Source organism: Brevundimonas sp. (assembly GCF_029945885.1).
Lineage (GTDB): Bacteria > Pseudomonadota > Alphaproteobacteria > Caulobacterales > Caulobacteraceae > Brevundimonas.
In genome coordinates this window covers 1-223199 of sequence record NZ_JAQSDK010000002.1, presented here as the reverse complement: position 1 = coordinate 223199, position 223199 = coordinate 1, and the positions used below count along the sequence as shown (strand labels likewise).

Here is a 223199-nt window from a genome sequence, read left to right as displayed (position 1 = left end):
TGCAGACCAGCCTCGAACTGAATGATCTGGCCGCTATCGACGACGCGGATCGCGCCACCGTGCAGGCCTATAACCGCGAGGACTGCGTCTCGACGCGCCGTCTGCGGGGCTGGCTTGAAGAACTGCGGGCGGAACGGGTGGCGGGGGGAGTCGACATTGCACGGCCGGATCCGGGCGACGGCGCCCCATCCGAGAAGGTCGGGCAATGGCTGGACACCATCGCGCCCCTGGTCGAGGCCCTGACGGGCGACGTCCCCGCAGACCCGCTCGAGCGCACCCAGGAGCAACACGGCCGCTGGCTGCTGGCCAATATGCTGGAGTGGCACCGACGAGAGGACAAGGCGACTTGGTGGGAGTTCTTCCGCCTTCGTGACCTGACCGCCGCCGAACTGATCGATGAGAAGTCAGCCCTGTCAGGGTTGACCTTCGAAGGCATCGTTGGCGGCACGCCGGCCGCGCCCGTCCATCGCTACCGGTTTCCGCCGCAGGACACCGACGTCCGGCCTGGCAAGGCGCTGCAGTATGAGGGCGGCCACCCCATGGGCGCGGTGGAAGATATCTCCTCCGCCGCCCAAACCGTCGACATCAAGACCCGCAAGGATACGGCGGCGCTGCACCCCGAGGCAGTGTTCGTCCACGAGTACGTTTCGCCCGAACCCATGCAGCTGTCCCTGGTCCGTCTCGCAACCCACGTGGTCGCGCACGGCATGTCGGGCGAGGGGCCTTACGCCGCCGCGCGAGCGCTGCTGATGCGGGGCGGCCCACCCCTTCTTGACGGCGCCGATCTGAGGATTGAAGGCGAGGCGACGCTCGACGCAGCGCGCCGCATTGCGACGCACCTCGCCGCCGGCGTGCTGCCGATCCAGGGACCGCCGGGCACCGGGAAGACCTACACAGCCGCCCACATGATTTGCGCACTGGTGGCGCAAGGGAAGACGGTGGGCGTCGTCGCCAACAGCCACTCGGTGATCCGCAACCTCCTCAACGCGGTGGTCGAGGCTGCCGACGAGACCGGCGTCGACGTCCAGTGCGTTCAGAAGCCCAAGGAGAAGGAAGACGACTCCCACCGGATGCGGATCGTCACCAAGACCGCCGGCCTGTTCGCCGCCCTTGGCACCGGCTGTCACGTGGCCGGCGGTACGGCGTGGCTCTGGTCGTCGCCAGACGCCTTCCAGACCGTGGATGTCCTGTTTGTCGATGAAGCCGCACAAATGTCGCTCGCCAACGTCCTGGCCGTTTCACAGGCGGCGTCAACGCTGGTGCTGGTTGGCGATCCGCAGCAACTCGATCAACCGACCCAGGGCAGCCATCCCGAAGGCGCCGAATGCTCTGCCCTGCACCATCTCCTCAATGGCAAACAGACCATCGCCCCGGACGAAGGCCTCTTCCTCGAGGAGACCTGGCGGCTCTGCCCGTCCATCTGCGCTTACACGTCCGAACTATTTTACGAGAGCAAGCTCAGCCCGCGCCCTGGGTCCGAAGCGCAAGCCATCGTTGGCGCCGGCGCATTCAGCGGCTCAGGTCTCCGATTCTTGTCCATCCCACACAGCGGCAACCAGAGCTCGTCACTCGAGGAGGGCGCGGCCATCGCCGCCATCGTCAAGGATCTCGTCGACGCCGGGGCCACGTGGATTGACCGCAAGGGCTCGCATCCCTTGACCCTCGAGGACATCCTGATCATCGCGCCCTATAATGCCCAGGTCTACGAGATCCAGCGGCGAATCCCCGGGGCGAAGGTTGGAACCGTCGACAAGTTCCAGGGTCAGGAGGCGGCGATCGCCATCTATTCGATGGCCACATCGAGCCATGCCGACGCCCCCCGGGGCATGGAGTTTCTCTACAGCCCCAACCGCCTGAACGTCGCCACCTCGCGGGCGAAATGCCTCTCCATTCTGGTCGGATCGCCCAGCGTGTTCGAAGCCGACTGCCGCACGCCCCGGCAGATGCAGCTGGCCAACGCCTTCTGCCGGTATCTCGAAATCGCAAGCTAGTGTCGGTCAGCCTCTTGGCGCCGCCACACCGGCCGGAATGAGGCTGCACCCGCAACGCCTATGCACCAGGAGCGGCCCAGGCACCGCGGCCAGAGGCGGCCTCCAGGACCGTCGGCGAGCGTCACAACAGGCGACAATGGCGTTGCCCGTATCTAGAGCCGCCCCGCAGCCCGCAGTCGCGCCTGAACCTCGGACGCGAACGCCACCTCTTCGGCATCGACCTCGCCGTCCGCATCGATCACGCGCCGCATCGACCGCATGAGGGCGGTGGGGTCGCCTTCTCCGGCGCATAATCGATTCAAGGCGCGCTCGAACGCCCGCTCATCCGGCACGATAGACGCTACGCGCTTGCGGATCGTGGGTTCATGAAGCGGTTCGTCCGATCTCAGCATGACGTGTCTGACGACCTGCTCCCGTTCGTCCTCGTCGAAGTCGCCGTCAGATGCGCCGACGAAGCTGAGAATGATGATCTCGTCCCGGCAATCCTGCAGCGCGAGGAGTTCGGGCGATCTCGCGGCGACCTCGCTCGCCGTCATCATTTTCAGAAGCGGATGCTCGCGGAAGAATTCGAGACCGTCCTCGTGCACTTCGCCGGTCGCCAGGTCGGTCGCCTCGACCACCCGTGACGCCATGAACATTCTCATCGCCGAGCGCATATAACAGTAGCCTGTCAGCCTGACGTCCGTGACCTCATGCTTGAGGCTGTTCAACGTCACGCACCGTCCCGACAGGGCATTCCGGGCGTCCGAATAGATCAGGTGAAACGCCATCGGCGGGGCTGGCGGATCATCGACCTCGACGTACATCCCGTGATCGTCGAACTCATGCCCCTTGATCGGCCGTCCGAGCCGTTCGGCGCGCGACTGAGTGAGGTTGCGCCTGAGCCCGGCTTTGGCCGTAAGAAAATGGTCCATGGTCAGTGTGGTCATGACAGCGCCCCTTCCATCAGCAGCTAAGCTGCGCGCATGACGAGAGTCTAGTGCATCCCGGGACTCGTGGGGTCCACCAAGACCTCTGGAGCCACGGAACTGTTTGGAGTGGATCGCCACACTCACAGATAGTAGTCTGACCATCCTGCGGGGGTGGCATGGGTTTCTGGTTCTGGGTATCGGCGCTAGCCGCCCTGGTCGTCTGGTTGAACCTGCGGGGAGCCAGCCGCAGGGCCGCGCGCTCTGCGTCACGTCCAGCCGCGCCGTCGCGTCTCGAAACCGCGCGACTGACGATAGATCTCTCGGTCCCCTCCGATCCGGCGTCCTCACAGGCGTCTGAAGCCGTTGTTGACCTGGACGCCTGGATGGCAGGGTTGTCGGCGGACGACCTTCGGCTTGTCGAGCACTACGGGATCAAGCGCACATCGCAGGGATTCTTCTGCAGGCATCGGCGATTCGACACCGTTGATCGAGTGCTGGACCACGCGCGGGCGCTCCAGAGCGGCGCCGCAGTGGCCCCGCCGGCAATGGACGTTCATTCGATATCGCCATCGCCGGGGCCGGACCGGGCCAATCAGATCGACGCAATCGGAATTGAACAACCGCCGTCGGCGAACTTCCCCAGGCCCGATAGTGTCCGGCCGCGCTGGTACGGATCGGCTGAGCCCATAGAGATCGGCGGCGTCAGGATCGCCTCCCCGATGATCTACGTCGGCCCCACACGCTCATATGACACGCCGCGAGACCGTGTGGATCCGACGGCTCGAGTAGGGCTGACCGGAGAGGACCAACTCGGCATCGCCCTGTCGTACTGGCCCTCCTATCATGCCTTGTCGCCCGGGGGCCGCCGCACCTATCTGGATTGGCTGGCCGGCGGGCGCACGACGAGGGTGGGGATCGGCTATGTCTTCATCTTCTTCTACGGACTCGAACGCCGTCTGTTCGTCGACAACGCCCGCGCCGAACTCGACGTCATCATCGCCGAAGTCGAACGCCTCTACGCGCAATACCAGGACAACAATTCCTTCCACGGCTATGCGAATCGACTACTGACGGCCGCGAGACTGGTCCGCAGCGCAGCGGCGCAGGCCCCAGAACTCTCCCCAGACCTCCGGGCCGGCGACTGGGAGATGCCGCTGTCGGTCCGCCGTTATCTCGGCGGAAAGCTGGCAACCGGAGAGGCGCTCCAGGCGGACGATTGCCTCCTCTGGATCCTCGGCATGCCCGACACCTATCTGGGAGCGACGGGCCGCCGCTGTTTTCCAGAGCTGACCGAGCTCTGGCGGCATCGGTTTGCCCAACTCTATCCCGAAGGGATCAAGGTCCGGGCCCCGAAGCGCCCGCTGAGCGCCCAGTATCGCGCGGCGAGCAGCGAGTTCCAGGTCAATCTGTCCATCGGCGACCTGCCCGACATCGCAGCCCTGACGCAGCCGGTCACCCGCCTACGTGATCTGTTGCTGAGCTGGCAATCTGAACTCGACGCACTGAGCCGCCTCTTGCTGAAACGGCCGGATGCCAGGGACACGCTCGAGGGAGCCCTCTGCCTGCCCTCGGATACAGTCGATCTGCGTTTCGGCGAAAGGGTCGGGGCTGTCCGGGCCGCTATGAACCGGCTGCTCGGCGACGCACAGATGTCCAGCGCGCGCACGCGCGAGGTTCTGGCCCTTCTTGAGATTGAAGACGGCGACGACAAGCTGCCCGTCACACTGCAACGTCATATCGCCGGGCTGCTGGATCGCCTCGGGTTCGCCTTCGAACCCGATCGCCGCCACACCGAAGCGTCCCTGAACCGCGACGGCACCCTCGTTCTCTTCAAGGGCCCAACGGGTGCCCCCGCCCAGACCAGCGCGACATTCATCGCGGCGCGCACCCTGGTCGAGATCGCGCTTCTCGCCGCGGCTTCGGACGGCGAGGTCGTTCCTGCCGAACTCGACCAGGTCGCAACAGACCTCTCCGCGCTTCCGGAGCTCTCCATCGACGAGCTGCGGCGCCTCTCGGCCCATGCCTTGTGGCTTAGCCGTGACCCGCCCCGTCTCCAGGCCGCGCTGAAGCGTCTCGGTGCCCTCCCCGCGAAAGCCACGCGCGCGGCGACCCAGGCCGCCGTCTCCACGGTCCTGGCCGACGGTCGCGTCTTGCCGGTCGAGGTGCGCTTTCTCGAAAAGCTCCACAAGGCGCTGGGCCTGCCCCAGGACGAGGCCTACGCCGCACTGCACCGGGGAACAGGGCGCGCGGATGAACCGGTCACTGTGGCCGCCGCGGAATGCGCGGCCGGCGTCCCGCTTCCGCCCGAAGCTGACGCGGTCGTCGCTTTCGATGCGACCCGCCTGGCGCGGATTCGGGAGGAGACGTCGCAGGTGTCCGCCCTCCTCACGAGCATCTTCATCGAGGACCCGGTGGACGCGGTGCCGACGCGGGCTGTGGCGACGTCCAGCTCACGGTTCGAGGGTCTCGACGCGCGGCATGCCGACCTTCTGTCGGCCATCCTGACGGCCGGTCGGCTGGATCAGGACGCCTTCGCGGCCCGGGCTCGTGACCTCAAACTCCTGCCCGGCGGCGCGCTCGAGACGATCAACGAATGGGCCTTCGAGATATTCGACGAAGCTCTCCTCGAGGAAGACGACGACATCTATCCGGCCAGCCACCTCCGGGATCGGCTGAGCGCCCTGGAGAACGCAGCATGACCACCACAGCCCCGCTCAAGACGCGCGACCGCGACACCATTCTCCAGGCCCTGGCGGCGGGTGTCGTGCCGCGGACGGGTCTCGCCCACATCCAGGTCGGGCGAGCCGGAGAGGTGGGCGCGCTGGTGCGCGACATCGACCGCATCGCGGACGGGGGATCCGCGGTGCGCTTCGTCATCGGCGAGTACGGCGCGGGCAAGACCTTCTTCCTCAACCTGGTGAGGCTCATCGCGCTGGAGCGCAAGTGCGTGACGATCCACGCCGACCTCGCGCCCGATCGCCGAATTCACGCGACCGCCGGACAGGCCAGGGGGCTTTATGCCGAGGCGGTTCGCAATCTGGCGACGCGGACCAAGCCGGACGGCGGCGCGCTCGCCACGGTCGTCGAGAAATTCATCACCGAATGCGTGCGCGACTCGGAAGAAAGGGGGACGGCGGTGGAGGCCGCCATCGACGCACGGCTCGCCGCCCTTCAGGTGCATGTCGGAGGATATGACTATGCGGCCGTGCTCAAGGCCTACTGGCGCGGCAGCGAGACCGACGACGCCGGCCTGACCGGGGCGGCCCTTCGCTGGCTAAGAGGCGAGTATTCGACGAAGACCGAGGCGCGGCAGGCGTTGGGTGTGCGCAACATCATCGACGACGGAGATGTTTACGACAGCCTGAAGCTGCTCGCCGCCTTCGTCCGGCTCGCCGGATATGCAGGTCTGGTCGTGGTCTTTGACGAGATGGTCAATCTCTACAAGCTGCAGAGCGCCCAGGCGCGAAACCAGAATTTCGAACAGATCCTGCGCATCGTGAACGACGGCCTGCAAGGCAGCGCCTCCGGGATCGGGTTCGTGTTCGGCGGCACGCCCGAGTTCCTCATGGACTCACGCCGCGGGCTCTATAGCTACGAGGCGCTCCAGTCCCGCCTCATGGAGAACGCCTTTGCCGGCCAGGGACTCATCGATCTCTCCGGCCCCGTTGTTCGCCTGCAAAGCCTGACGCCGGAAGACCTGCTCGTGCTGCTCGCCAACATCCGCAACGTCTTCTCCCAAGGCGATCCAGCCCGCCACCTCGTTCCGGACGAAGCGCTGCCGCTATTCATGACCCACTGCAACAAACGGATCGGCGAGGCCTATTTCCGGACGCCCCGGAACACCATCAAGGCCTTCGTCCAACTTCTCGCCGTGCTTGAACAGAACCCGGGACAGGGCTGGAGCGAGCTGATCGGCGGTGTGGACGTGGCCAATGACGCCGAGGGTGCCCGCGATCACGAGGTGGCCGACGAAGCGACGGATGACGGCCTGGCGACCCTGCGGCTCTAGGATGGACACGTTTGACCGGCTGCATCCGCAGGTCCGCAAATGGGTTCGGGAACAGGGTTGGTCCGAGCTCCGTCCTGTCCAGGTGAACGGCATCGAGGCGGTCCTGGGACATGACCGGGACGTGCTCATCTCCGCCTCGACAGCCGCGGGGAAAACCGAAGCGGTGTTCCTGCCCCTCCTCACACGGGCCGCGGAACGGGAAGCCCCGGGCCTCTCCGTCCTGTACGTCAGTCCGCTCAAGGCGCTGATCAACGACCAGCATAGGCGACTGGAGCTGTTGTCCGAGCGGCTCGAACTGCCGGTTGCGAAATGGCATGGCGACGCGCCCGCCGGCCCCAAGGCGCGAATCATGAAATCGCCTGCGGGGGTGGTGCTGATTACGCCCGAATCCATAGAAGCGCTGTTTCTGCGTCGGACACGGGACGCCGAGCGACTGTTCGCGGGACTCGACGCGATCATCATCGATGAACTGCATGCATTCCTGCAAGGTCCGCGCGGTCTCCATCTCGCAAGCCTGTTGCGGCGGATCGACCTGCTGATCGGCCGCCGGGTGCGTCGGATCGGCCTTTCGGCAACTCTCGGGGATATGGCCTTCGCCGCGACATGGATGAACCCGAAAGCGCCCGACACCGTTGATCGCGTCGCCGAAACCTCCGGGTCTCCGGAGCTTCGCCTGCAGGTTCGGGGCTATGAGGAGCCGCCCGAAAGCGATCCCGGGACCGACGCCCTGGAGGGCGAGGCACCGCAGGCCCTGGACGTCATTTCCGACCACCTGTTCGAGACGCTGCGAGGCGACAACCATCTGGTCTTCGGCGGCTCGCGCAGAACGGTCGAGGCCCTGTCAAACCGGCTTCTGAGTCGATCAGAGCAGGCGGGCGTGCCCAACGAGTTCTTCCCCCACCACGGGAGCCTTTCCAAGGAACTCCGCGAGGAACTGGAGCGCCGCCTGAAGGCTGGCTCGCTGCCCACGACTGGCGTGGCGACGACGACGCTGGAGCTCGGAATCGACCTCGGGTCTGTGAAGAGCGTGGCCCAGATCGGCGCACCCCGATCCTTGACTGGCCTGCGCCAGCGGCTCGGGCGCAGCGGGCGCCGCGCCGGAGCCCCGGCCATCCTTCGCCTCTATACGCGCGAGCGGCATCTGGGGCGCGCCCTAGACCCCCTGGATCGCCTACGTCCCCAGACCGTCAGGGCGGTCGCGGTGGTGCGACTCCTGCTGGCCCGCTTCCTGGAGTCGCCACGATCGGATCCGGCGGTGGTCACCGTCCTGATCCATCAGCTCCTGTCGGTCATCGTCGAGCGAGGGGGCGTCAAGCCGGACGGCTTATACCGGATTCTCTGCGAGCAGGGCCCATTGTCATCGATCGAGATCGCCGACTTCATCGAACTGCTCCGCCATCTCGCCACGCCGCGACTGGCCGTGATCGAGCAGTCGCCGGACGGCCTGATCATGCTCGGACCCGAGGGCGAGGCCCTGACGTCGGCGCGCGAATTCTATGCGGTGTTCGATACGGACCAGGAATGGAAGCTGCTTCACGGCGCGCGGCCCCTCGGTCAGATTCCGATTTCCAATGTGCTGGCGACCGGCAGTCTGCTTGCCTTCGCCGGCCGGCGATGGCGGGTAGTCGATGTCGACGATCGGGCTCGCCTCTTGTCGGTCGCCCCCCATCCAAGCGGACGCCTGCCCAAATTCGACCGTCAGTCGAACGAACCGCTCGACGACCGCATCCTTGAGGAAATGCGCAAGGTTTATATGGACGCCGACATGCCGGAGTGGTTGGACGCCCAGTCTCTGACCTTCCTCGCCCAGGGAAGAGAAGCCTTTGCGGACCTGGATCTTGAACGCACGGGCCTCGTCAGGTCGGGGGGCGACACTCATGTGCTGCTATGGCGCGGGACCGCGATGAACAATGTGGTCGCCGTCGCGCTGACGGCTGCGGGCATCGGCTGCGAAGCGCACGATCTCGGCGTCACCTTGGCGGACACGACGGCAGAGGAAACGCGAAGCCTGCTTATGCAGCTTGATCGTTCGCCTTCGGCTGAAGCGCTCAGCGAGTTTGTCGAGAACCTGCAGAGCGCGAAATATGATCATCTGGCGCCGACAAGCCTACTGCAAAGGCTCTGGGCGAGAAGGCACGCCGACTATTGTGATGAGCTTCCGGCCATCGCGGCCATCTCGCAAACTTGGCCGGTCTAATCCGCGAGGGCCTGCGACAACAGGCGCGAAGAGACGGGAGTGTGGCGTGGCAATCTTGCTGGCGGACTCGAACGCGCTGCGGAGCCCCAATCTCGTGGGCTATCTCTCGTCGAGTCCAGAAAACCTCATCGCCCTTAGCGACCTGACGCTGACTGAGATGCTGAAGAAAAACGCGCTTGCCACCGCGCGCGGATCGTTGCGGATCGTCTCGCTTTTTCCCGCGCAGACTCTCGTCCTGCGTCCAACTCACGAAATCCTGGAGGAACGGATCACGCGCGTCGCGGATGTCCCCCGACTTGTGGATATTCCTATAACCGATCAGGTTCGCGCGCTCAGCCAGGACATACAATCCCAGCCGACAGGCTTGGGCCTGACGCTCCGCATGGCGGCGATGGAGCAGGATCATGCGCGACGCCACGCACTCCTCACGGCTGAGGTCGAGCACATGATCGCCGGCCTCGTCGACGCGGCGAAGGACTTTCGCGCCGATGAGATCGTACAGCTACGGACCGGTCGGGACGTCACCGACACGACGCGAGGCAAACTACTGGAGCTCCTTAAGGAGACCGTGCGCGAATTCATCGTGACGAACCAACAGCCCGACCGGCGTTCACCGATGACCTTCGGCGAGGCGGCGAAAATGTTCGCCTTTCGCTATTCGCTCTGCGTCACGATCTACTACGTAATCTGGGTGCAATCAGGACGGCAGACGGCCCAATCACTGGAGCGACGCGTGAACGACGTCGTGGACTTGCAGGTGGCTGCCATGGGGACGTTTTTCAGCGGCGTCGTCAGCGACGACCAGCGTCTCCAGCGAGTTTCGATCAGCGCAAGGCAGGTACTTCGGAATTGGGGCGCTTATGTCGGCTCCGAGCTCCGCCACGCTTTCCCGGGGACGCCAGAAATCCAACGCTGAGTTGGCAACCTGTTCCGCCTCGTCACCAGTGCGCCATTTGCAGACATTGAGTCTGCGCCCGAAAGCAGCCTCGTAGAAATTGCGGGTCGGTTGCTGACAGCATATGGACGAAGGGAGGCCCGCGTCACCGTCCCACGGTAAGATTACCGGTCAAATGGGGATAAAATGACATTCCATATGGTGCAGGCCGTCACCGACTTCGTTGAAGCTCACAACCGGCTCAAGCACCACTATGAGGCCACTGGGCTCGACTTCACCCTCGACGGCAAGTTGGTAGGCGACCTCGGGGAAGTCATCGCCGCTGAACTCTTCGGACTAACTCTATGCGTACGCCGCACGCCAGGGGTCGATGGTCATGCGGTCGACGGGCGGTCCGTGCAGGTCAAAGCGACAGGACTTCCAACGAAAGGCCCGGCCTTCACACCCGGTGAAGGCATCGCAGATCACCTGATCTTCCTCCGGCTCAACTTTGCTAACGCCACCGGCACCGTCGCTTACAACGGCCCCGAGGCTCCGATCCGCGAACTATTGCCGGTCGGCTTCACCGGCACGAAGCGTGTACCGCTATCGAAGGTGCTCGCAGCCGACGCTTCTGTCGCGTCAGCAGATCGATTGGTCCGCCTAGACTAACCGGCCAGTAGTTTCGTTCGCCCTTGGCACTTCAGTGGGCCTCCGGCCCGACGGCGGCACCGCGCCATGTGTGGACGGCTCCCCGTTGGCAAGGGCGAAGTGACGTTCTGCTAAGTCTGGTCGGTGCGGCCATGTGTTCGACCTGTTGGTGCGGTACGCATGACCGCTGGCCATAATGCCTTCCGCGAAGATGGGTCCCGACCAAAAGCACGCGCTCGAAGCGCTCTGGCGCAAATGGGTTTTCCCGCCTTCCGGTATCGACCGGCTGTCGCATTACATCCTGTTCGCCCTTCCCAAGCTCGTCAGCCGCGGCACTCCCGCCTCAGCCTGATCTCTATGCCGCCAGCGGCTCCCTGTAGCGTTCGCCGGAGGTCATGATCGCCCAGACGATCCGGGCGGTCTTGTTGGCGAGCGCGACGGCTGCAACCTTCGGCGTTCGTCGTGCCAGCAGTTGGACCAGCCACGGCCGGCGCGTGCCGTTCCGCACGGCGTAGCGCACGACAGCCAAGGCACCGACGACCAGCATCTGTCGCAAGTAGCGATCGCCCTGCTTGGTGATCCCGCCGAGCCGCTCCTTGCCACCGCTGGAGTTTTGTCGTGGGACGAGGCCGATCCAGGCCGCCAGATTTCGGCCGGTCTTGAAGGCCTTTGGATCGGCGATCGTACCGACAAGCGCGCTGGCCAGAAGCGGGCCTACGCCCGGAATCTCCATCAGTCGGCGGCCGACCTCGGTCGACCGTGCATTGATTCTGATCAGTCGGTCCCCTTCCAGAATCTGCTCGTTCAACAGCCGCAGCTGAGCAACCAGCATGGTCAGGCAGCCCCGTGCCTCGGGCGGAACGCGTGGATCCGCCATATCCTCCACGACTTCGATCAGCGTCTGCAGGCCTTGGCGACCGATCGCGGCCGCCATCCCGAACTCCGCCATATGACTGCGGATCGCATTGGACACCTGGGTCCGCTGGCGGATCAGGATCGATCGCGTGCGGTGGACCACCATGACGCTTTGCTGCTCGGGGGATTTCACCGGCACGAACCTCATGGTTGGCCGGCTGACGGCCTCACAGATCGCCTCCGCGTCGGCCATGTCGTTCTTCTGGCGCTTCACGTAGGGCTTCACATAGCTCGGCGGCATCAGCCTTACGTCGTGGCCGAGCCCAATCAACTCGCGCGCCCAATGATGCGATGTTCCGCAAGCCTCGATTCCGACCAGGCAGGGCCCAAGCTTGCCGAAAAACTTCAGAAGCCGCGCTCTCGTCAGCTTCTGTCGAATGACAACGCCGCCTTCAGCGTCGATGCCGTGCACCTGAAACACCGACTTCGCGATGTCCAATCCAATCGTGACTACCTGTCCCATGGCTCTCCTCCAGCTCTGACCGGAAGCTAACGCTGCCGGTGGGTTGGAGAGCCGTCCACAGCATCAAGAGCGGACATCGTCCCGTTGCCCCAGATCAGACGTTCACGCTGCCGGCCCCTTGGTCCCTCGACGGTCCTGAGGACTGGAAACGATCGGGCCGACCTTGCCGGCAACCTCACTAAGCGTCGCGGACAGGCGATTAAGCTGCGAAAGAGAAGATGAGAGCTCCGGCCCGTACCGAGATACGAGGTACTCGCGGGCGGCAGCCATAGTTCTGAGGTGTGTCGCGGTTCTCTTCCTCAGCTGCAGGCCGCACTTCAGCGACAATTCGGTTCGCGCTGCTAGGTCATGCTGAAGCCCCCGGACGCGGGCGTGCTCGAGACCCGAGTGCAGCAAAAAGGCATTGAGGTAGAGTTCCACGGCGTGGATTGCTGTCAGCCGATAGGGTGCCCGTGAGATCGGCTGTCCCTGCGCCCGCGCGTCGCTAGGAGCTGAGCGGCTTCATGGTACTCTGTAGCCAGCTGAAGCACCTCACTCGGGCTGGCGAGAGCGCCTGGGTACGTATTGCCAGCGTCCGACATATCGATGGCTATATCGAAACTGCGTTACCCGACGCCTAAGGTTGCTGTCGGTCGGCCAAGAGCGTCGGCACAGCGCCACAAGCGGGCATTGGCTGAGCGCCGGAAACACGACATTCAGCCATGCCGCCTGAGCCTGAGAACGTCCGCTTTTCGGTTCGATGCCTTTGGCCGCTCCCGACCCATTGCGGACATTACGGACGTGGGAGATGCTCGGGGATGACCGAGGTACCACAGCGAGTTCCCAACTTCTTCCTCCACTCCGTTCGGTATGATGTTGGGTCGTTGGTCGTGACGCTCGCCGTGGACGGCGATCCACATTTCGAGGTTCAGTTTGATCCACCCAGAGCCTTCCGCTCATATGCCGAAAGCGACTTCTGGCAATATCTACAAGCCTACGAAGGTGAACCAATGCTCAGCACACCCGAGGGTGGGATGGGCGTCTTCATGAGCGAGAACGCGCCTTATGTTGAGGAGTATCGAAAACACGTTCGCTCCTCGGAGCCCGAACCGACCTTTTCTTGCTTGATTGCGACCGCGCAGGAATGCGTTGAGGTGGTCTGTTTTGAGAGGCCGACGATCCGCTTCCTCTAGAGTCCGCTAACCGCCCCCACGCGACAGTCTGCTCCCGACCCAAAGCGGACGTCCCAGTCAGGCCGCCCACGTCTCCATTTCGTGGAGTGCCCTGAGAGCGGGATAATCCCGCTTCTCTGGAAAACGGTCCCGATAATACGCGGCCCAATAGCTCGTTGCCTGCGCGCGGATCGCGCGAACGGCTGTCCGGTTTTCACGGACGAAGTTTGCATACAGAGCCTGATCGAAACCCGGGACAGCCTCAGCGATGACATCGGCGATCTCGACGACATAGTCGCCCAGTAGTGCCGCGACGAAGGGAGGTGCCCGTTCGGATTTGATGTTCACAATCGCCTTAGCTGCGCGCTGGCGTAGAAAGCCGTCAGTTGCACGCGAGACTAGACACAGGGCCGGCGGAGGCAGGCTGGAAAGCCACCCCTCCTCTGACGGCGGGTTCTGGAAGTGAAGGCGGGTGGGTAGTTGAACGCTCTGTCCCAGAACGTCGAACCCCGTTGATCGCTGACGGCAGGTGTCGTCCACCCACGACTGTAGACAACGAATGGCCTCCTCAGCCGCGTCCCGGTTGATTACCGGAAAGGCAGCCCGTGCTGCGTCTACGAACGTCTTAGGAGAATATCGGTCCATGCAGGACCACCCTAATGCGCCTTGCTCGACGGCAGCAAACGGCCTTTGCGCGACTGGCGGCTCCCGACCCATAGCCGACACCTTGGCCCATGGGCTATTCAAACTAAGGACCATTGCTGCCCAGAGGCACATCGTGAACTCGCACGGCTCGAAACACCGGCACGCAGCGAGGACCAAGTTCCTCGCGACCCTCGGCGTGGTGGGCACGATCCTGATCGTCAGCTTTCTGACGCCCCACTGGTTTTTCAGCAATCCGATGGATCGGGAGGTCGGGTTTTCGATCTATTTGCCCCTGCCTGTCGCGATCTCGGTTCTTTGCGCTCTGGTTCTCCGGAGACTACCTCCGGAGTGGGTGTGGCTACTCGCTTGGCTGATTTCGGTGTCGATTTATGCGGGCTGTTGGATTGCTTGGCGCGGGGTGACTTCAACGTTGGGAATAGGGCTGGGGTTCACTTTCCTCGCCTACCTGCCTGTGACTGGCGCGGCGGCGATGTTGGCCCGGAGTGTCATGCGAGGACGCAGCCGACAGGGTTAGCTTCGGACCAGCGTCCAACGTCCGCTTCCCCCCCGTAGCGGACTCCAGGAGTGTCTGCTTTCGGGCGACCAGATGAGCCCGCCCCCTTCATTCCGAAAAGCGGACTCTCCTTAGGTCTGCTTTGAGTCAGACGCGGCGGTTCGGGAGCAATCTCCGAGATGCGCCAGTTAGCGACATTGGCTGACGTCCGGATAGCGGACATCCCAATCGTAGTTGATCCAGAATCACCTGTATTCGTTCCGTGCCCGCCGCGCCTTTCGCAGCGCTTCAAGTGCGGGCTCCAGTCGCGCGTTGTACGGTGCGTACTTTCGTGAAGCGATGAGAGTTGGCGTCAGCCGAACTTGGCCATCCCCGCCGTCTTGGTGCCTGATTGCGGGCTCTGTCGGAAAGACCGACTGCAAGGCACCGGCCGTGTGACGTTCCCGGCCGCCTAGGGCAAAACACAGCGCAGTGTGAATCCGCTCATCGAGGTAGCGTTTGACTTTGGCTGACTTGATGATTGTGACAGGCGGGGACGGGGCACTCCAGGTTAGCAGGATCGTCCTGCGATCCCGCATATGTGGGCGACACGAAGATCCCAATGCATTGCGCAGGCGATCAAGCCATCCGGACGTTTCCGGCAGATCCTGATTAAGGTAGAGAAAGAGCCCGGTAGCCTGTCCATAGGATTGTTGGCCCTGTCGGTGCCGATGCAGCCACTTCTGCACCCCCGTACGAACTCGGATTTCTTCCTGCTGAAAGCTCTCGTCGTTCCGTCGGGAATGCCACTCGCCACAGAAGTCGGTCGCGGGCCGACCATCGCAACCGTGTTCAAAGCCCGCGGCGAGTCCGCCGACCTCCACCAATGACACTTGGTCAACCAATAGCCCCTCCGTGTGACTGAGGATAAAGGCGTAAAAATCGGCGGGGTCCTGGTCCAGGACGACGAGGTAGTTGGCGACGGCCCCCTCTCGACTGAGGACGTAGTGAGCGTCCGGGAAGATTCGCTGCTCCAAGTCGTCGAGATCGGTCTCGACGTGATCGAGATTTATCCGGCTTCGCAGGTGAAGTAGGAAGATGGACATGGGTCCTCCCATCAAGCGAGATGATAGCTGGAACACAACAAGAACGCAATATATGGGGCAGGTTTCCCGGCGGTGCGCCACATTTAGTAGCCGCTTTCCGACAACCGGACTTACTCAAGAACATGCGCCAAACGGGCCCAGTCAGCGGCCTGCGCACCTGGAGCGAAAGGAACCATCTCGCAGCCTTCCGCCTCCGGGCGATCCAGCCATCCGCCCCGGGGCTGCCGCCACGCGGCCAATCGCCACCGCCCCTGCTCCGGCGCAGCGATCGCCATGACAGCGTCCGCCGTCTTGCGGCCGAGCTTGCGCAGGGTCTTGCGGTCGAGGGCGCTCATCGCCGCTATGCCATCGGGGTGAGTGTGCCAGTCGCCAAGATAGTCAAGGTCGCCCCCGGACAGAGCGAACAGTCGGTCGATGGCGGCGATCTGCCAAGCATCGTGAGGGATGAACATATGATGGCCATGCAGGGCGCGGGGCCCCGGGCCCAGGGCGGCCGCGACGACGCGATCGCCCCCGCTGCGCCAGCCCACCAGCACGCCTCCGGTTTCGAGGGGCGCGAACGCGTCGGCGAGCCGCGTGATCTCGTCTAGCACCGGTTCTGCGATCCAAAGCCTCATCGGGCGCAGCCGCAGCGGGGATGGGACGGAATGTCCGAAACCGTCCAGCGGGGCGCGGCCCGCCGCCCGTTAATCTCAAGGTCGACGACCCCAAGACCGTTGCCGCCGCGGGGGTAGAGGTCCGGAACGAGGGCGCCCAAGGCGGTCCGGACCATCTCCATCGACACCTCCTGAAGGTCGAAGGCCCCGCCGGTGAAGGTCGGCTGATTGCAGCCGACGGGCGTCAGAACGCCAGCCGGGTCCTCCACAGGCTCAGGCAGCGTTCCATCGGTCCAGTGTTCGCCCAGACATCCCCGGCACGCGGATCCATCGACGTCGAACCGCGCGACGACTCCGCCCACCGCTCCTTGGGTGGCGTGTCCGAAGATATACGGCCTACCGTGCCTGCGGCAGAACCACTGCAGGAACATCTGACACTCCACCGAGGCGGTGGCGTCGAGCACGACATCGGCCGCCAGCACCCGTTCGCGCAGCCATTCCAGCGGATGTCCGCCAAGTTCGCGCACATAGTCGGGATTGTTCAGAGCGCCGCCGACCCGGCCCAAGTAACCGTGCACCTGGCTCATCGGATAGTGGCGCATGGCGTGATCGGCCAAGGCGTGCGCCTTGGGGCGTCCCCAGTATTCCCGGCCCAAGGCCCAGCGGACGCTGTTGCCGGGTTCGACGCAATCCCCGTCCGTGACGTCGAGCCGCCCCAGGCCGGCCCGCACCAGTTCGAGCGCGACGAAGCCGCCGATCGCCCCGGCACCGACGAGCAAGGCCTGCTTCACGCGCAGACCGGCGGATACCGGTGATCGCGCGAGCAGATCGGGCGCGATCCTGTGGCCGCGCAGGAGAGCGAGCTTGGCATCCGGGCCCCGGAACAAAAACAGACAGGCGGGCCCTTGGCGGCCGTACTCCACCTCCTCGTCGAAGAGGATGACGGTCAACTCAGGCGTTCCGGGTGCTTTCGCCGTCCCCCCGCGCGACGCCTTGGACCTCGGTCCCGTCTCGTCGCGGGCGATGATGGCGGCTGCCTGCTTCGCCAGGCTCTCGAGATCGGCGGTCGCCTGCGGCCGCAGGCGCACCCAACGGCCGGCGGCTGCGGAAACGGGGCTCGTCTCCGGCCACGGCTCGAAGGGGTTCGCCATCCACAGGCCACGAGTGGGCTTCAGGGTTCTGAGAATGATCTCGACGCCGCCGGTGGGCCGGTCGCGAACTGTAAAGCCGGCCGGGCCCCAATCGCCCGACGGCACCCGGATGTCCGCATCATAGAGCACGACCGAGTCCCGATCACACTGGTGCGAGAAATAGGTGGTGAGCGGATCGGGGGCGTGTTCTTCAAGCCCCGCCGCCTCTGCGGCCCGCCCGCCCTCATGCGCCCCGGAGGCCTCGATCGCCCGCGGAAGCTGGGCGGCGATCAGGTCAGCGGCCGTCTCTCCGGAAAGCCACTGCCCGGTTTCCTGGGTCAGCAGGCACAGGGTCCCGCTGAAGGGGTCCTGGTGGCGGGACAGTGTGAGATCGGCAGTCGCGACGGAAGGGCGGCCGCAAGGGTGGGTGGGGCAGTAGCCCACTCGCAGGTCCAGCGCGCCCCGCTCCGTCGGCCACCGCACAGCCAGGATCAGGCTGCCGTACTCCTGGAAAAGAATCGAGGCCTCCGCGCCGTGGGCGTCGAAGGCCTCGAGCTCAACCTGGAGCAGCGCCGGGTCGCGACGCCACCAGTCGAGGTCGCTCTCGCGCTGCTCCGGACCAGCCATCGTCAGCCCACTGGCCGATGCGAAGGCGGGTGGCTGGGCGTCGGCGGGCCGTCGGGGCGACCCGGCGTGTGACTGGGAGGACCGGGCGGGACATCCGGGTGTTCCGGATGGTCGGGGCGACCGGGCCCGCCAGGGTTACCGGGGTTGTCCGGGCGGCCCGGATCGTCAGGGCGGCCCGGCTGGTCCGGGCGGTCGGGCTTGTCGTTGTTCGGCATAGGGTCCTCGTTGAGATCCGTGGGGGCAATCGGATCGCGCCAGCGCGCATCCGAACTCGGACCCCCGGGGGAGACCCAGCAGAGAGGATCATCGGGCAAACCACGAATGACGTCAACACAAACTTTACCACGTTTGTGATAATCACATCTTGTTTGCCGCATTGACACCACCCGCGGCGCAAACCAAACATCGAGCCATGATGCCAGACCCCCGATATGAATCGTTCGGCGCCGCAGTTGCCGTCCGCCGCGACCAAATCCGGATGACGCAGGCGCGCTTGGCCGAACGCGTCGGACTCTCCCGGGCCTCAATCGCCAACATCGAGCGGGGTCGCCAGAGCGTTCTCTTGCATCAGGCGATCGACCTCGCGGCTGCTCTGGGGCTTCAGCTCACCGACCTGCTGCCCCCGACAAGGCCGAGCTCCCTCGAAGATCAAGCGTTCGCACTATCCGACGCGGTCAGCCCCGCCGCACGGGCCCAGATCTCAAGCCTGATCGCGAGCGCCGTGGCCGCAGGCAAGCCTCGCTCATGACGCGGCCGGATATCGTTCGCGCTCGGGACGAGGCCCGTGAGGTCGTGACGAACGCCGGCGTCCGCTCCGCACCAGTTCCCGTCGAGCGCATCATACGCGCGAGCGGCGTCGTCCTTCAGCACGCGCCGCTCGCGGACGAACTGTCCGGCATGGCCTTCATCAAGGACGGGGTCGCCATCATCGGCGTCAATGCGCTGCATCATCCGAACCGGCAGCGCTTCACCCTGGCGCACGAGTTCGCCCACCATCGGCTTCACGCCGACATTCTGTCGGCCGAGGTCCATGTGGACCGGAAATTCCCGATGCTCATGCGGGGCCCCCTCGCCAGCCAGGGCGTCGACTGGCGGGAAGTCGAGGCCAATGCCTTCGCCTCGGAACTGCTGATCCCGCAGTTCCTGCTCGAGGGCCTGATCGACGCGGGCGGGATCGACCTCGATGACGACGACAAGATCGACTCCCTCGCCAGACGGTTCCGGGTCAGCGCGTCCATGGTGCGATATCGCCTGATGGCGTGAGGGAGGCCACGATGAGCTTCGTCTTCTACGACACCGAAACGACGGGCCTGAAGAAGGGGTTCGACCAGATCGTCCAGTTCGCGGCCATCCTCACCGACGCCGAGCTCAACGAACTCGATCGCTTCGACCTGCGCTGCCGGATCCAGCCCCACGTGATCCCGCATCCCAAGGCGATGTTGTCGAACCGGCTCTCGATCGAACGGCTCACAGACCCCGCCCTCCCCTCGCACTACGAGATGGTGTGTGACCTCCGTTGGCGACTGGGCCAGTGGGGGAAGGCGATCTATGTCGGCTATAACTCGATCCGCTTCGACGAGGAGATGCTTCGGCACGCTCTGTTCCAGTCCCTTTTTCCCGCCTATTTGACCTCGACGCCTGGTTGCGGCCGCGCCGACGCAATGCACATCGTGCTCGCCGCCTGCGCGGACGCGACGCCCTGCCTGACGCTGGCCGCTGGCGAAAACGGCCGCCCCACCTTCCGCCTCGAGGCCGTGGCCACCGCCAACGGGATCGATCTGGGGCCTGCGCACGACGCCCTGACCGACGCGGAAACGACGCTGGCGCTCTGCCGGCGAGTGGCGGATGGTGCACCGGAAATCTGGAGCCGGTTCATCCGCACGGCCAACAAGACTGCGGTCAACGATCTCGTCGAATCCGAGCCGGTGTTTGTTCTGACCGAGTTTTTCGGCTTCCAAGCCACGCACCGGCACGTCACCTGCGTCGCCCGGGAGACCGGCAATCCCAATGGCCGCCTGTGCTGGGACCTCGGCGTGGATCCCGTTGAGGCTGCGTCACATTCCGAAGACGCGCTGATCGATCTGGTCGCGCGACCGGACGGACCGCTGCGACGTCTGAGGATCAACGCCGGACCGGCGATTGCCATGACTTGGGATGCGCCGCCCGCCTGGAATCCCGGCGACGTCGGGGAGGCCGAGCAGCGGGCCGATTGGCTCCGCGAGAATTCGGATTTTGGGACAAGACTGGCGGCGATTCAGGCGGCGCACTGGGCCTCGCGCGATCCATCGCCCCACGTCGAACTTCAGCTCTACAACGGTTTCCCGGACGACGCCGACCAAGCCTTGATGGCCGACTTTCACAAAGTGGGTAAGGCGGATCGACGACGTCTGATCGACCGCTTTACAGATTCACGCGTTCAAGTCTTCAGTCGCCGCCTATTACATGCGGAATATCGGTCCGCTTTTAGTGAGGCCGACCGCCACGACGCCGATCGCGACTTGGCCGAGCGGCTTCTCGTCGATCGGGGAGGCCCGCTTACGCTGCCTGCTGCCTTGGCATCCGCAAGAGAAAATCTTCTCGCCAACGATGGCGTTCAGGAGCTGATGAGCGGCTACGAGGTTTGGCTGAAGGCGCGCATCGCCAAGGTTCAGCGATACTTGGCGGAACCGGTCTGAGACGAGGGTTAGACTGTCAGAATAGGCGGGGCTCGTAAGGGAATGCGGACTCGCACTACCTCCGCCGAATATCCTACGGAACATCGGACAGCAGACTCTCCTTAGGCCCCAATGGGTCAAGAAGCACCCTAACGACCCAGATCCCCGCCCCGCCCGGCGACCACCTGCGCCAGCCCGTTCGACATCGGCGCCAGCACAATCCGGCTCCCCACCCTCGCGGCGTCTCCCGCCCTCATCCGCGCATAGTGTTCGACCCCGCCCGCATCCTTCACCACCACAAACGGCGCCGCACCGGCCTCGTCGTGAAACCCGCTCTTCACCACCACCCCGCGCACTCGCTCCGTCCCGAGCGGCCGCACCTCCCTCGCCCCCTCCAGCCGTCGCTGGTTCAGCGTCCGGATGATGTCCCGCCGCGCCTGCAGCGTCCTCAGCTTCGTCTCCATCTCCCCGTCGAGCCGGTAGCGCCGCCCTGTCCGAACAGCGAGCCCCAGCCCCTCCAGATGCCGCAGCCGTCCCCGGGTCAGCGCCGCCCAGGCGTCGTTGACGCCCACGCCATCCTCGACCGTCCCGTTCGCATCCGCCGCCGACAGCAGCCGCCGGTCGAAGCCGGTGAACCGGTCCGCCCCGGTCTCCTTCCAGATGCGCCGTTCCGCCTCCACCCGCGACAGATCCCCGAGCCGCTCCTGCGCCACCTCCTGCGCCCGCGCCCGGAAGCCGTAGCCGATATAGTCGCGCGGTATGACCAGGTCCCTTCCATCTCCCCGCCGCCCTCGCACGAGCACATGGGCGTGCGGCTGATCAGTGTCGTAATGGCAGGTCGCCACCCATTTCAGATTCGGCTCTCCCAGATCCGCCGACACCCGCCCCATGACCTCGCGGACATAGCCCTTCAGGTCCTCGATCCGGTCGCCGTGCTCGGGCGAGATGATAAAGCGGAAATGGTGCCGGTCCTCGCTCCAGCCCCCGGTCTCGATCGCCGGCTGGACGCCGTCCGTCTCCCGGTCGAAGAACTCGGGCCGCGCGCCTTCGACCCCGGCCCCCGGGCGTCCGAGATAGCTCACATGCGCCGCCAAAGCCGCCGCCCGCTCGGCACCCTTGCCGATGTGCCGGGACACCAGGGCTTTGACGATGACCCGCTGGCGAACGTCCAGCCGGAAGGCTCTGCCCGAGCGCCCCTGTGCCGCCCTGAGCACCCCTGACCGGTCCCCGAGGGCGAAGGCGCGCGAGCTCGCCAGCCGCCGCATCAGGCCGGTGCGGACGTTGACCCGGTCGGGTTTGAGGGACAGCGGCAGACGCACCTGGACCGCCTCCGGCTCCTGCGTGGCACCCGACGAAAGACGGGACTGGATGGCTTCACGGATCAGCATTCGACGCCTCCGACCAGGCCGCCGACGTCGTCCGAAGACGACAACTCACCGCAAGTCGTCCATCACCCCCGGATGCGCCGCTAACCTATGGACAGGATACAAAAAAGCCGGACCGCCAAACACCCTCTTTTATCTTGCCCTAGGCCCCTTTTCGCAGATTTCCGGACATCACCATCAACCGTTCGCACAGCCGAGCACACCCCGTCATCGCCTCCCCGGTCTATCGATTTGACACCCCCGAAGCGTGGTCCCGGAGCGCAGGGAGCGCCCGGACGACAAACAAAAACCCGCCCGGCCGAAGCCGAGCGGGTCGTTGAGGTCAGTTCCAGGCGATCATGCCGCGCGCGCCTTGATGGAGACGTGCCGCAGCCCGGACTCCATCGCCTTCTGTCCGAGGTTGAGCGCCGGTCCAAACGGCCGGCTGTCCTCCGAACGGGCCCGATCCAGGGAATGGACCAGGGTCAGGCAGCAGGTCGGCTCGAGCGCGATCAGTTCGTCGTTGGCCCGGAAAGGCGCGGCCTTGCCATGGGTGTCGAAATCGGCCCGGGCGAGGATCAGCTTCACCCCCTTCTGCCGGGACCATTTGATCGCCAGCTTCTCCGACCCCTTCGCCCCGGTCGTCGCGAGCGCCATGTCGGGCCACTCCTTCAATGCCCAGTTCAAGGCGTCGAAGATCCGCCCGGCGTCATCCGAGGTGTCGGCCGTCGGCGCGCCCCGGAAGGCGACCACCGGTCCGTCCGGATCGGCGTCCCCCGCCCTGCGGTTCCTGATTGCGCGGATGGCCTGTTTGGCTTCCAGCTGGGCCGCCGTCAGATGCGTGCCCCGCCGGCTGCCACGCCAGGCCGTCCAGACCTCGCCGGTCGCGATGGTCCAGGTTTCGGCGGCGGCGTCCCGGATCAACTCCGTCGCTCGGGTCGCCGTATCCCCGGCCCGGGCCCGGGCCGTCGCTTCCTGAAGCTCGGTGTCGGCCGCCTCCGATCCGTCGAAGTCGCGGTCGAGGCTGCGCATCGTATCGCGCGCCCGGTCCGCACTGCGCTCGATCCGTCCGGCCGCCGAATGGAAGGCGCCGATCAGGGCTTCTCCGAGGATCGTCTGGAAGTCCTCCAGGGCCGTGTCGGAGATCACGTCCACAAGCTCGGTCATGAGCGCGCGCCCGAGCTGGATCAGGGCCTCCTCCGTGGGATGCGGACGGGGATCGCCGAGCGAGGCCGACAGGTCGTCGAAGGCGGAGTCTGATTTGGCGAGGAAGGGTGAGGGAAAGGCTTGCATCGGGAACATCCTTTGAAAGATGTCGAAGCGCCCCATGCGCAACGACCCCGGTTTTGGCCACATCGGGGTCCCCGGCAGTCACCGGAGCGGATAGCCGCTTGGCTGTCCGTGGAGGGGAACGGCGCAGCCGTTGACTTCCGGGGTGGTGTGACAAAATCGGAGGGCGTTGTGTGGGGGCAAGTCCTCGCCCGCCTTCGGGCGAGGACACAACTCGGTGCCGTCGCGCCGATACGGACGACCGGACATCGAACTTCGCCGGACTCGTCGGCGGTCCGCCGCCGACGTCGCACGTCTGGGCATGCATCGATGCCGACACCGACCGGACCCCAACCCCTCGACCACCGGTCCTGGAGCCTTCGACCCCGGCCGAAGACAAAACGGCGACCTCATCGAGGCCGCCGTTGAAACAGTCACTGATTTCTTCACCGCCAAACCGGCCGGAGACCCGCGCCTCAACGCAGCCCCGCGAGCGTCTCCAGGCTCTCCGGCGTCTGTCGCTCGGATCGATAGGCGACAGCCGCGTGCGCGCCGCAGAAGGCCCCCCGCGCGACCGGACGTCCACACAGGCTGAAACCTTCAACCTTCGGGTCGCCATAGGGCCAGCGGCATTCGCAGCGCCGCACCGAGAGGATCGTAGCCAATCCATGGTCAGGGAGCGACGTCGATGCCGCCCGCAAAACGGCCGTGGTTAACGGGCGACGGTCCCTGCGCCGTGCGACGCGCGGGACGACGGCTTTCGGCGGAGGCGGGCGGCCCGCAGACAGGCCCAGTCTGTAGACCTTGCCGAGGACGGCGCTACGGGTGATGCCGTGGTCCAGTTCGCGCGCGATCCGGGCCGCGCTCCGGCCTGCGATCCAAAGGGTTCTGAGGCGGTCGATACGGTCTTCAGTCCAGGCGGAGGCGGTCATGGCGGAACTCCGGTGCCAACGAGCCCCATCGGCTCGCCCCCGTTCGCCCTCGCCTTCTCCTCCGGCTTCGCACAGGAAAACGGCCCGACGCACGTGCGCCGGGCCGTTCCGTCTCTCTCGCCGTCCAGTCAGAACGGGATGTCGTCATTCAGATCATAGCCGCTCGCCGGCTCCTGCACCTGCCCTTCGGCGGGACTGTCGTCCACCGGGGGTCGGGTGCGCCGGTTCTTCAGCCGGATGTCGCCGACGATCAGGCGCAGGTCGTAGTGTTCGACCCCGTTCTTGCCGGTCCAGGTGTCATTCTCGACATGACCCTGGATGACGACGCGGCTGCCCTTGCGGGCGTAGGCCTCGATGTATTTCTCGGTGGTCGCCTCGTTGAAGCAGATGCAGTTGAAGCCGGTGGTGCGTTCGCCGGGCGTGCCGTCAGCCTTGCGAAAACGGGTGGTCTCCAGCACGCGAAAGCTCGCGCGCTTCTTGCCTGAGCCCTGGGCCGACAGGATGGACGGGTCGGCGGCCAGATAGCCTTCGAGAGTGAGGGTCTGCATGGTCAGTCTCCTTGAAATTGAAGCTTGCGGGAAATGAAGGGTCGCGAGGTCAGGCGGCGGCGCGGCCGTCTTCGGACGCCTCGAGCCCTGCGGCCTCGCGGTCCTCGGCCCAGTCGAGGACGGTCAGCCGGTTCACCACCAGTTCCTTGGCGGTGCGTTCGGTCCCGTCCTTGGCCGCATAGGCCGTATCGATGAAGGCGCCGACGACGACGGCTTCGCAGCCCTGGGCCAGACCGCGGGCGATGACCTTCTCATTGAGGCCCCTGGACCAGCTGACGCAATTGACCCCGACGAGCCGGTCCTTGCCGGCGGCGTCGACGCCGCGTTTCTCGAGCAGCCGGAACACCGCCTTGGCGAAGTCCGGGCTGATCTGGGGGTCGGCCGCCAGTCGGCCGGTGAACACCATGGTCTGCATGTCAGTCTCCTGTTGATCCGAAGCGCCGGCGAGCCGATCTCCCCGATCCCGCTTCACCCTCATCCTCCCTTCCTCCCGTCTCCCTCCTGACCGGACGGGGCCTTCGCCCCGTTCGGCCGATCTCAGGCCGCCGCGCCGTCAAGGACCGACTGCACCGGATGGCGACGCAACACGGCTTCCAGGACGCGGGGCCGGTCGACCGGGATGAAGACCCTGGGCGTGAAGGCGATGATCTCCACGAAGCACCCGAGTGCGACCAGGGCGTCGCGATCGGTCCGGCCCCCGACCACTTCAATCCGCCAGCGATCCATCACCCGGGCCCGTTTCAACCAAAGGCCACCGTCCAGGCAGAGCTGGACGCGGCTGTCGAGGAGGCTGGCGGCGGTCCTGGCGCCGTCCGCCCAGGCGTCGCCGATGTCGCCGAGGCCCAGGCTCGCCTTGAGCGCCCGGGCCTGGGTCTCGTCCAGGACCCGCCCTAGCCAGCGTCGGCCGTCGGGCGCCCGAACCCGACGCACCGAACACCCGCGCGCCGGCAACCGGCCCCAGATCGGCAGCAGCAGGCCGGTCGCCAGCGTGAGCTCACGCCTCAGCCAGGGATCGGTTCCCGCGACCTCCTCATCCCAGACCCGGCGCCATTCGTCGATCACCGCCGGCTTCCAGGCGGATTCCTCGAACGTCTTCTCCGACAGGGTCTGGCGTCCATCGGGCCGGATCAGACGGACGGCCGCCACGAGCCGGTCTTCGTCCGTGGCGGTGGTCAGGCCCAGCTCAGCGATCGCCGCCCGTCCGGATTTTGCGTTCACGACCAGCTGATGAGCGATGTCGGCGGCCCGGGCCAACGCGTCGTCAGAGCGCAGGATGTCTCGACGAACCCTGAGCGAAAAGGTCACCAGGGCGGTCTCGGCCCCCGTCGAGACGTCGGTCCGTATGGTTTCCTGGTCCAGAACCTCCAGTTCCCCGGCCTCGATGTCCTCAAGGCCCCGGTCCAGATCACCTGACGCGGCCGCGCGCTCGAGGATGCCCGAGAGGATGCGATCGAAATCCTCGAACAGGGCGTTCTGGTCGGCGATCCGCAGCGCCAGCAGCCGGTTCAGGAAGGTGTGGATCGGCGGCAGGTCGTCGGAGGGTTTGAGGCCGCCGTCCGCATCGAGCAGTTTGAGCCCCGTCCTGGTCATGAAGGTCTCGAGCGTCATCGAGGCGAGCTCACCGAAGGCCAGGGCACCGTAGAAGACGAGAAGGGCCCTGCGCGCCCACGGGCTCTCCAGATTGTCCTCCGCCCGGAACAGGCCCGCGCCGGCCGTCCGGCGCTCGCCGCGCGTCAGGGCACCGAGTGTGTCCAGCCGGCGCGCTATGGTCGAGGTGAAGCGCTTCTCGCCCTGGATGTCGGTCGTGACCGGCCGGAACAGCGGGGCCGAGGCCTGGTGGGTACGGTGGCTGCGGCCGAGACCCTGAATGGCGGCGTCCGCGCGCCAGCCCGGTTCAACCAGATAATGGACCCGGCGCTGCCGGTTCGCCGCCGCCAGGTCCGAATGATAGCTGCGTCCGGTGCCTCCGGCGTCGGAGAAGATCAGCACCCGCTTGCGCCCCTCCATGAAGGCGTCCGTTTCGGCGCGGGCCGCCGCGGCGCCGCGCCGTTCGACGATGCGTCGGCCGTCACGCACGACCACCCGCCGCGACCGCCCCGTAATCTCGGCGACGGCGTCGGTGCCGAAGGCGTCCAGCAGGGCATCGAGCACGCCCGGCACGGCGGGCAGACAGGCCATTCGCTCGATCAGGACCTGGCGACGGGCGAGGGCTTCCTGACTGACCGCGGGCCGGCCGCCGTCCATGACGGGGACCATGGTGACGTTGCCGTCCCTGTCCTCGATCGCCTCCATCAGATGGACCGGAAAGGCCTCACGCAGATAGTCGAGAACATATTCGCGCGGGGTGAGGTCGATGGAGAGGTTGTTCCATTCCTCCGGCGGAATGGACGAAAGTCTGCGCTCCATCACCGCCTCATTGGTCGAGACGATCTGGACCACAGCGGAGCGATCCGAGGCGAGGTCATCGCGGATGGCGGCGACCAGGCTCGGCGCCTTGAGGCCGGCGAGCAGGTGACCGAAGAAGCGCAGCTTGGCGCCCTCGAAGGCGGAGTGGGCGGCCGAGGCGGCCTGGCCGCTCCTGGCCTTCCCCTCGTCGTCATTGACGCCGACCGCCTTCAGGGCCTCGCCGAGATTGGCGTGGATCAGCTGGAAGGCGTCGGCCCAGGCGTCCCAGACGGCGATGTCGTCGGGGGTCAGGGGATGGACGAGCGGCTCGTATTCGACCCCCTCGAACGACAGGCTGCGCGCCACATAGAGCCCCAGCGCCTTGAGTTCGCGTGCCACCAGCTCCATCGCCGCGACCCCGCCCCGGTCCATGGCCTCCAGAAAATCCGCCCGCGATATGAAGGGGGCCTCCGGTCCGCCCCACAGACCGAGGCGCGCGGCATAGGCGAGGTTCTCGGCGGTGGTGGCACCGGTCGCCGAGACATAGAGAACCCGCGCGTCCGGCGCCCGGTTCTGCAGAGCCAGGCCGGCCATGCCCTGAAGCGAAGCCTTCTTCGCTCCCCGCGCGCCCTTGCCCCCGCCGGCGGCGTTGGCCATCGCATGGGCCTCGTCGAAGGCGATGACGCCGTCGAAGTCCGCGCCCAGCCAGGCGATGATCTGGTCGAGCCGGGATTGGCGGTCACCCCGGGCCGGCTGGCGCAGCGTGGCGTAGGTGGCGAACAGGACGCCCCGGTCGAGCCGGATGGCGTCCCCCTGTTTCCAGCTCGACAGCGGCACGATGTCGTGGGCGCTTCCGCCGATCGCGGCCCAGTCGCGCCGCGCATCCTCGAGCAAGGCGTCGTTTCGGGACAGCCACAGCGCCCGGACCCGTCCCTGGCACATATTGTCGGCGATGACGGCCGCGATCTGGCGACCCTTGCCGCATCCCGTGCCGTCGCCGAGAAAGAAGCCGCGTCGCAGCCGGACGGCGTCCGCCCGGTCCCCGGAGACAAGCACCATCTGGTGCGGGACCTGATCCGGCCGCCACCATCCGGGCAGATGCGCGGCGTGCGCCTCCCCGGCATGGATCACCATCTCGGTCTGGGCGTCCGAGATCCGCCCCTCGTCACGGATGGCCGGCGGCAGAACCGGTCGATAGGTCGGTGCCGGCGGGGCCACCGACGCCATGGGCCCGGACTCGACCAGGGGCGACGGATGCGGACGCGGCGCGGGCAGGATGATCCGCCCCAGGGCGTGGGCCTGGTAGAGCCCGACATCGCGCCCCTCGCCGGTCCAGGTCTGCACATCATAGGCCAGGGGCGCCGCCCCCGCGAGGAAGGCCAGGCGGCCCGAGGGCAGGGCCAGGCCCCGCGCGCGCGGCCCCAGCAGGGCGGCGGTCGCCACAGGCAGGCGCGTCCGCGGTCTGGCACCGACCCTTGGCGCAAGCGCTCCGATCCTCCGCGCCGCGTCCTGCAGATCGTCAGGTCTCTGAAGCGGCACCGCGGCGGCGTCGCCCTCGGTCCGGTCGATCACCAGCAGGCCCGTCTCCACCGAGGTCCCGTGTTTTGCGAAGGCATGAGGTGGAAGGGCGATGCGTCCCACGGCGCGTCCCGGCTCACCGAAGCGGCGAAGCAGGCCGGCGTCCTCCAGGGCGGTCAGGGGGACGATCGCGGCCAACCGGCCATGGTCGGCCAGGGCCTTGAAGGCCGCTGACAGATGGTCGCCGAGATCCGAGAAAGGCGGATTGCACACCACCACGTCGAACCCGCCCGCGCCCGTGGACAGGTCATGGATATGGCGTCCGTCATGGCGGGTCCGGTCGGCGTCGGGGAACAGACCGTCAAGCAGATCGGCGCGCCCCGGCGCGATTTCGTTCAGGCTCATATGTCCGCCGCAGGCCTCGGCGACCGCGGCGAGCAGACCGGTGCCGGCCGACGGCTCCAGGATTCGGTCTCCGGGACGGACCCGGGCGGCCAGGACCGCGAGCGCGGCCAGATGCGGCGGGGTGGAGAACTGATCCAGCGCGACCTGCGCCTCGCTGCGTCGGGTCTGGGTCAGTCCCAACGCCGAAACGGCCGCCAGAAGGGCGGCGATCTCCGCCGGCGCATCTTCCAGACGTCCGACCTGGGGTGCCAGACGCCGGACCTGCAGGACCGTCGCCGCCTCGATCGCGTCATAGGCGTCACGCCAGGACCAGGCCCCCTCCGCGTCGGACGCGCCGAATGTGGTGGTCATGACGGCGGCCACCAGCCGGCGGTCGAGCGGACATGATCGCGCCAGATGGGCCGCCAGCGCCCGGGCGGCGGCGAGGATATTGGCGGCGGCGTCACCGGTGGCCGGGTCATCGAACAGGGACAGGGTGGGGGTCAAGGACATGGGATCAACTCCGACAGCCTGGAGCGGAGGGCACCTCCCTCCCGGTCCCGCAGGCTCATCCCCGCCCGCCCTTCCCTCGCCTTTCCCCGGACCAGCTTCCGGACACGACAACGCCGCCCCGGCGCGAACCGGGGCGGCGTCCTCGAAACGGATCGGTGGTCAGGCGGCGGCGGATCCGAGCGCGGCCTCGCCCGCCGGAGTGACGGTGAAGGCCCCGGTGCCGTCATCGTCATCAAGGGCGGGGTCGTCCACGCCGATGTCTTCGTCCGTCGTCACCTGATCCTCGTTCGGCAACGGACCCGTCCAGGAGAGGCCCGCCGGTGCCCAGATCCGCGACGCGGCCTGTTCGGCGACCCAGTCGACCAGTTCGGTCTTCTTCAGGGACCGCGCCCGCTCATCATCGGCACCCATGCTCTCGAGCATCCCCAGCAGCAGCGATTTGGAGTGGGCCTGAAGGAACGCCACGTCCGGCGTCCAGTGGAGGGTGATGTCCGCCGCGCACAGGGCGGCCAGCTCCGCCGCCTCCATCCGGGCGCTGCGCCGGATCAGGCTCGTGCGCGTCTCGCGCACGTCGAGACTGATCGCGGTCAGTTCGGCCAGCAGTCCCATCTTCTCGCCGTGCGGCAGGGCATGGACCCAGGCGATGACCGTCGCACCCGACGCCTGCCAGGCCGCGCGACGGTCGTCGAGCCGCTGGCGCACCTCGCCGTCCAGGGCCTCGATCACCCGCCCGTCCACCGGATCGAAGCCGGTGGCGAGGATGGCCAGGGCTGAGTCGGAGCGCGTCACATGGGCGCGCAGAACCAGGAGGGTGAACAGGCGCGCGACCAGGGCCGTCAGCGCCGCGCCCGGATCATCGGCCAGGGCGCGGACCAGGCCGCGCGTGGCCACGTCGGTGCGTACGGTGTGCAGGGCATGGTTGACCCCGTCGGTATCGGGCTCGGGTGCCGGGGCCTCCGGAGCGACATAGACCGGCGGAGCCGACACCCGGTCGGATAGATCGCCGTCGGGCAATCCGGCGTCCTCCATCTCCGGTTCCTCGGGCGTATAACAACGCACATCGACGCCCGTGCCGGCGGCGGGCCACATCACCATGGTTGTCACCACCCGCCCGCCGCACCCCGTCTGGTCCGCCGTCACCCGCGCGCGGATCATGTCGACGATCGCGGCGTCAACGGCCTCAGGGTCGCAGGCCTCGGCCAGGGTCTGCCGGACCGCGTCCGCTCGCGCGTTGAACACCTCCCGCTGGGCCCGGTAGCGCGCCATGTCGTCGGCCGGGAGCTGGCCGCCGTAGACATAGCCCAGCGCCTCAAGGTCGTCCGGGAGGTCCGGTTCGGGTCCGGCGGTGACATGCACCGCGATCCCGTCGGCCTCGAATACGGCGGCGATGGCGCGCGCCCGCCGCATCCAAAGATCGGTCAGTATCTCCGGATCGAGCAATACGGGTGCCCGCTCTCCGAACAGATCCGTCTCTGTGCGCCCGCCCGCCTCGGCATAGCGGACCGGATCGACAAGGGCGCAGCGCCGGTCCCGGCCGGTGACACGCCCTTCGTCGAGCCGTTCGGTGATCCGCCAGTCCTGGAATCCATGGCCGTCAAGCGCCGCTTCCGCGAGCTCGGCCTGTTCGGCGGTGTCTGGCAGACGGGCCAGCAGCCTGGCCTGTTTGAGGGTCATCCGCCCGGCCTTCAGCGCCGAAAGGGCAGCGGCGGGGAGTCCGGCAAGGGCGGCCAGGCGTTTGATGTCGATCTCGGCGTAGCCCAGGGCCCGGGCGATCACGGACACGGTCAGCTTTGATTTCAGCATCCGGCCGATGGCGGCGATGATGTCGGCGACATGGACGGGCACGGCGGTGTTGGTGAGCAGGACGGCCGCCGCCTGGCGAGCCGGATCCGTTTCGACATAGACGGTGACGGGATAATCCGCGTCGATCTCGCCCGCGTCCAGCAACAGACCCAGGGCCAGTCGCCGGCGACGCCCGTCCAGCGCCATCCAGGGCTGCTCCTTCCTGCCCCGCCCGGGCCGGACGGTGAGGCGCTGCAGCTGGCCGGCGGCCTTCAATGTGGCGGCCAGGGTCGGGATGTCGTCATCCGGCGGCTCGTTGAAGCGCAGATTCTCGTGCGCGATGCCGATGTCACCGAGACGCACGGTACGCTCGTCGCGATCGGGGATCGCAGCCGGAGTCGTATCAACAACAAGGTCGGTCATGAGGGCTCTCCCGCCGGGCTTGGAGGACCATCCCCGCCGCTCCGGCACCCGTCCGCTCCCTCACTCCTTCCCTTTGGCCGCGGCGACGGCCACCTCGTTCCAGTCCCCGAACGGCGGGTCGGGACACTGTATCCGGACCGCGACACCGAGGGCCGCAACGCGGCGTCCAAGCCGCGCCGCCGCCCGTTCGCCGGCGGCCCCGCGGTCGGCCGCGATCAGCAGGCGATGCACGGTCGCCGGGGGTGTCCAGCCGGCGAGGTTGTTGGCGGCCATCAGGGACCAGCCCGGAAGCTGGAACCGATCCATCGCGGACAGGGTCGTCACGATCCCCTCCGCGACGAGCATTTCCGGGGCGGCCGGGGCCAGACGAACCGCGGCTCCTGTCGGTACCTGACCGACCGTCTTGCGCGTCAGCCGGATACCCGAGGCAACATGGCCGTTCATATCGAGATAGGTCAGTTCAACCGCCGTCAGGCGGTCTGTTTCATCACTGATCCGTGCGACAAGCGCCGGACGGCCGCGTCCGCGCGGGCGATAGACAGAAACCGGTGCCTGCGGATGGAATGCCAGGCTCCGGGCGTCGCCAACACCCTGAACGGCGCGAAGACGCAGGTGGCGATCCGCGGCGTCGCCTGTGTGGATGGGGCGACAGCCGGCCCAGAGATCTGCAGCGGTCCGGAGACGAACACCGGAGTCCGGACGCGGTGCCGCCGACACCGTTCGACCGCCACCGCTCAAACGTCCGGCGTCATCGATCAGACCCAGGTCCCGCAGACGATCCCGAACGGTCCGCCAATCCGACCCGCCGAACACGTGAATGACGACCCGCTCATCCGTCAACACCAGCGAAACCGAACGGTCCCGGACACTATGTCCGGGGGCCCGGACATTGGCCCGCAGCCCATTGGCATAGAGGTCGCCGCCCAGGGCGGCGACGATGCGGTGCAAGGTCATGGCCGTCTCAGATCAGGCCCAGGGCCTTGAAACTGGCCGTTCCTTCCCGGCCGACAACCAGATGGTCATGGACCTGGAGATTGAAGACCCGCGCCGCCTCCACGATCTGGCGCGTCATCTCGATGTCAGCCTGCGACGGCGTCGGATCGCCGGAAGGATGATTGTGGACCAGGATCAGGGCCGAGGCCGAAAGCTCAAGGGCGCGGCGAACCACTTCGCGGGGATAGACCGGGGCGTGGTCCACGGTGCCGTGCGCGACCAGTTCGTCCCGGAGCAGGTTGTTGCGCCGGTCCAGAAACAGGGTCCTGAACTGTTCGCGGGGCTCATGCGCAAGCGCCGTCCGGACATAGGCGACGAGCGCCGTCCAGGAGGCGATCACGGGGCGACGGCAGGTTTCATCGCGCGCCAGACGGATCGCCAGTTCACGCAGAAGCTTGAGATCGGACAGGGCGACCGGATCGAGGCCGGGCGCGCGCGCCAGTTCACCGGGTTCGGCGGCGACGATAGCACCCAGTCCCGCGAACCGCTCCAGCAGGGCTGCGGCGAGCCGATCCGTTATGTTGCCGGATTCACCGTCGCCCCCGTGAACCGCCCGTCTCAACATCAAACCCAGAAGGGCCTGATCATCGAGGGCCGCGTGAACGACGGCCGGCGGCACCGGCGAGCGACTGTGCGGGTCCGGGCCCCAGGCCCGGGTCGGGGTCGGTCTCATGGCGATCTCCTTCTCCGCTCCACCATGGAGCACCCGCCGTCCCGCCTTCCTTTCCCTCCAGCGCGGACTTTCGGCGAGTCCGCTCGCTCACGGGGGCCACGCCCCGGGAGATGACACGGCTCGCGATCAGCACCGCAGTCCCGCTGTGTCAGACGCCGCAAACGCTGACGCTGGCGGGTGCCCGCCCTCACCCCAGCCAAGGCCTTCCTCGGACGAGAGTGATCGTGGCCACCGCCATCCGGGCTGCGCGACGTCCGCCGTGGGAACCCTCGATTGCCTCTTGAGCCAAAGGCGTCGAAGAGTAGGGGCCTGCACTCCCGAAACGGCGAGGTTACGATCATGATTACCGTCAGAGCGCTATTCGCCCTTGTCTTGACCCTCTCGATGATCGCGGGCGCTCCGGCGCTGGCGCACGATCCCGTTCCGAGGGTAGCGGGACACGCCATCGACGACGTCCAGGAAGAGGCGGTCGAGGCCGCCCGCGTCGTGGACGCCTTCCATACCGCGCTCGAACACGGAGACACGGAAGGCACCCTCGCCTTGCTGGCCGAGGACGTCCTGATTTTCGAGAGCGGTGACGCGGAGCGATCCAGAGACGAATATGCCGAGCATCATCTGGCCGCCGACGCGGCCTTCTCCGCCGCGGTGCCGGGCATCCGCTCCCGGCGCGTGGCGCGCGCCGATGGCGACAGCGCCTGGGTCGCCAGCGAGAGCCGGACGACCGGTGCGTTTAACGGCCGGCCGGTCGATAGCCTCACGGTTGAGACGATGGTTCTCCGGCGCGAGGCCGATGGCTGGCGGATCACGCACATCCATTGGTCCTCTCACGCGGCCCGTTGATGCCGACAGGGGGCGATATGCAGCACGATCATAAGGACAGCGGATACCGAAAGGGCTCGATCACCCTGGGCGGGGCGGTGGCGATGGGCACCGGCGTGATGATAGGGGCCGGCATCTTCGCTCTGACGGGCCAGGTCGCGCAGCTGGCCGGGCCGCTCTTTCCACTCGCCTTCATCGCGGGCGCGATCGTCACCAGTTTCAGTGCCTACAGCTACGTGAAGATGTCGAACGCCTGGCCCTCGGCGGGCGGAATCGGGATGATCCTGCAGAAATGCTACGGCCCAGGCGCGGTCGCCGCCGGCGCGGCGCTGTTGATGGCGCTCAGCATGATCATCGCCGAGAGCCTCGTGGCCCGGACCTTCGCCACCTATGTCCTGCGGCCCTTCGATATTGCCGGCGGTCCACTGGTGCCGATCCTCGCCGTCGCCGTGATCATGTTCGCCTTCCTCGTCAACATCGCAGGCAACCAGTCGGTCGGACGCTTCTCGTTGGTCATGGCGGCCATCAAGGTCGGCGGCATCGCGCTGTTCGGCATCACCGCCCTCTGGGCCAGCGGCTTCCAGTTCGCCGCGGCATCGGAGACCATGCCGGACGCGACGCCGGTGGGCTTCATCGCATCGATGGCGCTGGCGATCCTTGCCTTCAAGGGCTTCACCACCATCACCAACAGCGGAGCCGAGGTCACTGACCCGCACAAAAATGTCGGCCGGGCGATCATGATTTCGATCGCGCTCTGTGTCCTCGTTTATCTGCTCGTGGCCTTCGGCGTGGGATCGAGCCTGACCATCGACCAGATCGTCGCCGCCCGGGACTATTCCCTAGCGGAAGCGGCCCGACCGGCGCTCGGCCAGGCGGGATTCTATCTGACGGTCGTTCTGGCTGCGGTCGCGACGGCTTCCGGTGTGCTGGCCAGCGTCTTCGCGGTGTCGCGCATGCTGGCGATGCTGACCGAGATGAAGATGATCCCGCATCGGCATTTCGGCATGCCCAGCAACATTCAACGTCACACATTGGTCTACACCGTGGTCATCGCCTCGATCCTGGCGATCTTTTTTGACCTCGGCCGGATCGCCTCACTGGGGGCCTTTTTCTATCTGGTCATGGACATGACCGTGCACTGGGGCGTGTTTCGTTTCCGCCGCAAGGAGGTCGGTGCCACAGGGGCCGTGATCCTGGCTGCGCTTGCGTTCGATGCCGTGGTGCTTGCGGCCTTCACGGCCATGAAGCTGAAAAGCGATCCAACCATTGTACTCTATGCAGGCGTCGCCATCGCTGCGGTCTTCGCCTTTGAACGGATGTATCTGTCACGCTGGTTGGCACCGCAGACGGCACCCGATCACTGAGACCGGACCGGGCGATGGCTTAGGCGACCGACCCAAGGCGCGGGGAACAAGGGTTCGAGCGCTGACGCCAACCCTGACAGCCGAACCTGTGCGCCCGGCGGTTCTGGTTGCCTGGCAGGCCCGCGATCCTGCTGCGGCTGGCGTCCGTCGGGTGCCCGACTATTGCGGGCGCAAGGCGGTGACCTCATTGACCCCGTCGTGGACCGAGACTTCAAAGGCGACCCGGTCTCCAACCCTGGCGTCCGCCAGCACAGCCGCCGGCGCGGTGAAGGTCATGGCCATGGCGGGCCAATCCACGGCCGGGATCGCGCCATGATCGATGGTGACGGTGCCGGCCGAGGCGTCGACCGCCGTAATCACGCCTGAGCCGGCTCCCATCATGGCGGCCTGACGGCCCTCCATCGGCATGCCGGACATGTTCGACGCCATCGGCATTTCAGAAGCGGACGTCGGATCGGCCGCAGGCGCTGTTTCGGGCTGGCCGCAAGCGCTCAGGCCGAGGGCGGCGACGGCCGACAGGATCAGGGCATGGTTCATGGTGTTTCTCCTTGGGTCGATGTCAGGACGCGGCGTCTGCGACGCCGCAGCAGCAGATAGCCTGCAGGGATAACGAGCATGGACAGCAAAGGTGCCGTCAGCATGCCGCCGATAACCGGGGCGGCAATGCGGCTCATCACCTCTGAACCGGCCCCGTGGCCGATCAGGATGGGGAACAGACCGGCAAGGATCACCGCCACGGTCATGGCCTTGGGTCGCACCCGCAACAGGGCACCCTCGCGGACGGCGGTCTCGACCGCCGCCGGTTCCGGGTTCGGTCCCCGCTCGTTGAGCGCGGTCTTCAGATAGATCAGCATGACCACCCCGAACTCGGCCGACAGCCCGGCCAGGGCGATGAAGCCGACGCCGGTGGCGACCGACTGGTGATAGCCCAGCAGATACAGCAGCCACACCCCACCGGTCAGGGCGAACGGCAGGGTGGCCATGATCAGGGCCGCCTCGTCGAAGCGTCCGAAGGTCAGATACAGCAGGAAGAAGATGATCAGCAGGGTCGCCGGAACCACAATCTTCAAGCGCTCGGCCGCGCGGGTCAGATATTCGAACTGCCCGGAGTAGGCGATGGTCACCCCCGGGGTCAGCTGGACCTGATCGGCCACCGCCTGCTGCAGATCGCCGACGACCGAGGCCAGATCGCGGCCGCGAACATCGATATAGACCCAGGTAGTGGGGCGCCCGTTCTCGGATTTCAGCATTGGCGGACCATCCGCGACCTGAAGGGTCGCGACCGTCCCGAGGGTGATCTGCTGGCCCGATGGCGTCAGAACCGGCAGGGCGCGAAGCTCCGCCAGGCTGTCACGCATCTCGCGGGGATAACGGACACTGATCGGATAGCGGGCCAGACCCTCGACCGTCTGGCCAATGGTCTCACCCCCGACGGCCCCGGAGACGATGCTCTGAACGTCCGCGATATTCAGGCCGAAGCGCCCGGCCGCCTGTCGATCGATGTCGACATTGACATAGCGCCCCCCCGTCAGCCGTTCGGCCAGGGCCGAGCTGACGCCCGGGACGGTCTTGGCCACCTCGGCGACCTGGGCGGCGATCCGGTCGAGGGCCTGAAGATCGGCACCGGACACCTTGACCCCGATCGGGCTCTTGATGCCGGTGGCCAGCATGTCGATACGGTTGCGGATCGGCGGCACCCAGACATTGGCCAGGCCGGGCACACGCACTGCCGCATCCAGTTCCTCGATCAGCTTGTCCGGCGTCATGCCGGGCCGCCACTGGTCACGCGGCTTGAAGCGGATGATCGTTTCGAACATCACCAGCGGCGCAGGATCGGTCGCCGTATCCGCGCGACCGGCCTTGCCGAACACAGTCTCGACTTCGGGCACGGTGCGGATCATCCGGTCCGTCTGTTGCAGAAGTTCGGACGCCTTGGCCGCCGACAGGCCCGGCAGGGCCGATGGCATATAGAGCAGGTCGCCCTCATCCATCGGTGGCATGAACTCGCCGCCCAGCTGGCTGATCGGCCAGGCCGAGCTGGCGAACACGACCAGGGCGATCAACAGGGTCGCGCGCGGGCGACGCAGGACCCAGTCGAGCGGTGGACGGTAGATATGGGTCAGCCAGCGGTTGATCGGATTGGTCTGCTCGGCCGGAATGCGCCCGCGGATCAGATAGCCCATCAGGACCGGCACCAGGGTGATCGACAGGATCGCCGCCGCCGCCATGGCGTAGCTCTTGGTGAAGGCCAGCGGCGCGAACAGCCGCCCCTCCTGGGCCTGCAGCGTAAAGACCGGAATGAACGACAGGGTGATGATCACCAGGCTCAGAAATAGCGCCGGCCCCACCTCCGCCGCCGCCTCGGTAATCACCCGCCAGCGGGCCTCACCGGCCAGCCGTTCATCGGGATGGTCGTGCTCCCATCGCTCGATATGTTTGTGCGCGTTCTCGATCATGACCACGGCAGCATCGACCATGGCCCCGACGGCGATCGCGATGCCGCCCAGCGACATGATGTTGGCGTTGACGCCCTGTATGCGCATCAGGATGAAGGCCGCGAGCACCCCCAGCGGCAGGGTGATGATGGCGACCAGGGCCGAGCGCGCGTGCCAGAGGAACAGGCCGCAAACCAGGGCGACGACGAAGAACTCCTCAAGCAATTTTGTGCTGAGGTTTTCGATCGCGCGATCGATCAGGTGCGAGCGATCATAAACGGTCACCACCTCGACCCCGGCCGGAAGCCCCGCCTTGAGCGTTTCGAGCCGTTCGCGCACCGCGGTGATCACGGCCTGGGCATTTTCGCCCGACCGCAGGATCACCACCCCGCCGGCCACTTCCCCCTCGCCGTTCAACTCGGCGATGCCGCGACGCATTTCCGGGCCGATCTGGATCGTGGCCACATCGCCCAGCTGAACCGGCACCCCGCCGGCGGCCGTGCGGATCGGCACCGCGCGGAAGTCATCCAACGTGGTCAGATAACCGTTGGCACGGACGATATATTCAGTCTCGGCCAGTTCCAGAACGGAGCCGCCGGCCTCGCCATTGCCCTGCCGGATCGCCGCCACCACCTGCTGGTGGGTCACGCCGTAACCGGCCAGTTTGGCGGGATCGAGCACCACCTGATACTGGCGCACCATGCCGCCGATACTGGCGACCTCGGCCACGCCCGGGACCGTCTTCAGTTCATAGCGCAGGAACCAGTCCTGCAGGCTGCGCAGCTGCGACAGATCATGCTGACCCGTGCGATCGACGAGCGCATATTCATAGACCCAACCGACCCCGGTGGCGTCCGGCCCCAGGGCCGGGCGGGCGGTGTCGGGCAGGCGGTCCTGGACCTGGCTGAGATATTCCAGCACCCGGGAACGCGCCCAGTAGAGGTCGGTGCCGTCCTCGAACAACACATAGACATAGCTGTCGCCGAAGAAGGAATAGCCGCGCACCGTGCGGGCTCCGGGCACCGACAGCATGGTGGTCGCCAGCGGATAGGTGACCTGGTTCTCGACGATCTGCGGCGCCTGGCCGGGATAGGAGGTACGGATGATGACCTGCACGTCCGACAGATCCGGCAAGGCGTCGACCGGTGTGTGGCGCACGGCCCAGAGGCCGCCGGCGACCAGCGCCAGCGCCGCGAGCAGGACGAGGAATCGCCCCTTGACCGAGGCGCGGATGATGGCGGCGATCATCGACCCGCCTCCCGCCGGGTCAGACTGCGGATCGTGGCCTTGCCGTCGACCATGTCGAACCCGAAATCGACCTGACTTCCCGCGGAGATGCCGGCCAGAGGCACCGCGTCCGCCACAGTAAAGGTCATCGTCATGGCCGGCCATTGCAGCGCGGGCACAGGCCCGTGCGCCAGGGTAATCGAACGCCCGTCGATGGCCTGAACCCGGCCGCTTGTCCGGTAGATCTGGGCCGGCGCTGGAGCCGTCGTCGCCGACGGCGCCGCGGCCTGCGCCAGGCTACGCGCGGTGACCCCGGACAGGCTGGCCTCCGAGTCGAACAGGAACTGGCCCGAGGCGACGACACGCTCGCCGTCACGCAGTCCAGCGAGGATTTCCGTCTGTCCGCCGGCCTCGCGCCCGACCCGGACCTCGGCCGGTTGATAACGCCCACCCTCCATGGCGAGCATGACGAGGTTGCGCTGGCCGGTGCGGATCACCGCCTCCGAAGGCACCAGCAGGGCCGGTGTCGAGGACCCGCCGAACGTGATCTGTCCGTACATGCCGGGGCGCAGGCGACCGCCCGGGTTCCGCAGCTCGACCCGCGCGGTCAGGGTCCGGCTGTCGCCGGTGACCTCGGGCAGCAGGGCGGTCAATCGACCCGTCATCCGTTCCCCGGGGAAGGCGGCCAGGGAAACGTCGACCGACCGACCGACCCGGAGTTGACCGGCCAGAGCTTCTGGCACCGCCGCGTTGAGCCACACGGTCGACAGACCGTTGATCTCGGCCAGGGTCAGGCCCGCGGGTACACTCATGCCGGCACGCACGCCCAGGGTGCGGATGGCACCACTGATGGGACTGGTCATGGTCACCGTGGTGCGCGGGCGACCGGTTCGCTCGACCGCGACGATCAGGGACTCCGGCATACCCAACAGAACCAGCCGTTGGCGCGCCGCCAGGATCAGTGCGGCATCGTCCGTGCCACGGACCGCGAGATATTCGATCTGGGCACCGCCCCAGTCCGGAACCAGCAGATCGGCCAGCGGAACGCCGGCAGCGATCACGTCACCGGGCGCGCGCGCATAGACCCGCTGGACAAAGCCGCTGGCCCGCGCCTGCACGATCGCGACATCCCGCTCGTTGTAGTCGACCACCGCGCTGGCGGTCAGATCCCCGTCGAGCGTTCCGGACCGAACCGTGGCGAAGCGGACACCCAGGTTCTGGACCAGGGCTGGATCGATGCGAACGCCCGCCGCCGCGCCCGACTCCTCGTCGGCGTATCGGGGCAACAGTTCCATGTCCATGAACGGTGACTTGCCCGGTTTGTCGAACCTCTGACCCGGGGTCATCGGATCATACCAGTACAGGACCTCACGCTCACCCGCGGAGGCGGCGACGGGATCGGCGTTGCCAGGGCCGAAGCGCGCCAGCGCCAGACCGGCCGCGCCGCCGATTACGATCAGGCCGGCGGCCGCGGCCGCGAGCTTCAGATTCTTGCGTTCAATCCGGATCATTGATCTTGTCCATAAATCAGGGTGAATCGGACGGCGCGGCGCGCCACATCGGCTTCCTTGTCGAGGGCGTCCAGCCGGCCATTGGCCAGGGCGGTGAAGGCGTCCAGCACCTCCATGATCCCCGCGCGACCCGCGCCGTAGCTGGCGGTTTCGAGATCGGCACGCGTCCGCAGATTGGGCAGGACCACGTCGCGGGCCCGAACCCAACGGGTCCGCGCGACGTCATATTCAGCCAGGTCTGCCTGCAGAATCGCCGTCCACTCACGTTCCGCCGCCTCTCGCTCAGCGGAGACCCGTCGGGCGTCGGCGGCGCGGGCCGCGATCACCGGTGCCTGACGACTGCCCTGGAACAGGGGCAGGCTGACACTGGCACCGACGGAGATCAGATCGCCGAACATCGGATCGCGGCGGGCATAGCCGGCCTCGAACGCCCAGTCAGGCCGGCGGGCTGCCCGCGCCAGATCGAGGTCGGCCTCGGCCCGGTCCTGTACAGCGCCATAGGCCCGCAGCGCCGGCAGCCGGGCGAGATCAACGTCGAACACGTCGGGCTCAAGGTCGATAGACGGGGGCGATCCACTGGCGCTTGGCAGCGGATCGCCCGTCCACCGGGACAGGTTCGCCCGCGCCCGAACGACGTCGACCCGCAAGCCGTCACGCCGGTCATCCAGAGCGGCGCGCAGTTCGACTGGCCCCAGGCTCTGCGCCGGTCGGTTCGCGCCCGAGGCGACGCCCGACGGGGCTGCCTCCCACAACGGGTCGAGGGCGGCGAGCACATCGTCCATCTCCACCAGTCGCTGTTCGGCATAAAACAGATCGATCCAGGCTTGGCCGGTCGCGACCTCGACATCCCGTAGGGTGATGCCCTCCCGTGCGCGAGCCACACCGATATCGGCATCGGCAATGCGGCGTTCAGCGCGACGCCGCGCGCGGCTGGGCACGGCCTGTTGCACACCGATCTGGAGTTTGGTCATCTCGATCTCGCCAAACCGCCCGGCTGCGGAGCCCGAAACCGGAAAGCCGTCGAGGCCAAAGCTGAGCCGCGGGTCCGGCAGCCGTCCGGCCGCCTCGGCCGAGGCCTCTGCCGCCTCCACCCCCAAGGCACTGGCGTGGACGGCCGGAGCGTCTGAACGCGCCAGGGCGAGCGCCTGCGTATAGGTCAGGGGTTCAGCACGCGCGGCGCTCGCGGCGGCCAGCGCACAGCTGACCAGGGCCACACGGGCCCAGGTCGGCGCGACAGGACGCGCCCGACCGGTTATGGATTTCAACACGATGAAGCTCCAGACGCACCCACTCCAAAGGAGCGGTGGTCAGCTGTTCGAAAAGGTCCGTCGGTGCCAGGACGCCATACGGACCTGCGAAGGCAGGATCAGGCTTCGGTTTTTGGAGGGGTGCGAGGTGGTGCTGTGACGAATTCGGTCAGACGGACCGCCACGCCGCCGTAGGATGGCGAGGGACCCGAAACGGGTCGGTCCAGCGACGGCTCGCTCGAAAACACCGGCGAGACCATTGTACAGCCCATCTTGGCGATGCAGTCCGACGTCATGTCCCTGCACGGGGTCTGCTTGTGGGTCGGCGCGGCGTCTGTCGGTCCCACCACCATCTCGGCGCAGTGCGCCATATCCTGTGCCAGGGACTCAACTGAAAACGGAGTCGCCCGCGCCTCCGTCTGGCTGAGGAAGCCGACGAACGCCAGGGAGATGATCACAATGCGCAGCAGGCTCCACATGGCGAAACAATCCCACCTCGCCGGCGACTGCACAAGCCGATTGCTGCGCAGATTGATGATCATCAACTCCCCGGACCAGATATGAAGAACCCGGTGCAACAGATTGCGGATCGGCAACCGGCCTGTGAGCAGACACCCGCTCCTGAACCGGCGAAGGGGCATTGTGGCCCCGGTCCCAGCCCGCCCTCCAGCTTCGGATGTCGGCTTCTGGTCAAGCTGCTCATGGTCGTTCTCCCCTTGGCTCTGGCCACCGTGAATCGATGCAACCCTAACCGCCAACCTTGGTGTGGCGCTCGGTGACCTGGCCGTCCTGCAAAACGCCACGGCCAGTTGAAGCGCGACCTGACCGTGGAACCCCTATTCCGCTCCTGGCCATCGTCGCGGTAATGGCGTCTCTCGCGCCTGTCTTCGCCATGGACATGTCGATGCATATCCCGGGCCGGCCGCAAGCGGTCAAACAGCCTCAAGCTGAAGCCGGACGCTGCGATCAATCGCCCCTTGTTGACCGTTTCACGGCGCGCCAGGATTTGATGTCCCGAGCGATCCGTATCCACAACAGGATGAACCCCGAGACGACGATGCTCAGGGTCAGGGCCGTGGTGATGATGATCAGGGGGTGGTTGAAATCCTCGCCGTCATCCCAGTCCATAACGTGCAGACGCCAGAAGAAGTCGAACAGACGCCAGACGCCGGAACGACGCGACACCACCTCGGCCGTGGCCGGCGACAGATAGAAGGAGGTCTTTTCGCCATCCGCGAAATCCACCCGCCACAGCGGCCCGATCTTGCCCGTCTCCTCGGGTGCGGTCGTTAGAAACGACACCCCGGACACCGCCGCGTCACCCCGGTAGGCCTGTATCGCGAAGGCCGTAGCCTCATCGCGCGACATGGGCGCGAACGGCCGCCCCGTCACCGCCGAGACGATCACCGGCTCGCCGCTCATCGGTTTCAATGTCCAGGCCGGACCACGCGGCGTGGTGTGCAGGTCCGCCTGAGTGGGCGCTACGCCGGCTTGCCGAGCAATCTCGTCGAGCGACGGCAGGCCGGCCAGCGCCAGCGGGACGGCGGCCTGTTCGGCGACTCGGTGCTCGCTGCGGACCGTCTCTATGGGAAGGGCCACCATCACCAGGCCGCCGCCGACCCAGAAAAGGACCTGGAGACCGACGACCAGCGCGATCCATTTGTGCAGTTGGGTCGAGAGCTTGAGGACTTTCATGAGGTCTTCCGTCTAGACGTGGCGCGCGAAGACGCGCGTGCCGCCGCCCTCGAGGATCAGCAGGGTCTCATAGGCTTCGCGCCGACCGTCGGGCATCTCCATCCCCGGCGAGCCCAAGGGCATGGCCGGCACCGCGAGGCCGAGGGCGTCGGGACGCTCCATAAGCAGCCTGCGCACGTCCTCGGCGGGCACATGTCCCTCAAGGACAAATCCTTCGATCACGGCTGTATGACAGGCCGCCAGGGAGTCGGGGACGCCCCGGGCGAGGCGAACCGCCCCGGGGTCGGCCACCTCGGTTGTCCGCACCTGGAACCCCGCGCCCGTCATGTGCTCGACCCAGGCACCGCAACAGCCGCAGGTGGGCGATTTGTAGACCGCGAGTTCTGACGAAGGACGCGCGATCCGCGCACAGGCCGCAGTGACCGCGGCGCTGACCCCGACGATCAGAAGGGCCCGGCGGGATAACGGCTCCGTCATCGTCTCATTCTTCCAGTGATCAAGGACAAGGGGAGCCCGGTAGCCTGCGCTCAGGCCGCCGGACGAATGGGTCGGGCCGAGGAGTGATAGACATCGAAACGCCATTGGTCATCGCGTTTCCGCAACACGCTCGTGGCGACGCCGCGGCGCTCGATCGGGGCCCGCCCGGCGTCCTTGAAGGTGATGTGATAGGTATAGGTTTCGCTGACGAAGGCCGTGTCGCCGTCGACCTCCACCGTCATCTGATGATTGCGGAATTCGAAGCCCGCCAGATCGTCGAACTCCGGCCCCAGGTGGTGCTCGAGGTAGTAGGCGAAGCTCCCCTCGACCCCGCCGTTCTCGAAGATCTCCGAGTCCGGCCAGAACAGGGCCGGAGTCTGTGACACGTCCATCCGGGTGATGGCGTCCTTGTAGGCTGTGACGACCGAGCGGACCTGCTGCACATCCGTGACCTGTGCCTGGGCGGCGGTGGCGAGGACGGCGGCAAACGTCAGTCCGGCGAAGATAGAGCGCGCTTTCATGGGTATCTCCAGGGTGGCCGTCCGGACGTGGGATCGGCGAAAGGCGGCGGACGCGCCGACGGCGGACATGCCGGCCGCCGATGAACAGGTAAGGACGAGATTCAAGATCTGCCCGGTGGGGACAGGCTGGTCTGCCTCCTCAGAACATCAGGTGTTTCATGCCATGGGTCAGTATGCCCCCCAGCAGGGCATTCACCAGAATGGCGGACGCGGTAAGCGTCAGCGCGCCGATATAGAGCAGTTCGCGCTTGCGGCCCGGCTTGCGGACCCAATGCTCCTTGGCCCACCAGCTCAACAGGCCCAGCGCCGCGATCGAGGTTCCAAGCCAGCGGTGATAGGTGTGGGTCACGTCATCGGATCCGGGCAGGCCCATGGCGAACCAGCCGAGCACCACGGCGCCCACGGCGGAAATCGCGGCCATGGCGATGATCACCCGGGTGCCCTGGGTGAGGACCGGTCGACGCAAGGTCAACGCGGCGATCTCGAGCACGGCGGCCACAAGGAACAGGGCGATAGGAAAATGCACGGCCGCGGGATGCATGGCTCCCAACCAACGGACGAGACGCTGGGACATCGTGCGGGGCGCAGCATCGGCCGATATGCCGCCGTGATCCATGCCCGCCGACACGGCCGGCATCCCCGCCATGTCCGATCCATGACCGTCCGCCATCGGCGCGGCGGCGACGGACACTGCGGCTGGAGGATCGTGGGCCTCATGGGCAAGGGCCGGCCCACTGACCGATACGGCGACCAGAACGGCGAACGCCGCCAACATTTTCCGCAATCCCATGACCCGCTCCTCTTCCATCTCTTCTGCTAACTACGCAGCACAGGGGCGGCCCCCTCACCCGAGGGATTCGGCGAAAGCACGCGTAGTAGGTATCAGGGGCCGTGAAGGAGAGTTTCGATGACGCGTAATCTGGATGACCTTCTGACAGGACTGGCGGCCGCGCCCGTCGATACAGCGCTTGAGGGGCTCGAGCCGCTCGTCTGGCGCCGGGTCGACATCCTTCGGGGCGAACGGCTTGTGTCACAGCTACGTCTGGGTGCCGTCGCCATGGCCCTGGCGACCGGCTTGACGGCGGGCGGGTTCGGCGCGATCGCAGCACCCAGACCCGCGGGAGATCTGACGATCTTCACGGCCGATACCAGCCTGGTGCCCTTGGCGAGACTGGATGTGGTTCGATGATGCGCGGCTGGCGGGCCATTGTCGTCACTGCCTTGCTGGCTGCCCTGGCCGGCGGCACCGGGACATGGATCAGCGCCAGTTGGGTTCTGGGCAACCGGGCGCCGCCCTCGCTTCACGACATCGTTCACGACGATCTGACGCTTTCGCCCGAGCAACACAGCCGGATTGAAGCGATCGAGGTCAGGTTCGCGGCGCGGCGTCCAGTGCTCGAAGCGAATGTCAGGGCAGCGAACCTGGAACTCGCCCGGGCGATTGAGCAGGGTGCCGGGGACGGCCCCCAGGTCCAGGCCGCCGTCGACCACATTCATGACGCGATGGGCGCGCTGCAGAAGGAGACGATCACACACGTCTTCGAGATGCGGTCCGTGCTGACCGCCGCCCAGGCGAAGGTCTTCGACGAGCGTATCGTTTCGGCCCTCGCGCCCGACGGGCGCTAGCCGTTCGGGTGGAGTATCCGGACGATCTTTCAGCGCGCGCCGCCAACGGTGAGCGCGCGGCGTTTAGCGAACTGATGCGGCAGACCAAGGCTGCCCTGTTTCGGGTCATCCGTCGCTATGTCGGCGACGAACAGGAGGCGTGGGATCTCCTGCAGGAGACCTACGCCGCGGCCTGGATCAGCATTCGCCGCTACGATCCCGCGCGCCCTTTCGAGGCCTGGCTTCGAACCATCGCCCTTAACAAATGCCGCGACTGGAGCCGCCGCCGGTTCGTTCGGCGGCTGATCCGTAGCGGCATCGATCTGTCGGCACCCGAGGCCCTGGCCGTGCAGGACGGGAGCGATCCGGTGGATGACCGGATGGAGACCGCCGGCCGGCTGCTCCGGCTGAACCAGGAAATGTACCGCCTGCCGCCGCACCTCAAGGCACCGCTTCTGCTCACGGCGATCGAGGGACGCAGTCAGGCGGAGACGGCGGGAATTCTCGGGATCTCCGTAAAAACAGTGGAAACCCGCGTGGCCCGCGCGCGACGCAAGCTGTCCGATGCCTTGCGGGAGACGGTGGCCGGGCCGCCGTTCTCCGAGGGATCGGTCTGACGTGCACGGGACCGGGTGCCGGTCATCGAGAAAGAAGCGGCGTTCGGGTGGTCGTCACGGCGAGGCGAGGGCTGGGGCCTGCGCGCGCGTATCATGATTGAGGGCACCGCTCGTTCACGCGGCGGTGCCGGGCGACCGGCCCTCGTTTGTCGGCGGTCGCCCAGTCGAGAGACCCTTCTTCGTCCCCAATACAGGAGCTGTTCACATGAGAATTCTGGTCCTTTCCGCCCTTGCCGCCGTCGGCCTGTCCGCCTGTCAGCCGGCCGCCGAGCCAAAGCCGGTCGATGCCCAGCCAGCGCCTGACGCCTCGGCGGCGGCACAGGTCGAGACCGCTCCGGCGGCGATGCTCGAGCCGACCCCGGTGCCCCCGGTCGCAACGCCCGCGCCCGCCCCGACACCCCCGCCTGCCCCCACGCCCGCCGCCGCCGATCCGATGGCCGGCCATGACATGTCCAGGATGGACGGCATGACCATGCCGCCCAAGCAATAGTTCGCGTAAACAGGAGTTCTCCCATGAACCGTTCATTCCTCGCCGCTCTGGCCATTCTCGTGGCGCTCGCCCCCGTCTCGCTCGCCCAGGCCCAGACCAATCCCCACGCGGGCATGTCGATGCAGGATCACGCCACCATGCCGGCCGCGCCGTCGTCCAACAGCGTCACCACGACACCGGCGGACAACGCCATGCTGGCCGCCGCGCCGACCGCGTTTTCCGTGACGTTTCCGCACGCCATGACCCTGACGTCACTCAAACTGACAGGCCCCGCCGGTCTGGCCATGGATGTGGCGGTGCCCGGGGACGCGTCGCCCGCCACGACGGTCCGGGCGCCCTTGCCCGCCATGGCGGCCGGATCCTATTCCGCCGCCTGGGCCGCAGCCGGCACCGATGGCCACGAGATGAATGGCGTCGTGCGTTTCATGGTTCACTGAGGGGCCGGCCTCCCCCCTCCCGAAAGGCCGGAACCTGTTTGAAAGAAGCGCCGCGCGGTTCACTGCGCGGCGTTTTTCATCCCGTCCAGAGGATCATCGCGCCGATCCGACCGCATCCCGGTAACCGCCGGTAAGGAACAATGCTCCTCCGGAATCGCCACCCCCCTGCTCAGATCGCCTCCGGCTGTAGCCTCTGCGGGCCGGGGAGGTGAATGACGAGGCTCTCAAGGGTCCGCGCGACGATATCCGCTTCACCAAGATCGCCATCATCTCCGGGCGTCGCGTCAGGATCGTACAGAACCGTGCGGCAGCCCAAAGCCCTGGCGGGTCGAATGTCCCACTCGAGACTATCGCCGACCATACAGACGGCCGCCGGATCGATGATGTTTAGGGCCTCGAACACCTGGCTGAACGCAGCGGAATCCGGCTTGCCGACACCGACCTCGCCTTCGATCTGGATATGGTGGAAGCGCGACGTGAGATCGAAGCGTTCGATCTTGGCGCGCTGCAGCGGGCCGGTGCCATTGGTGAGAAGCGCCAGCCGGTATCCTGCCTTGCGCAGGTGAACCAACACCGCGTCCGCGCCCGGCTCAAGCCGCATATCCCGGTGGCGTTGAAGGCTAAAGGCGTCGGCCATCCGCTCGGCTACCACCCGAGACGGTGGTCGTCGGCCGCTCCCCTGCAAGGCCTCGAACGCATCGCCGACGATGATGCGCCGTGCCTGCGGGGGATCGAGGCGGCCCAGGGCATGCCGTTTTGGATCGCCCCAGAACGCTTGTCCGGCCCTCGTAAGGGCGCGCGCCGCCTCGTCCGGCTCAAGAACGCCCAGCTCGGATTGAAACCTCTGACAGACCATCCGCCAAACTAGGTCCGGGTGCCGGTAGGCCGAGATCAGGGTGTCGTCGAGATCCATCACGACGACCCGGACGTCCGCGAGGACACTCATCCCGCATGATGCTCCGCGACCCGCCGCCGATCGCCCGTCCGCCGCTAGAACCAGGCCCGGATGCCTACGACCAGCCGGGTGTCTTCCGAGCTCCGTCCGTCGGCCTCCAGAAAGTCCGCCGTATTGCCGAAACTCCTCGTCCATTCGACGCCGACATAGGGCGCGAACTCCTTGCGGATCTCATAGCGCAGGCGCGCCCCGATTTGCAGCGAGGTCAGGCCTGAGCCGATCGAAAGCTCGGGAATGTCCTCGGCGGAGAGGTTGATCTCAGCCCGCGGCTGCAGAATCCAGCGGTTGGTGATCCGCTGATCGTATTCCACCTCGCCGCGGGCGGTCAGTTCGCCCTTGTTGGACAGAAAGGCGGCGGCATCGACCTCGAACCAGTACGGGGCAAGACCCTGGACGCCGACCACGAGGTCTGTCCGGTCACCTTCGGGCTGGTAGGTCTGGCGCAGACCCGTCTGAACGTCCCAGAAAGGCCGGAAGGCCCGGCTGTACAGGGCCTGGACCTCAGCGTCCTCAACACCGTCGCCGAATAGACCTTCGCCTTCCGTCTTCCACCAGAAGCGATTGATGTCGCCGCCGGTCCACCCCTGGGCGTTCCAGGTGTAGCCTTCCTCGCCGTCCGAGAAATTGGCTTCCAGCCGGTCGATGATGACGGCCGTAGTGCGGATGTCTCCGTTTTCGACGCGCAGGTGTTCGCGGGCCGCCGCCATTTCCGCCGGATCGAACAACAGGTCTGCGGCGTGGGTCGGCCCGCTCGATGCCGCAGCAGGAGGGGGCGTTTCAGGAGGGCGTCCCGGGTTGTTCGCGCTGGTCTGTATGTCTGGCGGCATGGCCATGCCGGACATGTCGTGACCCGCATGCGGATCCGCCGGAGTCTGACTCTGGCCCATCGTCGACATGTCGTGACCCGCAGGCATCGCCGGCGCGGGTGACGTCTGGCCCGTGGGGGTCATATCGTGGCCAGCGTGCGGATCGGCGGCCTGTGGCTCGGTCGGCATGTCATGTCCGGCGTGGGGGTCGACCGTCGCCGGAGCCTCGACCGGCGGCATGGCGTGGCCGGCATGGGGGTCCTGGGCCGGGGCGGCAGGCGGGGCCGCTGGGCGGGGTCGGGGCGTGGGCCGGGGGGCCGGTCGCGGCGTTGGCGCAGGCACCGGGCGGGCGGCGGGCGGGCGGCCATGGCCGGCGTGCTGGGCCGCCGCCGGCGTGGCGGCAAGGATCAGGGGCGCAATGGCCATGACGAGGCGGTTCATGACGCGGCTCCGCCCATGGGCCGCACCGTCACCACGTTGAACATCCCCGAATGCATATGCATCAGCAGATGGCAGTGGAAGGCCCAGTCGCCGGGCGCATCGGCCGTCAGGTCGAAGGTGACCTTGCCACCCGGCGCGACATTGACGGTGTGTTTCAATGGCTGGTGCCCGGCCGGACCGCCGGTGACCAGTTCGAAGAAATGACCGTGCAGATGGATCGGGTGGGCCATCATCGTGTCGTTGACCAGCGTCACCCGCACCCGCTCGTTACGCTCGAAGCGGATGGGCTCGACCAGCTCGCTGAACTTCCTGCCGTCGAAGCCCCACATGAACCGCTCCATATTGCCGGTCAGGTGGATCTCCATGGTGCGCGAGGGTGGGCGCGGATCCTTGTTCGGCTGCAGCGACACCAGATCGGTATAGACCAGCACCCGGTGATCAACGTCGGCCAGACCGGTTGGGCGTTCGCCGAGCCGGTTCTTCGGCGACATATTGACCATGTCGACGCCGACGCCGACGGCCATGTCGGGCGGGGCGTTGTCGGGGTCGCGCATGGTCATGCCGCTCATCGACATACCGCCCGTGGCGTCGCCGCCGCCGTGATCCATGCCCGCCATGGCCCCGTGGTCCATCCCGCCCATGCCCATGTCGGCCATCGACAGGTTGGGCACCGCGCGCAGCGGCGGCACCTCGGCCGTCATCCCCATCCGGGGGGCCAGGGTGGCGCGGCCCATGCCGGAGCGGTCGATCGCTTCAGAGACGATCGTATAGGCGCGGTCCTCGGTCGGCCGCACGATGACGTCATAGGTCTCGGCGACCGAGATCTGGAACTCGTCGGTCTCGACCGGCCGCACATTCTCGCCGTCGGCCTGAACCACGGTCATGGCCAGGCCGGGAATCCGGACATTGAAGATCGACATGGCCGAGGCGTTGATGATGCGCAGCCGCACCCGCTCGCCGGGCCGGAACAGGCCGGTCCAGTTCTCCTGCGGGCCGTGGCCGTTGATCAGATAGGTGTAGGTGGTGCCGTTGACGTCGAGGATGTCCCGCGGGTCCATGCGCATCCCGCCCCACATCCGGCGTTCCTCCAGACTCATCCGGTCGCTGCCGTCCAGCAGTCCGGCCAGGGTGGTGCGCTGGCGGTTGAAATAGCCGGGGCTCTTCTTCAGCTTTTCCAGAATCTCGTGCGGATGCAGGAAGCTCCAGTCCGACAGGACCAGAACATGTTCGCGGTCATAGGCGACGGGATCCGCCCCCGCCGGATCGATAACGATCGGGCCGTAGTGGCCGACGGCTTCCTGCAGGCCCGAATGGCTGTGGTACCAGAAGGTGCCCGACTGCCGGATCGGGAACTCATAGACGAAGGTCTCGCTTGGCTTGATGCCGGGGAAGCTGATGCCCGGCACCCCGTCCATCTGGAACGGCAGCAGGATGCCGTGCCAGTGGATCGAGGTGTCCTCCTCGAGCTGGTTGTGCACCGCCAGCCGGAGGTTCTGGCCCTCACGCAGGCGCAGCAAAGGAGCGGGGAGCGTGCCATTGATCGTTGTCGCGGTCGCGGACCGTCCGTTCACGGTGAAGGGCGACTGACCGATGGTCAGGTCGATGTTCGGACCGCTCAGGGTGGGCAGGTCAGCGCGCAGCCCCGGCGAACCGGTCTGGGCCCATGCAGGCATCAGCCCCTGAAGGCCCAGAAGGCCGCCCCCGGCGACCGCGCCGCGCAGCAATCCTCGACGATCGAGCTTCATGGGGTACTCCTGAATTTCATGCGGCCGGCTCACTGGATCGAGCGACGGCCTCTAGGTGTTTACGCAGCCGGCGGGCCCTGCCCTCGCGACAGGCTGACGCATGGCACGGACTTGAACGGACGTGGGGTCAGTCGCGGACGGCCGTTAACCGGCGCGCCCGAAGAGCGGTGCCACGCTTAATCCAGGCCAGCGGCCACGGTTCCAACCTGGACGGCAACACGGATGCAAGCGCCCGGCGGCCGAAGACCGGCTCGCCCGGTGTCTGTCGGCGGTGCCTGTCATTGATCGCGGACCGTCTCGAGCCGGCCTTTCAGAGTCTGACGACTCGCAGCCGCAGGGCATTGCCGATCACGCTGACCGACGACAGCGACATGGCCAGCGCCGCAAGGGCCGGCGACAGCAACAGGCCGAAGGTCGGATACAGCAGGCCGGCGGCGATCGGGATGCCCAGCGTATTGTAGCCGAAGGCAAACAGCAGGTTCTGGCGAATATTGGCCATGACCGCCTTCGACAGGTGCCGGGCCCGCACGATGCCCTGCAGGTCGCCGCTCAACAGGGTGACGGCCGCGCTCTCGATGGCCACATCGGACCCCGCGCCCATGGCCACGCCGACATCGGCGGCGGCCAGGGCCGGGGCGTCGTTGACCCCGTCTCCGGCCATGGCCACGATCCGGCCCTCGGCGCGCAGCTGTTCGACCACATCGGCCTTGTCCTGCGGCAGGACCTCGGCCCGGACGTCGTCGATCCTCAGACTTCGGGCCACGGCCTCGGCGGTGGTGCGGTTGTCCCCGGTCATCATCACCAGCCGCAGACCGGCGGCCTTCAGGGCGATGATGGCTTCGGCGCTGGTCGCCTTGACCGGATCGGCGATGCCCAGCACCCCGGCAGCCTGGCCGTCGACGGCAACGAATATGGCCGTGGCCCCGTCGTGGCGCAGGGCCTCGGCCCCGGCCTCCAGCGCCGTGACGTCGATCTTCAGTTCACCCAGATAGCGGCCGTTGCCCAGCGCCACGCGACGGCCGTCGACCCGGCCGGTGACACCACGTCCGACCGGGCTGTCGAACTCACCGGCCTCGGACAGGGTCAGGGAGCGGTCCTTGGCCGCCTGGACGATGGCGTCGGCCAGCGGATGTTCGCTGCCCCGCTCCAGACTGGCCGACAGGCGCAGCAGTTCGGCCTCGTCGAAACCGGCCACGGGCTGGATCGCCGTCACGGACGGTCGCCCCTCGGTCAGGGTGCCGGTCTTGTCGACCACCAGGGTGTCGACCTTCTCGAACCGCTCCAGCGCCTCGGCATTGCGGATCAGCACGCCGGCCCGGGCCCCGCGCCCGACCCCGACCATGATCGAGATCGGCGTGGCCAGACCCAGGGCACAGGGACAGGCGATGATCAGCACCGAGACGGCGGCGATCAGGGCGTAGGTCAGCCGCGGCTCGGGCCCGACCAGGCCCCAGATGACGGCGGCCAGGACGGCGGCGGCGATCACCGTCGGCACGAACCAGCCCGAGACGACGTCGGCCAGCCGCTGGATCGGCGCGCGACTGCGCTGGGCCTGGGCGACCATCTGCACGATCCGCGACAACAGGGTGTCAGCCCCGACCTTGTCGGCCCGCATCACGAAAGACCCGGTCCGGTTCAGTGAGCCACCGACGACCGCGCCGCCCGGTTCCCGCGTCACCGGCATGGACTCGCCGGTCACCATCGACTCGTCGATGGACACCCGGCCCTCGAGGATTTCACCATCGACCGGGACCTGTTCACCGGGCCGGACACGCAGTCGATCGCCGACCCCCACCTGCTCCAGCGAGACGTCCTCGTCAGTGCCGTCGTCCCGGACCCGCCGCGCCGTCTTGGGTGTGAGATCCAGCAGGGCCCGGATCGCGCCCGAGGTCTGTTCGCGGGCCCGCAGCTCCAGAATCTGGCCGATCAGCACCAGCACGGTGATGACCGCCGCTGCCTCGAAATAGACCGGCACACTGCCGTCCATGCCGCGCACCGCCGCCGGAAACAGGCCGGGGGCCAGCACCGCCACGACGCTGTAGATCCAGGCCGCGCCGATGCCGATCGAGATCAGGGTGAACATGTTGAGGCTGCGGTTGCGCAGCGACGCCCCGCCGCGCTGGAAGAAGGGCCAGCCCGCCCACAGCACGACCGGCGTCGCCAGTACGAACTGGATCCAGTTCGAGGTCTGGCCGGGAATCCACCGGTGCAGGTCGAACAGATGGCTGCCCATCTCGAGGGCGAAAACCGGCAGGGTCAGGACCAGGCCGACCCAAAACCGGCGCGTAAAGTCGATCAGCTCATGATTGACCGGGGCCTCGGCGGTGACCGTCTCGGGCTCCAGCGCCATGCCGCAGATCGGGCAGGCTCCAGGCCCTTCCTGACGGATCTGCGGGTGCATCGGACAGGTGTAGATGGCACCCGGGATGGCCGTCTCAGGCCCCGGCCGGTCGCCCAGATAGCGGTCCGGGTCGGCGATGAATTTGGTCCGGCATCCCGCGGAACAGAAAAAATAGTCCTCGTCGTCATGCGCCGCGCGGTGTGCGGTGGTCGCGGGATCAACCGACATGCCGCACACCGGATCAATGGCCGTGGCTGCGGCGTTGTCGGTCTTGCCGGCACAGCAGCTTTGGCCAGTCGAGGGGGGATTGGAGGGCGTGGACATGGAAGGGGATCCTTGTTCTCGACCGAGCCATATATACCCCACGGGGGTATAGCGCAAGATACCGGCTTGGGGTATATGCAAACGCTCAAGCCGGGGAATGGGATGCAGACCGAAACGAAACCCAAGCTGATCAACCGCCTCAACCGGATCGAGGGGCAGGTACGCGGCATCGCCCGCATGGTCGACGAGGACCGTTATTGCGTGGACGTGCTGACCCAGCTCCAAGCCGTGCGGGCAGCCCTGTTGCGTGTCAAGAACTGGGTTCTGAAGGACCACCTGGACCACTGCGTCATGGGCGCGATGACCGGCGACGATCCGGCCGACCGCAAGGCCAAGGCGGATGAGTTGATCACCCTGCTGGCCCGTGCATCACGGTAAGGGCCACCGGAGCGCGCGCGGGCAAGCCCGGGCAGGATTTGATGAAGCCTGATCTTGATCTCACGGCACCCGCATCGACACGGCACGCGGGCTCGACCCTGACCCTATCGCCGCTCTGCAGCGGCCCCGCTGGACACCGTCTTGACCAGCCCGAGTCGGCAGTCCGGAAAGGCGGAGCCGCTTCCCTCAGAAACGAGGGATGTCCGCGATCGATGCGTAAACCAGTTAGGCGGACACTCCGGCTCCGCCCGACCTTGGGGCCCATCGCGCATGACGTCCGTTTCGCCCACCCGCGAGGGCTACCCCACTGACCTGCGAGCCCTGACCAGTCTGAGGGCCTTCCTGGCGGTGGGCGTGGTGTTGTTCCACTACCAGCTCCAGTGGGATCCCGCCCTGGGCTTCAGCCCGATCATCGAGCGGTCCCGGCTGGCGGTGGATGCCTTCTTCATGCTGTCCGGGTTCATCCTGGCTCATGTCTACGGCCCGTCCTTCCCGGCGGGCACCTTCAGCTACCGGCGCTTCATCGTCGCCCGCATCGCCCGGCTTTACCCCCTGCACCTCGCGGTGTTGGCCGGCGTCCTGGTCATGGTGATCGTCGCCCGGGCCGCCGGGGTCCAGTATGATCCGGCCACCTACACAGCCGAGGGCTTCCTCAAGACCCTGCTGCTTGTCCAGGCCTGGTTTCCGAGTCTTGTCGGCTACAACTGGAGCGGCCCGTCCTGGTCGCTTTCGGCCGAATGGTTCGCCTATCTGCTCTTCCCTGCCTATGCGCTGATCGCGATGAAGTTGAAGACCCGCCCCTGGGTCTTGCTCTTTCTGGGCGTGCTCGGCTTCGCCGTGATCGACGCCGTCTATGGCCAGATGTTCGGCAAGGTGCTGCCGCGTGCCGAGGACGACATGGGCATCCTGCGCATTCTTCCGGAATTCCTGATCGGCATGGCCCTCTATGGACTGGGCCGTCGATGGGAGTGGTCGCGCGGCTCCGCCATCGGCGCCAGCGCAGTCGCGACCTTCTGCCTGTTGCTGGCCATGCAGTTCAGTCTGGACGATCGATTGGTGGTGGCCCTCGCCGCCCCGCTCATACTGACCTGGTCCATGCTGGCGAGAACCGCCAAAGCCGGCCCCCTGTCCACGCCCCTCGCGGTCTTCTCGGGCGAGGCCTCCTTCGCGCTCTACCTGGTCCATATACCGCTGCTGGTGGCCTACAAGGGCATCGCCTCGGAACTTCGTGGGATCGACAGCGGCTTCTACATGTCGCCCCTGGAATTGGCGGGCCTGTTCGTGGTCACCGTCGCCGCGGCCGCCGCGCTGCATCTGGGTGTGGAAAAGCCTGGACGCCGCTGGATCCGGCGACGCTTCGAAGGCCGGACACCTCCCCCGTGCGGGACCGTCTGACGCCCTTTCGCCGGGTGCGCCTCGTGCACCCTCGTCACAGGCCTGGCGATTCAGCGCGGCCGCGAACGACAAGTGCATTACGTCTTCGAGGTCGAATTCCCTCACCGACAGTCGTTGAATTCGTCCGTCCGCCCGATCTTTTTTCACCCCGGCAACCCTGGAGTTAACGACACGTTTCGGCCGGACTTGAAGGAACGGAGGTTTATCATGAACGCCAAGACCTATCTGCGCTTCGGCGCGATGATCGCGACATCCACGCTCGTCATGTTTGGATTGATGTATCTGAACACCTACCAGCTGGACCACGCCCGGTTCAGCGAGACCCGGGCCTGGATGGCGCTGGTGATGGGCGCGGTGATGGCGGTCATCATGCTGCTCTTCATGCTCAAGATGTACACGGACAAACGTCTGAACCTGGCCATCATCGGCGGAGCCGTGCTCGTGTTCGCCGGATCGCTCTGGCTCGTCCGCAGTCAGGAGACGGTCAATGACGTCGACTACATGCGCGCGATGATCCCGCATCACTCGATCGCCATCCTGACGAGTGAACGCGCCCATATCCGCGACCCGCGGGTTCGCGAACTCGCCGACGGCATCATCGAGGCGCAAAAGCGCGAGATCGCCGAGATGGACGCGCTCATCGCCGACCTCGAACGCAATCCCACACCCTCCACGGCACCCGATCTACCCGCCTACACCCAGCGCTGATCAGGATCTTCGATCGGGAGTTACCCACGCCCGCGTCGTCGCCCGAGTCGTCGAATGATCCGTCGAAAAACCCGGCTACCCTGGGTTCATTCCTCAATCGCGCGGCTGATGGCACGGCCTTCGGGGAACGCCACTACCCGTCGCTCTCGCGCGTCCTTGTCTTGCCTGGGGCCCTTCCTTCGTGCCGTACAGGTCATCGCGGTCTCAAAACGCGCGCGGCCCAGGCTGCCGGTGCCGACCGCGCGCTCGCCCGCCGGACCGGCGGGCCTGTCGTCCCCACTGAGCCGGGCCCCCCCCCCCCCCCCCCCCCCTGGATCTGCTCGTTGAAAGGCCCGGTGGACCCGAAGGGTGTGGCTGTCGACCGAGCGCCAGTGTTTCGGCCTGACAGGTCCGCGGCGCTCCACCACGGGGGGACGATGACAGCTTGTTGAGTTGCGGCAATCTCCCCGACGGCGTCTCTCCGATTCTCGGGCAGGAGGGCTTTCGTGATCAAGCCGCCGGACATTGAGACCGACCTCTCAGGGCGTCGACAGGATGAGATCGCCCGCGTCGCCAGGGAACTGGCGGGGTACGGCTTCTATGTGATGGACGCGCTGTTGCCCGACGACATCCGCGCCAGACCCATTTCTTCGCGAACTCCGGCTCCGCTCGGGCCTGAAGCCGGGCCCGGAGGCCGTCTAGGCGCCGAGGACGCCCAGGTGTTCGAGCAGGATGGTCAGGCCGAGCCCCACGAGGGCGAGACCTCCTAGCAGCTCAACCACCTTGCCAAAGCGCCGGCCGACCAAACGACCGATCACCATGCCGATGGTCGCGAGAAGGAAGGTCGTGAGCCCGATCGAGGCGGCGATGATCCAGATATTGGCCCCGATGAAGGCCAGGCCGACCCCGACGGCAGCGGCGTCGATACTGGTCCCGACCGCCGTCGCGATCAGCCCCCAGGGTCCGGAACGGCGCGGCTGGTCGCACGCATCCCCCGGTCGGAAACGGGTCGCTTCCCAGATCATCCTGCCACCCACGGCGGCCAGCAGGCCGAAGGCGATCCAGTGATCGATCTTCTCGACCAGACCCGCGGCGACCATGCCGAGCCCCCAGCCTATCAAGGGGGTGGTGGCTTCGATGACACCGAATACCAGACCCGCCTTGACCGCGCCGGGCAGGGTCGGACGGTGCGACGCGCCGCGACCGACCGCCGCTGCGAAAGCATCGGTGGACATGCTGAGTGACAGGACGGCGATGGCAAGGGGAGTCATGACGGGCATCCACCGGGCGACGAACAGCGCTTCCCTCCCCGGCCGGTGCGGCGGTGGGACGCGCTGGTCTCGCTAGGCGGTGGTTCCGCTGGTCGGACCACGCGTCGAAACGCGAGTGTGTTGATCCGACCCCGGCGATCAGATGCCGGAAGCTACTCCCCAACAGGAAGCGCCTTCTAACCACCCTCGCGCGTTCCGGCAAGATACTATAGGGGAGTACCTATGGCCCACACCTCCACCAACAAGAAGCAGCTCGTCGCCCGCGTCCGCCGCATCGCCGGCCAGCTCGGGGCGATCGAGCGCGCGATCGAGGCGGAGGTCGGCTGTTCGCAAATCCTGCAGCAGGCCGCCGCCGCCCGCGGCGCCATGAGCGGATTGCTGGAAGAGCTGATCGAAGATCACCTTCGTCACCACGTCGCCGATCCCGGTCTGAGCGAGGCGGATCGCCAAAGCGGCGCTGACGAACTGAGCCTCCTCATCCGCCGCTATTCCAGATGAAGCTCGCGCCATGACCGCCACCGAGTCCGACTATCTGACCCACGACCACCATTTCCTCAGCCGGTCGCACGATGAGAGTGCGCGGCGGACGTTGTGGGTCGTCGGCCTGACCGCCGTCATGATGGTCGGGGAGATCATCGCCGGCATGGTCTATGGCTCGATGGCCCTGCTGGCCGACGGTTTCCACATGGCCACCCATGCCGGTGCCCTGGCCGTGGCGGCCGGGGCCTATGCCTATGCCAAGCGCCATTCGGCCAACCGGCGCTTCAGCTTCGGGACCGGCAAGGTGGGCGACCTCGCCGGCTTCGCCTCGGCCTTGGTGCTGGGCATCGTCGCGCTCGGGATCGCCGGAGAGTCCATCGCGCGCCTGTTCGATCCGCGCTCGGTCGCCTTCGGCCAAGCCACGCTCGTCGCCGTTCTCGGTCTGGGGGTCAACCTGGTCAGCGCCCTGCTGCTGGCCGGGGGCGGTCATCATCATCATCATCATGGCCATCACGACCACGGCCACCATGGTCATGACCATAACCAGGACGTCGATCAACATGATGATCATCACCCCGGGCACGGTGCCCATCGCGACAACAACCTGCGCTCAGCCTATTTCCACGTCCTGGCCGACGCCCTGACGTCGGTGCTGGCCATCGTCGCCCTGGTGGCGGGTCGCTATCTCGGCTGGGTCTGGCTGGATCCATTGATGGGCGTCGTCGGCGCCATCGTCATCGCGCGCTGGTCATGGTCGCTGATGCGCGACACCGCTGCGGTCCTGCTCGACACGACGGACAGCGCCCTCGAGGCCGAGGTGCGCGACTGCGTGGAGGGACCGGGCGATGCCCGGATCACCGACCTGCACGTCTGGCGGGTCGGACCAGAGGCTCACGCCGCTATCGTCAGCGTCACCGGAGCGGTTGACAGCGAAACCATACGGACCCGGTTGCGGCCGGTTCACCAACTCGGACATCTCACCGTGGAGTGCCGCTGACCCGGTTCGTCCGCCCGGCGAAACCCTCGCGAGTGACCGTCAGAACACCCGGATGCTCGTGTGGAACGATCCGCCCTTGCGTCGGGCGGTGCCAGACCGCTCGCGCCGGCCGCCTGCGCTGAAACCGGCCAGGCCCCGGAATACCCGCCGATGTTGACCTCGCCCGGCGCTCAGGCCAGTCCCGGTTCGAAGACGACGGTGGTCCTTCCATGATGCCCTTCGGGGCGGAGGTGGATCTGGTCGCGCACGGAATAGAGGTAACCGGTCCCCAGCAGCCAGGCGAGAGCGATCGCCCCCGTGATCATCCAGCCGGTGCGATCGCGAGGCCCCGCCAACACACCGCCGACGATGATGGTTCCAAGGACCAGACCGTAGCCGTAATGGAGCGGCATCCGGTACGCCCCCAACAGGCCGAACGCGATAGACAGGGCGATGCCGGCGGCCACCAGACCGGCGGCGACGGCCACCACGGCGTCACGCACGGGCTGCGGCTCCGCGGGCCGCCTCTGAGGACGAGCGCGCCGCCGCTTGCCATAGCGACCTTCACGCCAACGGAGCTCGCGGCTTCGGATAGCGGAACGCTTGCCTGCCACGGCGTCAGCCCTTTCCGGCCGTGACCGGACCATCCTCGTGGCGCGCGAGCATGACCTTCATGCGCACGATCTCGACATCCCGGCCCGCAATGATCTCTTCGGCGAGACTGCGAACCTCCGGCGCTTCGCCATGCTCAACGGCGATCCGCGCCATGGCGAGGGCCCCCTCCTGATTGGCGATCATGACGCGCAGGAAATCGATATCGGCGTCGCCCGTGTAGTCGACGCTCATGTCGCGATGCATTTGCGCGTTCGCCTCGCGAAAGGCGCGGGTCGACGAGCTGTCAGCGGGGGTCCCGCCATGGCTGGACCCGGTGTCGATCGGACGGGCATCCATGGGCGGGAGACTGTCGGTCCCGCCGGACGGCTGTCGCGAGAGCAGGCCGAAGGCGAAGGCGGAGAGCGCGAGAAAGAGGGCGATGACCGAAGCCCATCCGATCCGTTTCATGACGGTATCCTCAAATCTGCCGGTGCCCCCTGGCGAGCCACCGGTATTTCATTGGGGGTCCGGTCCCCTGCCGGGTCACGGTAGCCGAGCAGCCTCAGGGCGTTGATCACCACCAGCAGGGTCGAGCCTTCGTGCAGCGCCACGGCCGGACCGATGCCCAGTCCGAGGATGGTCGCCGGCACGAGGAAGGCGACGACGCCGAGGCTGACGTAGAGGTTCTGGCGAATAATGCTGCGGGTCCGTCGGCTCAGGCCGATGGTGAACGGCAGTTGGGACAGGTCGTCCGACATCAGGGCGACGTCCGCGGTCTCGAGCGCGACATCCGAACCGGCCGCGCCCATGGCGATACCGACCGTGGCCGTGGCCATCGCCGGCGCATCGTTCACCCCGTCGCCGACCATCGCGATCTTGCCGTCCGCGCGCAGGCGTTTGATGGCGTCGACCTTGTCCTCGGGCATCAGATCGCCCCAGGCCTCGGTCAGCCCGACCTGACCGGCGATGGCCTGGGCCGCCTTCTGGTGATCGCCCGAGATCATGATCATGCGCTGAACGCCCAGGGCCCGGAGCGCGGTGAGCGTCGTCCGCGCCGCGGCGCGGGGCGTATCGAGCAGGCCGATCACCCCGAGGTCGCGCGCGCCTCGCCGCACCACCATCAAGGTCCGCCCCTGCAGGCGCAACTGGGCGACGACGGCTGTCGCCTCGTCGCCGAGAGCCGCCACCCCGTCGGTCCCGAACATCTCCGGCTTTCCGATCCAGATCGTCTCCCCGCCCAGTTCGGCGGTCACGCCCCTTCCCGTGAGGCTCTTGAGGTCGGTCGCGGCCGCAAGGCCCGTGTCGCCCAACCGTTCGGCGCCGTCGCGCACAATAGCCTCCGCCAGCGGGTGGTCGCTGAGCCGCTCGACGGCGACGGCGGTCGCCAGGAGGTCGGCTTCCTTCGTTCCACGCACCGCCATGACCTCGGTGATGCGAGGCCGGCCCTCGGTCAGGGTGCCGGTCTTGTCGAACGCGATCGCATTGAGCGAGCCGAGGTTCTCCAGCGGTGCGCCGCCCTTGATCAGGACGCCGGCGCGCGCGGCGCGCGCCACACCGGACAGGACGGCGCTGGGGGTGGCGATGGCAAGCGCGCACGGGCTGGCCGCGACAAGCACCGCCATGGCCCGGTAGAAGCTGTCGCGGAACGGTTCGTCGACCACCACCCAGGCGAACAGCAGCACGAAGGCCAGCGCCAACACCAGCGGCACGAAGATGCGCTCGAACCGGTCCGTGAAGCGCTGCGTCGGCGACTTCTGCGTCTCGGCCTCACTCACCATCCGCACCACCTTGGCCAGGGTGGTGTCGCTCGATTTGCGGGTCGTCTCGATCTCGATGGCGCCGGCGCCGTTGATGGTGCCCGCGAAGACCAGGGACCCCGGTCCAACCTGGGCCGGCCGGGCGCGGGCGGCGGCCGCGTCCGCGACCGGCTGCTTGTCGACCGGCATGCTCTCGCCGGTGACCGGCGCCTGATTGATGCTCGTCGTTCCTTCCACGACGAAGCCGTCGGCCGGAAGCCGTTCGTTCGGACGAACCACCACGGTGTCGCCGACCCGCAGATCCTCGACCGGAAGTTCGACGACCTGTCCGTCACGCCGCACATGGGCGGTTCGGGGCGCCAGTTCAGCCAGGGCCTCGATCGCACGCCTGGCCCGCCCCATGGCGTAGTTTTCAAGGGCATGGCCGATGCTGAACAGGAACAATAGAAGGGCTCCCTCCGCCCACGCGCCGAGCGCCGCCGCGCCCGCCGCGGCGACGAGCATGAGGGTGTCGATCTCGAACCGCTTCTGCCGGAGGTTCTCGAACGCTTCACGGACGGTGAAGAGACCGCCGAAGCCGTAGGCGATGAGGTAGAGCGCGAGCGGGCCCCAGTCCGGAGCGCCCGCCGCCAGTTTTTCGAGGGCGAAGCCCAGGCTCAGGGCTCCGCCGGAAGCCAGGGCGAAAATCACCTCGGTGTTGGGACCCAGAACGCCCCCGTGGCCATGTTCGTGGCCGCCACCCGCCCCTTCGGCAGGGGCTTCGCTCTTCGGCCGCGCGATATCCTCAGACGTCATTCGACGGTCTCCTGACGGGCGTCTGCCGGCGTGGGTTCCTGCCAGCGCAGGACCTCCACGGCCTCAAGAGTGACGGGGCCGAGGTGTTCGAGATCGGACAGGGTTTCCAGAAACGCCCTGAGCCTGGATTCGCGGTCGAGCAGTTCGACGATCAGGGACTGGTCGTCGTCGAGCAGATGGCGGCGATGAAGGTGGGGCGTGTGGCCGAAACCCACGAGGGCTCGCAGGACCGTCGCGCCCGCCAGGCCGGCCGCCTGGGCGCGTTCGGTCACGATTTCGAAGACCTTGCGGTCGCCGAAATAGGCGGCCTCATCGGTGTAGAGTCGCATCAGTTTGATCGGGTCGGGCATGATCGCCTCCTTGGATGGGGGATCCCCGCCGCCGATACGACGGCGGGGATCGGGACTATTCCGCCGGGACCGGCTCGATGGCCGGCATGTCGGTGGGTTTGGCACGTCGCCCCTCGGTGAGGCCCAGAACCAGCCGGCTCATGGCCGGCAGGACCAGCAAGGTCAGCAGGGTCGCGGTGACCAGGCCGCCGATGACGACCATGGCCAGGGGTTTCTGCACCTCGGCACCCGTGCCGTGAGCCAGGGCCATGGGCACGAAGCCGATGGCGGGCACCAGACCGGTCATGATGACCGGTCGCACCCGTTCCATACAGCCCTCGATGATGGAGCGGGATAGCTCCATGCCGTCATCGAGCCGTTGCCGGATCGACGACATGACCACCAGGCCGTTCAACACCGCCACCCCGGCCAGGCAGATGAAGCCCACCGCCGCCGATACCGAGAAGGAGATGCCGGTAAGAGCCAGGGCGAAGACCCCACCGGCGAGACCCAGAGGCACGGTCAGGAAGACCGCCACCGCGCGCCCGAATGTGCCGACCGCGAGGAACAGCACTGCGAAGATGGCCAGGAAGCAGATCGGCACCACCAGCGACAGACGGTCGGAGGCCGCCTTGAGGTTCTGGAACTGGCCACCCCATTCGATCCAGGAGCCGGCCGGCAGAGCGACCGTCTCGACCCTGGGCATGGCTTCCCTGACGAACGATCCCACGTCCCGGCCGCGCACATTGGCCTGGACCACGACACGGCGCTTGCCGTTCTCACGGCTGATCTGGTTCAAACCCTCCGTAAAATTGAACGACGCGACCTGACGCAAGGGTACGGAGCTGCGGGTTCGACCTTCCTGTTCAGGCAGCATGACCGGGATCGCGCCGATCGCGTCGAGATCATTGCGACTGGCGCCGGGCACCCTGACCACCACATCGAAGCGGCGATCGCCTTCGAACAGCTGCCCGGCCTCGCGACCGCCCATGGCGGCGGCGACCGTATCGGCCACCTCCTCCACGGTCAGACCGAAGCGCGCGATAGCGGGTCGGTCGAAGGTCACGTCCAGCGACGGCGCGCCGTCGGTCTGTTCGACCTTGACGTCGGCCGCGCCCGGCGTGGCGTTCAACTGCGCCGCGATCTGGTTGGCGGTGGCGGTCAGCTTGTCGAGATCGTCGCCATAGATCTTGATGGCAACGTCCCCGCGCACGCCGGCGATCAGTTCGTTGAACCGCAGTTCGATCGGCTGGCTGAGCTCATAGCCTTGACCGACCTGGGCGTTGGCCGCGGCTTCCACCCGTTCGATCACGTCTTCCTTGTTGTCGACGCCCTCCGGCCATTGATCCTGGGGCTTAAGGATGATGAAGCCATCAGAGATGTTGGGCGGCATCGGATCGGTGGCGACCTCGGCAGTGCCGGACTTGGAGAACATGACCTCGACCTCGGGCAAGGCGGTTACAGCCCTCTCGACACCGAGCTGCATCCGGATGGACTGCTCAACCGCCGTCGACGGCACGCGCTGGGAAGCCATCGCCAGATTGCGTTCATCAAGCGTCGGGATGAACTCCTGGCCGAGCATGGTGAAGATCACCCCCGCCACGGCGAACAGGGCCAGACCGCCGCCGACAAACGGCCAGGGGCGGGCCACGGCCCGGTGCAACACGGGTTCGTATTTCGCCTTGATCCAGCGAATGACGAACACGTCCTTCTCAGAAACCTTGTTGCGCATCACCAGGGCGACCATGGCCGGAATGAAGGTGATGGACAGGATGAAGGCGGCGACCAGGGCGAGCATCAGGGTGATGGCCATGGGAGAGAAGGTCTTGCCCTCGACGCCCTGGAACGTCAGCAGCGGCGCGAAGACCAGCAGGATGATGGCCTGGCCGTAGACCGTGGGCTTGATCATCTCCTGGGTGGCGATGGTGGTTTCCTCGAGCCGTTCACGCAGGCTGAGCAAACGGCCTTCGTGATGCTGGCGTTCGGACAGTCGTCTCAGGCAGTTCTCGATGATGATGACGGAGCCGTCGACAATCAGGCCGAAATCGAGCGCGCCGAGGCTCATCAGGTTTCCCGACACCCCCAGGTAGTTCATGCCGATGGCGGTCATGAAGAACGAGATCGGGATGATCGCCACCGCGATCAGGGCGGCGCGGACATTACCGAGCAGCAGGAACAGGGCGATGGCGACCAGGATGGCGCCCTCGATCAGGTTGCGCTGAACGGTAGCGATCGTGGCGTTGACGAGCTTGGAGCGGTCCAGAACCGGGGTGACCTTGATCCCCGGCGGCAGGGATCGAACGGTCGCTTCCAGCTGTTCGCCGACCGAGCGCGCGACGGTACGGCTGTTCTCCCCGATCAACATCAGGGTGGTGCCGATGACGACCTCGTGGCCGTTCATGGTCGCTCCGCCGGTCCGCAGATCGCCGCCGAGACGCACCGTGGCGATATCGCGCACGGCGACGGGAACGCCGCCGCGCGTGGCGACGATGGCTTCCTCGATCTGGCTGAGGCTGCGGATGCGTGCGTCGGCGCGCACCAGATAGGCCTCTCCCCCGCGTTCGACGAAATTGGCGCCGACCGAAAGGTTGGCCGCTTCCAGCCCTTCCGCCAGCTCGCTGTAGGACACGCCGTACTGGGCCAGGCGCGTGGGGTCCGGTTCGACCACATACTGTTTCTCGAAGCCGCCGATGGTGTCGACGCCGGCGACGCCGTTCACCGTCCGCAGCTGCGGCGCGATGATCCAGTCCTGCACGGTCCTCAGATAGGCCGCGCGGGACACGTCGTCAGTCAGCCGGTCGCCCTCGGGCGTCAGGAACGACCCATCGGATTGCCAACCCGGCTGACCGTTGCGCACAGTCGCGCCGCGACCGCCCGGGTTCTCGTAGTCGATGGCGTACATAAAGACTTCGCCCAGGCCCGTGGTGACAGGCCCGATCTGGGGCTGGACTCCTGCCGGCAAGCTTTCCTGGGCCTGGACGAGGCGTTCGCTGACCTGCTGGCGCGCGAAATACAGGTCGACATTCTCGTCGAAGATCACGGTGACCTGAGAGAAGCCGTTGCGCGACAGGGATCGGGTCGATTGCAGGCCGGGAATGCCGGCCATGGCGGTCTCGACCGGGAAGGTGACGCGTTTCTCGATCTCGACGGGCGAGAGTGAGGCGTCGGAGGTGTTGATCTGCACCTGGTTGTTGGTGATGTCGGGCACGGCGTCGATCGGCAGTTGGGTCAGCTGCCAGGCGCCGTAGGTGGAGACGACCAGCACGAGGGCGATGATGATCCATCGCGCCCGTACCGACAGGGCCATGAGGTTGGCGATCATGATCTAGTGCTCCACTTCGCCGGCACCCAGCGCGGCCTTCAGCAGGAAGGCGTTGCGGGTCGCCACCGTCTGACCGGCCCGGAGGCCGGATGTGATCTGGGCCCGGCCGGCGCTGCGCTGGCCGACAACGACCGGCACGGCCGTAAAGCCGGAGGCGGACCGCACGAACACCACTTCCCGGCCCTCGACAGTCTGGATGGCTTCTTCCGGCACCGAGACGCCGTCGGGTGTCGCGGCGTCGCGCGTGTAGATCCGCACGGCGATCGCCTGGCCGGGGCGAAGGCCGCCGACCCCGGATACGTTGAGCAGGACGGTGGCGGCGCGGCTTTGCGCATCCACGCCCGGTGTGATCGATCGCACCGTGGCCTGGACCTCGCCTTCGGGCAGGCTGATGGACGCCCGGTCGCCCGGCGCAATCCGGTTCGCGTCATCGGCGGAGACCGAGGCCTGGATCTGGATCTCACTGGCGTTGGCCACCCGGAACAATTCCGTCCCGGCGCTCACGAAGGCACCCAGGGTCGCATTGGAGACAGTCACCCGGCCACTGATCGGGCTGACGACACCCGTACTGCGGCCGTCTCCGGAGACCCGCGCGGCGGTGGCGGCGGATGAAGTCCGACGCGCCTCCGCCTCGGCCTCTGCCAGCACGGTCTGGGCCGCTTCCAGATCCTGTCGGGCGGTGATCTGGGCGTCGAACAGACGCTGCTCGCGGGCCAGAGCCTGCCTGGCCGCGGTCAGCCGGGCCTGGGCCGTCGCCCGTTCGGCGGCGATCGCGGAAGCCTCACGACTCTCGATGAGCGCGACGGTCTGGCCCGCGCGGACGCTGTCGCCGAGGCGAAGCGAGACGCCGGTGATCACCCCGTCGGCGCGGGCCGCCAGAACGGCCTCACCCCTGGGCGTTCCCGCGACGGTGCCCTGGGCGACGATCTCGGCGCTGAGCGAACCGCTGCCGACGGGTGCCAGGACGATGCCGGCCGCCTCGATGCGGGCGGCGTCCATTTCCAGAGCCTCGCCGGCGCCGTGGGCTTCTTCAGCCCCGGTGGCGGCTTTTGGTGCGGCGTCCGCACTGCGGGTCATGCTCCAGCCGGCGTAACCGCCGCCCAGAACGACGACCGTCGCAGCCGCTCCCGCCAGGAGGCGTTGCGTGTTGGTCAATTTCTTCATCGGGCGGATCCTTCGGTTTCGGAGGCGCGGGTCAGGGCGGCGACGGCTTGCGCCCGCTCCATCTCGGCGGTGATCATGGCGGCCTGAACGGTGTTGAGCGCCTCTTCGGCGTCCAGCACGTCCAGCAGGGTGAAGCGGCCGGCCGAGAAGCCTTCTCGTGCGATGCGCACAGCCTCGATCGCCTCGGGTTCGGCCTGGTTTTCAAGGAAGGCGAGTTGCGCCTCGGCCGTGCGAAGCGCGGCCTGGGCGTCACGCGTCCGCCGGATGGCACCGGCGAGGGCAGCGTTGCGGCGGGCCTCGGCCCCGGTCCGTTCGGCGTTGGCCGCGGCGATATTGCCCTGGTTTCGGTCGAACAGACCAAGCGGCATCGAGGCGCCGAATACCAGGGCGGAATCGTCCGTGCCGCGGAACTGGCGGGCGCCGACGCTGACCGTTACATCCGGGCGCGACAGGGTGCGTTCGCGATCCACGACGGCGATCGAGGTGGCGACCTCCGCCTCGGCGAGCCGCACGTCGAGCGCGCGAGCCGGATCAATGACGGCGGCGGACACCGATGGCGTATCCGGGGCGATAGGCTCGGGCAGGTTCTCGCTGCCGCCCCAGAGCGCGGCGAGCGCCCGCTGGGCTTGCGCGTATTCGGCCTCGGCGGCCCGAACCCGGCCGACGGCTTCGAGAGCGGCCGTGCGCGCCCGCAAGGCCCGAAGCGGGGGCTCGCGGCCGGCGTCGACCAGTTCGGTGGCGACGGCCTGCAGGTTGTCGGCCCGCACGAACTGGTCACGGGCGAGTTCGACCCTTCGACTGTCGGCCCAGGCTTCGGCGTAGGCGTCCCGCACCTGTTGCTGCAGATCGGCGCGAGCGACCGCCAGGCGCAATCGGGCGGCGTCCACCTCGGCTTGGGCGGCGCGTTCGCGCGCCGGCCGCTTGCCGCCGAGTTCGAACCTCTGGCCGACACTCAGCGTGCTCTCGGCCTCGTTCAATCCGGAAAGCGCGCCGGTGCCGGAGAAATTCTCGACGGAAAGATCAAGCTCCGGATTCGGTCTGAAACCGGCCTGACGGGCTCGACCGAGGGCGACGGCAACGTCGGCTTCAGCGGCCGCCAGAGTGGGCGAAGAGGCCGCGGTGCGCGCCAGCGCATCGGCCAGGGTGACGGGTTCGGCAAGGGCTGACCCTGGAGCCAGTATGGCCAGGGTCGCCGCGAATGTGATCGCGGCTCCGCCGGCCGCGGTGCGCGGCAGACGGCAATTTTTGGATAGCATGGTCCTGTTTCCCGGATGGTTGACGTGGAAGGCGCGCGTGAGCGCGCGAACCCGTCAGCCTCTGGGAGGGCGGTCCGGTCCGGTGGGTTTGCGAGACGCGAGCCGATCAATCGACGGCAGCGCGGGGTCGCGACCGTTCGTCGTCAGGGTCAGGGCTTCCGGGGTCTGGCTGGTCGCCGAGGAACTGTGATGGCAGTGGCCATGCGCGCAGATCGCGCGCTGATCGGGCCGGTCATTGTCGTCCGAATCAGGATCGACCGAGGAGTCGGCGAGCCGCTCCGAGGCATGTGCGGTCGCCGCTTCGGGTGCGCAGGTGGCGGCCTCTGCGGCGGAGATCAGGACAAACAGGGCCAGGAACGACGCAAGCAGCGCCGTCATCCAACCGTGCCTGGCCGAGGACAATCCCATGGTGCTCCATAACACGGTGCGCCGCGACATCAATCTTCCAATCGTCGCACCGCCGCTCATGCCGCGACCGCCTGCGGACGATCCGCGCGACAGATGGAGAACGAACCGGTCAAGGTGTGGAGTGGCCCGCCGGGTTTGAGCATCTGCCGGCCCGCCGCCGAGTCCTGCCTCTTTTTTACCATGGAAAACCCATGAGGAGCCGCCCGGACACGACCGTGTCGGCGATCCCGTCGCCCAGGAGCGCGGCCACATCGCGTGCATAGCGCTCGACAAGACCGATACCCTCGCCCGCCACAGGATGGCACGGTCAGGGGCGAGACTGATGCGGCGCGCGCCGGGCACCCGCTGCGCCATGGTCACGGCGAGGGATCCGGTGCCGCATCCGGGATCGATGACCGTCCCGCCCGCCCCCGGGGCGACTTGATCGACAAGCCGCGACCGCCAGAACTGCATCCGTGTCAGCATGACGATGGCGCGAACGCAGAGACCGCTCATGGCGGCATGGCCGAGGGCGGGGGTGAAGGGCGCCGTCACGCCGCGGCCCTCAGCTCTGCGCGGGACTGTTTCAGGATCGACCAGGCCGACTGCAGAAAGACCACCGCCAGGATCGCGCCGGCGATGAGATCGGGCCAGCGGGAGGCGGTGAGCCAGACGGCCAGACCCGTCGCGGCAACCACCAGGCTCTGGGTCAGATCGTTGCGCGTGCAAAGCCAAACCGAGCGGACGTTGGCGTCGCCCTCGCGGTGGCGGACCAGCAGGAGTGCGGCCAGCGCGTTGGCGAAGAAGCCCAGGACGCCAAGGCCGGTGATGACAAACCCTTCGGGCGGCGCTCCGGAGGTGGCGCGCCAGATCGCGTAGCCGAGGATGAACAGCGCGAGGACTGCGAGGCTGGCACCTTTGATTAGGGCGGCACCGGACCGCACAGCGACCGAGCGACCGATCACGGCTAGGCTGATGCCGTAGGTGGCGGCGTCGGCCAGAAAGTCGAGGGCGTTGGCACCCAGGGACGCTGAGCCCTGCAAGGCCGCACCGCCGGCTATGGCAACGAAGGCGGTGCCGTTGATGGCGATCACCGCCATCAGGATGCGGCGGTAGACCGGGGTGGAGCCGTCGAACTTGACGGTCTCGCCGCAGCCGCAGCCCGAGGCTGCCAGTTCAGAAGATGAGGGTCGTTCATCCATGGAGCACCACCTGTTACCCCAAGGATGCATGCTCCAGTCGCTGGAGGATCAAGACAAAAATGCATCGCGGTCCCCTGGACGGCCGCCGTGGCGAAAACCGGCTTGATCCTCTAGTGGCTAGAGGGTGCACAAGAGGCCGGGACTTACAGGAGACCTCATGATCACAGTACTCCCGACACGGCGCGGCCCCGGTCGCCTGCAGGCGATGGCCTTCGGACTGGCGGCGCTGATCACGACCCTTGACCAGGCGGCCAAGGCGCTGGCCCGCGTCCGGCTCGATACCGCGATGGAACTCACACCCTTCCTATCGCTGCGTCTGGGGTTCAATCCAGGCGTCACGTTCGGCCTGTTCGCGGACTCAGGCGCGGCGGGACGCTGGACGCTCAGCGGCGTGACGGCACTGATCATCGGCGCGCTGCTGGTCTGGATCTGGCGGACGCGAACCGCCATGACGGCGGTGGCCGGGAGCCTTCTGGTCGGCGGGGCGGCGGGAAACCTGCTTGACCGTCTGCGCTTCGGCGCGGTGACTGACTATATCGACCTGCATTGGGGCGCCGCCCACTGGCCGACGTTCAATCTGGCGGATGCAGCCATTGTCTGCGGCGTGGGACTGCTTCTGCTACCGGTCAGAGGGGCGACCGTCCAGACCGCCCCTTCGACCATGGGGCGCGCCGCGCGATGACCCTACCCTCTCCCGCTGCGTCCGGACTGCGTCCGATCGGCAAGCTCGCCGCCGCCACAGGCGTCAAGGTCCCGACTATTCGCTTCTATGAGGAGATCGGACTGCTCCCCGCGCCGCCCCGGACCGCGACCGATCGGAGGATGTATGATGATGGGGCGGAACGCCGCCTGTCATTCATCAGGCATGCACGTCAGTTGGGATTCGATCTGAACGCGATCCGTTCCCTGATCGATCTGTCCGATCATCCGGATCGCCCGTGCGCCCAGGCGAACGTCATCGCCGAGCGACATCTCGCGGAGGTGAAACAGAAGATCGCGCAGCTCAAGGCCCTGCAGCGCGAGCTCTCCCGGATGACGGCGGAATGCGCCGGCGGCCAGATCTCCGCCTGCAAGGTGATCGAAGCCCTTCACGACCACGCGACGTCGCTTTGAGCGCGACAACCCCTCCGCCAACTGCTAATGCGAGCCATTCCTAACTGGTCATGCCTATGCAACCCCTGTTCCGTCTGCTCGCCCTGCTATTCGCGCTGGCGCTGACCACACCCGCGCTCGCTCAGCTCCCCACCGCCTCGGAGGCCCAGGTCGCCTGGCGGCTGCTCGACTACGTCTCGGTCGACTACGCCGGCGCGGTGGCGAACGGCCAGGTGACCAATCCGGCCGAATACGGCGAGATGGTCGAGTTTGGCAGCCAGATCCGGACGCGTCTTGACGCTTTGCCGCCCCATCCGGCCAAGGCCGGCCTGGTGCGCGACGCGGTCGCCCTGCAGGCGGCGATCCGCGACAAGGCCGACCCGCAGGTCGTGGGAGATCAGGCCAGAACCCTGGCCGGTGCCGTCTTGACAGCCTATCCGAGCCCGCTGGCACCCTCATTTCCGCCCGATCTGACGAAGGGCGCGACGCTCTATGCCGAACAGTGCGCAGCCTGTCATGGCGCGACCGGCCGCGCCGACGGCGCGGGCGCGGAAGGACTCGATCCGCCTCCGATCGCCTTCGCCGACGTGGAACGCGCCCGCCAACGCAGCGTGTTCGGTCTCTACCAGGTGATCGACCAGGGGCTCGATGGGACGGCGATGGCCAGCTTCGCCCATTTGCCGGCAGAGGATCGTTGGGCCCTGGCCTTCTATGTCAGCCGCTTCGCCTTCACTGACGCCGAAGCCGCCGAAGGCCAGCGCCTCTGGAAGGCCGACCCGGCGCTCCGCGTCGCCTACCCTGATCTGGCCGCCGTCGCCACGGCCACCCCGGCGGATCTGGCGAGCCGGATCGGCGAGACCAAGGCACGTGCGGTGACGGCCTATCTTCGCCGTCACCCCGAGGCGACGGCGCGTCCCGAGGGGGCGACCCTGACCCTAGCACGAACGCGCCTCGCGGAAAGCGAGGCGGCCTATCATCGCGGCGACCGCAAGGCCGCCACGGACCTGGCGCTGTCGGCCTATCTCGACGGCTTCGAACCGGTGGAGCCCGCGCTCGGTGCCCGTGACGGGGCGCTGCTGCGCCGGATCGAGACGGCCATGACCGCGTTGCGCGCCTCGATCAGCAAGGGCGCGCCCGCCGAAGAAGTCGCGGAGAGGGTCGCCCGTCTGAACGCCCTGTTTGACACGGCCGAGCGGGCGCTCGCGCCTCAGGAGGCGAACAATTTCGCCAGCTTCCTCGGCGCCTTGACCATTCTGCTGCGTGAGGGACTGGAAGCTCTGCTCATCGTGGTGGCGATGATCGCCTTCCTCAGGAAGGCCGATCGGCCCGAGGTGCTGCCCTACGTCCACGGCGGCTGGGTGGCCGCGCTGGTCGCCGGCGGCGCGACCTGGGCGGCCGCGACCTTCTTCATCTCCGTCAGCGGTGCCAGCCGGGAGCTCACCGAAGGGTTCGGCTCACTTCTGGCCGCTGTCGTGCTCGTCTCTGTTGGTATCTGGATGCACGGCAAGTCGCATGCCGACGCCTGGCAGACCTATATCCGCGACAAGCTGTCCAGGGCCCTCTCGAGGCGGTCGGCCTGGTTCCTGTTCCTGCTCGCCTTCGTCGTGGTCTACCGGGAGGTGTTCGAGACCATCCTGTTCTATGCGGCGATCTGGAGCCAGGGCGGCCATGTCGGCATGCTGGCCGGTGCCCTGACCGCCGTGGCGATCCTGGCGGTGATCGCCTGGGCGCTGCTGGCCTACAGCAAACGCCTGCCGATCGGCCGGTTCTTCTCGTGGAGCTCGATCCTCATGGCCGTCCTGTCGGTCGTTCTCATCGGCAAGGGAGTGGCGGCGCTGCAGGAGGCGGGCTGGCTCGATATCCACCCGCTCGCCTGGATCCCGCGGATCGAGATCCTCGGCCTCTATCCAACGGTCGAGGGCTTGGCCGTTCAGCTTCTGACCATCGCCGTCCTTGTGATCGGCTTCGCCCGGACGTCGTCACCCAGGACGGCTCGACCGCCCCACTGAAGGCGGCCCCTGGTTTACGGTCCTCAGGCTATGGCCTGAGCGCCAGACCGTTGCGCACCACGGCCCTGCAAGTCGTCATTTTTGGCGATTTAGAGTGGAAAATATTACATAAATCGTCATAACAGGCGAATTAGATCGTGCGATTTGGATTTTCACAAGTCGCCATTATTGACGAATTAACTTCGCATCGATATCTTACTCGCCGAAAGTGGCGAATTATGAAGATATCGAGCCTGACCACTGATGACGCAGCCCTCGCGGAGCTTGGCCGCAGGATCGCTGAAGCGCGACTCGCGCGACAGATGACCCAGGCCCAGTTCGCTCAAGCCGCAGGAGTGTCCAAGCGAACGGTCGAGCGCCTCGAGGGCGGGGCCTCGACCCAGTCCGCCAATCTGGTGCGCTGCCTTAGGGCCCTGGACAAGCTGGACGGTCTCGACCGGCTCCTGCCTCAGAGCCCGCCCAATCCGATCGATCTGCTGGAACGCCACGGCAAGACTCGGCAGCGCGCCCGGCCGGACCCCGACGAAGGCGCTGGAGCCGGGAGGCCCTGGACCTGGGGCGACGAACAATGACGACCATCGCCGAGGTCCGTCTGTGGGGAAGACGCATCGGCGCCGTGTCCCTGGAAGACGGCGCCGACGTCGCCGCCTTCGCCTATGCGCCCGCCTTCATCACCAGTGGCATCCAGCCGGCGCCGCTGATGATGCCCCTGGGCCCCGAGATCCATAGCTTTCCGGAACTCAACCCGCGCAGCTTCCACGGCCTGCCGGGGATGCTGGCCGACGCCCTGCCCGACAAGTACGGCAACACGCTGATCGACGCCTGGCTCGCGACCCAGGGCCGGACGCCTGAGAGCTTCAACGCGGTCGAACGGCTTTGCTACACCGGCGAGCGCGGCATGGGTGCCCTGGAGTTCGCCCCGGCCAAGGGCCCGCGCCGCAAGGCTGCGACCCGGATCAAGCTCGACGCCCTGGTCGAGCTGGCATCGGAAGTCCTGACACATCGCAACGACCTGCGCTCCTCATTCGCCGATGAGACGAAGGCCGAGGCTCTGCGCGACATCCTGCGGGTCGGCACCTCAGCCGGCGGCGCCCGCGCCAAGGCGGTCATCGCCTGGAACGCCGAAACCAATGAAGTCCGCTCAGGCCAGGTCGAGGCCGGCGACGGCTTCGACTACTGGCTGCTGAAATTCGATGGCGTAAGGGGCAACAAGGACAAGGAGCTGACCGATCCGCAAGGCTATGGGGCGGTCGAATACGCCTATTCCCGGATGGCCGCCGCAGCCGGGGTCCAGGTGGCCGAATGCCGTCTGCTCGAAGAGGGTGGCCGGCGGCATTTCATGACCAGGCGGTTCGACCGCCTTCCCGGCGGCGGCAAGCTGCACATGCAGTCCCTGGCTGCCCTCGCCCACTTCGATTTCAACGACCAGAACGCCTATTCGTACGAACAGGCGCTGTTCGTCATGCGTCGTCTCGGGCTGTCGATGGAGGCGCTCGAAGAGCAGTTTCGGCGCATGGCCTTCAACATCGTCGCCCGCAACCAGGACGATCACGTCAAGAACATCGCCTTCCTGATGGACAGGGCCGGCACCTGGAGCCTGTCGCCGGCCTTCGACATCACCTGGAGCTACAATCCGGCGGGCGATTGGACGGCGCGCCACCAGATGTCGATGAACGGCAAACGCGACGGCTTCACCCTGGACGACTTCGACGCCAGCGCCCGCGTCGCGTCGATCAACGCCCGCCGGGCGCGCGCGATCGTACAGCAAGTTCGCGACGCCGTGGCTCGCTGGCCCGAATTCGCCGACGCCGCCCGGGTCGGCGAGGACTGGCGCAAATCCATAGACCCCTCTCTCCGGACGATCCTCTAGACCCGCGGTGCCCTATTGGGCGGCGGTGGCGACGGACGAGAGATCGGGGGATCGGGACCCCGATCGCCCTGCGCCCCGGGGCACCGGGCCAGGCCGCGCCATCTTGGTCATTGCCACGCCCGGCGACGCACGTTATGGCCCGAAGCAGGAGCCCCAATTGTCCCGACTGTTTCACACCCTCTGCGTGAGCTTTTGCGCCGCCTTGTTGGCGGTAGCGAGCCTGTATGGCGCGTCACAGACCGGGCATCGAATCGCCCATGCCTCCGACTGGCCTCCGATCGCCTCCCCCGGCAGCGCGTTCGATGCGGACCACGACCCGCTTCACGTCCATGTCGCGCCTGGGCCCGCGACCGGGACTGACGCGACCGGGGGCGAAGACCCGGATACCGGCGAGACCCGGCCCACGGGTCATCACCACGCCGCGACCGGCGACAGCCCGAACGCCGTCCCGGAAACTGGCCACGGTGTGAAGGCGATCCTTCGATCGACCACGGGTCAGCGTTGGTCCGCCGGCGATCTATCGCGGCCGAACCACGACGAAGACGGCCCCGAATACCCTCCGAAACGGATGCGCACGGTCATCTGAACCTGCGCAGCCTTTCGGCTGCGCGCGCAATCTGTTTCCCGGAGATATCCTTGAAAACCCCGAATGCCGGCTCTGCCGGATCGTGGGCGCGTATGGTGGCCGTTTCGGCGCTGGCGCTCTCACTGGCGGCTCTGCCGTCCTTCCCGGCCATGGCGCAGCCGTCCGCGAGCGTTGCACCGGCCACGCCCACACTGTCGCTGGAACGGGCGTTGGCCCGTGCAGCCGCGGTGGACCCGGCCCTACCCGGCGGCGAAGCCCGCGTCCGCGCCGGCGACGCCGCTGTGCGTCAGGCCGATGTTCGCCCCAACCCAACACTGGGGCTGATGGTGGAAAACCTGCCGACGCTCGGCGGGGGCAACATCATCGACCGGACCGAGACGACCCTGTCCTACGAGCAGCGGTTTGAACGGGGCGGCGACCGACCGGCGCGCGTCACCCTTGCCCGGGGTGAAGCGGCCGTGGTTCAGGCCGAGGACGCCATCCGGAGACTGGACCGGCTCGAGCAGGTGCAGCGCGCATGGGCCGACGCCCTTGCCGCCCAGGCCGAACTTGAAATCGCCCGCGAACGCCTCGATCTGGCCGAACGCTTCCAGACGGAGGTGCAGCGGCGCGTGAACATGGCGCGTGATCCGCTGTTCGCAGGGGCCCGCGCCGAGGCCGAGCTGGCACAGGCCCAGATCGATTTTGACCAGGCCGGGATCCAGGCGCGCCTCGCTCGGGCAACACTGGGGCGCTTCTGGATCGGAGCCCCCGACTTCTCGCTCGACCCTGCCGATTTCGAGGACACCAGTGCCGCGCGTGAAGTTGCCGGTCCGGTCTCTGAAATCGATCTCGCGGTTCTTTCCGCACAGCGCGATGTTTCCCGGGCCCGGGTCCGGGTCGAAGAGGCGCGCGCCATGCCGGACGCTACAGTCAGCGTCGGCGTCCGCCATTTCTGGGAAGGCCAGGACCTTGGACTCGTGGTCGGCGGGTCCATTCCTCTCGGCCGTTTTGACCGCAACGAGGGGGCCATCGCGCGGGCCAGGTTCGAGGGAGTCGCTGCAGAGGCTGACATGGTGGTGCTCCGGCAGGAACGGGAGCGCGAGATCGCGCGGCTTCAGGTGCTCCTCGCGTCGCGGGCTCTGGAAGCGCGTCGCATTGCCGAGGAAACCCTGCCCCAGGCCGAACGCGCGGTCACGCTCGTTCGTCAGGGCTTCGCGCGCGGCGGGTTCACCTACAACGACGTGATCTCCGCCCAGACCGCGCTGCTTGCGACCCGGGCTCGGCGCGTCGCCGTTCTCAAACAGTTTCACATTGATCGCGCCCGCCTTGATCGGCTGACCGGCGCGCATGCCGACCTGCTCGGCCTGGAGACCCGCACATGATCCGTCACACCCCATCACGGCGCGCTATCGCCGCCACCCTGTTCGCCCTTGCAGTCGCGGTCTCAGCCTGCGGTCAGGGCGGATCCCCGGAAAAGGCCGGAGGCGAAGTCGCCGCCGGCGACTATGAGCGTGGCCCACACAATGGCCGCATGCTGCGCGACGGCGATTTCGCGCTGGAGGTCACCATCTATGAGGATGGTCCGGAGCCACTGTTCCGGCTCTATCCCTATCTCAAGAACAAGCCCCTCGATCCGCGTCAGATCCAGGCGACCATCACCCTGGGTCGACTGGGTCCCAAGACCGACCGGTTCGTCTTCACCGCCGAGAACGACTACCTCGCGGCCCCGGGCGTGGTCTTCGAGCCCCACTCCTTCGACGTAACAGTCACCGCCGCCCACGCCGGACGCCAGCACCGCTGGAGCTATGAGTCCTATGAAGGGCGCACCACCATCACCGCCGATGCCGCCCGGGCGGGCGGCGTAACCACCCAGAGAGCCGGCGGAGCAGTCCTGGGCGAAAGCCTGCCGTTGAGCGGCCGGGTCGAGATCACGCCGGAGGGCCAGAGCGAGGTCCATGCCCGCTATCCCGGTCGCGTCATGACCATGTCGGTCCAGCTCGGCGATCGCGTCCGGCGTGGGCAGGTCCTCGCCCGGGTCGAATCCAGCGAAAGCCTGCAGACCTATTCCGTCACGGCCCCGATTTCGGGGATGATCACGGCCAAGAATGCCAACCCTGGCGCCATCACCGGCAATGGCGAGCCGATGCTGACCATCGGCGATCCGACCCGTCTGCACGCCGAGTTCTTCCTCTATCCGCGCGACGCAGAGCGCGTCCGGGTCGGGCAGCGGGTGGAGGTCACAAGCCTGGCCGGGGATCACCGCGCGCTCGGCGTCATCGAGGCCGTGCTGCCGTCCAGTGACCCCATGAGCCAGACACTGGTCGCCCACGTCGCGCTCCCCTACCAGGGCGGCGTCTGGCGGCCGGGTCTGGGGGTCAGCGGCACGGTCCAGGTCGGTCAGGGTGAGGTGCCGCTGGCGGTCCAGACCAAGGCCATCCAGCCGTTCCGGGATTTCCAGGTCGTCTACGCCAGGGTCGGCAACACCTATGAGGTGCGGATGCTCGAACTGGGGCGTCGAACCGACGAATGGACCGAGGTCCTCGGCGGGCTTGAACCCGGAACCGAATACGTCGTCGACGGTGCCTTCCTCATTCGCGCGGACATCGACAAGTCCGGCGCGAGCCATGACCACTAGGGGGCGCGACCATCATGCTTGAACGCATCATCGCGCTGTCGATCCGGTTCCGCTGGGTCGTCATGGCGCTCGTCCTTCTGGCCTGCGCGGTCGGGGTCTGGAGCTTCCAGCGCCTGCCGATCGACGCAACGCCGGACATCACCAACGTCCAGATCCAGATCAACACCGAAGCGCCCGGCTATTCGCCGCTGGAGGCCGAACAACGCATCACCTTCCCCGTTGAGACGGCGGTGGCGGGCGTGCCCGGCCTGCAATATACGCGCTCGGTCTCACGCTACGGGTTGAGCCAGGTCACCGTCATCTTCGACGACGGCACCGACATCTATTTCGCGCGCCAACTGGTCAACGAGCGGCTGCAGAACGCGCTCAGCCAGCTTCCCCCCGGCGTCACGCCCGAACTCGGCCCGATCGCCACGGGCCTGGGCGAGATCTTCATGTATACGATCGACGCCGCGCCGGACGCCCGTCGTCCGGACGGCCAGCCCTATACGACCGAGGATTTGAGAACCCTGCAGGACTGGGTGATCCGGCCCCAGTTGCGCAACACCAGGGGCGTCACCGAGGTCAATACGATCGGCGGCTACGAGCGCCAGTATCATGTGACGCCCCAGCCCGAACGACTGTCGGCCTATGGCGTGACCATGGCCGAAGTCGTCGAGGCGCTGAACAACAACAACGCCAATGTCGGGGCCGGCTATGTCGAGCGCTACGGTGAGCAGTATCTGATCCGCGTGCCGGGCCAGGCTTCAACGACCGAGGATCTCGGCAGCGTCGTCATCGCCACCCGGGGCGGTGTTCCGATCCGGATCGCCGATGTCGCGGACGTGGGCATGGGCGAAGAGTTGCGCACCGGAGCCGCGACCGAAGACGGCAAGGAGACCGTGCTCGCCACGGTCTTGATGCTGGCGGGCGAAAACAGCCGCGTGGTGGCCCGGGCCGCCGCCGTCAGTCTGGAACAGGCGGCGCGCGCGCTACCCGACGGGGTGACCGCATCGCCGGTCTATGACCGGACGGACCTGGTCGATCGCGCCATCCACACAGTTGAGAAAAACTTGCTGGAAGGGGCCCTGCTGGTCGTCGTCGTCCTGTTCCTGTTGCTCGGAAACATCCGCGCCGCCCTGATCACGGCGGCGGTCATCCCGATCACCATGCTGATGACCATAACCGGCATGGTGCGGACGGGGACCTCGGGCAATCTGATGAGCCTCGGCGCGCTCGACTTCGGCCTGATCGTCGACGGCGCCGTCATCATCGTGGAAAACTGCCTGCGCCGCTTCGGGGAGGCCCAGCACCGTCTGGGCCGTATCCTGACCCGGGAAGAACGGTTTGATCTGGCGGCCTCGGCTTCCAGCGAGGTCATCCGGCCGTCGCTGTTCGGGATCCTGATTATCACCCTCGTCTATGTGCCGATTTTCGGCCTGACCGGGGTTGAAGGAAAGATGTTCCACCCGATGGCGATCACCGTCGTCATCGCCCTGACCGCCGCCCTCGTCCTCTCGCTGTCCTTTGTGCCTGCCGCGGTCGCGATGTTCGTCACCGGCAAGGTGGAGGAAAAGGACAGCTTCGTGATGCGCTGGGCCCGGGTCGGCTATCAGCCGGCGCTGGACTTCGCGCTGAAGACCCGGGGTTTGATGATCGGCATCGCCGTGGCGCTTGTGTTGCTGGCGGGCTTCGGCGCGTCGCGAATGGGTTCGGAGTTCGTGCCCAATCTCGACGAAGGCGACATCGCCATGCACGCGCTGCGCATCCCCGGCACCAGTCTGAGCCAGGCCATCCAGATGCAGACCGCGCTGGAGGCCCGCATCGCCGCCTTCCCGGAGGTTGAGCGGGTCGTGGCCAAGATCGGCACTGCCGAAGTCGCCACCGACCCGGTGCCGCCTTCGGTCGCCGATACCTTCATCATGCTGAAGGACCGCTCCGACTGGCCCGATCCCAGAAAGCCGCGCGGTCAGCTTGTCGAGGAGATGGAAGCCGCCGTGAACGAAATCCCCGGCAGCAAATATGAGTTCACCCAGCCGATCCAGATGCGGTTCAACGAACTGCTTTCGGGCGTGCGCGCCGATGTCGCCATCAAGGTGTTCGGCGACGATCTGAACGAACTACTCAGGCTCGGCGCCGAGATCGAAGGCATCGTCGCCGGCGTGGATGGCGCGGCCGATCCCCAGACCGAACAGGTCACGGGTCTGCCGGTGCTCCAGATCACACCCAACCGGGCTGCCATGGCGCGACTGGGTTTGAGCGTCAACGACGTCCAGTCGGTCATCTCCACCTCGATGGGCGGCACCACGGCGGGGCAGATTTTCGAGGGTGACCGGCGTTTCGACGTCGTCGTCCGCCTGCCCGAAGCGCTGCGATCCAACACCGATGCCATCGGTCGCCTGCAGATACCCCTGCCGGCGAGCGAGGGACAGGCGCGTCAGTTCGTGCCCCTGGCCGAGGTGGCGACGATAGAGCTTACGGTCGGTCCCAACCAGATCAGTCGCGAGAACGGCAAGCGACGGATCGTGGTCACCTCCAACGTGCGCGATCGAGACCTGGGCTCCTTCATCGGGGACGTGCAGGAGCGGGTCGAGACCGAGGTGACGATCCCCGCCGGCTACTGGGTCACCTATGGCGGTACGTTCGAACAGCTCATCTCGGCGGCGAAACGGCTTCAGGTCGTGGTGCCGGCTGTGCTGCTGCTGATCTTCGGCCTGCTGTTCGCCCTGTTCCGCTCCTGGAAGGACTCGGCCATCGTCTTCTCCGGCGTGCCCCTGGCGCTCACCGGCGGGGTGGCCGCCCTGATGATGCGTGATCTGCCGCTATCGATCTCGGCGGGCGTTGGCTTCATCGCCCTGTCCGGGGTCGCTGTGCTCAACGGCGTGGTCATGGTCAGCTTCATCCGGGGCCTGATCGAGGAGGGCAAGCCGATCCCCACGGCTATCCGCGAAGGCGCACTGACCCGTCTAAGGCCTGTGCTGATGACCGCCCTGGTCGCCAGTCTGGGCTTCGTGCCCATGGCGCTCAACGTCGGGACCGGGGCCGAGGTCCAGCGTCCGCTGGCCACGGTGGTCATCGGCGGGATCATCTCATCGACCCTGCTGACCCTGCTCGTGCTCCCGGCGCTCTATAGCCTGGTCCACGGTCGCGACCGGACCGAGGATCGTCCCCGTCCCGCCTGGCTCGACCACCTGCCGTTCCGCGTCAAGCGGAGGCGGTTCTGACCGCCTGCCGCTCCACGCCCTCCCCGAACTCCGGAAAGGTTCTCATGACAGTTGGCTATCGCCGGGACCCCTGGTCCTGGCTCAAATCACCCGCAATGGCACTGGCCGCCATCCTGCTCTTCTTTCTCATCGACGGAGCCCTGGGCCAGGCCCTGGCCCATGGCGTGGCCGAGGGCGACAAGGGCTATATCCAGGAGACATCCGGCTTTCTGTTCTGGCCGTTCGTCTATCTCGGGGCCAAGCACATGGTCACCGGCTACGACCACCTGCTGTTCCTGTTCGGCGTGATCTTCTTCCTCTACCGGATGAAGGACATCAGCATCTATGTGACGCTGTTCGCCATCGGCCACTCATCCACCCTGCTGCTGGGCGTGCTGACCGACATCAGCGTGTCCAGCTATCTGGTGGACGCGATCATCGGTCTGTCCGTCGTCTACAAGGCGCTCGACAACCTCGGTGCCTATCAGCGCTGGTTCGGCTTCCAGCCCTCGACCAGGGCCGCAACCCTGATCTTCGGCCTGTTCCACGGCTTCGGCCTGGCGACCAAGCTGCAGGATTTCCAGCTGTCATCCGATGGACTGATCGGCAACCTGATCGCCTTCAACATCGGGGTCGAGGCCGGTCAGCTTCTGGCCCTGGGCGCCATCCTCATCGTCATGGGTTTCTGGCGGAGGACGACCGGCTTCTGGCGTCATGCCTATGCCGCCAATGTCGTCCTCATGACCCTCGGTTTCATCCTGGCGGGCTATCAGCTCGTCGGCTTCTTCGTCACCTGATCGGAGACCTCTCATGCAAAATGCCAACAAGCCCGACCCCTCCGAACTGCCCTCGACCGCCAAACTGTTGAAGTCCACGGCGGTGGCCGTCGTGGTCGCTGCCGGTCTGCTCGTCACGATCGTTCTGCCCGCCGAATACGGCACCGATCCTACCCGGGTCGGATCGCTGCTCGGCCTGACGGAAATGGGCCGCATCAAGGTGCAGCTTGCTGCTGAAGCCAAGGCCGAAGAGGCGGGCCTCCAGCCGGCCGCCACGCCGCCCGCCGTCGCTGCGGCGCCGACCGCCGCAGTCACGCCCGCGGCGACTGCGCCCGGGGTCCGAACCGACGAGACCGTTCTCACCCTCGCCCCCGACCAGGGTGCCGAGATCAAGCTGGTAATGGAGGAAGGCGCTCGCGTCCGCTACGTCTGGTCAAGCAGCGGCGGGCGGATCAATTTCGACGTCCACGCCGACCGGCCGGGGACCTCCTATCATGGCTACAGCAAGGGATCGTCCCGGCGTGAGGAAGGCGACCTCACCGCCGCCTTCACCGGCAGTCACGGCTGGTTCTGGCGCAACCGCACCGGTGAGACGGTGACGATCACCCTGCAGACCGCCGGCGCCTACACAGAGGTCAAGCGCGTGGTCTGATCTCCGCGACGTCTATCCCCTCGTCGTCGGCCAGCGGGTATGCCGTTCGTCGATGACGTAGGGGTGGGTGTGGCCTGTTTCGCCGTCCAGCGCGTGGCCTTCCAGCAGGTGCGGATCATCGGGTTCGAGGTCATCATGACTGTGCGGCACGGTATCCGGATCATGCGCCGGCCAGATCAGCAGCCCCAGGATCGTGCCTGAGGCGCACAGGCCCGCCAGGACCAGAAAGGCTGCACCGGGATCAACCGCCGCACTGACCAGACCCGCTACCGGATAGGCGATCAGCCAGCAGCCGTGCGACAGGGCGAACTGGGCCGCGAACAGCGAGGGCCGATCAGCGGCGTTTGATGATCGTCGCAGCGCCCGACCGGCCGGTGTAATCGTCAGCGAATAGCCGAAGCCCATGGTCACCCACAGCAACAGCAAGGCCGGGTAACTGACCGCGACCCACGCACCCGCTAGCAGCACCAGCGTCATCAGGCCGGCCCCCAGCACCATGGCGGACCGGTCCGAAAGCCGAACCAGAAGGCGCGGCAGGATCACCGCCGCCGTCATCGATCCGCCGCCGAACGCCGCCAGCGCCCAGGCCGTCGCCTGTTCCGACAAGGCGAAGCGCGACTGAACCAGCACCACGGTGTTGACGAACACCATCGCCCCGCCCGCCGCCGTCGCCAGACTGATCGCCAGCAGCCCCCGAAGGCGTGGCGTCAGCGCGAACAATCGGATGCCCCCGGTCAGTCGTTGCAGGAAGGGCCGGGGCTGGGCGGTGCTCAGCGCCGGCAAGACCGCGCTGACGACGAACAGCGCCGAAACGACAAAACCGACCGCCGTCCCCGCGAACAGATTGTTGTAGCTCATCACCGCCAGCAGCAGGGCCGCCAGCACGGGGCTGGCCACGCTTTCCAGATCGGCTGCCAGCCGCGAGAGCGACAGCGCCTTGGTGTATTCAGCCTCGTCCGGGAGCAGGTCGGGGATCATGGCCTGGAAGGCCGGGGTGAAGGCGGCCGAGGCGACATAGAGCACAGTCATCAAGGCATATATCTGCCAGGCTTCGCCGACGAACGGCAGGCTGACCGCGACGCCGGCTCGAACGATGTCGAGCGACACCAGCAGGATTTTTCTGGGCAGTCTCGCCGCCAGGGCGCTCGCGAATGGTGCCACCCCGATGTAGGCGACCATCTTGATCGACAGGGCCGCGCCCAAGATTTCCCCGGCACTCGCCCCCGCCAGATCGTGGGCCAGCAGCCCGAGCGCGACGGTCGCCATTCCCGTCCCCAGCAGGGCCGAAACCTGGGCCATGAAGAGGTGCCGGTAGGCGGAGTGACGCAGGGGAGAAAACATCAAAGGGTCACCTGGGACGCCACGGAATCCCGGGCGATCCCGGAGGGCGGCTCCCCTTCGTCGAGTCTCGCATACGGTTGCAATATACTCTAGGGGAGTAACTATGGGACATACGGTCACCGGCAAGAAAAAACTCGTGGCGCGCATTCGACGCATCGCCGGCCAGTTGGCTGCGATCGAGAGAGCCATCGAAACCGAAACGGATTGCTCGCAGGTTCTCCAGCAGGTCGCGGCGGCGCGCGGGGCGATGGGCGGGCTACTCAATGAACTGATTGAGGACCATCTGAGACACCACGTCGCCAACCCCGATCTGAGCGAGCATGACCGCCGGATCGGCACCGACGAGCTGATCGCCCTTATCCGCCGCTATTCCAGCTAGGCCGAGTGCATGAGCAGAACGCGCTCCGAGGATACCGGCCGGCGGGCAAACCGGGATGCAGGATCCGGTATCGGTCCGGCCCTGGATACGATCCGGCCTCCACCCGCGCACAACGGGCCGCATGAGGCCGGCCCGGCTGAAATCGGCGACCACTACCCGGAGACGAGGCCGTGAGCTCCGATTCCCCCTGCACCGACGTCTGCCGCTTCGATGGTCGCACCGGTTGGTGCGTGGGTTGCGGTCGTTCGGTCCCCGAAGTCCGGGCCTGGCGAAAGATGCCGCCGCGTACCCGTCAGCTCCTCCTCAGGGAGCTGACCCGACGCCTGCGGCGGCTCAAGGATCAATGACCATGCCGGACCGGGTTTCACTGATGGCGACGGCTGAACGGTTCGGGATCGGAACGGCGCCGGCACCTCTGGCCCGGCGGAAGCGCTGTGCCGAACTTGCTCGTCGGCATCCTCGCCGTCCTGGCGCTGGCGGCGGTTTCCCGGTCGTTCGGGGGCGAAGGCCTGTTTTCCGAACTGCTCGAAATGGGTGGGCTTGCGCTGATCGCGGTCTGCATAATCGGGCGGGCCTGGTGCTCCCTCTATATCGGCGGCCGCAAGATCGCCGAGATCGTGGATCGCGGTCCCTATTCCATCTCTCGCAACCCGCTTTATGTCTTCAGCTTCATGGGCGCGTTCGGCATGGGTGCCCTGACCGGCAGCCTGACAATCGCGTTGCTGTTCCTGCTGGTCGCGGCGCTCGTCTTCCGCGCAACGGTGAAGCGCGAGGAAGCGTGGCTCAGCGAAGCGTTCTGCGCCGCCTATGCCGCCTACATGGCGCGCACACCCCGCTTCTGGCCCGATCCCTCCAAATGGCGAGATTCCGAGACCCTGGAGATCCGCCCGGTGTTCTTCCTGCGCACCCTGCGGGACGGCGCCGTGATGGCCTTCGCCTATCCGCTGTTCGAGTCGCTCGAATACTTCCAGGACATCGGATGGCTGCGGGTCGTCCTGTCCCTGCCATGACCGCGCGCCGGCGGAGCCGCCGCGCTGTCGGTCAGGGCTAGACTCCCACTATGAGCGCGCCTCTCAGGACCGGCCTGAAAGCGGTGCCCCGGAGCGTCTGGGCCATCGGCTTCGTGTCCATGTTCATGGATATCTCCTCGGAGATGATTCACGCCCTGCTGCCGGTCTTTCTGGTAACGGAGCTCGGCGCGAGCGTCGCGCTGGTAGGTCTGCTCGAAGGCGTCGCCGAGGCCACGGCCTCGATCACCAAGGTCTTCTCCGGCTGGCTCAGCGACCGGCTTGGCCACCGCAAATGGCTGGCGGTGGCCGGCTATGGCCTGGGCGCGCTCACCAAACCGGTGTTTCCGATCGCGGTGACCCCGTGGGAGGTGTTCGGGGCCCGGTTCGCGGACCGGATCGGCAAGGGCCTTCGAGGTGCCCCCCGCGATGCCCTGGTCGCTGACATCGCACCACCCCCGATCCGCGGCGCCGCCTTCGGTCTGCGCCAGTCGCTGGACACCATCGGTGCCTTCGCCGGACCGCTTGTCGCGATGGCGTTGATGATGGTGCTCGCGGGAAATATCCGGGCTGTGTTCGCCTGGGCCGTGGTTCCGGCGGTGTTGGCGGTGCTTGTATTGATTTTCGCGGTCAGGGAGCCACGTCCCGTCGAAGGGTTGCGCCGTCCTCGCTTGCCGATCCGGTGGGGCGATGTGCTTGCGATGGGCGGCGGCTTCTGGGCCGTGATCGGGCTGGGCGCGGTGTTCACCATGGCGCGGTTCAGCGAGGCGTTTCTGGTCTTGAGAGCGCAGGACGTGGGCCTCGCCATCGCTCTCGTGCCCGTGGTGATGGTGGTGATGAATCTGGTCTATTCCGCCGTCGCCGCGCCCGCGGGCAGCCTCTCGGACCGAATGGATCGGCGCTGGCTGCTTGTCCTGGGCCTGGCGGTGCTGATCTCCGCCGACGTGGTCCTCGCCCTTGTGGCGACGGTTCCCGGCGTGTTGATCGGGGTCGCCCTGTGGGGGCTGCATATGGGACTGAGCCAGGGATTGCTGGCGGCCCTGGTCGCCGATACGGCTCCGTCGCACCTGCGGGGTACCGCCTTTGGTCTGTTCAACCTCGCCAGCGGTGTGACCTTGCTGGCCGCCAGCGTCGTCGCCGGCCTGCTCTGGTCCCGGATGGGACCAGAGGCGACTTTCATCGCCGGTGCCGTGTTCGCCCTGCTGGCGACCATCTGGCTTGTGTCCATGACCCTGCGCCATCCAGCTAGGCGGAACGCGACGCCATGAACGAGATCATCGACGGCGGTCGCATGTCCACTGGCTTGATCCGGACCTCTCCGAATCCTTAACGGAACCCGCCGATCCAGTCCGCCACCTGATCGTGTGAACCCGCTGTCGCGAGTTCAAGTCCGACCCTGCTGAGGATGGCCAGATGCGGACTGGCCGTGTCCGGATGGCTCGACAGGTCCATACAGATCGACAGCACCGCCTCATGCAGTTCTCCCTTCTGACACAGGGCCAATGCCCTCGCCTTGGCTTCGTCGACATGCGTATTGGCCCCGACCGACAAAGCCTCGCGCGTTGGCACGACGGCTTTCCCGGGCCTGACGAGGTGGTTCGCCCACAACTCCAGGGCTGCGCGCTTTTCCGGCACATAGGTGTGGCGGTCATAGACACTCGTGACCGCCGCCCCTTCATTGGGCGTATGTCCGAGCACCAGCCCGACCACGAAGCGGCTGACGCCGTAACGCCCCGTGAGCGTCGTCGCCCCGGATCGCCGGACGTCATGGGGCGACCCCACCGCCAGCTTTCGGCGCGTACAGGTCCGCGCGAATGCGCGGGTTATCGCGTGCGGATCGAGGTGTTGGCCCGGAGATTTGGCGGACGGGAAGAGGTAGGTGCTGCCCGGATCAAGCGCCCAGGCCATCTCTAGGATCTCCAGCGCATCGGCCCCGAGGGGTACGACGTGCTGATGTCTGGCCTTGGCCCGCTCGGACGGGATCGTCCAGATCTTCGCCGAACGGTCGAACTCGGTCTTGAGGGCTCCGGCGACCTCGGTGCGGCGGGTCAGGGTCAGCATCAACAGCTGGATGGCCAGTCCCATGACCGGTTCCAGTCGCGCATGGACGCCGGCCGTCTTCTCCCCCGGGGCGCGGGGCACCGACGCCTCCGATGCCGCGTCCCAGAGCGTCCTCAGGGCCGCGTCATCAAACATGCGTTCACGCGGTGTCAGTGCCAGCGGCCGGGCCAAACCGAGCGCGGGATTGGCCTCGATCCGCTCTTCGAGCACCGCGAAGCCCAGAACCGCGTGAAGCAGGGAGCCGATCGACGCCACGCTGGCGGCCGCCATGCCGGTCTCGGTCACCAGGGTCCGCATGAATATCTTCACGTCGGCGCGCCGGATCTCCGTGAACGGTCGTGACCCCAGCCGTGGCTGAATGTGGTTGCGCCAGGTCTGGCGCTCGTTGTTGAGGGTAACCTCTCGCTTGGGCCGGCGGCGTCCCCCGTGAAGTCCGACCGTCGCCGCCTGCCAATAGGCCTCGGCCAGTTCATCGAGGGTTTCGCCTGTTCGCGCCCGTTCGCGAGCCGCGGTCATCTCTGCGACGGGATCGCCCCCGTCGACGACCGATATCCGCAAAGCGGCGGCCTTCGACCGAGCCTTGGCGAGCGACAGATCCGGATAGGCCCCGAGGCAGAGACGGCGACGCGCGCCGTTGGTGGCGACATAGCGGAATTCGAACTGCTTCAGCCCGGTTGGAAAGACACGAACGCCGAGCCCGCGACTGTCGCCGACGGACATCTCATAGACCTTGTCAGCGGGTTTCAGGGCCGCGATCTGGCGGTCCGTGCTAGGTTGAAGGCCGGCCAACACGCGCTCTCCTCGCGCCTGCGCTGCAAATCAAACGCCACCCAGACTAGCATTTTCTGGGGCGCCAGTGGGGCAGACGATGCAGAATTTCTCGAAAAAGCAAGAAAAACGCTGAAAAATTAAATTGCCGGTTTTCTGTAGCTTATCGAGTTATGCACAGCCATGAAATGTCGTGAAAATGCCTTTGAGGCGCTTCACACCGAGGGGGTCACAGGTTCAATCCCTGTCGCATCCACCATTTCTTTCAAGGGTTATGGCGAACCGGACCGGTTCTGCCGGCCCGACACCCCGCAAACAGGACGACAACCGCCCGACCGGCGAACCGGCGGGCGTTGTGGCGTCGGGACGGGCCGACGGTCGATCGGTCAGGCAGGGCGGGGCAGACTGGGCCCCATCGCTGCGGTCGCCAGTTCAGCCCGGCTGTTTGGTGAAATGGCCCGCGCGCCAGGCCAACCACATCACGGCGACTCCGACACCGGTGCAGACCACCAGTCCGGGCAGTGAAGCCTCCGGACCGAAGGCCCCGCCGGACAGCCATTCCGGGACGCCCGCGCGCGCCGTGCTGCGGGCGATCGAGGGGCCGAAGTCGCCGCCGGAGACGGCGGCCCCGAACAGATAGCCCTGGGTGAAATTCCACGCCGCATGCACGCCGATCGACAACCAGAGCCGGCCGGTCAGGGCATAGAAGGCCCCCAGCATGATGCCGGCCTCAAGCGCGATGCAGACGGCGGCGAAGACGCTGGCATTGGGATTGGCGATATGGCCGAAACCGAACAGGGCGGCGGAGACGGCGAAGGCCACCCACGGACCAAAGGCGCGCCAGATCAGCCTCAGCAGGACGGCGCGGATCATCAACTCCTCGATCACGCCCGACTGGATGGCCTTGCCCACGGAAACCCAGGCCGGGGCGAGCCCGAGGGCCTGGATGTCATACAGGCCGAACACCGCCATAATGCCCATCACCGCAGCGAACATCAGGGCTCCGATCACCAGGCCGACGCCCAGTTCCGGCACCAGCGGCCGCAGGGCCAGTTCGGAAGGCTTGCGGCCCTCGGCCAGCCACACCGCCAGGGCATAGACGCCCAGCCCCACGCCAGCGGCGATGATCGTCGCCGCCAGCTGGGCCACACCGGACGACTGCGGCCACCATTTGCCCAGGGCCTCCCCGGTCGGCAGGGCTGACAGGGCGACAAGGAAGACCAGGGCGACGGCCCACCCCAGGGCGCGCAGCCAGCGCAGCGGCCCCGGATGCAGGAAGCGGCGTTCGCCGAGGTCGAGGGGGTGGAACCCCCGGCCGCCCGTCAGGGCGAGCGTCAGTCCGGGGACCGAAAACAGTTTCGAGCGCATGAGGATCTCTGTTGATCAGGCGGGTGGTCAGGAAGCGTCTGGAGCGGCGAGCGCCGCGGCCGCAGCCGCGATACGCTCACCGAAACGGCGCTGGTTCAGGGCCTCAATCGCCTCGCCGAGGACGGCGGACAGCGGGGCAGAAAGCTCGGCATCCAGCTGGTTGGCGGCGGCATTGGTGGCCGCCCACTGGCGCTGAAGGGCCGGGATCATCGCCTCGGTCTTCGGGGTCAGGGCCACGATCCGCTCGCGGGCGTCCGTGCCGGGCTTCAGCACCACAAGCCCGTCGCGAGTCATCTGGGAGACCGTCTGACTGACGGCGGAATGGCTGACACCGATCTCGGCTGCCACGGCCTTGATGGAGGTCGGCCCCAGACCCATCAGGGTGCGAAGCACCGGCGTATAGCGCGGCCGCCAGTCCAGGCCGGACGCGGCGTAGGCGGCCTCGACCTCGCCATCGAGCAGCTCGATCAGGCTTCGGACTCGGGAGCCAAGGGTGGAGACAGAGGAAGACATGACGACGATGTATAAGCGCTGTTATATTCTGTCAAGAGCCGCGTTTGGCCCCGCACGCGGAGGGCGGCGTCACGGCCCGTCCCCCGGCCGATGTCGTGATCGCGTGGCTCAACCCTCGCCAACCGGGCGTCATGCCGTCGGAGCGGACGCCGGAAACAACCACCGCTTCACCCGATCCGCCAGCGACATCCAGCCACCGGCGATCACGGCCGTGGCCAGGGCCGCGACCAGCAGGGTCGCGTCGGGCCGGGCCACCCCGAACACGGCGGCGAAGGCCGGGACGCTGAACACCCCGACCAGAACCGCGACGATCGCCGTCGCGATCACCCAGTAGGACCGGCGATACGGCGCGAACAGCCGACCGGAACCGGCCGAGTCGGCCAGGGCCAGGCCCAGATTGCCGATGACCAGGGCGACGAAGGCCGCGCCGCGGGCCATCGCCTCGGGCCAGCCGCCCAGGGCCCAGACATAGAGGCCGAGGACCCCGGCCAGCACGCCCACACCCTGCAGCGCGGCCCGGCCGATCTGGGCCGGGCCGAACAGGGGCTCGTCGCGGCGGCGCGGCGGCTGGCGCATCGCCGCCGCATCACTGGGCTCGGCCTCGAACACCAGGGCGCACAGCGGATCGATCGCCAGTTCCATCAGCACCACATGCATGGGGAACAGCAGGGGCGGCAGACCGAACAGGATCGGGCCCAGGGCCAGGCCGGCGATCGGCACATGGATGGCGGTGATATAGGTCAGGGCCCGCCGCAGATTGGCGAAGATCCGCCGCCCCAGCCGGATCCCGCCGACGATCGAGGCGAAACTGTCGTCCAGCAGGACCAGGTCCGCCGCCTCGCGCGCCACGTCCGTGCCCTTCAGCCCCATGGCGATACCGATATGGGCCGCCTCCAGCGCCGGGGCGTCATTGACCCCGTCGCCGGTCATGGCCACCACCTGGCCATCGGCCCTCAGGGCCTCGACGATGCGCAATTTCTGCGCCGGCTGGATCCGGGCACAGACCCGGACCGTGCGCAGCCGGGCCGCCAGGGCCCCGGACGACAGGGTCGCGACCTCGGACCCCAGCAAGGCCCCCGCCGTCGTGTCGAGTCCGGCCGCCGCCGCCGTCGCCAGGGCCGTGGCCGGATGGTCACCGGTGATCATCACCACGGCGATCCCGGCGGCGCGGGCCTCGGCCAGGGCGGCTGGGACCCCGGGCCGTAGCGGGTCCACAAAGCCGACCAGTCCGGCAAAGGTGAAGTCCAGCCCGCCGGGCTCGTCCGGGGCCGGGACCGCGACCGGGGCCGGGGCCGAGGCCACGGCCAGCACGCGCAGGCCATCGGCGGCATAGTGTTCGACCACGGCCTGCAAGGCGGTGATCTCCCCCGCCTCGAGCCGACACAGGGCGAAGATGGCTTCAGGGGCCCCCTTGGCCGCGGCCAACCCCGCCCCGTCTGCGCCGGACCAGAGCTGGATCACCGCCATCCGGTCCGGCCGCAGCGGCCAGACCCGGTCGGGCTCACCGCCCCCGGAACCGGCTGGACCGCCGCCGACATGATCGGCCAGGGCCCGGACGGCGCGATCCATCGGATCGACCGGACGCACCGCCGAGGCCAGGGCCGCCAGCCGGATCAGGTTCCCGGCGGGATCGCCCGCCAGCACCGGCCCTGTCGAAATCACCGTATCGACACCCGCGGCCCACAGTCGGGCCACCCGCATCCGGTTCTCGGTCAGGGTCCCGGTCTTGTCGACACACAGGACCGTGGCCCCGCCCAGGGTCTCGATCACGGCCCCGCGCCGCGCCAGCACCTGATGGCGCGCCAGCCGCCAGCCGCCCAGGGCGATGAAGACGGTCAGGACCATCGGAAATTCCTCGGGGATCAGGGCGATCGCCAGGGTGATCCCGGCCAGAATGCCGTCGATCCAGTCCCCCCGGACCAGGCCATAGGTCACCACCACGAGCAGGCAGAAGCCGAGGGCGAAGCCGCCGAGCAGGCCGACCAGGCGGCCCGCCGTCTGCTGCAGGGGCGTCGGGGTCTGGACGATCCCGGCCAGAGAGGCCCCGATCTGGCCGAGGGCCGAGCGGGCCCCGGTCCGGGTCACCCGGGCCACCCCCTGGCCGCGTACCACCAGGGTGCCGAAAAACAGCCAGGCCGTTGTCGCACCGCCCGGCACCGGGTCATCGCCGGGAGGGGAACCGGCTCCAGCCGGTGTTTTCGACACGGTCGCGGACTCCCCGGTCAGCGCCGCCTCATCGACCGTCAGGACGTCACCACCGATCAGCCAGGCGTCGGCCGGCACGCGGTCACCCTCCCCGATCAGCAGCAGGTCGCCGGGCACGAGGTCGCGTGCCGGAATCGTGCGCTCGCGGCCCTCGCGGGTCACCCGGGCCAGCGGCTGGCCCAGGGCCTGCAGGGCCTGGAGGGCGCGCTCGCTGCGGGACTCCTGCGCCACGACCAGACCGATCGACGCCAGGGCCCCGGCCACAAGAAAGAGGCCCTCGCCGAGGTCGCCGAGCACCAGATAGAGCAGGGCCGCCCCGATCAGCAGCAGGAACATCGGCTCGCGCAGGGTCTCGCCGACGATGCGCAGGACCCCGCGCCGGCGCGCCGGCGGCAGGGCGTTGGGACCGGCGTCGATCAGCCGCCGGGCCGCCTCGGCCTCATCCAGTCCGCGCAGGCTGTCCAGGGTCATTCACGCCGCCGAAATGGATCAGGTCCGGGCATCCGGGTCCGCTATTGATCCCATGCCCGGTCCGGGCCGGGTCCGACCATGACCTGTATCAAGGCCGGCGTCGCTCCGCCCTCAGCGCGCACCGACCGCACTGCCTGCCGCTGCCAGACGCAGGATCACATCGTCGACCTGGACGCCACCCCGGTCGATGACCAGGTTCTGGTAGTTGCGCTGGCCGTCGGCGGTCTCGGATTCAACGCTCTCGACCTCGGTCCGGAACTGACGGCGCAGATAGGTGGCCAGCTCGCCGGCCGTGACCAGATGATCCCCGTCGCCATCGGCCTCGCCGGACATGCCGGTGCGCAGGAAGTGGGACAGATAGCCACCGGCGCGGAATTTATCGGCCACCGCACTGGTCAGGTCCTCTTCCGAGCTGAACAGACCCATGACCCCGGGCCGGTCCACGACGTTGCGGGCGAAGCCGCCCGAATAGCAGGAATCCAGCACCAGCAGCGCCAGGCGGGTACGCAGGCTGCCGAACAGTCGCGACATCTCGACATCGCTGATCTCGCCGTCCCGCAACACGATGGATTCGCTGCGGCCGTCCGGCTCCAGCCCCGTGACCGCCGTATCGGACTGGTCACCGTGCCCGGAGAAGAAGAACAGGAACATGTCATCGGGCCCGGCCTGGGCCGCGACCCGGGCGAAGGCCGCCCGCACGCCGCCGATGGTGGCCTGGGCATTGGTCAGGACCACGCTGGACGGGTTCAGGACCCCTTCCCGCTGCAGCGTCTCGGCCAGTTTGCGGGCGTCCTCGTCCGTATAGGGCAGGTTGTTCTGGCCGCCGCCATAGTCGGAGACCCCGACCATGACCGCGAACACCCGCGCGCCCGACTGGACCGCCGCCTGTCGCGGCGAGCCCTGGCTGGGGCTGACGATGAAGCGGTAGGACCCGGTTTCGCCGGAGGCGTAGGAGGTGACCATCACCTGATATTCGCCGTCCTCGGTCAGGACCGTGTCCAGCCGGCTGTTGGTGCCGTCCTGGCCGTCGTCATTCTCGCGCTGCTCGCCCGAGGGGGTGCGCAGGATGGTGTAGGCGTCGAAGGCCGAGGAGGTCAGTTCGACCGCCACCCGCTCCCCGCGCCGGCCGACGAAGCTGTAGGTGTCGACATATTCGCCGCTGTCCAGGGTCTCGTCACCGCTGCCCAGGGTTCCGGCCACCGTCTGACCGACCGTGATCCGCCCGCCCGAGGACGCCCGCTCATTGGCCTGCACCGCCGGCTCGGCCCGGGCCGAGCCGGAATCGGCCAGGGCCGACAGACGATAGCTGCCGGTCTCGCCGGCCTCATAGCTGGTGGCGGTGATCCGGTATTCGCCATCGGCCGGCAGGGTCACGCGCAGCCGGCTGTCGCGACTGTCCGACGCATCGGCATCGTCGTCATTGAAGCCCGAGAAATTGCCGGGGCCGGTGATGGACAGATAGGGGTCGAAGTCGGTGGACGACAGGCGCAGGTCCAGCCGCTGGCCGCGACGGCCCGCGAATACGAAACTGTTCAGATATTCACCACTGTCCAGCTGGCGATCGCCGCGCGCCAGCCGGCCGGTCCGGGTCTCGCCCAGCCGCAGGGCCGTCTCGCCGGTGTCGCCGCGGGTGTCGCGCGCGCGCTCGCCGCCGCCACCGCCGTCCAGGCTTAGGGAATAGCTGCCGGTCTCGCCCGACTCATAGCTGGTCGCCGAGACCGTGGCCTCGCCATCGGCCGGGGCGGTGAAGCGGATCCGGCTGTCCTGGGTGCCGCGCCGCGCCGGATCGTCGTCATTGTCCTCGCTGAGCCCGCCGGGGCCGCGCACCATCAGATAGGGATCAAAGCCGCTGGCGCTGAGTGCCAATTCATAGGTCTGGCCGCGCCGCACCGGCAGGGCATAGCTGTCGACGAACTCCCCGCTGGACAGGGTCTCGTCGCCACGGGCCAGCTGGCCGCGCGTGGTGCCGGTGCCGAGCCGGCCTCCGGTCGATTGCCCGCCGCCGCCGCCGCCCTGGGGCACGGCAATCGATCCGCCGATCAGGCTCAGACGATAGGTCCCGCGCTCGCCGCTCTCATAGCTGGTGGCGGTGACGCGGTAGGTGCCGTCCGCCGGCAGGCGCAGGTTCAGCAGCGCACTGCGGTCGTCATCCGAGGCGTCGTCATTGTCCTCGGAGAAGTCGCCCGGACCGCGCACCATCAGATAGGGGTCGAAATCGTTGGAGGTCAGCCGCAGGCCGACCTGCTGACCGGCCCGGCCCTGGAATTCGAACAGGTCGCGGAATTCGCCGCTGTCCAGCCGGTCATCGCCGGGACTCAGGCTCCCGGTCACCTCGCGCCCCGGACGAAGCTGCTCCTGCGCGATCGCCGGCGAGCCCAGGATCGTCAGGGCCGTGCTGGCGTACAGAATGATCCTGAGCATGGCATTTCTCCCTGAAACCAACCTAACGCGACCAGCGTGACCGTTGTTATTTATTCTCGAATAACAGGAATCGACCGACAGGAGTCCCCGACACCACCATTCGGCCTTGTTCATGCCGCACATGGCCGCCCCCGCGCCTCCGTTCGCCCGCCCTGTGGCTGGCCCTGTCATCCCGGCGCCCTACGGAATCTGTATGCCCTTCCCCGCCAGCCATCCTGCCCTCGACCGTGCCCTCGCCGAACGCGGCTATGCCGAGCCCACGCCTGTTCAATCCGCCGTTCTGGACGCCGCACCCAATGAGGACGGCAGCGGCCGCGACCTGCTGGTCTCGGCCCAGACCGGTTCGGGCAAGACCGTCGCCTTCGGCCTGGCCCTGGCCCACACCCTGCTGGGTGAGGCCGAGCGTTTCAATGAATACGGGGCCCCGGTGGCCCTGGTCATCGCCCCGACCCGCGAACTGGCCCTGCAGGTCTCCAACGAGCTGCAGTGGCTGTACGCCCCGACCGGCGCGCGCATCGTCTCCTGCGTCGGCGGCATGGACCCCAAGGTGGAACGCCAGGCCCTGAACCGCGGCTGCCACATCGTCGTCGGCACCCCCGGTCGCCTGCGCGACCATGTCGAGCGCGGCTCGCTGGACCTGTCGACCCTGAAGGCCGTCGTCCTCGACGAGGCCGACGAGATGCTGGACATGGGCTTCCAGGAAGACCTGACCTTCATCCTCGACGCCGCCCCGGCCGAACGCCGCACCCTGCTGTTCTCGGCCACCCTGGCGCGCGACATCGTGCAACTGGCCAAGACCTACCAGACCAATGCCCTGCGCATCGACACGGTCGCGGGCAACACCTCGCACGCCGACATCGAATACAAGGCCATCCGCGTCGCCCCCAATGAGGTCGAGCTCGCCGTCGTCAATGTGCTGCGCTATTTCGAGGCCCCCGGGGCCCTGGTGTTCGCCAACACCCGCGAGCGCGTCAAACACCTGACCGCCAGCCTGCGCGAGCGCGGCTTCTCGGTCGTCGGCCTGTCCGGTGAACTGACCCAGAGCCAGCGCTCGGAGGCCCTGCAGGCCCTGCGCGACGGCCATGCCCGCGTCTGCGTGGCTACCGACGTCGCCGCCCGCGGTCTCGACCTGCCCGACCTGGGCCTGGTCATCCACGCCGAGATCCCGGTCAACAAGGCCGGCCTGCTGCACCGTTCGGGCCGTACGGGTCGCGCCGGCAAGAAGGGCGTCTCCGTCCTGCTGGTCAGCTACACCCGCCGCCGCAAGGTCGAGATCATGCTGAACTCGGCCTCGATCACCGCCGAATGGTCGGGCCCGCCCAGCGCCGAGATGATCGTCGCCAAGGATCGCGAGCGTATGTTGGCCGATCCGGTCCTGATCGCCCCGGTCGAGGATGAGGGGATGCTGGCCATGGGCCGGCAGCTGCTCGAAAACAGCTCGCCCGAACAGATCGCCGCCGCCCTGATCCGCCTGTACCAGCAGAAGCTGCCGGCACCGGAAGACGTCTATGACGACGACCGGATGAAGCGTCAGCAGCAGGCCGGGGTCAATGACAAGGGCCAGCCTGACATGCCCTATACGGACTTCGCCCGCGGCGGCGACATGGCGTGGTTCCGCATCAATGTCGGTCGCGACAAGAACGCCGATCCGAAATGGCTGATGCCGACCATCTGCCGCCTCGGTCATGTGACCAAGCGCGACATCGGCTCGATCCGCATCTTCGACCGCGAGACCAAGTTCGAGATCACCAGGGAGGCCGAGGCCAAATTCCTCGCCGCCATCGCCACCGGTCTGGAGGACGGGGTCAAGATCGATGCCGCCGTGGCCCCCGGCCCGCGCGAGCCGGCCGAGCGTCGCCCGCGTCCGGGCGGCAAACCCTATGAAGGCAAGGCCGAGGGCGGCGAGAAGAAGCCCTGGGTCAAGCGCGACGCCCCCGCTGACGGCGAACGCAAGCCGTGGGTCAAGCGCGACGATGCCGGCGCGACCGGTGAAAAGAAGCCGTGGGTCAAGCGCGAGGCTCCGGCCGACGGCGAGAAGAAGCCATGGGTGAAACGCGACAACGCGGCCCCGGCCGGTGACAAGAAGCCCTGGGTGAAGCGCGAGGCCCCCGCCGACGGCGAGAAGAAGCCCTGGGTCAAGCGCGAGGCTCCGGCCTCGGGCGAAAAACAACCCTGGGCCGGTCGTGTCGAAATGGGCGCGGGCGAGAAGAAGCCCTGGGTCAAGAAGACCGACGGCGGCAAGCCGGCTCCGGCCGGCGAGAAGAAGGCCTGGGCCCCGAAGTCCGACGCCTCGGCCCCGGCCGCAGCCGGTGACCAGGCCTGGAAGGGCAAGCCCAAGGGCGGCGACCGTCCCTGGGCCCCCAAGGACGCGCGCGGCAAGCCGCCGGCAAAGCCCTACAAGGGCAAGACCCCGCGCAGCTGATGTGACGATGGTCCGGCCCCGGTGATCCGGGGTCGGTCCCGTCAGGCCGGATAGCGTTCGCGCATCGCCTCTACAGCCCAGACGCACAGGTCACGCAGGGCCGCGGCATCCATCGCCTCGAGGCGCGGAATATAGAGGCAGGACACGCTGGTCTTGAGTTTGCCCAGTCGCGCCATCAGGTCCGGGCGCTCGTTGAATCCGGGCATGATGTAGAGCGTCAGGGCCGCCTTGCGCGGCGAGAAGCCGATGACCGGCCAGTCCCCCTCGCGCCCGCTGGCATAGACATAGCGATAGCTGCCGAACCCGACGATCGACGGCCCCCACATCACCGGCGGCTGGCCGCTGACCTGCTCCAGCATGCGACAGACCGTTTCCGCCTCGGCGCGGCGGCGCGCATCGGGCACGGCGGCGATGAAGTCGGCGACGCTGGCGTCGGTGGGAAGGGTCCTGGGGGCGTCGGCCATGCGGGCTCCTGTCGGATCACAGCGCCCCATTGTGACGCCGATCGGGCGCGGGGAAAACCGCTCAGGCCGGGGACCAGTCCTCCGGGGCCAGCGCGAAGCCCCCACCGAGGTTCAGCCCCGGCGCGACCGTGGTCCCGATCAGGGTCCAGGGGCCGAGGCTGCGCGCGGTGCGCCAGGCCCCGGTCGGCACGGCCAGCTGCGGCTGCTGGTCCCCGGTCAGGCCGGGCCCGACGGTGGCGGTGACGGTGACGGCCCCGGCGATCTGCATCTCCAGCGGCGCGCCGTCATAATACTGCCAGAGCTCGGTCGCCTCGACCCGGTGCCAGGCCGAGACCTCGCCCGCCTCCAGCAGCAGATAGGCCGTCACTCCCATCGAGCGCCCGTCGACCTCGCGCGGGTCGCGGAAGATCTCGCGATGATGCCCGCCGCCCTCCAGCGGCTGGAGTTCGAGCAGGGCGATGATTTCAGCGGCGGTCATCATGGGGCGAATCGGGTCCGGGGCAGGTGCGGCACCCTAGCGCGGGCCTGTCCCGGACACAGCCGGTCCCAGGGGGCTGATGTCAGGCTGCCTCGCCCTGACCGGCACGGCACCCCTCTCCTCGGCGGGGGCGTGGGCGTCAGGGGTGAGAATCTTGTTGACCATGGAGCAGGCTTTCCGGCGCACAGGCCGCATTGGGCCGGCGCTCTGGACCATGACGCGCGAAAGGCCTCTGCGGGCCCGGACGCAATATCGCAAAGGGCGGGCAGGGTGACGCAGCGGGGGCCGGGTGCCTTCACAGCGAACATCGACAGCACAACCTTACCGGGTTATTCTTGTCTGCATCGCGGCCGAAAGCGGGAGCGCGACCCATACCGATCATCTCGATCTTCTTCGGCATCGTCATCCGCATCAACTTCTTCGATCATGCCCCGCCCCACCTCCATGCAGCCCACGGCGGAACCGAGGCCCTGTTCGACATCCGGACGGGACGGACCATTGCTGGAGCCATCCAGCGTCGGGAAACCCGATATGTGGTAGAATGGATCGCGAAGAACCGGGCCGAACTGATGCGAAACTGGGATTTGGCGGCGAACGGACAGCCGACCTTCAAGATCGAAGGGCTTGAGGATGAGTGAGATCAAACTGGTGCGCGCCCGGCGCGTGAAGGCGCTCGAAGGCTACAGGCTGGAGATCGTTTTCGACGACGACACCATGGGCGTGATCGACCTCAGCGATTTCGTAAAGCTTGGCCCGATGACTGAGCCTCTCCGCAATCCGGCCTTCTTCGCCAGGGTGTTCATCGAAATGGGCGTCCCGACCTGGCCCAACGGCTGCGACATCGACGCGATCAACGCCCGGATGACGATTGAGGCGACCGGCGCGCTGCGGCCGGCGACGGCGGTGGCCTAACGCCAGACTTCAAGGCCGTGACGGCGCATCGCGACCCGGCATTTTTCTGCGGTACTCTCGGTGAGCGCGACCTTCAGGCACCTCATTCCGGGTTCGGCCTCCGGGCCAAAACCGAAATCGTTCAGGGATCCCATTCCGCCCGTCGTCTCGGCCAATAGCGACCCCAATGCATCCAGGTCGCCCTCGGAAAGCCGTCGGCAAGTCTTGGCGACCCGGGCGGCAATGGCCTCGCCGCCATGGCGCTCAACGAGCTGGGTGATCTCGCAGACCACCTTGATAACGTCGTCAATCTCCAGGCGGTCGGACAACCTCACAGCGCCTTCACGATCCCCTCGACCATCTTCTTGGCGTCGCTGAACAGCATCATCGTGTTGTCGCGGAAGAACAGTTCGTTCTCGACCCCGGCATAGCCGCTGCTCATGCCGCGCTTGATGAACAGGACGGTGCCGGCCTTGTCGACGTCCAGAACCGGCATGCCGTAGATCGGGCTGGCCTTGTCGGTCTTGGCGGCGGGGTTGGTGACGTCATTGGCCCCGATGACGAAGGCCACGTCGGCGGAGGAGAATTCGCTGTTGATGTCCTCCAGCTCGAACACCTCGTCATAGGGGACATTGGCCTCGGCCAGCAGCACGTTCATATGGCCGGGCATGCGGCCGGCGACGGGGTGGATGGCGTATTTCACCTCGACCCCCTCCGCCTTCAGCTTGTCGGCCATCTCGCGCAGGGCGTGCTGGGCCTGGGCCACGGCCATGCCGTAGCCGGGCACGATAATGACCTTGGAGGCGTTCTTCATGATGAAGGCGGCGTCCTCGGCACTGCCCTGTTTGACCGGCCGGGTCTCGGCTGCCCCCTCGCCCGCCGGGCCCGCGTCGCCGCCGAACCCGCCGAGGATGACGCTGATGAAGCTGCGGTTCATGGCCTTGCACATGATGTAGCTGAGGATCGCGCCGGAGCTGCCGACCAGGGCCCCGGTGATGATCAGGGCGATATTCTCCAGCGTGAAGCCCAGGGCCGCCGCGGCCCAGCCGGAGTAAGAGTTGAGCATCGACACCACCACCGGCATGTCGGCCCCGCCGATGGGGATGATCAGGGTCGCGCCGAGGATCAGGGCCAGGGCAAACACCCCCCAGAAGGCCCATGTCGCGGATCCGCCGGTGCCGATCAATATGCCGATCAGCAGCACCAGGGCCAGGGCCAGGCCGATGTTGATCAGGTGGCGGGCGGGCAGGATGATCGGCGCGCCGCTCATATTGCCGTTCAGCTTGGCGAAGGCGATGACCGAGCCGGTGAAGGTGATGGCCCCGATGGCCACGCCCAGTGACAGCTCGATGATCGACTGCATCTTGATGCCGCCCAGCCCGTCGTCGATACCGAAGGCCACCGGCGCATAGACGGCCCCGACGGCGACCAGACAGGCGGCCATGCCGACCAGCGAGTGGAAGGCGGCGACCAGCTGCGGCATCTGGGTCATCTCGACCTTGCGCGCGATCAGGGCCCCGGCCCCGCCGCCGACGACGACGCCCCCGGCCAGCAGGGCCAGGGTCATCGGATCCAGCGCCCCGGTGGTGCCGAGGGTCAGCAGGGTGACGCCCACGGCCAGGGCCATGCCGACCATGCCGAAGGTGTTGCCCCGGCGGCTGGTCTCGGGACTGGACAGCCCGCGCAGGCTGAGAATGAACAGCACGCCGGCGGCCAGATAGGCCAGAGCCGCGATGGATGCATTCATGGCGTCCCCCTCATCATGTTCATTCTAAACGAAGCCGACACGGGCGGGCCGCGCCGGATCGTTGGTGGCCTGCGCGCGGGCCTCGCCGTTCTTGACCAGGGCGACGGCCACGGAGCCGGGACCGCCTGTCTTGGTCAGGATGCACCAGCCGTTGTCGACCGGCAGCCGTCCGGCCATGTGACCGCTACCGCTGCGGGTCAGGCCGTTGGCCCAGTGTTTGCGGTCGTAGTTGTTCATTTCCATCGTCACCGGCGAGAACCGGCACACCAGCGACCAGCTGGCCCCGCCGGGCGCGGCCACCGACCACGGCAGGCCGGCCGCGTGGGCGGTGCCGACATCGGTCTGGGCCGAGGCCCCGCCCGCCGGACCAAGGGTCAGGATGACAGCGGCGATCGCCGCGATCCGGGCCGTCATCGCCTGCCGGCTCCCGGCAGGCCGCTGGTGCGGTCCAGCCGCCACAGGGCCGCGGCGATGAACAGCGGCGACAGCACCACCCAGGCCCAGTCGAACACCGTCATCGGCCGGGTCTGGGCCACGACCCGCAGCAGGACCGAGCCGAACATCAGCACCACGGCGAAATCCTGAAAGCGCAGCCGGCGAATGGCGTCGCTCTCGCGCACGAAGCTCCAGATGAACAGGCCCAGGCCGGCTCCGGTCGCCGCCCAGGAGACGATGATCGCAAACTGCTGGAGGTCGAAGATCATGACGCCACCGGCAGGCGCGAGGCGATCACCCGTCCGCGCCGGAAGGCCTTGATGCCCTCGACTGCGAAGATCCCCGCCACCACCGCCATCAGACAGGTCATCAGCAGATTGTCTTCACCCAGATAGGTCAGGGCCCGCCAGATCCAGAAGGCCACGAACATCGGAAAGGCGATCACCGACACGACCCGCTCGACCCGCGTGCGCAGCGCCGGCTCCAGCCGGGCACCGAACAGGACGGTACCGAGCACCAGCACCAGGGCGACCGGCATCATCACGGTGAAGACCATCGCCACCGTCATGCCCTGGGCTTTTCCTTCTTGCGGTACATGGCCAGCATGCGCCGGGTGACCATGAAGCCGCCGAAGATGTTGACGCTGGCCAGGGTCACGGCCACGACGCCCGCCCCCTTGGCGATCCAGGCGTCAGGCCCGCTGACGTCACCCGAGACCGAGGCCGCGGCGATCAGGCCACCAACGATGATGACGCTGGAGATGGCATTGGTCACCGCCATCAGCGGCGTGTGCAGGGCCGGCGTCACCGACCAGACGACATAGTAGCCGACGAAGATGGCCAGCACGAAGATGGCCAGACGAAAGACGGTGGGATCGACATGTTCCATGTCAGGCTCTCTGCTCCAGACGTTCATCAATGCTCGCAAGGAGCCACAATCCACCGCCTGCAACGATCGTGGGAATGACGGTTCTGAACACGCTGTCCAGCCCGGCTCCGAGGGCCTCAGCGGACTCAGGCCAACCCCCGGTCCCGAAGGTGAAGACGACTGCGAACAGACCCCAGCAGGGGGCGGCGACGATCAAAAACAGACCGAGACCTTTGAGGAAACGCCGGATCATCCCCTCACCCCCTCATGCACCACGGCCCCGCCGTGGGTGACGACGGCGGCCTTGAGGATCTCGTCCTCGAGGTCGAGGGTCAGGGCCCCGTCCTTGATCAGCAGGCCGGTGAAGGCCAGCAGGTTCTTGGCATACAGGGCGCTGGCGTCGGCGGCGATACGACCGGGCAGATTGGTGTAGCCGACGATCTGGACGCCGTTGCGGGTGGTCACGACCTCCCCGGCCTTCGCGCCCTCGACATTGCCCCCGGCCTCGACGGCCAGGTCGATCAGCACCGAGCCGGGCTTCATCGTCGCCACCTGTTCGGCGGTGACCAGCACCGGGGCCGCGCGGCCCGGGATCAGGGCCGTGGTGATGACGATGTCCTGCTTCCTGATATGTTCGCCGGTCAGGATGGCCTGTCTGGCCTGGTATTCGGCCGACATCGGCTTGGCATAGCCGCCGGCGGTCTGGGCGTTTTTGAACTCCTCGTCCTCGACGGCGAGGAATTTTGCTCCCAGAGATTCGACCTGTTCCTTGGTCGCGGGCCGCACGTCGGTGGCGGTGACCACCGCCCCCAGCCGCCGCGCCGTGGCGATGGCCTGCAGCCCGGCGACGCCGACCCCCATGATGAAGACCTTGGCCGGGGCGACCGTGCCCGCTGCCGTCATCATCATCGGGAAGCCTTTCCCGTAGGCGTAAGCCGCCTCGATCACCGCGCGATAGCCGGCCAGATTGGCCTGGGACGACAGGGCGTCCATCACCTGGGCCCGCGAAATCCGCGGCACGAATTCCATGGCGAACGACGTCAGATTGGCCCCGGCCATGGCCGCCACCGTGTCCTTGTCGCGGAAGGCGTCCAGCATGGCCACGACAATGGTGCCGGGCTTCATGGCGCTGGTTTCCTGGGCCGTGGGGCCGCGTACCTTCAGCAGGATGTCGGCCCGGTCCAGCACCGCCTTGGTGTCCTTGGCCACGGTGACCCCGGCCTCGACATAGTCGGCGTCAGGGATGGACGAGCCCGCGCCGGTGCCGGCCTCGACCGTCACGGTCGCGCCGAGGGCGATCAGCTTCTTCGCCGTCTCCGGTGTCAGGGCGCAGCGGGTTTCGCCTTCCCGGCGTTCGCGCGTCACGGCAATGGCGATGGCCAAGCGAATCTCCCCTGTTCGAACTGAACAGAGGGACGTTAGGCCCAACCGGAACCATGCGTCAAAGCGGGCGGGAAACGCCGGCCGGAGCCGGCCGCACTCAATGGGCGGGCTTGGCCTTCAGGACCAGGATGCCGACGGCGAGCATCACCACGCCGGCCACGATGCCCCCCATGATACTGCCGCCCGGCTGGAAGGCGATAGTCAGCGCCAGCACCAGGGCCGCGATGACCAGCGAACCCCATTTGGCCAGGGTGATGAACAGGCCAAAGGTCGCCTTCTGCTCATCAATCGCCTGGGAGCCGTGCACATAGGCGTGGGCGGCGGTGGACTTGCGGGGATCGGCCATGGGAAGCGTCCGGATAGAGGAGTCGTTGCGCCGTCTTATAGCGATGCCCGCGCCGGGCTCAAGAGCCGGGGCCGCCTACTGGTCCAGGGCGGCGAGAACGTCACGGGTGAAGGCGGCCATGTCGAAGCGGTTGCCGGTCGGGTCCTCGCCCCGACGCACGATGACGATGTTCCGGGCCGGAACGATCACCACATACTGGCCGCGGTTGCCGAAGGCGGCGATGGTGTCGGCGGGCACACCGTCTGACCGGTTCATCAACCAGAAGGTCGCGCCATAGCCGAAATCGCCCTCGGGCTGGGGTCCGGACGGCCGCGACACATGGGCCAGCCAGCCCTCGGGCAGGATACGCTGCCCGTCGTGGACCCCGTCATTCAGATACAGACGCCCGAACCGGGCCAGGTCCCGCGCCGTCGACCAGACCTGGCTGGACAGGATGTAGTGGCCGCGCCAGTCGGTCTCGGCGACCGTGTCGGTCATGCCCAGCCGGGCGAACAGGTCAGCCGGCGGATGGGCGGCAAAGGTCGGGGCGATGGCCAGGACCGCCAGCAATATGTCGTTGTTGGCATAGCGGAACCGGGCACCGGGCACGGCGATCAGTGGCCAGCCGGGCACCTGTTCCTCGACGGTGGTGCCGCCGAAATACAGGGCGTCGGTGCGGTTGCCGGCCGAATCGCTGGTCAGGCCCGAGGCCATGCGCATCAACTGGTCGAGGGTGATGACCCGACGGGGGTCGCCATCGACCTGCCAGTTGGCGATGGCGGCGGGGGCGTCGACATCGACCTCGCCGCGCTGGACCGCGGCCCCGATCAGGGTGCCGGCCAGGCTCTTGGCCACCGACCATGTGCGCTGCGGCACGTCGGGGCCGAAGCCGGGGGCATAGGATTCGCTGACAATCGTCCCGCCCTGCAGCACGACCACCGCCGTCGTATTGGTGCCGCCGCCATAGCGGCCGTCGCTGGCCCCCGTCACGGCGGCGGCCAGGGCAACCGCGTCCCCGGCCGCAGGGCCTGACGGCAGGTCGGCGACGGGCGGGACCGACGGCGTCGGTGCCGTCGCCGGCACCCCGGCCGGACCGGTCCAGCCGACCGGCATGATCGAACAGCCACCGCCCGGCCGCCAGACGGCCACGCGCGGCGGCCCGGTCTCGTCCCAGGCGACACTGACCCGGTGACCGGTGAAGGTCGCGGTCAGGTCATGGATCAGGGGATCCAGGGTCGGATAGATGCCGACGAACTCATTGGCGTCGACGCTGTCGGGGCTGCGCTGGCCGCCCGCCGCCGTGGCGTTGTGAACCGCGCTGCACAGGGTCAGCGCCTTGTAGCCCGCCGCCGAGGCCCGCGCCTCGGCGCTGGCCGGGGCGACGGTCTGGGCCAGGGCAGGAGCCGCGAGCGGGGCGACGGCCAGGGTCGCGGCGAGGATCAGGGTGCGCATGGCCCGACGCTGGCGCGCCGGGCCGGTGGCGTCAATGTCTGCGGATCAGACCAGAGCTTCGAACCGGTCGATCAGGCCTTCCAGCCGTTTGGTGCCGATGGTCCAGAAGGCCGGGTCGCGCGGGTTCAGGCCGAACGGGGCCAGGGCCTCGACATAGGTGCGGGTCCCGCCCCCGGCCAGCAGCTCGCGATACAGGGGGGTGAAGGCCTCGGGGTCCTTCGCCCGGGTCTCCATCAGCGCCGCCACCAGCAGGTCGCCGAAGGCATAGGCATAGACATAGAAGGGCGCGTGCACGAAATGGCTGACATAGGCCCACCAGTGCTCATAGCCGGGGTTCAGCGTCACCGCCGGGCCCAGGGCCGCCCCCATCTCCTCCAGCCAGATCTCGCCGATGCGGTCGACCGAGACCTCGCCCGCCAGACGCTCGTCGTGGAAGCGGGTCTCGAAGCGGTGGAAGGCGATCTGGCGCACCACGGTGTTCAGCCCGTCCTCGATCCGCCCGGCCAGCAGGCCGCGCTGTTCCGCCTTCGGGGCCGTGGCCAGCAGCCGGTCGAAGGTCAGACCCTCGGCGAAGATCGAGGCCGTCTCGGCCAGGGTCAGGGGCGTGTCGGCCAGCAATGTGCCCTGATCGGCGGCGAGCGTATTGTGCACGGCATGGCCCAGCTCATGGGCCAGGGTCAGCACGTCACGCCGCTCGCCCATCCAGTTCAGGAACACATAGGGGTGCCGGTTGGCGCTGACCGGATGGCAATAGGCCCCCGACTGCTTGCCCGCCCGGGCCCGCCCGTCGATCCAGGGCTTGTCGAAGAAGCCCTGGGCCCGTTCGGCGAATTCGGGGCCCAGATCGGCGAAACTCTCCAGCACCAGCGCCCTGCCCTGGGCCCAGTCGAAGCCGCGCGGGGCGCTGGTCTCGATCGGGGCGTTGCGGTCCCACTGGTCCAGCGTCGTCTTGCCCAGCGCCTTCGCCTTCAGGGCATAATAGCGGTGCGACAGGTTCGGATAGGCGGCAGCCACGGCCTCGGCCATGGCGTCGACCGACTCGCCGTCGACCTCATTGGCCAGGTGGCGGCTGTCGGCGGGGCGTTTAAAGCCGCGCCATTTGCTTTCCAGCGCCTGGTCGGCGGCCACGGTGTTGATCACCAGCCCGAGGGTCGCGGTCCGGGCGGCGAGCGCCGTGTTCAGTCCCTCGGCCGCCGCCTGACGCCGCGCGCCCTTGGGATCACTGAGCCGGTTCAGGGTTTCGGCCAGGGTCAGGGACTCCTTGCCGACCGCCACCGTCATCGCCGCCAGCGTCTCGTCGAACAGGCGCGGCCACTGGGCCATGATCGGCATGCTTTCGGCGATGAAGGTCTCCAGCTCTTCCGACAGTTCGTGCGGCTTCATCGCCCGCACCCGCCGCAGCCACGGTGCCCAGCGCGCCGCCGCCGGCACGGCCTTCAGGGCCGCGTTCAGCTCGGCCTCGTCCAGCTGGTTGATCTCCAGCGTGACCCAGACGGTCGGGGTGACGATGGCCGTGGTCTTCTCGCGCAGATTGGCCTCGAACCCCTGGGCCGCCGCGTCATTGCGGTCGGTCGAGGCGGCGAGGAAGGCATAGGCCCCCAGCCCGCCCAGGGCCTCGGTCGCCTGTTCGTACAGGGTGATGACCCGGTCCAGGGTCTCGCCCAGCGCCGCGGCCTCCGCGCGCCTGGCCAGCATCTGCCCCTGCAGGGCCGTCAGATCGGCCACCAGCGCCCGCCCCCGCTCCAGATCGGCGGCGATCTGCGGATCGGTGCGCGAGCCATACAGGTCGGACAGATCCCACAGGGGGGCGTCGGCGGGGGTGGCGGTCGGGGCTTTGAAGGGTGCGTTCATGCCCTCTAGTGTGGGCAGGGCCGGGTCGCGGCGCAACCGGGCCGGTGGTCCTGCGGGGGCGAAATCCTGACCGGACGCCGCTTCCGGAAACCGCCAGACGGGCGGGGCCGGGCGGGCCACCCTGCGCTGATGACCTATCAGATCGACGCCCTGCCCCTGGCCCCGTTCGCCCCGCTGTTCGCCCTGTCCGAAGAGGCCCTGCTCGCCCTCGGCGGACGGCGCATGATCGCCGACAGCCCGCACAGTGCCCCCTGCCGCGTCAGCCTGGTCGACGCCGCTCCGGGCGAGCGGCTGATCCTGATCTCCCACCGCCATCTGGACGCCCCCGCCTCGCCCTATCATGCAGAAGGCGCGGTGTTCGTGCGGGAAGCGGCGGTCGAGCCCGGTCCGGTGATCGGCACCGTACCCGACCTTCTGGGCCGTCGCCTGCTGTCGGTCCGGGCCTATGACACCGACGGCATGATGACCGATGCGGATGTGGTCGAGGGCAGGGTTCTGGACGCCCGGTTGCGCCTGTGGCTGGACAATCCGGTCGTGGCCCAGGTCCAGCTGCATACGGCCCGGCGCGGCTGCTATCTGGCCCGGGCCGTCCGTCCGGACTGACCGCCCTTTCAATTGCCCCGCGTGGAAGGCAACCTCCGGTATCGGGGGAAACGCGCATGACCATTTTCGGCGACAACGAGACCGGCACCGGCCGCTCCAGCCTGACCACCGGCGACCGGCGCGGTCTGGCGGCCGTCCGTATCGGCATCGGCCTGGCCCAGGGCATCATCCTGTATCTGCTGTGGCGTTCGGTCGGCACCGGCTACGGCGAGGATGCCGTCCGCGCCTGGCCGGCCACCATCCCGACCCTGTTCGGGCCCCTGTTGCTGGTCGCCGCCTTCCTGCCCGTGGTGTTGCTGGCCGGGGTGGGACGGCTGCGCCTGACCACCCTGGCGATCTGGACGCTCGTGGCCGGCGCCTCCCTGGCCGGGCTGGCCTGGCATGATGTGGCGCGCCAGTCGTTCGGCGACCTCAACAACCCGCCCTTCCTCAGCGGTCCGATGCTGGCCTTCACCGCCGCCGCCCTGTTCATCGCCCATCATCTGGTGGTGCCGGCGGATCAGGCCCGGCGGCGGGTCGCCCCCTTCCCCGCCTATTTCGACACCGCCTGGAAGGCCGGGGTCCAGCTGGCCCTGTCGATCGGCTTCACCGGGGCCTTCTGGATCCTGCTGTATCTGGGCGCGGCCCTGTTCAACATCATCGGGCTGAAATTCCTCGAGGACCTGCTGCAAAAAGAATGGTTCGCCATTCCGGTCACCACCCTGGCCTTCGCCATCGCCGTGCAGCTGACCGATGTGCGCGACGCCCTGATCCGCGGCGTGCGCTCGGTGGTGCTGATGCTGCTGTCCTGGCTGCTGCTGGTCATCACCGTGCTGGTGGCCGGCTTCCTCGCCGCCCTGCCCTTCACCGGCCTCGACGGTCTGTGGGACACGGGCAGCGCCACCGCCCTGGTGCTGTCGGCGGCGGCGATCCTGATCATTCTGATCAACACCGCCTATCAGGACGGCCTGGCCGACAACCTGCCGCCGCTCGTGCTGCGCATCGCCGTGCGCGTGGCCGGGGTGCTGCTGACACCGCTGATGGCCATCGCCGTCTGGGGTCTGGCCCTGCGCATCGGCCAGTATGGCCTGACCCCGGACCGGATCATCGCCGTGGCCTGTACCGTGATCGGGATCGGCTATGCCGCCGGCTACGGTTTTGCCGCCCTGCAGCCCTTCTGGCGGCGTGCCGACTGGATGCGCCCGCTGGAGCCGACCAATGTCGCCACCGCCGTCCTCAGCGTCGGCGTCATCCTGGCCCTGTTCAGCCCCCTGGCCGACCCGGCCCGGCTGTCGGTGGCGGACCAGACGGCCCGGCTGGCGCGCGGCGCGGTGACGCCCGAGAAATTCGACTATCGCTTCCTGCGCTTCGAAAGCGGCCGCGCCGGCGAGGCCGCCCTCGCCCGACTGGCGGCCTCGACCAATGCCGAGATCGCCACCCGGGCGAAGACGGCGCAGGCCGCCGAGGATCGCTATGGCAACGAAGCGGCCGGCGCGCCTGACGTCACACCGGTCATCGAAGCCTGGCCGACGACAACCCTCCTGCCCGCCGAGTTCACGGCGGCGGTTCCGGCCGATGACGACCGCGCCAGTTGCAGCAAGCCCGGCGAGTGTGTCGGCGCCCTGATGGATATGAACGGCGACGGGCGTCCGGAAATCCTGCTCGCCCGGCAGAACAGCCTGACCATGTATGTTCGCGCCGACGACGGCGGTTGGATCGCGACCGGGCGTGGCTCCCAGCCGTTCTGCCCCGGCGAGACGCGGATCGATCCGCGCGTCGCCTTGAAGGCTGGAACCGTGAAGCCGGTGGCCCCGCTCTGGGCCGACCTGTCGCTGGATGGCTCGACCCGGATGCGGATTGAACCGGGCGAACCCTGCAAAGGCTGAATGCGCGACCGTCAGGGTTTCGCGGTCAGCCCGTCGATATCCCTCCGGCTGAAGCCATCGCCCTCGTAGAGCTGAATGACGCGCGAGGCCGAGGCGTCGACGCGCGTCAGTCGCCCGACGCGGCGTCGAGAAAGGCCTTGTCCGCCTTCAGCCCGGTCACGGGCCAGCCGGCGACCGTGTCGGCAACGGCCGGCATCTGCCGCAGCCTTTCCTCCAGCGCGGCCTTAACCGCCGGTCGCACGGCGTCGGTCTCGTCTTCAGGGTCATGAAAGGGCGAGGGTGCCGCCTCGGAACGCCGAACGACAACGCCAGCCGGCCGGGGCGGCAAACCTTCGCCCACAGCAGTCGCCCCCCACCGTTAACCCCCCGCTCACCACCCCGGACAACCCGATCTTCACCTTGCCGGGGGTAAAACCGTCCCGAAACGAGCCAGTCCCGCTTGAATGAGGACAGGCCGTAACCGGTGATGACAAGGGGTGTTTCCGCCATGGCCAAGACTGTTCTGGTGGTCGACGACGACCCGACCCAACGCCGCCTGGTCCAGGCGGTGCTGGAACGCGAGGGCTATGCCGTGGCCCAGGCCGAGAGCGGCGGCGAGGCCATCGACCGGCTGACGAAGGGCGGCGGGGCCGACGTGATCCTGCTGGACATGGTCATGCCGCGCATGTCCGGCCTGGAATGCCTGGCCGAGATCCGCACCGCCGGGATCACCACCCCGGTCATCGTCCTGACCGCCAACGGCGGCATCGAGACGGTGGTCAAGGCCATGCAGGCCGGGGCCCAGGACTTCTTCGTCAAGCCGGTCTCGGCCGAGCGCCTGCTGATCGGCGTGCGCAACGCGATGCAACTGACCCAGCTGACGGCCGAGGTCGGCCGGCTGAAGAAGCACGTCTCCGGCCGCACCACCTTCGACGATCTGGTCGGCACCAGCCCGGCCATGCGGATGGTCAAATCGCTGGGCACCCGCGCCGCCAAATCGACCATCCCGGTGCTGATCACCGGCGAGAGCGGCGTCGGCAAGGAGGTCATCGCCCGCGCCCTGCACGGGGTCAGCGACCGCGCCGGCAAGCCGTTCGTGGCCGTCAACTGCGGAGCCCTGCCCGCCAACCTGGTCGAGTCGATCCTGTTCGGCCACGAGAAGGGCAGTTTCACCGGGGCCAGCGACAAACACCTCGGCAAATTCATGGAGGCCAACGGCGGCACCCTGTTCCTCGACGAGATCGGCGAACTGCCGCTGGACATGCAGGTCAAGCTGCTGCGCGTGCTGCAGGAGGGCGAGGTCGACCCCGTCGGGGCCAGGCGCGCCGTCAAGGTCGACGTGCGCATCGTCTCGGCCACCAATCGCGACCCTGCCCGGCAGGTCAAGGAAGGGGCCTTCCGCGAGGACCTGTTCTACCGCCTCAACGTCTTCCCGATCGAGGCTCCGTCCCTGCGTGAACGGCGCGAGGACATCCCGGCCCTGATCGACCATTTCATCGCCCGCTTCAACGTCGAGGAAGGCCGCCGCATCGCCGGCTGCTCGCCCGAGACCGTGGCCCTGCTGACCGCCTTCGACTGGCCCGGCAATGTCCGCCAGCTGGAGAACAGCGTCTATCGCGCCATCGTCCTGGCCGACGCCCCCTTCCTGCAGCCGCACGACTTCCCGGCCATCTCGGGTGTCTCCGCCAGTCTCCTCCCCATGGAACATGGGGAGGGGGACCGCGAAGCGGTGGAGGGGACCGGCACCAACCCGGCCGAACCCTATGCCAACCTGCCGCCCCTGCCGGACACGCCGATCCGCATCCTCGACGACCGCGGCCACCTGCGCACGCTGGAAGACATCGAACGCGACCTGATCCAGCACGCCATCGAGGTCTATGCCGGCCACATGTCCGAAATCGCCCGCCGCCTCGGCATCGGCCGCTCCACCCTCTACCGCAAGGTCCGCGAACAGGGGCTGGAGGGGATTTTGAAAGAGGCGGGCTAAACGCCCCTCCCTCTCCCGGCGGGAGAGGGAATGACGTTGGCCCTACTCCTCAGCCCCCGGCGGCGGCTTCCGCCCCCAGCGCCGTTTCGGTGCCTCGCCCTTCGCCTTGGCGGTGATTTCCTTGAGCTTGCGGCCCTGCATCGACGACAGGGCCTGGCCGGGCGCGCCCTTTTCGGGGTCGCCGAAGGCGCGGCCGTAGGTCTGGATGCGGTCGCCGACCGATTCGAGGAACTCGCCCTCCCATTCAGACAGCGAAACGCCCGCCTTCTCGGCCGAGCGGCGGGCGCGCTTCAGGGCGTTGAGGGCGGCGCGCTGCGCGGCCTGACGCTGGGCTTCGAACGGGCTGACGGGCCGCTTGGGTTTCATTGGGTGTAGGGCTTAGGTCTTAGGGCTTAGGGCTTGGAAAGAAGCCTACACCTGCCCTGCCCGCGTTGGCACCCGCCGACCTGCTTCCCAAGACCTAAGCCCTAAGCCCTAATTCCTCGGCTTCAGATTTCGCCGAGCGCCGACATATAGAGGTCGAGGATCGCATCCTCTTCCTGGCGCTTGGCCTTGTCCTGTTTGCGGATGCGGATGACCTTGCGCAGGATCTTGACGTCGTAGCCCTCGCCCTTGGCCTCGAGGAAGACCTCCTTCATGTCGGCCATGATGGCGGCCTTGTCCTCTTCGAGGCGCTCGAGGCGTTCGATGATGGTGCGCAGACGGCCCTGGGCCGTGGCGTTGAGGATGTCCGGGCTGGCGTCGAATGTGGCGTCATCGGCCATGGGGAACTCCTCGGGTCAGTAAAAAACTCAGGCGCGGACGCTAACCATACCGGGGCGAAACGCTCAACGGCAGGCACGAAAAAGGCCGCGGACAATGTCCGCGACCCTGTGGGTAGTTCAGACCCGGATGCGTTACCGTCCGTCGCGCGGCGACGGACCGGCAGTCGCGGTCCCTAGCCCTGCTTCGCCTTGAAGCGCGGGTCGGTCTTGTTGATCACATAGACCACGCCCTTGCGGCGAACGATCTTGCAGTCGCGATGGCGACCCTTGAGCGACTTGAGCGAGCTACGGACCTTCATGGTCTTGTCCTGGGGCAATGCAAAATAAACGAGCCGCGAAGTCGGACCTCGCGGCGGAGCGGTGCGTATAGAGAGGCTTGGCGAAAACGTCAACGGGCAGATGGCGTCTGGTCGTGCGCCGCTGACGCGGTACGCTATACAAGCATAACCCGGGGGGACTTCCATGGCGCGTCGAAAAATTGAGGCCGCCAGATACAAGGTGGCCGCAGCGGCCATTGTGCTCGCGGTCATCGGTTGGTTCGTCGCCGGCAACTGGCTCGAGGCGCGCTCGGAAAGGCAGGCCAGCCTGAAATGGGCCGCGGAGGCTGGAGCCGCCGTCGTTGCCCAGGCTCCCGACCCGCAAATCGCGCGGGTGGTTTCAATACAGACCAAGGATGCGCGCGCCACAGCTTGCGGCTGGATCGATCTCGGTCCCGGGTCAGGGGTCGTACCCTTCGCCGTACTGAATTTCTCCTCGCCTTACGCTGTCCTGCCTGTTCCGAGCCAGGACAGCACGAAAGCCTGGGTCGATGCCGCCTTCGAAAAGCAACTGGTTCTGCGGTTCTGCCAGCCCCGCGACCGTCCCGCGACGCCCGCGAATGTCACCGAGATTCCTCTTGTCGACGGCCCGCTCAAGGCCCTCTGGTCTGAACGCGGCTCGGACTGGGCCATCATCCCTGTGCCGCAGGACGCCGGATTTGTGGCCGTCGCCCGCAGGACCGGCGGCGGCGCGAACATTTCGCCCGTGATGGAGACCGCCGCACAGGCCGAGATCTGGAGCCGCAGCGACGGCGTGGCCTACGCGGAGGCGGAGAATGCGAAGGGTCGGGCCCGTATGGCCACATACGACGCCTGTCTGGCCCGCCACCCGCGCGGCGACCCTGAACGTGAGCATTGCTGATACGAAGTTGACCGCGCTCAGGCAGCGAGGGACCGCGTCCCTCGCGTTAGCGCCCCACAAGGATGGAGGCCCGGCCTCCGGGTCGAACGGAGGGTCTGCGGGGTTGCACCCCCGCCGCGTCACCACTCCGCCACCGGGCCGTCTGGGTAGGACAGACGCAGACTAGACTGCGACATCCTGCGACAGGGTTTATCGTTGTGGTTAGCGCCGCCTTCACGCCTTGTCCGCCATGATCGGGCAACATATTCACCAGTCGCGCGCTAGCGATATTCAGGTTGTCGTCGAGGATATATGTCCAAGGTCATGCGGTTCAGCTCTCGCCTCCTTCTCATCGGCTGCGTCGCCGCTTGCGCGCCGATGCTGCCTGCGAGTCTGCCCCCCCTGCCCGGCCCGACCGCGACGCCGCCGGCGTCCGTCCCGACGCCCGCGCCGACACCCGCCCCGGTGCCGCCCCTGCCCGACGCCGCCGACCAGGCCGGGTTCGAGGGCTGGAAACAGGGGTTCCTGTCCCGTCACGGCGGCAGCCGCCGCGCCGCCTATGAGCGCGAGCTGGCCGGACTGACCCCCGATGCCACCGTCCTGCGCCTCGACCGCAACCAGCCCGAGTTCAGCCGCCCCGCCGGGGCCTATATCCAGAATGCCGCCAGCCCGGCGCGAATCGCCCAGGCGCGCCAGCGCTATGACCGGGTGCCGTGGGAAGTGACCCAGCGATTCGGCGTCCCGGCCGAGATCCTGGTGTCAATCTGGGCCAATGAGAGCAGTTTCGGCCAGGTCCAGGGCGACCATGATGTGATCCGCTCGCTCGCCACCCTGGCCTTCGACGGCCGCCGTCGTGACTGGGCCGAGGCCCAGCTGAAGGACGCGCTGGACATCGTCATCGACGGCCGCCGCGACCGCGCCGGCCTCAAGGGCAGCTGGGCCGGGGCCATGGGCCAGACCCAGTTCATGCCCGACAACTATCTGCGCCTCGGCATCGACCAGAACGGCGACGGCAAGGTCGACATCTGGGGCTCGGAAGCCGACGCCCTGGCCTCGGCCGCCAACCTGCTGGCCCAGGCCGGCTGGAAGCGCGGTCAGGCCTGGGGATATGAGGTCACCCTGCCGGCCGATTTCGATTACGCCGAGGCCGAGGGGCCCAAACATCCGTGGCAATTCTGGGCCGCCCGGGGCGTGACCCTGGCCGGCGGCGGCAGCCCGACCGAGGCCGAAGCGGCCGAGGACGCCACCCTGCTGCTGCCCCAGGGCGCGCGCGGGCCCGCCTTCCTGGCCCTGCCCAACCACTATGTGATCCGCCGCTACAACAATTCGGTCAGCTACGCCCTGGCCATCGGCCTGACCGCCGACGGCATCGCCGGCAAGCCCGGTCTGGTCGGCACCTGGCCCGACGACGCCCCCCTGTCGCGCGAGCAGCGCATCGGCACCCAGGCGGCCCTGACGCGGCGCGGCTATGACACCCAGGGCATCGACGGCGTCATCGGCTCCAACACCCGCGCCGCCCTGCGCCGCTGGCAGATGGCCAACGGCCGGGTCGCCGACGGCTATCTGACCGCCGAACTGGCCAATGAGCTGATGAGCGCGCGCTAGAGGCCCCCGCCGGTCGCCGAGTCACCGAATCCATGCCCGACCTGACGGCCATCGTGGCCGAAATCGCCGAAGAGATGCGGGCCGCCCCCGACCGCGGGCGGCCCGCTGACTACATTCCGCCGCTGGCCCGGGTCGATCCCGGTCAGTTCGGCATGGCGGTCGTCACCGCCGACGGCGGCGTCTTCACCGGCGGGTCGGCCGATGCGCTGTTCTCGCTGCAGAGCGTCTCCAAGGTCTTCGCCCTGACCCTGGCCCTGGGCCGGGTCGGCGACCAGCTGTGGGACCGCGTCGGTCGCGAGCCCTCGGGCAGCGCCTTCAACTCCATCGTCCAGCTGGAGTCGGAGCATGGCATTCCGAGGAATCCCTTCATCAACGCCGGGGCCATCGTCGTCGCCGATGTGAACCTCGGCCGCAGCGCCCCGCGCGCCTCCCTGGCCGAACTGATCAATTTCATCCGCCATCTGGCCGATGACGAGACGATTGCCGTCGATGTCGAGGTCGCCGGAAGCGAGGCACAGACCGGCTTCCGCAACGTCGCCCTGGCCAACTACATGAAGTCGTTCGGCAATCTGAATCACGCGCCCGAGGACGTCCTCGCCCTCTATTTCGGCCAGTGCGCGGTGGCGATGAGCTGCCGCCAGCTGGCCATGGCCGGTCGCTACCTGATGGCGGGCGGTCGCAACCCGACCAGTGGCCACCGCGTCGTCTCGGAAGCCCGCGCCCGGCGGATCAATGCCCTGATGCTGACCTGCGGCCACTATGACGCCAGTGGCGACTTCGCCTTCCGGGTCGGCCTGCCCGGCAAGTCCGGGGTCGGCGGCGGCATCCTGGCCGTGGCCCCCGGACGTGCCTCGATCGCCGTCTGGTCACCCGGCCTCAACGCCCAGGGCAATTCCCAGCTCGGCACCCTGGCGCTGGAGCGGCTGGCGATGCGCACCGGCTGGTCCGTGTTCGGGCGCGCAGACGTGCCGGACGCCTGACGCCGCGGGACCCGGCCCCTAGCCCTTCAGCCGCCAGGTCGCCCCGGCGGGGCTGTCCATCACCACCACGTTCAGGGCGTTCAGCCGGTCGCGGATGCGGTCGGCCTCGGCCCAGTCCTTGGCGGCGCGGGCGGTGACCCGCTCGGCCAGCAGGGCCTCGACCTCGACCCGCAGTGCATCGTCCACGCCGCTCTCGAACCACTGGTCCGGCGTCGACAGCAGCACGCCCAGAATCGCCCCCGAGGCCATCAACTCGGCCTTGGCGATTCCGACCGCCTGCAGGTCGCCCGCGGTCATGGCGCGCTCGATCTCGCTGGACAGGGCGAACATCGTGGCCATGGCCCCCGGGGTGTTCAGGTCGTCCGAAATGGCCTCGATGAACTCGGGCGACGGCATGTCGCCCAGCGGCTCAACGTCGGCGGCCCGGCGCAGCGCGCCATACAGCCGGTCGAGGTTCTTCCTGGACTGGTCCAGCAGGTCCTGGTTCCAGTCCAGCGGCTGGCGGTAATGGGCGCTCAGCAGGGCCCAGCGCACCACCTCGCCCGGCATCGCCTGGACCAGGTCGTGCAGCAGCAGGACATTGCCGACCGACTTGGACATCTTCTCGGCGTCGACGGTCAGGAAGCCGTTGTGCATCCAGTAGCGGGCGTATTCCGCATGGGCCTCGGGATCATGGGCATGGCCGTGGGCGCAGACGCCCTGGGCTATCTCGTTCTCATGGTGCGGAAACACCAGGTCGATGCCGCCGCCGTGGATGTCGATCGGCAGGCCCAGGGTCTCCTCGATCATGGCCGAGCATTCGATATGCCAGCCGGGCCGACCCGCGCCCCACGGCGACGGCCAGCTGGGCTCACCCTCTTTCGACGGCTTCCACAGCACGAAGTCGTGAGGGTTCTTCTTGTAGGGGGCGACCTCGACCCGGGCCCCGGCGATCATGTCGTCGAGGTTGCGCCCCGACAGCCGGCCGTAGGTGTCGTAGGACGAGACGTCGAACAGCACATGACCTTCGGCCACATAGGCGCAGTTCTGTTCGAGGATCGCGCCGATCTGGGCGACGATGGCGTCCATATGGTCGGTGACGTGTGGGGCGATGTCGGGCGGCGACACATTCAGGCAGGCCATGTCGGCCAGATAGGCCGCCTCATAGCGGGCCGTGACCTCGCCGATCGGCGTGCCCTCCTTCGTCGCCTTCGCATTGATCTTGTCGTCCACGTCGGTGACGTTGCGGGCATAGATGACGCTGTCGGCCCCGTATTCCCGGCGCAGCAGCCGCACCAGCACGTCGAACACCACCGGCGGCCGCGCATTGCCGATATGGGCAAAATCATAGACGGTGGGCCCGCAGACATAGAGGGTCACCCGGTCCGGATCCCGCGGGGTGAACACGCGCTTTTCGCGGTGCAGGGTATCGTGGAGCGTCAGCGTCATAATGCCGGGGGGGCCTTCAGTTTTCTTGCAGGACGGAGGGTGTCTCCCATATAGCCGGTCTACCGCATCCGCGAACAGCGGGCCGGTGTATTTAAGGGAGAGCGGCGCGCGTCCATCCGGGACCATCGTCCCGGCGCTACTTCGTCGCTTCGAGAAAGACCATGAGCCTTACCCCCGTCAAACCCGTCCTGGTCAGTGACGAGACCCCGGCCCGCCCGTCGCGCGAGACGGCGCTGGAGGCCGTGCGCACCCTGATCGCCTGGGCCGGCGACAATCCGGATCGCGAGGGTCTGATCGACACGCCGCGCCGCGTGGTCGACGCCTATGGCGACTGGTTCCAGGGCTATGACGCCGATGTGGCCAGGGAGCTGTCGCGCACCTTCGAGGACGTGCAGGGCTATGACGACATGGTGCTGCTGCGCGACATCGAGGTCGAGAGCCACTGCGAGCACCATATGGCCCCGTTCCTGGGCAAGGCCTATGTCGCCTATATCCCGACCGAAAAGGTCGTCGGCATCTCCAAGATCGCCCGGGTCGTCGAAATTTTCTCCAAACGGCTCCAGACCCAGGAGACCCTGACCCAGGAGATCGCCGCAGCCCTTGATTCGCACCTGGCCCCGGCCGGTGTGGCCGTGCTGATCGACGCCGAACACCAGTGCATGACGACCCGTGGGGTCCACCATCGCCATGTTTCGACCCTGACCACCCGGTTCACCGGCGTGTTCAAAACCGACCCGGCACTGATGGATCGCTTCCTTAAACTGGCCAAGGGCTGATTTCTCGCCTCCCGGGCGTATTCTGCCTCTCGGGAACCGACTGAGGCCCGAGACCGCTTTACAAGCGCGTCGCATGACGCCAAGACACCACGAACACTAGGCGCAACTGGTCGCTATCGCGGTCAGCCTGAGGGAGATTTTCAGCGCATGGGCTCCAAACTTTCCGGTCCCGCCGGACAAGGCGGCAAAACCATTGCCCAGAACGCGGACATCAACGTCACGCCGTTCGTGGACATTATGCTGGTGCTGCTGATCATCTTCATGGTCGCCGCGCCGATGGCCACCGTGTCGATCAAGCTCGACCTGCCGCCGGCGACTCCGCCGGACCCGAACGTGCCGCAGAAAGACCCGGTCTACATCACCATCCAGGAATCCGGCTCGATCTTCATCGCCGAGCAGCAGACCACGATCGAAACCCTTGAAGTCGACGTCTGCGCCGCCCTCGGCGGCGGCGAGACCGGTGACTGCCGTCAGGAGCGCGTCTTCGTCCGCGCCCAGCCGGAAGTGAAATACAATGCCTTCATGGAAGTCATGAACAAGCTTCAGGAAAAGGGCTTCCTCAAGGTTGGCCTGCTGAACGAAGACATCACCTGAGGCCATCCCGCCCGGGCGAATGAATCAGGGCCGTCTCCTCCGGGAGGCGGCCTTTTTCATGCGCCATGCCAAGCGGACGGTTGATCGCGCCCGCCGCGCCCCCAGATGAAGGCTCCCCGCCGTCCGGAGTTTTCCATGTCGCAGACCCAGCCCGCCGTCGCCGTCGATGACGTCTCCATCCCGCTTCTGGGCTTCGGCACCTGGCAGCTGGAACCGGTCGACGCCCGGCGCATGGTCGCCGAGGCCCTGCGCATCGGCTACCGTCACATCGACACGGCCCGTATCTACAACAATGAGGAAGGCGTCGGTCAGGGCATCCGCGATTCGGGCATCGACCGTGACGCCATCTTCGTCACCACCAAGATCTGGGTCGAGGATTTCGCCGCCGGTGACCTGCAGCGCGCCGCCGCCGCCTCGGTCGAGCGGCTGGGCCTGACCCCGGACCTGTTGCTGCTGCACTGGCCCAGGGCCACGCCGGACTTCGTCGAGACCCTGGGCGCGCTGAATGACGCCAAGGCGCGCGGCCTGACCCGGTCGATCGGCCTGTCCAACTTCCCCTCGGCCCAGTTCCGCGAGGCCCAGTCGGTGTCGGACGCCTGGCTGGTGACCAACCAGGTCGAATACCACCCCTATCTGTCCCAGAAGACACTGCAGGCCACGGCCGCCGATCTCGGCTCGTCCCTGACCGCCTGGTCGCCCCTGGCCCAGGGCAGGATCGCCGAGGACCCCGTCATCGCCGACATCGGCCGGGCCCACGGCAAGACGCCGGGCCAGGTCACCCTGCGCTGGCTGATCCAGCAGGACGTCATCGCCATCCCCCGCACCTCGAAGGAAAGCCGGGCGGCCGAGAATTTCGACATCTTCGACTTCGCCCTGACCAACGAGGAGATGCTGCGAATCAATGCCCTGGCCCGCCCCGACGGCCGGATCGGCGACTGGCTCGACAAGGCCTTCGTCTGGGATCAGGATTGACCGCAAGGCGGCACCAGACCCGCCGGAGGAACGCGAAGGAGGCCAGCCGATGGGCTCGATCCACCGGTTTCCCGGACTCGATCCGAACGACGTCGCCGTCGGCGCGCGACTGAAACAGTGGCGTCAGGCCCGCGGGGTCGACAGGGAGCGGCTGGCCCGGGCCCTGCGACTGACGCCCGAACAGCTGCGACTGGCCGAGGCCGGGCGGGCGCATCTGGACAGCGTCCAGATCGGCGCGGCCACCGCCTGTCTCAGCCTGCCGGTCTGGGCCCTGATGTCGGACACGCCGGCCTATTAGTCGGCCGTTAGTTCGACCCCGCCGGAAGGGCCGTCGTAGGTCAGGCGATACTGCCGCAGGAAGGTTCGTCCCAGGATCACCCGGTGCCACTGGCCGCCGCCCTCAAGCCTGACGCCGGTGAACCTCTGAAACAACAGCCTGTTCAGTCCGGGCACATAGACCCTGGCTGTATAGATGAAGGCGCGGTGACGGCCGCCGACCCCGCTGATCTCGCCTTCGTCGGTAATCGGCAGACCCAGACGCACGGCCAGGTCGTCGTCGATACAATCGGCACCCGCGCCGGTGTCGATCAGGGCCTTGATCCCCTTTTCGGCAAGATCAGGCCTCTGTCCCGAAGCGGACCGCGATTTCAGCCCGATATCCACGAGCACGGTCGGTCCGAGATCGACCAGCAGATCCGTGGTCGACAATCCGTTCTTTCCAACCTTAAAGCCGGCTTGAAGTGACGGCATGGGAGGGTGTGAATGTCATGCCGCCCGGCAACTGAACCGCGCGCGCCGCCCCGAGCTGGCGAATGAGATAAGGTCCGGCGTCAAACCGTTCCACGGCGGTCGACGCGGCGGTTTCGAAGTCGGCGAATGCCTCCACAAACGCGCCGCGATAGAACAGCACCCAGCCGCCTGGATGTCGGGCTTCCAGTTGCGGCCGCATATGTTCGAAGGCCGAGATATCCCGGCTCAAGACACTCATGGCCGTGATCGCGTGGGCATGGTCGGAAACTCCGTGTGCTGGACCCGGTCCCGATAACAGACATGACGATGATGCCTGAGTCTCCGCAAATTGGGTAAACCGCGTTTAACCGCTGCGGCAGGGTGGACTAGTGACACGGGGCGGTTCGCCACCTAATCCACCTGCATGGCCTACAAATCCCTGCGCGACTTCATCGCCATCCTCGAGGCCGAGGGCGAGCTGATCCGCGTCACCGAACCGGTCTCGACCGTGCTCGAGATGACCGAAATCCAGACCCGGCTGCTGCGCAACGGCGGCCCGGCGGTGCTATTCGAAAAACCGGTCATGGCCGACGGCTCGATCAGCCCGATCCCGGCCCTGGCCAATCTGTTCGGCACGGTCAAGCGCGTGGCCATGGGCGTGACCCTGGACAACAGGGAACGCACCACCGCCGCCGAACTTCGCGAGGTCGGCGAACTGCTGGCCTTCCTGAAGAACCCGACCCCGCCGCGCGGCCTGGCCGACGCGGTCGAGATGCTGCCCCTGGCGCAAAAGGTCATGGCCATGCGGCCGAAGGTGGTGAAGTCCGCCCCGGTGCAGCAGGTGGTGCTGAAGGGCGACCAGATCGACCTCGGGGCCCTGCCGGTCCAGACCTGCTGGCCCGGCGAGCCCGCCCCCCTGATCACCTGGGGCCTGGTCGTCACCAAGGGCCCGTCCGACGCCCGCGAGGACGATTTCAACCTCGGCATCTACCGCATGCAGGTGCTGGGGAAAGACCGCTGCATCATGCGTTGGCTGGCCCACCGTGGCGGGGCCCAGCACTATGGCCGTCACAAGAAGGCCGGGCGACGCGATCCCCTGCCCTGCGCCGTGGTGCTGGGGGCCGATCCCGGCACCATCCTGGCCGCCGTGACCCCGGTGCCGGACACCCTCAGCGAATACCAGTTCGCCGGCCTGCTGCGCGGGGCCAAGGCCGAGCTGGTCGCCTGCAAGACCGTGCCCCTGATGGTGCCGGCCCAGGCCGAGATCGTGCTGGAAGGCCATGTCCTGCTGGACGAGCATGAGGACGAGGGCCCCTACGGCGACCACACCGGCTATTACAACTCGGTCGAGAAATTCCCGGTCTTCCAGATCAGCGCCATCACCATGCGCCGGGACCCGATCTATCTGACCACCTTCACCGGCCGCCCGCCGGACGAGCCCAGCGTGCTGGGCGAGGCGCTGAACGAGGTCTTCATCCCCCTGCTGCGGGCCCAGTTCCCCGAGATCACCGACTTCTGGCTGCCGCCCGAGGGCTGTTCCTACCGCATCGCCGTCGTGTCGATGAAGAAGGCCTACCCCGGCCACGCCAAGCGGGTGATGCTGGGCGTGTGGAGCTATCTGCGCCAGTTCATGTACACGAAATGGGTCATCGTCGTGGACGACGACATCGACGCCCGCGACTGGAAACAGGTCATGTGGGCCATGGCCACCAAGATGGACCCGGCCCGCGACATCACCCTGATCGAGAACACCCCGATCGACTATCTGGACTTCGCCAGCCCCGAAAGCGGCCTCGGCTCCAAGATCGGCCTCGACGCCACCGACAAATGGCCGCCCGAGACCAAACGCGAATGGGGCGAGGAGATCCGCATGGACGAGGGGGTGATCGGCAAGGTCTCCGACATGTGGGACCGGCTCGGATTGCCGGGCGACAAGACACCCATCTGGAAATAGTCTGGCCACCATCACCGGTGCCGGGGGGCCAATGAGCGCGTTCGAATTCTTCTTCAGCTTCTATGGCCTGCTGCTGGGCCTTTCGGTTGCCGAACTGGTCGCCGGCTTCGCGCGGGTGCTGCACCGGCGCAAGGCGGTCCGGTTCGGGTGGTTGACCCCGCTTCTGGCCGTCTTTGTCGCCGTCGACATCGTGACCTTCTGGAACCAGACCTGGGTCATCTTCCGTTTCGCGCCGTTCAACATGGCGCTGCTGGTCGTGGGCCTGGCCGTTGCGGCCGTCTTCTATGTCGCCGCCAGCGTGACCTTTCCCGGCCACGACACCCGCGACGCATCGACCGATCTGGACGACCATTTCTGGGCCCACCGCCGCACCGTCTTCATCTGTGTGCTGATCGCCAACCTGATCATTGTGGCGGTCTTCTTTGCCAATGCCGCCCTCAGCGGACAGATGACGAAATCCATGCTGTCCCCCGTCTTCTGGGGCGGACTGGTGCTGTTTATCGGGGGCACCTCGATCGGGGCCTTCGCCCGGTCGCGCAAGATCGTGATCGCGGCGCTGATCGTGCTGGTCGCCTATCACGGCTTCAACGTCGCCCGCTCGGCCGTCAGCCTGATCGAGTCCGGGGGCTGGTCGTTCAGGGCACCGGACGCGACCCCGGAGGCGCAGGGATGAGCGCGTTCGAATTCTTCTTCAGCTTCTATGGCCTGGTTCTGGGCCTGTCCGTCGCCGTCATCGCCACGGGGCTGGCGACGTCGATCCAGCACCGGAAAACGATCCGGATCGGCTGGCTGACCCTGCTTCTGGCCCTGTTCGTCGGGCTGGATATCGCCACCTTCTGGGACGCGGCCTGGCACACCTTCCGGGATGCGCCCTTCAGCTACGGCATGCTGGTGATCGGTCTGGTGATCGCCCTGGTCTATTTCATCGCGGCCTCGCTGGTCTTCCCGCACGCGATCACCGACGGCCAGGATCTGGACGACCATTTCTGGGCCAACAAGAAGATCGTGCTGCTGCTCACGACCGCCGCGAACATCATGGTCGTCGCAGCGTCCCTCTCTCAGGTGACGGGCCGGCCGGACAGCATGGCCATTGTGCTGACCTACGCCGCCTCCCTGACGCTCTACGTCGCCCTGATCGTCCCGGCCGCCCTGACCCGGCGCAGGCGTCTGTTTGCCGCCCTGATCGGGATTCACGTCCTGATCTATCTCGTGATCGCCTGTCTGCCGGCCCCGCCGTCGCCCCCGCCGTCCGCCCCGGAAGCCGCCGCCTCGTCCTGAGCCGCCCACCCTTGCCTTCGTCGCCCGAACGGTCGAGGACTCACACCATGCGTTCCATCCTGATGTTCGCCGCTGTTGCGGCCCTGTATTCGAGTCCATCCATGTCCCAGAGTCCCGCCGCGCCGTCCGTGTCCAACACCGCGCCGTGGGATCAGGCCTTCCTGCCCCCGGCCCCGGCGTGGGACGGGGCCAGCCGGGCCCTTCTGCGTGACGCCTCGGACCCCTGGGTCACCGATTTCGAGCGGGACCCCGAACACGACTTCAGCCCCGACTATGCCGACACCCGCGCCTGGTTCGACCGGCTGGACGCCGCCTCGGACCTGATCCGCATCGAACAGTTCGGCGTCTCGCCCGAGGGGCGGCCCATCTATGCGGTGATCGCCTCGAAGGACGGGGCGACCTTCGATCCGTCCAAGCCGGTGCTGCTGGCCCAGGCCGGCATCCATCCGGGCGAGATCGACGGCAAGGACGCGGGCATGATGCTGCTGCGCGACATGGCCTTTGGCGACAAGGGCGGCCTGCTGGACCGGGTCAATCTGATCCTGATCCCGATCCTGTCGGTCGATGGCCATGAACGGGCCGGGGCCTACAGCCGGCCCAACCAGCGCGGCCCCCGTATCCAGGGCTGGCGCAACACGGCCACCAACCAGAACCTGAACCGCGACTACGTCAAGCTGGACCAGGTCGAGATGCAGGCCGTGCGCGGCCTGGTGCTGAAATACCGGCCCGACCTCTATGTCGACATCCACGTCACCGACGGCATGGATTACCAGTACGACATTACCTACGGCTACAACGGCGAGGACGGGGTCTGGTCGCGCAGCCCGGCCATCGCCGGCTGGCTGGACGCCCGCTTCAAGCCCGGCATCAATGCCGCGCTGGAGGCCCAGGGTCATATCCCCGGCGAGCTGGTGTTCGGCCTCGACGAATCCAATCCCCGCGCCGGCCTGTCCGACGGTGGTCTGGGCGAGCGGTTCTCCAACGGCTGGGGCTCGGCCGCCCACGTCCCGGCCATCCTGATCGAGAACCACAGCCTCAAACCCTATGAGCAGCGGGTGCTGGGCACCTATGTCTTCCTTGAGGAGGCGATGACGCTGCTGGCCGCCCACGGAGCCGACCTGCGCGCGGCCATCACCGCCGACCGGGCCCTGCGCCCGGCCGAAATCCCGGCCAATTTCGTGCCCGAGGACCAGCCGTCGACGACCCGCGCCTTCAAGGGCATCACCTATGAGATGTACGACAGCCCGGCCTCCGGCCAGCCGGTCGTGCGCTGGCTGGGCCAGCCGGACCCCGAGCTGTGGTCCCTGCCCTTCTTCGGCTCGAAGCCGTCGCTGATTCTGCAGCGGCCGGTCGCCTACTGGATCCCGGCCTACCGGTCCGACCTGATCGAGCGCCTGAAGATGCAGGGCATCGAGATGGAGACCCTGACCGCCCCGCGCACCGTCGCGCTGGACATGCTGCGCCTCGAGGACCCGAAACTGGCGACCCGGGCCAATGAGGGCCACGTCCAGGCCAGCGTCACCACCGTCAGCGTCGAACGCCGCGAGCGCACCTGGCCGGTCGGTTCGGTGCAGGTGCCGACCGACCAGCCGCTGGGCGACATCGTCGTCCTGCTGCTGGAGCCCCAGTCCAGCGAGAGCTTCTTTGCCTGGGGCATGGTCACCGAGGTGCTGAGCCGGGTCGAATATATCGAACCCTATGCCATCGCCCCCCTGGCCGAGGCCATGCTGGCGGCCGACCCGGCCCTGAAGGCGGAATTCGAGGCGAAACTGGCCGCCGATCCGGTCTTCGCGGCGGACGGCAACGCCCGTCTGGAATGGTTCTACGAACGCACCCCCTTCCTTGATGATCACTACCGGCTCTATCCGGTCGCTCGGGAAAACTGATCATGTCCGCTGCCCATCCCGTCGAGATGCTGTCCGCCGTCCAGGCCGCCGCCCTGTGGGCCGGGGTGCTGATCCTGATCCTGCTGGGCCTGTCCGGCCTGGTGGTGCGGCGGCGGCGGCGGCACCAGATCGCCTTCGGGGATGCCGGCAATGTCGAGATGACCACGGCGGCCCGGGCCTTCGGCAACGCCAGCGAATATATCCCGGCCGGTCTGGTCGCCCTGGTCCTGCTGGCCCTGGTCGGGGCCCCGCCCCTGCTGGTCCATGCCGTCGGGGCGACCCTGGTGGTCGGCCGGGTCATCCATGCCCTGGGTCTGGTGTTCCAGAAGGGGCCGTCGCTGGGCCGGGTTCTGGGCATGCTGCTGACCTGGATCGCCCTGCTGGTCGGGGCCGTGGCCCTGATCGCCTTCGCGGTGATCTGAGGCCGTCCCTGCCCCCATGGTTGCGGTGCAGCAGGGGGTCGGCCATATCGGGGTATGTCCAATGCCTCCCCGTCGACCGCCACCATCCCCGCTGACCTGCTGCCCGATCTGGTCGCCGCCGCCCTGAGGGCCGGGGCCGACGCCGCCGAGGCCGTCTCGGCCGAGAGCGCGGCCCTGTCGGTCGGGGTCCGCAACGGCACGCTGGAAGAGGTGGAACGCGAGGAATCGCGCGACCTGGGCCTACGGGTCTTCATCGGCAAACGCCAGGCCACCGTCTCGGCCTCGGATTTGTCGGACGCCACCCGCAGCCGCCTGGTCGAACGCGCCGTGGCCATGGCCCGGCTGGCTCCCGAGGATCCGTATTGCGGCCTCGCCCCGCAGGACCGGCTGGCGCGCGGCCCCTTCCCCGATCTGGACCTGTTCGACGGCACCCACCTTACGGCCGAAGCGCTTGAGGCCGCCGCCGTCGCCACCGAGGTCGCGGCCATGGCCGTCGCGGGTGTCGCCCGCTCCGAGGGCGGCCACGCCTCCAGTTCCACCAGCCGCTGGCGGCTGGTCACCTCCGACGGCTTCGACGGGGCCTATCACGGCTCGGGCTTCGGCCTCGGGGTCGGGGTCATCGCCGAAAAGGACGGCGCGATGGAGCGCGGCGGCGAGCATCGCCACACCCGCCACCTGTCCGACCTGCCCGGAGCCGACACCATCGGGGCCGAGGCCGGTCGCCGCGCCGTGGCCCGCACCGGCCCGCGCAAGATCGCCTCGATGACCGCCCCGGTCATCTTCGAGAACCGTGTCGCCGGCCAGGTCATCTCGCCCCTGCTCGGGGCCATTTCCGGCCCGTCGATCGCGCGCGGCTCGTCCTTCCTCAAGGACCGGATGGGCCAGGCCGTGCTGCCGGCCGATGTGAACCTGATCGACGATCCCTTCCGCCCGCGCGGCCTCGGCTCGACCCCGTTCGATGACGAGGGCGTGGCGGTGACACGGCAATCAATCATTGATGCGGGCGTGTTGACCACCTGGCTGATGAACCATGCCGCCGCCACCCAGCTGGGTCTGGCCTCGACCGGACACGCGGCCCGCGGTCTGGCCGGGCCGTCCGGCGTCTCGACCCACAACCTGCATATGGAACCAGGCGAGCGCGACCTGGCCGGGTTGATGGCCGATGCCGGAACCGGCCTGCTGGTCACCTCGATGTTCGGCCCGTCGCTGAACCCCAATACCGGCGACTGGTCGGCCGGGGTCTCGGGCTTCTGGTTCGAGGGCGGCGAACTGGCCTATCCGGTCAGCGAGATCACCGTGGCCGGCAAATTGCCCGACATCTATCCGCGACTGGTCCACGGCTCGGACCTCGAGTTCCGCGGCTCATTCAATGTGCCGTCACTGATGTTCGACGCGCTCGCAATCGCCGGAAAATGACCCCTTACAGCGAAGACTTCATTCAGGACCTTAACCTGATCCGTGACGCCGCCCGCGCCGCCGGCGACCTGGCCCTGGCCGAACGCGCGCGTGGACTGAAGATCTGGTCAAAGACCGGCGGCTCGCCAGTGACCCATGCCGACATGGCGGTCGATGCCCTGCTGAAGGACACCTTGCTGGGGGCGCGGCCCGACTATGGCTGGCTGTCGGAAGAGACCGCCGACGGTCCTGAACGGCTGTCGTGCGAGCGGATCTTCATCGTCGATCCGATCGACGGCACGGTCGCCTATATGAAGAATGCGCCGTGGTGGTGTGTCCCCATCGCCGTGGTCGAGAACGGCGTCCCCGTAGCCGCCGTCATCCATGCCCCGGCCCTGAACGAGACCTTCGTCGCCACCCGCGGCGGCGGAGCCTTCCTCAACGACCGGCCGATTACCGCCTCGGACGTCACCACCCTGGATGACGCCTCGGTACTGGCCGATGCCCGGCTGCTGGAAGGGCCGATCTGGCCCGAGCCCTGGCCGGCGATGCGGTTCGAGAAACGCAATGCCATCGCCTATCGCATGGCCCTGGTCGCCGCCGGGGCCTTCGACGCCGCCATCGCCCTGACGCCGAAATGGGACTGGGACATCGCCGCCGGCGCCCTGATCGCCGAGGAGGCCGGCGGCCGGGTCAGCGACCATCACGGCCGCCCGTGGCAGTTCAACCGCCCCGATCCGCGGCAAAGCAGCCTGATCTGCGCCGCGCCGGCGCTTCACCCGTTGATCGTGCGCCGTTGTGCGCCTATCCCGCTGGCGGAATAATCCTCTTCCCGGACGCCCCGCATGACCGCTCCCGTCGAAACCGAATCCCCGCAGCTGCTGCACCTCGTCATCGGCGGCGAATTGCGCCACCTCGACGCCCCGGTGTTCCGCGACCTGTCCAAGGTCGAATTCGTCGGGGCCTACGGCAGCTATGACGAGGCGAAAAAGGTGTGGAAGGCCCGGGCCCAGGCCACGGTCGACAATGCCCATATGCGCTATTTCATCCTGCATGCGCACCGGATGATCGACCCGCGCGGCGACGCCCACTAGCTCTGACCGACTCCTTCGGGAACGGTCGCGCGCCTGACGCGCTACCGCTGCACGACCGCCCCCTGCCCGGAGTTCCCCAGATGACCGTTTTCGGCCAAACCCTCGACGGGCAGGCGCTGTTCGCCCTCGCCTCGCTGCTGGCCCTGCTGGTGTTCTGGCTGTTCGTCCTGCCGCGCGAACGCAACTACGCCCGCTGGTTCAAGGCGTGGGAGGCGGGCCGCCGCGCCCAGCGCCAGGGCCAGGGCGGTGACGCCCCCCGCCCCGGCGGCCGCCCGCGCGGCCCCTGGGGCTGAGCCCTATTCGCGGCGCAGCAGTTTCTCGGTCAGCAATGTGCCCCACCAGCCGGCCTTGAACGCCGCCCGGATCGCCTTCGGATCGTAGGCGTCGCTGTCGACCCAGTCGATGAAACTGACCCCGGTCGGTTCAATGTCGCGCAGATAAAGCTCCAGCGTATAGTCCAGCACCCCGGTCAGTCCCTCGCGGTGGTGCAGATAGGTCTTGGACAGTTGGCCGATCGCCTCGGACATCGGTTCGCCCAGATGGAAATGGCGATAGAAGACCGCCATCATCCCGGCCCGGTCCGCCCCCGACTTGCAGTGGATCAGGGCCGGATATTCGATCGTGCGGAACAGCTCGCGCGCCCGGTGGATGCGGTCGCGCTGCGGCGGATCGCGTGAATCCAGCGGCGCGCTGATCAGGGTCAGGCCCAGCCGTTCGCAGGCGTCCTTCTCCAGCGCGAACCAGGCCTCGTCCCGCTCGCTGCCCCGCAGGTTGATGACCGTCCGGATTCCCTGGCGTTTCCAGTGGGCCAGCTGTCGTGGCGACGGCTGGTTGGTGCGCACCAGATCGGGGCCCAGCCAGTGGGCGTTCATGAACCAGACCCGCAGAAACGCATGGTCCTGCCAGATATAGTCCCAGCCCGCCTTGAATCGGCCTATCCGGGTGCTCAGGTCGTATCGCGCCATGTCACGGCCATAGCGGCTCCGGCCGCGCGCGTCATCCACCCGGCTTGACTTGCCGCCCGTCCCGTCCGACCGAGAACCATGACCACGCCCGCGCCCGCCGCCGACGAGAAAGAGCCGCTCCGCCCGCTGCTGGCGCGGATCTGGCGTGACTACCTGGCGCATCACAAGGCCGCCCTGTTCACCTCGATGCTGTGCGCCGCCATCGCCGGCGGGATGTCGGCCCTGACGCTGAAACTGCTGGAGCCGGCCATCAACGGCCTGTTCGCGCAACAGGACACGCCGATCCTGCTTTGGGGGTTCATCACCATCGCCCCCGGCCATGCCGTGGTGGCCATCCCGCTGACCATCGTCGCCGTGGCCCTGGTCTGGACCGTCGCCGCCCTGTGCCAGGCCGCCCTCGTCAACCGCCTCGGCCACGGCATCGTCGGTGACATCCAGGTCCGGCTGTTCGCGGCCATGATCCGCGCCGACCTGGCCCGACTGCGCAGCCAGCATTCCGGCAGCTTCGTCTCCTCGGTCCTGTTCGACGCCAATCTGGTGCGCGAGGCCTTCACCAACGGCGTCGTCGCCTACACCCAGAACGCCCTGACCCTGCTGGCCGTGATCGCCGCCATGGCCTTCATCGACCGGAACCTGACCCTGATCGTCCTGCTGGGCGTGCCCGCGGTCAGCCTGGTGATGCGCCGCTTCTCGAAACGGACGCGCAAGGCGACGCGTGGGGCCATGACCGAGACCGAAAACCTGTCGACGGCCCTGATGGAGAACCTCGACGGGGTCCGGCTGATCAAGATCGAGAATCGCGAGGCCGCCGAGGAGGCCCGGGTGGCCGAGGTCGTCGACCGCCGCCAGCGCCATGTGATCAAGAGCGCCGACGCCCGCGCCTTCGCCGGACCGGCCAGCAATCTGGTGGCCATGATCGTGGTCGCCGCCGTGATGGCCTATGCCGGCTGGCGCGCCAAGGACGGCTCCATCACCGTCGGGGCCTTCGCGGCCTTCATCGCCCTGCTGATGGCCGCCGGCCAGTCGCTGCGCCAGGTGACCAATCTGCAGACGGTGATGGCCGAGGGCCTGACCGCCGCGCGTCGGCTGTTCGCGGCCCTCGACATCCAGCCCGAGATCCGCGAGGCCGCCGATGCCCACGCCCTGGCCGAGGGTCCGACCACCATCGCCTTCGATCGCGTCGCCTTCGCCTATGCCCCGGCGACCGGTGGCGGGGCCCCGACCCTGGCGGATGTGTCGCTGAGCGTCGCCCCCGGCGAGACCGTGGCCCTGGTCGGCCCGTCCGGCGGCGGCAAGAGCACCCTGCTGTCCCTGCTGCCGCGCTTCTATGACGTGACCTCGGGGGCGGTGACCATCAATGGCGAGGACATCCGCAACCTCCGGATCCATGACCTGCGCGCCCGCATCGCCCTGGTGACCCAGGAGCCCTTCCTGTTCGACGACACCATCGCCGCCAACATCGCCTATGGCCGCCCGGGCGCGGCCGCCGAGGCCATCGTCGAGGCGGCCCAGGCCGCCGCCGCCCATGAGTTCATCACCGCCCTGCCCCAGGGCTATGGCACCCGGGCCGGCGAGGCCGGGCTGCGTCTCTCCGGCGGCCAGCGTCAGCGCATCGCCATCGCCCGTGCCTTCCTCAAGGACGCCCCGATCCTGCTGCTGGACGAGGCCACCTCGGCGCTGGACACCGAGAGCGAGGCCCTGGTCCAGGCGGCGCTGGAGCGGCTGATGCAGGGCCGCGCCACCCTGATGATCGCCCACCGCCTGTCCACGGTTCGCAACGCCGACCGCATCCACGTCATCGCCGACGGCCGTATCGTCGAGACCGGCAGCCACGACCAGCTGGTCCGTCTCGGCGGCCTGTATTCGCGCCTGGCCAGACAACAGTCCCTGGACGGCGATCCCGTCAGCGTGGCGGCGGTCAGTTGATGGGAGGCCCGAACATCTCCCCTGCCCCTCGAGGGGGTGGAGGAAGGGTCGCCGGAGGCGAGCCGACGAACGGTCGGGGGATGGGGTGGAGGCACGCCGACATCCGTGAGGCTTCAGGACTCCGACTGGGTCTCGTGACCCCATCACGACCATCGTGCGCCCACCCAACCCAACCCTCCCCCTCGAGGGGAGGGCTTTCGGGCGTGGCCCCATGAGGCCGCTGCGCAACCCGGTCATCCAGGCCGTGCTGGCCTGGCTTCTGGCCCGGTGGATGCAGTTCTGCTTCGCCACCATCCGCTGGACCCACGTCAATGCGGCGGCGGCCGAGACCGTCTGGGACAGCGACAGCGGCGTACTGTGCGCCTTCTGGCACTCGCGCATCGGTCTCAGTCCGGCCTGCTGGCCCCTCGACCGGGCCCAGTCTCCCAAGGCCCTGATCTCGCTCAGCCCGGACGGCCAGTTCATCGCCCGGGCCGTGGCCCTGCAGGGCTTCCCCGCCGTGCGCGGCTCCTCGGCCAACAAGGACAAGGCCGATCGCGCCAAGGGCGGCTCCCAGGCCCTGCGCGACGGCCTGCGCCAGCTCAAGGTCGGGGGTCTGGCCATCACCCCGGACGGTCCGCGCGGACCGGCCCGGAAGATGGCCGAGGGCACGCCCCTGCTGGCCCGGCTGTCAAAGGTTCCGGTCCTGCTGGTCGGCCTGTCCTGCAACCCCGCCATCCGGCTGAACAGCTGGGACCGGGCCCTGCTGCCCCTGCCGTTCGGGCGCGGGGCCATCGTCTGGGACCGCACCGACTATCCCGAAGGGGTCGACCCGGCCCAGGTCGCCCGCGACTGGACCGATCGCCTGAATGCCGTCGAGGCCGAGGCGGACGCCCTCGTCGGTCTGGAACGGGTCTGACGTGAGCCCGGCCCTGTTCCTCTATCGCCTGGCCACCCGGCTGCTGGAGCCTCTGGCCCCGCGCCTGCTGGACGCCCGCGTCAAACAGGGCAAGGAGGACGCCGCCCGCGTCGACGAACGCCTGGGCGTCGCCGGCCTGAAACGGCCCGCCGGCGACCTGGTCTGGCTGCACGGGGTCAGCGTCGGCGAGACCCTGTCCCTGCTGCCGTTGGCCGAACGGTTCGTGCGCGAGCGCCCTGACCTGACTGTTCTCGTCACCTCCGGCACATTGACCTCAGCCACCCTGCTGGCCCGGCGCCTGCCACCCGGCGTGATCCACCAGTTCGCCCCGGTCGACACCCCCGGGGCCGTGGCGGCCTTCCTCGACCACTGGCAGCCGACGCTGGGCGTCTTCGTCGAGAGCGAGCTGTGGCCCAATCTGATCCTCGCCGCCCGGGCCCGCGGCGCGAACCTGGCCCTGGTCAGCGCCCGGATCACCGACAGGACCGCCGCCGGCTGGGCCCGGGTGCCGGGGGCCGCCCGGCGCCTGCTCGGGGCCTTCGCCCTCATCCTGCCGCAGGACGATCCGTCCGCGGCCCGGCTGGAAGGCCTCGGGGCCCGCATCGACGGCCAGGTGAACCTGAAACTGTCCGGCGCGCCCCTGCCCCATGACCGCGCCGCCTTCACCGCCCTCAGCGCCGCCATCGGCGAGCGGCCGGTCGTGGTCGCCGCCAGCACCCACGATGGCGAGGAACTGGCCCTGGTGCGGGCCCTGGACGCCCTGGCCGACCGTCTGTGCCTGATCCTGGTGCCGCGCCACCCTGAACGCAGCGCCGCCATCGCCGCCGCCCTGACCCGCGAGGGCTTCAAAATCGCCGGTCGCGCCTCGGGCCAGCCGCTCGATTCCCGCACCGACATCTATCTGGCCGACACCCTCGGCGAGATGGGGCTGTTCCTGCGCCTGGCCGATGTCGTGGTGATGGGCGGTTCCTTCTCCGCCGCGCTGGAGAAGCCGCCGGTCGGCGGCCACAATCCGCTGGAACCGGCCCGGCTGGGCAAGCCGGCCGTCACCGGCCCCGATGTCTCCAACTGGTCCGCCATCACCCGCACCCTGGTCGAGGCCGGAGGTCTGGCCGTGGCCCGCTCGCCCGCCGACCTGCCCGCGATCATCGCCCCGCTGCTGGCTGACCCGGTGGCGGCCAGGGCTATGGGCGACCGCGGCCGCCGCGCCGCCGCCGAGGCCGGGGCCGGTCTCGACCGGCTGTGGGCCGCGCTCCAGTCCCTGCTGCCGCCGGCCCCGCCCCGGAAACGCCGATGAGCCTGTCGACGCCCCGCTGGTGGTATGACCGCGAACGCCGCCACGCGCCGGTGACGCGGATGCTGCTGCGCCCGGCCGGCTGGCTCTGGGCCGCCGTCACCGCCCGCCGCATCGCCCGCACCACGCCCGAGGCCGTGGGCGTCCCGGTGATCTCGATCGGCAATCTGACCGTCGGCGGCTCGGGCAAGACCCCGGTCGCGCGTGAGGTCCTGCGCCTGCTGCGCGCCGCCGGGATCGAGGCCCAGGCCCTGTCGCGCGGCTATGGCGGCCGGCTCGCGGGGCCGGTCCGTGTCGATCCCGCCGTCCACACCGCCGCCGACGTCGGTGACGAACCGCTGATGCTGGCCCTCGACAGTCCCGCCTGGATCGCCCACGACCGCGTCGCCGGGGCCCGCGCCGCCGCTGCTGCCGGAGCCGAAGCCGTGGTGCTGGACGACGGCCATCAGAATCCGGCGCTGGCCAAGACGCTCAGCCTGATCATCGTCGACGGCGAGACCCGCGACCATGAATGGCCGTTCGGCGACGGGGCGGTCTTCCCGTCCGGCCCGATGCGCGAACCGCTGCAGGCCGGCCTGGCCCGCGCCGACGCCGTGGTCATCCTGCTGCCCGCCGACATGGCCGCGGCCGATCCGGAACTGGTCGCCACCTTCGGGGCCCTGCCGGTCTTCATCGCCCGGCTGCAGCCCGCCGCCGCGCCGCCGTCCGGCCCGTTGATGGGCTTCGCCGGCATCGCCAAGCCGTGGAAGGTCGAGCGCGCCCTGAAGGCCGCCGGGGCCGATCTGGTCGAATTCGCCGCCTTCCCCGACCACGCCGCCTTCCGCGAGGCCGACCTGCGCGCCCTGACCGACCGGGCCGCCGTATTCGACGCCCGGCTGATCACCACCGAAAAGGACTGGTCCCGCCTGCCCCCGGAATGGCGCGAGCGCGTGATCTCATGGCCGGTGACGGCGGTCTTTGACGATGAGGCGGGGTTCACAGAGCTGCTGGCCGCCGCAGTCATCCCTTCTCCCCTTGCGGGAGAAGGGATGACTGCGCAGCGGGTCGGATGAGGGGTCTCTCCGACCTTGGCCTCATCCAACGACGGCCCGACGGAACCCGCCGGTGTGACCCCTCATCCGTCAGGCCTTCGGCCTGCGACCTTCTCCCGCAAGGGGAGAAGGATCTCTACTCTTCCCGGTAAACCACCCCGCCCTTCATCACGAAGCGCACATGTTCCAGCACGGTGACGTCGCTGAGCGGGTCCCCGGACACGGCGATCAGATCGGCCGGCATGCCGACGGTGATCCGACCGGCCTGACCGGCAATCCGCAGATGGTCGGCCGCCACCACCGTGGCTGACCGTACCGCCTCCAGCGGGGTCATCCCGGCCTGAACCAGCAGGGCGAACTCCCGGGCGTTGTCACCGTGGGCCGAGACGCCGCTGTCGGTGCCGAAGGCGATGCGCACGCCGCCGTCATGGGCGCGGCGCGCCATGTCCAGCATCTTTGGACCCGCTTCCAGCGCCTTGGCCGTCTGGGCCGGGGTGAAGAAATTGTCCGGACCGGCGGCGATGCGGGCCACGAAATCCCCGGCCAGCAGCGTCGGCACCAGATAGGTGCCCTCGCGCCGGAACAACCGGATCGATTCCGCATCCAGATAGGTGCCGTGCTCGATCGAGTCGCCGCCGGCACGCAGGAAGGCGTTGATGCCGTCGACGCCGTGGGCGTGGGCGGTGACCTGACGGCCCATCCGGTGCGCGACCTCGACGATCGCGGCCAGTTCGGCGTCGGCGAACTGCTGGCCCAGACCGGCGGCCGTGTTCGACAGCACCCCGCCCGTGGCCGTGATCTTGATGATGTCGGCCCCGGCCCGGACCTGGGTCCGCACCGCGCGCATACAGTCCTCCGGCCCGGAACAGACGCTCTCGGACGACAGCAGATGCATGACGTCTTCGCGGAAGCCGTTGATGTCGCCGTGGCCGCCGTGGATCGAGACCGCCGATCCGGAAGCGATCACCCGGGGTCCCGGGACCTCGCCGGCCGCGATCCCGTCGCGCAGGGCGAAGATGGCGTCATTGGCCGCGCCCAGATCGGCGACGGTGGTAAAGCCGGCCATCAGGGTCCGGCGGGCATAGAGGGCCCCGCGAATGGCCTGGTCGGCGCTGGACTGGGTCACCTCTTCCAGACGCTGGTTCGGGTTCTGCTGGCTGGTCAGATGCACATGGCTGTCAATCAGTCCCGGCAGGACGAAGCCGTCGCGCAGATCCACGGTCCGATCGCCGGTTTCGCTGCCGGAAACGAAGCCGTCGCGGATTTCGACGACCTGGTTCCCTCTGATCACGAGAGTTTTATCGCGCAGCACAATTCCCGTCGACGGGTCGGCCAGAACCCGCCCCGCCTGCACGAACACGGTTCCCCCATCAGGGGAAGCCGTAGGGGTTACGGACGTTTGCCGGGCGCTGGCCGGCGCTGCAGCAAACACAATGGCCGCAATGGCCAGCATTAATGGTTTCACGAAACCCTCCCTGAACAGGTTGGCACCATACTCGCCTTGCGGTTTCCGCCAAGGCTCAGGTTGAACCGGGGCATCGGTTCGTGAAACAACCGGTCATCATTGTTGAGGGCGTCGCATGCGGCTATCGAGACGAGGCATCATTCTTGGCGGTTCGGCCCTGCTTACGGGTTGCGCCACCGCGTCGACCGGGACGCCGCTCGCGTCCGTGGCCGCCCCCCTGGCCGCTCCGGGGGCCGCCGCCCCGATCTCCACCGCCCAGGTCATCGCCCCGCCGCTCGACCCCAATGGTCTGGTCCCCGCGGCCCTGATGGCCCGCGCCATGGCCGCCCTCGACATCCACCACCGCCGGGTGCCGCTGCGCGACCGCATGTATCTGGTCGATTTCAAGCGTTTCTCGGGCGAGGAACGGCTGTTCGAGGTCGATCTGGTCGGCGGCGGCGTCACCGCCTTCCGCACCTGCCACGGCAAGGGATCCGATCCGGCCCATTCCGGCTATGCCCGCAACTTCTCCAACACGCCCGAGAGCTACATGTCCTCGGTCGGGGCCTATGCCACCGCCGGGGCCAACTATGGCGCGCAGCAGGGCCCCAACGTCCTGCTCGACGGTCTGGAATATTCCAACGACAAGGCCCGCGAACGGGCCATCATCGTGCACGGGGCCGACTATGCCGACCCCGAATTCCTGGCCCGCGAAGGCAAGCTGGGTCGCAGCTACGGCTGTTTCTCGGTCTCCCATCTCGACCTGCCCGCCCTGCGCCAGCGGATGGGCGAAGGCCGGCTGCTGTTCGCCGGGGCCTGAGCCGGCTCAGGCCTATTTGATCACGGCCAGCAACACCGCCACCCAGTGGACGGCCGCCGCCGCCACCACATGGCCGTGCCAGATCGCGCGCCGGTAGCGCATCTGTTTGTTGGCGTAGAAGATCACCCCCACCGAATACATCAGCCCCCCGACCGCCAGCAGGATCAGCGGGGCCAGCCCCAGGCTCTGCGTGAAGGGCTGGATGGCGATCACCATCAGCCAGCCCAGCGCCATATAGATGGCGATCCAGAACCCCTTGCCCAGCCCCGGCAGCAGCAGCTTGGCCGCGGCCCCGACGAGCGCCGTGGTCCAGACCGCCGCCGTCATCCCCCAGGCCCAGGCCCCGGTCAGGTGCTGGGTCGTGAACGGCGTATAGGAGCCCGCGATCATGATGAAGATGCCGGCATGGTCGAACCGGCGCAGCAGCGGCTGGAACCGGGCGGCGGCGAAATTATAGGCCGTCGACAGCCCCAGCATGGTCAACAGCCCGACCGCATAGATGGCCGCCGCCGTCAGCCGCCCGACATGGCCAAAGCCGATCGCCAGACCCAGCAGCATCCCGCCCCCGACCAGGGCCAGGGCCAGGCCGGTCAGATGCACGATCAGATCGGCCAGCCGCTCCCTGCCGTCGCGATAGTGGCTGGGCGGTTCGGGCGTCAGGACGTCAGGCACGGGGGGCTCCATCGCGGCCGTTGGGGGCTCCCGATACATGCCACGGCTGCGGGCCCGGCGACACCGGCACATCGGCCCGGCCCGTCTCCACGGACCGAACGGCGGACGTCAGCGGCCAGATTCCGGTTTTCGCTCCGCGATTTGTCGCTATAGCAGCAGACATGACCCGCCCCGGCGGGACCGGGCCAATTGGTGGGGACGCGGGCATGAAGGCGAGATTTCTGTGGCGGGCCTGGCGCGCGCGCGTTCGGGACCAGGCACCGGAACTGGCGGCGATCCGCCGGAACCTCGGCCCGGACGACGTCGCCTGCGACATCGGTGCCAACAAGGGCAGCTACCTCTACTGGATGTCGCGCTGGGCCGGACGGGTCGTGGCCTTCGAGCCCCAGCCGGGCCTGGCCGACTATCTGTCGGACGCCTGCCGCCGGGTCGGTATGGCCAATGTCACCGTCGAACGGGCCGGCGTGTCCGACAGCTCCGGCACCCGCGACCTGTATGTGCCGTCGGAAAACTCGCCCGAGGCCAGCCTGATCCAGCATGCGGACGACCGCGCCATCTCCATTTCCGTCGTCGCCCTGGACGACTATTTCCCGCCCGACCAGCGGATCGCCCTGCTCAAGATCGACGTCGAGGGTGGCGAGCTGGACGTCCTCAAGGGGGCCGAGCGTATCCTGCGCCGGCACCGCCCCGTCCTGCTGATCGAATGCGAACAGCGCCATCTGCAACAGGGCACGGTCGCCGACTGCCTGAACTACCTCGCCGACCTGGGCTATGCCGGGCATTTCCTCGATCGCGGCCGCGCCGTGCCCGTCGCCCTGTTCGAGCCGGCCGTGCATCAGTCGCCGGTCGGCGACCGCTTCTGGACCGCCCCGACCTACTGCAACAATTTCGTCTTCACCCCGGCCTGAGCGCGGCGCGTCAGGCCGTTCGGCTCACCGGCCGTCACAGGTCCCGGTGCCGGGCCACGTGACGGACCGACAGGATCTTACCGCGGCACGCGACCCGGATCACGCAGACTCAACCTTTGAAGAGGCCGAACACCCCGACCTCACCCCAAGGGTAATCCGCTACCCCCGCTCAACCGCGCGCCAGCCGATGTCGCTGCGGCAGAAGCCGCCGGGCCAGTCGATCCTGCGCACGGCGGCATAGGCCCGCTCGCGCGCCTGGACGATGTCGTCTCCGGCGGCGCAGATGTTCAGCACCCGCCCCCCGGCCGCGACCAGCTGGCCATCGTCGCGCCGGCGGGTGCCGGCGTGGAAGACCTGGACGTGTGGACCGAAATCCTGCTCGGCCCCGCGGATGATCGAGCCTTCCAGCGGGCTGTCGGGATAGCCCTTGGCCGCCATAACCACGCAGATCACCGTCTGGTCTTTAAAGCCCAGCCCCGGCAGGCCCGAGACATCGCCCTGGGCGCAGGCCAGCAGATAGGGCACGATGTCCCCGTCCAGCCGCATCATCAGCACCTGGCATTCCGGATCCCCGAAGCGGGCGTTGTATTCGACCACCTTCGGCCCGTCGGCCGTGGCCATCAGCCCGACGTACAGAACGCCGCGATAGGGCGCGCCCTCGGCCACCATCCCCTTCAGCGTCGGCTGCACCACCAGCCGGTCGGCCGCCTCGACCAGCTCGGGCGTGAACACCGGCGCGGGGGAATAGGCCCCCATGCCGCCGGTATTGGGCCCCATGTCGCCGTCGAAGGCGCGTTTGTGGTCCTGGGCCCCGCCCAGCAGCACGGCCCGCTCCCCGTCGCACAGGGCGAACAGCGAGCCCTCCTCGCCGTCCATGAACTCCTCGATCACCACCCGCGACCCGGCGCTGCCGAACCGGCCGCCCAGCATCCGCTCGATCTCGGCCTCGGCGTCGCGCTTGTCGGGGCTGATCGCCACCCCCTTGCCGGCGGCCAGACCGTCGGCCTTGATCACATAGGGGGGTTTGAACACGTCCAGCGCCTGGCGCGCCTCGTGCAGCCGCTCATAGACGCCATAGCCGGCCGTCGGAATCTCGTGCCTCTCCATGAAGCTCTTGGAAAAGGCCTTGGAGGTTTCCAGCTGCGCCGCCTTCTTCGTCGGGCCGAAACAGGGGATGCCCGCCGCCGCCAGCCGGTCGGCCAGACCCTTCTCCAGGGCCGTTTCAGGCCCGACCACCACCAGATCGGCCTTGATCTCGCGTGCCAGCGCCGCCAGCCCCTCGGCATCGTCGGCCTTCACCCCGGTGCGCAGTTCGCCCAGCTTGACCATGCCCGGATTGCCGGGCGCGATGACCAGCCGTTTTACCAGCGGTGACTGGGCAATCTTCCAGGCCAGGGCGTGTTCGCGCCCTCCCGATCCGACAAGCAAGATAATCATTCAGGCGGCATGACCGCCCCGGGCGGACGGGTCAAGCGTCAGCGGGCCTCAACGCCGGTTTGACGGTGGAATCCGCCGCGGGCGATGCCCTCAGGACAGCCGGTCGCGGAAGTCGGTGTAGTCGAATTCACGCACCAGCCGCAGGGCGTCGGTCTCGCTGTCCCACAGGGCGATGGCCGGCAGGGGCACGCCGTTGAAGGTGTTGGTCTTGACCATCGAATAGTGGGCCTGGTCGAGGAAGGCGATGCGGTCGCCCGGCTGGGGCGCGGCGGCAAAGCCATAGTCGCCGATGATGTCCCCGGCCAGGCAGGACGGCCCGCCGATCCGCACCGTCACCCCGTCCGCGACCTCGCCCAGCAGCGCCGGCCGGTACGGGGCCTCGATCACATCGGGCATGTGGCAGGTGGCCGACAGGTCGCTGATCGCCACCGCCATGCCGTTGTCGAAGGTGTCGAGGATCTCGCCGACCAGGATGCCGGCGTCCAGGGCGATGGCCTCACCCGGTTCCAGGTAGACCTGCACCCCGTGACGTTCGCTGATCCCGCGCACCAGGGCGACCAGGTCGTCGCGGCGATAGTCGGCCCGGGTGATGTGGTGCCCGCCCCCCAGGTTCAGCCAGGTCAGCCCGCCCGTCATCCCGGCCAGCTTCGGCTCCAGCGAGGCCCAGATCCGCTCAAGCGGCTCGAACCCCTGTTCGCACAGGGCATGGATATGCAGGCCGTCGACGCCCTCAAGATGCTCCGGCTTCAGCTGCGACACCGGAAAGCCCAGCCGCGAGCCGGTCTGGCAGGGGTCGTATTTGGCCACCTCGGCCTCGCTGTGCTCCGGGTTCAGCCGCAGGCCGATGTCGAACACCTCACCCGCCGCCCGCGCCTCCGCGATCAGGTCGGCGAAGCGCGCCATCTGGTCGGGCGCGTTGAAGATCACCGAATCCGACAGCCGCAGGATCTCCGGCAGGTCGGCGCGCCTGTAGGCCGGCGAATAGGTGGTCAGATGGCCGTGATAATGCTCCCGCGCCAGCCGCGCCTCCCACAGGCCCGAGGCGCAGGTCCCGTCCAGATAGTCCCCGACCAGATCGCCCAGCGACCACATCGAAAACGCCTTCAGCGCCAGCAGCACCTTCGCCCCCGACCGGTCCCCCACATCCTGCAGGACGGCGAGGTTGCTCCGCACCGCCGCCGCATCGACCACGAAACAGGGCGACGGCACGCGGCTCAGGTCAAAACGGGCGAATGCGCCGGGCCCGGCGGCCTTGGTTTCCATCGTCGGGTCCGATCAGAAGGCCAGGGGCGCGTCCAGCTCGCGCGCCTGCCACGGCAGGCCGTGTTTGTTCAGCATGTCCATGAACGGATCGGGGTCCATCTGCTCCATGTTGAACACCCCCTCGCCTGTCCACTGGCCGGTCAGGATCAGCGCCGCCCCGATCATGGCCGGGACGCCGGTGGTGTAGCTGACCGCCTGGTTGCCGGTCTCGGCATAGGCGGCCTCGTGGTCGCAGATATTGTTGACATAGACCGTCTTGGTCTGGCCGTCCTTCACGCCGGTGGCGATGGTGCCGATATTGGTCTTGCCCTTGGTGATCGGGCCCAGCGAGGCCGGCTCGGGCAGCAGGGCCTTCAGGAATTCGATCGGGATGATCTCCCGCCCCTGGAACATCATCGGCTCGATCCGGGTCATGCCGACGTTCTCCAGCACCTCGAGGTGTTTCAGATAGGAGTCACCGAACGTCATCCAGAAGCGGATGCGTTTGATTTCCGGATAGAATTTGGCCAGCGATTCCAGCTCCTCATGGTACATGAGGTACATGTTCCTCGGCCCGACCTGATCGAAGTCGAACACCTGTTTGTGGCTCAGGGCCGGCCCCTCGATCCACTGGCCGTTCTCCCAGTGGCGCGACGGGGCGGTCACTTCGCGGATATTGATCTCGGGATTGAAATTGGTCGCGAACGGCAGGCCGGTGTCGCCGCCGTTGCAGTCCAGGATGTCCAGGGTGTCGATCCGGTCCAGCAGGTGTTTCTTGGTCCAGGTGGCGAAGACCGAGGTCACGCCGGGATCGAAGCCGCTGCCCAGCAGGGCCATCAGCCCGGCCTTTTTGAAGCGGTCCTGATAGGCCCACTGCCAGCTGTATTCGAATTTCGCCTCGTCGCGCGGCTCATAGTTGGCGGTGTCCATATAATGGACCCCGGCCGCCAGGCAGGCGTCCATCACGTTCAGGTCCTGATAGGGCAGCGCCAGATTGACCACCAGCGCCGGCTTGACCGCCCGGATCAGGGCCGTGGTCGCGGCCACGTCATCGGCGTCGATCTGCGCCGTCTCGATGGTCACGCCGGTGCGCGCCTTCACGGAGTCCGCGATGGCGTCGCATTTGGACAGGGTCCGGCTGGCCAGGGTGATGTGCGAAAACACGTCCGCATTCATCGCCATCTTGTGAATCGCGACCGATCCGACGCCGCCGGCACCGATAACCAACACCCTGCTCATAGGCAGATCTCCTGAACTTCATCGTCTGTGCGGCCTGTCGGCCGCCTTGGGGTGGGGGCCATATCACGACACGGAGGGGGGGGCTAATGGACGGATCGTGATCGGGAGGACAGGCCGCGCGGCGCGCCTCTTCGTATGTTCGGGCCCGGGTGGCAAGTCCGGGTGACCCGATCCCGGCACCGGATCGTCGCTTCTGCCGTTCCCGTCGCGCCCTCGCCCCGCTAGTCTGCCGCCATGAGTGACGACTCCTATGTGTTCGAGGGTCCGGCGGACGAACCGGCGGCCCCGCGCGACAACAACCCGCCCCTGTCGATCTCGGAGCTCAGCTTCGCGCTCAAGCGCACGCTGGAGGAGCGGTTCGGCCATGTCCGGCTGCGCGGCGAGATCTCCAAGGTCAACCGCCACGCCTCGGGCCACATCTATCTGACGCTGAAGGACGACAAGTCCGCCATCGACGGCGTCGTCTGGAAGGGCTCGGCCCGCGGCCTCGGCATCCAGCCCGAGCCGGGGCTGGAGGTTATCGTCACCGGCAAGATCACCTCCTACCCCGCCCGCTCCTCCTACCAGATCGTCATCGAGACGATGGAGGCCGCCGGGGCCGGGGCCCTGCTGGCCCAGCTGGAGCGGCTGAAGGGCAGGCTGCGCGAAGAGGGCCTGTTCGACCCCGCCCGCAAACAGCCGATCCCGACCTTCCCCGCCGTCATCGGCGTCATCACCAGCCCGACCGGGGCGGTGATCCGCGACATCCTGCACCGCATCGCCGAGCGCTGGCCCTGCCGCGTCATCGTCTGGCCCTGCGTGGTCCAGGGCGACGCCGCCGCCGGTCAGGTCGCCAATGCCATCCGGGGCTTCGATGCGATCACGCCGGGCGGCCCCGTCCCCCGCCCCGATGTGGTCATCGTCGCCCGCGGCGGCGGTTCGGTCGAGGATCTGTGGGCCTTCAACGACGAGGCCCTGGCCCGCGCCGTGGCTGCGGCCCGCATCCCGATCATCTCGGCCGTCGGGCACGAGACCGACACCACATTGATCGACTTCGTCTCCGACCGTCGCGCCCCGACCCCGACCGGCGCGGCCGAGATCGCCACCCCGGTGCTGGCCGACCTGCGCTACACCCTTGCCGATCTGGACCGCCGCCTGACCGGCGCCGGCGGCCGGCTGATCGAGGAGCGTCGCATACGGCTGCGCGCCGTGTCACGCGGCCTGCCCGCCCGGCCCGAGGACCTGCTGGCCCTGCCGCGCCAACGCCTCGACCATGCCGCCAGCCGTCTGGGCTCGGGCCTGCAGCGCGGCGTCGACCGCCAGACCGCCCGTTTCGCCGGGGTCTCCGGCCGCTTCGGCCGCGGCCTGCTGGACCGGGTCATCGAACGCCGCACCGACCGTCTTTCGGCCGTCGGGGCCCAGCTGGCCCCGGCCCTGACCCGCTCGATCCAGACCCGCGAAACGGCCCTGATCCGCCTGACGGCCCGGCTGTCACCCGAGCCCCTGCGTCGCCGTCTGGACCAGCGCGCTGCCCGGCTCGAGGCGGTGATCGCCCGGTTCACCCCCATCCTGCCCCGCCGTCTCGACGAGTCGGGCGTCGCCCTGTCCGCCCTGACCCGGGCCCTGGCCAGCCTCGACCCCGGCCGGCCCAAGCCCGGCTTCGCCCGCGTCGAGGACAGCGACCGCCACTGGCTGACCTCGGCCGCCGCCCTGTCCCCCGGTCAGGCCGTGCGTCTGGTGTTCGCCGATGGCGCGACCGGTGCCCATGTCGACGCCGAAGACGGCACCGCCCCGACAGCCCCGGCCCGGCCCGCGCCCCGGCCTCCGGCGCGTCCGAAGGCGACGCCGCCCGGCCAGGGTGACCTGTTCTGAGCCCCGCCTGCAGGGGCAGCTCCGCTTTTCACGTCTGAGCCACGTCCCGGTGCTGCCCGAAAGCGGACGCTCCTAATGTCCGCTGAGGGGGGGAAGCGGACATAGGCGAACCGCTCGCCTATTGGGCGTTGAGGTCCGAACTCACGCGCTGGAGAATCGTCATCGCTCTTGCCCGATCTTTATTCGTCCGCCTCCTCTGCCGCGCAGCTTTCAGTTCAAATGGCAACCTAAGCAAAGAAGCGGCCACGAGAGCGATAAAACCTAAGTAGCGATAGGATAAAACATCGCGATTTTCTGCAATGAAGGAAATCCAAAACGCGACACCAGCACAAAGGTAAAAGGTCACAATCACAAACGTGACAGGGATCGGGTAGAGACTGCGCTGATTGGATGTTGGCTCCATTCTTTTGAGCCTAAGCAAAAATGGCTGTTTTGCAATCATCGGACGCAAACGGCGAATGTCCACAACGGGTCGGAAGCGGACCTACCGGCCTCTACGTTTCCGGTTTCGAGGTTCCCGCCGCTCAAAACGCTGCAGCCAGACTGCGAATCTCCAGAAGAATACCGCGACCCACGGCACGGCCCAGATGACGGCCAATGAGACGGTTATCCGATTAAAGCCTATGAGTGAGAGGGGGACCCAGACAGCCATGACTATGAGGGGAAGCGTAAATCTCGCCCTCAGATCGTCGTCCCACTCGCGATCTATCCAGCTAATAAGTGACGCAAAGCGCATTGTCGGAGGGTGTCGGAACTTCGGGATGTCCGCAATGGGTCGGGAGCGGACCTTAGTCGACAACGACGGCCTCACCGATGAACCGCCCGTCCCACAAATAGAACTTCCCCGCTTCGCGCAGGGCCCGCGCAGCTTTCTCACCGGACATGAAGACGAACCCGAGACGCTTCGTTTCTCCCGGGTGCAGCGGCTCGTCGCGAAGCAGCGGCAGGCAATCCCATGCCTCCAGCGGCTCATTCTGATGGATCATACAGGGCAAGAGGAAGCCGGGGCGAAGGGCATCCCTCCGACCACCATCCGCAGTGGCATAGAGGGTAAGGTCTGCCGTAAGTTCGGGCTCGGCGGTGCGTTGGATGATATCGCGGGTCATCACTCGACGATGGTCTGGGCCGCGAATGTCCGCAATGGGGGGTGGGCAGGCTTTCAGCTTTCCCCCAACAGCGGACGTCGAGCGGCACCAGCCCAAGCCTGTCTCTGAAATCCCGCCCCCGGCGCGGCGGGCTATCAGGGTCCCGCCCCCATACGACACCGTGTTGGTGAGACGCCCATGTCCGCCGACCGCCAAACCCGGTGGCACAAAGCCGGGCACGGCGGTATCATCGGCCAATGAACGCACCGACCCCCACCGACGAAGCCACCCTCCACTATGGCGACGGCGAATTCGCCGTTCTGCGCCCCGGCCGTTTCGTGCGCTGCGCCGTCAGCGCCCGCGCCATCCCGCTGGAAGCCCTGCGCTACTGGTCGGCCGAGCATCAGGAGGCCTATTTCAGCCCCGAGGAAGCCCGCACCCGCATGGTGGCCGGCCAGTGAACACCAGTCGTCGCGGCCTGCTGACCGGTGCCGCGGCCACCCTGGCCGCCGGGCCGGCGCTGGCCCGGAGACAGGACACGCTGCGGCTGACCGGTAATTTCGTCCAGGGCGGCCACGCGATCGGCACCACCTGGCCCGGGGCCCTGATCTTCGTCGACGGCGAGGCCCTGGCCACCGCGTCCGGCACCGGCGTCTTCATCGTCGGCTTCGACCGCGACCAGACCGGCAGCGTCGCCATCGAGGCCCGCGCGGGCGACCGCTCGGCCCGGCGCGTGCTCGACATCGCCCGCGTCGACTTCCCCAGCACCCGCATCAACGGCCTGCCCGCCGCCACCGTCACCCCGTCCGATCCGGCCCTGCTGGAACGGATCCGCCGCGAGGTCGCCCTGAAGACCGAGGGCTTCGCCAGCCGGATCGACGCCGACCATTTCAGCGACGGCTTCACCTGGCCGCTGGCCCGGTTCCGCATCAGCAGCCGCTGGGGCAGCCAGCGCATTCTCAACGGCACCCCGGCCCGGCCCCACTACGGCATCGACCTGGCCGCCCCGGCCGGCACCCCGATCCGGGCCCCGGCGGCCGGGCGCGTGACCCTCAGCCAGCCGGACCTGCATTTCGAGGGCGGTCTCGTGCTGATCGACCACGGCCAGGGCCTGATCACCGCCTATCTGCACCAGTCCCGCATAGAGGTTGAGGCCGGACAGGACCTGCAGCGCGGCGACGTGATCGGCCGGGTCGGCATGACCGGCCGGGCCACCGGCCCGCACCTGTGCTGGCGTGCCAAATGGCGCGACCGCAACCTCGATCCGTCGCTGTTCATTCGCGCATAGAAGGAAAGCCGCGACGTCTGGGTAGAACGTCCCTCTACTGATGGACCGGCCGGGTGAATGTGGTTAAACAGCGCCCGCGCGCATCCCGCGCTGATGGCCGACCGAAACCCGATGGCAGACCTCAAGGCGATCGAGATCATGCTGATCGACGACAATCGGCAGATGCGCGCCATCACGGCCGCGATCCTGCAGGCGGCCGGCTGTCGCATGATCCGGGAAATGGGTGACGGGGCCGCGGCCCTGCAGTCCCTGCACCAGAAGGGTGTCGACCTGGCCATCGTCGACTTCAACATGTTCCCGCTGGACGGCGTCGCCTTTACCCGGCTGGTCCGCAACAGTGCCGACAGCGTCGACCCCTTCCTGCCTATCATCATGATGACCGGCCATTCGGCCAAACACCGGGTGATGGAGGCCCGGGACGCCGGGGTGACCGAGTTCGTCACCAAACCCTTCACCCCCAAGGCCCTGCTCGACCGGATCCATGCGGTGATCCAGAATCCCCGCCCCTTCGTCCGCACCGAGGGCTATTTCGGTCCTGACCGTCGCCGCCGGCAACAGCCGGGCTATGCCGGTCCGCTGCGGCGGGCGTCGGATCGCGAAAGCGTGGTCTATCTTCCCGAGTAGACCGGTTTGGGCCAGCGTTTGTGCACCCAGAACCAGTCGACCGGATGTTCGCGCACCCGCTCCTCGACAAAGGTCGTCACCGCCTGCACGCCGCGGGCGATGTCGGCGCTGCGGTCACCGGTCGACTCCAGTTCGATCGGCTCGTGCACCGTCAGCCGGAAACGCACGCCGGGCAGCCGCGTCACCGACATCGGCTGCAGCACCGTGCCGAAGCGCAACGCCAGCCGGCTCGGTCCCGGGGCGGCGTTGACCGGATGGCCGAAGAAGGTCACCTCGGGTCCCTCCGAGAATTTCTGGTCATTCATCAGCGCCACCGACTCGCCGCGCTGCATCCCGGCCAGCAGTTCCCGCGCGCCGTCCCCGCCCTTGGGCGCGAACAGCTTGACCCCGTAGCGGGCCCGGTTGGCGCGGATCTGGCGGTCGACATAGGGGTTGTTGGTGGCGCGATAGGTAATCTGGCACGGAATGCCCGCCGCCAGGATCACCGCCGGCATCAGTTCGAAATTGGCGAAATGGCCCGAGACGAAGACCACGGGCCGCTTCTCGTTACGGATTGCCTCCAGCCGTTCGGCCCCGACGATCTCGATCCGTCCCGAGGCCGGGGTCAGCCGGTCCATCATCGTCAGCTCGGCGAAGGTCCGCCCCGTCTGCTCCCACTGGGCCATGGCCAGCCGCGCGCGCTCGACCGGGTCCATGTCCGGAAAGGCCAGGGTCAGGTTGCGCAGCACCGTGCGGTGCACGCTCGTCATCGGTCCAAAGGTCCGCAGCAGCCGCCCGCCCAGGGCCGAGGCCCGCTCCAGCCCCAGGGCCCGCAGACCCGCGATCAGGGTGGCGAAGGCGGCGGCCTGCAGCCGCCACGCCACGCCCTGACCGAGGCCGACCGTGTCGGCCTTGTCGTCCTTACCAGGCAATGGTGATCCCGCCGTCCACCACCAGGGTCTGGCCGGTCATATAGGTCGAGGCCGGCGCGGCCAGATAGACCGCCGCCCCGGCGATCTCGTCGGGCTGACCGATCCGCTTCAGCGGGGCCGGGTCGGTGGCCAGTTTCAGGATCTCGGGATTCTCCCACAGGTAGCGGGCGAAATCGGTCTGGACCAGGCCGGGCGCGATACAGTTGCAGCGCACGTTCGACGGCCCCCACTCGACCGCCAGGTTGCGGGCCAGCTGCATGTCGGCGGCCTTGGAGACATTATAGGCCCCGATCAGGGCATTGCCGCGCAGGCCCCCGATCGACGACACCAGGATCACCGACCCCTCCCTGCGCGCCAGCATCTGCGGCGCGACCATCTGCGTCAGCCAGTGGTTGGCCAGCACATTGTTGTGGAAGATCTTCTCGAACTGCTCGTCATTGATGCCCGACATCGGCCCGGCATAGGGGTTGCTGGCGGCGTTGCAGACCAGGATGTCGATCTTGCCGAAGGCGGCATTGGTCTCGTCGACCAGCCGCTGCAGGTCCTCCTTCGAGGCGATATTGGCCGGGATGGCGATGGCCCGGCCCTCGCCGTGTTTGGCATTGATCGCCTGGGCGACCTCGTCACACGGCCCGGCCTTGCGCGAGGAGATGACGACCTTCGCGCCATGTTCGGCCATCCGCTCGGCGATGGCCTTGCCGATCCCCTTGGATGAGCCGGTGATGATGGCGACCTTGCCGGTCAGATCAAACAGTTCCATGCGAATCCCCGCAATTCTTCAAAGAGTGGACTAGGCGTTACGCCCTGATACCCCGATACTCGGGCGATTCCATCCGGGAAGACGGGATTCTCCGTTCCCCCGGTCTGGTGAACCGATGCGCACACTGACGACCACCATCCTGTTCTGCTTCTACGTCTTCGTGGCGATGACCGTTGGTGCCTTCCTGTGGCGCGCGGGCCTCGGCCTCGGCGCGGGGGTTGCGGCCACCTTCGGCACCCTGGGCCTGTTCGCCGCCGGTCACGGCCTGGTCGCCGGCCGTCTGGGCCGGATGGCCCTGTCCCGCGAGGTCGAACAGGTGCGCGAGGCCCACCGCCTGCTGGCCGACGCCCTGGAGTCGACCCAGGGGGCCCTGACCGAACTGGCCAGGGCCATCGAGACGGGGGCCCTCAGCAGCAATGAGGCCCTGTCCGACGAGGTCCGCATGCTGGAGACCCTGATCCAGCAGATGAGCCACAGTATCGACGCCCGCCTGTCCGCCCCGGCCCCGGCCCCGGTCGACACCCATGAGGGCCGTCGCCATCAGCAGTCCAACGCCCTGCTGGCCACCATCCACGACGCCCTCAGCGAGAACCGCGTCGACCTGTACCTCCAGCCGGTCGTCTCCCTGCCCCAGCGCCGCACCATCTTCTACGAAAGCTTCACCCGGCTGCGCGACTCGACCGACCGGGTGATGATGCCGGCCGAATACCTGTCCGCCGCCGAGGGCGAGGGTCTGGTCCCCGCCATCGACAACCTGCTGCTGTTCCGCTGCGCCCAGATCGTGCGCCGTCTGGCCAAGCAGGACCGCAAGGTCGGCGTCTTCTGCAATGTCGCCCTGACCTCGCTGGGCGACGAGACCTTCTTCCCCCAGTTCCTCGACTTCCTCAGCGAGAACCGCGACCTGAACCAGGCCCTGATCTTCGAACTGGGCCAGGCCACCTTCGACGCCCGCGGCGCGATCGAGGCCCGCAACATGGCCAAGCTGGCCGACCTCGGCTTCCGCTTCTCGCTCGACAAGGTCCAGACCCTCGACCTCGACTTCGCCGACCTGCAGCGCTCGGACGTGAAATTCATCAAGGTCGCCGCCGACCTGCTGATCGAACAGCTGCTGGACCTCGACGGGGCCGCCCCCTCGGCGGCGATGCGCGACATCCGCGCCGCCGATTTCGCCGCCCTGACCCGCCGCTACGGCGTCGAACTGATCGCCGAAAAGGTCGAGAGCGAACGCCAGATCGTCGACATCCTCGAACTGGACGTCAGCATGGGCCAGGGCCACCTGTTCGGCGAACCCCGCGCCATCAAGGAAGCCGTGCTGGCCGAGACCGACCCCCCGGCCGACTTCCTGCGCTCCACCCTGCGCAGCGCCGAACAACGCCGCCGGTTCGGGTAGAAACGAAAGCCGGCAACCCGCTTCCTTCTCCCCTTGAGGGAGAAGGTGCCCCCGCAGGGGGCGGATGAGGGGTGAAAAACCGCCCCTTCCGGTCTAGACTCGGCCCATGCTCAAGCCATCCGAGCGCACGCGAACCGCCGCCCGCCGCTCCCGCCGGGAGCCGACGATGGCCGAGGCTGCGGTTTGGACCATACTGCGGCACCGGCGGCTGGAGGCGTTCAAATTCCGCCGCCAGATGCCAATCGGGCCCTATGTGGCCGACTTCTGCTGTCCGTCCCTGAAGTTGATCATCGAGCTGGACGGCGGGGTCCATGTCCTGAGGACCGACAGCGATGCGCGACGGGACCGCTGGCTGACGGACGTCGCCGGTTTTACCGTCCTGCGCTTTGGCAATGAGGCGATACTGAACAATCCGGCCCTGTTGTTCGACGCGGTTCGCGAGCATGCGGCGCGCCAATCCTGAGTCCGGGCGTTTCACCCCTCATCCGGCCCTCCGGGCCACCTTCTCCCTCAAGGGGAGAAGGAAGCGGGTTGCCCGCCCCCGCGCCTGTCTACGGTAAAGCTGAGACTTTTCAGGGTTTCAGGGCTTACCCTGTCATGACCTATCCCAGCTCAGCCCTCGTCTGCCGCCAGAGAGTCTCCGACCTGATCCGCCAGGCCGTCCCCGAAACCGACGCCGACCGGCGTCAGGCCCTGCTGGTCATGGCCGACCACTGGGGCGAGCTGCTGCGCCTGCGCCCGCAACAGCCCGACGATCACCAGCGCCGGCCGTCGTCGCGCCAGTAGACCCGTTCGCGGCCATAGCGATAATCGCGGTTGTAGCCGCCGAAGCCATAGCCGCACGGATCCTCCTCGGCCGACAGTTCCCGCCCCAGCAGGGCCCCGGCCGCCGCGCCGATCGCGGCGCCGATCTCCCGGTCGTCGCGCCCGGCCACCGCCGCCCCGACCGCCGCGCCCAGCAGCGCGCCCGCCGCCATCGCCTGCTCGCGGTTGCGGGCATAATCCCGCTCGCAGGCCGAGGCATAGTCACCCGTCGTCGCGCACCCGGCCAGCACCAGGGTGCAGGCCGTCGCCGCCGTCAGTCCCTTCAGATATCGCATCACGTCTCTCCCTCAGGCTCCGCAGGACCAACACCCGAGCGGGCGGAGTGTTCCGGGGGGGCTTCTGCCGAAAGGGGACGCCCCCCTGTCGTCATCCTTCGGCCCGGCGCAGCCGGGACCGGAGGACCCAGCGGCGCGCGACAGCGCGATCTGTTCAGGCAGGATGCGATGGGCAGCCTTCCTTCTCCCCTTGAGGGAGAAGGTGCCCCCGCAGGGGGCGGATGAGGGGTGAGACAGCCGGATTCAGGGTTTGCGCGCCGCATGCTCGCGAACTGCGTCGAACACCAGGGCCGGATTGTTCAGTATCGCCTCATTGCCGAAACGCAGGACGGTGAAACCGGCCACAGCCGTCAGCCACTGATCCCGTCGCGCGTCGCTCTCCGTTCGCAGCGCATGAACGCCACCGTCCAGTTCAATGATCAGTTTCAGCGACGGACAGCAGAAGTCGGCCACATAGGGCCCGATCGGCATCTGGCGGCGGAATTTGAAGGCCTCAAACCGCCGGTGCCGGAGCATGGTCCACACCGCAGCCTCGGCCATCGTCGGCTCACGGCGGGAGCGGCGGGCGGCGGTTCGGATACGCTCTGATGGCTTGAGCATAGCCGGAGGATAGACCGGAAAGGCCTGTGTTTCACCCCTCATCCGGCCCTCCGGGCCACCTTCTCCCTCAAGGGGAGAAGGAAGACAGAGCTGCCCCGTGCGACACAAATACCCAAAACCCCCCTATCGCCCCGCCCCAACCCCCTGTTTCCCAACCCCTTCCCTAAAAACCCGCCCCAAAAACCCGCCGGGGTCCAGACCCGTGTCAGACTCCGCCTCATCCCGTCGATGGGGAGGGCGTCGGATCCACGCTGCTCGACGACGGCGGGCTGTGGCCGAGCGATGAAGCCGGGGAGAGGCGTATCTCCGGGGCCCTCGCCGGGCGGGGACGGATCCCGCCCGCTTGCTCGCCGCGCGCCTTCGGGTCGTGACCGCTGTCGGCACCGACCGGCACGTCCGCCCCCTGTCCCGCCCGGCAACGGACGGGGCGGCGAGTCGCCAAGGCCCGAACAGGGCCGGCAGGCGACGGGCGCGTGGAAAACGGCCACGCGGGGCGCTGTGTCTCGTCGAAACGGTATTTCATTCCTGCACCGGGCGAGCCCCGGTCGCCCCGCGCCCGCCCCGACCGTCCGGCCGCCGCCCGACGGGGCCGACCCCTGCCCGCAACCCGACGTCCCGGAGCCCGCCATGCGATCCCGCCGCCCCAGCCGAAGCGACCGCCACCGGGCCGCGGTCTATGCGATCCAGCGTATCCGCCTCGAAGGCCTGCTGACCGGGGCCTACACCCCGCGTTGCGACCGCGAGGCCATGTATCTGGACCTGAGCCGCCGGGGTGCCCGCGTCGCCATCGAGGACTTCATCCTGTCGCCCGCCCTGTTGCTGCTCGAGACCATGACTCCGGAACTGAACCCTGAAGCCGACGACGAAACCTTCACCGCCGACACTGAACCGGCTATCCCCCGTCCATGACCCTGCCGCATCCGCTCCCGCACCTCGCCGCCGTCGCCGACGACTATGACATCCTGCTCTGTGACGTCTGGGGCGTGATCCACAACGGCCGCGAAAGCTGGCCCGACGCCTGCGAGGCCCTGGCCCGGTTCAACCGCGAGCCCGGCCCCAACGGCCCGCGCCATGTGGTGCTGATCTCCAACTCGCCGCGCCCGGCCAGCGACGTGGTGGCCCAGCTGGACGGCCTCGGCGTGCCGCGCGAATCGTGGCGCGCCTTCGTCACCTCGGGCGACGCCACCCGGATGGAGCTGGCCCGGCGCGCGCCCGGCCCGGCCTGGATCATCGGCCCCGGTCGCGACTGGCCCCTGTACGAGGGGCTGGGCCTGCACACCGCCCACGGGGCCGCCGACGCCGCCTTCATCTCGGTCACCGGCCCCGACGACGACACCACCGAAACGCCCGAGGACTATCGCGAACGCCTGACCCCGGCCGTGGCCCGTGATCTGGAACTGATCTGCGCCAACCCCGACCGGGTGGTCCAGCGCGGTGACCAGCTGATCTATTGCGGCGGGGCCCTGGCCGACCTGTATGAGTCCATGGGCGGCCGGGTCACCATGGCCGGCAAGCCGTTCGGGCCCATCTACGCCCTGGCCATGATCGAGGCGGAACGTCTGCTGGGCGCGCCCGCCAACCGCGCCCGGGTCCTGTGCATCGGCGACGGGGTGATCACCGATGTGCGCGGGGCCAACCAGCAGGCGCTGGACTGTCTGTTCATCGCCCAGGGTATCCACGGCGATGCCGCGCGCAGCCCGGACGGGGCGCTGGACCCGGCCCGCGCCGGGGCCCTGCTGAAGGCCGAGACCACCTTCGCCCGCTACGCCGCCCTCGATCTCGCGTGGTGACGCTCGCCAATTCAACCGCCGGGCGCTAACAGGGGCCGATGACCGAACAACATCCCTCCGGCGGCTATATTCTCGAAGAACTGTCCGTCGGCATGACCGCCGAGAAACAGGTCGAGATCACCGAAGCCCGGATCCAGCATTTCGCCGAGGCCTCCGACGACTTCAATCCCGTCCATATGGATGAGGAGTTCGCGTCGAAGACCGCCTATCGCGGCCGGATCGCCCACGGCCTGCTGTCGGCCTCGGTCGGCTCGGCCGTGGTCGGCACCATCCTGCCCGGCGCCGGGGCCATCTACCTCAGCCAGACCCTGGCCTTCCACAAGCCGGTGCGCATCGGTGACATCCTGATCGCCCGCGTCACCGTCGCCGCCGTCGATCCGGAGAGCGCCCGCGTGATCCTGACCGCCGAGGGCTATGTCGGCGATGATCTGGTCATGAACGGCGAGGCCACCGTCCGCGTCCCGCGTCGGCGCCGCCCCGCAAAGGCCTGACATGCCGGTCGAGGTCATCCGCGACTGGCGCGACCTGACCCCTGACCAGAAGGGGGCCGCGGTCGCCATCGGGGCCTTCGACGGCGTCCATCGCGGCCACCAGGCCGTGATCGCCACGGCCCGCGCCGCCGCCCGCGACCTCAAGGTGCCGCTGGCCGTGGTCAGTTTCGACCCCCACCCGCGCCGCTGGTTCCAGCCCGACGCCGCCCCCTTCCGCCTGATGACCCCCGACCAGATGGCCCGCGCCCTCGAACCGCTGGGCGTCGACCGCCTCTACCTGCTGCCCTTCGACGCCGACATGGCCGCCATGTCGGATGAAGCCTTTGCGCGGGAGGTGCTGGCTTCGGGACTGGGGATTCGCCACGCCGCCGTCGGGTTCGACTTCACCTTCGGCAAGGGCCGGACCGGGTCGCCCGAGGCCCTGCGCCGCTACGGCACCGACCTCGGCTTCAGCGCCTCGGTCGCCGACCGGCTCGATGATCCCAACGGGCTGAAACTATCGTCCAGTGCCGTGCGCGAGGCCCTGAAGGCCGGGGACATGGATCGCGCCGCCGCCATTCTCGGCCGCCCTTTCGCCATCGCCGGCGCGGTCGTGCACGGCGACAAGCGCGGCCGCACCATCGGCGTGCCGACCGCCAATGTCCCGCTGGGCGACTATATGCGCCCGGCCTATGGCATCTACGCCACCCGCAGCCGCCTTGAGGACGGCCGGGTCATCGACGGCGTCGCCAATCTCGGCATCCGGCCGATGTTCGAGACCGAACAGCCGATGCTCGAGGTCTGGCTGTTCGATTTCGACGGCGACCTCTACGGCCAGAGCCTGGAGACCGACCTGATCGCCCGCCTGCGCGGCGAAATGAATTTCGACGGTCTGGAACCGCTGAAAGTCCAGATCGCCGCCGATGCCGTCGCCGCCCGCGCGGTGCTCGGGGCTAGTCGATGACCTTCAGCAACTGCTCCGTCAGCGGCGGCTGACCGGGGACCAGAACGTCAACGACCCGCCACGACTGGCCCTCCTTCATCAGTTTCAGCGTCTGCCGGTGAGTCTCGCCCAGATTGGAGAACACCACCGCCGCCTCGGCCGTCGTCGCCCCGCTCTCGGTCACCACCACCGACTCGAGCACCAGCCCGCTGCTGTCCTGACAGCCGCAGATCGGGTCGTGGTTCAGAAAGGGGGCCTCCCCGTCCGCCTTGCGGAAATCGGCCCCGATCATGGCGTTCAGCGTCCGCCCGTAGATCGGGTCCCGCCCCGGCGGCAACGGCTCCAGCCCCCGGCCGTCCCCGGCGTAAACGGCATAAAGGGCCCGCACGAACGGCTCCGGCCCCTCCAGCGCCGCGGCATAGATGGCCGGTCGCCCCGGCGGCAGGGCCGCGACCAGCTCGGCGGCAGGCCGGATCTGCTCCGGCTGATGATCGGAACAGGCAGCCAGCCCCGCCAGGGCGGCGAGAGCGAACGGAACGGCCGAAAACGGAACACGCATGCGAAATCTCCCCTGTCGCCCCACTATCCCGTCCCCCTCCCCCGCTGGCAAGGCGCACACGGGTATGGCGCAGCCCCCCGCCCCTCTGCTAGACCGCCCGAACCATGACCGTCCGCGTCCTTCGCCCGATTTCGATTAGCCGCCCGGCGTAAGATCCCCGAAGACGGGGGTTGAGGCCTCGGCCTCGCATACGCCGGGATCGAACCTGATGCGTCAGTCGGCCAGCCGGCCGTCGGCGCACCCGAATGACCTGCGAACGATCACCCTGAACACGCCGAGACACCGCATGGCCGACGCCAAAACTCCCGAGTCCCCCACCGGCCGCGACTATCGCGAGACGGTCTTCCTGCCCGAAACGCCCTTCCCGATGCGCGGCGGCCTGCCCCAGAAGGAACCGCTGATCCTCGAAAAATGGGGCGACCTGTACGCCACCCTGCGCGCCGCCCGTCAGGCGCAGAAGGCCCCGCTGTACGTGCTGCACGACGGTCCCCCCTATGCCAACGGCGACATCCACATCGGCCATGCCCTCAACAAGACGCTGAAGGATTTCGTCGTCCGCAGCCGTTTCCTGCTCGGCTATGACGTCGACTACGTTCCCGGCTGGGACTGCCACGGCCTGCCGATCGAATGGAAGATCGAGGAACGCTTCCGCAGCCAGGGCAAGCGCAAGGACGAGGTCTCCAAGGCCGAATTCCGCGCCGCCTGCCGCGAATACGCCGCCGGCTGGATCGACGTACAGCGCGACCAGTTCAAACGCCTCGGCATCACCGCCGACTGGGACAACCGCTACGCCACGATGGATTTCGGCACCGAGGCCGCCATCGTCCGCGAGTTCCACAAATTCAAGAATTCAGGCCAGCTGTACCGCGGCTCCAAGCCGGTCATGTGGTCGCCGGTCGAGCGCACGGCCCTGGCCGATGCCGAGATCGAATACCACGACCACGTCAGCCCGACGATCTGGGTCAAATTCCCGGTCACCGGCGCGACCGACGATCATCCCGATGACCTGCTGGCCTTCCGCCATGCCAATCCGTCGATCGTCATCTGGACCACCACGCCCTGGACCATCCCGGCCAACCGCGCCATCAGCTACGGCCCCGAGATCGCCTATGGCCTGTATGAGGTCACGGCGATGGAGACCGGGCTGGAGTTCGAACCCTGGGCCAGGCCGGGCGACCGGCTGATCCTCGCCGACAAGCTGGCCGAAGAGGTCTTCAAGGCCGCGAAGATTGCGACCTGGACCCGGCTGGACACGATCAATCCGTCGGGCCTGGAATGCGCCCACCCGCTGGCGGCCCTGTCGTCCGGCTACGGCTTCTCCGTGCCCCTGCTGGCCGGCGACCATGTCACCGACGACGCCGGTACCGGCTTCGTCCACACCGCCCCGGGCCACGGGGCCGACGACTTCGACGTCTGGAAGGCCCACGGCCATCACGAAGTGCCGGACACGGTCGACGCCGAGGGGGCCTACTATCCGTCCGTCCCCCTGTTCGCCGGCCTCAAGGTGCTGGAGACCGAAGGCAAGAAGACCGGTAAATTCGGGCCCGCCAATCCGGCGGTGATGGAGAAGCTGATCGAGGCCGGCACCCTGCTGGCCCGCGGCCGGATGGAGCATTCCTATCCGCACAGCTGGCGCTCCAAGGCCCCGATCATCTTCCGCAACACCCCGCAGTGGTTCATCCGCATGGACGAACCCCTGAAGGACGGCGACACCCTGCGCGACAAGGCCCTGACGGCCATCGACGCCACCGCCTTCCATCCGGTCGCCGGCAAGAACCGCATCCGTTCGATGGTCGAGGGCCGGCCCGACTGGCTGGTCAGCCGCCAGCGCGCCTGGGGCACGCCACTCGCCATGTTCGTCGACAAGGAAACCGGCCAGCCCCTGCATGACGACACGGTCGATGCCCGCATCCTGGCGGCCATCACCGAGGGCGGGGCCGACGCCTGGTTTGACCGCCCCGATTCAGACTTCCTCGGCAGCCACGACCCGAAACGCTACGAGAAGATCGGCGACATCCTCGACGTCTGGTTCGACTCCGGCTGCACCCACGCCTTCACCCTGGAGCCGCGCGTGCCGGCCCTGGGCTATGTCGGCGACCGCCCGTCACACTGGCCCGCCGACCTGTATCTCGAGGGCTCGGACCAGCATCGCGGCTGGTTCCAGTCCAACCTGCTCGAAGGCTGCGGCACCCGTGGCCGCGCGCCCTATGAGGCCGTGCTGACCCACGGCTTCACCCAGGACGAGAACGGGGAGAAGATGTCCAAGTCCAGGGGCAACACCACCGACCCGGCCGTCATCATCAAGGAGTCGGGGGCCGACATCCTGCGTCTCTGGGTCGCACTCGTGGACTACGCCGAGGACCAGCGGATCGGGAAGCAGATCCTGCAGACCACGGTCGATGCCTATCGCAAGCTGCGCAACACCGTCCGCTACCTGCTGGGGGCCGTGGCCGATTTCGACGAGGCCGAACGCCTGCCGCTGGACCAGATGCCGCCGCTGGAGAAATTCATCCTGCACCGCCTGTGGGAACTGGATGGCCAGGTGCGCGACGCCTATGCCGACTACCGTTTCCAGGACGTGGTCCGCCCGGTGCTGGAGTTCTGCTCCAACGACCTGTCCTCCCTGTATTTCGACATCCGCAAGGACAGCCTCTATTGCGACCGGCCCGACGCGATCCGTCGCCGCGCCGCCCGTACCGTCATGCATGAGGTCTTCCTCCGCCTGACCGCCTGGCTGGCTCCCCTGACCCCCTTCACCATGGAGGAGGCCTGGACCACCCGCTATCCGGACGCCGGCACCAACTGCCTGCGGGTCATCCCCGAGACCCCGGCCGCGTGGAAGAACGCCGACGAGGCCCGCCGCTGGGAGACGGTCGAGACCGTGCTCGAGGTCGTCAACGAGGCGCTGGAAGAGTCGCGCCGCGCCAAGACCATCGGCGGGGCCCTGGACGCCTGGCCGGTCGTCACCGGCCCGGCCGGGGCTTTCGCCGCCTTCGAAGGCCTGGACCCGGCCGAGGTGTTCCGCACCTCGGGGGCCGAACTGGTCACCGGCGGCGATACCGTCAGCGTCCAGGTCAAACTGGCCGACCATCCCAAATGCGCCCGTTCCTGGCGCCGGGTCCCTGACGTCGGCTCCGACCCCGTCTACCCCGAGCTCAGCGCCCGTGACGCCGACGCGGTGCGCTGGTGGGACAGCACGCACGCTACCTGAACCCCCCTCCTCCGCGGGGGAGAGGGGCGGGATCAATGCCCGCGACACCTCGCAGCGCATGACCCTTCGTCACACCCAGCGGGACACGCAACAATCCTGCGGGTTTTCAGGACCTTGATGCACGTCCCTCCCGCCTTGACCTTCGCCCCCCTCGCCTATAGGTTCCGCGCCGAATTCAGACCCGTACCGGCCCTGTCGGAACGCTGAGCAAAACAACCCATGTCCCTGCCCAAGGAATCGCGCGAAGAGGCGATCAAACGCCTCAACGACAGCGCCTCGGCTCTCGAAGCGCGAACCGCGCGGCCGGAGCATCAGGCAGCGGGTCATGCGGCCGCCAGTCAGGCGTGGCGTATCCTCGCCGACCTGTTTGGCGGTGTGTTTGTTGGTCTGGCGGCGGGCTTTCTCGTGGACCGGTTCTTCGGAACCGCCCCCGCGGGCATTATCGGCGGTGTCCTTCTGGGCTTCGTCGTTTCGATCTGGATGGCGCGCCTGACGGCGAATCGTCTGATGGCGCAGGCAAAACTCGAGGGCGAACCGAAGTCGGTTCCGTTCGACGAAGACGAAGAAGACTAAGGACCCGATGGCCGATCCGATTCATCAGTTCCAGATCCAGTCCCTCCCGGGCCTGGATTTCGGTGACGTCACCCTGCCGATCATCGGCACGGTGCACCTCGCCGTGACCAACTCCCATCTGGCCATGACCGTGGCCTTCGGCCTGGTGGTCCTGTTCCTGTCCCTGGTGACCGCCAAGGCCCAGGTTGTGCCCGGCCGGATGCAGGCCGCAGGCGAGGCCTTGTTCGGCATGATCGATGATCTGGCCGAATCGATCATCGGCCATGAGGGCAAGGCCCTCTTCCCCTTCATCTTCACCGTCTTCACCTTCATCCTGGCCATGAACCTGCTGGGTCTGTTCCTCAGCTTCACCGCCACCTCGCAGCTGGCCGTGACGGGCACCTTCGCCCTGCTGACCATCGGCCTGGTGCTGATCATCGGCTTCGCCAAACACGGCATCGGCTTCTTCAAGCTGTTCGTGCCGTCGGGCGTGCCGTGGCCGGTTCTGTTCCTGGTGGTGCCGATCGAGTTCGTCTCCTTCCTGCTGCGCCCCATCACCCTCGCCCTTCGTCTGTTCGGCAATATGCTGGGCGGTCACGTGGCGCTGAAGGTCTTCGCCGGCTTCATCGTCGCCCTGGGCGGACTGGCGGCCTCGGGCGGCCTCGGCTATCTCGGCATTCCGGGCGCAGCCCTGTCGCTGGGCATGGTCGTCGGCCTGACCGCGCTGGAGTTCCTCGTGGCCTTCCTTCAGGCCTTCGTTTTCGCTGTTCTGACCTGCGTCTATCTCAATGACGTGGTCAATCTGGGTCACGGCCACTAGGCCCGACCTGTCTTTCTCGCCAACCAACGACCAACAGGACTAATACAATGCAAGTGGATCCCGCCCAGGCCGTCGAGGCCGCCGCCGCTACCGTCGACGCTGCCAAGGCCATCGGTGCCGGCCTCGCCACCCTCGGTATGATCGGTGCCGGCATCGGCGTCGGCAACATCTTCGGCAACTTCCTCTCGGGTGCCCTGCGCAACCCGTCGGCTGCCGGCAGCCAGATCGGCAACCTGTTCGTGGGCGCCGCCCTCGCCGAAGCCCTGGGCATTCTCGCCTTCGTGCTCGGCATCCTGATCTTCTACGGCTGATCCCGTTCCGGCGACGGCGTGGTCCCTGAGGGTCACGCCGTCGCGCCTGATTTCAAGACAGACGACCCATGGCCCCTGCACCTGATACCGTTCTTCATTCCGAGGTCCCGTCCCCGCTCGACGTGGCGGATACCCATGCCTCGACCGAAGCCTCGCACGAGGCCGAAGGCGGCGGCCTGCCCCAGTTCGAGTTCCAGCACTGGTTCGGCCAGATCGTCTGGCTGATCGTCCTGTTCGTCGCCCTCTACCTGCTGATTTCCCGGGTCTTCGCCCCGCGTCTGCGCGGCGTCATCGATCAGCGCGCCTCGACCATCGCCACGGCGGTGGAAACGGCCCGCAAGGTTCAAACTGAAGCCGCCGGCCAGGCCGAGATCGCCAAGGCCGAGGTTGCCGAGGCCCGCGCCACCTCGCGTTCCATGGCCACTGCCGCCAAGACCCGTGTCGCTGACGAGGCCGCCCGTCGCGGTGCCGTCGAGGAAGCCGTCGTCAATGCCCGCATTGCCGAGGCCGAAACCGCCATCGGCAAGACGCGTGACGCGGCCATGACCAATGTTTCCACCATCGCGGCCGACACGGCCGCCGCCATCGTCGAGCGCCTGACCGGCACCAAGGCCGGTGCCGCTGAGATCGCCGCGGCCGTCAAGGGAGCCGCCTGACATGAACATGTTCTTTGAATGGGCCGAATTCTGGAACCTCCAGAACCCCGAACTTTGGGTCGGCGTCGGCCTGGTCCTGTTCCTCGGCATCCTGGTGCTGGCCGGCGTCCCTAAACTGATCGCCGGTCATCTCGACGCCACGGCCGCGAAAATCCAGGGCGAGCTCGATGAGGCCACCCGGCTGCGCACCGAGGCTGAGGCCCTGCTGAAGCAGATCCGCGCCGAGAAGGTCGAGGCCGAGGCCCAGGCCGCCCAGATGCTGGTCGCCGCCGAGGCCGACGCCCGCATCATGGAGACCGAGGCCAAGGCCAAGCTGGAAGAGACCCTGACGCGTCGTCAGGCCCTCGCCGAGCAACGCATCGCCCAGGCCGAGGCCCAGGCCACGGCCGAGGTCAAGGCCGCCGCCGCCGACCTGGCCGCCAAGGCCGCCGAACAGATCCTCGCTGCCCGTCTGGCCGGTCAGACCAAGGACCCGCTGGTCGACGCCGCGATCGCCCAGATCGGCAACCGCCTGAACTAGGTCGCGCGCCACACGCTTCCCGATCAGGGCCCCGCCGGGTAACCGGCGGGGCCCTTGTCGTTTCAGTGCGCCGTGGCACCGTCGATGGCGGTCTGAACGTGTCGCTCACGGGCGATCATCCGGGCGTAGACATTGCCCAGGACCACGCCGAACACCGCATGGGTGAGCAGCATCCAGCCGACCACACCAAAGCCCGTCGGGCCGGTGAAGGTGCGCGGATCGCCGATCATGATGATGACCAGCATCAACAGGACCCAGGAGCCGACCGCGAAGGCGATCCCCTTGGTTTCCGGTGTGGATGTGGGCAACCGGCTGTACAGGATCCCGAACAGCGGCCCGAGGATCACCGTGCCCGTCAGCAGATGAACGGCCCAGCCGACGGACAGGTTGCCGTCCATGCCGATCAGGTGGGCCAGCACCGCCGGGAAAGCGTCAAACCATTTGAGAAACAGGACATTGACGAGTTCGAGAACCGAAACCGCCACCGTGGCCAACAGGCCGGCGATCATGCCTTTTTGTACGCGTGACATCATAACATCTAGCGCCTCCCAACGCTGAGTTTCGCTGATTTCCGCACGGGAAAGCATACGCCTGTCAGGCGTAACGCCGTTCACATTTGCGTGCGCGGAAGCGGGAGGCTCTAGCGGCTCATCTTGCGGATCTGGCGGCGGGCGGACTTCCGCAACCGCGACAGGACCCGGTTGGTGCGCTTCAACACCAGCTTTTCGGCCCGAAGCGCCTGTTGCCAGAACACCGGGGCGAACTCCGGATTCTTACGCAGCAGGCGGCGGAACGGATAGACGAATTTGGGCCGCTTGCGCTGGACCCGGATGAATTGGCGCTTGGCCCAGTAGGAGTTTTTCAGGACCATGGCCAGGCCCAACATCGACACCGGCACACCCAGAGGGCCGGGCAGAGGTGCGATTGCGATGCCGGCCAGGAACAGGCCGACGCCCGCCGCCATCTGGCCCCAGCGCAGCGCCCGGTCGAACACCGGTGCCGACCGCCGAAAGCGGACATAAGGCTCGGAAAAGGACATGGCGAGGGTCACGATGGGTCGGTCTCAGGCGGGGTTACTGGCAACGCCCCGGATCGCTCCGGGTTCATCCTGACCGACGACGACTCGCCGACCGTGATGACCTTGCCACAACGATGTTTACAGACCGTTCCAAGGCCGAACCGTGGCGACCCGATGAACCTTCTGTAAGACACCGTCGACCACCCCTGCCCCGTGGCTGATCCGCCACAGGACAGCGGCCCGTGCCCGCCTATGCCGCGGCGCTGTTCGAGCCTTCGGGCGCACTCCAGCGCAACCGGGGGGCCCGGGCCGCACGGGTTTCATCCAGACGCTTAAGCGGCGCATGGAACGGGGCCCCCTTGAACCGGTCGACATCCCCGGCCTTGGCGGCCTCCGCGAGGGCCCGCATGGCGTGGATGAAGCGGTCCAGCTCCTGCTTCGACTCGGTCTCGGTCGGCTCTATCAGCATGGCTCCGTGGACGACCAGGGGGAAATACATGGTCATCGGGTGGAAGCCCTCGTCGATCATCGCCTTGGCGAAGTCGAGCGTGGTCACGTCCGTGCCCTTCAGCCATTCGTCGTCGAACAGGGCCTCGTGCATGCAAGGACCGTCCGGGAAGGCGGCGCTCATCACGTCCGACAGCCGCGCCTTGATGTAGTTGGCGTTCAGCACCGCATCCTCGGCCACCTGACGCAGGCCGTCGGTGCCGTGGCTCATCATGTAGGACAGGGCCCGCACGAACATCCCCATCTGGCCGTTGAAGGCGCACAGGCGGCCGAACGCCTGGACGGCCTCGTCCTCGGCCCGTTCGACCAGTTTGAAGCCGTCACCGTCACTGACGACCCAGGGGGCCGGGGCGAACGGGGCGAGCGCCGCCGACAACACCACCGGCCCGGCACCGGGCCCGCCGCCGCCGTGCGGCGTCGAGAAGGTCTTGTGCAGGTTGATGTGCATGGCATCGACGCCGAGGTCGCCGGGACGCACCCGGCCGACGATGGCGTTGAAATTGGCCCCGTCGCAGTAGAAATAGGCCCCAGCCTCATGGGTCAGCCGCGCGATCTCGATGATGTCGCGCTCGAACAGGCCGCAGGTGTTGGGATTGGTCACCATGATGGCGGCGACGTCGTCGCCCAGCTTGGACGCCAGATCCGCCACATCGACGCGACCGTCCTCGGTCTGCTTCACCTCGACCACCGTATAGCCGACGAAGGCGGCCGTGGCCGGGTTGGTGCCGTGGGCCGAGGTCGGCACCAGCACCTTGCGGCGTTTGGCGTGCTCGCCGGAAGCCTCATGGGCAGCGCGGATGGTCATCAGGCCGCACAGTTCACCGTGGGCCCCGGCCTTGGGCGACATGGCCACCGCCGGCATGCCGGTCAGGGTCTTCAGCCAGTGGGCCAGCTGGTCCATCAGGTCCAGCGCGCCCTGCACGGTGGAGACCGGCTGCAGCGGGTGGATGTCGGCAAAGCCTGCCAGCCGCGCCATCTTCTCGTTCAGGCGCGGATTGTGCTTCATCGTGCACGAGCCCAGCGGATAGATGGCCAGGTCGATGGCGTGGTTCTTCTGCGACAGCCGGACATAGTGGCGCATGGTCTCGGGCTCGCTCAGTCCGGGCAGGCCGATCGGATCCTTGCGCACCAGATCGCCCAGGTCGCCGCCGTCGGTCTTGGGCGCGGCCAGATCGACCCCGGTCTTGCCCCAGCCGTCACGTTCGAAGATCAACATCTCGTTCTGCAACAGACCGCGGCCCCCGGTCAGGGTGGCGGGTTTGGTCTCGACGGCATTCGGCGTGGTCGGGCGGCCGACGGTGTTCATGGTGCTCATGATCGGATCCCTCAGGCAGCCAGAACGCGCGTCAGCGCATCGGCAAGGCTCTTGATATCGGCTGTGGTGGTGGTCTCGGTCGCGGCGACCAGCAGGACGTCGTCCAGCCCGGCCCCGGGAGCCAGACGGCTGTAGGGCACGCCGGCCAGTACGCCCTGGCCGGCCAGGATCTCGACCACGGCGGCGGCGGGCTTGGGCAGCCTGACCGCGAACTCGTTGAAGAACCTCCCCGTCAGGATTTCGACGCCAGGGATGGCCGCGAGGGCGTCGCGGGTGGCCACGGCGGTCTCGTGGTTCAGCAGGGCCAGACGGCGCAGGCCGGTCTCTCCCAGCAGGGTCATGTGGATGCTGAAGGCCAGGCAGCACAGCCCGGAATTGGTGCAGATGTTCGAGGTCGCCTTGTCGCGGCGGATATGCTGCTCGCGCGTCGACAGGGTCAGGACGAAGCCCCGCTCGCCGTCGGCGTCGACGGTCTCGCCGGTCAGGCGACCCGGCATCTGGCGGATCAGTTTTTCACGACAGGCGAACAGGCCGATATAGGGTCCGCCATAGTTCAGGGCATTGCCGATCGACTGGCCCTCGGCGGCGACGATGTCGGCCCCCATCTCGCCCGGCGACTTCAGCAGCCCCATCGATACGGCCTCGGTCACCACCACGATCAGAAGGGCCCCGGCGGCATGGGCCGCCTCGGCGATCTTCGTCACATCGGTGGCGGTGCCGAACACATTCGGGGTCTGGACGACGACACAGGCCGTATCCGGGCCGATCTGGTCGATCACGGCGGCCTCGGCGTCGACTGCGGCGGCCAGGACCTGGGTCTCGACACCGACGGCGTGGACCACGGTCTCGGTCGCCTGGACATAATGCGGATGCACCCCGCCCGAGATCACCGCCTTGTTGCGGCGGGTTACCCGGGTGGCCATCAGCACGCCCTCGGCCATCGCCGTCGATCCGTCATAGAGCGAGGCATTGGCCACCTCCATCCCGGTCAGGTTCGCGACCTGAGTCTGGAACTCATACAGATACTGCAGCGTCCCCTGGGCGATCTCGGGCTGGTAGGGGGTGTAGCTGGTCAGGAATTCCGAGCGCTGGATCACATGATCGACCGTGGCCGGCACATGGTGGCGATAGGCCCCGGCCCCGCAGAAGAAGGGTACGGACCCCGCCGCGACATTCTTCGCCGCCAGCGCCGACAGGGCCCGCTCGACCTCCATCTCGCCCGACACGGGCGGCAGGTCGACGAAGCCGACGCGCCGCGCCGCCTGGGGCACATCCACGAACAGATCATCGATTGATGTCACGCCGATCGCCGCCAGCATGGCGGATCGGTCATCGGGGGTCAGGGGCAGGTAGCGCATGTTCTATTCCGCTCATCCCGGCAAATGCCGGGACCCAGTGTTTTGGGCGATCAGTATCGCCAGACAGGCCCGCCGCTCATCCCATATCCCGGCCCCCACAGGGGCCGGGTCCCGGCTTTCGCCGGGATAGGCGGCGTCAGGCATTAAAGCGTGGCGACGAACGCGTCATAGGCGGCGCGGTCCATCAGGGCGTCGATCTGGGCGGCATCCGACACCTTGATCTTGCCGAACCAGCCCTCACCCTCGGGATCGGCATTGACGGTCTCCGGGGCCGAGGCCAGCACGGCATTGCTCTCGATCACCTCACCCGAAACCGGGGCATAGACGTCCGAAGCGGCCTTGACGCTCTCGACGACGGCAAAGCCGTCACCCTGGGCGACGGTCTTGCCGGCTTCCGGGGTCTCGACGAACACGACGTCGCCCAGGGCCTCGGCCGCGTGTTTGGTGATGCCGACCGTGGCGACGTCGCCTTCGAGACGAACCCACTCGTGATCCTTGGTGAAGCGCATTGTGATGATCCTAGACCTTGGGTTTGCGATAATAGCGTTGGGCGACGAAGGGCATGGCCACGACCTCGGCTGCGGCGGGCTTGCCGCGCACGATGACCTTCAGGTCGGTGCCCAGTGCGGCAAAGGCCGGGGCCACATAGCCCATGGCGATGTTACGGCCCAGGGTCGGCGACGGCCCGCCCGAGGTGACCGTGCCGATCACATGGCCTTCCAGGTCGGCAATCTCGGCCCCCTCGCGGGCCGGAGCCCCTTCCTTGACGCTGAGGCCGACACGGACACGGGCCGGGCCGTCAGCCAGTTCCTTGAGGATGCGGTCCGCACCGTTGAAGTCGGCGCGTTCCATGCGCGACTTTGACAGGGCAAAGGTCAGCGCTCCCTCGACCGGGCTGGTGGAGGCGTCGATATCGTGGCCATGCAGCGGCAGGCCGGCTTCCAGACGCAGGGAGTCCCGCGCGCCGAGGCCGATCGGCTTGACCCGCGCATCCTTGAGAATTTCGGTCCAGACGCGCTCGGCATCGGCGTTCGGCACAGAGATTTCATAGCCGTCCTCGCCGGTATAGCCCGATCGCGAGATGAAACAGTCGACCCCGAACAGCATCAGCCGGGCGCAGTCCATGAAGCCGAACTCGGCCAGCACGGGTTCGTGGGCCAGCATGACCTCGGCGGCCTCGGGGCCCTGAATGGCGATCAGAGACCGGTCTTCCAGCACCGTCAGAGTCGCGTCCCCGGACAGATTGGCTTTCAGGAAGGCAAAGTCGGCGTCCTTGTTGCCGGCGTTGACCACGACATAGAGACCGTCATGGTCAGGACGACCGGCCATCAGGTCATCCATAATGCCGCCTTCTGCGTTCAGCAGCAGCGAGTATTTCTGCCGTCCGGCCTTCAGGATCGCATAGTCGCCCGGCACGAACCGTTCGAACTGGGCCACGGCATCCGCGCCGGTAATCTTGCACTGGCCCATGTGCGACACGTCGAACAGTCCGGCGTGCTCGCGAGTCCAGCGGTGCTCGGCAAGCACGCCTTCATACTGGACCGGCATGTCATAGCCGCCAAAGCCGACCATGCGCGCCCCCAGGGCACGGTGCGCGGCGTTCAGGGCAGTGGTCTTGAGGGTGGCGTCGGTCATCATCAGTCTTTCAGAGTCGCGTACTGAGGCGGAAAGCTCCGCCGTCCTCGCGCCCCCGCTGTCCTGAAGCCTGAGAGATTCCGGCACCGTCAGGGGCATCCGGCCCCGTTCGTCACCTTGCTCCGTCGGCGCGCCCCCGGAATGAATTCCTGGGCGACTTTCCAGCGTCCGAATGTTCTCGCGGTCCGTTTGCCTGAGCGTTTCCGGGGCGGTTGCGCCTTCGGCTCCGGGCCCGCCGAAACGGCCCCGATCTCTCCCGCGAGAGCGTCGCGACCTAGGCCCCGACTCCGCGTTCAAGTCAAGCGGAACGGGCGCTGTAGGCCGCGATCTCGGCGATGTGGACGGTCTTTTCCGCCGCGGTCAGGAAGGAGCCCTCAAAACTGTTCCGGGCGATGGTCGTGACCTGGTCACGCGTCAGCCCGACCGCCTCGGCCAGCCGGCGATAGTTGTCATTCACATAGCCGCCGAAATAGGCCGGATCGTCCGAGTTCAGCGTCACGTGCAGGCCCTGGCGCAGCATCTCCGGCACCGGATGGCCCTTCAGGTCGTCGACCACGCACAGTTTCAGGTTCGACAGCGGACAGACGGTCAGGGTCATCTGGCTGGCCTTCAGGCGCGCCACCAGACCGGCGTCCTCCAGCGAACGGTTGCCGTGGTCCAGCCGGTCGATGTGCAGCAGGTCCAGCGCCTCTGCCACATAGGCCGGCGGCCCCTCCTCGCCCGCATGGGCCACCCGTTTCAGGCCCAGGGCCCCGGCGGCGTTGAACACACGCTGGAATTTCGACGGTGGATGGCCGACCTCGGATGAATCCAGCCCGACCCCGGCGAGCTTGTCCAGCCACGGCTCAGCCGCCTTCAGGGTGGCGAAGGCGGCGTCCTCGTCCAGATGACGCAGGAAGCACAGGATCAGTTTCGAGCTGACCCCCAGCTCGCTCTCGGCGCGGCGCATCCCGTCCAGCAGCCCCTCGATCACCGTCGCCATGGCCACGCCGCGTTCGGTATGGGTCTGGGGGTCGAAGAAGATTTCGGCGTGACGCACATTGTCCGCCGCCGCGCGCTGGAAATAGGCGAAGGCCAGGTCCTCGAAATCCTTGCGATGCAGCAGCACCGCCGCCCCGGCATAATAGATGTCGAGGAAGTCCTGCAGGTTCGAGAAATCATAGGCCGCACGCACGGCCTCGACGCTGTCGTAGGGAATCGTCACCCCGTTGCGCCGCGCCAGCTCGAACATCAGCTCGGGCTCGAGGCTGCCCTCGATATGCAGGTGCAGTTCGGCCTTGGGCAGGCCGGCGATATAGGCGTCGAGGGACATGGCGGACTCCGGAAACGAAACCCCAGTCTAACCTACATCCGCTCCGGCGTGTCGATTCCCAGCAGGCTCAGCGTCAGTTCCAGCTGGTCCAGCGCCGCCTGCGACAGGGCGATACGCGAGCCCCGGCTGGCCACGTCCGGCGCGACCAGAACCGGACAGGCCGCATAGAATTTGGAAAACGCCTGCGCCAGACGATAGGCGTGCTCGGCCAGCAGGTGCGGTGCCCGCTTGTCATAGGCATCGCTGACCGCCTGGTCGAAGGCGTCCAGCGTCAGGGCCAGGTCGCGCTCGGCCGGCTCGGCCACGACGATGGTCGCCGGGGTCGCCCCCTGATCGGCTGCCTTGCGCAACAGGGATTTGATCCGCACCGCCTGGTACAGCAGATACGGTCCGGTCTTGCCCTCGAAGCTCATGAACCGGTCGAGATCGAAGACGTAGCTGGTGGTGCGGGCGTTCGACAGGTCGGCGAATTTCAGCGCCGCGATCGCCACCTTGTGGGCGATGGCCTCGAACTCTTCCGGCGGCAGGTCGGCACCAAGACCGGACTCCTGCAACCGGGCGCGAGCCTTCTCGGTGGCCATGGTGATCAGGTCGTGCAGCTTCAGAACGCCGCCGGCGCGGGTCTTGAACGGCTTGCCGTCGGGCCCGTTCATCGTGCCGAAGCCCAGATGCTCCAGCGAACCCGGCGTGGCGTAGCCGGCCAGGGTGGCGGCGCGGAACACCTGTTCGAAATGCTCGGCCTGCCGTTCGTCGACGACATAGAGGATCAGGTCGGGGTCGATGACCTGGCGGCGATCCACGATGGTGGCCAGGTCGGTGGTCCCGTACATAGCCGAGCCGTCGCGCGAGATGACCAGAAGCGGCGGCGGGCTGGGAGCCTCCATCACACTGCCGTCGGCCAGCTTGCGCTTGCGGGTCTCGCCCGGTCGGGCGACGTGGACCACGCGCGCGCCGTCATCCTCGACCAGCAGGCCCTTGGTCTCCAGATCGGCGATCATGCCCGCCATCACCGGATCGGCGTCACTCTCGCCGTTCCACAAGTCAAAGGTCACGCCCAGGGCACCGAACTCGCGCTCCAGCGCGGTGCGGCTGACGGCGACGAAATGGGCCCACAGGGCGCGATAACCGGGACGACCGGCCTGCAACTCGGCCGTCGCCTTGCGGGCGCGGTCGCGGAATTCAATGTCGTCCTTGGCCCGGGTGGCGGCGGCCGGATACAGCCGTTCCAGATCCTCCAGCGTCACCGGTGCCTGGGTCGGGAACGGCCCGTCCCCCTCGGCCATGAAGCCGGCCGCGCCGCCCTCATCGCCGACGGCCACGATCAGCAGCCCCATCTGGAAGCCCCAGTCGCCGAAATGGGCGTCGCCCCAGACGGTGTCGCCGCGGAAACGGAAAAGCCGCTTCAGACTCTCGCCGATGATCGACGACCGCAGGTGACCGACGTGCATCGGCTTGGCCACATTGGGCCCGGCATAGTCGATGACCACCTTGCGCGGGGCGTCAACCGGGGCGGCCCCGGCCATCGCGCTGTCGGCGGCCACATCGCGGGCCCTCTCGGCCAGGGCCGCGTCGGTCAATTTGAAATTGATGAAGCCTGGTCCGGCGACCTCAACCAGGGCCAGTCGCGGATCGGTCTTCAGCCGTTCGGCCACCCGGCCGGCCAGCTCGCGCGGATTGGCCTTCAGGGCCTTGGCCGCGGCCAGGGCCCCGTTGGACTGGAAATCGGCCAGATCGGGCCGGTCGGAGACGGTGACCCGCGCCAGGGCCGCGTCCACGCCTTCGGCGGCGAAGGCGGCTGCGACCGCTTCGCCCAGCGACGATTTCAGATCAGTCATTGCGGGTCGGTAGCCTCGGCCTGTCCCGCGCTGATGCGGAACCGACTGCCGGTGCGGTTGAATTCGGCCATTTCCGGCGTCACGTCGAAGCCGACCAGGATTTCGAAATTGTCACCGCTCGTGGTCACTGCCGCGCGTGGAATCACGATCGTCTGTTCCTCGGTCGCCGAAGCGGTCTCGGTGCCACGGAAATCCACCGGCAGGTCGAAATAGGTCTTGGCCAGTACCGCGCGGTTCCGTTCGGTCACGGCGATCCAGTAGCGATAGGTGTGACGTCCGGCGGCGGCCATCGGCCCCCGACCGAGATTGAACAACACGTTCAACTGCACGGTGATCGGATCGTCGCCGCGATAGGCGCAATCCGCCGACAGCCCCTCGATCTCGCCGGTATAGCCGACGTTCGCCGTGGCAGCACGGTTGTCGGTCAGTTCGACGTAACGGGCGGCGTCATAGAGAATTTTCACATAGGGGCACGGGCCGGCGTTGGCGCGACGGCTCAACGGGGCGATGCGCGGGCCGGTGTCCGCGATCGGGGTATCGCTGGCCTGACCGTCCTGACCCGGACGGCCGGACCCGGGGATTCCGCCGGTTTGTCCGGCGATCTGGGCCATGGCCATAGCGGGAAACAGGCCCGCGATCAGGGCGGAAACAGCAAGGACGGGGAGGACGCGACGCATCAGGTTCAAATCCGGCAACCGAGGAGTAATGCGACGAGGACCGACGCGGTCCGACACGCTGGTGTCTGATAGCGGCTAAAGCGAGGCGCGGCAAACGCCACCGGCTGTTGGTCCGGGAGCTGGCGCGCCCATCGCGACGGTGGCGGCGGACGCGTCGAAGCCCTAGATTGCGGCCATGACGATCCACACCCCCATCCCCCGGCTCGACCGCCGTCCCCTGACCATCCGTCTGGCGACGCCGCGCGGCTTCTGCGCCGGAGTCGACCGGGCCATACAGATCGTCGAGCGCGCGCTCGAGAAATTCGGCGCGCCGGTCTACGTCCGGCACGAGATCGTCCACAATCGCCATGTCGTCGAGCGGCTCAAGGCCATGGGGGCCGTTTTCGTCCGTGAACTCGACGAATGCCCGGATGATCGACCGGTCGTCTTCTCGGCCCACGGCGTGCCCAAGTCAGTACCGGCCGGAGCCCGGGCCCGCGATCTGTTCTTCCTCGACGCTACCTGCCCACTGGTTTCCAAGGTCCATGTCGAGGCCGAGCGCCACTATGCCGCCGGCCGCCATATCATCCTGATCGGCCACACCGGCCACCCCGAGGTCGTCGGCACCATGGGCCAGCTGCCCCCGGGGGCCATCAGCCTGGTCGAGACCGTCTCCGACGCCGAGGCCTTCCAGCGCCCGGGCGACGCCGCCCTGGCCTATGCAACCCAGACCACATTGTCGGTCGATGACACGGCCGAGATCCTGGCCGTGCTCAAGCGCCGTTTCCCGGAACTGCCCGACCCGCACAAGGAAGACATCTGCTACGCCACCACCAACCGCCAGGAGGCGGTCAAACGACTGGGTGAGGGCTGCGACCTGGTGCTGGTCGTCGGATCGAAGAACTCGTCCAACTCGGCGCGTCTGGTCGAGGTCGCGATCCGCGCCGGAGCCCGCGATGCCCGTCTGGTTGATGATGCCGGCCATGTGGACTGGAGCTGGTTTGATGGCGTGTCCACCGTCGGGGTCACCGCCGGGGCCTCGGCCCCCGAACCCCTGATCGCGGCCCTCGTCGACGCCATTCGAGACCGGTTCGACGCCACCGTGGTCGAGGACGCGGGCGAGCGCGAGACCGTGACCTTCAAACTGCCGCGCGCCCTGACGGACTGACCAAGCCGCGTCAGCCGTCCTTGCCGTCCTCGCCGACGAAATCCTGCGCGAACTCGGGGCCGTCGTCCTCGCCCGGGGTCAGCAGATCGGGGTCATCATCGCCGCCCCGACCCGGGTCCGGCACCTCGAACCCGACCGGGATCGACAGATCCAGCAGGCCGGCAGCCTTCATCTCCTGAACGCCGGGCAGGTCGTACAGGCTGGCCAGGCTGAAATGCTCAAGGAACCGGTCCGTGGTGCCGTAGGTGACCGGCCGCCCCGGCGTCCGCCGCCGGCCGCGCAGCCGCACGAACCCCATCTCCAGCAACAGGTCCAGGGTGCCGCGCGACAGCGACACCCCGCGCACACTCTCGACCTCGGCCCGGGTGCAGGGCTGATGGTAGGCGATGATGGCCAGGGTCTCCAGCGCCGCCTTCGACAGCCGGCGCGGTTCCTCGCGCTCCTCGGTCATCATGAAGCTCAGGTCAGGGGCCGTGCGGAAACGCCAGCGATCGGCGACGCACTCCAGCTCGACCCCACGCCCCTGGTAGCGGGCCCTCAGCCCGGCGATTGCCCCGCCGACGTCGGCCCCCTCGGGCAGCCGGCGCGTGATTTCTGCCGCCGACAGCGGCCCGGCCGCCGCGAACAGCAGGGCCTCGACCCGGCGTTCGATCTCTCCGCTGTCAGGTTCGAAACGCAGGTCGGTCACGGCGTCAGCTCCAGCGGCAGGCCCTGCCCCCGGCGCTTCAGATACAGCGCGGCGAAGGCCTCGGACTGACGCACATCCATCGCCCCCTCCTTGACCAGCTCCAGACTGGCCGACAGGGTCGAGGCCAGATAGCTGCTGCGGCTGGGCCCGGCGGCGGCGGCCCCCTCGCCCGCGTCCGGTGCCACCCGCTCCAGCGGCGTCCAGTCCGACAGGCGCGGCAGGATGTCCCGCAGCCAGTCGCGAGCCGCCTCCAGCGGAAAGGCCTCAACCCTCTGGCCAGGGGAGTAGCGCCGCTGCTCCTCGCGCCGCCGCTGGGTCACATAGGCGCTCATCAATTCATACAGACTGGCCTCGATCCGGTCGGACGGAATGATCACCATCGCTTCCGGGTCGCCGCGCGTGAAGATATCCCGGTTCAGCAGCGGTCGGCGGTTCAGGGCCTCGACCGAGCGACGCATGGCTTCCAGCTTCTGCAGACGGAAGGCCAGGGCCGCGGCCATCTGCTCGGCCGGCATGTCCTCGCCGCGGGCCTTTTCGGTACGCGGCAGCAGCAGGCGCGATTTCAGATAGGCCAGCCAGGACGCCATCACCAGATAGTCGGCGGCCAGCGCGAAATTACGCCGGCGCGCCTCATGCACAAAGGCCAGATACTGTTCGGCGAGTCTGGTGATCGACAGCTTCAGCAGGTCGACCTTCTGGGTTCGTGCCAGGGCCAGAAGCACGTGCAGCGGCCCCTCATACCCGTCCAGGTCGACGACGAAGGCCTCGCCCTCCTCGACCGTCTCGACGGCGGCGAAGTCCAGATTCGGCTGGAAGGCCTCGCTCATAGCGCGGGGCTCCGCGCCTCGCCGACGTCAGGCCCCTGCGCCGCCTCGATCCGCCCGTCGAACGCCGCCATGAACCGCGCCCGTGCCGCCACGGCATCCAGCGGCTCCGGCAGACGCACGATGCGCGCCAGCGCCGCCTCGGCCCGTTTCCCCGACCGACCCTTCAGCTTGCGCGTACCCGCCGCCACCTGCTTCATCTCCGCGAGGTCACCATTGCAGTGAAGCACGACGTCGCATCCGGCCTTCAGCGCCGCCTCCGCCCGTTCGGTCAGGGTTCCGGACAGGGCCTTCATCGACAGGTCGTCGGTCATGATCAGTCCAGCAAAGCCCAACTGCTCGCGCATCAACCGGATCGCCTTCTTCGAGGTCGTGGCCGGCCGCTTCGGATCGATGGCGTCGAACACCACATGGGCGGTCATGGCCAGAGGCATGTCGGACAGGGCCTTGAACGGGACGAAGTCCCAGGACTCAAGCGTCGCCAGATCGGCATGGACCACCGGCAGATCGTGATGACTGTCGGCGAAGGCCCGGCCGTGGCCCGGCATGTGTTTGATCACCGGCAGCACGCCCCCGGCCAGCATGCCCTCGGCCGCGGCCCGCCCAAGCCGGGCCACCGTCTCCGGGTCACGGGCATAGGCACGGTCGCCGATGATGTCGTGGGCCCCGGGGACCGGCACGTCGAGGACCGGCACGCAGTCAACATTGATCCCCAGGGATTGCAGGTCGTGCGCCACCAGTCGCGCCCCCTGCCGCACCAGGTCCCGGGCCTCGTCCACATCCGTACCGGCCTGAAGATAGGCCTCACCCGGCGGATATTTGGGCCAGTGTGGCGGCCCCAGCCGCTGCACCCGGCCGCCCTCCTGATCGATCAGCACCGGTGCGTCGGGCGATTCGATACTGTCGCGCAGGGCCGCGACCAGGGCCCGTACCTGATCCGGAGTCTCGACATTGCGCCGGAACAGGATGAAGCCCCACGGCCGGACCTCGGCGAAGAAGGCGCGCTCCGCCGCGGTCAGCTCAGGTCCCGAACAGCCGTAGATGGCGGCCGAGGTCATGGCCTAGCGGACCAGACAGTCGCCGCCACCGGCCTTGATCGCGGCACAGAAGGCGCGGGCGTCGTCGCGGCTCAACCCGGTGAAGGTGGTGCGATAGACGGTCGAACCGTTCGAGGCCGTGACCTCCTGCACCCGCTTGGTCGCACCGGCGGCGAACTGCGGGAAACGGGCGGCGACGGCGGAATACTCACGGTCGGCGATGCCCGGGGTCGAGAAGGCCCCGATCTGCACGATCGAACTGCCGCCGACCGGGGCCGGACGAGTCTCGACCTTCGTGGCCGGGGCGGGTGTGGTCGCCACCGGAGCCGGGGCGGTCGGAGCCACCGGACGCGGCTGCACGGCCTCGGGCGGCGCGATGAAGGTCGGGTCGGCCGGGATTTCACTCGGCGGACCATAGACGCTGACCCCGGCTTCGGGATCGATCGGCTGGGCGTCCTGGGGGGCCTCGACCTTCAGGTCACCGATCGGCGTGCCCACGGCAGGCGGGGCGTCGGTCGAGGAGCGCAGGCCCGAGCGGTAGAAGATCACCACCGCGATGATCAGCAGCAGCAGCACCGCGCCGCTGATGATCAGGGTCACCGGCGGGGCCTTGCCCGCCCCCCCGGCCTGGCTGCCGCCGGCCCGACGCGCATCATAACTGTTGCGCTGGAACGGCAGGTCGTCATCGGTCGGCGGCGTATAGGCCCCGCGGTCGCGGTCGCCGCCGGCGTTCGGACGGTAGGGATCTTCGTGTGACATGGTCGCGCCTTGTGAATCGGCCCGGCGCGAATCGACGCGTCGGGGGCTCAGTCTACCCTGCCCCGGCCCGCTTTCGAATCACAGATCGAGGGCGAGGTCGAGGCTGAACAGTTTGCGATGTTCCTCGATCGCGAACCGGTCGGTCATCCCGGCGATATAGTCGCACACGGCCCGGGCCCGCCGGTGCGGCTCCTCGACCGCCGCCCGCTCTGACCATTCCGGCGGCAACACCCCCGGTTCGGCCATGAACAGCTGGAACATCTCGCCCAGCAGCCGCCGCGCCTGGCTGCGCGTCCGGTTAACCCGGTAGTGGCGGTACATCCGCTCGAACAGAAATTTCCGCAGCACCCCCAGATCGGCCAGCATGCCGTCGGAAAAGGCCACCAGGGTCCGCCGCGCGGTGCGCACATCCTCGGTCGAGGTGATGCCGTCGGCGGCCAGCCGCCGCTCGGTCTCGGCCAGCACGTCCTCGATCATGGCCCCGATCATGCGCCGCACGGCCTCGATACGGATCATCCGCTCGTCCTGGTCCGGCCAGTCGCGCCGCGTCCCCTTCAGGATCGGCCCGATCAGCGGCACCTGCGCCAGGTCGTCAAGGCTGAACAGCCCGGCCTGCACCCCGTCGTCGACGTCATGGTTGTTGTAGGCGATGTCGTCGGCGATGGCCGCCGCCTGGGCCTCCAGCGAGGCAAAGGTATCCAGCCGCAGGTCCCAGCCCGGCGCATAGTCGGCGATGGCCCGCCACGCCGGCTCGTCCAGCCGGTGGCTGACAGGGCCGTTGTGCTTGATGACCCCCTCGACCGTCTCCCAGCTCAGGTTCAGGCCGTCGAAGGCCGGATAGCGCTCTTCCAGCTTGGTCACGACGCGGAAGGTCTGGACGTTGTGATCAAAGCCGCCCCACGGCTCCATCTGCGCCTGCAGTTCGTCCTCGCCGGCATGGCCGAACGGCGGATGCCCCAGATCGTGGGCCAGGGCCACGGTCTCGGCCAGGTCAGTGTCCAGCCGCAGGGCATGGGCGATCGACCGGGCGATCTGCGCCACCTCCAGGCTGTGGGTCAGGCGGGTGCGGTAGTGGTCGCCCTCATGGGCCACGAACACCTGGGTCTTTTCCTTCAGCCGCCGGAAAGCCGTGGCGTGGATGATCCGGTCGCGATCGCGGGCGAAGGCGGTGCGGGTGCGGCTGATATTTTCCGGAAACAGCCGCCCGCGCGACGTTGTCGGGGTCTCGGCGAAGGGGGCGCGATCGGTCGACTGGCTCAAGGCGGCAGCTTCATAATGATCGTGGGCCTTTCGGAATGCCCACGCCAGCCTCATATAGACCCCTGTGAGTACCGTCCAATCCCCCGCCGTCCCGGCCCCGACGCTTGAAATCGCCCCCCGCGCGCGCAGCGGCATCGTGCTGTCGCCCTCGGCCGCCCGCCGACTGGCCGAACTGACCGCGACCGCCGGCCGCCCACAGATGCTGCGCGTCGCCGTCGACGGCGGCGGCTGTTCGGGCTTCCAGTACCGGTTCGAACTGGTTGACGAGGGCGCGGCCGACGACCTGCGTATCGAGACCGACGGTCAGGCCGCCCTGGTCGATCCGGTCTCCATCCCCTTCCTCAAGGGCTCCGAGATCGCCTTCGTCGATGAGCTGGCCGGGGCCCAGTTCGTGGTCCGCAACCCCAATGCAGCCTCCAGCTGCGGCTGCGGCGTCAGCTTCTCGATCTAGCCGAGGGCTGCCCATGTGCGGCCGCTTCGACACCTCGCAACTGACCTGGGCCGACATCCACGCCCAGTTGTCGGTCTTCGCCCGGATAGCCACGCCGCCCTTGAACATCGAACCCGATGACGACGTCCGGGCGACCACCCGCCAGCTGGTCGCCCGGTTGCAGGACGGGGCCTGGACCCTGGACGCGATGCGCTGGGGCCTGGTGCCCGCCTGGCGCTCGGGCAAGCCGTTGAAGGACACGGAAAAGAGCAAGGGCGACGGCTTCAAGCTGACCACCTTCAATGCCCGTTCCGAGACGGTTGCAGAGTCCGCCGTCTTCCGCGACGCCTTTGCCCGGCGTCGCTGCCTGGTCCCGGCCTCGGCCTGGTATGAATGGACCGGCGACAAGGGCGCGAAGACCCGCTGGCGCTTTTCGCGCGCCGACGGCGAGCCCCTGCTGATGTTCGCAGGCCTGTGGGACCATGCCGACACGCCCGATGCCGGCCCGGTCGACAGCTTCACCCTGCTGACCCATCCGTCCAGCGGCCTGCCGGCCGACTATCACGACCGGGCACCGGTGGTGCTGGAGCGCGACGACTGGATGCGCTGGCTCGATATCACCCGCGACCCGGCCCCGCTGTTCGCCTCCGACCCGGGCGAACGGTTCCAGGTGACCCGGGTCGCGGACTGATCCCCGACAGGATGAAGGGAACCGCCGGGTCCGAGCGAAATGACTTGCCATTAGGCATATTCCTAATTAGCGTTTGTCCTATGAACACCCTGTTCAAGGCCCTGTCCCATCCGGTCCGGCGCCGCATCATCGAGATGCTGCGCAAGGGCCCGCTGGCGTCCGGCGACATTGCCGCCGCCTTTGACATGAGCTGGCCCTCGATCACCGGCCACCTCAATGCGTTGAAGGAGGCCGGCCTGGTCTCGCCCGAGCGTGACGGATCCTCGATCCGCTACCGTCTCGAGATCTCGGTGGTCGAGGAGGCCATCGCCTTCCTGATGGATATGACCGGGGCGGCTATCCCCGAAGACCCGGAGCCCAAGCCATGACCACCGTGAACCGTACCGCCGCCGTCGATCTGGCGACCTTTGGCATCAGCATCCTGATCATCGGCACAGGCCTCGGGGTTGTTCTGATCGGTCCGACCGTACTGATGCCGGTGCACTGGGACATTCGGGGCGACGCCGACGGCTGGGCCGGACGCGAGATTGTCGGCCTGCTGATCGCCGGGCTGGGTCTCTTCAACCTGCTGATCGCCGGCGGGATCGGCCTGTTCGCCGCCCGCAGCGGGGATCCGGCCCGCCGTCGCGCGCTGCGCTTCGGCCAGCTGGTCGTCCTGCTCACCCTGACCGGAGTCAGCCTGTTCGTCGGTGCCTCCAGCCTCAGTGGGGCGGTCACCATCCGAACGGCCATTCCGATGGCCGGGCTCAGCCTGATTTTCATACTGACGGGGGCCTTTCTCGGTCGCGTCGGCCCCAATCCGGTGGTCGGGGTCCGCACTCCCTGGACCTACAAGAGCCGCCTCGCCTGGGACCGCTCGAACCGCCTCGCCGGCCGGCTGCTCTTCCTGATCGGCCTGGCCGGACTGGTCAGCGCGCCCTGGGCCATACAACCGTTTGCCCTGATCGCCCTGATCGTCGCCGTCATCGTCGCCGCGGTCTGGTCGGTGATCGAGAGCTGGCGCGTCTGGCGCACCGATCCCGACCGCCAACCCTTCTGACTGTCCTCATCGTCCAACCGGAGACCCTGTCATGTTGAGCCTCGCCCTCGCCGCCACCCTGCTGACGACCGGTCCGGTCGAGACCGCCGTCACCCTGCCCGCCAGTCCCGCGCCGCTGCACGCAAGCCTGCTGGTCCCTGAAGGGGCTGTCAGCGCCGTCGCCGTCATCCTGCCCGGCTCGGGGCCGACCGACCGGGACGGCAACAGCCCGCAGTTCGGCATCACCGCCCAGCCCTACCGTCTGCTGGCCCGGGGCCTGGCTGACCGGGGCATCGCCACCGTTCGAATCGACAAGCGCGGCATCGGCGAAAGTGCCGCGGCCGCCCCGGCCGAGGCCGACCTGCGCATTACCGCCTATGTCGAGGACGCCCGCGCCTGGGCGGCCGAGGCCGCCGCCCGCACCGGCCAGCCCTGCGCCTGGCTGATCGGCCACAGCGAGGGAGCCCTGATCGCGGTGGCCGCCGCCGACGGCCATGAGGACAGTATCTGCGGCCTTGTCCTGCTGTCGGGGGCCGGCCGACCGGCCGGGGTCATCCTGCGCGAACAGCTGGGCCCGCAGCTGCCCGAGCCGATGAAGACCGAGGCCTTCCACGCCCTGTCCGAACTGGAGGCCGGGCGCACGGTCGGTGACACGCCGCCGGCCCTGGCCGCCCTGTTCCGACCGTCAGTCCAGCCCTATCTGATTTCGTGGCTGGCGCTGGACCCCACGGCCCTGATCGCCGCCTGGGACGGCCCCGTCCTGATCGGCCAGGGCACCACGGACATCCAGGTCGGCGTGGTCGACGCCGAGGCCATGGCCGCGGCCCAGCCCGACGCCCGCCTGGTCCTTTGGGACGGCGTCAATCACGTGCTCAAGATCGCGCCCGCCGACCGCGCCGGCAATGTCGCCACCTACGCCGACCCCAACCTTCCGCTGGCCCCGGGCGTCGTCGAGGACGTGGCCGACTATATCCTGCAGTTCTGACCCTGCCCCCCGCACCGGGCCACCGGCGCGGGGGACTCCGGGGACAGAAAATTCCGGCCCCATGGAGGACATTCCGGGACTTTTGAGGGGACATTCCGGCCCGCCGCGCCTCCATCTTCCTGCCCTGGGTCCGGGCGGGTGTAGACTGGTTGACGCGGCCCGGCGAACGGACCGGCCGGTCTTTGACAGTAAGGATAGACAGCCCGCCTCCGGCGTCAGGGTACGGGCTCATCACCGCGCAAACGCGCGACCTTTTTGACCGGAACCCGCTGTCTGCTGTCGGGAACCGGTTTTTTCAGCGGGGACCGGGGACATCGGGGCCCTGCGGGACGGGTGCAGCGTCCGGCTCCAGCATCCGGGCGATGCGGATCACCAGGGCGTCGGCGTCGAACGGTTTCGTCACATGACCGCTCCCCCCCCGCGCCCCGATGTCCCGGATCGTCGCCGGGCCGGAATCGGCGGTCATCATCAGGATCGGCACCGTGATCCCGGACCGGCGCAACGTGTCCAGGGCCTCCATCCCGCCGACCCCCGGCATGTTGACGTCCATCAGGACAAGGTCCGGTGCCAGGGCCATGACGGACTCGAGCACGCCCTGCCCCCCCTGGAGCGATTTGGTTGCATGGCCCGCTCCGGTCAGGATCAGCTCCAGGGCGTCGCAGATAAAGGGATCGTCGTCGACGATCAGGATTCGTCCGGGCATCGACACACTCGCTCCAGAAAGGGGCCGATCGGCATCATGGCCTCCGCCCTGTTTCACGCACTGCGAGGGCGACGCACATCGACCCGCTACAGTGTCTCCTGAAACCGCACCGGCCGGCCGGCGGCCTTGCCGATCAGGGCCCCGTCGCGCATCACGGTCCGACCACGAACGATCGTCGCCACGGCCTTGCCGGTGGCCTCAAAACCGTCGAACGGCGTCCAGCCGCAGCGACTGGCCATGTCGGCATGGGTGAGGATGTGCTTCGCCTTGAGGTCGACGATGGTCAGGTCGGCGTCATAGCCCTCGGCCATCCGCCCCTTGCCGGCGATCCCGAACACACGATTGGCCCCGTGCGAGGTCAGGTCGACGAACCGCTCCAGGCTCAGCCGCCCCTGGGCCACATGCGTCAGCATCACCGGCACCAGGGTCTGCACCCCCGGCATGCCCGACGGCGAGGCCGGATACGGCCGGGCCTTCTCCTCCAGCGTATGCGGCGCATGGTCCGAGCCCAGCACATCGGCCACGCCCTGTTCGATGCCACGCCACAGACCGGCGACGTGGCTCGCCTCGCGGATCGGCGGGTTCATCTGCGCCAGCCCCTTCAGCCGCTCATAGGCCTCCGGCGCGGTCAGGGTCAGATGCTGCGGCGTCACCTCGACGGTGGCCACATCCTTGTTGTCGGCGAGGAAGGCGATCTCTTCGGACGTGGTCACATGCAGCACATGAATCCGCGCCCCGGTCTCGCGGGCCAGGGCCACCAGCCGTCGGGTGCTCAGGATGGCACTCTCGGCATCGCGCACCTCGGGGTGGCTGGTCCAGTCGCCGGCCCGGGCCAGCGGGCGCCGCTCGACCAGCCGGTATTCGTCCTCGGAATGGAAGGTCGCCCGCCGGCCGACATTGCGCAGAACCTCGCGCACCCCGTCGTCATCAGCGACCAGAAGCGTCCCGGTCGAGGCCCCCATGAAGACCTTGACCCCGCAGCAGCCTGGCAACCGCTCCAGCTCGCGCAGGAAGCGGGAATTGCCGTGGGTGCCACCGATGTAAAAGGCGTGATCCGTCCACATCCGGTCCCTCGCCCGCGTCAGCTTGTCGGCCAGGGCTTCCGGATCGGTGGTGCTGGGCTCGGTGTTCGGCATTTCGAACACGGCCGTCACCCCGCCCAGGGCCGCCGCCCGTGAGCCGCTCTCCAGGTCTTCCTTCCACTCGAGGCCCGGCTCGCGGAAATGGACCTGGGTGTCGATCACCCCCGGCAGGACGGTCAGGCCAGTGGCGTCGATCACCTCGCCGGCCGAGGCCTGGGCCAGGTCGCCGACCACCACGATCCGCCCGTCGCGGATACCGACATCGGCGCGGCCTTGGCCGGCATGGTTGGCGACATCGCCGCCGCGAACGATCAGGTCATAGGTCTGGGTCATGGCCATCCCTTAACGCGGGATCAGCCCGCCGTCTTGTCCGCCAGCAGCTTTCGCGCCGCCTTCAGCACCCGGTCAGCGGGCAGGTCCATCATATGCTGGATGGCCTGGTTCAGATTCGGGTCGATGGCCCGGAACTCGTCGACGGTCCGTGGCCCGCGAACAGCGACCCCGCCCCAGGGCCCGTGATGGGTCTCGTCCGACGGACCGAACACCGCCACCGTCGGCACACCGGCCGCGACCGCCAACTGGGTCCAGACCGAGTCGGCCCCGATATAGAGATCGGCGCGCGCCAGCGCCGCCGCCGTCTGGAGTCGTGTCAGCTTGCCCTGTAATTCGATCACCCGGTCGCGGCTCACGACGAAGCGGATGGTATGGGCGGAATCCCGGTCGATATCCTCGCCGACGATCATCAGTCGGCCACCTGCCAGGGGGCCGCCCTCGGCCAGCAGGGGACCGGCCACCTTGGAATAGCGTTCCGCGGGCCAGCGCTTGCCCATCCATTCGACGCCGGGTCCGATGGCCAGGATCGGCCCGGTGACCGGCCCGATCAGGGCATCCGCCGCAGCCCGGGTCTCGTCGCCGAAGAAGAGCTTCGGGGCCGGTACCTCGTCCAGATGCATGATGCGCGCCGCCTGTTCGACGGCATGTAGCCCCGGCAGGTCCGGGGCGCGGACCGCCCGTTTCTGGCGCTTGAGCCGACCCGACAGGCTCGACCCCCGCATGTCGACCACGAGGCCCCACCGCGTCGACCGCACCCGGTTCCACAGGGCGACCCAGTCCCAGCGGCCATCGCGGTCCAGAACGATCAGCGAATCGAGTCGTGGCGTATCCGCGAACAGGGGCGCACTGGCCGCCGATCCGACGATGGTGAAGCTGGCCTGCGGCACCGCCTCGACCAGATGTGCCAGCACACCGGACGACAGCAGCGCAGCCTCGGCATCAGCCTCGGCGATATAAAGAATGGGAAAGCGGCCTGTCATTTACGCAGCCTACAGAGATTCTACGATCGCTTCACGATTGCTGTCAGGCCGCGAACACCCCTCGCCCGCCGCTCTCCGGACCTCTATCCTGATGCCATGCCGACCCATATCGCCCATCTTTCCAGCCGCGCCCTCATTCGGGTCACGGGTCCCGATGCCCGCCCCTTCCTTCACAACCTGCTGACCCAGGACGTCGAGGGTCTGGCTGCCGGAGAGCTGCGCTTTGCGGCCCTGCTGTCGCCGCCCGGACGGATGCTGTTCGACCTGTTCCTGCTGGGGCAGGACGATGGCGTGATTCTGGACGTCGCCGCCGATCGCCGCGAAGCCCTGACCCAGCGTCTTGCGATGTACCGGCTGCGCGCCGACGTTGCGATCGAAGCTCTCGACACCCCAGTCATGGCCGCCTGGATCGGGGACGCTGACGGCTTCATCACCGACCCTCGTGCGTCCGGCCTCGGCGGTCGCCGCTATGACGGCGCGGCCACGCCGGATGCGACCGAGGCCGACTGGCTGGCGCATCAACTGGCCGTCGGCGTCCCGGCCTCGGGCGACGTTGTCATCGACAAGACCTATCCGATCGAGGCCGATCTCGACCTGCTGCACGGCATCGATTTCCAGAAGGGCTGTTTCGTCGGCCAGGAGACCACCTCGCGGATGTGGCGGCGCGGCGCGATCCGCAACCGTATGCTGCCGATCACCTTCGACGGTCCGCCGCCCGCCATGGGGGCCGAGGTCCTGAACGGTGACCTGCGCGCCGGCGAGGTCATGACCGGTCGGGAGGGTAACGCCATGGCCCTGTTGCGGCTGGACCGGCTGGACGGTGCCCTGACCGTCGAGGGTCGCCCGGTCAGCGTGCGTCGTCCCGCCTTCCTGCCGGAGGTCACGGCGTGAGCGATGCGTCGGGCCGCTGTGGCTGGTGCGGGACTGACCCGCTCTATGTCGCCTATCACGACAGCGAATGGGGCGTGCCCGAACGCGATGCCCGCGCCCTGTGGGAGAAGCTGGTTCTGGACGGCTTCCAGGCCGGGCTCGCCTGGATCACCATCCTGCGCAAACGTGACAGCCTGCGCGCGGCCTTCGACAATTTCGACCCCGAGATCGTCGCCCGCTACGGCGAGGCCGATCGCGCCCGGCTGATGGCCGACCCCGGCATCATCCGTTCCGGGGCCAAAATCGACAGCGCTGTCCGTGGGGCCCGGGTCTGGCTCGACATGCGCGATACCGGCGAGGACTTCTCGGCCTGGCTCTGGTCCTTCGTCGACGGCCAGACGGTGCAGAACAGCCCCACCACCCTCACCGACGTTCCGACCCAGACGCCGCAGTCGGTGGCCATGGCCAAGGCGCTGAAGGCGCGCGGCTTCAACTTCTGCGGCCCGGTCATCGTCTATGCCTTCATGCAGGCCACGGGCATGGTCAACGATCACCTGACCGGCTGCCCGCGTCATGGGCCCGTCCGCGCGATGGGCGACCGATGAGCGCCGCGACCGGGCCAACCCTGTCGCTGGAAATTCTGCTGATCGACCGCCACGGCGGGCCCGTCTGTGGCGTCGACGAGGCGGGGCGCGGTCCCTGGGCCGGGCCGGTCTCGGCCGGTGCGGTGATCCTCAATCCGGACGACCTGCCCGACGGCATCAACGACTCCAAGGCCCTGAGCCACGCCCGTCGCGAACAGCTGGAAATCGAGATCAAGGCCCGCTCGATCAGCTGGGCCGTCGGCTTCGCCTCGGTCGAGGAGATCGACAGCCTCAACATCCTGCAGGCCACGGGTCTGGCCATGCACAGGGCCGTGGCGGGCCTGTCCGTTCCGGCGGCGGCAGCCCTGGTGGACGGCAACTACCGCTTCATCCTGCCCTGCCCGATCCGCACCGTGGTCAAGGGGGACAGTCTGTCGCTGTCCATCGCGGCGGCCTCGATCCTGGCCAAGACCGCGCGGGACCGGTTGATGGTCGAACTGGACGGCCAATACCCCGGCTACGGCTTCGCCGGGCACAAGGGCTATCACGCGTCGTCACACGTTGCGGCGCTGAAGGCGCTGGGCCCCTGCCCGGCCCATCGCCGGACCTGGGCACCGATCCGGGCATTGCTCGACGCCTAGATGTGCAGGGCCCCGCCGACCATGGCTCCGAGGACGGCGGCGACCACGCCCCCGACTGTGATCACGGCCCAGTCCGGCAGGCTGGTCAGGATTTGAGTCAGGGTCTGGTCTTCCACCCTCGTCTGCGAAGACATCCGCTCCTCGACCTCGCGCCGCTGTGACCAGCTGACGGCGTCGAAGGCGTCGGTCGGTCGGGTGCGAGCAGGATGGACGGGGGCTACGGGCGGATATTCCATATCCTCCCAACGCCCTCAGCGTCCGGTCCGTTCCCGGCGGCCCGGATCAGGCGGCGTCGGCCAGCACCACCGGTTTCTCGGTGACCACGAACAGATATTCGACATTGCGCAGCCGGCCGACGGCCCCGACCTTCTCGCCCTTGCCGTTGTGGATGCCGATCCGGGCCCCGACGTAACGGGGTCGAGCGATCTCGATCACCTGCACATGACCGCGCGCGGACAGCATCTCGACCAGTTGGGCGCGGGACAGATAGCCCTCGTCATTGAACGAGACGATCAGGTTCGGCGCGGCCAGCGACCCCACCACTGCAGCCAGGGCCGGGGCGATGCCGGGCTTGCTGTTGAAGGCACTCTTGCGGGTACGCACATCGATCCGCTTGTTGGCGATGCCATAGCTCTCGAGCTTGTCCCACAGCACCAGACTCTCCCAGCAATGATAGTTGCCGAGGTAGGAATGCTGGTTGTAGGGCGGGTCCAGATAGACCAGATCGGCCTCGATCTCCGGCGCGATCTCGACCGCATCACCGCAGGTGGCCCTGCACGGGCCAGCCGCGACGCCGGAGAGGACATCCGGCATCCGCAGCGTCAACGGATTCAGCGCCCGCCCGGCCCAGGTCTTCATATAGGCCATCTGCACCCCGGCCGTGGAATCGACCCGGTCGGCCGCCTCCATCAGGGAAACCAGGGCGATGGCCTTCAGCTCGGGCTCCAGCGCCATGGCTTCGATCCGGTCGCGCATCGCGTCGATCCGGGCTCCGTTGTCCGGGTGGAAGAAGCGCGCGTCCTCGCAAAAGCTCTTGGTGAACCAGCCCGCCTCGGGTGGCACGGTCCGCAGTTCGGCCAGCACCCGTTCGGCCTGGTCAGCCCAGCGCTCCTGGTCGGCCTGGACATAGGCGGTGGCCAGGGTGTGGGCATAGGCGTTGTGATCGTTGGACCAGACCCGGAAGCCCTGGCCCTTCAGGGCATGGCCGACCCGCGCCGATCCGGAGAACAGGTCACAGACCGTGCCGCCGTCGGGCAGCAGGCTGCGCACGGCCCCCGTGACATGGCCCAGCAACGCGCGCTTCGAGCCGATGTATTTGATCATTCCGCCCGTCAGGTCTTCCGGGGGCGTTTGCCCTTGGCCGGAGCATGGGCCAGTCGCAACAGATTCGCAGCCCCCGGCGCACCAAAGGGTGTGCCGGCCAGAACGAGGATACGCTGGCCAGCCTCGGCCAGCCCATATTCCATGGCACCATCGACCGCATCCTCGGTCACATCCTCCAGCGAGGCCGGCTCGCGACCCAGTCGCGGCTCCAGCCCCCAGACCAGGGCCAGCCGTCGGGCCGTGTCCGGATTGGGCGTCAGGGCCAGGATCGGCTGCAGCGGCCGCTCACGGGCCATGCGGCGGGCCGTTCCGCCCAGGGTGGTGAAGACCACGATACAGGCCGTCGACTGGGCCTCGGCCGCCTTGCGCGCCGCCGCGACCAGGGCGTCGGCGTCGAAATCGTCCATGCCCGCGTGTTCAGCATCCATCAGGCTGGGCCAGAGCGGATCGCGCTCCACCCGCTCCATGATGCGGTTCATGATGGCCACGGCCTCGAGTGGATAGTCGCCCGATGCCGTCTCGGCCGACAGCATCAGGGCGTCGGCCCCCTCATAGACGGCATTGGCCACGTCCGAGGCCTCGGCCCGGGTCGGGGCAGGCGCGTCGGTCATCGACTCCAGCATCTGGGTCGCGACGATCACCGGCACACCGCGCTGGCGGGCGGCGCGGATAATCTGCTTCTGCGCCACCGGCACATCCTCGGGATCCAGTTCGACCCCCAGATCACCGCGCGCCACCATGACCCCGTCGCAGTAGTCGAGGATGCTCTCGAGGTCGGTCAGGGCCGCGGGCTTTTCGATCTTGGCCAGACAGGCCGCCTTGCCGCCGACCAGCCGCTTCAACTCGGCCATGTCCTCGGCCTTCTGCACGAAGCTGAGCGCGACCCAGTCGACGCCGATGCGCAGGGCGAAGGCCAGGTCCTCGCGATCCTTGGGCGTCAGGGCCGAGACCGGGATCACGGCCTCCGGCACGGCCACGCCCTTGCGGTCGCTCAATTTGGAGCCGCTCTCGACGGTGACGTCGGCCCATTTGTCCGTCCGCTCGCCGACCCGCAGCCGCACCCGTCCGTCATCGAGCAGCAGCAGCATGCCGGGTCGCAACGCCCGGAAGATTTCCGGATGGGGCATCTGGACCCGCGTCTCGTCGCCCGGTGCCGGGTCGAGGTCGAACCGCATCCTGTGACCGGGCTTGACCGAGATCTCGACGTCGGCGAACCGACCCAGGCGAAGCTTGGGCCCCTGCAGGTCGGCCAGCACGCCCAGCGGCCGTCGCAGCGCCGCCTCAGCCCCACGCACCGCCTTCAGCGCCGCCGCATGGTCGTCGTGAGAACCGTGGCTGAAATTCAGGCGAAAGACGTCGACCCCGGCCTGGGCCAGGGCCTTGACCATGGCGGGTGACCGGCTGGCGGGTCCCAGGGTCGCGACGATGCGGGCGCGGCGGGCTCGGTTCATGCTGATTCTGTCGGCCAGTGGGTTGGATGCCTGTTGTGCCAAGGAAACCCGGCCAGGTTAAACCCCGCAAAGCTCGCCGAAACACGAAGTTATGCGACCTGACGAGAGCTTCGGGGTTCGCGCCGCTGCCGTTTCGGCGTAGGTCCGTGTCCGGATCACAGGGAGACGCCGCCATGGCCGGCCTCAAGGACAAGCGCGGCTTCATCGACAAGGACCGGCTGGACCTGTCCGAGCGTCAGGCCGTCGAATACTGGATGAAGCGCTGGGGCGTCACTCGCGACCAGCTGAGCGCCGCCCATCGCAAGGCCGGACGCATGGTCAAGGACATCGCCGCGGAACTGGGCAAGAAGCGATAGCCTCCTGCCCCGCTTTCACATCGGAAAGACGCGGGTCTGTTTGACCACGCCATAGGCAAAGCTGGTGTCGATCGAGGCCACGCCGGGAATGGCGTGGATGCGGCGGCGGATGAAGTCCTCATAAGCCTCCAGACTGCTCACGATGACTCGCAGCAGATAGTCATCGCCCCCGGCCAGCAGATAGCAGTCCAGCACCTCGTCGATCCGGGCGATGTGGTCGTCGAAGACCTTGACCACCGACTCGGAATGTCGCTCCAGCCGGATGCGGATGAAGGCCGTAATCGGCAGGCCGCAGGCCTTCTGGTCGACCAGGGCCGTGTAGCCGGTGATCACCCCCGCGGCCTCAAGGTTGCGCAGCCGTCGCAGGCAGGGGGACGGTGACAAACTGACCCGCTCGGCCAGGTCCTGGTTGCTCAGCCGACCGTCGGCCTGAAGCGCGCGGATGATCTGTCGATCCTTGTCGTCCATATCCAGCCCCCGATTGGCATATGATGCCACAAATGGCACATATGACGGCATCATTCGCATGATAATGCGGTGAGGTTTGGCACATCATGAGCTCCTGGAGGAGTTTTTCATGATCGACACCACCGCCGGCTTCGCCACGCGCGCCATTCACTTCGGTTATGAGCCGCAGGACGAACACGGGGCCCTGACGCCGCCGATGCACCTGTCGTCGACCTTTGCCTTCGAGACCGCCGAAGCCGGCGGCGAGATGTTCGCTGGAACCCGGCCGGGCCATTTCTATACGCGGGTCTCCAACCCGACCAACGACCTGCTGGAACGCCGACTGGCCGCGCTCGAAGGGGCCGAGGCCGGTCTGGCCGCGGCCTCGGGCATGGGGGCCATCACCGCCGTGATGTGGACCTTTCTGTCACCCGGCGACGAGGTGATCACCGACAAGACCCTGTACGGCTGCACCTTCTCCTTCCTGCGCGACGGCCTGTCCCGCTTCGGCATCACCGTCACCCATGTCGACCTGACTGACCCCCAGGCCCTGATCGATGCGATCAGTCCGAAGACGCGAATCGTCTATTTCGAGACCCCGGCCAATCCGAACATGCGTCTGGTCGACATCGCCGAAATCTCGACGATCGCCCGCGCCGCCGGCGCGCGAACTGTGGTCGACAACACCTATGCCACCCCGCTGCTGACCCGGCCGATCACCCTGGGGGCGGACATCGTCGTCCATTCGGCGACCAAATATCTGGGTGGCCACGGCGACCTGATCGGTGGGCTCGTCGCCGGCAGTGCCGAAGACATGACCCAGGTCCGGGTCGTCGGCATCAAGGACATGACCGGGGCGGCCATGTCGCCCTTCAACGCCTTCCTGATCCTGCGTGGCCTCAAGACCCTGCAGATCCGGGTCGAACGTCATTGCCGCAGCGCCATGGAGGTCGCCCGCTATCTGGAGGCCCATCCGGCCGTGTCCGCGGTCCACTATCCCGGTCTGGACAGCTTCCCCCAGCACGAACTCGCCCGGCGGCAGATGGCCGATTTCGGCGGTATGATCGCCTTCGAACTGGACGGCGGGATGACGGCCGGGGTGACGATGATGAACCGGCTCAACCTGATCCGCCGTGCCGTCTCCCTGGGCGATGCCGAGAGCCTGGTCGAACATCCGGCCAGCATGACCCACGCCACCTATACGCCCGAGGAACGGCTGGCCCACGGCATTTCGGACGGTCTTGTGCGCCTGTCGGTGGGGCTGGAGGACCTGGCTGACATTCTCGCCGACCTGACCGCCGCCCTCCCTGACCGGCTTGAAGCCGCCACCTGACCCCAACGCCGGTCCTTCGGGACCGGCGTTGGGGTCAACGGTTGGTGCGAGCGGCGGGGGTCGAACCCGCATGACCGAGGTCGAGGGATTTTAAGTCCCTTGCGTCTACCAGTTTCGCCACGCTCGCAAGGTCGGGGTCAGTGTGCCCCGTCGGCCGCGGCGGCAGCCGCCGATCGCATGGCCCGGAAATCGACGTCGGAATCGGCGATCAGCCAGACCAGACCGGCCCAGGCGGCGACGTTCTGGCTGATCTGCTCGGGGTCGATCTTGTTCAGCGTGTCATCAGCCGTGTGGTGCAGGTCGAAATAGCGGGTGCCGTCCTGGCTCAGGCCGAACACGGGAACGCCTGCTTCGGCCAGCGGGCCGACATCGGCCCCACCGTGCAGCTCGGGCTGCTGGGAGGCCAGAACACCGATCGGATACAGGACCTGGCCGGCTGCCCGGGCGAAATCACTGCCCTGGGCACCCGGGGGCAGGGCCAGGGCATAGACCCGGTCGGCCCCGAAATCGCTTTCGCCGGCGATGATGTGGTTTTCAACCGCATCACCGATGCCGCGCAGATAGGCACCACCGCCATTACCGGTGTCGGTCGGCTGGGCGACCTCTTCCGAACCGTACAGGACCACGCGGATCGTGCGGGCCGGACGTCGCCCGCTTTCGGCGATGGCCTTGGCCGCCGCCAGGGTGATGGCCCCGCCGGCCCCGTCGTCGATGGCCCCGGTGCCGAGGTCCCAGCTGTCCATGTGCGAGCCCAGCACGATGATCTCATTCGGGCGCGAGCGGCCGACGATGTCGCCGATGACGTTCTGGCTGACCGTCTCATAGGTGTGGGCGGTCGAGGACAGGCGCAGGCGCACCGTCTCGCCCATGGCAATCAGGCGCGACAGGGTGTCGGCGTCCGGCGCGGCCAGGGCGAAGCCCGGCAGGGGCACGACGCCGTCGATGTAGCGGGTGGTGCCGGTGTGCGGCATGCGGTGCTCGTCCGAACCGACCGAGCGCATGATGAAGGCGACCCCACCCTTGGCCGCCGCCGCGCCGGGTCCTGCACCGCGGATGCGCGTCAGCGGGCCATAGCCGGCACCGTCCTGCATCCGCACCATCTGGCCGGCGTCGATGAAGGCGATCTTGCCCGCCAGCGATCCGGCCGGGGCGGCGTTCAGCGCCTCGAGGCTGTCGAACCGCACCACCTCCGCCTCGATCGGCCCGTTGGTGCCGGGCGAATGGCCCAGGGCGGCGACGACCAGCCGCTGCGGCCGGGCCCCGACAATGGACGCGCTCTCCTCGCCCCGCTCCCAGCCAACCAGCGGGAACTCCTCGATGCGGACATTCTGGAACCCCTGGGCCCGCATATAGTCGGCGGCCCAGGCCGAGGCGTCCTGCTCGGCCTTCGACCCCGCCGGCCGCGCCCCGAAGCGGGTGGTCAGCTGGGTGACGTAGTCGAGGGCGATATTGCTGGCCATCGCCTGGTCGCGGATCGTCGCCGCGCGCTGGATGGTGCCCGCATCCTGGGCCAGGACGGGGGTCGCGAGAAAGCCGAGCGCGAACGCGCTGACGGCCAGTTTACGGGCGGAAAGGAACACAGGCGCGCCTCCAGACTCAGAATAAGGCGCGGACCCTAGCCCATTTTTGTTTCAGGTCGAATCGACCCGGGCCGAAAAAATGGTCCAGATTCAAGCTCGAGTGAAATCATGCCGGCGCAAGGACCGGCCCGGGGCTAGTCGGCCTTGATGAAGGCTTCGACCGGTCCCTGCAGCTTGACCGTCAGGGGTTTGCCCTTGCGATCAACGCGGTTGCCCAGCGCCAGCCGGACCCAGCCCTCGGAGATACAGTATTCCTCGACGTTGGTCTTTTCCTCGCCCTTGAAGCGGATACCGATGCCACGGGCCAGCAGTTCGCCGTCGTGAAACGGGCTGGAGGGGTCCACCGAAAGGCGGTCGGGAAGCGTGTCGGACATGGCGGCCAGCGGGTCTGCGTCAGAGGAAGGCGCGGTGATAGCGGTCGCCGCCTGTCCTGCCAATGGGGACACTACTGGACCGTCTGGCGCGGCGGGGTCGGAGTCGTCGCGGCGGGGATCCCGGCAGCCGGGGTCGCGGCAGCTGACGTCCCGCTGGGGCTGTAGGGCCGGGGTCCGGTCGGCGCAGGCGGCGGCGTGGCGGCCGCGCGCCGCGGCGTGGCCCGGGCCGGCGTACGATTGGCGACCGGACGCGGCGTCGGCGGGGTCGCGGCCGCCGGAGCCGGCGTGCTGGTCTCGGGCGGTGCCGTGGCGGCCGTTCGACTCGGGGTCGGCGCGGGCGTCGAGGCCGGAGCGGCCGTGGGCGTTGCGGTCGGCGATGTCAGCCCCGCGGCGGCGGCGCGAACGGCCAGTTGCTGGGCCTGGAAACGGTGCGCCAGTTTCTCGGTCAGCTCCCGCGCGGCGGCAGGCGGCATCTGGGCCAGCACGGCCGCCAGCGAGCGCGGACGCATGGCGGCAGCGACCGGCAGACGGATACCGTCGTCCAGGCCGACAAAGACAGCCGCCGCCTCGCGCGGGCGCATGGCGGAATAGACCGCGACCAGCCGGTCAACCTCTTCCTTCTCGCGCCCGTCGACCTGGCCCAGGAGACCCTGGACCTCGGTACGGATGGCGGCCAGGGCCTGGACCTTGGCATCGAGCTTCTGTTCTGCCGCCACCATCAGTGGCAGGGTGGTGGCGAAATCGGCGTCGCGCGCGTCCAGCTCGGTGCGTCGGGCCGACAGGCTCTGGATGATCCGCAGCTCCGCCGGAGAAATCCCCGCCTGCTGGGCCAGCTGGTCCGGGGTCAGGGCACAGACAGCCGGGGCCGGCGTCGCGGGCGTCGTGCCCGGTGCCTCGGCAGGTACAGCCTCCTCGGCCCAGGCCTTGGCCCCGTCGAACAGACCGGGAGCCACACCGAGCGCACGCACAGCCACGACACCGCCGATGGCGATAGCGATCAGGGGCAGGAGACGGGGGATCTTGCTCATCAGATTCTACTCGGACAGGGGTCAGGCGGCGAACAGGTCGTCGTCGAGACTACGACGCGCGCGGTTGAGGCTTTGTTGAGCAGCCTGGTTAGCGGCCAGGGCCTGGAACACCGGGGCGAACTGTTTGACCGCCTCGGGGCGGGGCTTCGCCTCGGCGGCGACTCCGCTGATGCGTTCGACCAGAGAGGCCATGCGACGGGCGTGCTCGCCATCGTCGCTGACCAGTACCGGTCGCGTTGTCGGCGGCGGCGCGTCCCGCGTGACCGGCTCGGCGGCTGCCGGGACGGCGGCCGGCTCGCGTTTCGGTGCCCGGGCGATCAGGGCTTCAAGCTCCTGCTTCACGGCGCGGGCCTTGAGAATGCGATCGTGCAGCAGGTCGGTTTCCTGACCCGACGCCCGCAACGAGGCCAGGGCCGACTCGGCACGTCCGGCTGCGGTGTTCAGCTCCGTCACCGCGCCGGCGAAGGCCAGCTGGCCTTCGCGCAGGGCCACCAGCTTGCGCTCAAGACGGATACCGTAACCGATGGCCACGACCAGCAGCAGCATCAGCACGGAATCGAGGATGATACCGGTCATGTCAGCGTTTCCCTCTGGTCAGGCTTGAGGCGGCCTCGACATTGATCGGGTTCTCGACCCGGATCGCGATGTTCTGGCCGCGCCGCCCCATCTTGCCCGTGGTCACGGGAATCGATCCGCAGCGGATCGAGATGTCAGAGTCCGGCGTGGCGTTCAGCATCAGCGTGTCGCCGACCTTGAAATTCAGTACGCTGGACAGCGGCACCTGCTGCTCATCCAGCACGGCGCGGACCTCGGTATCCGTGGTCCAGAGCTCGGTGGCCAGGTGGCCTTCCCAGATATTGTCGCGCCCGAATTTCTCACCCATGAACTGCTGCAGCAGCATCTTCCGGATCGGCTCCAGGGTCGCGTAGGGCAGCAGCAGTTCGATGCGGCCGCCCCGGTCTTCCATGTCGATACGCAGCTTGACCAGGATGGCCGCATTGGCCGGACGGGCGATGGCGGCGAAACGCGGATTGGTCTCCAGCCGGTCGAGGTTGAAATGCACCGGCGTCAGCGGCTCGAACGCGGCCTGGGCGTCGGCCAGCACCACCTCGACCATCCGCTGCACCAGGACGCGTTCGATCGTGGTGTAAGGGCGTCCCTCGATCCGCAGGGCCGCCGTGCCGCGACGTCCGCCCAGCAGCACATCGACGATCGAATAGATCAGGTTCGAGTCGACGGTCAGCAGACCGTAGTTGTCCAGCTCCTCGGCCCGGAACACGGCGAGGATCGCCGGCAGCGGGATCGAGTTCAGATAGTCGCCGAAGCGGATCGACGAGATGTTGTCGAGGCTGACCTCGACGTTGTCCGAGGTAAAATTGCGCAGCGAGGTCGTCATCAGCCGCACCAGGCGGTCAAAGACGATCTCCAGCATCGGCAGCCGCTCGTAGCTGACCAGGGCCGAGTTGATGATGGCCCGGATGCCCGAGCGTTCGGACCCGTCGTCATCGCCCAGGTCGAAGCCGAGCAGATTGTCGATCTCGTCCTGGTTCAGGACGCGTTCAGCCATGCCCGAGCCGGCCGCATCGTCACCCAAATCGGTGGCGAACGGATCGGCGATGTCGTCTTCGAGCCCGGTGTCAGTCATCTACTGGACCAGCATTTCTTCGATCAGGACCGCATCAACCTTGCCCGGCGCGGCGATCAGATTGACCCGCCGCAGCAGTTCGGCCCGCAGCTGGAAGGTTCCCGCCGATCCGGCCAGATCCTCGGGGCGGAGTTCGCGCAGGAAGCTCTGGAACATGTCCTGCATGCGCGGAGCTTCGGCCTGCAGGTGATGGGCCAGATCAACGTCGGCCATCTCCAGGGTCAGCTTCAGCTTCAGGAAGGTGGGTCGACCGTCCGCGGACTGGATGTTCACCACCATGTCCGGCAGCGTGAAGAAGGTCACACCGTCAGGTCCCTCGGCGATCGTGCCCAGGGAAGGATCGGCCTCGCCGCCTGACGGCGCGCCGTGCCCGCCGCCCTCGGCCTTCTTATCGGCCTTCTTCTCGTGACCGCCCTTGGCCTCCGCCCCATGAGCGTCACCGGCGGCCTCGGCCTCGGCCGGTTTGGGCTTCATCAGGAAGAAAGCCGCACCACCGCCCCCGCCCAGCACCAGCAGGGCGGCCGGGATGATGATGAACAGCAGCGGAATCTTCTTCTTGGCGGGGGCCCCCTCGCCTCCGGCGTCTTCGCCCTCGGCAGCGGGCGGAGTTTCGCCCGCATCGCCCGCGGCGGCCTTGTCGCCCTTCTTCTTGCCGAATTTTAGCATACGCGACGCCCCGGAGAATCCCTGGGTCCAGTAGCGGGCCTTTTGGTTAACGGGACGTTGATAACCGGCAAATCCTGCCGGGTGCCGAGGGGGTAAAATCTCCCATAATCCCCACCACGACTGGATTAACCACTCTGGCACGACCGTTGCGAGGGACGGGACAAAGGAGCTCGCCCCACGTGGAAAATGCCGCCTACATCGGACTGTCCCGCCAGATGACCCTGCGGCGCGAGCTGGATGTTGTCGCGAACAACATCGCCAACGCCAACACCACCGGGTTCAAGGTCGAGCAACTGCTGATCGGTACCGAGGTCGGGGCCCGGGCCCGAAACGACAACGTCCGCCCCGGTGTCAGCTTCGTGCTCGACAACGGCGTCGGTCGGGATTTCGGCCAGGGAGCCCTGACCCAGACCAGCCGCCCGCTCGACTTCGCCATCGAGGGCGAGGGCACCTTCTTCAAGCTGCAGGACGGGGCCGGCGAGGCCTACACCCGTGACGGGGCCTTTACCCTCGACCCGGATGGTCGCCTGACCACCCAGGGCGGCGTGCCGGTGCTCGGCGACGGCGGCGAAATCATTCTCAACCCCGCCATGGGCGAGATCGCGGTCGGATCCGATGGCACCATCACCCAGGACGGCCGCCCGGCCGGCCGCCTCAGCGTCGTTCGCTTCGACAGCCTGGCGGCGATCGAAAAGAGCGGCGACGGTCTGTATCGCAACCGCTCCAACGCCGTCGCCATCGACGCCACGGACGCCCGGATCCAGCAGGGCATGCTGGAATCCTCAAACGTCAATTCGATCCTCGAGATCACCAACCTGATCGAGGTCAGCCGCGCCTACGAGACCATCACGCGGTTGATCGAACAGAACACCGACCTGTCCAAGCGCGCCGTCGAGCGCCTCGGACGGGTGAACTAAGGGAAGGCTGAACCATGCAAGCTCTCAGAACCGCGGCGTCCGGTATGGCCGCACAGGCGCTGAACGTGGAGGTGATCTCCAACAACATCGCCAACATGAACACGATCGGGTTCAAGCGGCAGCGCGCCGAGTTCCAGGATCTGCTCTACCACAACGTCGAACGCATGGGGGCCCAGTCCTCCTCCCAGGGCACGGTGGTCCCCACCGGTATCCAGATCGGGGCCGGCGTGAAGGCCGGCAGCGTCTACCGCATCACCGACCAGGGCAGCCCCAACCAGACCGGTGGCCGGTTCGACCTGGCCGTCGACGGTCGTGGCTATTTCCAGATCAACCTGCCCTCGGGCGAGACCGCCTTCACCCGGGCCGGCAATTTCTCCCTCAACGGGGAGGGCCAGCTGGTCACCGATGACGGCTATGCCGTCCAGCCGGCCATCTCGATCCCGCAGGACGCCATTGACGTGGTGGTCTCCAAGACCGGCCTGGTCCAGGTCATGACCCAGGGCTCTCCGGATCCCCAGACGGTCGGCCAGCTGGAGATCGCCACCTTCTTCAACGAGGCCGGTCTCGAGGCCGTCGGCGACAACCTGCTGCTGGAGACGGCAGCCTCGGGCCCGGCCACGACCGGCGCGCCGGGCGACGCCGGCTTCGGCCAGCTGCTGCAGGGCTTTACCGAAGCCTCGAACGTCGACGCCGTGTCCGAGATCAGCGCCCTGATCATCGCCCAGCGCGCCTATGAGATGAACTCCAAGGTCATCTCCACCGCCGACCAGATGCTGTCCGTAACCGCCCAGGTGAAGAGCTAGGATCATGCGCATTCTGACCCGCACCCTGATCGCCGCCGCCCTGCTGGTCGCCACCCCGGCACTGGCCGCACCGGTGACCCTGAAGGCCAATCCGGTCGACGCCGACGGCCAGGTGACCTTCGGCGACATCTTCGACGGTGCGGGGGCGTCCTCCTCGGTCGTCGTCACCCGCCGCAGCGGCCCGTCGGTCGTAATGGAGGCCGGACAGTTGCAGAGCCTGGCCCGCCAGTCCGGACTGGAGTGGGACAATCCCCGCGGCCTGCGGCGTGTGGTCATCCGCAACGCCTCCCTGTCCCCGTCCTCGGCCACCCCCCCGGCGGCGACGGCGACCGCGGCCCCCGCGTCCGCGCCTCGGTATGCAGCGCCCGAAAGCTCTGCTCGTGCCGAGCGGGTTATCTCGCGCAACGACATCGTCCAGGTCGTCTATATCGTCGGAGGCGTCCGGCTGAGCATCAGCGGTCGCGCCACGGCCAATGCCGCCGCCGGCGAGCCCGTCTCCATCCTCAATCTCGACTCCGGCCGCACCATCGACGCCCTTGCCGTCAGCCCGGGGCAGGCCATCGCCGGTCCCGCCGCCCGCCAGGCCCGCGCCGCACTTCAATAGTCCGTTGCCCGTCCGGGCCAGCCGAAAGACCGTCTGTCATGCGTACGATCCTGATCATCTCCGCTACCGCCCTCACCCTCGGTGCCTGTTCCACGGCCATGGAGGCGGTGCGCGGGCCCGAACTGGCCCCGATCGGCTACCCGGCCGCCCTGATCCCGGCCCAGCAAGCCTATCTGCCGGCCCCCGAGACCCGGCAGGCGGCCAGCGCCAACAGCCTGTGGCGCACCGGAGCCCGGACCTTCTTCGGTGACCAGCGCGCCCGTCGCATCGGCGACATCCTGACGGTGACGATCAACATCGACGACCAGGCCCAGACCCAGAACACCACGGCCCGCACCCGCACCAATGACATCGCCGGCGGGGTCTCCAACCTGTTCGGCCTCGAGAACAGCATCGGCCGCGCCTTCCCCGGCGGCTTCGATCCGGCCAACATGGTCGGCATGTCCGGATCGTCAAACGCCAATGGCTCCGGCTCGGTCAGCCGGTCGGAAAAGGTCTCCCTGACCATTGCCGCCGTCGTGACCGACGTCCTGGGCAATGGCAACCTGGTGATCCAGGGTCGGCAGGAAGTGCGCACCAACCGCGAGGTCCGCGAACTGACCGTCGCCGGGATCGTTCGTCCCGAGGACATTTCCTCGGCCAACACCATCGACCACACCCAGATTGCCGAGGCCCGCATCAGCTACGGTGGTCGCGGCGACATCAGCCGCGTCCAGGCGACACCTGCCGCCCAGTCCCTGCTTGAGCGTTTCAGCCCGTTCTGAAGCCTGCGCCTCCCTCGCGGCCCGGCCGACGAGGGAGGCGGACCCCACCAACGCAGTTTCGGCAAGCTGTGCCGTGAACCGTTAACGGCGACCCGCGTTTGAGCATCAGACGCGAGTATCCAATGTTCAAAATTCTCATCCCTGCTGTCGCCGCCATGGGTCTGGTTGCCTTCGCCGCCCAGACCCGGACGCCGACGTTCGAAGCCCACGCTGCGCCTGTCGTCATGGGCTGGCATCTCAGTCATGAGGGCCCCTTGGCCAAGCTGGCCTACGGGGTGGAAAACTCCGACCATCTGGCCCTGATGATAACCTGCGAGCCGGGCCGTTCGACCGTGGTTGTCTATGGCGCTGTCCAGCCCGTCGCCCCGCAGCTGATCCGGGCCAGTGACCGTCCTGCGGAACTGGACCCGCTCAGCGGTGGCGATGCGTCCGAGGTTCGCATCGCCCTGCGCGATCCGACGCTGCAGTCACTCGCCAGCCGAGGCGTCCTGCGGGTGCGCGGCGACGCCGGTGATTTCGATATTACGGCGGCTGCAGACGAACAGCGCGTAGCCGCCGATTTTCTTGCCTATTGCGGTTCGGCCCGGGTCTGACCAATTCTATCGTCTTACATCGCGGGGGAGCTGATGCATGACCGGCCTATTCGGCGTCGCCCTGGCGCTCGTGATCCAGCTTTCAGCCCCGACCACGCCTGCGTGGACCTGGACCCTCTATGACGACGCCCCCCTGGTGCTCGCCAACGAGGTCCCGGACACGGCCCGACTGAGATCGACATTCGAGTGCGAGCCGGGCTCCAGCGTCGTGCGCCTGTCACTGTATCCGTCCGCCCCGGCGCGCGGCTTTGCCCGGGTGACCGCCGGTGCGGCCTCGACCACCGCTGCCGTCGAGCCCGCCCGCGGCGACGGCCTGCGGCTGGTTCTGCGCAGTGATCATCCGGTCTTTGCTGCCTTCGCCGCTGACGGCCATCTCGGCGTCATGATCGGTGCGGAGCAACGGACCATCGAGGTCCAGCGCCCGCACCTTGCCAAATTGCGCCGTTTCGCCGAGCTTTGCGCCAGCTGAAACGGATCATCGCCATGCGCCTGCCTCTTCCCCTGTTGCTGAGTGGCCTTGCCCTGACCGCGGTGGCCTGCGCGCCCGTGGCCGTTCCCGCCCCGACCCTGCTGGCTAGCGGATACGCCACGGCTCCGGTCGCCAACTACGACTGGTACCTCCATGTCGACGGTGACGACGCCCGCCTGGCCTATGGCCTGCGCGACAGCGATGACCTGCGGCTGGGCCTCGACTGTGGACGGGGCAGCGGCCGCGTGGCGGTGAGCGCCCTTGGCGAGACCGGGGCCCGACCGGAGATCAACCTTGAATCCGGCGGCGAGGCCGCCCTCTACCCGGCGACCGCCGAAGCCTCGGAACTGACCGACGGCGTGGTTCTGAGCGCCTCGGTCCCCGCCGCCGCCCCGGTCTTCCGGCGATTCCAGGCCGTGGGCTGGCTCGCCCAGCGCCAGGCGGACGATATTCATGCCTATGTCGCCCATCCCGGCTCCCAGGCCCGGATCACCCGTTTCTTCGCCTTCTGCGGCTGACGCGGACCGCTCCGCGGCGCGCGAAACCACTCCCGACGGTTGACGCGACGGCCCCGGTCCGGTGCAGTCCCCCCTAAGTTTGGGGAATGACACCATGAAATACGCGCTTATCGGGGCCTCGGCCCTCGTCGCCAGCCTGGGGGCCGGCTTGCCCGTACCGGTCCTGGCGGCCCCGATCATGGCCCCGGACGCGCCGGCAGCGACGGTCGCCGATGCCCGCCTCGCCGGTGTTCTCGCGGACTATGAGGCCTTTCTGCGTGCCAACGACCCGATCACCGCCGGATTTGACGGTGATCGCGAGGCCCTGTCGCGTCTTCCTGACCTGTCCCGCGCCGCCGAACTGGCCCGGCGCGCGCCGATCCGGGCCCTGCTGGACCGGGCCGAGGCCATCGCGCCGACACAGCTGAATGCCGCCGACGCGCGCAATCGCGCCTTCGTCCTGTTCCTGCTGCGCCGCGAGCTGGAGGGCATCGCCCTCGACACCGGTCGTCTGGCCTTCAGCGCCGAAGGCGGCTTCGGCCAGAGTGCCGCCTACATCGCCTCCTCGACCCGGATCGCCAACGCGGCCGACGCCGAGGCCTGGCTGGCCCGGCTCGCAGGCCTGCCGCGGCTGTATGATGACACCCTGGCCAACGCCCGGCGCGGCGTGGCCACCGGCATGGTCCAGCCCGCCTCGGTCGTCGAGAGCGCGATCGTTCTGGCCCGCACCGACGCGGCCCAACCGCTCGACGAAGATGCGTTGATGAAGCCCGTCGTCACCCTGCCGTCCAATATGTCCGCAGCGGACCAGGCGGCGCTTCGCGACCGCGCCCGCGCCATCATCCATGACCAGATCACGCCGCGCCGCCAGGCCTGGCTGGCCTTCCTGACGGCGGAGGCCGCCCCCGTGGCCCCGGTCGAGCCCGGCCTCGGCCTGCGTCCCGGCGGGCGCGAGATGTACGCCTATTTCGTGCGCGGCTTCACCACCACCGACCTGACCCCGGACCAGGTCCACCAGATCGGCGTCGAGGAAGTCGCCCGTATTCGTGCCCGCATGGACACCGAGATGCAGGCCGCCGGCTGGACCGGCGATTTCGCCGGCTTCCTCGCCTTCCTGCGCACGGACCCGCAATTCTACGCCACCTCGCGCGAGGACCTGCTGGAGAAGGCGTCGGAGATGGCCAAGCGCGCCGACGACCACCTGCCGGCCCTGTTCGGGACCCTGCCCCGCCTGCCCTATGGCGTGCGCCCGGTGCCGGCGGCGATCGAGGACGGCTACACTACCGGACGCTACAACGGCGGCTCGATGAAGACCGGGGTGGCCGGTGGCTATATGGTCAATACCTCCCACCTCGACCAGCGCCCGCTGTATGAACTGCCGGCCCTGACCCTGCATGAGGCGGTGCCCGGCCACCATCTGCAGATCGCCCTGCAGCAGGAGGCCGAGGACCAGCCCTATTTCCGGCGCGGGGCCGATGTCACCGCCTTCATCGAGGGCTGGGGCCTGTATTCGGAATACCTCGGCGAGGAGATGGGCTTCTACCGCACCCCCTATGAGCGGTTCGGTCGTCTCAGCTACGAGATGTGGCGCGCCTGCCGCCTCGTGGCCGACACCGGACTGCACTGGATGGGCTGGAGCACCGAACAGGCCCGCGCCTGTTTCCGCGACAACTCGGCCCTGTCACCGCTGAACATCGAGACCGAGCTGCAGCGCTATATCGGCTGGCCCGGTCAGGCCACAGCCTACAAGATCGGCGAAATCCGCCTGCGCGCCGTCCGGGCCCGCGCCGAGGCGGCCCTCGGCGACCGGTTCGACATCCGTGCCTTCCACGACGCCCTGCTGGTCGACGGCCCCTTGCCGCTGGGCCTGCTGGACGCGCGCATGGACGCCTGGATCGCGGAGGAGAAGGCGCGGCGGCCGTGAGGCAGCTTCGGACAGGTGCCGCCTTTCGCGGGTCCGTCTCCGCAGCCGTTGTCCGCGTTCCCGCGCGCCGCAATCGCCAGCGAAGTCAGTTCGAGGCGTCGCCCGGCGTCCTGGTCGTCAGGTCTTCATAGGGCGTCGCCGGGGTTTGCCCGGGCGGCAGGGCCGTCGGTGCTGGCGCGCCGGCGTCGCCGGGCAGGCTGCGGATGTAGCGATAGATGGCGCGCTTGTCGGCCTCGTGCATCGCATTGACGCTGGGCCAGGGCATGATCGGCAGGGCATCGCGTGTGCTCAGCATCTCGACCCAGGCGTCCTCGGTCATGTTCGCCGTCGTCAGGCGCAGGTTGTGGGCATAGGTGGTGCCCCAGGGGCCGAAGAAGCCATGACTGTTCCCCCTCAACCATTCCGCCTCGGGCGTCTTGCCGCCGCTCGCGATATAGCCGGACGTGTGGCAGTCGTTGCAGCCCCCGACCCTGACCAAGTATCGCCCGGCTTCGATATCGGTGGCCGCGACAACGCGCGGCCTGGTCGGACCGGTCGCGCCGTCATCGGCCTGGTCGCAGCTCGCCAGGGCCAGCAGGCCCAGCGCCAGCAGCATCGTGTTCGGTCTCATTGTCGCCCTCCCCGGCAGAGAGCTGGAAGGAACAGCGTTTTGCCGGCGCAGGCAAGCGGAGTCAGGCCAGACCCAGCGCCGCCCGCGCCTTCTTCGTCAGCTTCGCGGCGATAAGACCGTGAGCGATGGCGAGGTGGTCGGCCAGTTCGTCGTCCGGCCAGTCGTCTAGCCGCGGCAGGTTCACCCATCTGGCCCGCGCCATATAGGGGGCTGGCCTGGCGTGGCCGGATTCGGTCAACACCGCATAGGCGATGTCCGAGACCTTGAACGACACACCGCCCATGCCGCCGACCATGGCGAACATCTTGCCGCCGACCTTGTAGGTGTCGTGATCGTCGCCGAACGGATGGTCCAGGGTCGCCGCCGGCAGGGCCAGGCAGACTCTGCCGACCCCGGCCCGGTCCATCGTCAGGCCCCGACGCCGACGCCGATCGGACAGACCACACCGGTCCCGCCGATGCCGCAATAGCCGTCCGGATTCTTGGCCAGATAGGCCTGGTGATAGGCCTCGGCGAAATAATAGGGACCGGCGGGCGCGACCTCGGTGGTGATGGTGCCCCGCCCGGCCCGGGTCAGCGCTGCCTGATAGGCGTCGCGAGAGGCCTCGGCCCCGGCCTTCTGCGCATCATTCAGATAGTAGATGGCCGAACGGTAGGTGGTGCCCACGTCATTGCCCTGGCGCATGCCCTGGGTCGGGTCGTGATTCTCCCAGAAGGCCTTCAGCAGTTCGGCGAAGCTGATCTCGTGCGGATTGAACACCACCTGCACCACCTCGGCGTGACCGGTGCGGCCGGTGCAGGTCTCCTCATAGGTCGGATTGGGCGTGATCCCGCCCGCATAGCCGACCGAGGTCACCCAGACGCCCGGCAACGACCAGAAGATCCGTTCCACGCCCCAGAAACAGCCCATGCCCAGGATGGCGGTCTCGAACCCCTCCGGAAAGGGCCCTTTCAGCGGGTGTCCGCTGACGAAATGCATCGCGTCGGTCGGCAGGGGCTCGGCCCGCCCCGGCAGGGCGGTGGCGGCATCAGGCAGGCCGGCGGTCTCGCGGATCGACATTTCATATCTCCAGAACGGGTCGCTCTCCATATAGGGACGGCGAACCGGCTTGCCGAGGGGGGGATGGTGGGCTATCAGCCTCGCCTCCGCCGGGACGACCCCCGGCGGCCTCGCCCAGGCGTGGAACGGACAGGTGGCGGAGTGGTCGATCGCGCACGCTTGGAAAGCGTGTGTACGTGAAAGCGTACCGAGGGTTCGAATCCCTCTCTGTCCGCCACACTCTCCTGTATGGTATTGATTTGCTTTGATTTTAAATCAAGCTTGGTGATCGGTCCCTACAGCAGTCCCTACTTTGCGCTACAATAGACCCGAACATTCAGGGCCGCCCGGTGTCTAGCAGGCCGCATTCTTCCGCCGACATCGCGCGCGCGCGAAATCTGAAATAGCGAACGCCTTGCACACCACAGCCGGTCACCGGATCGATCGGTCTAGAGCTTGAGCCCCCCTCCCGGGCCGTGTGCACAATTGTAAACTCAGACGCCGACGGTGAGCGCTTGCGCCGATGCGCCAAGAACACACCGAATGTCGGCTTTTCGCTCTGATCCATGAGTCTGCTTTCCAACCTTAGGCGACGGGTTGCTATCGACCGAGGCCGTGAAAAAACGCGCCGGGCAATGGCGGGTCGTCGTTGGCTTAGACGCGATGCGCCATCGCCTCGGGCCCTTAGCGGACCTCCGGAGGGGCCGCTTTCGAACTTCAACGGATGGGGGCTGACATGGCAGCCGTATAACGAACGTTCTGAAGGAGTCAGGAGCGGCAAGCTGCTTTGGTCCAGATGCCCACGGCAAGCGCGCGAACCACTGGCGGTTTTTCGCCGAATTCGGCAGAGACGAGCTAGCGTTGGGCTGACAGCACAGGCGCTGCCAAGCCCGGCTAAAGACATCAGCCGGCCAGAAGATCGAAGTCGCCGCCGTGGCTCCATGGGGCGTGAACCAGGTCCACATCGGCACCGACCAAAGGCATGTGCCCGCCGGCGAATACCGCCGCCATCTGGCGTTCGAACACCACTGAATCGGAGACATACCCGTCGCTATTGTCCGGCGACGCAGGCAGGACCTGGGCATCTCCGAATGAGTCCTTGGACACCAGATCGACGCCTTTCATCTGGAAACCATCTTCCATCAGACCCGGCAACACCTGCGGCTCATGCCCGAACGTCATCGCCAGATCGATTTCGCTTCCATCGGAAAAGCGAAGCAACTCGACGCCGGTTACCAAATCCCGACCGTCCGGCCCTTTGACAATGAAATCGTCGCCGGAACGGAGCACCCGATAGTCGTCGCGGCTTCCGCCCAACAGCAGGACGTCCCAGCCGTCGCCGCCGATGATCGTGTCGTCGCCCGCGCCACCGTCGACGATATCGTCGCCGTCCCGGCCCTCCAGACGGTCAACACCGTCCCCCCCGACAAGGTGATCGTTCATGCCCTGGCCGATCAGGAAGTCGTTACCGTCGGTCCCGGTGACGTAGTCGCCGCCGTTCGGCGCGAGGAGGATTGTCTGACTGTCAAACTGAAGACGTTCGACTCCCGAGAGGGTTACAATCTGGGAATTGCCCATGAGGGTCGTAACCCCACCGACCTGGGTGACATTATATTCAGCGAAGTTGGAAGTCAGAACGACGGTGTCGATGCCGTCTCCCCCGTCAATCGAGTCGCTGCCGCCATTCGCTGTAATCACATCGTCGCCATCGCCGCCGAGGATGACGTCGTCGCCGGCTGTGCCCACCAGGGCATCCGCGCCGCCCGTGCCGACAAGCGCGCCGGCCGGGATCGATCCATCGGCCGCGAAAACACCGTCGGCAAAGTGAAGCCATTCGACGTTTGAGAGTCGGTCGATACCCTCCGGTCCGGTGACGGTCGTCACCCCGCCAGAGACAGAGATCGCATAGAGTGCGCGAGCTCCGGCGAAGATCGCGCAGTCGTTCCCGTGGCCCCCGTCAATGAGATCATCGCCGTCCCCACCGATCAGGATGTCGGCATCGTCGCCGCCGTTCAGGATGTCGTCCCCGCCGCCGCCGATCAACAGGTCGGTGCCTTCCTGGGCATGCAACTGGTCGGCGCCCAAACCGCCGGACAGGATGTTTCTGGTGAGATCGCCTGTCAGTATATCCGCATAGCCCGAGCCATTCAGATTGCCGATTCCCGTAAGGGTGTCGAAGCCGCGCGAATGGGTGTCCTGTGCGCTGAAGATCCGGAGATCAACGGTCACATAGGCGTCCGCGTCGCTGTAATCTGCGGTGACCATATAGCCGCGCCGCCCAATAAGGCTGTCGTTGCCGGCTCCGCCCTGGAGCAGCGCAGTGTAGTCCGATGATATCAGCCGATCGTCGCCGGCACCGCCAAAGGCATAGCCGTCGAAGAGCGAAGTGGTTATTTCGTCGTCGCCGTCGCCGCCGTAGAGCCGCGCCCCAATCGTCGCGCTGGCTGACAGAATATCGTCTCCATCCTCGCCATACAGTTCCACCTGACCGGACTCGGCGGACATCCGGTCCGCGCCCGCGCCGCCGTAGGCCCGACCGTCACCAAACACGTGAATCTCGTCGTCGCCGTCACCGCCGTAGATGAGGTCGTCGTCGCCACCATCGAAAATGACGTCATTGCCAGCCCCGCCATGAATGACGTCCTGCCCGGCATTGCCATAGATCATGTCGTCATCATCGCCGCCGGTGATATGATCATCGCCATCACCGCCATAGATCGTGTTGGCACCAGCCCCGCCGGTGATGATGTCGTTACCCCGACCGCCAAAGATGGTGTCAGCCCCGCTTTCCCCGTGAAGCACATCATTGCCCGCACCGGCCTGCAGGATGTCATCACCGTCGCCGCCATCCATAAGGACGGCATGGTCGCCGCTGATCAGCAGGTCGTTCCCCGCCCCCCCGTAGAAGGACCCGGGGCCTTCACGATCGACCAGGCGGTCGTCGCCGTCGCCGCCGCGCAGGACATCATGCCCAGCGCCGCCATAAAGGAAGTCATTGCCGCTGCCGCCGGTCAGGTCGTCGGCACCGGAACTGCCGATCAACGAAATGCCGTTCGGCCCGACAAGCGTCGCGGTGGGGTCGATCAGGGCATTCCATTGCGACACAGCAAGCCCCGTGGTGCCACGGATCAGGATGGTGCCGCCCGTGTGTGTCAGCCGGGTATCTGACCCCACGACAGTCGCGGAAAGAAACTGCCACCCGCTCATGACAAAACGGTCGACACCCGGGTCAAAGCCGATGACTTCATCGTCGCCGGCATCGAGTTCGAGAATGATCAGGTCCCGGCCTGCGCCCAGACGATACAGATCATTGCCCGCTCCCCCGGCAAGGGCGTCGCCCTCACTGGCCTCGATCACGTCATTGCCTGCGCCGCCGAACAGGAAGTCCTGGCCTGCGCCGCCACGCAGAAAGTCGTCACCGTCATTGCCGAAGATCAGGTCGTCATCGTCGCCGCCGTCGATCGTATCGGAACCGTCGCCACCATCGATTTCGTCGCGGCCGGCCCCGCCGTCTATCCGGTCGTTGCCGCTTCCGGCCTCAACCCGATCGTCGCCCCCGCCCATGGACAGGGTGCCGAACACCAGGCCGCGCGCGCCCAGAAAGAGGTCGTTCTGATCACCGAAGACGACATCGCCGTGAATCACCCCGCTGTTGCGGATCTCGTCGGCACCCTGCAGCAGATAGATATGTCCAAATATCCGGCCAGCATTTTCAATCAGATCCTGATTGGGCCCAAACCGGCTGTCAAAGTCATTTTCGCGGACCGCGATGTCAGCCGAGATTGTTCCCGTATTGACCAGGTGGGAACCAAAGACACCGCCTGACAGATAAACACCGACGCTCGCCTCGGTACCGGTCGTGGTCGCCGTGATCGATCCCGAATTGATCAACTCGGGCGCATGCCCGAACAGCAGGACTCCCCAGGCGCGTTGTCCGCCTGTCACCGAGATCGACCCGGAGTTGGTCGCAAAGGCTCCGTTGTAGAAGAGTGCGCCGTAGGCGGTCGTCGCGCCAGCCACACGAATATCGCCAGTATTATCAAAGAAGAAATTATTGGCGTGTTCACGGTCAAGGAAGTTTCCGTTCCAGGTTTCTATTCCGATGGCGATGTGCGCCGACGAAACCTGAAAGAGGCCCTGGTTGGTGAAGTCTGCGCACCAGGCACTGGCATAGAAACCGGTAGCTTTTCCCGTCAGGGAAGTGTGGGAGACCGAAAAGGTCGCACCGGCGGCATTCACGAAGGCTGCGTTCATGAAAAAAGCGCCGCGCTCGTGGTCGATGCCGCGGACCCAGTTATCGATCGAATATCGCTCGCTCGCAGAGGTTATGGTCACGGTGCCGCGATTGACGACAACCGGTCCCGCATCGTCCACCGGATGGTGGCCATAGTTGACGTATTCGTCCCGAAAAACCACACCGACCCAGTCGTCTACTACACTCAGGGTCTGCCAGACGCCGATTTCGAGCACGGTGTCGGTGACATAAATTCGACCTGGCACTGAACACTGCTCCCAACCTACGCCATTCAAGCTAGCGTTGTGGGGTGTCAGCGCAACCCAATAATGGCTGGCCGGGCGGTATGGGACCAGTCTCCCCGGTTCGAATTGGCCTCTCTCCGTCCGACAAGGCAGGTGCGGTGCAGAAACGCTGCGCGGCCTGGCCTCTCAGCCCCCCGGACAGCACCCTCGCAACAGGGGCCCAGGCCCGAAGGTGAGCTCCACCCGGGTGCCATTTTGCCAGACGGGTCAGGGAGTCGAACCGGACACGCACAACAGATCTTCCGGTCACATCCGCGCAGTTCGGCCGGAGACGGGTTACCGTACGATTGCCACCGCCCAATGTCGGTTTGACCGCGACGGCGACTGGGGCGAATGTGCGAGCATCACATTTCCGGGCGGGTGGAACGACCACGATTGCGGTCCCTCCATTGGTCTCGATGAACCCTTTCTGGGAGAAGACCTTGGATAGACGCCACTTCCTCGCTGCGTGCGGCATCGGAGCCGGTGGGCTGCTGCTGCCGGGCTTTGCCGGTCGGGCCATCGCCGCCGAACAACTCGTCGAGACCGTGGACGTTGCGGTGAAAAAGCGCCTCGCTGACGCCGGGCTGAGTGCCGCGACACAGGCGGGGGCCAGCTACTGCGATGTCCGGGTCGGCCGCTATATGCGGCAGTTCATCATGACCCGCGAAGCGAACGTCGAGAACGTCGTCAACACCGAGTCGAGCGGGACCGGTGTCCGGGTCATCGCCGACGGGGCCTGGGGTTTCGCCGCGACCAACATCCTGACAGCCGAAGCCGTCGCCGATACGGCCCGGCTGGCCACGGCGATCGCCAAGGCCAATGCCAGGAGCCAGACCAGTCCCGTTCAACTGGCCCCTGCCCCCGCCCTCGGCGAACGCAGCTGGCGGACGCCGATCCAGCGCAATGCGATGGCGGTCCCGATCGAGGAGAAGATCAGCCTGCTGATGGGGGTCAATTCGGCGGCGACCGGCGCGGGGGCCAGCTTCGTCGCCTCGCGAATGTTCCTGGTCAACGAGCAGAAATATTTCGCCAGTACCGACGGCTCCTACGTCGATCAGGACGTGCACCGCATCTGGGTGCCGTTCACGGTCACGGCGGTCGACCAGGACTCGGGCCGGTTCCGGACCCGCGACGGCCTCTCGTCGCCGATGGGGATGGGCTACGAATATCTGGACGGGCGCGCCGACGACAAGACCGTCATGCCCAACGGCGTGGTTGTCTACGGTGCCTCCTACGACATGCGCGAGGATGCGATTGCGGCGACCACCCAGGCCCGCGAGAAACTGTCTGCGGCCTCGGTCGAGCCCGGCAAATACGATCTCGTCCTCGACCCCAGCCACCTGGGCCTGACCATCCACGAATCCGTCGGCCACCCGCTCGAGCTGGATCGGGTGCTGGGCTATGAAGCCAACTACGCGGGCACCAGTTTCGCCACACTGGACAAGCGCGAGGCCGGGTTCAAATATGGCAGCGACATCGTCAACATCATCGCCGACCGGACCCAGCCCGGCAGCCTGGGTGCCGTCGCGTTTGACGACGAGGGCGTGGCCGGCAAGAGCTGGCCCCTGATCCGCGATGGCGTACTGGTCGACTATCAGGCCACCCGCGATCAGGTTCACATCCTCGGCGACTCGGCCTCGGCCGGATGTTCGTATGCCGACTCCTGGTCGACCATCCAGTTTCAGCGCATGCCCAACGTCTCGCTTCAGCCGGGCAGGACGCCGATGACGGCCGCGGACATGATCGCCAACGTCGAGAACGGCATCTACATCCTGGGTCGCGGCTCCTATTCGATCGACCAGCAGCGCTACAATGCCCAGTTCGGCGGCCAGCTGTTCTACGAGATCAAGGACGGGGCGATCACCCGGCCGCTGGGCGATGTCGCCTATCAGATCCGCACCCCCGAATTCTGGAACGCCTGCAGCGCCACCTGCGACGAGAGCGACTACCGTCTGTTCGGCTCGTTCTTCGATGGCAAGGGCCAGCCCAGTCAGGTCTCGGCCGTCAGCCACGGCTCGTCGACCACACGGTTCGACGGGATCAACGTCATCAACACGGCTCGGTCTCTGGGCTGATCAAACGGTCGTCGGTACCCGGCCGAGACGCGAGCGCTCCAGGCCCCACAGCCCGGCGCTGGCGACGAGCCAGGCGATGAACCACGGCCACGGCGACCCGGGGACCTCGGGGATCTCATGGGTCGCCTCCGCCGGGTCGGGCGCGGCCTTGCCCAACATCAGGGTCGCATCGCGATCTCGGGCCGCTCGCACCCCGGCCAGACCATCGGCCGGCTGGACGTAGAACGGCCAGACCCGTTCGTCATCGCCGGGGCCGGTCTTGCGCAGCAGGTGCCAGCCGGACGCCACCGGCCAGTACCCGGCGCAGCCTGCGGCACCCGTCCGAACTGTCGTCAACGCACCGTCCGGCCCCTCGATCCGGGCATCGCGGGACAGCCCGCACAGGGCGACCCGGTCGCCGACCCAGGCCGGACCGGCAAAGGCCGGCGCAACCCCTGCCACGGGACGCGACACGGTCGACAGCATCGTGCTCCACCAGTCGCCATAGAGATCGGTCTTGCCGGTCAGGACCAGGCCGAAGCTGTCGATGCCCGTAAACACAGCGACCCGCCCACGATCCATGGCCCGCCAGGCCGACAGGGTCGCGCCGCCCGCATCCTCCAGCAGGGGCACGGTTCCATCGCCACCCGGGGTGGCCGCCAGACGATTGATCGCGGGCAGGAAGTCATCACCCATGTCCTGCTCAGTGACCGCATCCGGAGGCGGAACACCGCGTCGCGTCCGCGCGAGGTCGGCGTCCGTCGTCACGGACAGGGCAATCGGGACCACCCCGCCACGGCCGCTGACTGTGAAACCGAGCGCCCGCCACTGGGCCAGGGCCCCGTCCTCAGGGGCACCCCCGGACCGCAGGACCAGACCCATACCGCCCTGCACCGCACGGATCACGTCGGCCCGCTGGCCGGCCAGTCCTGCCCAGCTGCGATCGTCGATGATCGCGGCATCAAAGGATCGCAAGGTCGCGGCGTTGATGGCGATCGGTGCGTCGCCGATCTGGACACCGCCGCCGGCGCTGGCCCGAACCGTCACCGCGAACCCGGCGTCGGTCGCCCATCGCCGCAGGTATTTGACCTCAGGCCCCGGCGCACCGGCCATGATCAGCAATCGGGGCGGGGCCTGGTCCTCGACCTGCACCGGCACCTCCGCTTGTTCGACCACCTGCCGCCGGGCGTCGCGGATGCGGACGACAAAGGTCGCCAGCCCGGCCGAGCGCGCTGTGCCCGACACGATGAAGTGGCCGTCGTCAGCGACCGTCTGTGTGTCCGTGACCCGCCCCGCGGGGTCGATCAGGTCGACCGTCGCGCCGGGCAGACCGGACAGCTGTCCGCCGAGCCTGAACCCGGCGAAAGGCGCGACTCTCGGGGGTGGCGAGATCGAGACCAGCCCCTTCGGAAGCGGCGGCGGGTCGAAGGTGATGGCGATCCCCTGCGCCGCGTCCCGGTCGCGGGCCGTCAATCCACCGCCGCGCACCGTGATCTGCCGAACGCCCGGATGGTGCCGCAAGGCTGTCCCCAGGTCCGGTGCCGGTTCCGACCCGGCCAGGGCCGGGGCTTCGGGCAGGGCGATCAGTGTGGTGCCCGGTGCCGGAGCCGCTGTGCGGGACGTGCCCGCTGTCGCCACCACCAGATCCACCGAGGCCGTGCGCACGCCGGGCGGAAACAGGCAGAAGAACAGCAATACCGCCCAGACCGGCTGCAACCCCGCCAGCGCGATGACGCGCCACAATGAGCCCGCCCCCTCGCGGGGCGCGTTTCTGCGCCACAGGAACAACCGCACCCACGCCGCGACGACGGCACAGGCCAGCACAACGGCCAGGATCAGCTTGGGCGTCACGGCACGCCCCCTTCCAGCGCGCCGAGATAGCGCGCGCCGGCGGGATCGGCCGGTCGGCGCCGGTCGAGGCTGGCGGGTGGTCTTTCCATCGCGGTCCACAACAGGGCACGCAGTTTCTGACGGCAGGCGTCACAGTCCGGATCGCGCTGGACCGCGTCCAGCGCCCCCGACAGCGCCAGCGCGTCCGGCAGGCGGTCGGCGTTGGAGCGTATCCATCGCTCAAGCGCGTCAAAGGCCACCGGACCGCGCACTGCCTCCGGTCCCTGACCGAGCGCGCGCCACGCCGCGGCAGCGGGGCCATCGGCGGCCTCGACCGGTGCGATCGGCAGGGTGCGACTGGCAATCCCCTCGCGCTCGCCAGTCATGCGTCGGGACGGATCGACCGGCGGCAGGTTTGATCCCACGCGCGCCAGGAAGATGCGCGTCGCCTGCTGGACCTCCTTGATGAAGTTCAGCGCGCGATTGGCATGTGGCAGGGCCAGGTCAGGACGGCCCTGTTTGAGCTGCAACTCGGACTGCCACATCGCATCGACCGCCTGCCTCAGCAGCGCGCGCGTCTCGGGATCAAGGCTGGCGGCGGGCGAATCATCGTGCGGATGCCCGAACTGGGCCAGCACATCCTCCGGCGAGCCGAACCCCGGCGACGCGGTGCGCGGGGCATGGTCATGACCGTCGTCGTCCGTATGCACCTCCGCCGCGTCGCTGGTCGGCAGCTGGGGTGGAGCCGAGTTCTCGCCCCCGAGGAATTCGCTGTAGCGACGGCGCAGGATCTCCTGGTCGCCGCCGATGCCGGTGGACCGCGACAGATAGCGATCCGCAGTCAGGCGTTGGCGCTGGGCGATCAGGGCCTCGGCGTCGATGATGATCTGGCGCTGGCTGCGGAAATAGGCCGGCAGGGTGGTGTTGACCATCCCCTCCAGGCCCGCGCCCTGGGTGCGACTGGCGGACGGCCAACGCAGGATCAGACTGGGGCCGCGCACCTCCTGCGGACCGGGTGAGCGGTTGTCGCGCACGATCAGCTGAACGACCAGATCGCCCCCCGCCGCAAAGCCCAGCGCCGCGAAATCCAGCGTCTGCGCGAAACGCCGGTCGCGCGGGTTTCCGCGACCGGTTATGCCGATCTCGCGTTCGGTGAAGGTGATGTTCTCGCCCTCCCCCATCGCCAGGGTGATACGCAGTCGGGCATTGGCGGCGACGCCATAGTCATCGGCGGCGGCAAACACCGGTGCCCAGCTGCGCTGCCCCGTCGTCACCATCGTCAGACTTTCAGCCGGAGAGACGACCCGGATCACCGGCGGCGCATCGGCAATGGCGTCGATGCGATGCAACGGCGCGACCGGTCCCCGCCCCGGTGCCGGATCGACCCGGTAGAGGAATGAGCTGTCCAGCACGCGGCTCGCGATCCAGTCGTCACCCGAGCGCCGCAATGCCAGCTTCCCCCCCGCCAGCGTCACGATGGCCGGGACCGCCGCCTCCGGATCGAAGCGCAGGGTCCACTCCAGCCGCGATCCCCGGGGGGCCCGCGCATCCAGCTGACGTTCGTCCCGCATCGGCAGGCCGGTATAGCCGGGCGGAAAGATGCGCAGGTTCTGAGCGACCAGCCGCGGCACGCCGGCCACCACCGGCGTCCGCTCGACACTGGGAGCCAGGACGACGGGGCGATCCCCGGCGCGCGGCCAGGCGACGGCCCCGCCGATCACCAGACTCGCGACAACCCAGGCCGCGAGGATCGGACGACGCGACCAGTCCGACCTCAGGGCGTCGGGCCGACCCGCCTCCAGCCGGCTGAACAGTCGCGCCTGCTGCAGCCTCTGCAGGTCGCCCAGCGTTTGCGTATCCGCGAACAGCAGCTCGGCGCTGTCCTCCATGTCCGGACGGGTCCCGTCCAGCTTTTGCACCAGCCAATGCCGGTCGAACCGCGCCGCCCGCCGATAACCGACAAACAGGGCCAGCGCGACACCGACCACCAGTACCGCAACCCCGACAACCGTCCCACCGCCTCGCCAGGCCAGCGCCGTCAGCGCCAGCAGGATCGGCACGTATACAAGGGCGTCGTTCAGCAGCGCCCGCCGCCGCGCCGGTCCTGTCCAGGTCAGCAGCAGGGTGCCGGCCGTCATGGGCTGATCCCCCGGTTACGCCGCGTCGCCAGCCACCGCTCGCCCAGCAGCACCAGCCCGATCAGCACCGCCAGCCAGGGGCGAAGGTCACGGGGGGCGGGCTCGAAATGCCGCGCGCCAGTCGTGGGGGCATGGTCTGCGGCGCTCACGCGGGTCGGCCTTGTCGTCGACGGCACCAGCACCGCGCGCAGCCGGACCGGGAAATCGGCCTCGAGCAATTCCGGCATCTCGGCCGGTGCCAGGCGCCGGGTGAAATGCAGCAGACGCCCGCTCCCCATTCGCGCGGCCTCGACCAGCGGACGGTCCAGACCATCGCGCCAGACCACGACCCGGTCGACATCGTCCGGAAACAGGGCCTTCGAACCGATCAGGGCCGTCCCGCCGCTCTCGACCCAGCGCAACAACGCCGGCGGCAGCGTGCCGGTGCCGAGCCAGATCAGGCGGCGCGTCACCGGCGGCAGGGCCGCGTCGATACCGTCGATTTCCAGATCCGCGTCGCGACCGACCGGCTGCCAGGCCAGCGCGGCGGCCCGCAGGTAACGTAACCCGCCCGCGTGATCCGCATCGTTCCGGATCGACAGGGCCGGAACCGGACGCGGCTCTGCCCTTTCGACAGGCGCAGCCCCGGCGACGATGCGCCACTCCACCCGGCGCGACAGACGGGGTCGCTCGGCGTCTGCCCCGTCCATCACCTCGGGCACCACGACGACCAGCGGCGTGTCGGCGGGAAGATCGGCATCGAGCTGGCGCAGCAGGCTGGTGAGTGGCCCCACGGCTACGGGTCCGTCGTCGCTCAGCGCCGGAAAGCCGGGGGCCAGCCAGTGCGTTCGGGAATAGTCAGCGACCGCCGTGTCCGAGACCACGCCGGCCCGGGACACATCGACTCCCGGCGCGACGGCGACATAGGGCGCTGTCCCTCCGGCCCCGAACAGCACGGGAGCCGCCAGCCACAGCGCCAACAGGATCAGCAGAAGCATACGGGCGGCCAGCAACAGCCGCTCGTCGAACTGCAGGCGCGACTTCGGACGTGGCTTCTGTCGCAGCCAGCGCAACGCCGCGAACTCGATCGGTCGTTCCTCGGTTCGCCGGGCGATATGAATCACCAGCGGTATGAGAATCGCCGCGAGCGCCGCCAACGCCCCGGGCAGCAGCAACCCGGGCATCATGCGTATTCCGCCGCGCCATGGGCCCCGAACAGCCGTCGCAGCGGCCGGTCGATCGGCTGGTCCAGAACGTGTTCGGTATGGCGTACTCCGGCCCGGTCCAGTCGGCCATGCAGCGCTGCCCGCGCCTCGGCAAAGCGGCGCAGGAACTCCACACGAAGAGCGGGACCGTCACCGATCAACTCCTCACCGGTCTCCGGGTCACGGAAGCGATGACCGCCGCGGAATGAAAAATCCCGTTCGCCCAGGGTCAGCATCTCGATCGCCAGCACCTCGCGCCCGGCAGCAGCCAGCGTCTCCATGAATTCCACAACACCGGGATCGAAGCAGTCACTGAGCACGACGACCAGATCGCGCGCCCCGATCCGCTCCCAGATCGGGGACAACTGGTCCTCCCGGGCGAAGCCGCCCCCCCCGCGCAGCGGCTGAAGTTCGAGCAGCAGCCGGTCGCGTTGGCGGGTACCGGCCGCCGGTGCCAGCAGTTTCAGGCCCTGATCGCTGAGCGCGGCCCAGCCGAACCGGTCGCCCTGGCTCAAGGCCAGTTCGGCCATGCCCTGGGTCAGGGCCTTGGCCGCATCCAGCCGCGACCAGTCCGGTCGGCCGCTGTCCGTCTGAGCCATCGAGGCACTGGTATCCATCAGGATCCACACCGCAACCGGGCTTTCCCGCTCGGCCTCGCGCACGAAGAATTTGTCCGAACGGGCGTAGAGCTTCCAGTCGATCTGACGCGGTTCGTCGCCGCGTTCGTAGGCGCGGTACTGGGCGAATTCGAGCCCGGCACCGCGACTGTGGCTCTGATGCAGGCCGATGCCCTGCCCTCCGACCGCCCGACGCGTGACGAGGCGCAGGCCCTTCAGCCGGCTTCGTACGTCAGGGGGCAGGAAGTCGATCATGGGTTGGACGAACCGGCTCAGGCGTCGGGCATCGGTGTGGCACGCACCAGCGCCGCGATGATGTCGTCGGCGCTGCGCCCTTCGGCTTCCGCGGCGAACGACAGCAGCAGCCGGTGGCGCATGACCGGCCCCGCCAAAGCCACGACGTCCTCCCGGGTAGCGGCGAGCCGACCCTGCAGCAGCGCGCGGGCCTTGGCCGCCAGAACCAGCGACTGACCGGCGCGCGGACCCGCGCCCCATTTCACGTATTTCCGGATATCCTCGATCGCGCCGTCACCCGGACGGCTGGCCCGCACCAGGGTGGTCACCCAGCGCAGCAGCGCCTCGCTGAAATGGACCTCCCGCACCCGCGCCTGAAGCGCCAGAACTTCCTCGCCCTGCATGACCTGGGGCACGACCCCGGACCGGGCCCCCGTAGTCTGGGCGATGATGTCGTGCTCTTCCTGGGCGGTGGGGTAGTCGACGCGGATGTGCAGCAGGAACCGGTCCAGCTGGGCCTCCGGCAGCGGATAGGTACCCGCCTGCTCCAGCGGGTTCTGCGTCGCCAGCACGAAGAAGGGCGACGGCAATTCATGGGTCACGCCGCCATAGCTGACCGTGCGTTCCTGCATGGCTTCCAGCAGGGCCGCCTGGGTCTTGGGCGGCGTGCGGTTCAGCTCGTCGGCCAGCAGCAGGTTGGTGAACACGGGTCCGGGCTGAAAGCGGAAATGCCGACGGCCGGTGCCGTGATCCTCTTCCAGCAATTCGGTCCCGAGGATGTCGCTGGGCATCAGGTCCGGCGTGAACTGCACGCGCCGGAACTCCAGCTTCAGCGCCTCGCCGAGCGAGCGCACCAGCAGGGTCTTGCCCAGCCCCGGCACGCCTTCCAGCAGGCAATGCCCGCCGGCCAGCAGGCCGATCAACAACTGTTCGACCACCGCCTCCTGCCCGACGATCGCCTGACCGATGGCGGCGCGCAGGTCGCCCAGACGCGCGATCTGCGCCTGGATATCGGCTTCGGAGACGGCTTTGGTCATGGGATTTCCCAGGGCGGGGTAAGAACAGAGATGGCGGGCGGCAGGTTTACGACGACAGGGCGTACATCACGATGTTGACCCCGAACCGCGTATTGTCCACGGCCAGAAAGCGCTTGTTTCGCCAGTCATAATCCCACTCGCAGCCATAGTCCTTGTTACTGTACAGCACGCCCAGCCGGCCGTTGATCTCGATGCCCTTCAGATAGTCGTGCACCAGATCGTCGCCCCAGCCGTTAAGCTCCATCCCGGTGTTGGGTGGCCCGTCGAAGCGGAAGAAGCTGCGGTAGAGCGGATGGTCATCCGGCAGGGTCTTGAGTGCCGATGGCCCGAAGATGGCCCGCATCTGGGCCTCGAACGATCGGGCGAACAATCCGTCGATATCGTGATTGCAGTCGTCGACGAACACGAAGCCGCCGTTGCGGACATAGCGTTCGAAATTGCGCCGCTCGGCCGCTGAAAACTCGACCAGTTTGTGCCCCGCCAGATAGCAGAACGGCGCGGTCAGCATCCGGGGGTCCGACAGGGCGATCACCCGCTCGGCCGGATCGACGCGCAGCGTCGTATAGTCGATCAGCGACGTGATCAGGTTCGACGGCATGCGCTGGTCGACATCCCAGTCGCCCGAGTCATAGCGCAGCCGGGTGAACCAGAAGTCGTAGCCGGCGGACGCCAGGACCCGGGACGGTCCCGCCAGCGCCAGGCCGGCCAAACCGCCCGCACCCAGCCGAAGAAACTGCGATCGGTTCATATAACCGGCCGGGCAGCCACCGTCAGACGGCGTCCGACAGCGAGGTGAAGGTGAAGTCGCGGATCTTCATGGCCGGCAGCACCATGACGTAACCGCCCTCGTCGCTCTGCACCCGCACGGACCGACCCAGCTCATCGACGTTGTTGAGCATGATCACCGGCGACTCGTTGAAGCGGAAATTCTTGACCGGATGTTTGATCTGGCCGTTCTCGATATAGAAGGTCCCGTCACGGGTCAGGCCGGTCAGCAGGACCGTTTGCGGATCCACCATGCGGATATACCAGGTCCGGGTGACCAGAATTCCGCGCTCGGTGGACCGGATCAAATCAGCCGTCGACTTGTCGCCGCCCGTCATGATCAAGTTGCCGGAACCTGCAAGCGGGGGCTTGCCCTGCTTCTGGGCCCAATAGCGGGAATACTCGAGGTTCACGACCCGACCATTCTCGACTATCGGCCGTGCCGTGCGTGGCAGACCGTCTTCATCCCACGGATAGACCGCTGCGTTGGCATAGCCGGGATCCGTATGAAGGCTGACTTCCGGTCCGAACATCTGCTCGCCGACCCGGTTGCCGCCGCCCGGCTTTGACAGGAAGCTGCGGCCCTCGTCAGCGGACCGGGCGTCAAAGAAATTCATCATGAACCCGACCAGACCGGCGACCGCCGCAGGCTCCAGGATCACCGTATATTTGCCGGGCTCCAGCGCCAGCGCCTCAGCCGAGGCACTGGCCTTGCGCATGGCGATGCGCACGTCAGCGTCGGCGTCGAACGTGGCGACGTCCTGCACATTGTGGCCGACCCAGCCCGAACCGCGACCGTCTTCGGTCCGGACCGTGCAGGTGTAGTCGGCACTGGTCGCGGTCTGATAGCCGAAATTGCCGTTGCTGTTCATGAACGAGACGAACCCGGTCACGTCCTCCAGATAGCCGGCGGCAATCAGGTTGGCCGCCTTGCAGGGGTCGATCGAGTTGGTCGCCACCGCTGCGCGATCTTCCGGCGAGATCGCCGCCGTTGCGGCGCTGTAGGTCGCAGTCGTCGTATAGGTCTGGGCCTCGACAGCCGGCATGAACTCAGGGTTCTCGGGTGCCAGCCGGGCCAGTTCCTCAGCCCGACGCACCACCCGCTCCAGGGAGGCGTCATCGAACTGGTTGATCGTGGCCGTGCCCATGCGCTTGCCGAACGCTACCTGCACCGACAGGTTGATATCGTCGACGATGCCGCTGGTGGACACATTATTCAGCGCAAAGCGGATATTGCCCTGCGTCGATCCGTTCAGTTGCGCGGTGCACTCGTCGGCAGTGGAGAACGCCACCACCTTGCTGAGAATGGCACGGGCCTGCGCTTCAGGAAGAATGCTCATGGTTCAGTCTCCTTGCACGATCAGCCGAGCGAACGAGCGGTGTTGATGACATTGATGCCGTCGAAGCGCGCGGTGCTGGACCCGTGCGATACGGCGGATACCTGGGACGGCTGACCCTTGCCGTCGAAGAACGATCCACCCAGTCGGTAGTCGCGTTCATCGCAGACCGCCGAACAGGCGTTCCAGAACTCCGGCGTGCGGATCTGGTAAGCCACATCCTCGATCTGGTGGGTGATCGCCCCGTTCTTGATCTCGTAGAACAGCTGGCCGCCGAACTGGGCATTGTAGCGCTGCTGGTCGATCGAGAACGACCCGTCGCCCACGATGTAGATGCCGTCCTCAACGTTGGCGATCATGTCGGCGACGCTGAGCGGGGCTTTACCGGCCTCGAGGGAGACATTGGCCATGCGCTGGAACTGGACGCTGGACCAGCTGTCCGCATAACAGCACCCGTCAGAAGCCGTCTTGCCCTCAAGGTGCGCCTGGTCGCGGATCGCCTGATAGCCGACCAGCTTGCCGTCACGCACCAGATCCCATGCCTTGGTGCCCACGCCTTCGTCATCATAGGCGACCGCGCCCAGGCTGCCGGGCTGCACCTTGTCGGCGACCAGATTGACCTTGTCGCTGCCGTACTGGAAGCCGTCCCTCATCTTGTCCATGGTCGCGAAACTGGTGCCCGCATAGTTGGCCTCGTAGCCCAGAACACGATCCAGCTCGAGCGGGTGGCCGACGGATTCATGGATCGTCAGCCAGGTGTGCGACGGGTCCAGAACCAGATCGTATTTGTTCGGCTCGACCGATGGTGCCGACAGCTTGGCTCGCGCCTGTTCGGCGGCGGCCATCGCGTCCTCCTTCATGTCATAGGAGTTGCCGTATACGACCACACCGTTGGGCAGGATCGTCTTGCCGGAATTCGCCCCGTCCAGATATTCGAACCCGAGGCCCATCGGCGAGGACAGACCTTCACGATTACGGAATTTGCCGGTCGCCTGATCCACCACGGTTACGTTCAGCGGGGCCCAGATGCGATGCACATCCTGGTCAATGTAGGACCCGTCGGTACTGGCGAAATATTTCTGCTCGTTGACGACGAACAGCATCGACTGGACGAAGCTGGCCCCCGCGCCGGTCGCGGCCGCGTTGACGCCCATCAGAAGCTCGACCTTCTCCCCGATCGGCACTTCCATCGCGTTCTTCACGATCGGGGTCCGCCAGCTCACCTCGCCGACGCCTGTCACCGGCGCCAACTGGACGGGTGCGGTCAACGCCTTGGCATTGGCCTTGGCGATGATAACGGCCTGGCGCGCGGCCTCGGCCACGGCGTCGTTGGTCATCGCATTGGTTGCGGCAAAGCCCCAGGCCCCGTCGGCGATCACACGGATGCCGACGCCGGTCGACTCCGTGTTGACGATGTTCTGGACACTGGCTTCGCGCGTGATGACGAATTGCCGCAGATAACGGCCGACCCGGACGTCGCAATAGGTGGCGCCAACCTGGGTCGCAGCGGTCATCGCCGCATCGGCGAGGGCCTTCTTGATCCGGACATCGAGCGTGGACACGAGGTCTTCAGCGGCAATCGCCTTGCCGGCGAACATGGAGGGCAGAACAAGCCCCCCCACACCCAGGGCGCCGAGAGACAGGAAGTTACGTCTGTGCACGCTCGCCTCCATCTGCGGTATCCGCAGGGCAGGTTTGAAAGGATTGGATGGACTGCCCGACTCCCTTCGTGAACCCGGACAGATCATCATTGCCGCGCTCGCGCCTGACGTCAAACGCCGATCAGGCCTGCGGAAGGTCTGTAAGGGTCCTGTCAGCCCAAACTTTCGTCGCCCGGTAAGACGGTCCGAGCCAGCCTCCGGGCATGGCGACATCGACCCGAAGGTGATCATCACAGACGGCCTGCGCTCCTGTCGGGCCGCCATGAATGATCTCGGCAATGCGTGGAAGCAGCAGATCGGGCGTTGGGGCAACAACCGGTGTGAGACCTCACATCTGCCATTCCGACGACGAGAACGGGCCATGCTTCGCTTCAGGCAGTTGAGGACATTACAGAAGTACAGCTCCGTCCACGCCGCCCTTCACAATCACTTCAACCGGGACCGTCACCGCATCAGCAGAGAGACCTACAAGGCCCAACGCTCAGCCGCCCTGGCCGAGTGGAAGACGCTCCCCGCATAAGCTCTGCGCGCCCTGCCCTGCCTGCGCCCGGCGGAGACAAGGTGTCACCCGACGGCCTCCATCGCCACCAGCCTCCCCGTAGTGCATTGATTTTTCGATTTTTTAACTCGCGCTCGTTGGTCGGGGCCCATAACGGTCCCCACCTTGCGCTATATTAGATCCCGAGATTCAGGGCCGCCCGGTGGAGCATGGGCCGCTGTCTTCCGCCGACATCGCCTGCGCGAAAAATCTGAACTAGCGAACGCCTTGCACACCACAGCCGGTGCCCGGATTGATCGGTCTGGGGCTTGAGCCCTCCCCCCTCCTGGGCCCTGTGCACAATCGTAAACTCAGACGCCGCCGCTGCTTCATCACCCACGCTCCATCTCCGAAGAAAAGCCAGCGTGTTGCGTTCACCGGTTGAGCTCACCCCCATAGCAGCCCTTCCATAAGGCGGCCCGCCCCCGCCTCCGTGTGCGGAGGCGGGGGACGGGGAAGGCCTCAGCCTACCATTGGACGCTCATGCGGGCACCGATCTGGTTGTC

The 223199-nt window shown here is 67.6% G+C and carries 217 protein-coding genes, 3 tRNA genes and 3 riboswitches (1 of these 223 running past the window's edge); of the genes, 104 read left to right on the top strand and 116 right to left on the bottom strand.

Going from position 1 to position 223199, the window contains the following annotated elements; genetic code table 11:
• Positions 1–1991, top strand: partial view of a TM0106 family RecB-like putative nuclease gene (locus tag PSV00_RS01530; RefSeq protein ID WP_300443975.1) — the 3' portion only. Its footprint begins 1399 nt before the window's first position; only the last 1991 of its 3390 coding nucleotides appear in the window; its start codon lies beyond the left edge, outside the window; the stop codon is at positions 1989–1991.
• A gap of 152 nt (positions 1992–2143) precedes the next feature.
• Here PSV00_RS01530 and PSV00_RS01525 read toward each other — a convergent pair whose 3' ends face one another.
• Entirely contained in the window at positions 2144–2920 is a 777-nt protein-coding gene (locus tag PSV00_RS01525) for a TerB family tellurite resistance protein (RefSeq protein WP_300443972.1), read from the bottom strand.
• 158 nt (positions 2921–3078) lie between these two features.
• Here PSV00_RS01525 and PSV00_RS01520 point away from each other — a divergent pair, with 158 nt between their 5' ends.
• The 5 genes from PSV00_RS01520 to PSV00_RS01500 all read left to right on the top strand — a co-directional run bounded on the left by PSV00_RS01520 (position 3079) and on the right by PSV00_RS01500 (position 10654).
• Complete coding sequence (locus PSV00_RS01520; RefSeq protein WP_300443969.1) at positions 3079–5601, top strand: TerB N-terminal domain-containing protein; 2523 nt, start codon at positions 3079–3081, stop codon at positions 5599–5601.
• A complete protein-coding gene (locus PSV00_RS01515; RefSeq protein ID WP_300443967.1) occupies positions 5598–6911 on the top strand; it encodes an ATP-binding protein in 1314 nt (437 codons plus the stop codon). Before PSV00_RS01520 ends, PSV00_RS01515 begins: the two co-directional genes overlap by 4 nt.
• A 1-nt stretch (position 6912) precedes the next feature.
• Positions 6913–9108 carry a DEAD/DEAH box helicase gene (locus PSV00_RS01510; RefSeq protein ID WP_300443964.1) on the top strand — a complete coding sequence of 732 codons (2196 nt, stop codon included), beginning with the start codon at positions 6913–6915 and terminating at the stop codon, positions 9106–9108.
• 46 nt (positions 9109–9154) lie between these two features.
• Positions 9155–10024: a hypothetical protein gene (locus PSV00_RS01505; RefSeq protein WP_300443962.1), complete on the top strand. Its 870-nt coding sequence runs from the start codon at positions 9155–9157 to the stop codon at positions 10022–10024.
• 165 nt (positions 10025–10189) lie between these two features.
• Complete coding sequence (locus tag PSV00_RS01500) at positions 10190–10654, top strand: hypothetical protein (RefSeq protein WP_300443960.1); 465 nt, start codon at positions 10190–10192, stop codon at positions 10652–10654.
• 334 nt (positions 10655–10988) lie between these two features.
• On the opposite strand, the gene PSV00_RS01495 is transcribed toward PSV00_RS01500, so the two are convergent.
• Entirely contained in the window at positions 10989–12011 is a 1023-nt protein-coding gene (locus PSV00_RS01495; protein WP_300443958.1) for an IS110 family transposase, read from the bottom strand.
• Between the two features lie 797 nt (positions 12012–12808).
• Here PSV00_RS01495 and PSV00_RS01490 point away from each other — a divergent pair.
• Entirely contained in the window at positions 12809–13183 is a 375-nt protein-coding gene (locus PSV00_RS01490; RefSeq protein ID WP_300443956.1) for a hypothetical protein, read from the top strand.
• Between the two features lie 57 nt (positions 13184–13240).
• Here the strand turns inward: PSV00_RS01490 and PSV00_RS01485 are convergent, their stop codons facing one another.
• From PSV00_RS01485 to PSV00_RS01470, 4 genes are all read right to left on the bottom strand, one after another.
• Entirely contained in the window at positions 13241–13510 is a 270-nt protein-coding gene (locus tag PSV00_RS01485) for a hypothetical protein (protein ID WP_300443954.1), read from the bottom strand.
• A gap of 1056 nt (positions 13511–14566) precedes the next feature.
• The gene (locus tag PSV00_RS01480; RefSeq protein ID WP_300443951.1) at positions 14567–15406 is read right to left on the bottom strand and encodes a hypothetical protein; all 840 of its coding nucleotides are present in this window, start codon (positions 15404–15406) and stop codon (positions 14567–14569) included.
• 110 nt (positions 15407–15516) lie between these two features.
• Positions 15517–15999: a Mov34/MPN/PAD-1 family protein gene (locus PSV00_RS01475; protein ID WP_300443948.1), complete on the bottom strand. Its 483-nt coding sequence runs from the start codon at positions 15997–15999 to the stop codon at positions 15517–15519.
• Positions 16000–16019: 20 nt separating this feature from the next.
• Entirely contained in the window at positions 16020–17759 is a 1740-nt protein-coding gene (locus tag PSV00_RS01470) for a ThiF family adenylyltransferase (RefSeq protein ID WP_300443947.1), read from the bottom strand.
• A 412-nt stretch (positions 17760–18171) separates the two neighbouring features.
• On the opposite strand from PSV00_RS01470, the gene PSV00_RS01465 reads away from it, so the two are divergent.
• The 3 genes from PSV00_RS01465 to PSV00_RS01455 are packed head-to-tail and all read left to right on the top strand — an operon-like array spanning position 18172 to position 20434.
• Positions 18172–18507: a helix-turn-helix transcriptional regulator gene (locus tag PSV00_RS01465; protein ID WP_300443945.1), complete on the top strand. Its 336-nt coding sequence runs from the start codon at positions 18172–18174 to the stop codon at positions 18505–18507.
• Positions 18504–19022, top strand: a complete 519-nt coding sequence (locus PSV00_RS01460) for an ImmA/IrrE family metallo-endopeptidase (protein WP_300443942.1) — start codon at positions 18504–18506, stop codon at positions 19020–19022. Before PSV00_RS01465 ends, PSV00_RS01460 begins: the two co-directional genes overlap by 4 nt.
• Before the next feature lie 11 nt (positions 19023–19033).
• Positions 19034–20434: an exonuclease domain-containing protein gene (locus PSV00_RS01455; RefSeq protein ID WP_300443940.1), complete on the top strand. Its 1401-nt coding sequence runs from the start codon at positions 19034–19036 to the stop codon at positions 20432–20434.
• A 128-nt stretch (positions 20435–20562) separates the two neighbouring features.
• On the opposite strand, the gene PSV00_RS01450 is transcribed toward PSV00_RS01455, so the two are convergent.
• The 9 genes from PSV00_RS01450 to radC form a co-directional block, all read right to left on the bottom strand.
• Positions 20563–21801, bottom strand: a complete 1239-nt coding sequence (locus tag PSV00_RS01450) for a DUF3363 domain-containing protein (RefSeq protein ID WP_300443938.1) — start codon at positions 21799–21801, stop codon at positions 20563–20565.
• 333 nt (positions 21802–22134) lie between these two features.
• Entirely contained in the window at positions 22135–23070 is a 936-nt protein-coding gene (locus PSV00_RS01445; protein WP_300443936.1) for a DUF2493 domain-containing protein, read from the bottom strand.
• A 452-nt stretch (positions 23071–23522) separates the two neighbouring features.
• Positions 23523–23978: a GcrA family cell cycle regulator gene (locus PSV00_RS01440; protein ID WP_300443935.1), complete on the bottom strand. Its 456-nt coding sequence runs from the start codon at positions 23976–23978 to the stop codon at positions 23523–23525.
• A 128-nt stretch (positions 23979–24106) separates the two neighbouring features.
• The gene (locus PSV00_RS01435; protein WP_300443934.1) at positions 24107–24526 is read right to left on the bottom strand and encodes a single-stranded DNA-binding protein; all 420 of its coding nucleotides are present in this window, start codon (positions 24524–24526) and stop codon (positions 24107–24109) included.
• A 49-nt stretch (positions 24527–24575) separates the two neighbouring features.
• A complete protein-coding gene (locus PSV00_RS01430) occupies positions 24576–24941 on the bottom strand; it encodes a hypothetical protein (RefSeq protein WP_300443931.1) in 366 nt (121 codons plus the stop codon).
• Positions 24942–25063: 122 nt separating this feature from the next.
• A complete protein-coding gene (locus PSV00_RS01425) occupies positions 25064–29326 on the bottom strand; it encodes a bifunctional class I SAM-dependent methyltransferase/DEAD/DEAH box helicase (RefSeq protein ID WP_300443929.1) in 4263 nt (1420 codons plus the stop codon).
• A 159-nt stretch (positions 29327–29485) separates the two neighbouring features.
• The gene (locus PSV00_RS01420; RefSeq protein WP_300443927.1) at positions 29486–31531 is read right to left on the bottom strand and encodes a chromosome partitioning protein ParB; all 2046 of its coding nucleotides are present in this window, start codon (positions 31529–31531) and stop codon (positions 29486–29488) included.
• 60 nt (positions 31532–31591) lie between these two features.
• Positions 31592–32485: a toprim domain-containing protein gene (locus PSV00_RS01415; protein ID WP_300443925.1), complete on the bottom strand. Its 894-nt coding sequence runs from the start codon at positions 32483–32485 to the stop codon at positions 31592–31594.
• Positions 32486–32492: 7 nt separating this feature from the next.
• A complete protein-coding gene (radC, locus tag PSV00_RS01410; RefSeq protein WP_300443922.1) occupies positions 32493–33197 on the bottom strand; it encodes a DNA repair protein RadC in 705 nt (234 codons plus the stop codon).
• A 384-nt stretch (positions 33198–33581) separates the two neighbouring features.
• Here radC and PSV00_RS01405 point away from each other — a divergent pair, with 384 nt between their 5' ends.
• A complete protein-coding gene (locus PSV00_RS01405) occupies positions 33582–34037 on the top strand; it encodes a nuclear transport factor 2 family protein (protein ID WP_300443920.1) in 456 nt (151 codons plus the stop codon).
• 17 nt (positions 34038–34054) lie between these two features.
• Positions 34055–35380: an APC family permease gene (locus PSV00_RS01400; protein WP_300443917.1), complete on the top strand. Its 1326-nt coding sequence runs from the start codon at positions 34055–34057 to the stop codon at positions 35378–35380.
• Between the two features lie 159 nt (positions 35381–35539).
• On the opposite strand, the gene PSV00_RS01395 is transcribed toward PSV00_RS01400, so the two are convergent.
• The 9 genes from PSV00_RS01395 to PSV00_RS01355 form a co-directional block, all read right to left on the bottom strand.
• On the bottom strand, positions 35540–35917 hold the full coding sequence (locus PSV00_RS01395) for a copper-binding protein (RefSeq protein WP_300443915.1): 378 nt from the start codon (positions 35915–35917) through the stop codon (positions 35540–35542).
• The gene (locus PSV00_RS01390; protein ID WP_300443913.1) at positions 35914–39063 is read right to left on the bottom strand and encodes an efflux RND transporter permease subunit; all 3150 of its coding nucleotides are present in this window, start codon (positions 39061–39063) and stop codon (positions 35914–35916) included. The genes PSV00_RS01395 and PSV00_RS01390 overlap by 4 nt, the downstream gene beginning before the upstream one ends.
• Positions 39060–40553 carry an efflux RND transporter periplasmic adaptor subunit gene (locus PSV00_RS01385; RefSeq protein ID WP_300443912.1) on the bottom strand — a complete coding sequence of 498 codons (1494 nt, stop codon included), beginning with the start codon at positions 40551–40553 and terminating at the stop codon, positions 39060–39062. The genes PSV00_RS01390 and PSV00_RS01385 overlap by 4 nt, the downstream gene beginning before the upstream one ends.
• Positions 40550–41821 (bottom strand): TolC family protein, encoded by a 1272-nt coding sequence (locus tag PSV00_RS01380; protein WP_300443911.1) that lies wholly within the window; start codon positions 41819–41821, stop codon positions 40550–40552. Before PSV00_RS01380 ends, PSV00_RS01385 begins: the two co-directional genes overlap by 4 nt.
• Positions 41822–41919: 98 nt before the next feature.
• Positions 41920–42342 carry a hypothetical protein gene (locus PSV00_RS01375; protein ID WP_300443909.1) on the bottom strand — a complete coding sequence of 141 codons (423 nt, stop codon included), beginning with the start codon at positions 42340–42342 and terminating at the stop codon, positions 41920–41922.
• Positions 42343–42766: 424 nt separating this feature from the next.
• The gene (locus PSV00_RS01370) at positions 42767–43495 is read right to left on the bottom strand and encodes a PepSY domain-containing protein (protein ID WP_300443907.1); all 729 of its coding nucleotides are present in this window, start codon (positions 43493–43495) and stop codon (positions 42767–42769) included.
• A gap of 12 nt (positions 43496–43507) precedes the next feature.
• Positions 43508–43972 carry a DUF411 domain-containing protein gene (locus PSV00_RS01365; RefSeq protein WP_300443904.1) on the bottom strand — a complete coding sequence of 155 codons (465 nt, stop codon included), beginning with the start codon at positions 43970–43972 and terminating at the stop codon, positions 43508–43510.
• Between the two features lie 50 nt (positions 43973–44022).
• The gene (locus PSV00_RS01360) at positions 44023–44493 is read right to left on the bottom strand and encodes a nuclear transport factor 2 family protein (RefSeq protein WP_300443901.1); all 471 of its coding nucleotides are present in this window, start codon (positions 44491–44493) and stop codon (positions 44023–44025) included.
• Between the two features lie 139 nt (positions 44494–44632).
• Complete coding sequence (locus tag PSV00_RS01355) at positions 44633–45283, bottom strand: DUF2231 domain-containing protein (protein WP_300443900.1); 651 nt, start codon at positions 45281–45283, stop codon at positions 44633–44635.
• A gap of 117 nt (positions 45284–45400) precedes the next feature.
• On the opposite strand from PSV00_RS01355, the gene PSV00_RS01350 reads away from it, so the two are divergent.
• The 5 genes from PSV00_RS01350 (at position 45401) to PSV00_RS01330 (ending at position 47642) form a co-directional block, all read left to right on the top strand.
• On the top strand, positions 45401–45682 hold the full coding sequence (locus PSV00_RS01350) for a hypothetical protein (RefSeq protein WP_300443898.1): 282 nt from the start codon (positions 45401–45403) through the stop codon (positions 45680–45682).
• The gene (locus PSV00_RS01345; protein ID WP_300443895.1) at positions 45679–46119 is read left to right on the top strand and encodes a periplasmic heavy metal sensor; all 441 of its coding nucleotides are present in this window, start codon (positions 45679–45681) and stop codon (positions 46117–46119) included. The genes PSV00_RS01350 and PSV00_RS01345 overlap by 4 nt, the downstream gene beginning before the upstream one ends.
• Positions 46120–46127: 8 nt before the next feature.
• Complete coding sequence (locus PSV00_RS01340) at positions 46128–46715, top strand: RNA polymerase sigma factor (protein WP_300443893.1); 588 nt, start codon at positions 46128–46130, stop codon at positions 46713–46715.
• 205 nt (positions 46716–46920) lie between these two features.
• Positions 46921–47205 carry a hypothetical protein gene (locus PSV00_RS01335; RefSeq protein ID WP_300443891.1) on the top strand — a complete coding sequence of 95 codons (285 nt, stop codon included), beginning with the start codon at positions 46921–46923 and terminating at the stop codon, positions 47203–47205.
• Between the two features lie 23 nt (positions 47206–47228).
• Positions 47229–47642: a copper resistance protein CopC gene (locus PSV00_RS01330; RefSeq protein WP_300443890.1), complete on the top strand. Its 414-nt coding sequence runs from the start codon at positions 47229–47231 to the stop codon at positions 47640–47642.
• A gap of 169 nt (positions 47643–47811) precedes the next feature.
• On the opposite strand, the gene PSV00_RS01325 is transcribed toward PSV00_RS01330, so the two are convergent.
• The 4 genes from PSV00_RS01325 to PSV00_RS01310 all read right to left on the bottom strand — a co-directional run bounded on the left by PSV00_RS01325 (position 47812) and on the right by PSV00_RS01310 (position 54254).
• The gene (locus PSV00_RS01325; RefSeq protein WP_300443888.1) at positions 47812–48588 is read right to left on the bottom strand and encodes an HAD family hydrolase; all 777 of its coding nucleotides are present in this window, start codon (positions 48586–48588) and stop codon (positions 47812–47814) included.
• 44 nt (positions 48589–48632) lie between these two features.
• Complete coding sequence (locus PSV00_RS01320) at positions 48633–49844, bottom strand: copper resistance protein B (RefSeq protein WP_300443887.1); 1212 nt, start codon at positions 49842–49844, stop codon at positions 48633–48635.
• Positions 49841–51589, bottom strand: coding sequence for a copper resistance system multicopper oxidase (locus tag PSV00_RS01315; RefSeq protein WP_300443884.1), 1749 nt, complete (start codon positions 51587–51589; stop codon positions 49841–49843). Before PSV00_RS01315 ends, PSV00_RS01320 begins: the two co-directional genes overlap by 4 nt.
• A 310-nt stretch (positions 51590–51899) precedes the next feature.
• Entirely contained in the window at positions 51900–54254 is a 2355-nt protein-coding gene (locus PSV00_RS01310; protein WP_300443881.1) for a heavy metal translocating P-type ATPase, read from the bottom strand.
• A gap of 102 nt (positions 54255–54356) precedes the next feature.
• Between PSV00_RS01310 and PSV00_RS01305 the strand changes: the two genes are divergently transcribed.
• The 3 genes from PSV00_RS01305 to PSV00_RS01295 all read left to right on the top strand — a co-directional run bounded on the left by PSV00_RS01305 (position 54357) and on the right by PSV00_RS01295 (position 56735).
• Positions 54357–54632 carry a metal-sensitive transcriptional regulator gene (locus tag PSV00_RS01305; protein ID WP_300443880.1) on the top strand — a complete coding sequence of 92 codons (276 nt, stop codon included), beginning with the start codon at positions 54357–54359 and terminating at the stop codon, positions 54630–54632.
• Between the two features lie 270 nt (positions 54633–54902).
• Positions 54903–56027 (top strand): acyltransferase, encoded by a 1125-nt coding sequence (locus tag PSV00_RS01300; protein ID WP_300443879.1) that lies wholly within the window; start codon positions 54903–54905, stop codon positions 56025–56027.
• Positions 56028–56234: 207 nt separating this feature from the next.
• Positions 56235–56735, top strand: coding sequence for a DUF305 domain-containing protein (locus PSV00_RS01295; RefSeq protein ID WP_300443877.1), 501 nt, complete (start codon positions 56235–56237; stop codon positions 56733–56735).
• Positions 56736–57412: 677 nt separating this feature from the next.
• Here PSV00_RS01295 and PSV00_RS01290 read toward each other — a convergent pair.
• Complete coding sequence (locus PSV00_RS01290) at positions 57413–57985, bottom strand: manganese efflux pump MntP family protein (protein ID WP_300443876.1); 573 nt, start codon at positions 57983–57985, stop codon at positions 57413–57415.
• A 7-nt stretch (positions 57986–57992) separates the two neighbouring features.
• Positions 57993–58155, bottom strand: a riboswitch (yybP-ykoY riboswitch).
• A 52-nt stretch (positions 58156–58207) separates the two neighbouring features.
• Here PSV00_RS01290 and PSV00_RS01285 point away from each other — a divergent pair.
• Positions 58208–58483, top strand: coding sequence for a metal/formaldehyde-sensitive transcriptional repressor (locus PSV00_RS01285; protein ID WP_300443874.1), 276 nt, complete (start codon positions 58208–58210; stop codon positions 58481–58483).
• Positions 58484–58493: 10 nt separating this feature from the next.
• Positions 58494–59462, top strand: a complete 969-nt coding sequence (gene dmeF / locus PSV00_RS01280; protein ID WP_300443872.1) for a CDF family Co(II)/Ni(II) efflux transporter DmeF — start codon at positions 58494–58496, stop codon at positions 59460–59462.
• 170 nt (positions 59463–59632) lie between these two features.
• Here dmeF and PSV00_RS01275 read toward each other — a convergent pair whose 3' ends face one another.
• The 9 genes from PSV00_RS01275 to PSV00_RS01235 all read right to left on the bottom strand — a co-directional run bounded on the left by PSV00_RS01275 (position 59633) and on the right by PSV00_RS01235 (position 70247).
• Positions 59633–59944 (bottom strand): hypothetical protein, encoded by a 312-nt coding sequence (locus PSV00_RS01275; protein WP_300443871.1) that lies wholly within the window; start codon positions 59942–59944, stop codon positions 59633–59635.
• Between the two features lie 115 nt (positions 59945–60059).
• Positions 60060–60503, bottom strand: a complete 444-nt coding sequence (locus tag PSV00_RS01270; RefSeq protein WP_300443869.1) for a DUF305 domain-containing protein — start codon at positions 60501–60503, stop codon at positions 60060–60062.
• Entirely contained in the window at positions 60500–62587 is a 2088-nt protein-coding gene (locus tag PSV00_RS01265; protein ID WP_300443866.1) for a heavy metal translocating P-type ATPase, read from the bottom strand. The genes PSV00_RS01270 and PSV00_RS01265 overlap by 4 nt, the downstream gene beginning before the upstream one ends.
• Positions 62584–62937, bottom strand: a complete 354-nt coding sequence (locus tag PSV00_RS01260; RefSeq protein ID WP_300443864.1) for a DUF190 domain-containing protein — start codon at positions 62935–62937, stop codon at positions 62584–62586. The genes PSV00_RS01265 and PSV00_RS01260 overlap by 4 nt, the downstream gene beginning before the upstream one ends.
• A 55-nt stretch (positions 62938–62992) precedes the next feature.
• Complete coding sequence (locus PSV00_RS01255; RefSeq protein WP_300443861.1) at positions 62993–66238, bottom strand: CusA/CzcA family heavy metal efflux RND transporter; 3246 nt, start codon at positions 66236–66238, stop codon at positions 62993–62995.
• Between the two features lie 3 nt (positions 66239–66241).
• Positions 66242–67402: an efflux RND transporter periplasmic adaptor subunit gene (locus PSV00_RS01250; protein ID WP_300443859.1), complete on the bottom strand. Its 1161-nt coding sequence runs from the start codon at positions 67400–67402 to the stop codon at positions 66242–66244.
• Positions 67399–68658 carry a TolC family protein gene (locus PSV00_RS01245; protein ID WP_300443857.1) on the bottom strand — a complete coding sequence of 420 codons (1260 nt, stop codon included), beginning with the start codon at positions 68656–68658 and terminating at the stop codon, positions 67399–67401. The genes PSV00_RS01250 and PSV00_RS01245 overlap by 4 nt, the downstream gene beginning before the upstream one ends.
• A gap of 54 nt (positions 68659–68712) precedes the next feature.
• A complete protein-coding gene (locus PSV00_RS01240) occupies positions 68713–69600 on the bottom strand; it encodes a hypothetical protein (RefSeq protein ID WP_300443855.1) in 888 nt (295 codons plus the stop codon).
• On the bottom strand, positions 69597–70247 hold the full coding sequence (locus PSV00_RS01235; RefSeq protein WP_300443853.1) for a cation transporter: 651 nt from the start codon (positions 70245–70247) through the stop codon (positions 69597–69599). Before PSV00_RS01235 ends, PSV00_RS01240 begins: the two co-directional genes overlap by 4 nt.
• Before the next feature lie 157 nt (positions 70248–70404).
• Here PSV00_RS01235 and lspA point away from each other — a divergent pair, with 157 nt between their 5' ends.
• From lspA to PSV00_RS01180, 11 genes are all read left to right on the top strand, one after another.
• Positions 70405–70929 (top strand): signal peptidase II, encoded by a 525-nt coding sequence (gene lspA, locus PSV00_RS01230; RefSeq protein ID WP_300443851.1) that lies wholly within the window; start codon positions 70405–70407, stop codon positions 70927–70929.
• Between the two features lie 26 nt (positions 70930–70955).
• The gene (locus tag PSV00_RS01225) at positions 70956–71360 is read left to right on the top strand and encodes a helix-turn-helix domain-containing protein (RefSeq protein ID WP_366944629.1); all 405 of its coding nucleotides are present in this window, start codon (positions 70956–70958) and stop codon (positions 71358–71360) included.
• 56 nt (positions 71361–71416) lie between these two features.
• A complete protein-coding gene (locus PSV00_RS01220; protein ID WP_366944628.1) occupies positions 71417–73348 on the top strand; it encodes an FTR1 family protein in 1932 nt (643 codons plus the stop codon).
• A 218-nt stretch (positions 73349–73566) separates the two neighbouring features.
• Complete coding sequence (locus PSV00_RS01215; protein WP_300443846.1) at positions 73567–73920, top strand: helix-turn-helix transcriptional regulator; 354 nt, start codon at positions 73567–73569, stop codon at positions 73918–73920.
• Positions 73917–75218 carry a HipA domain-containing protein gene (locus tag PSV00_RS01210; RefSeq protein ID WP_300443844.1) on the top strand — a complete coding sequence of 434 codons (1302 nt, stop codon included), beginning with the start codon at positions 73917–73919 and terminating at the stop codon, positions 75216–75218. Before PSV00_RS01215 ends, PSV00_RS01210 begins: the two co-directional genes overlap by 4 nt.
• Positions 75219–75321: 103 nt before the next feature.
• Positions 75322–75804, top strand: a complete 483-nt coding sequence (locus PSV00_RS01205) for a hypothetical protein (protein ID WP_300443843.1) — start codon at positions 75322–75324, stop codon at positions 75802–75804.
• Positions 75805–75896: 92 nt separating this feature from the next.
• Positions 75897–77168 carry a TolC family protein gene (locus tag PSV00_RS01200; RefSeq protein ID WP_300443841.1) on the top strand — a complete coding sequence of 424 codons (1272 nt, stop codon included), beginning with the start codon at positions 75897–75899 and terminating at the stop codon, positions 77166–77168.
• Positions 77165–78421 carry an HlyD family efflux transporter periplasmic adaptor subunit gene (locus tag PSV00_RS01195; RefSeq protein ID WP_300443840.1) on the top strand — a complete coding sequence of 419 codons (1257 nt, stop codon included), beginning with the start codon at positions 77165–77167 and terminating at the stop codon, positions 78419–78421. The genes PSV00_RS01200 and PSV00_RS01195 overlap by 4 nt, the downstream gene beginning before the upstream one ends.
• A gap of 14 nt (positions 78422–78435) precedes the next feature.
• A complete protein-coding gene (locus tag PSV00_RS01190) occupies positions 78436–81624 on the top strand; it encodes a CusA/CzcA family heavy metal efflux RND transporter (RefSeq protein WP_300443838.1) in 3189 nt (1062 codons plus the stop codon).
• A 95-nt stretch (positions 81625–81719) separates the two neighbouring features.
• Positions 81720–82400 carry a HupE/UreJ family protein gene (locus PSV00_RS01185; protein ID WP_366944627.1) on the top strand — a complete coding sequence of 227 codons (681 nt, stop codon included), beginning with the start codon at positions 81720–81722 and terminating at the stop codon, positions 82398–82400.
• A gap of 13 nt (positions 82401–82413) precedes the next feature.
• Entirely contained in the window at positions 82414–83031 is a 618-nt protein-coding gene (locus PSV00_RS01180; RefSeq protein ID WP_300443834.1) for a transmembrane anchor protein, read from the top strand.
• A gap of 12 nt (positions 83032–83043) precedes the next feature.
• Here PSV00_RS01180 and PSV00_RS01175 read toward each other — a convergent pair whose 3' ends face one another.
• Entirely contained in the window at positions 83044–84372 is a 1329-nt protein-coding gene (locus tag PSV00_RS01175) for an MFS transporter (RefSeq protein WP_300443832.1), read from the bottom strand.
• 103 nt (positions 84373–84475) lie between these two features.
• Between PSV00_RS01175 and PSV00_RS01170 the strand changes: the two genes are divergently transcribed.
• The 4 genes from PSV00_RS01170 (at position 84476) to PSV00_RS01160 (ending at position 87026) form a co-directional block, all read left to right on the top strand.
• Positions 84476–84751 carry a metal/formaldehyde-sensitive transcriptional repressor gene (locus PSV00_RS01170; protein ID WP_300443830.1) on the top strand — a complete coding sequence of 92 codons (276 nt, stop codon included), beginning with the start codon at positions 84476–84478 and terminating at the stop codon, positions 84749–84751.
• Positions 84752–84921: 170 nt separating this feature from the next.
• Positions 84922–85098, top strand: a complete 177-nt coding sequence (locus PSV00_RS15295) for a DUF1289 domain-containing protein (protein WP_366872772.1) — start codon at positions 84922–84924, stop codon at positions 85096–85098.
• 96 nt (positions 85099–85194) lie between these two features.
• The gene (locus PSV00_RS01165) at positions 85195–85761 is read left to right on the top strand and encodes an isoprenylcysteine carboxylmethyltransferase family protein (RefSeq protein ID WP_300443827.1); all 567 of its coding nucleotides are present in this window, start codon (positions 85195–85197) and stop codon (positions 85759–85761) included.
• A 50-nt stretch (positions 85762–85811) separates the two neighbouring features.
• A complete protein-coding gene (locus PSV00_RS01160) occupies positions 85812–87026 on the top strand; it encodes an MFS transporter (RefSeq protein WP_300443825.1) in 1215 nt (404 codons plus the stop codon).
• Positions 87027–87084: 58 nt separating this feature from the next.
• Here PSV00_RS01160 and PSV00_RS01155 read toward each other — a convergent pair whose 3' ends face one another.
• The 5 genes from PSV00_RS01155 to PSV00_RS01135 all read right to left on the bottom strand — a co-directional run bounded on the left by PSV00_RS01155 (position 87085) and on the right by PSV00_RS01135 (position 95565).
• On the bottom strand, positions 87085–88608 hold the full coding sequence (locus tag PSV00_RS01155) for a site-specific integrase (RefSeq protein WP_300443824.1): 1524 nt from the start codon (positions 88606–88608) through the stop codon (positions 87085–87087).
• Between the two features lie 411 nt (positions 88609–89019).
• Positions 89020–89955 (bottom strand): type II CAAX endopeptidase family protein, encoded by a 936-nt coding sequence (locus PSV00_RS01150; protein WP_300443822.1) that lies wholly within the window; start codon positions 89953–89955, stop codon positions 89020–89022.
• A 27-nt stretch (positions 89956–89982) separates the two neighbouring features.
• Complete coding sequence (locus PSV00_RS01145) at positions 89983–90468, bottom strand: helix-turn-helix domain-containing protein (RefSeq protein ID WP_300443820.1); 486 nt, start codon at positions 90466–90468, stop codon at positions 89983–89985.
• A 129-nt stretch (positions 90469–90597) separates the two neighbouring features.
• Entirely contained in the window at positions 90598–93144 is a 2547-nt protein-coding gene (locus PSV00_RS01140) for a cation-translocating P-type ATPase (RefSeq protein ID WP_300443818.1), read from the bottom strand.
• 111 nt (positions 93145–93255) lie between these two features.
• Entirely contained in the window at positions 93256–95565 is a 2310-nt protein-coding gene (locus tag PSV00_RS01135; RefSeq protein ID WP_300443817.1) for a caspase family protein, read from the bottom strand.
• A 193-nt stretch (positions 95566–95758) separates the two neighbouring features.
• On the opposite strand from PSV00_RS01135, the gene PSV00_RS01130 reads away from it, so the two are divergent.
• Complete coding sequence (locus PSV00_RS01130) at positions 95759–97987, top strand: DEAD/DEAH box helicase (protein ID WP_300443816.1); 2229 nt, start codon at positions 95759–95761, stop codon at positions 97985–97987.
• A gap of 41 nt (positions 97988–98028) precedes the next feature.
• On the opposite strand, the gene PSV00_RS01125 is transcribed toward PSV00_RS01130, so the two are convergent.
• Positions 98029–98451 carry a DUF1801 domain-containing protein gene (locus PSV00_RS01125; protein WP_300443814.1) on the bottom strand — a complete coding sequence of 141 codons (423 nt, stop codon included), beginning with the start codon at positions 98449–98451 and terminating at the stop codon, positions 98029–98031.
• 61 nt (positions 98452–98512) lie between these two features.
• The gene (locus PSV00_RS01120) at positions 98513–98932 is read right to left on the bottom strand and encodes a cupin domain-containing protein (RefSeq protein ID WP_300443812.1); all 420 of its coding nucleotides are present in this window, start codon (positions 98930–98932) and stop codon (positions 98513–98515) included.
• Positions 98933–99264: 332 nt separating this feature from the next.
• Here PSV00_RS01120 and PSV00_RS01115 point away from each other — a divergent pair, with 332 nt between their 5' ends.
• Together PSV00_RS01115 and PSV00_RS01110 are read left to right on the top strand one after the other, a co-directional pair.
• Positions 99265–99567, top strand: a complete 303-nt coding sequence (locus PSV00_RS01115) for a DUF4160 domain-containing protein (protein ID WP_300443810.1) — start codon at positions 99265–99267, stop codon at positions 99565–99567.
• On the top strand, positions 99560–99841 hold the full coding sequence (locus tag PSV00_RS01110) for a DUF2442 domain-containing protein (protein WP_300443808.1): 282 nt from the start codon (positions 99560–99562) through the stop codon (positions 99839–99841). The genes PSV00_RS01115 and PSV00_RS01110 overlap by 8 nt, the downstream gene beginning before the upstream one ends.
• On the opposite strand, the gene PSV00_RS01105 is transcribed toward PSV00_RS01110, so the two are convergent.
• The 10 genes from PSV00_RS01105 to PSV00_RS01060 all read right to left on the bottom strand — a co-directional run bounded on the left by PSV00_RS01105 (position 99838) and on the right by PSV00_RS01060 (position 107880).
• Positions 99838–100149 (bottom strand): hypothetical protein, encoded by a 312-nt coding sequence (locus PSV00_RS01105; RefSeq protein WP_300443806.1) that lies wholly within the window; start codon positions 100147–100149, stop codon positions 99838–99840. The two genes, PSV00_RS01110 and PSV00_RS01105, sit on opposite strands and share 4 nt — an antisense overlap.
• Before the next feature lie 2 nt (positions 100150–100151).
• A complete protein-coding gene (locus PSV00_RS01100; RefSeq protein ID WP_300443804.1) occupies positions 100152–101567 on the bottom strand; it encodes an NAD(P)(+) transhydrogenase (Re/Si-specific) subunit beta in 1416 nt (471 codons plus the stop codon).
• Positions 101568–101591: 24 nt separating this feature from the next.
• Positions 101592–101981 (bottom strand): hypothetical protein, encoded by a 390-nt coding sequence (locus PSV00_RS01095; RefSeq protein WP_300443802.1) that lies wholly within the window; start codon positions 101979–101981, stop codon positions 101592–101594.
• Positions 101978–102271 carry a hypothetical protein gene (locus PSV00_RS01090; RefSeq protein WP_300443800.1) on the bottom strand — a complete coding sequence of 98 codons (294 nt, stop codon included), beginning with the start codon at positions 102269–102271 and terminating at the stop codon, positions 101978–101980. The genes PSV00_RS01095 and PSV00_RS01090 overlap by 4 nt, the downstream gene beginning before the upstream one ends.
• The gene (locus PSV00_RS01085; RefSeq protein WP_300443798.1) at positions 102268–102570 is read right to left on the bottom strand and encodes a hypothetical protein; all 303 of its coding nucleotides are present in this window, start codon (positions 102568–102570) and stop codon (positions 102268–102270) included. Before PSV00_RS01085 ends, PSV00_RS01090 begins: the two co-directional genes overlap by 4 nt.
• Positions 102567–102890, bottom strand: a complete 324-nt coding sequence (locus tag PSV00_RS01080) for an NAD(P) transhydrogenase subunit alpha (RefSeq protein WP_300443796.1) — start codon at positions 102888–102890, stop codon at positions 102567–102569. Before PSV00_RS01080 ends, PSV00_RS01085 begins: the two co-directional genes overlap by 4 nt.
• A gap of 228 nt (positions 102891–103118) precedes the next feature.
• Positions 103119–104252, bottom strand: a complete 1134-nt coding sequence (locus PSV00_RS01075) for a Re/Si-specific NAD(P)(+) transhydrogenase subunit alpha (RefSeq protein WP_300443795.1) — start codon at positions 104250–104252, stop codon at positions 103119–103121.
• Between the two features lie 97 nt (positions 104253–104349).
• Positions 104350–104598, bottom strand: a complete 249-nt coding sequence (locus PSV00_RS01070; RefSeq protein WP_300443793.1) for an aa3-type cytochrome c oxidase subunit IV — start codon at positions 104596–104598, stop codon at positions 104350–104352.
• Positions 104599–104673: 75 nt separating this feature from the next.
• The gene (locus PSV00_RS01065) at positions 104674–106029 is read right to left on the bottom strand and encodes a serine hydrolase (RefSeq protein WP_300443790.1); all 1356 of its coding nucleotides are present in this window, start codon (positions 106027–106029) and stop codon (positions 104674–104676) included.
• Between the two features lie 45 nt (positions 106030–106074).
• Complete coding sequence (locus PSV00_RS01060) at positions 106075–107880, bottom strand: M3 family oligoendopeptidase (protein ID WP_300443788.1); 1806 nt, start codon at positions 107878–107880, stop codon at positions 106075–106077.
• A 129-nt stretch (positions 107881–108009) separates the two neighbouring features.
• Here PSV00_RS01060 and PSV00_RS01055 point away from each other — a divergent pair, with 129 nt between their 5' ends.
• The 3 genes from PSV00_RS01055 (at position 108010) to PSV00_RS01045 (ending at position 112314) form a co-directional block, all read left to right on the top strand.
• Complete coding sequence (locus PSV00_RS01055; RefSeq protein WP_300443787.1) at positions 108010–108483, top strand: DUF1203 domain-containing protein; 474 nt, start codon at positions 108010–108012, stop codon at positions 108481–108483.
• Between the two features lie 56 nt (positions 108484–108539).
• Positions 108540–110348, top strand: a complete 1809-nt coding sequence (locus PSV00_RS01050) for a DUF4153 domain-containing protein (RefSeq protein WP_300443785.1) — start codon at positions 108540–108542, stop codon at positions 110346–110348.
• 487 nt (positions 110349–110835) lie between these two features.
• The gene (locus PSV00_RS01045) at positions 110836–112314 is read left to right on the top strand and encodes a sigma-54 dependent transcriptional regulator (protein WP_300443783.1); all 1479 of its coding nucleotides are present in this window, start codon (positions 110836–110838) and stop codon (positions 112312–112314) included.
• A 42-nt stretch (positions 112315–112356) separates the two neighbouring features.
• Here the strand turns inward: PSV00_RS01045 and PSV00_RS01040 are convergent, their stop codons facing one another.
• From PSV00_RS01040 to ykgO, 3 genes are all read right to left on the bottom strand, one after another.
• Positions 112357–112680, bottom strand: coding sequence for a hypothetical protein (locus tag PSV00_RS01040; protein ID WP_300443782.1), 324 nt, complete (start codon positions 112678–112680; stop codon positions 112357–112359).
• Positions 112681–112802: 122 nt separating this feature from the next.
• On the bottom strand, positions 112803–113078 hold the full coding sequence (locus PSV00_RS01035; protein WP_300443780.1) for a DUF2312 domain-containing protein: 276 nt from the start codon (positions 113076–113078) through the stop codon (positions 112803–112805).
• A gap of 173 nt (positions 113079–113251) precedes the next feature.
• The gene (gene ykgO, locus PSV00_RS01030; protein ID WP_006274063.1) at positions 113252–113377 is read right to left on the bottom strand and encodes a type B 50S ribosomal protein L36; all 126 of its coding nucleotides are present in this window, start codon (positions 113375–113377) and stop codon (positions 113252–113254) included.
• Between the two features lie 199 nt (positions 113378–113576).
• On the opposite strand from ykgO, the gene PSV00_RS01025 reads away from it, so the two are divergent.
• Positions 113577–114257, top strand: coding sequence for a hypothetical protein (locus tag PSV00_RS01025; RefSeq protein WP_300443778.1), 681 nt, complete (start codon positions 113577–113579; stop codon positions 114255–114257).
• A gap of 63 nt (positions 114258–114320) precedes the next feature.
• Here PSV00_RS01025 and PSV00_RS01020 read toward each other — a convergent pair.
• Positions 114321–114397 (bottom strand) — tRNA-Cys (locus PSV00_RS01020).
• A 217-nt stretch (positions 114398–114614) separates the two neighbouring features.
• Here PSV00_RS01020 and PSV00_RS01015 point away from each other — a divergent pair.
• Positions 114615–115841, top strand: coding sequence for a lytic murein transglycosylase (locus tag PSV00_RS01015; RefSeq protein WP_300443777.1), 1227 nt, complete (start codon positions 114615–114617; stop codon positions 115839–115841).
• A gap of 32 nt (positions 115842–115873) precedes the next feature.
• Positions 115874–116821, top strand: coding sequence for a glutaminase (locus PSV00_RS01010; protein WP_300443775.1), 948 nt, complete (start codon positions 115874–115876; stop codon positions 116819–116821).
• A gap of 18 nt (positions 116822–116839) precedes the next feature.
• Here PSV00_RS01010 and cysS read toward each other — a convergent pair whose 3' ends face one another.
• Positions 116840–118249 carry a cysteine--tRNA ligase gene (cysS, locus tag PSV00_RS01005; protein ID WP_300443773.1) on the bottom strand — a complete coding sequence of 470 codons (1410 nt, stop codon included), beginning with the start codon at positions 118247–118249 and terminating at the stop codon, positions 116840–116842.
• A 161-nt stretch (positions 118250–118410) separates the two neighbouring features.
• Between cysS and folE the strand changes: the two genes are divergently transcribed.
• From folE to PSV00_RS00985, 4 genes are all read left to right on the top strand, one after another.
• Positions 118411–119025, top strand: coding sequence for a GTP cyclohydrolase I FolE (gene folE, locus PSV00_RS01000; protein ID WP_300443771.1), 615 nt, complete (start codon positions 118411–118413; stop codon positions 119023–119025).
• A gap of 147 nt (positions 119026–119172) precedes the next feature.
• The gene (locus PSV00_RS00995; RefSeq protein WP_300443770.1) at positions 119173–119619 is read left to right on the top strand and encodes a biopolymer transporter ExbD; all 447 of its coding nucleotides are present in this window, start codon (positions 119173–119175) and stop codon (positions 119617–119619) included.
• 135 nt (positions 119620–119754) lie between these two features.
• Complete coding sequence (locus tag PSV00_RS00990; protein WP_300443768.1) at positions 119755–120591, top strand: aldo/keto reductase; 837 nt, start codon at positions 119755–119757, stop codon at positions 120589–120591.
• A gap of 49 nt (positions 120592–120640) precedes the next feature.
• Positions 120641–120889: a helix-turn-helix domain-containing protein gene (locus PSV00_RS00985; protein WP_300443766.1), complete on the top strand. Its 249-nt coding sequence runs from the start codon at positions 120641–120643 to the stop codon at positions 120887–120889.
• Here PSV00_RS00985 and PSV00_RS00980 read toward each other — a convergent pair.
• Both PSV00_RS00980 and PSV00_RS00975 read right to left on the bottom strand, forming a co-directional pair.
• Complete coding sequence (locus tag PSV00_RS00980; protein WP_300443763.1) at positions 120886–121299, bottom strand: retropepsin-like aspartic protease; 414 nt, start codon at positions 121297–121299, stop codon at positions 120886–120888. The two genes, PSV00_RS00985 and PSV00_RS00980, sit on opposite strands and share 4 nt — an antisense overlap.
• A 16-nt stretch (positions 121300–121315) precedes the next feature.
• A complete protein-coding gene (locus tag PSV00_RS00975) occupies positions 121316–121579 on the bottom strand; it encodes a hypothetical protein (RefSeq protein ID WP_300443760.1) in 264 nt (87 codons plus the stop codon).
• Positions 121580–121744: 165 nt separating this feature from the next.
• Here PSV00_RS00975 and PSV00_RS00970 point away from each other — a divergent pair, with 165 nt between their 5' ends.
• From PSV00_RS00970 to PSV00_RS00930, 9 genes are all read left to right on the top strand, one after another.
• Positions 121745–123274, top strand: coding sequence for a UbiD family decarboxylase (locus PSV00_RS00970; protein WP_300443758.1), 1530 nt, complete (start codon positions 121745–121747; stop codon positions 123272–123274).
• Between the two features lie 31 nt (positions 123275–123305).
• Positions 123306–123947: a hypothetical protein gene (locus PSV00_RS00965; RefSeq protein ID WP_300443756.1), complete on the top strand. Its 642-nt coding sequence runs from the start codon at positions 123306–123308 to the stop codon at positions 123945–123947.
• Entirely contained in the window at positions 123944–124552 is a 609-nt protein-coding gene (locus PSV00_RS00960; RefSeq protein WP_300443753.1) for a hypothetical protein, read from the top strand. Before PSV00_RS00965 ends, PSV00_RS00960 begins: the two co-directional genes overlap by 4 nt.
• Positions 124553–124653: 101 nt before the next feature.
• Entirely contained in the window at positions 124654–126438 is a 1785-nt protein-coding gene (locus PSV00_RS00955) for a M14 family metallopeptidase (RefSeq protein ID WP_300444282.1), read from the top strand.
• A gap of 2 nt (positions 126439–126440) precedes the next feature.
• Complete coding sequence (locus PSV00_RS00950) at positions 126441–126860, top strand: MAPEG family protein (RefSeq protein ID WP_300443751.1); 420 nt, start codon at positions 126441–126443, stop codon at positions 126858–126860.
• A gap of 54 nt (positions 126861–126914) precedes the next feature.
• Positions 126915–128276 (top strand): metallopeptidase TldD-related protein, encoded by a 1362-nt coding sequence (locus PSV00_RS00945; protein WP_300443749.1) that lies wholly within the window; start codon positions 126915–126917, stop codon positions 128274–128276.
• Entirely contained in the window at positions 128273–129079 is an 807-nt protein-coding gene (locus PSV00_RS00940) for a 3'(2'),5'-bisphosphate nucleotidase CysQ (RefSeq protein WP_300443748.1), read from the top strand. The genes PSV00_RS00945 and PSV00_RS00940 overlap by 4 nt, the downstream gene beginning before the upstream one ends.
• Before the next feature lie 21 nt (positions 129080–129100).
• Positions 129101–129349, top strand: a complete 249-nt coding sequence (locus tag PSV00_RS00935) for a DUF4170 domain-containing protein (RefSeq protein ID WP_300443746.1) — start codon at positions 129101–129103, stop codon at positions 129347–129349.
• Positions 129350–129429: 80 nt separating this feature from the next.
• On the top strand, positions 129430–129642 hold the full coding sequence (locus PSV00_RS00930) for a hypothetical protein (protein ID WP_300443744.1): 213 nt from the start codon (positions 129430–129432) through the stop codon (positions 129640–129642).
• Between the two features lie 3 nt (positions 129643–129645).
• Here PSV00_RS00930 and PSV00_RS00925 read toward each other — a convergent pair whose 3' ends face one another.
• Positions 129646–130314 (bottom strand): sulfur transferase domain-containing protein, encoded by a 669-nt coding sequence (locus PSV00_RS00925; RefSeq protein ID WP_300444279.1) that lies wholly within the window; start codon positions 130312–130314, stop codon positions 129646–129648.
• A 78-nt stretch (positions 130315–130392) separates the two neighbouring features.
• Here PSV00_RS00925 and PSV00_RS00920 point away from each other — a divergent pair, with 78 nt between their 5' ends.
• The 4 genes from PSV00_RS00920 (at position 130393) to lpxK (ending at position 135484) form a co-directional block, all read left to right on the top strand.
• Positions 130393–132240, top strand: coding sequence for an ABC transporter ATP-binding protein (locus tag PSV00_RS00920; protein WP_300443742.1), 1848 nt, complete (start codon positions 130393–130395; stop codon positions 132238–132240).
• A gap of 211 nt (positions 132241–132451) precedes the next feature.
• Positions 132452–133138, top strand: a complete 687-nt coding sequence (locus tag PSV00_RS00915) for a lysophospholipid acyltransferase family protein (RefSeq protein ID WP_300443740.1) — start codon at positions 132452–132454, stop codon at positions 133136–133138.
• A 1-nt stretch (position 133139) separates the two neighbouring features.
• Complete coding sequence (locus tag PSV00_RS00910; protein ID WP_300443738.1) at positions 133140–134435, top strand: 3-deoxy-D-manno-octulosonic acid transferase; 1296 nt, start codon at positions 133140–133142, stop codon at positions 134433–134435.
• The gene (lpxK, locus tag PSV00_RS00905; protein WP_300443736.1) at positions 134432–135484 is read left to right on the top strand and encodes a tetraacyldisaccharide 4'-kinase; all 1053 of its coding nucleotides are present in this window, start codon (positions 134432–134434) and stop codon (positions 135482–135484) included. The genes PSV00_RS00910 and lpxK overlap by 4 nt, the downstream gene beginning before the upstream one ends.
• Before the next feature lie 115 nt (positions 135485–135599).
• Here the strand turns inward: lpxK and PSV00_RS00900 are convergent, their stop codons facing one another.
• Positions 135600–136928 (bottom strand): amidohydrolase family protein, encoded by a 1329-nt coding sequence (locus PSV00_RS00900; RefSeq protein WP_300443734.1) that lies wholly within the window; start codon positions 136926–136928, stop codon positions 135600–135602.
• 115 nt (positions 136929–137043) lie between these two features.
• On the opposite strand from PSV00_RS00900, the gene PSV00_RS00895 reads away from it, so the two are divergent.
• Positions 137044–137727, top strand: coding sequence for a murein L,D-transpeptidase catalytic domain-containing protein (locus PSV00_RS00895; RefSeq protein ID WP_300443731.1), 684 nt, complete (start codon positions 137044–137046; stop codon positions 137725–137727).
• A gap of 12 nt (positions 137728–137739) precedes the next feature.
• On the opposite strand, the gene PSV00_RS00890 is transcribed toward PSV00_RS00895, so the two are convergent.
• The gene (locus tag PSV00_RS00890) at positions 137740–138399 is read right to left on the bottom strand and encodes a hemolysin III family protein (RefSeq protein WP_300443729.1); all 660 of its coding nucleotides are present in this window, start codon (positions 138397–138399) and stop codon (positions 137740–137742) included.
• Between the two features lie 206 nt (positions 138400–138605).
• Here PSV00_RS00890 and PSV00_RS00885 point away from each other — a divergent pair, with 206 nt between their 5' ends.
• Positions 138606–139307, top strand: a complete 702-nt coding sequence (locus PSV00_RS00885; protein ID WP_300443728.1) for an FkbM family methyltransferase — start codon at positions 138606–138608, stop codon at positions 139305–139307.
• 159 nt (positions 139308–139466) lie between these two features.
• On the opposite strand, the gene purD is transcribed toward PSV00_RS00885, so the two are convergent.
• The 3 genes from purD to PSV00_RS00870 form a co-directional block, all read right to left on the bottom strand.
• Positions 139467–140744, bottom strand: coding sequence for a phosphoribosylamine--glycine ligase (gene purD, locus PSV00_RS00880; RefSeq protein ID WP_300443726.1), 1278 nt, complete (start codon positions 140742–140744; stop codon positions 139467–139469).
• Between the two features lie 90 nt (positions 140745–140834).
• The gene (locus tag PSV00_RS00875; protein WP_300443724.1) at positions 140835–142007 is read right to left on the bottom strand and encodes a carboxynorspermidine decarboxylase; all 1173 of its coding nucleotides are present in this window, start codon (positions 142005–142007) and stop codon (positions 140835–140837) included.
• A 12-nt stretch (positions 142008–142019) separates the two neighbouring features.
• On the bottom strand, positions 142020–143225 hold the full coding sequence (locus PSV00_RS00870; protein ID WP_300443721.1) for a saccharopine dehydrogenase family protein: 1206 nt from the start codon (positions 143223–143225) through the stop codon (positions 142020–142022).
• Positions 143226–143459: 234 nt separating this feature from the next.
• On the opposite strand from PSV00_RS00870, the gene xseA reads away from it, so the two are divergent.
• Complete coding sequence (xseA, locus tag PSV00_RS00865) at positions 143460–145076, top strand: exodeoxyribonuclease VII large subunit (RefSeq protein WP_300443719.1); 1617 nt, start codon at positions 143460–143462, stop codon at positions 145074–145076.
• 118 nt (positions 145077–145194) lie between these two features.
• Here xseA and PSV00_RS00860 read toward each other — a convergent pair whose 3' ends face one another.
• Together PSV00_RS00860 and PSV00_RS00855 are read right to left on the bottom strand one after the other, a co-directional pair.
• Positions 145195–145527, bottom strand: coding sequence for a hypothetical protein (locus PSV00_RS00860; protein ID WP_300443717.1), 333 nt, complete (start codon positions 145525–145527; stop codon positions 145195–145197).
• 337 nt (positions 145528–145864) lie between these two features.
• A complete protein-coding gene (locus tag PSV00_RS00855) occupies positions 145865–146182 on the bottom strand; it encodes a hypothetical protein (RefSeq protein ID WP_300443714.1) in 318 nt (105 codons plus the stop codon).
• A gap of 236 nt (positions 146183–146418) precedes the next feature.
• On the opposite strand from PSV00_RS00855, the gene PSV00_RS00850 reads away from it, so the two are divergent.
• The 3 genes from PSV00_RS00850 (at position 146419) to PSV00_RS00840 (ending at position 148073) form a co-directional block, all read left to right on the top strand.
• Entirely contained in the window at positions 146419–146622 is a 204-nt protein-coding gene (locus PSV00_RS00850) for a DUF2093 domain-containing protein (protein WP_300443712.1), read from the top strand.
• The gene (locus tag PSV00_RS00845; RefSeq protein ID WP_300443710.1) at positions 146619–147449 is read left to right on the top strand and encodes a M23 family metallopeptidase; all 831 of its coding nucleotides are present in this window, start codon (positions 146619–146621) and stop codon (positions 147447–147449) included. Before PSV00_RS00850 ends, PSV00_RS00845 begins: the two co-directional genes overlap by 4 nt.
• A gap of 111 nt (positions 147450–147560) precedes the next feature.
• On the top strand, positions 147561–148073 hold the full coding sequence (locus PSV00_RS00840) for a response regulator (protein WP_300443709.1): 513 nt from the start codon (positions 147561–147563) through the stop codon (positions 148071–148073).
• Here PSV00_RS00840 and PSV00_RS00835 read toward each other — a convergent pair.
• A complete protein-coding gene (locus PSV00_RS00835; protein WP_300443707.1) occupies positions 148058–148984 on the bottom strand; it encodes a lipid A biosynthesis acyltransferase in 927 nt (308 codons plus the stop codon). The two genes, PSV00_RS00840 and PSV00_RS00835, sit on opposite strands and share 16 nt — an antisense overlap.
• Positions 148974–149744, bottom strand: coding sequence for an SDR family oxidoreductase (locus tag PSV00_RS00830; protein WP_300443703.1), 771 nt, complete (start codon positions 149742–149744; stop codon positions 148974–148976). Before PSV00_RS00830 ends, PSV00_RS00835 begins: the two co-directional genes overlap by 11 nt.
• 115 nt (positions 149745–149859) lie before the next feature.
• On the opposite strand from PSV00_RS00830, the gene PSV00_RS00825 reads away from it, so the two are divergent.
• The 3 genes from PSV00_RS00825 to PSV00_RS00815 all read left to right on the top strand — a co-directional run bounded on the left by PSV00_RS00825 (position 149860) and on the right by PSV00_RS00815 (position 151920).
• Positions 149860–151134 (top strand): EAL domain-containing protein, encoded by a 1275-nt coding sequence (locus PSV00_RS00825; protein WP_300443701.1) that lies wholly within the window; start codon positions 149860–149862, stop codon positions 151132–151134.
• A gap of 106 nt (positions 151135–151240) precedes the next feature.
• Positions 151241–151597: an endonuclease domain-containing protein gene (locus tag PSV00_RS00820; protein ID WP_300443700.1), complete on the top strand. Its 357-nt coding sequence runs from the start codon at positions 151241–151243 to the stop codon at positions 151595–151597.
• A 134-nt stretch (positions 151598–151731) separates the two neighbouring features.
• Positions 151732–151920, top strand: coding sequence for a hypothetical protein (locus PSV00_RS00815; protein ID WP_300443698.1), 189 nt, complete (start codon positions 151732–151734; stop codon positions 151918–151920).
• Here the strand turns inward: PSV00_RS00815 and PSV00_RS00810 are convergent.
• Together PSV00_RS00810 and PSV00_RS00805 are read right to left on the bottom strand one after the other, a co-directional pair.
• The gene (locus tag PSV00_RS00810) at positions 151890–152234 is read right to left on the bottom strand and encodes a glycine zipper 2TM domain-containing protein (RefSeq protein ID WP_300443696.1); all 345 of its coding nucleotides are present in this window, start codon (positions 152232–152234) and stop codon (positions 151890–151892) included. The two genes, PSV00_RS00815 and PSV00_RS00810, sit on opposite strands and share 31 nt — an antisense overlap.
• Before the next feature lie 243 nt (positions 152235–152477).
• Positions 152478–152834: a DUF559 domain-containing protein gene (locus tag PSV00_RS00805; RefSeq protein ID WP_300444275.1), complete on the bottom strand. Its 357-nt coding sequence runs from the start codon at positions 152832–152834 to the stop codon at positions 152478–152480.
• 627 nt (positions 152835–153461) lie between these two features.
• On the opposite strand from PSV00_RS00805, the gene PSV00_RS00800 reads away from it, so the two are divergent.
• Genes PSV00_RS00800 through PSV00_RS00785 form a run of 4 tightly spaced genes read left to right on the top strand, consistent with a single transcriptional unit; the run spans position 153462 to position 156058 of the window.
• Positions 153462–153743, top strand: a complete 282-nt coding sequence (locus PSV00_RS00800) for a hypothetical protein (protein WP_300443693.1) — start codon at positions 153462–153464, stop codon at positions 153741–153743.
• Positions 153740–154624 carry a TIGR01459 family HAD-type hydrolase gene (locus PSV00_RS00795; protein ID WP_300443691.1) on the top strand — a complete coding sequence of 295 codons (885 nt, stop codon included), beginning with the start codon at positions 153740–153742 and terminating at the stop codon, positions 154622–154624. Before PSV00_RS00800 ends, PSV00_RS00795 begins: the two co-directional genes overlap by 4 nt.
• 38 nt (positions 154625–154662) lie before the next feature.
• On the top strand, positions 154663–155115 hold the full coding sequence (locus tag PSV00_RS00790; protein ID WP_300443690.1) for a MaoC family dehydratase: 453 nt from the start codon (positions 154663–154665) through the stop codon (positions 155113–155115).
• A 1-nt stretch (position 155116) separates the two neighbouring features.
• On the top strand, positions 155117–156058 hold the full coding sequence (locus PSV00_RS00785) for a bifunctional riboflavin kinase/FAD synthetase (protein WP_300443689.1): 942 nt from the start codon (positions 155117–155119) through the stop codon (positions 156056–156058).
• On the opposite strand, the gene PSV00_RS00780 is transcribed toward PSV00_RS00785, so the two are convergent.
• Complete coding sequence (locus tag PSV00_RS00780) at positions 156048–156596, bottom strand: DUF3828 domain-containing protein (RefSeq protein ID WP_300443687.1); 549 nt, start codon at positions 156594–156596, stop codon at positions 156048–156050. The genes PSV00_RS00785 and PSV00_RS00780 overlap by 11 nt on opposite strands.
• A 286-nt stretch (positions 156597–156882) precedes the next feature.
• Here PSV00_RS00780 and ileS point away from each other — a divergent pair, with 286 nt between their 5' ends.
• The 6 genes from ileS (at position 156883) to PSV00_RS00750 (ending at position 162666) form a co-directional block, all read left to right on the top strand.
• Positions 156883–159807: an isoleucine--tRNA ligase gene (gene ileS / locus PSV00_RS00775; protein ID WP_300443686.1), complete on the top strand. Its 2925-nt coding sequence runs from the start codon at positions 156883–156885 to the stop codon at positions 159805–159807.
• 219 nt (positions 159808–160026) lie between these two features.
• On the top strand, positions 160027–160380 hold the full coding sequence (locus PSV00_RS00770; protein ID WP_300443684.1) for an AtpZ/AtpI family protein: 354 nt from the start codon (positions 160027–160029) through the stop codon (positions 160378–160380).
• A gap of 7 nt (positions 160381–160387) precedes the next feature.
• Positions 160388–161179 (top strand): F0F1 ATP synthase subunit A, encoded by a 792-nt coding sequence (locus tag PSV00_RS00765; RefSeq protein ID WP_300443681.1) that lies wholly within the window; start codon positions 160388–160390, stop codon positions 161177–161179.
• A gap of 47 nt (positions 161180–161226) precedes the next feature.
• A complete protein-coding gene (locus PSV00_RS00760) occupies positions 161227–161490 on the top strand; it encodes a F0F1 ATP synthase subunit C (protein WP_300443679.1) in 264 nt (87 codons plus the stop codon).
• A 68-nt stretch (positions 161491–161558) separates the two neighbouring features.
• On the top strand, positions 161559–162146 hold the full coding sequence (locus PSV00_RS00755; protein ID WP_300443677.1) for a hypothetical protein: 588 nt from the start codon (positions 161559–161561) through the stop codon (positions 162144–162146).
• A gap of 1 nt (position 162147) precedes the next feature.
• Entirely contained in the window at positions 162148–162666 is a 519-nt protein-coding gene (locus PSV00_RS00750) for a F0F1 ATP synthase subunit B (RefSeq protein WP_300443676.1), read from the top strand.
• Between the two features lie 62 nt (positions 162667–162728).
• Here PSV00_RS00750 and PSV00_RS00745 read toward each other — a convergent pair whose 3' ends face one another.
• From PSV00_RS00745 to PSV00_RS00705, 9 genes are all read right to left on the bottom strand, one after another.
• A complete protein-coding gene (locus PSV00_RS00745) occupies positions 162729–163196 on the bottom strand; it encodes a DUF6789 family protein (protein WP_300443673.1) in 468 nt (155 codons plus the stop codon).
• A gap of 110 nt (positions 163197–163306) precedes the next feature.
• Positions 163307–163717, bottom strand: a complete 411-nt coding sequence (locus tag PSV00_RS00740) for a hypothetical protein (protein WP_300443671.1) — start codon at positions 163715–163717, stop codon at positions 163307–163309.
• A gap of 217 nt (positions 163718–163934) precedes the next feature.
• A complete protein-coding gene (gene gcvPB / locus PSV00_RS00735) occupies positions 163935–165497 on the bottom strand; it encodes an aminomethyl-transferring glycine dehydrogenase subunit GcvPB (RefSeq protein WP_300444272.1) in 1563 nt (520 codons plus the stop codon).
• Between the two features lie 20 nt (positions 165498–165517).
• The gene (gene gcvPA, locus PSV00_RS00730; RefSeq protein ID WP_300443669.1) at positions 165518–166864 is read right to left on the bottom strand and encodes an aminomethyl-transferring glycine dehydrogenase subunit GcvPA; all 1347 of its coding nucleotides are present in this window, start codon (positions 166862–166864) and stop codon (positions 165518–165520) included.
• A gap of 143 nt (positions 166865–167007) precedes the next feature.
• Positions 167008–167373 (bottom strand): glycine cleavage system protein GcvH, encoded by a 366-nt coding sequence (gcvH, locus tag PSV00_RS00725; RefSeq protein WP_300443666.1) that lies wholly within the window; start codon positions 167371–167373, stop codon positions 167008–167010.
• Positions 167374–167383: 10 nt separating this feature from the next.
• Entirely contained in the window at positions 167384–168499 is a 1116-nt protein-coding gene (gene gcvT, locus PSV00_RS00720; RefSeq protein ID WP_300443665.1) for a glycine cleavage system aminomethyltransferase GcvT, read from the bottom strand.
• Positions 168500–168555: 56 nt separating this feature from the next.
• A riboswitch (glycine riboswitch) is annotated at positions 168556–168666 on the bottom strand.
• A gap of 4 nt (positions 168667–168670) precedes the next feature.
• Positions 168671–168768: riboswitch (glycine riboswitch) on the bottom strand.
• 29 nt (positions 168769–168797) lie between these two features.
• Positions 168798–169811: an adenosine deaminase gene (locus PSV00_RS00715; RefSeq protein WP_300443664.1), complete on the bottom strand. Its 1014-nt coding sequence runs from the start codon at positions 169809–169811 to the stop codon at positions 168798–168800.
• Between the two features lie 32 nt (positions 169812–169843).
• Positions 169844–171646 carry an arginine--tRNA ligase gene (gene argS / locus PSV00_RS00710; protein ID WP_300443662.1) on the bottom strand — a complete coding sequence of 601 codons (1803 nt, stop codon included), beginning with the start codon at positions 171644–171646 and terminating at the stop codon, positions 169844–169846.
• Positions 171643–172323 (bottom strand): Tat pathway signal sequence domain protein, encoded by a 681-nt coding sequence (locus tag PSV00_RS00705; protein ID WP_300443661.1) that lies wholly within the window; start codon positions 172321–172323, stop codon positions 171643–171645. Before PSV00_RS00705 ends, argS begins: the two co-directional genes overlap by 4 nt.
• A gap of 175 nt (positions 172324–172498) precedes the next feature.
• Here PSV00_RS00705 and ispH point away from each other — a divergent pair, with 175 nt between their 5' ends.
• Entirely contained in the window at positions 172499–173470 is a 972-nt protein-coding gene (gene ispH / locus PSV00_RS00700) for a 4-hydroxy-3-methylbut-2-enyl diphosphate reductase (RefSeq protein WP_300443660.1), read from the top strand.
• A gap of 10 nt (positions 173471–173480) precedes the next feature.
• On the opposite strand, the gene scpB is transcribed toward ispH, so the two are convergent.
• From scpB to PSV00_RS00675, 5 genes are all read right to left on the bottom strand, one after another.
• A complete protein-coding gene (gene scpB / locus PSV00_RS00695) occupies positions 173481–174158 on the bottom strand; it encodes an SMC-Scp complex subunit ScpB (RefSeq protein WP_300443658.1) in 678 nt (225 codons plus the stop codon).
• The gene (locus PSV00_RS00690; RefSeq protein WP_300443655.1) at positions 174155–174985 is read right to left on the bottom strand and encodes a ScpA family protein; all 831 of its coding nucleotides are present in this window, start codon (positions 174983–174985) and stop codon (positions 174155–174157) included. The genes scpB and PSV00_RS00690 overlap by 4 nt, the downstream gene beginning before the upstream one ends.
• Complete coding sequence (gene nagZ, locus PSV00_RS00685; RefSeq protein WP_300443652.1) at positions 174982–176040, bottom strand: beta-N-acetylhexosaminidase; 1059 nt, start codon at positions 176038–176040, stop codon at positions 174982–174984. The genes PSV00_RS00690 and nagZ overlap by 4 nt, the downstream gene beginning before the upstream one ends.
• A gap of 3 nt (positions 176041–176043) precedes the next feature.
• Complete coding sequence (locus PSV00_RS00680; RefSeq protein ID WP_300443649.1) at positions 176044–176778, bottom strand: SPOR domain-containing protein; 735 nt, start codon at positions 176776–176778, stop codon at positions 176044–176046.
• Between the two features lie 78 nt (positions 176779–176856).
• Positions 176857–178038, bottom strand: a complete 1182-nt coding sequence (locus tag PSV00_RS00675; RefSeq protein ID WP_300443647.1) for a deoxyguanosinetriphosphate triphosphohydrolase — start codon at positions 178036–178038, stop codon at positions 176857–176859.
• A 109-nt stretch (positions 178039–178147) separates the two neighbouring features.
• Here PSV00_RS00675 and erpA point away from each other — a divergent pair, with 109 nt between their 5' ends.
• The 5 genes from erpA (at position 178148) to PSV00_RS00650 (ending at position 181162) form a co-directional block, all read left to right on the top strand.
• Positions 178148–178489, top strand: a complete 342-nt coding sequence (gene erpA / locus PSV00_RS00670; protein ID WP_300444269.1) for an iron-sulfur cluster insertion protein ErpA — start codon at positions 178148–178150, stop codon at positions 178487–178489.
• Between the two features lie 13 nt (positions 178490–178502).
• Positions 178503–179159 (top strand): SOS response-associated peptidase, encoded by a 657-nt coding sequence (locus tag PSV00_RS00665; RefSeq protein ID WP_300443644.1) that lies wholly within the window; start codon positions 178503–178505, stop codon positions 179157–179159.
• An 80-nt stretch (positions 179160–179239) separates the two neighbouring features.
• Entirely contained in the window at positions 179240–179527 is a 288-nt protein-coding gene (locus PSV00_RS00660) for a metalloregulator ArsR/SmtB family transcription factor (RefSeq protein WP_300443641.1), read from the top strand.
• Complete coding sequence (locus tag PSV00_RS00655) at positions 179524–180198, top strand: SdpI family protein (protein WP_300443638.1); 675 nt, start codon at positions 179524–179526, stop codon at positions 180196–180198. Before PSV00_RS00660 ends, PSV00_RS00655 begins: the two co-directional genes overlap by 4 nt.
• Positions 180199–180229: 31 nt before the next feature.
• Positions 180230–181162 carry an alpha/beta fold hydrolase gene (locus PSV00_RS00650; protein WP_300443635.1) on the top strand — a complete coding sequence of 311 codons (933 nt, stop codon included), beginning with the start codon at positions 180230–180232 and terminating at the stop codon, positions 181160–181162.
• A 295-nt stretch (positions 181163–181457) separates the two neighbouring features.
• Here the strand turns inward: PSV00_RS00650 and PSV00_RS00645 are convergent, their stop codons facing one another.
• The 3 genes from PSV00_RS00645 to PSV00_RS00635 form a co-directional block, all read right to left on the bottom strand.
• The gene (locus PSV00_RS00645; RefSeq protein ID WP_300443632.1) at positions 181458–181865 is read right to left on the bottom strand and encodes a response regulator; all 408 of its coding nucleotides are present in this window, start codon (positions 181863–181865) and stop codon (positions 181458–181460) included.
• A gap of 86 nt (positions 181866–181951) precedes the next feature.
• On the bottom strand, positions 181952–183280 hold the full coding sequence (locus PSV00_RS00640) for a dihydroorotase (RefSeq protein ID WP_300443629.1): 1329 nt from the start codon (positions 183278–183280) through the stop codon (positions 181952–181954).
• 20 nt (positions 183281–183300) lie between these two features.
• Positions 183301–184260, bottom strand: coding sequence for a glycosyltransferase family 9 protein (locus PSV00_RS00635; RefSeq protein WP_300443626.1), 960 nt, complete (start codon positions 184258–184260; stop codon positions 183301–183303).
• A gap of 96 nt (positions 184261–184356) precedes the next feature.
• Between PSV00_RS00635 and PSV00_RS00630 the strand changes: the two genes are divergently transcribed.
• The 3 genes from PSV00_RS00630 to PSV00_RS00620 are packed head-to-tail and all read left to right on the top strand — an operon-like array spanning position 184357 to position 186355.
• The gene (locus tag PSV00_RS00630) at positions 184357–185151 is read left to right on the top strand and encodes a folate-binding protein (protein WP_300443623.1); all 795 of its coding nucleotides are present in this window, start codon (positions 184357–184359) and stop codon (positions 185149–185151) included.
• On the top strand, positions 185148–185735 hold the full coding sequence (locus tag PSV00_RS00625) for a DNA-3-methyladenine glycosylase I (protein WP_300443621.1): 588 nt from the start codon (positions 185148–185150) through the stop codon (positions 185733–185735). The genes PSV00_RS00630 and PSV00_RS00625 overlap by 4 nt, the downstream gene beginning before the upstream one ends.
• Positions 185732–186355: a ribonuclease HII gene (locus tag PSV00_RS00620; RefSeq protein WP_300443619.1), complete on the top strand. Its 624-nt coding sequence runs from the start codon at positions 185732–185734 to the stop codon at positions 186353–186355. The genes PSV00_RS00625 and PSV00_RS00620 overlap by 4 nt, the downstream gene beginning before the upstream one ends.
• Here the strand turns inward: PSV00_RS00620 and PSV00_RS00615 are convergent.
• Genes PSV00_RS00615 through pyk form a run of 3 tightly spaced genes read right to left on the bottom strand, consistent with a single transcriptional unit; the run spans position 186352 to position 189129 of the window.
• Positions 186352–186591, bottom strand: a complete 240-nt coding sequence (locus PSV00_RS00615; RefSeq protein ID WP_300443616.1) for a hypothetical protein — start codon at positions 186589–186591, stop codon at positions 186352–186354. The two genes, PSV00_RS00620 and PSV00_RS00615, sit on opposite strands and share 4 nt — an antisense overlap.
• Positions 186592–186637: 46 nt before the next feature.
• Positions 186638–187678, bottom strand: a complete 1041-nt coding sequence (locus tag PSV00_RS00610; RefSeq protein ID WP_300443613.1) for a DNA adenine methylase — start codon at positions 187676–187678, stop codon at positions 186638–186640.
• A gap of 8 nt (positions 187679–187686) precedes the next feature.
• A complete protein-coding gene (pyk, locus tag PSV00_RS00605) occupies positions 187687–189129 on the bottom strand; it encodes a pyruvate kinase (RefSeq protein ID WP_300443610.1) in 1443 nt (480 codons plus the stop codon).
• 173 nt (positions 189130–189302) lie between these two features.
• On the opposite strand from pyk, the gene PSV00_RS00600 reads away from it, so the two are divergent.
• Positions 189303–189485, top strand: a complete 183-nt coding sequence (locus tag PSV00_RS00600; RefSeq protein ID WP_300443607.1) for a DUF3606 domain-containing protein — start codon at positions 189303–189305, stop codon at positions 189483–189485.
• 15 nt (positions 189486–189500) lie between these two features.
• Here PSV00_RS00600 and PSV00_RS00595 read toward each other — a convergent pair whose 3' ends face one another.
• Positions 189501–189953, bottom strand: a complete 453-nt coding sequence (locus PSV00_RS00595; RefSeq protein WP_300443605.1) for an Lrp/AsnC family transcriptional regulator — start codon at positions 189951–189953, stop codon at positions 189501–189503.
• Between the two features lie 109 nt (positions 189954–190062).
• On the opposite strand from PSV00_RS00595, the gene PSV00_RS00590 reads away from it, so the two are divergent.
• Positions 190063–191265: a methionine gamma-lyase gene (locus PSV00_RS00590; RefSeq protein WP_300443602.1), complete on the top strand. Its 1203-nt coding sequence runs from the start codon at positions 190063–190065 to the stop codon at positions 191263–191265.
• A 42-nt stretch (positions 191266–191307) separates the two neighbouring features.
• Here the strand turns inward: PSV00_RS00590 and PSV00_RS00585 are convergent.
• The 7 genes from PSV00_RS00585 to PSV00_RS00555 all read right to left on the bottom strand — a co-directional run bounded on the left by PSV00_RS00585 (position 191308) and on the right by PSV00_RS00555 (position 196558).
• Positions 191308–191392 (bottom strand) — tRNA-Leu (locus PSV00_RS00585).
• A gap of 10 nt (positions 191393–191402) precedes the next feature.
• Positions 191403–192845 (bottom strand): M20/M25/M40 family metallo-hydrolase, encoded by a 1443-nt coding sequence (locus PSV00_RS00580; RefSeq protein WP_300443599.1) that lies wholly within the window; start codon positions 192843–192845, stop codon positions 191403–191405.
• 134 nt (positions 192846–192979) lie between these two features.
• Positions 192980–193219, bottom strand: a complete 240-nt coding sequence (locus PSV00_RS00575) for a DUF3297 family protein (RefSeq protein WP_300443597.1) — start codon at positions 193217–193219, stop codon at positions 192980–192982.
• A gap of 71 nt (positions 193220–193290) precedes the next feature.
• Positions 193291–194247 carry a hypothetical protein gene (locus PSV00_RS00570; RefSeq protein WP_300443594.1) on the bottom strand — a complete coding sequence of 319 codons (957 nt, stop codon included), beginning with the start codon at positions 194245–194247 and terminating at the stop codon, positions 193291–193293.
• A 21-nt stretch (positions 194248–194268) separates the two neighbouring features.
• Positions 194269–194823: a DUF6468 domain-containing protein gene (locus PSV00_RS00565; protein ID WP_300443591.1), complete on the bottom strand. Its 555-nt coding sequence runs from the start codon at positions 194821–194823 to the stop codon at positions 194269–194271.
• Between the two features lies 1 nt (position 194824).
• Positions 194825–195892, bottom strand: coding sequence for a flagellar motor switch protein FliM (gene fliM, locus PSV00_RS00560; protein WP_300443588.1), 1068 nt, complete (start codon positions 195890–195892; stop codon positions 194825–194827).
• The gene (locus PSV00_RS00555) at positions 195893–196558 is read right to left on the bottom strand and encodes a flagellar basal body-associated FliL family protein (protein ID WP_300443585.1); all 666 of its coding nucleotides are present in this window, start codon (positions 196556–196558) and stop codon (positions 195893–195895) included.
• A 179-nt stretch (positions 196559–196737) separates the two neighbouring features.
• On the opposite strand from PSV00_RS00555, the gene flgF reads away from it, so the two are divergent.
• The 8 genes from flgF to PSV00_RS00515 all read left to right on the top strand — a co-directional run bounded on the left by flgF (position 196738) and on the right by PSV00_RS00515 (position 203129).
• Complete coding sequence (flgF, locus tag PSV00_RS00550; RefSeq protein WP_300443583.1) at positions 196738–197475, top strand: flagellar basal-body rod protein FlgF; 738 nt, start codon at positions 196738–196740, stop codon at positions 197473–197475.
• Positions 197476–197489: 14 nt separating this feature from the next.
• Positions 197490–198278, top strand: coding sequence for a flagellar basal-body rod protein FlgG (gene flgG, locus PSV00_RS00545; RefSeq protein ID WP_300443580.1), 789 nt, complete (start codon positions 197490–197492; stop codon positions 198276–198278).
• Between the two features lie 4 nt (positions 198279–198282).
• A complete protein-coding gene (locus PSV00_RS00540; protein WP_300443577.1) occupies positions 198283–198882 on the top strand; it encodes a flagella basal body P-ring formation protein FlgA in 600 nt (199 codons plus the stop codon).
• A gap of 38 nt (positions 198883–198920) precedes the next feature.
• Positions 198921–199646, top strand: a complete 726-nt coding sequence (flgH, locus tag PSV00_RS00535) for a flagellar basal body L-ring protein FlgH (RefSeq protein WP_300443573.1) — start codon at positions 198921–198923, stop codon at positions 199644–199646.
• A gap of 122 nt (positions 199647–199768) precedes the next feature.
• Entirely contained in the window at positions 199769–200239 is a 471-nt protein-coding gene (locus PSV00_RS00530; RefSeq protein WP_300443570.1) for a hypothetical protein, read from the top strand.
• A 37-nt stretch (positions 200240–200276) separates the two neighbouring features.
• Complete coding sequence (locus PSV00_RS00525) at positions 200277–200708, top strand: hypothetical protein (RefSeq protein WP_300443568.1); 432 nt, start codon at positions 200277–200279, stop codon at positions 200706–200708.
• Positions 200709–200722: 14 nt separating this feature from the next.
• Positions 200723–201226: a hypothetical protein gene (locus tag PSV00_RS00520; RefSeq protein ID WP_300443565.1), complete on the top strand. Its 504-nt coding sequence runs from the start codon at positions 200723–200725 to the stop codon at positions 201224–201226.
• 94 nt (positions 201227–201320) lie between these two features.
• The gene (locus PSV00_RS00515) at positions 201321–203129 is read left to right on the top strand and encodes a DUF885 family protein (protein ID WP_300443562.1); all 1809 of its coding nucleotides are present in this window, start codon (positions 201321–201323) and stop codon (positions 203127–203129) included.
• Between the two features lie 85 nt (positions 203130–203214).
• Here the strand turns inward: PSV00_RS00515 and PSV00_RS00510 are convergent, their stop codons facing one another.
• The 3 genes from PSV00_RS00510 to msrA all read right to left on the bottom strand — a co-directional run bounded on the left by PSV00_RS00510 (position 203215) and on the right by msrA (position 204798).
• Positions 203215–203739, bottom strand: coding sequence for a cytochrome C (locus PSV00_RS00510; RefSeq protein WP_300443559.1), 525 nt, complete (start codon positions 203737–203739; stop codon positions 203215–203217).
• A 61-nt stretch (positions 203740–203800) separates the two neighbouring features.
• Entirely contained in the window at positions 203801–204145 is a 345-nt protein-coding gene (locus tag PSV00_RS00505) for an MmcQ/YjbR family DNA-binding protein (protein ID WP_300443557.1), read from the bottom strand.
• A 2-nt stretch (positions 204146–204147) separates the two neighbouring features.
• Positions 204148–204798, bottom strand: coding sequence for a peptide-methionine (S)-S-oxide reductase MsrA (msrA, locus tag PSV00_RS00500; protein WP_300443554.1), 651 nt, complete (start codon positions 204796–204798; stop codon positions 204148–204150).
• Positions 204799–204925: 127 nt separating this feature from the next.
• On the opposite strand from msrA, the gene PSV00_RS00495 reads away from it, so the two are divergent.
• Positions 204926–205015 (top strand) — tRNA-Ser (locus PSV00_RS00495).
• A 665-nt stretch (positions 205016–205680) separates the two neighbouring features.
• Here PSV00_RS00495 and PSV00_RS00490 read toward each other — a convergent pair.
• The gene (locus PSV00_RS00490; RefSeq protein WP_300443552.1) at positions 205681–209277 is read right to left on the bottom strand and encodes a calcium-binding protein; all 3597 of its coding nucleotides are present in this window, start codon (positions 209275–209277) and stop codon (positions 205681–205683) included.
• A gap of 461 nt (positions 209278–209738) precedes the next feature.
• Between PSV00_RS00490 and PSV00_RS00485 the strand changes: the two genes are divergently transcribed.
• Complete coding sequence (locus tag PSV00_RS00485) at positions 209739–211373, top strand: TldD/PmbA family protein (protein ID WP_300443550.1); 1635 nt, start codon at positions 209739–209741, stop codon at positions 211371–211373.
• On the opposite strand, the gene PSV00_RS00480 is transcribed toward PSV00_RS00485, so the two are convergent.
• Genes PSV00_RS00480 through PSV00_RS00445 form a run of 8 tightly spaced genes read right to left on the bottom strand, consistent with a single transcriptional unit; the run spans position 211374 to position 222155 of the window.
• Positions 211374–213203: a hypothetical protein gene (locus tag PSV00_RS00480; protein ID WP_300443548.1), complete on the bottom strand. Its 1830-nt coding sequence runs from the start codon at positions 213201–213203 to the stop codon at positions 211374–211376. It abuts the gene before it with no gap.
• Positions 213200–215320 (bottom strand): DUF4175 family protein, encoded by a 2121-nt coding sequence (locus PSV00_RS00475; protein WP_300443545.1) that lies wholly within the window; start codon positions 215318–215320, stop codon positions 213200–213202. The genes PSV00_RS00480 and PSV00_RS00475 overlap by 4 nt, the downstream gene beginning before the upstream one ends.
• Positions 215317–216483, bottom strand: a complete 1167-nt coding sequence (locus tag PSV00_RS00470) for a BatA domain-containing protein (RefSeq protein ID WP_300443542.1) — start codon at positions 216481–216483, stop codon at positions 215317–215319. The genes PSV00_RS00475 and PSV00_RS00470 overlap by 4 nt, the downstream gene beginning before the upstream one ends.
• Positions 216483–217376 (bottom strand): DUF58 domain-containing protein, encoded by an 894-nt coding sequence (locus tag PSV00_RS00465; RefSeq protein WP_300443539.1) that lies wholly within the window; start codon positions 217374–217376, stop codon positions 216483–216485. The genes PSV00_RS00470 and PSV00_RS00465 overlap by 1 nt, the downstream gene beginning before the upstream one ends.
• A 17-nt stretch (positions 217377–217393) precedes the next feature.
• Positions 217394–218392: a MoxR family ATPase gene (locus PSV00_RS00460; RefSeq protein ID WP_300443536.1), complete on the bottom strand. Its 999-nt coding sequence runs from the start codon at positions 218390–218392 to the stop codon at positions 217394–217396.
• Between the two features lie 46 nt (positions 218393–218438).
• Positions 218439–219140, bottom strand: a complete 702-nt coding sequence (locus PSV00_RS00455; protein ID WP_300443534.1) for a DUF4159 domain-containing protein — start codon at positions 219138–219140, stop codon at positions 218439–218441.
• A 22-nt stretch (positions 219141–219162) separates the two neighbouring features.
• Entirely contained in the window at positions 219163–220497 is a 1335-nt protein-coding gene (locus PSV00_RS00450) for a TldD/PmbA family protein (RefSeq protein ID WP_300443532.1), read from the bottom strand.
• A 20-nt stretch (positions 220498–220517) separates the two neighbouring features.
• Complete coding sequence (locus tag PSV00_RS00445) at positions 220518–222155, bottom strand: TldD/PmbA family protein (RefSeq protein ID WP_300443530.1); 1638 nt, start codon at positions 222153–222155, stop codon at positions 220518–220520.
• Here PSV00_RS00445 and PSV00_RS15290 point away from each other — a divergent pair.
• Positions 222091–222675: a DDE-type integrase/transposase/recombinase gene (locus PSV00_RS15290; protein ID WP_366944625.1), complete on the top strand. Its 585-nt coding sequence runs from the start codon at positions 222091–222093 to the stop codon at positions 222673–222675. The two genes, PSV00_RS00445 and PSV00_RS15290, sit on opposite strands and share 65 nt — an antisense overlap.
• Positions 222676–223199: the final 524 nt, after the last annotated feature.

Excerpts from the sequence above, each read along its gene's own strand:
- PSV00_RS00780 (WP_300443687.1), bottom strand. The coding sequence starts at position 156,596 with ATGCGTGTTCCGTTTTCGGCCGTTCCGTTCGCTCTCGCCGCCCTGGCG.
- PSV00_RS01195 (WP_300443840.1), top strand. The coding sequence starts at position 77,165 with ATGATCCGTCACACCCCATCACGGCGCGCTATCGCCGCCACCCTGTTC.
- PSV00_RS00850 (WP_300443712.1), top strand. The coding sequence starts at position 146,419 with ATGAACGCACCGACCCCCACCGACGAAGCCACCCTCCACTATGGCGAC.
- PSV00_RS01120 (WP_300443812.1), bottom strand. The coding sequence starts at position 98,932 with ATGATGACCGCCGCTGAAATCATCGCCCTGCTCGAACTCCAGCCGCTG.
- lspA (WP_300443851.1), top strand. The coding sequence starts at position 70,405 with ATGATCACAGTACTCCCGACACGGCGCGGCCCCGGTCGCCTGCAGGCG.
- PSV00_RS00590 (WP_300443602.1), top strand. The coding sequence starts at position 190,063 with ATGATCGACACCACCGCCGGCTTCGCCACGCGCGCCATTCACTTCGGT.
- PSV00_RS00815 (WP_300443698.1), top strand. The coding sequence starts at position 151,732 with ATGACCTATCCCAGCTCAGCCCTCGTCTGCCGCCAGAGAGTCTCCGAC.
- PSV00_RS00565 (WP_300443591.1), bottom strand. The coding sequence starts at position 194,823 with ATGACCGGTATCATCCTCGATTCCGTGCTGATGCTGCTGCTGGTCGTG.
- PSV00_RS00530 (WP_300443570.1), top strand. The coding sequence starts at position 199,769 with ATGTTCAAAATTCTCATCCCTGCTGTCGCCGCCATGGGTCTGGTTGCC.
- gcvPB (WP_300444272.1), bottom strand. The coding sequence starts at position 165,497 with ATGAACACCGTCGGCCGCCCGACCACGCCGAATGCCGTCGAGACCAAA.
- PSV00_RS01515 (WP_300443967.1), top strand. The coding sequence starts at position 5,598 with ATGACCACCACAGCCCCGCTCAAGACGCGCGACCGCGACACCATTCTC.
- pyk (WP_300443610.1), bottom strand. The coding sequence starts at position 189,129 with ATGAACCGAGCCCGCCGCGCCCGCATCGTCGCGACCCTGGGACCCGCC.
- PSV00_RS01150 (WP_300443822.1), bottom strand. The coding sequence starts at position 89,955 with ATGCGCTCGAAACTGTTTTCGGTCCCCGGACTGACGCTCGCCCTGACG.
- PSV00_RS00990 (WP_300443768.1), top strand. The coding sequence starts at position 119,755 with ATGTCGCAGACCCAGCCCGCCGTCGCCGTCGATGACGTCTCCATCCCG.
- PSV00_RS00715 (WP_300443664.1), bottom strand. The coding sequence starts at position 169,811 with ATGTCCCTCGACGCCTATATCGCCGGCCTGCCCAAGGCCGAACTGCAC.
- PSV00_RS00610 (WP_300443613.1), bottom strand. The coding sequence starts at position 187,678 with ATGATCAAATACATCGGCTCGAAGCGCGCGTTGCTGGGCCATGTCACG.
- PSV00_RS01470 (WP_300443947.1), bottom strand. The coding sequence starts at position 17,759 with ATGGCTGGTCCGGAGCAGCGCGAGAGCGACCTCGACTGGTGGCGTCGC.
- purD (WP_300443726.1), bottom strand. The coding sequence starts at position 140,744 with ATGATTATCTTGCTTGTCGGATCGGGAGGGCGCGAACACGCCCTGGCC.
- PSV00_RS00855 (WP_300443714.1), bottom strand. The coding sequence starts at position 146,182 with ATGACCCGCGATATCATCCAACGCACCGCCGAGCCCGAACTTACGGCA.
- PSV00_RS01390 (WP_300443913.1), bottom strand. The coding sequence starts at position 39,063 with ATGATCGCCGCCATCATCCGCGCCTCGGTCAAGGGGCGATTCCTCGTC.
- PSV00_RS01345 (WP_300443895.1), top strand. The coding sequence starts at position 45,679 with ATGATGCGCGGCTGGCGGGCCATTGTCGTCACTGCCTTGCTGGCTGCC.
- PSV00_RS00555 (WP_300443585.1), bottom strand. The coding sequence starts at position 196,558 with ATGCTAAAATTCGGCAAGAAGAAGGGCGACAAGGCCGCCGCGGGCGAT.
- PSV00_RS01050 (WP_300443785.1), top strand. The coding sequence starts at position 108,540 with ATGACCATTTTCGGCGACAACGAGACCGGCACCGGCCGCTCCAGCCTG.
- nagZ (WP_300443652.1), bottom strand. The coding sequence starts at position 176,040 with ATGACCTCGGCCGCCATCTACGGCTGTTCGGGACCTGAGCTGACCGCG.
- PSV00_RS00645 (WP_300443632.1), bottom strand. The coding sequence starts at position 181,865 with ATGCCCGGACGAATCCTGATCGTCGACGACGATCCCTTTATCTGCGAC.
- PSV00_RS00525 (WP_300443568.1), top strand. The coding sequence starts at position 200,277 with ATGACCGGCCTATTCGGCGTCGCCCTGGCGCTCGTGATCCAGCTTTCA.
- PSV00_RS00630 (WP_300443623.1), top strand. The coding sequence starts at position 184,357 with ATGCCGACCCATATCGCCCATCTTTCCAGCCGCGCCCTCATTCGGGTC.
- PSV00_RS00540 (WP_300443577.1), top strand. The coding sequence starts at position 198,283 with ATGCGCATTCTGACCCGCACCCTGATCGCCGCCGCCCTGCTGGTCGCC.
- PSV00_RS00660 (WP_300443641.1), top strand. The coding sequence starts at position 179,240 with ATGAACACCCTGTTCAAGGCCCTGTCCCATCCGGTCCGGCGCCGCATC.
- PSV00_RS01090 (WP_300443800.1), bottom strand. The coding sequence starts at position 102,271 with ATGATCTTCGACCTCCAGCAGTTTGCGATCATCGTCTCCTGGGCGGCG.
- flgG (WP_300443580.1), top strand. The coding sequence starts at position 197,490 with ATGCAAGCTCTCAGAACCGCGGCGTCCGGTATGGCCGCACAGGCGCTG.
- PSV00_RS01430 (WP_300443931.1), bottom strand. The coding sequence starts at position 24,941 with ATGCAGACCATGGTGTTCACCGGCCGACTGGCGGCCGACCCCCAGATC.
- PSV00_RS01455 (WP_300443940.1), top strand. The coding sequence starts at position 19,034 with ATGAGCTTCGTCTTCTACGACACCGAAACGACGGGCCTGAAGAAGGGG.
- PSV00_RS00965 (WP_300443756.1), top strand. The coding sequence starts at position 123,306 with ATGAGCGCGTTCGAATTCTTCTTCAGCTTCTATGGCCTGCTGCTGGGC.
- PSV00_RS01015 (WP_300443777.1), top strand. The coding sequence starts at position 114,615 with ATGCTGCCTGCGAGTCTGCCCCCCCTGCCCGGCCCGACCGCGACGCCG.
- PSV00_RS00600 (WP_300443607.1), top strand. The coding sequence starts at position 189,303 with ATGGCCGGCCTCAAGGACAAGCGCGGCTTCATCGACAAGGACCGGCTG.
- PSV00_RS01135 (WP_300443817.1), bottom strand. The coding sequence starts at position 95,565 with ATGCTCAGGATCATTCTGTACGCCAGCACGGCCCTGACGATCCTGGGC.
- PSV00_RS01220 (WP_366944628.1), top strand. The coding sequence starts at position 71,417 with ATGCAACCCCTGTTCCGTCTGCTCGCCCTGCTATTCGCGCTGGCGCTG.
- PSV00_RS01445 (WP_300443936.1), bottom strand. The coding sequence starts at position 23,070 with ATGCAAGCCTTTCCCTCACCCTTCCTCGCCAAATCAGACTCCGCCTTC.
- PSV00_RS00840 (WP_300443709.1), top strand. The coding sequence starts at position 147,561 with ATGGCAGACCTCAAGGCGATCGAGATCATGCTGATCGACGACAATCGG.
- PSV00_RS01385 (WP_300443912.1), bottom strand. The coding sequence starts at position 40,553 with ATGATCCGGATTGAACGCAAGAATCTGAAGCTCGCGGCCGCGGCCGCC.
- PSV00_RS01495 (WP_300443958.1), bottom strand. The coding sequence starts at position 12,011 with ATGGGACAGGTAGTCACGATTGGATTGGACATCGCGAAGTCGGTGTTT.
- ykgO (WP_006274063.1), bottom strand. The coding sequence starts at position 113,377 with ATGAAGGTCCGTAGCTCGCTCAAGTCGCTCAAGGGTCGCCATCGCGAC.
- PSV00_RS01355 (WP_300443900.1), bottom strand. The coding sequence starts at position 45,283 with ATGGGATTGCGGAAAATGTTGGCGGCGTTCGCCGTTCTGGTCGCCGTA.
- PSV00_RS01295 (WP_300443877.1), top strand. The coding sequence starts at position 56,235 with ATGAACGCCAAGACCTATCTGCGCTTCGGCGCGATGATCGCGACATCC.
- PSV00_RS00975 (WP_300443760.1), bottom strand. The coding sequence starts at position 121,579 with ATGAGTGTCTTGAGCCGGGATATCTCGGCCTTCGAACATATGCGGCCG.
- PSV00_RS00635 (WP_300443626.1), bottom strand. The coding sequence starts at position 184,260 with ATGACAGGCCGCTTTCCCATTCTTTATATCGCCGAGGCTGATGCCGAG.
- radC (WP_300443922.1), bottom strand. The coding sequence starts at position 33,197 with ATGAGACCGACCCCGACCCGGGCCTGGGGCCCGGACCCGCACAGTCGC.
- gcvH (WP_300443666.1), bottom strand. The coding sequence starts at position 167,373 with ATGCGCTTCACCAAGGATCACGAGTGGGTTCGTCTCGAAGGCGACGTC.
- PSV00_RS00680 (WP_300443649.1), bottom strand. The coding sequence starts at position 176,778 with ATGTCACACGAAGATCCCTACCGTCCGAACGCCGGCGGCGACCGCGAC.
- PSV00_RS01040 (WP_300443782.1), bottom strand. The coding sequence starts at position 112,680 with ATGAAACCCAAGCGGCCCGTCAGCCCGTTCGAAGCCCAGCGTCAGGCC.
- PSV00_RS01500 (WP_300443960.1), top strand. The coding sequence starts at position 10,190 with ATGACATTCCATATGGTGCAGGCCGTCACCGACTTCGTTGAAGCTCAC.
- PSV00_RS01310 (WP_300443881.1), bottom strand. The coding sequence starts at position 54,254 with ATGTCCACGCCCTCCAATCCCCCCTCGACTGGCCAAAGCTGCTGTGCC.
- PSV00_RS01130 (WP_300443816.1), top strand. The coding sequence starts at position 95,759 with ATGCCCTTCCCCGCCAGCCATCCTGCCCTCGACCGTGCCCTCGCCGAA.
- PSV00_RS00995 (WP_300443770.1), top strand. The coding sequence starts at position 119,173 with ATGGGCTCCAAACTTTCCGGTCCCGCCGGACAAGGCGGCAAAACCATT.
- PSV00_RS01490 (WP_300443956.1), top strand. The coding sequence starts at position 12,809 with ATGACCGAGGTACCACAGCGAGTTCCCAACTTCTTCCTCCACTCCGTT.
- PSV00_RS00765 (WP_300443681.1), top strand. The coding sequence starts at position 160,388 with ATGGCCGATCCGATTCATCAGTTCCAGATCCAGTCCCTCCCGGGCCTG.
- PSV00_RS00805 (WP_300444275.1), bottom strand. The coding sequence starts at position 152,834 with ATGCTCAAGCCATCAGAGCGTATCCGAACCGCCGCCCGCCGCTCCCGC.
- PSV00_RS00955 (WP_300444282.1), top strand. The coding sequence starts at position 124,654 with ATGTCCCAGAGTCCCGCCGCGCCGTCCGTGTCCAACACCGCGCCGTGG.
- PSV00_RS01085 (WP_300443798.1), bottom strand. The coding sequence starts at position 102,570 with ATGACGGTGGCGATGGTCTTCACCGTGATGATGCCGGTCGCCCTGGTG.
- PSV00_RS00655 (WP_300443638.1), top strand. The coding sequence starts at position 179,524 with ATGACCACCGTGAACCGTACCGCCGCCGTCGATCTGGCGACCTTTGGC.
- PSV00_RS01215 (WP_300443846.1), top strand. The coding sequence starts at position 73,567 with ATGAAGATATCGAGCCTGACCACTGATGACGCAGCCCTCGCGGAGCTT.
- PSV00_RS01080 (WP_300443796.1), bottom strand. The coding sequence starts at position 102,890 with ATGGAACATGTCGATCCCACCGTCTTTCGTCTGGCCATCTTCGTGCTG.
- PSV00_RS00475 (WP_300443545.1), bottom strand. The coding sequence starts at position 215,320 with ATGACGGCCGGCACCCTGCTGCTGACCTGGACAGGACCGGCGCGGCGG.
- PSV00_RS00665 (WP_300443644.1), top strand. The coding sequence starts at position 178,503 with ATGTGCGGCCGCTTCGACACCTCGCAACTGACCTGGGCCGACATCCAC.
- PSV00_RS01405 (WP_300443920.1), top strand. The coding sequence starts at position 33,582 with ATGATCGCGGGCGCTCCGGCGCTGGCGCACGATCCCGTTCCGAGGGTA.
- PSV00_RS00650 (WP_300443635.1), top strand. The coding sequence starts at position 180,230 with ATGTTGAGCCTCGCCCTCGCCGCCACCCTGCTGACGACCGGTCCGGTC.
- PSV00_RS00690 (WP_300443655.1), bottom strand. The coding sequence starts at position 174,985 with ATGAGCGAGGCCTTCCAGCCGAATCTGGACTTCGCCGCCGTCGAGACG.
- PSV00_RS01125 (WP_300443814.1), bottom strand. The coding sequence starts at position 98,451 with ATGGCCGACGCCCCCAGGACCCTTCCCACCGACGCCAGCGTCGCCGAC.
- PSV00_RS00920 (WP_300443742.1), top strand. The coding sequence starts at position 130,393 with ATGACCACGCCCGCGCCCGCCGCCGACGAGAAAGAGCCGCTCCGCCCG.
- flgH (WP_300443573.1), top strand. The coding sequence starts at position 198,921 with ATGCGTACGATCCTGATCATCTCCGCTACCGCCCTCACCCTCGGTGCC.
- PSV00_RS01525 (WP_300443972.1), bottom strand. The coding sequence starts at position 2,920 with ATGACCACACTGACCATGGACCATTTTCTTACGGCCAAAGCCGGGCTC.
- PSV00_RS00785 (WP_300443689.1), top strand. The coding sequence starts at position 155,117 with ATGCCGGTCGAGGTCATCCGCGACTGGCGCGACCTGACCCCTGACCAG.
- PSV00_RS00595 (WP_300443605.1), bottom strand. The coding sequence starts at position 189,953 with ATGGACGACAAGGATCGACAGATCATCCGCGCGCTTCAGGCCGACGGT.
- PSV00_RS01210 (WP_300443844.1), top strand. The coding sequence starts at position 73,917 with ATGACGACCATCGCCGAGGTCCGTCTGTGGGGAAGACGCATCGGCGCC.
- PSV00_RS01460 (WP_300443942.1), top strand. The coding sequence starts at position 18,504 with ATGACGCGGCCGGATATCGTTCGCGCTCGGGACGAGGCCCGTGAGGTC.
- PSV00_RS01365 (WP_300443904.1), bottom strand. The coding sequence starts at position 43,972 with ATGACGGAGCCGTTATCCCGCCGGGCCCTTCTGATCGTCGGGGTCAGC.
- PSV00_RS00800 (WP_300443693.1), top strand. The coding sequence starts at position 153,462 with ATGCGATCCCGCCGCCCCAGCCGAAGCGACCGCCACCGGGCCGCGGTC.
- PSV00_RS00825 (WP_300443701.1), top strand. The coding sequence starts at position 149,860 with ATGCGCACACTGACGACCACCATCCTGTTCTGCTTCTACGTCTTCGTG.
- PSV00_RS00455 (WP_300443534.1), bottom strand. The coding sequence starts at position 219,140 with ATGAACCGATCGCAGTTTCTTCGGCTGGGTGCGGGCGGTTTGGCCGGC.
- PSV00_RS01250 (WP_300443859.1), bottom strand. The coding sequence starts at position 67,402 with ATGAAGAAATTGACCAACACGCAACGCCTCCTGGCGGGAGCGGCTGCG.
- PSV00_RS00570 (WP_300443594.1), bottom strand. The coding sequence starts at position 194,247 with ATGAGCAAGATCCCCCGTCTCCTGCCCCTGATCGCTATCGCCATCGGC.
- PSV00_RS01200 (WP_300443841.1), top strand. The coding sequence starts at position 75,897 with ATGGTGGCCGTTTCGGCGCTGGCGCTCTCACTGGCGGCTCTGCCGTCC.
- fliM (WP_300443588.1), bottom strand. The coding sequence starts at position 195,892 with ATGACTGACACCGGGCTCGAAGACGACATCGCCGATCCGTTCGCCACC.
- PSV00_RS01100 (WP_300443804.1), bottom strand. The coding sequence starts at position 101,567 with ATGAATGCATCCATCGCGGCTCTGGCCTATCTGGCCGCCGGCGTGCTG.
- PSV00_RS00970 (WP_300443758.1), top strand. The coding sequence starts at position 121,745 with ATGGCCTACAAATCCCTGCGCGACTTCATCGCCATCCTCGAGGCCGAG.
- PSV00_RS00745 (WP_300443673.1), bottom strand. The coding sequence starts at position 163,196 with ATGTCACGCGTACAAAAAGGCATGATCGCCGGCCTGTTGGCCACGGTG.
- PSV00_RS01370 (WP_300443907.1), bottom strand. The coding sequence starts at position 43,495 with ATGAAAGTCCTCAAGCTCTCGACCCAACTGCACAAATGGATCGCGCTG.
- PSV00_RS00925 (WP_300444279.1), bottom strand. The coding sequence starts at position 130,314 with ATGGCGCGATACGACCTGAGCACCCGGATAGGCCGATTCAAGGCGGGC.
- PSV00_RS01175 (WP_300443832.1), bottom strand. The coding sequence starts at position 84,372 with ATGTTTTCTCCCCTGCGTCACTCCGCCTACCGGCACCTCTTCATGGCC.
- PSV00_RS01160 (WP_300443825.1), top strand. The coding sequence starts at position 85,812 with ATGAGCGCGCCTCTCAGGACCGGCCTGAAAGCGGTGCCCCGGAGCGTC.
- PSV00_RS01185 (WP_366944627.1), top strand. The coding sequence starts at position 81,720 with ATGGCACTGGCCGCCATCCTGCTCTTCTTTCTCATCGACGGAGCCCTG.
- PSV00_RS01010 (WP_300443775.1), top strand. The coding sequence starts at position 115,874 with ATGCCCGACCTGACGGCCATCGTGGCCGAAATCGCCGAAGAGATGCGG.
- PSV00_RS00450 (WP_300443532.1), bottom strand. The coding sequence starts at position 220,497 with ATGAGCATTCTTCCTGAAGCGCAGGCCCGTGCCATTCTCAGCAAGGTG.
- PSV00_RS01110 (WP_300443808.1), top strand. The coding sequence starts at position 99,560 with ATGAGTGAGATCAAACTGGTGCGCGCCCGGCGCGTGAAGGCGCTCGAA.
- PSV00_RS00465 (WP_300443539.1), bottom strand. The coding sequence starts at position 217,376 with ATGATCGACTTCCTGCCCCCTGACGTACGAAGCCGGCTGAAGGGCCTG.
- PSV00_RS00945 (WP_300443749.1), top strand. The coding sequence starts at position 126,915 with ATGTCCAATGCCTCCCCGTCGACCGCCACCATCCCCGCTGACCTGCTG.
- PSV00_RS00820 (WP_300443700.1), top strand. The coding sequence starts at position 151,241 with ATGCTCAAGCCATCCGAGCGCACGCGAACCGCCGCCCGCCGCTCCCGC.
- PSV00_RS00470 (WP_300443542.1), bottom strand. The coding sequence starts at position 216,483 with ATGCCCGGGTTGCTGCTGCCCGGGGCGTTGGCGGCGCTCGCGGCGATT.
- PSV00_RS01140 (WP_300443818.1), bottom strand. The coding sequence starts at position 93,144 with ATGACCCTGGACAGCCTGCGCGGACTGGATGAGGCCGAGGCGGCCCGG.
- PSV00_RS01265 (WP_300443866.1), bottom strand. The coding sequence starts at position 62,587 with ATGACGTCTGAGGATATCGCGCGGCCGAAGAGCGAAGCCCCTGCCGAA.
- PSV00_RS01465 (WP_300443945.1), top strand. The coding sequence starts at position 18,172 with ATGATGCCAGACCCCCGATATGAATCGTTCGGCGCCGCAGTTGCCGTC.
- PSV00_RS01315 (WP_300443884.1), bottom strand. The coding sequence starts at position 51,589 with ATGAAGCTCGATCGTCGAGGATTGCTGCGCGGCGCGGTCGCCGGGGGC.
- PSV00_RS01145 (WP_300443820.1), bottom strand. The coding sequence starts at position 90,468 with ATGTCTTCCTCTGTCTCCACCCTTGGCTCCCGAGTCCGAAGCCTGATC.
- PSV00_RS01260 (WP_300443864.1), bottom strand. The coding sequence starts at position 62,937 with ATGCCCGACCCGATCAAACTGATGCGACTCTACACCGATGAGGCCGCC.
- PSV00_RS00705 (WP_300443661.1), bottom strand. The coding sequence starts at position 172,323 with ATGCGTCGCGTCCTCCCCGTCCTTGCTGTTTCCGCCCTGATCGCGGGC.
- PSV00_RS01170 (WP_300443830.1), top strand. The coding sequence starts at position 84,476 with ATGGGACATACGGTCACCGGCAAGAAAAAACTCGTGGCGCGCATTCGA.
- PSV00_RS00935 (WP_300443746.1), top strand. The coding sequence starts at position 129,101 with ATGACCGCTCCCGTCGAAACCGAATCCCCGCAGCTGCTGCACCTCGTC.
- PSV00_RS01035 (WP_300443780.1), bottom strand. The coding sequence starts at position 113,078 with ATGGCCGATGACGCCACATTCGACGCCAGCCCGGACATCCTCAACGCC.
- PSV00_RS00895 (WP_300443731.1), top strand. The coding sequence starts at position 137,044 with ATGCGGCTATCGAGACGAGGCATCATTCTTGGCGGTTCGGCCCTGCTT.
- PSV00_RS01395 (WP_300443915.1), bottom strand. The coding sequence starts at position 35,917 with ATGAACCATGCCCTGATCCTGTCGGCCGTCGCCGCCCTCGGCCTGAGC.
- PSV00_RS01450 (WP_300443938.1), bottom strand. The coding sequence starts at position 21,801 with ATGCTGATCCGTGAAGCCATCCAGTCCCGTCTTTCGTCGGGTGCCACG.
- PSV00_RS00930 (WP_300443744.1), top strand. The coding sequence starts at position 129,430 with ATGACCGTTTTCGGCCAAACCCTCGACGGGCAGGCGCTGTTCGCCCTC.
- PSV00_RS01360 (WP_300443901.1), bottom strand. The coding sequence starts at position 44,493 with ATGAAAGCGCGCTCTATCTTCGCCGGACTGACGTTTGCCGCCGTCCTC.
- PSV00_RS00520 (WP_300443565.1), top strand. The coding sequence starts at position 200,723 with ATGCGCCTGCCTCTTCCCCTGTTGCTGAGTGGCCTTGCCCTGACCGCG.
- PSV00_RS00795 (WP_300443691.1), top strand. The coding sequence starts at position 153,740 with ATGACCCTGCCGCATCCGCTCCCGCACCTCGCCGCCGTCGCCGACGAC.
- PSV00_RS01300 (WP_300443879.1), top strand. The coding sequence starts at position 54,903 with ATGACGTCCGTTTCGCCCACCCGCGAGGGCTACCCCACTGACCTGCGA.
- PSV00_RS01245 (WP_300443857.1), bottom strand. The coding sequence starts at position 68,658 with ATGCTATCCAAAAATTGCCGTCTGCCGCGCACCGCGGCCGGCGGAGCC.
- PSV00_RS01350 (WP_300443898.1), top strand. The coding sequence starts at position 45,401 with ATGACGCGTAATCTGGATGACCTTCTGACAGGACTGGCGGCCGCGCCC.
- PSV00_RS00505 (WP_300443557.1), bottom strand. The coding sequence starts at position 204,145 with ATGGACCGGGCCGGGGTCGGCAGAGTCTGCCTGGCCCTGCCGGCGGCG.
- PSV00_RS01255 (WP_300443861.1), bottom strand. The coding sequence starts at position 66,238 with ATGATCGCCAACCTCATGGCCCTGTCGGTACGGGCGCGATGGATCATC.
- PSV00_RS01330 (WP_300443890.1), top strand. The coding sequence starts at position 47,229 with ATGAACCGTTCATTCCTCGCCGCTCTGGCCATTCTCGTGGCGCTCGCC.
- PSV00_RS01415 (WP_300443925.1), bottom strand. The coding sequence starts at position 32,485 with ATGACCTTGCACCGCATCGTCGCCGCCCTGGGCGGCGACCTCTATGCC.
- PSV00_RS01400 (WP_300443917.1), top strand. The coding sequence starts at position 34,055 with ATGCAGCACGATCATAAGGACAGCGGATACCGAAAGGGCTCGATCACC.
- lpxK (WP_300443736.1), top strand. The coding sequence starts at position 134,432 with ATGAGCCTGTCGACGCCCCGCTGGTGGTATGACCGCGAACGCCGCCAC.
- PSV00_RS00885 (WP_300443728.1), top strand. The coding sequence starts at position 138,606 with ATGAAGGCGAGATTTCTGTGGCGGGCCTGGCGCGCGCGCGTTCGGGAC.
- PSV00_RS00830 (WP_300443703.1), bottom strand. The coding sequence starts at position 149,744 with ATGGAACTGTTTGATCTGACCGGCAAGGTCGCCATCATCACCGGCTCA.
- PSV00_RS00755 (WP_300443677.1), top strand. The coding sequence starts at position 161,559 with ATGGCCCCTGCACCTGATACCGTTCTTCATTCCGAGGTCCCGTCCCCG.
- PSV00_RS01095 (WP_300443802.1), bottom strand. The coding sequence starts at position 101,981 with ATGACGGCCCGGATCGCGGCGATCGCCGCTGTCATCCTGACCCTTGGT.
- PSV00_RS01065 (WP_300443790.1), bottom strand. The coding sequence starts at position 106,029 with ATGCGCACCCTGATCCTCGCCGCGACCCTGGCCGTCGCCCCGCTCGCG.
- PSV00_RS01435 (WP_300443934.1), bottom strand. The coding sequence starts at position 24,526 with ATGCAGACCCTCACTCTCGAAGGCTATCTGGCCGCCGACCCGTCCATC.
- PSV00_RS00985 (WP_300443766.1), top strand. The coding sequence starts at position 120,641 with ATGGGCTCGATCCACCGGTTTCCCGGACTCGATCCGAACGACGTCGCC.
- PSV00_RS01060 (WP_300443788.1), bottom strand. The coding sequence starts at position 107,880 with ATGAACGCACCCTTCAAAGCCCCGACCGCCACCCCCGCCGACGCCCCC.
- PSV00_RS01425 (WP_300443929.1), bottom strand. The coding sequence starts at position 29,326 with ATGTCCTTGACCCCCACCCTGTCCCTGTTCGATGACCCGGCCACCGGT.
- PSV00_RS00950 (WP_300443751.1), top strand. The coding sequence starts at position 126,441 with ATGTCCGCTGCCCATCCCGTCGAGATGCTGTCCGCCGTCCAGGCCGCC.
- PSV00_RS01070 (WP_300443793.1), bottom strand. The coding sequence starts at position 104,598 with ATGGCCGATCCCCGCAAGTCCACCGCCGCCCACGCCTATGTGCACGGC.
- folE (WP_300443771.1), top strand. The coding sequence starts at position 118,411 with ATGAGCCTTACCCCCGTCAAACCCGTCCTGGTCAGTGACGAGACCCCG.
- PSV00_RS00915 (WP_300443740.1), top strand. The coding sequence starts at position 132,452 with ATGAGGCCGCTGCGCAACCCGGTCATCCAGGCCGTGCTGGCCTGGCTT.
- PSV00_RS01055 (WP_300443787.1), top strand. The coding sequence starts at position 108,010 with ATGACCTATCAGATCGACGCCCTGCCCCTGGCCCCGTTCGCCCCGCTG.
- PSV00_RS01190 (WP_300443838.1), top strand. The coding sequence starts at position 78,436 with ATGCTTGAACGCATCATCGCGCTGTCGATCCGGTTCCGCTGGGTCGTC.
- PSV00_RS00575 (WP_300443597.1), bottom strand. The coding sequence starts at position 193,219 with ATGTCCGACACGCTTCCCGACCGCCTTTCGGTGGACCCCTCCAGCCCG.
- PSV00_RS00620 (WP_300443619.1), top strand. The coding sequence starts at position 185,732 with ATGAGCGCCGCGACCGGGCCAACCCTGTCGCTGGAAATTCTGCTGATC.
- PSV00_RS01180 (WP_300443834.1), top strand. The coding sequence starts at position 82,414 with ATGCAAAATGCCAACAAGCCCGACCCCTCCGAACTGCCCTCGACCGCC.
- gcvT (WP_300443665.1), bottom strand. The coding sequence starts at position 168,499 with ATGACCGACGCCACCCTCAAGACCACTGCCCTGAACGCCGCGCACCGT.
- msrA (WP_300443554.1), bottom strand. The coding sequence starts at position 204,798 with ATGTCGATCCGCGAGACCGCCGGCCTGCCTGATGCCGCCACCGCCCTG.
- PSV00_RS00640 (WP_300443629.1), bottom strand. The coding sequence starts at position 183,280 with ATGACCCAGACCTATGACCTGATCGTTCGCGGCGGCGATGTCGCCAAC.
- PSV00_RS00515 (WP_300443562.1), top strand. The coding sequence starts at position 201,321 with ATGAAATACGCGCTTATCGGGGCCTCGGCCCTCGTCGCCAGCCTGGGG.
- PSV00_RS01520 (WP_300443969.1), top strand. The coding sequence starts at position 3,079 with ATGGGTTTCTGGTTCTGGGTATCGGCGCTAGCCGCCCTGGTCGTCTGG.
- PSV00_RS00870 (WP_300443721.1), bottom strand. The coding sequence starts at position 143,225 with ATGAGCAGGGTGTTGGTTATCGGTGCCGGCGGCGTCGGATCGGTCGCG.
- PSV00_RS01235 (WP_300443853.1), bottom strand. The coding sequence starts at position 70,247 with ATGGATGAACGACCCTCATCTTCTGAACTGGCAGCCTCGGGCTGCGGC.
- PSV00_RS01045 (WP_300443783.1), top strand. The coding sequence starts at position 110,836 with ATGGCCAAGACTGTTCTGGTGGTCGACGACGACCCGACCCAACGCCGC.
- PSV00_RS01335 (WP_300443891.1), top strand. The coding sequence starts at position 46,921 with ATGAGAATTCTGGTCCTTTCCGCCCTTGCCGCCGTCGGCCTGTCCGCC.
- PSV00_RS00615 (WP_300443616.1), bottom strand. The coding sequence starts at position 186,591 with ATGGAATATCCGCCCGTAGCCCCCGTCCATCCTGCTCGCACCCGACCG.
- xseA (WP_300443719.1), top strand. The coding sequence starts at position 143,460 with ATGAGTGACGACTCCTATGTGTTCGAGGGTCCGGCGGACGAACCGGCG.
- cysS (WP_300443773.1), bottom strand. The coding sequence starts at position 118,249 with ATGACGCTGACGCTCCACGATACCCTGCACCGCGAAAAGCGCGTGTTC.
- PSV00_RS01510 (WP_300443964.1), top strand. The coding sequence starts at position 6,913 with ATGGACACGTTTGACCGGCTGCATCCGCAGGTCCGCAAATGGGTTCGG.
- PSV00_RS01420 (WP_300443927.1), bottom strand. The coding sequence starts at position 31,531 with ATGACCGACCTTGTTGTTGATACGACTCCGGCTGCGATCCCCGATCGC.
- PSV00_RS01305 (WP_300443880.1), top strand. The coding sequence starts at position 54,357 with ATGCAGACCGAAACGAAACCCAAGCTGATCAACCGCCTCAACCGGATC.
- PSV00_RS00960 (WP_300443753.1), top strand. The coding sequence starts at position 123,944 with ATGAGCGCGTTCGAATTCTTCTTCAGCTTCTATGGCCTGGTTCTGGGC.
- argS (WP_300443662.1), bottom strand. The coding sequence starts at position 171,646 with ATGACTGATCTGAAATCGTCGCTGGGCGAAGCGGTCGCAGCCGCCTTC.
- dmeF (WP_300443872.1), top strand. The coding sequence starts at position 58,494 with ATGACCGCCACCGAGTCCGACTATCTGACCCACGACCACCATTTCCTC.
- PSV00_RS00810 (WP_300443696.1), bottom strand. The coding sequence starts at position 152,234 with ATGCGATATCTGAAGGGACTGACGGCGGCGACGGCCTGCACCCTGGTG.
- PSV00_RS00460 (WP_300443536.1), bottom strand. The coding sequence starts at position 218,392 with ATGACCAAAGCCGTCTCCGAAGCCGATATCCAGGCGCAGATCGCGCGT.
- PSV00_RS00790 (WP_300443690.1), top strand. The coding sequence starts at position 154,663 with ATGACCGAACAACATCCCTCCGGCGGCTATATTCTCGAAGAACTGTCC.
- PSV00_RS01440 (WP_300443935.1), bottom strand. The coding sequence starts at position 23,978 with ATGACCGCCTCCGCCTGGACTGAAGACCGTATCGACCGCCTCAGAACC.
- PSV00_RS00750 (WP_300443676.1), top strand. The coding sequence starts at position 162,148 with ATGAACATGTTCTTTGAATGGGCCGAATTCTGGAACCTCCAGAACCCC.
- PSV00_RS01290 (WP_300443876.1), bottom strand. The coding sequence starts at position 57,985 with ATGACTCCCCTTGCCATCGCCGTCCTGTCACTCAGCATGTCCACCGAT.
- PSV00_RS00770 (WP_300443684.1), top strand. The coding sequence starts at position 160,027 with ATGTCCCTGCCCAAGGAATCGCGCGAAGAGGCGATCAAACGCCTCAAC.
- ileS (WP_300443686.1), top strand. The coding sequence starts at position 156,883 with ATGGCCGACGCCAAAACTCCCGAGTCCCCCACCGGCCGCGACTATCGC.
- PSV00_RS00940 (WP_300443748.1), top strand. The coding sequence starts at position 128,273 with ATGACCCCTTACAGCGAAGACTTCATTCAGGACCTTAACCTGATCCGT.
- PSV00_RS01375 (WP_300443909.1), bottom strand. The coding sequence starts at position 42,342 with ATGATCATCAATCTGCGCAGCAATCGGCTTGTGCAGTCGCCGGCGAGG.
- gcvPA (WP_300443669.1), bottom strand. The coding sequence starts at position 166,864 with ATGCGCTACCTGCCCCTGACCCCCGATGACCGATCCGCCATGCTGGCG.
- PSV00_RS01270 (WP_300443869.1), bottom strand. The coding sequence starts at position 60,503 with ATGAAACGGATCGGATGGGCTTCGGTCATCGCCCTCTTTCTCGCGCTC.
- PSV00_RS01480 (WP_300443951.1), bottom strand. The coding sequence starts at position 15,406 with ATGTCCATCTTCCTACTTCACCTGCGAAGCCGGATAAATCTCGATCAC.
- PSV00_RS00875 (WP_300443724.1), bottom strand. The coding sequence starts at position 142,007 with ATGGAAACCAAGGCCGCCGGGCCCGGCGCATTCGCCCGTTTTGACCTG.
- PSV00_RS01320 (WP_300443887.1), bottom strand. The coding sequence starts at position 49,844 with ATGAACCGCCTCGTCATGGCCATTGCGCCCCTGATCCTTGCCGCCACG.
- PSV00_RS01325 (WP_300443888.1), bottom strand. The coding sequence starts at position 48,588 with ATGAGTGTCCTCGCGGACGTCCGGGTCGTCGTGATGGATCTCGACGAC.
- PSV00_RS15290 (WP_366944625.1), top strand. The coding sequence starts at position 222,091 with ATGGAGGGCAGAACAAGCCCCCCCACACCCAGGGCGCCGAGAGACAGG.
- PSV00_RS00760 (WP_300443679.1), top strand. The coding sequence starts at position 161,227 with ATGCAAGTGGATCCCGCCCAGGCCGTCGAGGCCGCCGCCGCTACCGTC.
- ispH (WP_300443660.1), top strand. The coding sequence starts at position 172,499 with ATGACGATCCACACCCCCATCCCCCGGCTCGACCGCCGTCCCCTGACC.
- PSV00_RS00510 (WP_300443559.1), bottom strand. The coding sequence starts at position 203,739 with ATGAGACCGAACACGATGCTGCTGGCGCTGGGCCTGCTGGCCCTGGCG.
- PSV00_RS01285 (WP_300443874.1), top strand. The coding sequence starts at position 58,208 with ATGGCCCACACCTCCACCAACAAGAAGCAGCTCGTCGCCCGCGTCCGC.